Source organism: Salinimicrobium aquimaris (assembly GCF_035607535.1).
Taxonomy (GTDB): Bacteria; Bacteroidota; Bacteroidia; order Flavobacteriales; family Flavobacteriaceae; genus Salinimicrobium.
The window spans coordinates 57220-287905 of record NZ_JAYDZX010000002.1 but is presented as its reverse complement, the minus strand read 5'-3'; the positions used below and the strand labels follow the sequence as shown (position 1 = coordinate 287905).

Genomic DNA, 230686 nt, shown 5'->3' with positions numbered 1-230686 from the left:
CGGCACCCCGGGAGAAATCGAATATGTCAGCTTTAGCTGCTTTTGCTTTGCTTTGAGATGAAGAATAGAGAATATATTCTGAATAACCTGCTGCAACTTAAAGGTGGTGGCATGCATCTGAATAATTCCAGCTTCAATTTTTGAGAGGTCAAGAATATCATTGATAATAAACATCAGGTTATCCCCGGCCGTTTTGACCGATTTCAGATAACCGATCTTTTGAGGGTTAGATTCCTGTTCCAGCAAGAGTTCGGTGAATCCCAGAACGGCATGAATAGGTGTTCTAATTTCATGGCTGACATTCGCGATAAAACTATCCTTCTGGCGGTTCAGTGATTCTGCAGCCTCTTTGGCTTTCTGCATGGCCTTTTCGGCCTCGATCTCAATAGTTATATCCTGAGCAATTTTGATGATCCTGTCAATATTTCCGTTGGGAGATTTTACAGGATTGTATGTGGCCTGCATCCAAACCTCCTGACCATTTTTCCTCACTCTCCTAAATCTACCGGCTTTGTACTCCCCATTCTCGAGAGCCTGCCAAAATTTGTCATTTTTGACACCTCCTTCAGGATCGATCAGCCTGGAGTGGTGCATTCCCGTGAGTTCTTCCTCAGTATATCCAATAAAACTTCTAAAGATGGCATTAGTGGAAAGAATATGACCATCGGGAGTAAACTCCACGACACTGTTTGATCTTTTTATTGATTCAAGGAGGTGTTGATACTCATTTTCCTTCAAAAAGAGCTTTTCTTCGGCTTCCTTTATTTTCTCATTCAGGATATGCTCAAGCTCTTCTGCCAGGTTTCTATTCTTTCTCCTGACCTCAAGGAGGGACATGACCTGCCGGGACAAGAGCTTTAAAGATTCCCTTTGAGATTCAGAAAGCTTCCGTGGCTTTACATCGGCTACGCAGAGAGTTCCAATATTATGGCCATCGGGCGCTTGCAGGGATATACCTGCGTAATACCTAATCCCGTTTTCTGCCTTCACATGAGGATTATCTTTCACCCTGTCATCTTCAAGGGCATTTGTAATCTCCAGTATTTCATTTTGCAGCAGCGTATACTGGCAAATCGTTTCATTCCTGGGAAGCTCGCTTTGTTCTATGCCTACCTTCGCTTTATACCATTGTCTCCTTTCATCGAGCATAGAAATAATAGCTACAGGGACATCGCAAATAGCAGCGATCAACTGCACCAGCCCGTCGAATTCTTCTTCGGGTGCAGAGTCGAGTACATCATAAGACAAAAGGGTTTGCAGCCTCTTAATCTCTTCGGAATCTGAATGTTTGTTCACAGCTCCAAAAATATACTAATTGCCAATTATTTAAGCTGATTGCATAGTTAAAGCCGAAAAATAATCTTCAAAATTCCCATCTCTACCCGTATAGATCAATAATATTCCTGAAGAATTTTTGCAAATACACTAGCTGCCTTCCTGATCAAAAAAAAAGCTCCCGATTGAAGGAGCTTTATTAAAGGAAATTCAGCAGCTATTCGCTCATACTAAGATCTTCTTTAAGTTGATAAAGGTAAGACCAGATATCATCAACAGAATTGCGCAGTTTGTTCCGCATTTCACCTGCCCTGGCTTCTCCGTGTTTTTTGGTTAGCACATCCCAGGGTCCGTCTCTTTCTACATCCAGTTCGGCAAAATTTTCAAAAGGCACTGAAACCATATAGTTGGGAGCATCTGCAGCACCTCCCATATAAGCATACCAATAACCTCTTGGCTCCCCTTCTGCATCTTTGAAAGCTGAAGAAACTGCATCTACCACCTCCCGAAAATCGCTCGTGTTCTCTACGTCAAAAAAGGTCACCCATACAAGCTGCATATTTTCACCGGGTGAAGCACTTATCTCTGGCATAGACCGCGCTATACTATAGTTACTGCTCTCTATATGTGGCCAGATAAATTCCCGCACAATGTCGCGGCATTGCCGGTCTGCCTGCTCTTCACTTTCATCGTCCATTTCTGCCCAGTTTTCCATGGTAGAAGTAAGAACGTAGACATTTCCGGCACCCTGGATCCTTTTCCAGATATTCCAGGTTTCCTCCCCATTGTTCTCCTGATAGCAGGATTTATAGCGCTTCACTCCTTCGTTGAACTGCTCGTCATGACCGGGTTTTATAGTTAACTCCGACACGTTCAATAAAAAACTTTGCCCTTCCTGAGATGTCATCATAAAGGAGGAGAAAACAAAAAGTAAAAGAATGACTTTTTTCATAACCTGAAGATTTTTATTATTAGTATAGAATTATGGGAGGAGCTAAAAGGCAAAAATTTTAACCTTTATTGACAAATGTATCAATACTTTAACTATAAAATTACATTTTAATCATACAAATCTTTAAAATCATATAATATTGAGATCTAATAGTCAAATCTATTTTAATCTCAGTCTTTTTTCCTACAAAAGGTTCATTATCAGAAGTATGACTGTCGTCATATTTCCGCGACCATTAGTCATTTAATTTTATAGGTAAAAATTACACTTAATCATTAGAGATGGCATCTACGGAAAAGATCCTAGAACTTATTGAAAAAGAGGATTGTCTTTCCATCCTCGCTGAAAATTCTCTTCAGGAAAATTTCAATGAACTTTTAAAATATGGTCTTATAGATATCGTAGAAGATAAGGTAGTTTTAACTCCGAAGGGTGAAGAAGCCAGGATGCTTGGGTTCGAAAAGTTCATGGGCCAGAAAAGGAAGGAGGATGAGTCTCTAAATGTTCCCGCACCAAAACCCCGGCAGCGATCTAAACTCTATACTTTAGTTATGGGCTCTCTAATAATTCTTTCTATTATCTTCCTGGTTGCCGGTCCTATGGGCTGCAGCGGGACTACATAAATCTGAAATTTTCTAAAGCAAATCTACAGTGATTAAATGCTCTAATGGGAAGGCACAAGAATAAGTTTTGTTTGTCTGCCGTTGATATAGCTAAACCCTTTTTCTCCCCAATAGCCTGCCTCCTCCAGCATGATGCGAACATCTTTATTCCATTCAGGTACAGCAACAGTAGTATTGAGCTCTACAGCATATACTGTTCTTGGAAATAACGGATATTCTCCCGCACCCGGAATACCTTCCTGAGCATCCCACATTCCTATTGTAGGCCCTGCCGAGTGTCCATAAAGTCCTAAAGGATGTGTGTAGATCGATGGCCGAAGACCTTCCTCCTTTGCCTCCTTTAGAGACAACCTTAGAATCTCATTTCCATTTCTTCCGGTCTTGAAGTTTTGGGTAAGAAAATCCTGCAACCAATTTCCTTTTTCCAAGGCCTCTTGCAGGAACAAAGGAGCTGCAATTTCTCCTTTTTGGAGCACATAGGCGTGTTGCTGACAATCTGTATTGAGCCTCAAATAAGTGATACCGAAATCGCAATGCAATAGATCCCCCGGCAAAATAACCTTATCACCATAACCTGCAGAAAAAGCTTCAATATGATCCTTTAGCCCCTCCTCTTTCCGCTGTATATCAACAGTAGGGTGAAACCAGGTCTCCAACCCCATATCTGTGACCTTTTGTCTCATCCACCACACCACATCATTTGTAGTAGTAACTCCCGGTACAATCACTTTTGAGCTAAAAGCCTCTTCAATGATCCCTTTGGTTATTTCCACCAGTTCTTCATAAAGCTCCATCTCCATTTCTGAACGGGTCTCGATCCATCCCACGGCAAGATCCTCGGCTGAAACTACCCTTTCCCGGTACTCCTGCGGAAGGATTTTCATGAATAAATCGTGATCTGTTTTGACTATACCATCAGCAATATTAAAATCACCTGAATAATTGAGTCCGATCTTTTGAGGATCTCTTGTGGTAATTATTTCAACTAGCGCCTTCCACTGGTCCGGCTCAGCTTCAGGATCCCAGGCCGAGGAAATATTATCTCCTACATCATACCTCGCGATTGCCAGACGCTCCAGGGTGTCCTTTTCTTGATCCCGATGGAAAACCAGAATTGTTCTTCTGCGGGCATTTAGCCAGGTAGCCGGGAGCATTGTCCTCAAAACAGGATCTTCATTGTATTCCCGGGAGATGAGCACCCACATATCTATGTTGGTTCGGTCCATTAATTCCGGAAGTATGGTAGTGAATCTCTCATCCAGAATTTTATCGACGAGGGCAGCCTGCTCTTTTTCAGAAAGAATTTGCGCTCCCGCACGGGGAATGAATAGCAAGAAGATGAGCAGGAACTTGTACATAGAATAAAGGTTTTTCGAATATAGAACAATTTTTTTCATCTATAACCCGACGGATAGCCTTTCCCGATACGGAATCCAATTAGCCTAAAAAAATTAAAACTTATGTCAGCAGTCCCTTTTTTAGGTCCATACGACGAAATAAAAGTGGGAATATTTGCCATAAAAGGCAGGGAACAAATTTAGGCGGTAATAATTAAGATTATGAGAAGTATAGAAGCAGCTATGATGACCAGGCTCAAGGTGAGGATACTTTCCTTAGCGGCCAAGTACTCCTTTCTAAAATCTTTATCTTCTTTAGCCAGTTCTTTCATTGAAAATGATCTTATTTTCAAAGATATTCTACCCCCGTCATAATTAAAATACCCTTTTAGTGGTATTTTTTTAGTGCTTTAGATTGTAAAGTAGAAGCAAAGACTAAAAGCATCTTATTCTAACCATCTTTTCACTTGTTCGGGCGATCGTATACTTGACCTTTTTGAATTTGAATGGACTAAAAGGGAGTTAAAAGAAAAGGTTAAAAACCATTAAAAATCTCATAAAGTCACAAGAATCAAAAACCGGCCGCTTCTATGCTTCGTAAGTATAGTATATAACAATCTAAAACTTTTATAGTTATGAAAAATTTAAATTCAATTATTCGGTCAATGTTTATTGCCTCTTTTGTAATATTCGCAGCCTCCTGCTCAGATCCAGATGAAGAAGTTATGGAAAACGTAGAACTTGAGGCTTCCCTGGAAGCCGAACACTATGCCAAAAACCAAAAGGCAAAGACTAAAATGTATTCAGTTGATTTTACAGCTTTAAATGGGTCTGGAGTTTCAGGTTCAGCTGAACTTTACCTTATGGGAGATCAACTCACAGTTACAGTAAATGCTACCGGTTTGGAGCCGAACATGGTTCACCCACAACATATTCACGGGTTCACCGAAAATAAGGGAAATTCCCAGTGTCCCACCTCTGCAGCCGATACTAATGATGATGGATTAATAGACCTTGTAGAGGGATTACCTTCTTACGGAGGAGTACTACTGGAGCTTTATGTCCCTGTAGATGAGTTTCCCGTTGCCGATGCTAATGGGGCATTAACCTACGAACGCACCTTCACTTTAGGAGAAACAGAATTTACTGAAGAAGGAGAATTAATTTCTGAATCTGATCTTTCCCCTCTTCAAAACAGGACAATAGTACTTCACGGTATGACTGTAGATGGTGAATACATCGCAACCTTACCGGTGGCCTGCGGACAAATTATGCCTGCGCAGGGAAGAAACTAATAGGCTTTAAATACTTTTTTTAGTAAAAGCATTCGGGTCCCGGGTGCTTTTTTTTACGGATCTTTTATTTTACCGGCGAGACTGTAAAATGTTGTGGCTCTAATAAGTGGGGGTCGTTTTGAAAATCTTGAAAGAAAAACAGAAAAGCGCTACCCAAAAAAGAAAAGTTTCTCAACGGTTTACTTCTAAAATCGTTTAGATCAAATTAAATACAGCAATCAATCAATTAATGCTTAGGCAAAAAAAGCTCCCCAAATTGAGGAGCATTAGCTAATTTCATAAGATCAATTAACGAATAGTCGTGGGTCCCCAAGTAGGTCTTCACAAAAAGTAGACAGAAAGATCTTTAGAACGGAATTCTAAGACCAAAAGTGACCTTTGAATAGCTGATTTCATATTCGGTGGATTCTCCATTTTTGGTGTAAGTTCCATTTGCTAAACCTAAACCATATCCGGCAAAGATAAACTTCATCAATTTGGCATTGACGTGGCCACCATAAAATGAGACATCGTCAGTTATCTCATTGATTTCATCACTACTAAAATATCTACTATCAGAATATTCCCCAGATCCCATTCCATACTCCCCTCCAATGCTGATTTGAAAAGCATGGCTTCCTCCAAGTTCGCCAAAGTTAAGAATCCCAATGTCAAGACCTGTGACATAGGTGTAGCTGCTACCGGAATCATAAATAATACCTGCTCCACCCGGGCCATAACCTACAGTAAAACCACTATTGGCATTTTCTCCCATTTGTATACCGAGTTCATAAGTGGGAACGCCTATAACGGTGGTTACCACACCATCGGCCTCCGATTCATCAAGCCTCATAGCGTAACTCAATGTCATGCCGGTAATCAAGCCTTCTGAAATTCCTTGTCCCATAGCATTTGCCGCCACTGAAGCAGCTTGTGCATAGGCCTCGTTCCTGGCCTGAAGTCGTTCTGCTTCCGCCTTTTGAGCGCGTATCTGTTCGGCTACTAATTCCTGTTGACGCTTTTGTTCTTCACTTTGATAAGACGAGACATTTTTTGAAGCCTCGCTGCTTTCAATTCCTTCTTCATTGACATTGCTTTTATCTTCTAAACCAGTATTAGAATTGCCCGATATCCCCTGCTCCGAAGATCCGCCAGGATTGCCGGAAGTTAAGGTTAAGGTTCTTCGCGGCTCCATTTCTTGCACCCGCTCAATGTCAGATTCCAGATAGCCGATCATCTGCTCAAGCCTGGCGAGACCACCTTGATCTATTGTACCATTAACACTTAAAACCGAACGCAAAGATTGAATTTTCTTCTCCACGACCATTGCCTGCTCCAATGCAGCTTTCGCCTGACGCAAATTCTGCAAGGCATTATCTTTATCAGAAGAAAAGTTTGAATTGTCTTCATCAATCAATCTATTTTGATACTCCTGGGCTTTATTACTTAAAGAGCTACTCCGGTCTGTCAAACCTTGTTTCTCATTGTATAAAGCAGACAACTCGTTTTCCAGCCTTTCCTTTTTGGCATTGTATTCCTTAATAGCAGTTTCAAAGCTACATTCACATGCATTATAATACTCATCAACATCATCATTACACCAGGAATGCAAACCTTCCGGTCGGGCGGCTGCACCTTCACAATCCTTTGTGGGATATTGAAGGTTCTGGGCATTTAAACTTAAACAGCTCAGAAATAAGAAAGAAAAAACCTGAAAATATTTCATTTTGTTGATTTTAATGGAAGGCAAGCTAAACGTTTCTTAAATTTTTGCCAATACCCTAAAATGGGTATTCTTTGAACCGTGATGTTTAGCAATAGAAAAAAAATTAATCTTTAAAGGTCTGAAGGAAAAGGAAAAGTCATCAAGCTGTAGATCCAGAGAGAATTACAGAAAGTGCCTTAAAACAAAAAAGCCCTTCCCAAAAAAGGGAAAAGCTTCTCATTGGTTTACTTCTAAACCCAGGTAAGTCAAGGACTTACCACAAACAACACAACTAACGTTTAAGCGAAAAAAAGCTCCCCAATTTGAGGAGCTTCTTTGCTTCCGATTCCTCGGATGCGGTCTGGACGAGACTCGAACGGCTCGGCCAATTCCTTTATATATAGGCCACTCCAGAGGCCTCCTTTTTATACTCACCGAATTGCTCACCTTTAAGAAAAGTTTAACTCTCCTCATTCACTTCCCTACAGGATGCAATGAAATGGTGTCATTCGAAATTTAAAGAACTTTCCAATTTGTAGACTTTCATCCGTAAATTGGGCTGGCAAATATAATAGGAAGTTTTGACCTGACCGAATATAATCATCAAATTTATTTCCAACATAACTACAATTACTGGGTTTTTGCATGGTTGTTCTGCAACGTCTGTAAAAACAGAATGGGGCGAGTTATCTACATCCGGCACTATCAGGCCTGCAAGCAGACACCAACTTTCGATTTAAGACTGGTTTTATCTTTGTTATTGTACAATGTTAGATACTAGTTTTATTTCCAATATTATCTATAATTTTTTGAATTCGTTCAGGATATTTGCCTTCGAAATATTCAAATACCAATGGATTTCCAGTGCAAAAATGGCTTGTATAAGTTATCCAAGTTTCCACACTGATATTTTCATTCATCTTAAACAACTTATAGGTTTTGGCCTTTAAATGAATTTTAATTTTTTCATTAAAATTTAGGTCGGAATCTCTTCTTTGGTAATATTCATCTTTTTCATACAAATGAATTGCTCCGTCGAAATGTCTAAAAATTTTATTTTTGATATCGTATTCAGCGTGAATATATCTGACTGGAAAGTACTCTATTTCATCAATATTAATGGTTACTTTGTCAGTTTTAAATTCCTCGGCTTGAAAAGTTTTTATTCCATTCTTTTCAGTCCATTTTATATCCAAGGAATAAGCTTCATTAAAAAATAGAGAAATATCCATTTCGTCTAATTCAGCTGGTGGTCGAATTTTTACAACACCGTTTGGTATTTCCTCAATCCGCTTTTTAAAAGATGCTCCATACCAAGTATCAAGTTCCAAATATGCCGAGTCATCCACGTCAATTCTTACTCGGTTTGCGTCTAAAGCAATATATGCTTTCACTTTATCATCTTTAAATTTCCAATAGAGGTCGATAAATCGAGGTGCGAAATTTGCAAATTCACTCATTCCTCTTCTAAAGTAAGGATGAGCCATAGCAATGAATTTATCTGAATAAAGCATTCCACTATTGAAAACTTTTTTCTCGAAATGTTGTTCCAGAGATTTGCACTCGATTAAATCTTCATCCACTTTTTCTAATTCAGGTTTGAGATGGAAGAGTAAGTCAGGATAAGTTGCTACTATACCGATTGTTTGTATGTAATTGAAATTTTCCCCTGTCAACTTCAATCCGATTTTAGAACACCGCTTGATAAAATCATCAATAGTTTTTGAATGGTTTTCAAGTTGCTTTTTCCGCTCTTCTATTTGAGCTTTTAAATATCTTTCTTTTATTTCAGACATTGATTCCATTGGGGTATGTAATGTTTTTTCCAGCTTTTGGCTAACATCTTGTATAAAAACAGTGCGAGCGGGCGAGCTTGATTGTCCGCAGACTAATCAAACTTTAAGTAGTAACGGGATGTTGAGAAATTAAATCAATTTTCAAATTATCTTAAACCTTGGCTACAGTATTTAAAGAAATAACTTGTCAAAGAAAGGATTATGTCTATTTCTAGAAAATTCCAGGAGTTTTCTAAAAGTCATGACTTCTATGTGCATATTAATTTCTGATTCGATCTTGAAGTAAGTACCAAAGGGTGTGGTTTTCCAGCCTTTATTTTTATTGTATTTAGCTAATGCTTCAGGAATTATATCTAAAATTACAAATCCAAATTTGGGAGTTGTTTCTCTAATTATTACTTGATTTCCTTTGTAGTTTTTTTTCACAGGAGTATAAAGGAAATCATCAAAATATGGCTCAATTAGATCTGAGAACTCCCACCGGTAATCCGTTTTTCTTTTTTGGTGTGCGATATCTCCAGGACGCTTGAATTCGAAAATTACCATTGAACTGACCTCCCCGCTACTTCTGTTACCAAAACTGATGGGATTGTCAAACATTTGTGGTCTATCGACCATCAATAAATCAGCTTCTTTTCGACTTTTTACTTGTGAATAGGAGGTTATAGGCTTATCCGAGGCAATAAATTTATATGTAATGAAACGCTCATCTAAAAGCCACAGGTTATGATTTTCAAAATCTAATTCTTTGTTAGTGAATCCCATCGGGAAAATGAGGTTATGAATATCCTCTTCCAGTTTATATTCGTTATTTTCATCTGCATCTAAAAATTTATCAAAAAGATCAATTATTGCTCTTCTTCTCATCATGTAATCTGCCAAGCTATCTACGTCATAGGAGGTTTTTTCCTTGATATCATCTACGATTTGTTTAATTGCTTCTTCATTTACCGACTTATTGCTAATAAATTTCTCTATGTTTTGCTCCACATTTTTTCTTGCGCTAAAAGATACACTATAAAGATATTCCTCTAGCTTGTCCTCCGATAAGTTTGGCGGAACGGACTTTAACACCTGGGGATTTTTGAGAAAGGAATTATATCTCGGCGCTTTCTCAAGAATGTAAGATTCTACTTTTTTCAAACTTCTTTCTTTTGCCTCTTTTACATAGGCTTCATATTCTTCTTCTATTATTTCAGAGACTTTTTCTTCAATTTCCTGAAGGGTTAAAATATTTTGGTTATTAAAAAGAAGATTTTCTCTTTCTTTTGGAATTTTGAAGCCGTTCCTTGTTTTATAAACATTCTGGTCTAAATATTCAGAGACAAGATAGATATCAAAAAAGTAATTTTTACCGTTGAGGTAAATGGGGTGATTGAAAATATTATTAATATATTTTAAATTTCTACCATCCCCTACAGCCCTTGAATTAGCACAATAGTACAAATAGTTATTCTTCCGATTACCTTCCTTTAAGGTCTTTGTAATGTATAATCTAAATTTTTTCTTATTTAATTTAAATTCCCTCTCTTTATCCTTCGAAACTTGGGCAAAACGATGATTAATAACTTCAGTCTGGTCATATGTCTTGTCCCAAATTTCTATAAATGGTAATTTGTCACTTAAATAATAAATAAGGCAATGTCGCATAATCGCTTCTGAAATCGATTCAAGTGGAATTGCCGATTTTTCTAAAACAGTAGGATTATTACAATTTTCTAAATTTACAACCGTTTTGAACTTTTCAACATCTGATTCTACTAATTCCAGATGCTCAATTTCATCCTTAACGGTGAATGAAAATTTTCTTCGAAACCATTTTTGATATTCTTTAAAATTACTTTCTACTAAATACCTTTCAAAAGCTGCTAAAACTGTAAATCTACCCACTCCTTTGCATCCGTATTCCTGATTTATCTGAGAAAAGGGAGTTTCAAATGATAAATAATTTCTTGAATTAAATCCAATTCCGTTATCAATTACTTTAAAAGACGAAATAGTTCTAATGCTGTTTAATGTTGGATTTTGTGGTAAATCTCCTCTAAAAATTTGGATTTGAATTTTCTTTTCATGCTCCGGAAGTTCTGATTGTTGTAGACTAACAATTGAATTAACGATACATTCCATTAGTGGTAGTAAAACATCTTCTTGAGTCAAATCAACTTGTTCTACGATATTTTTTACAGGAACTTCCATGTTATTTTGGATTAATAATGAGGATTATAAACCAGCTTCTTCTATAAAAAAGAGCGAGCGGGCGAGCGTGATTGTCCACAAGACATTCAGGCGTTGCAAGCGCGCACGGAGTTTTTATGCGAGGATTTTTTGAAGGAAAATCAGACGTTAAAAACACGCAACTATTTTTGATTAAGTACTAAACCGCAATTATTTATCTTCAATGCTAGCTGTAGTTTATTTTGTCTATTTCAATTAGTTTATTAATATGTTTTTTTGTAGCAAATCTATTTATAATTGCTTGTTGTTCGTCATTGTCAATTAGTAAAAACGGAACTTTAATATTCCTTAAATCTAAAACTTTACAATTTTCAGGTATTCGAAATTCAGTTTTTATATGTCTATTTGTATTTCGAGTTCCTTCATTTATATACTTGAATTTCTCAAAATTCTCGATATTAAAACCATTGTAAGGTGAAGTTAAATATTCCCAACCTTCTACTTCTCCAAAGTATTTAATAGTTTGGTTATTAGTGAAATTTACTAGATGAATTCCTCCATTTAGATGAGAGTTGCCTAAGATTAATCCACCTTTTGTTCCGTCAAAAACTAAGTCTTTATCTATCAAAATGTGAAATTCTTCCATAGTAAATTCCAAAGGAGGTTCTGAATAATAATTCCTTTTTCCGATTTTTAATTCTCGACAAAGTTCAAAACATTTGGCTCCATATTCCATCGGTTGGTTATTAGAAGTTAAAGGTTCCTTCTTCAAAATTTTGAATATTCGTAATTGTTTTACCAGAATTTCCGTGAGCGCGGACTTTTAATTGTTATAGATTTTACCATGATTTTAAATAAATACTGGGTATAGTTTTATTGTTTAATCTGCCTTACTAGTTCAACTCCAAAATTCGAGAGTCTAAATTTGTCTGTAGAAACAGTTTCTTGAACAATAATAAATCTTGGTTCCTCTTCATAGCCATAGTAAGATTTTTGCTCCTTTTCGTATTCTTTGAATTTTGGAGGTTCTTCTTCAATGAGCTTTAACCTTATGAGATTATCCATCAATATATCTCCAGTGGAATAAGGAACTTTACTAACTTTAATCAAGAGATGCCTTTCAAAATATTGTCTGTCATCACTGGACATTATAAAGCTATTGGAAAAGATATATTGTAGTATCCATATTTCATTAACGGACAGTTGATTGAGAACTTGACTAAAAATATGTGAAACATCAAATTCATTTTTTGGATCTAAGGTATTCGCTAGCAACCTTGACCAGTTATCTTGCATTTCATCCTCTTGTTCAAAAGAAGCATATTCAAGAAGCGTCGTTAAATCCTTTATTGGAATTTTTTTAGGAGTCTCTATTCCTTTCTCTTTCAAGAATTCTCGGGCTTTAGTAATGATATTTATTTGATTTTTGAACCTCCAGAATTTCACTTTGTCCGTGAATATGGCCGTTCCTTCCATAAATGGCCCTGCTATTAACTTTTCAATAAAATCCAATGCTTTCTCAGCAGATTTTCCAATTCCAGTAGCTAAATCGGCCTTAGTAGATTCGTCCATTCAAATACTATTATCCCAATGTTTTTTAATAAAGCGTCATAGATTTATAAGTAATAATCTTTATAGCACATTTATCAGTCATAATTTCAGTGGTAACTCCTACCTCCTCTTCAACAACTCCTCTAGGTACTTCACCTTTTCCTTCTCCGCCTCTACCAGCCGCTCATAAAGTTTTTTATTTTCATCATAGGCTTCAACAAGTTTGTCCAAAGGATTAAAGGTGCAGTAAAAATTGTTCAACGGACCATTATTGACACTGTTGTCATTGAAGTTATTAATATTGTGAAAGATCGATTCTTCAGAAAAATTCTCTATCGCTTCCTTTGTTACCCCAAGAGCTCTTGCCACTTTCTCCAGTTTTTCATCCTCTATGGATTCGCTCTGTTCAAGATGTGAAACACTCTGCTGACTTATCCCCAGTTCTGCGGCAAGAGCTTCCTGCTTCATGCCCCGCAGTTCCCGGATGCGGCTGATCTTTCGACCTAGGTGGTTAGATTTTGTTGCTGTCTCCATGCTTAAAGATAAAATTTCTTCTTTTAATAATTAGCTGTTTCCCAAAATTGGTAAGAAACAATCCTTCCTTAGTAAAGTACCAATGCTTCTGGTTCTGTACCGTACCAACTCGATATAGCTTGTAGGGAAGTTAAAGAGTCGGAATATTAACGCCAATTTAGAAAAATTATGGAACATGCTGTTGAAAAATTCTTGAATGACAATCCTGCCACTTTGAAGGAGTTTAAAGAGAGAATAAAAGAAGTACAAGAGGTCGAACAAGTATATCTCTTAGAAGACCCTATAGAGGGAATCATAATCACCTTTATGGTAAAAGAAGAGCACGTGGCAAATTCAATCGAACTCTCTTCCAGGATCGGAAGAACCCTAGAAAATTTGTCCATCAAACGCTATAGAATATATTCATTTTTCTATGCTCAGGAAGAACTTGAGAAGGGAAATCTGTATTTCATAAAGAACTGCGGCTTAGGAGATTTAATCTACAATAATTCAACCTCCAAGATGACCCTATTGAGACAAAAAGGAGAAATTAAACGACTTCTGGAAGTGGCAACTTCCTACCTGGAAAGCGAAATAGACCGAATCAATTCCTTTACAGAAGGAATCAAATTTTACAGGAAAAGAAAAGAATGGGCAGGAGCAGCTTTCCTGATTCATCAAAAAATTGAATGGTTGTACCGATGCCTGGAAACTTTTGCTATGGGAAAACCGCTAATCTGCCATAAAATTGCAAATCACCTGGCTTATGCCTGCCCATTTATCTATGGTGCCGGTCCTATTTTCAACACAGCCCGGCGAGATGATCTTCAGTTACTAGAAGTTTTGGATAGAGCATACACAGAAAGCCGATACCATTCAGTCTTTGATGTTACCAAAAGGGAAATAAAGTTACTTGCTGAAAGAGCAGAAATGATGGAAAATCAGGTAAGGGAAATTTTCAGTTTTCGATTCCAGAGCTGTCAAAAGCTCCTTGCAAAAGAAAAAGAAAAAATACAGGAAGAATCTTCTCAAGTCGAGGTGGACCCCTCAATAGGTGATGATGAGGAAAAGGTATTTGAACTTCTAAAGGAGACGGTTGCTGAAATAGTAAATCCATTACTGGTCATTTCATTTGGGAAAAGGAAAGGTTTTAGGGAGAGGCAAACCATAGCAGGATTTAATGAAACTACGTCTTTTACACATTACGATCTTTTAGTGGTAGCCAATGATACAGGCGGTATCTTTCCAATTAAAATTTCTCAGCTGATTACCGAGAAAAGCAATGGAGGAATTAGCACCACCATTATTCTCACTTCTTCAAAAAAAGTAGAACAAGCTCTTCAAAAAGGAAATGAATTTATGCAAAGAGTTCTGAATTCAGGTACAGTTATTTTTACTGAATCGGGGCCTTCACTTGATGTTTCGGCTCCTTTTAAAATCACTGCTGAAAGTATATCCCAAAAAAGAAGAGATTTTTTTAAGCGAAACCATAGAGCCAAATGCTTTCTTACTGCTGCAGACATAGTTTCCGGAGATGATGATGCAACAGAAATTAGTTTACAATATATGGCGCTTCAACAGATTTGTCTCGGTGCAATTTATGTATTGTTAGGATTGCGACCAGATTGTTTAAAACTGGAACATCTATTAAACTTGTGCAGCAACTTCTCTAATGTTTCGGATAATTGTTTTCCCCGTTGGAGTCAGGAAGACCAGGAGCTATTTAAGAAGCTGATAAATTCACCAAATGAGGTAAGATTCAGAACGAGCGATAGGCGCAGTCCTGTGGATGTTGACATCCTCTACTCCAGGAGTGAAAATTTTGTGGAGGCAATGGCAACTATTGCAAAAAATAGAATTGAAGAGCTGGAGGCTGAACTCAAAAACCAAAGCAATGAAAACTGAGAAAAACGAAAGACAAGGCCTAAGTGAGAAGCTGAAGGATAGGTTTGTAATACTAAAGCCGCACGACACCTACAAGGGAAAATATAAGGTTGATCTGCTTTACGTAGAAGGTTATGGTGAATTATTGTTCACCATTCGTTCCCTGCTCTACCTTTGCATTAATTCCTTGGAAAATGGAGATTTTGAGACTTACTCTGCAGATCGAAATCCTAAGAATAATGTTCAGGATGTGTTGGAGCTTATTTCGAGAATGATTCCTATTGAAGAGGGTGATTTGTTGGATGAGTTGAGGAGAATGGAAAAGAATTATCAGTAGTTTATTACACTTAGGAAGTGTTTTTCCCTAGTTTCTACTTTTTCACTACTAAAAAGGCTTCGTTTAACTACACCTTCATCTTGTTAACATCTTTTTCTTAAATTAGGCCCAAATAGCCACCTACAGGTTATTGATTCGTCTTATACGATCTAACCGACCTAATTATGATTCACAACGAAGACTCGAGGGTGAAGATCCCTTCCATTCTGCACTTTACCCGATTGGGTTACAAATACCTCTCCCTAAAGAATGAGAAATGGGATCTGGAAACCAACATTTTTACCAATATCTTCCGGAAAAAATTAGCTGATCTAAACCCTACTTTAGAAGAAGACGAGATTACCCGTTTTATTGAAGAAGTGAAGCTCAGTCTGGCTAATGAGGATTTGGGTAAAGAATTTTACGAAAAGCTTACTTCCCAGTCCGGGATTAGAATGTTAGACCTGGAAAAATTCGAAGAAAATCAATTCAACGTAGTAACCGAGCTTCCCTACAAAAATGGAGAAGATGGTTTTAGACCGGATATCATTCTATTGATAAATGGGCTGCCTTTAGTTTTTATTGAAGTAAAAAAACCTAATAATCGGGAAGGGGTGATCGCCGAGCGCAATCGAATTGCCACCCGTTTTCAAAATAAAAAGTTCAGAAGGTTTGTAAATATTACCCAATTGATGGTTTTCTCCAACAATATGGAGTATGATCCCGAAGATATGGAACCCATCCAGGGTGCCTTTTATGCTTCTCCTTCCTATTCCAGACCTGTTTTTAATTATTTCCGGGAAGAAGAAAATCTGGATATTAAAAACCTACTTAAAGACCCGGACGATAAAATAGAAGATGAAATTTTAAAGGATAACAACCTGGTCATTATTAAGCACTCCCCGGAGTTCATTACTAATAAAAATCCCGATAGCCCCACCAACCGAGTTTCTACTTCCCTATTTTCCATGGAGAGGCTGAAATTCATTCTGAAATATGCCATTGCTTATGTGGAAGAATCAAGCGGAATGCAAAAACATGTAATGCGTTATCCGCAATTATTCGCGACTAAGGCTATTGAGAAAAAACTAAATGATGGCATTAGAAAAGGGATCATCTGGCATACCCAGGGCAGTGGGAAAACTGCGTTAGCTTATTACAATACCCGCTTTTTGACAGAATATTTTCAGCGAAAAAACATCATTCCGAAATTCTATTTTATAGTAGATAGACTGGATCTTCTACTTCAGGCCAAAGCTGAATTCAGCAGCCGTGGTTTGGTGGTGCATATTGTAAATTCTAAGGATGATTTTGTAAAGGATATAAAAACCAAAGCCGCCGTTCATAACGATCGAGGGGAATTAGAAATTACCGTTGTAAACATCCAGAAATTTTCTGAGGATTCCCAGGTTGTGCAGGCACAGGATTACGACGTTAATGTGCAACGTGTTTATTTCCTTGATGAAGTACATCGAAGTTATAATCCGGAAGGTAGTTTCCTGGCTAATCTAGAAAATTCCGATAAAAATGCCATTAAAATTGGACTGACTGGAACTCCGTTATTGGGTTCCGATTATAACTCTAAAAGCCTCTTTGGAGATTATATCCATAAATATTACTACAACGCCTCCATTGCCGACGGTTATACGCTAAGGCTGATAAGAGAAGAAATTGACAGTAACTACAAAATTGAACTTGAGAGGATCCTACGCGAGATTGAAGTCCAGGAAGGCGATGTGGAAAGAAAAAAAATATTCGCACACCCGGCTTATGTAGAACCTTTTCTGGATTATATTATTGCTGATTTTGAGAAATTCAGAAAGCTCAATGATCCCGATGTTGGCGGAATGGTGGTTTGTGACAGTTCAGACCAGGCTAAAATGCTGTTTGAAATCTTTCAGTCCAAATATGTTTCCGAAGAAAATAATATGGAGTTAAGGGAAGCAGCTGAACCGGTAACTACCTATAAAACCAAAATGCAGAATACTGCCAAAGTCAAAACTGCGGCGCTTATCCTCCACGATATCGGCACCAAAGATGAACGCAAGGAATTAGTAGAAGATTTCAAAGACGGGAAAATAGATTTCCTGTTCGTTTATAATATGCTGCTTACCGGCTTTGATGCTAAACGGCTGAAAAAGTTATATCTCGGCAGGGTGATCAAAAGGCATAATCTTTTGCAAACCCTCACCCGTGTGAACCGTCGTTACAAAGACTTCAGGTATGGATATATTGTGGATTTTGCCGATATCCGGGCTGAATTCGCCCGTACCAATAAAGATTATTACGACGAGCTACAGGAGGAATTAGGAGATGAAATGCAGCATTACTCCAACATCTTCAAATCTAAAGAAGAAATTCTTCAGGATATCGATAAGATCGAGGATACGCTTTTCCATTTCAATACCAGGAATTCTGAAATCTTTTCTCAGCAAATTTCAGAAATTACCGATAGAAAAACGATGGTCGATATGGTAAAGGCCCTGGCCAATGCCAAGAGTTTGCACAACCTTATCAGATTACTGGGGCACAAAGACCTTCAGGAAAAACTGGATTTCAAGAAAATGAACGAGCTTTACCGCGAGGCCAATAATCATTTGATGCTGCTTAACCAGAAGGAAGCCCTGGAAAATGATATAGACACCACCAATCTGCTGAATATCGCTCTTGAAGATGTGGTATTCAAATTCCATAAAACTGGGGAAGAAGAGTTAATTCTGGCCGATAAACTTAAAAATACACTTCGCCAAACCCGGGAAGCTTTAGCTGATAATTTCGATAAAAAAGACCCTAAATTTGTCAGCCTTTATGAGGAACTGGAACGACTCTTCAAAAAGAAAAAACTAAACGAAGTTAGCCAGGAAGATATGCGGGAAAACATCGAATCTCTGCGGGAAATCCATGCTAAGATTAAGGAGCTGAACCGCCAAAACGATTTGCTGAAACAGAAATACGATAATGATCCTAAATATTGCAGGATTCATAAACGCCTGTTGGAAAACAACGGCTTATTACAATCTGAAAGAAAGCTCTTTGATGTGCTTCAGCAAATAAAAGACGGAGCCGACCTGCAAATCATTCAAAATAGCCGACTCCTACAGAACGAGAGCTATTTAGATAAAATGATGATTAAATTGGTCGTGAACAAATTTGTAAAAGAAAACAACATCCCGCTGAATGCGGAAACCTCCAGGTTTATCAATAACCTGGTTGTACAGGAATATATAAACGAATTTCAAGGACATACTGCATAAATGACAACCACAGTAGATTTTCAAAACAAAACAAAAGAATTAATTGATGGCCTTAAAGGCATCTGTTCCAATTATGGTTTGGGTAATGATGGTGATGAATACAAAGTGATCACCCAGGCATTTCTCTATAAATTTTTAAACGATAAATTCACCCGCGAGCTCAAGCAACTTAAGCCTGCACTCGCCCAAAGTGAAAACTGGCAGGAAGAGATAGAAAAAATTTCAGATGATGAGTATGAATTGCTCACAATGCAGCTGGAAGCGGATACCGCAGTGTTTTATCCCAGGCACCTTATCGCTCATCTTTTTGCGTTACAGAATAAAGACGATTTCGCCAAAACCTTTGACGATACCCTTATGGATATCGCCATTACTAATAATGAAATCTTCTCAGTGCGCACTGTAGGGGGCTCCAAAGAACCCTTATTTGAAAGGATCAGTGAGATTGTAGAAGCTTCTGAAAGAAATTCCTTTTGCAAGGCTATTTTAAACAAATTGGTAGAATTCAGCTTCGAACATATTTTCCATGAGAAATACGATTTCTACGCCGCCATTTTTGAATATTTAATTAAAGATTATAACAACGACAGCGGGGGTACCTATGCTGAATATTATACGCCCCACGCGGTAGCTAAGATTATGGCTTCCATCCTGGTGACTGAAGAGGTACAGGATGTTACTTGCTACGATCCCAGTGCAGGCTCTGGAACCTTATTGATGAATCTGGCCCACGCCATTGGCGAAGATAAGTGTACTATTTATTCCCAGGATGTTTCCAAGAAATCTTCGAAGCTCTTAAGGCTGAACCTTATTCTAAACAATTTGGTGCATTCCCTCCAGAATATTGTACGCGGGAATACCATTTTGGCGCCCTTTCATGAAAAAGAAAACGGGGAACTGCAGCAATTCGATTATATCGTTTCCAACCCTCCGTTTAAGCTTGATTTTAGCGAATACCGGGATGATTTAGATACCAAGAAAAACCGAGACCGTTTTTTTGCCGGGATTCCAAATGTTCCTAAGAGCAAAAAGAGCAGTATGGCTATTTACAGCCTTTTTCTGCAGCATATCATATTTAGTCTAAAGGAAGGTGGTAAAGCTGCAGTGGTCGTTCCTACAGGATTTATAACGGCTCAATCCGGTATTGATAAAAAGATACGCCAGGAACTGGTAAAACGAAAAATGCTTGCCGGGGTAGTATCTATGCCCTCCAATATTTTTGCTACCACAGGGACAAATGTTTCTATAGTCTTCCTGGATAAAAGCAATAAAGAAGACGTAGTGCTAATCGATGCCTCCAATTTGGGCACTAAAATTAAAGATGGCAAGAATCAAAAAACGGTTTTAAGCGAAGCCGAAGAACAAAAAATTATAGACACTTTCAATGGTAAAGTGCCCGTAGATGATTTCTCTGTGGTAGTGAGCTATGAAGATATCAAGACGAAAAACCATTCCCTCAGTGCCGGACAATATTTTGAGGTGAAGATTGAATTTGTAGATATAACTGCGGAAGAATTTGAAACCAAAATGAATTCTTTTGAGAAAAATTTGAATTCCCTGTTTGCAGATAACAAAAATTTGGAAGCCGAAATTCAGAAAATTTTTAAAGAATTGAGGTATGATTAAAGTAGTTTTAAGTGATATTATCAATCTAATAAGTGGAGGAACCCCCAATACATCAGTAAAGGAATATTGGGAAAATGGTACTGTTGGTTGGCTCTCAGTTAATGATTTCAATAATGACCTGAGATATGTTTATGAAAGTGAAAAAAAAATTACGGAACTCGGTGTTGCTAAAAGTAATACGAAATACTTAGAAAAAGGAGATATTATTATTTCTGCAAGGGGTACAGTTGGGGCGTTAGCGCAAATTGGCAAACCTATGTGTTTTAATCAGTCTTGTTTTGGTTTGAGAGGCAAAAAAGATATTGTAGATACGAATTTTTTGTATTACGCTTTAAAGAACTATGTAAAGCATATTATAAAACGGAGTCAAGGATCAGTATTTAATACTATAAATTTAGCATCCTTTGATTTGATGGAATTAGAAATTCCTAAGAATGTAAAAGACCAACAAAAAGTCGCCAGAATTCTCTCCGATTTAGACGCCAAGATCGAACTCAACAACAAGATCAATGCAGAGCTGGAAACAATGGCTAAAACCATTTACGAGTATTGGTTTGTTCAATTCGATTTCCCAGATGAAAATGGGAAGCCTTTTAAATCTTCCGGCGGTAAAATGGTTTATAATGAGCAATTGAAACGGGAGATTCCTGAGGGGTGGGAAGTGACAACGGTTGCTAACTGGATTAAAAATGATAAAAGTGGAGATTGGGGAAAAGAAACAGAGCAAGGAAATTATACTGAAAAGGTTTCCTGTGTAAGAGGTGCTGATATTAATGGCTTAAATGGGAATGGAGAAGTTAAGACGCCTATACGTTTTATTCTTGAAAAGAACTCTCACAAAATATTAGATCCGCACGATTTAGTAGTCGAGATTTCCGGAGGAAGCCCAACCCAATCTACAGGCAGACTTGCATTTATTACTGAAGAAACTTTGGAAAGATTTGAGAACCCATTGATCTGTTCTAATTTCTGTAAAGCATTGACTTTAAAGAACGAAAAGTACCTCTACAATTTTGTCTATCAATGGAATCGGCTATATGAAAACGATGTACTTTTTGGGTGGGAAGGGAAAACCAGTGGAATAAAGAATTTATTATTCGATAATTTCACTTCAAATTATTATGTCCCTGTACCTCCTGAGAATCTTGCCGAGAAATTCTATAATTTTATGCAACCTCTTCAGGCTAAAAAGCAAAAGAATCTGGTAGAAATAAATAAACTTGAAAACATCCGCGACTGGCTCCTTCCTATGCTAATGAGCGGCCAGGTAAGTGTTGGTGAGGCTGAGGAAGAAATGAGGATGGTGGCGGAGAAGGAAGAAAATTACGGGAATTAATGCAAACATTTTTCACTCTTAGCTCCAAACAGTCCAAAGATCTTGATATACCACTTTATCTTAATGCCCGCCATCTTTATAACGATGCTGCACTCCTGGCTAATAAGAACAGCTCATATAATAGAGCAACCTCCCTTCTGGTCCTAAGCCTGGAAGAAATGATAAAGGCGGTGCTGATAAAGATGCACAGCGAATCCTTACAAGTTTATAATTTAGAAGGTGCTAAAAATTTTTTCGGCCAACATAAAATTCGTCATCAAGTTGCTCAGTTGATGGAGGTAGGCTATGCCTTTTATGAAGTAATCGAGGAATGGGAGAAAAAAGGAAGAAAAGGTCCACTTCAGAAGGCAGGGAAATTATTGAAGGTTTTCTTGATTGCATACGGTTCAAATGAACGAGTCAAAAGACTGGCGAAATTCAATGATTATAAAAATAATGGCTTGTATGTGAATTATAGAGATCAACTTTTAGTGCCTAAGGATGTAATAGGAGAATCGGAATTCTTCGAGGTAAAAGAAGCCTGGCATCGCTGTCGGCATTTCTACAAAGTGCTATGTATAATCTATCACCCTAAACTGGGAAATCATCTTTCTAGAAATAGAATTAAAGAAATACAAGAGGATTTGAAACTATTTATAAATGAAGTAATGAGTGAGTATTCTTTCTCTGCTAAATAAATAAATTATGCCTTACATGAAGTATCTATGAATTGATAACAGTAGAAAAGAAACTGGAATTTTTTCTCCCTGTTGAGGGATAATTTGAACAAATCTTTGAATTAAAAATTTAAATTAACGAAACCTGGAAGAGATCTCACATAGAACTGCTGTTCAGATTATAGAACAAAGGGGCACCAATAGTGTTCCCTTTCTGGTACTATGTGATGATGGAGAATTATATATAGCAAAAACTATTTTCCAGAAACATCCACCTTACAACGATCTGATAAATGAAATCTTGGGAAAATATGGTCTGAATCTTTTTGGAGTAAAAACTATCCCCGCTTGCATATTAAAAATTCCCCAAGAAGTTTTTGATGATTTTAAAACAGGTGGCAAAGAATATGATACTCGTTATGATAAATTAGTCCTTGACAAGACTTTTTTCTTTGGTTCTCTGATGAGGGACACTACTGTAGAACTGGAACAATTCAACTTCAACTTAAAAAATAAATTTGAATATAAAAAGTATGATGCGCCATTAACTTTTATAAAGATTGGTATTTTTGACTATTGGTTGTCCAACATGGATAGGCGAATTAAAAATCCGAATATTTTGATCAATCAAAATGAGGCAGGATTATTTGAATTTTTGCCCATAGATCATACCCAGTTATTCGCCAATCAAACCTCCTATAAGAATTTAAAGATCGCATTGATGAATACCCCTCCCCGAGGCACGATTCTCGATAGTCCAATTTCGAGAAACATTCTCAGATTTACAGATTCAGAAAAATTATATAACTTTCATAAGGAAATCCTGAGTGGTTTTGAAGTAGTTTTAGATAATCTTGATTACATTTTTGACCAGGTGCCGGGAGAATTTGGATTAAGTAAAAAAGCAAAATTAAAAATCAGGGAAATACTCTCTGATGATGAGAGAAACAAACGAATATCTAAAGTTTATCATACCTTTGCGAAATGAAGTCATACTACAGCATAATAAGATATGTCAACAATCCTCTAAGTAAGGAAAACCTGGCAATTGGTATGATTTTAATTTCAGGAAAATCTATCTTCTACAGGTTTTCCAATAACAAAATTAAACTTGCCCATAAGATTAATCACCAAAACGGGGATCTCTTAGACTACACTGTTGAAAAAATACTCGCATTCATCAAGAATGACCTAAAGAACGAAATAGATCTGTTTCCTGGTGAGAATGCTGTAAATGTGGAGTATTTGAACAGACTTTCCATTTATAACAATGGCTTCCTGCAGTTCGATAAACCTTCAGCATTAAATATGGGCTTTGATAAATCCGGGTTTGAAGATTTCTTTAAAAAGTATGTTGAGGTAATAATTCCGGTTCAGAAGAAAAAGATCATCGATAGATCATTCAACAGAACTATAAAACAAGTTTTTAAAGAACCTTTAAAGGATAAAATTAATCTCGATTATAGAATAAAAAAAGAAAGTGTTCCAAATCTGTTCTTTGATTATACAGTAGATGGTATAGGAGTTAATGGAAGTATTTATACCCTTAAATCTATTGATCTCAATTCAGAAAAACCTATTGATAATTATAGAAGAGATATCTCTGAATTAGAAAGTCTGAATTATCGCTTGGATCTATTTGGGGAAAAGAACGGCTTGAAAGCAAATGAGAATAAGCATTTTCTGCTAATCAATCCCTATAAAGGTTCTAAAGGTTCCTATCACGATCTATATGAAGTCCTAAAAGAACAAGATGAAGAGGATTTTCCCTATAGATTGATAGGTAGTGAGGATCTGCCTGATGTCACTGCAGAGTTTAAAAAATCTCGGTCAATCAAAAAATTCACAGAATTCATTTCGAGCCTCTAACTCTTTCTGGAGTATTTAGATTCAAATATTTTCAAGTAAGTTCAAACTATTAGTAAAAAATTAAACCTGCTTCTTGAGAATTTGAAGCAGATATAATGATTCACAATATGTAAATGTTCATTAATTTTATATGTTCATTGTCACTGAACATGTAAAATTAATGAACAACTAATCAGAATTTCATCTATAATGCCTCCTCTAGTTTCCATAAGCTGATCCAATTACTATGTAAGTAAACAGGTAATCAAGGACAATCACATAATCAAGGTAGAATATTGGTTTTTCAGCGCCCTCTGAATTATAAGTAATGAACGGATAGCTCTTGATCAACATTTAAAGCTTCTCTAATTTTTTCTAAGGTGAATTCCCTGTTGAGACTAGACAGATCCTTTTGTCAAAAAAATAATCAGGATTCCCACAGTCGGTAACATCCGTAGGTTCGTTGGTGACATTAATCTCCGGAACAAGACTCGTAATTAATTTTCAAGATCTCCTTGATATGAATGTTCTCTTGAAATTCCCGATTTATAGCTATCACTGAGAATTTCGAGATACTGGTGTATGGTCATTTGAAATAGTTGAGTGTTAGTTAGCTGTAGACCAACTAGTAGGGAAAGTAGATGCTGCCGCTTGAATAATAAATCTATAAAATTATCTTAAAAAGCCACTCTCTCCGGCTACAAACTATTTCGGAGCACAAAGGTTTTGCAGAAAAAAATGAAGATTAAAAAATGGAATAAAAGCCTAGCTTATAATGGCTTCATTATTTTTTAATTGATGTATTGTAGAACGCAACCGCTGTAACAGATCGTCGTAGGTTATAATGTCTAATACATTACTATACTTTCTCTTTATGACCTCAAAATCTTCTTTTTGTTCGTTGGATAAATTGTTATCTCTGCCCATTATAATGAATCCTTTGGGATTAGTTATTTTAATTTCGAAACTTTCCGGCAGTTTATCTTTAAGCTTTGTGGTAATGGCCTTTTCACCCCTCTCACCCCATCTATTTAAATAAAAGATATATTTTTCTAATTGCATGACTGTTCCAGAAAGTTCCCTCTTGGGGATAAAGTTATTTCTGTAGACTCCCTTGGTCATGATAGAATCTTCAAAGGGTTGTTTAATTTCTATAACATCTATATTTCCATTACTGTCGACTAACATGAAATCCAGATATTTTTTCTTCCCTATGTCAGCCTTTACAAACACACTCTTAAAACTTAAAATATACTTCGGATACAATAAGAGAATTATTTGTAAAATTTCGTTCTGCCAGGAATCTTCATTATAGGAATTCACATCATTGAGCATACCTTCCAGCTTACTTAGTAAAAATTGGAATTTTGTAGTCTCATATTCCTGAAATTTTTTTATCAGGTTCTTTCCTTTTTTCGATGGCTTCTTTTTTAGATATTTTTTGAATTTGAATTCCTCATCTGAAGTGCTGTCGAAGTAATTTCTCAATATTGAACTAATCCGTGATTTCGCATACAGCCTCTTTTCGTAAGAATTAGGGAAGTTATTTATTAAATAATCAAATTCCTCTTCTGGAATTGAACTTTGATGGTCTCCACCTATATAAATATCTTCATTTACCAGTGCTTCAATTTGCGCAAAAATGGAAAGATTACTTTCGGCGTAGAAATAATCTGGAACAAGGTAAATTGATTTGTGAAAGAAAACATTAATTGTTTTTGTTATGACACCTTCTAAAATTTTATAATACTCACCTGTTAATTCTGCAAATAAAAAAGAGTAAGTTTCATCTGGTCCATATACTTCTTTAAGCAGATCATAATCCTCTTGTTCGAACTTGAGCTTATCCTCTCCGTAAAGATGCTGAGTTTTAAAATTGAAGGTACTCTTATAAGTTAGCTCACCGTCCTCTTTCAACTTATCCCTCATCCAATTAGGCGCTACATTATCCCCATAGTGGTAGATGAAAATTATCTGGTTACCAACTTCCTCAAATTCGAACATTTATAAAGATTTTTGTTTGATCAAGGTTCAACATCTTTCTATAGTACTAATATTTTCTCGTGTCTTCAGCAAAAATTCTCCTCAGAAAAAATAAAACCCCCGTACCTATGTCATATTTCCTTCAATCCCCATTCTACTTTCTTTAGCCGGTCCTCTATTTTTTCTAAGGTTCCTATTAGCGCCTTCTCCTCGGGAAGTTTACCGGTCACCAAATCTTTGAAATTTCCGTTGTACTCTGGACTCAATTTTTCCCAAACATCTTTTGGTTGCTTAAAAATCAAAGCTGTAGCGGGATGTTCTTTTAGCCACTCATTATTATTCTTATATCCAATCATATCATCATTACCCACCTTAACCAGCATTTCGTCAAATTCCTGGCCTTCGAAAAACCTCTGTATCTTAGCATCTTGGAGCATTTGATGAAGATCGTAGACATGCCGGATTTTATTCCTCAAATCTTTAACCGGATCTTCTGATCTTGAAAATCTTACCAGGCTCATAATTTTTTCACAAAATGTTCTCAACGTGCTCAATACCTGAATAGTAAAAGGTGTCATCGCATATTGTTTTATCATGTCTTCCTGCCCTCTGGCTGTCATCATTTCATAGATATAGGAGCTAACTTGCATTTCAGAATAAGGTTCAAAATTTCCTAACCATGTAGCTTCCAATACCACATGCTCTCTTACCTGACCAAAGTCTCCATCAAAAAGTTTTGAATATTGGTGCACAGTTTTCCGGATATTCCCTCTTTTATTTGTTAATCCTTCAACCTCTATTTCGGGAATTTCTTTTTCCACCACCTTACTAATTTTCCGGATTTTCCTCTTTAACTGGTTATCATTCTCTCCCTCTTCACGAAGTACAACCATGTCAATATCTTCTGAAAATCTTTCTATTAATTTATGGCACTTAGAAAGCGCTGTACCGCCCTTGAATACTGCTTGACTGGCAACATCTGAATTAAATATTTCATGTAGAGCTAAAGTCACCCAATAATCCTTTTCGACATAAATCTCTCTCATTTCGAGATGTTCTGCTGTGGCAAGAATAGCATCTTGTAATAGTTCTTTGTTTTTATGAAGTTTCATCCTAATTTATATTCCATTTTGGTGCAGTTGGTAAGATATTTTTGCCTACTCCAATATCATAGGAAGTAAGGGGGTTTAAGTTACCCCTCAACTTGTCGATTTGATCTTTTTGCGAAGAAGACTCCAGTATAGCTCCAAGTAATGCAGTTGCCCGTGGAGGATATTTTAAAGCATATTTTATCAACTTTGAGAGATCCTCTGCAGCCAGATTCTGGATTTTGTTTTTTAGCAAGCTAATAGCATTTTTCTTGTCAATATCTGATATACTTTTAAAATCTTTGAGAGCATCTAATATTTCAAGCAAATAAAAATTTTCATTAGAAACCTCAATATAGCTTTTAACAGGTTTCACCTGGGTTTTCCCAATTTTAGTGACCACTCGTTTTATTTTACTTGCTACTTTGATGTTCTTGGGTACTTGGGTTGTTAATCCCATCCGGTTATACAATGCGTTTCCAGTTATGTAAGCAACCCGTTTTCCATCCTGGAATAAGTAGGGCTTGAGTAATTCTTCTTCTCTTGGTTTTAACTCTCCAAAAGCAGATTGTTTAGGTTTATAGAAAACTCCCGTAGAGATTCTTTTAATTATCCCTTTCCTTAATAGTCGTTGAACAGCTTTGGTGGCTGCAATGTATTCCTCCTTATTGATGCCTAACTGCTGGTACTTGAAAGTTGTCCCCTCCTCCATTTTCTTTATTCGGCGTTCTATTTTTTCTGTTACCTTCATTAGTAGTCCTATGATAGAATCAAAGGTAAATAAATAAATTATTTGTCAAGTATATTGCGCAAAATACTTGACTCTTGTTGCAGTTATTATCCTCTACACCCCCTTGATTCAAAACAAAAAAAACCTTAACTTTGCTGGGTACATATATTTTCACCCACTTGCTCCTCTTGCTCCTCCAAAAGAAAATATATGTACCCAGCTATCTCCCCCATCTTTCTAAAGAAAAATTTTACTGTTCAATATAAATAGCTACGGATAACTTCATCATGGCCGATTCTTTATGAGAAGAAAAAAAGGTCGCAGCAAAGGAATTTCTATATTGAAGGAAAAGAACTTGCCCCTGAGATTACGAATAATGAATTGATAGCTCTTGGTCGACATTCAAAGCTTCCCTAATTCGTTCCAGAGTAAATTCTCTATTGTGATTGGAAAGATCCTTTTGAAGGTCATCAATGGTGGTTACCAGGCTATCATCTTTAGAGAATTTAAACCATAAGGTATTTTCTGATTTTATGCCTTTTTGGTTCTGCTTATGCAGGGCTTCAATAGCGCGAAGTTTCTGAATAAGATCTTTGAGGTCCAACTGGCCTTGCAGGTAATCATTAAACAGGATGCTAATTCTATGGCTGTATTGATTTGGATTCATCATGACCAAAATAAAAGTAGATATCCAAATTTACATTCTTGGACTCAATTATCTTATACCAACACCTAATAATAACTAATTTTTGTGGCCACGCTAATTTGCAGTAGTTATAGAGTTCAGATTTAAGCCCCTATCTACAGAACTAACGCTATTTGGTGAGGCATATGAATCAATCAAAAAATTTGATGTCCTGGTTACATTTGACATGGTATCCTTTTAACATCACATCAAAAATGGGAATATAATGTTTTACATAAGTAGATGCCACTTCAGGATTGTCAACATCCAGGTGCTCTAAAAAAGGTGTCAATGCGACATACTCTCCCTGGATGCCATGCCCATACTGCTTTACCCTGTAAATCAAGGAAAAATCTTGCTCTTTATTCTTGTATACGTAATTCTCTGAACGAGCGGTCATTTGATTTTCTTCTATATCAATGAGTACTACTAAGTCTTGAAAAGACCTAATACCGAATTTATGAACTTCAACTCTTGGATATCTTTGTGCACTCTTTTTTAATGCCAATTTTAATTCTGTTTCTCCGCCACATAACTTCTCTAAAAAATCAAAAATGAAAAAACTCTGCAAAGGCGGGTGAGTTTTATGCTGTATTTGAACATAATAATCTTCTAATTCAAAAGGTTTTGATAAAAAATTTACAAAGCTTCGTGTACTGAGGGCACCCACTTCAAAGAATTTGATAATGGTAAAATGCAGAAAATAAGTTATGTCCTGAAAATTTGTAAAAGTGTGGCTCGCTCTATCGTTTCCATATTCTATTTTGTCAAAAATTTTATGCAGCTTCCTGGATATTATACGTTTAAAGTTGTACTCGAATATTTCTGTAGAGTAGAATTTATCAATATATCCTGAAAAATCTGTGTCTGAACCATATCGATGATGGAAAATATTTCTAATGTTTTGGATATCACAGATGAGAATAATCTTATCAAAACCGAGTTTGTGCTTTCCGCTGTTCTCCTTGTCTACTTGTGCTGAAAAAACATTCAATATTCTGAAAATATGTTCAGGATCTATACGGTCTAAATCGTCTATAATTAAAACCGACTTCATTCCTTCATTCGCTTTGGCTTCTGAAATTAATTCTCGAATTAAAAGTGAAATATTATCACTTTCGTAAGGACCTGTCTTCTTCTTCAAATCGGCAAAAAAATTCTCAATATGCGACTGAGGAGTGAGTTTGTCTGCTTCTTCCATCTTATTATAAAGTGTTTCAACAATGGAGAAAATAGCCTCAATGCTTTGATGAACCTTTGCTCCATTTTTCGCGAGATCCCAAAGTATTGTTTTAAAGTTTTTCTTAACAAAGACTTCTCTATTCAATATTTTTTCTGATTTCGAATACTCTTCTAATGGGAACTTTTTGAATAGTTCAAAGGCTACATCATATTTAATGTATTCAAAAATATCTTCATTGTTCGCTACTGAATAGTTGACCGGGTTAAGTCTAATTCCCAGATATCTTTCTTTTTGTTGCTCAAAAAACTCCTTAATGAAGTATGTTTTACCTATTCCGAAAATGCCAGAAAAAATGATGTGTTTATTCTTCTCAGGGTGTAGATGCTTAGCAAATTTCTGTAGTTCTTCCGTTATGGATAAAGGTTCTAAATTCATTTAACTCGAAATTTTCTTGAAATATAATCTCTTTTGATTATTAGTGGTAATCCACTCATCACTTTATTCTTTGTCTGACATAGAAGCTACAAAATCTTTTTCGCAAAAAAACAGTATTGGCGGTATTATGGAATATCCTGGTTTGACAGCCAGTTCTCATAAGCTTTTTTCTGTTCAGGATTTTTCTGTAGATAGGTGCTATACGACCTCGTTAGCCTCTCCTCAATTTCTTCATCTTTTAATTCTATTACTTCAAAACTAAGATATCCAATCAAGGTGAGGAGAAGGATCACAAGACTCCCGAAGATCATGCCTAAACTCTTCGGGAGTATGTAGGCATTTTTTAGTTTATTATCTATGGATTGTAACCTTTCCGCGGCCAACGCTTCTTTTTCCTGTTGCTTTTGAAAGAAAAACTTTAACTGTTTTTCCATTACCTCAGTACTAATTGGAATGCTCCGGGTGTTGAGTTCATCAGTCATTTTTTTCATCTGCAAAAGACCATTTTGAAAGTCCTGCATTTCATCCGCCATAAGCTCCATGATTTCATCCAGCTTCTTCATCTTGATTTATTTTTAAAATCCTATTCCCGTGTCCATTGCCCTTTTTATAGTTTGCTTTACCAGATCCTTCATCATTTTGTTTATGAAGCCGGTACTTAACTGAATAGTATTACTGGCCAACTGTAAAGACTTGGGCGCTTCTCTTAGTTTGGTGAAGCTATTATTCTGGCTAATTCCAAGGACAATTTTACTACCACTCATAGACCGGTTTATCTCGCTTCCCTTTAGGTTTATTCCTCTAAATTCGAACCGGAAACCCTGAAGCTGATTCGATTTATTAATGGAAGGGATCACCCTTACCCGGTGCTCCTGCATTCTTTTAATGTACTCACCGAGGGACCTGGGTTTGGAGAGCAAAACCTTTTCATGAATATTCTGAACCTCCCTTCGATGTTGTTTTAGCTCCTGAAGATTATCCTGTTGCACTTCTCTTACCCTTGTGAGTCCCATCTCCCTGGCCACGTTATCTGCAGCAATTTGACTTCGTTTTCCAATAAAGTTGTCCTTATACGTCTCTCCAGTCATACTTATGCGATTCACATAGATATGAATATGGGTGTGTTTCTTATCTCTATGAACAAAAGAAATTGCCTGGTGGTTTTTTAAATTCATCTCCGTCAAGAATCGCTTGGCTATTTCTCCAAGATCTTTTCGGGACATATTATTTCCATCTTTTATCGTGGGACTCACTACAAAGCTTAAGGTATTATTGATGCACCTGTTATTTTGCGATTGTATGATCTTAAATTCTTCCGCAATCTCCTGCGGAGTATCTCCTGCCAAAAATTCTTTATAAACAACTTCGGCATCTTTCTCCTGGTTCCAGCCATATGCTAAAGATTCTCTTGTCCGCGATATGGAGTGTCCTTTCCCAATCATTTTCGAAAGTTTTTAAGATGAGCTCTTATTTCTTCAGCCAGATTTTTTACAGTCGCAGCTAGCTGAGGATCACGATTTTTAAACATGCTGCTGATTCTGGAAAAGTTTGTTTTGTATTGTACTAGTAGGCGGTAAAATTCCAGTTGTTCGGGAGTAATTCTTTCAACAATATTTCTTTCAAAAGCGGTGGAACGGAGATATTCTGAAAGAGAAATTCCTGCCCTGGCCGCTCTTTTTTTGAGTAGCTTCTTCTCGTAAATCGAGCAGCGAATTTGGATGAATTCTCGTTTCATTATTTCGTTTTCAGTCTTTGCAACCTCCGGGCGCAAAGCAAGATTGTCATGACAATGACACATCTTGCTTTGCTACTCAAAAAACTAGAAGTAAGTCATTATCCTGTTGTGGTTTTTAAAGGTTTAAACTTCCTGTCATGGGTGCCATGAACAAGTTTTTCATTCACGTCTTTATGTCCTTTAAACAACGAACTTCCATCCTTACAATGATGCACGGTTCTTAGAACATATTCGGTTGCTTTAATTCCAGCGGAGTCGCGGTCCAGGTATAAAGTGACAATTGAGTAGTGGTTCAAAATCTCAAGGACCTCAGGTAAAAAAGACAGGGAATTCAGAATCAGTAGATCTGAATAATCAACTTCTTCCGGTGCTAAAACTGCTAAAGACAGAAGATCAAACATTCCTTCAAGTACGATGATATGTTCATTTCCCTGATTCAGATATGAATAACTTTTAGGAGGAGTGGAGGTTTTGAAGTAAAGATTCCGCAGCTCCCAGCCTCCTAAATAGTTCTGAAGGCCCAGGGCAAAGAAATTCCTGCCATTACACTTATACTGGATTTCCTTGCAGTAGATCTTTGCTATTTCGAGGGGGATATTGCGAGTGTGAAGATATTTCTTGAGGATTTTATGTTCTATGGGTAAGATCTTCAGAACTTTATTTGCAGGTTCGATTCCACTACTTCCGATTTGGCGATTCAGAGAAGAATTAGAGACAGGTATTCCATCTGATAAATAAGTAAGTGCTTCTGCTACGGAACAATTCAATATGAGACATACCAGGTCGATCACATTTCCTCCTTTTCCTATACCGAAGTCGTACCACCTGTTCAGTTTGAAAGAGACTTTAAATGAGGCTTCTGTTTCTGATCGCAGGGGACTCAGGAACCAAGCTTCTCTTTCTGATTTTCGAGTGGGAATGTGGCCCATCTTTATCAGCGTTTCGAAGATGCCAATGCTCCGTGCTTCCTCGCAGTTCATCTTTTTTGTTTTCATCAGCATATTATTTAAATCAAATTGTAGCTCTTAATAGAAGAAAGCTTGTTGTGTTCTTTTTTGTCATCATTTTTATTTTTGATGACACTTTGATGACAAAATGATGACAGCCAGAACCCTTGCTATTACTGGTCTTATCTTACTTTGTCATCAATTCATCAAAAAATAAAGAAGTTCCAAAGTTTTTCTTTCAAAAGCAGTCTTCATTTTGATGAAACGATGACAGCAGCTGAAACCTCCCGCAAACACTGGAGTTTCCCTGTCATCGTTTTGTCATCATTTCATCATTTTTACATCAGAGGCAGGAACTCAGGCACTTTTAAGATCCTCAAAATTCTCCAACAGGAAATTTTTATTTATAGTGAAATAGCGTCCTTTAGCTTCTCTGAAGGTAGTAGTGCCATCTCCCCAGAGCAGGAACTTCTGATAGCGGTTTGAGTTGCTTTGGTTCTCCAGTTTCCACTCCTTTTTGAGGATATTTCGAATTTGGGTAAGATCGAAGCGGAGCCTTGATTTATTTATGGCGTTGTAGGCATCCATTGGGCAAAGATCCAAGGTTTCTAAATCATGGTCTTCCATGATCATAAGAAGAATACCGGCCAATTCCCTTTCCACCCGGTTCCGGTTATTCTGCACCAGTCTTTTCAAGGCAGGAGTTTCTATTTGATCCGATGTAAACCACATCCTTGTTTGGTGTTTGGAATAGAACTTTCTGTTTTTCAGGAAGTACAGAAAAGCCGGGATTTCTTTGGCCAGGGCTTCCAAAAACCCGATTTGTTCTTTTTTTATTACCGGTACCTGCAAAACCCAGAAGCGGGTTTCGTGGTGGTCTATCTTGATAAAGTTCTCTTCATTGTTACTGCAAAGGATAAATTTGCCAAAGAATTCCACTTCCCGCTTGTCTTTTCCTTTTGCCTCAAGTTTATTGATGTTAGTAGTACTAAGGTATTTTATCCTTTCTGTGAGTTCCTCTTTGTTGAACAGTACTTCATCGATACAGATCAGGAGTTTGTTTGCCCAATCTGAGTTGAACTGACTTGTAAAACTATCGTTAGTAAGATAGGTGAGGTTGTTCTCGAAGATGAGCTTAAGCCATTTTAGGAATGTACTCTTACCTGTGGAACGTTCCCGGGACACCAGGCAGAGAATAGGAAGGATTTGAGTGGGTTTAGTAAATAATAGCTGCAGGTAATCCAGCCCAAGCTCATAATGAGCCCCAAAGATGTGCTTTACAAATTTAAACGATACACCACAATCTCCCTCTTTTATTATGTGGCTGAGCGGCGCATAGGTATTGTAAAAATCATGGAAGGAGGATCTAAAATTCAGATGGTCTGGGATACAGGTGAAGCCATCATATTTCGGAATGGCTGCAAGAAAATTTTTTCCGTGGTCCTGCCGGATCGTTTCAATATTCCATGGCACCAGGGCTTCATTCTCCACACCGGAAATACTTGGAGCATTTACCAGTTTGTAATACTGGGTGCCAACCCGGATGTATGACTTTCTTTTCTCCACCTTTGAATTGTTGGACTCTTTTTGTAGTGACAATTATTCACTTAAATATAATTACAACCTATTGTTTTTTAGGTATTTATACAAAAATAAGATTTAGATACGAATCATTTAGAATGAAGTTGTTTTTAAGTTGATCCTATTTAAAAAATGGTCAAATGACGACAGATAAAGCTTCTTGAAAAAAGGGCGAAATTTTTATTTTTAGAGATTTCAGGAAGAAAAAAGCAGGAAGAGCAAAAATTACGGTAAAATCTAATTCTTGAATTTCATCTTTTTCATGATTTACTTTTTGTATCTCGAGCGTTTTCCATTTTCCCAGAAACGAGTTTCTGCATCTGAACAAGTTCTCCTTTCTCTTTTCATTTACTTCCCGTAGAGCCGTCGCTGTTACCATTTTCCGTTGCCCCATTAGGGAATTTAGAATTAGGATAGGCCGTATTGATATTTTAGTGGAAAGAGCTGGAATTTTATTCAGGCCGGCTAACTTCTAAATTCCGTTGTTTTGCATTAGTATAAATGGTAACAGCGATGGGAGAAGGTGAAAGAATAAGTGAAGAGGCATCTATCATTTACAAATATCAACTGAAATTCAATTAAGCGAACTCGTGGTAGCAGTGGCGAACGGAGTGGACCGACTGGGATTTTCCAGGAGTGAAATGAAGAGAGTTCTGCTGCCATGTGTTCAAGATTATTTCCGAAGCTCTTTTCCCGCAGCACAGCGGAGGGGAATGTGCTGAGGAACATAGGAATTAATTAGTAATTCAGTAAAAGGCTTCTATAGTTATCCTGAATAGGAGATATAAATTATTGTTTATTTTAGCAGACTAACTAAAAATTTTTTCATGAAAAAACTTGTTGAAAATATCCAGACAACCTATGAAACTTTTCAAAAAGAAGCTACTGCACAACTAGAAGACGGAAATAAAAGTGCAGGAACCAGGGCAAGAAAATCTTCCTTGGAATTAGAAAAACTCTTAAAGGAGTTTCGCAAAGTTTCCGTAGCAGAATCAAAAAAATAGAAGTACCTGTTATATGAATGCCCCCATACTTTAGTTGCTGGGGGCATTTCCATAAAGTTTTTAATTAGAAATTCTGCCAGTAGCTAACTGCGTCTTTTGTTCTAGAATTTCCATATCTCTTTCCACTTTTTCATCCAGAACTTTGGCATAAATCTGCGTCGTTTTTAAAGATCTATGCCCTAACATCTTGCCCACGGACTCTATTGGCACACCTTTAGAAAGAGTTACAGTGGTTGCAAAAGTATGACGGGCTAAATGGGTAGTCAGGTTCTTTTTTATTCCGCAGAGGTCAGCTATCTCCTTTAAATATGCATTGGATTTTTGATTTGTCAACACCGGCAGGACCCCTTCCCCCGTTTGAACATAGGGATGTTCCGCATACTTCTCCAGAATAGCTTTCGGAATATCAAGTAGAGGAATACTACTCAATGATTTTGTTTTTTGTCGCTTGGTTTTAATCCATTTTTTGCCGCTAATGTTAACCACTATATCATCTGAAGAAAGTTTTTTTACGTCGGCAAAGGCTAAGCCGGTATAACAGCAAAAAAGAAATATATCCCTCACCAGTTCCAAACGTGGAATATCAAATTCTTTATCAGCAATTTCCTGGAGCTCGGAATCAGTTAAATATTGGCGATCTGAGGTTTTCCAGCTCCCTTTCCAGTGAAAGAATGGATCTTTTTCTATCCATTGATTTGCGAGTGCAATTCGAATGATCTTTTTAAAGTTGACAATATATTTTTGAGCAGTATTGTGGGCGCAATCTTTTTTCGATCTTAAAAAGTGATCAAATCCGGTTATGAATTTATGATCCACATCTTCCACAGGTATATCTCTTCTTTTTCCTCTGGCGGCCAAATAATCTTCAATGTGTTGTTTGCAAGCATTGTATCGTTGTAATGTGCCCTTTGTGAATCCTTTTCCAATTAATAGTTCCATCTGATCATTATGATCCTGGAAAATCTCCAACAGCATATACTGTTTTTCCTTTTTGCCTGAATAAATATCTTTAATAATTGCAGCAGAAATTGGCCTATTCTCTCTCAAAAGACGATCATGAATATCATATAAGGCTGCTCGGATAGACTCCATAAATCTGGAAATAGATTGTGATTCCGCCAAGTTCCCTTTTGCCTTTCCACTTTTACTGTTCCAGTTTTTTAAATGAACTTTTCGGCCCGTACTGAACTCAACCCGACGGCCATGATAGGTAATCCTGGAGTACAACACGGCGAAATCACTAGTTGAAGATCTCCCTTTTTTAGGAAAGAATAGGATGCTTAGTAACTTTGACATAGGTGCGTCTTTTAAAATGCTCCCCTGAAAGGTACTAAATTAGAGAACTAGAAAATGTTAAAGGAACCTCGCAAAGGCTTTGTTAACAATACTTTACAAATAATTCGGTGCGTCTTTTTTAAGAGCAAAAAGACGCACCGAATTGAGCACCAATTAATTGCATTTATTTGCCATTAAATGAAATAATTTAAAAAGAAAAAGCCTCTAAATCATTGATTTAGAGGCTTTTAGCGTGATTTTGGATTTCTCCTAGCGGTCTGGACGAGACTCGAACTCGCGACCCCCTGCGTGACAGGCAGGTATTCTAACCAACTGAACTACCAGACCAATATTTTAAGAACTTGCAATCTTTAAATCGTTACCGTTTCTCAATTGCGAGGGCAAATATACAGCACATTTTAAATTCCACAAACCTTTTTTAAAATTATTTAAAAGTATTTTTTTTCTCCTAAACAAACTTCTGGCGCTCAACCAGATAGGTAGACAAAATTTTATTGAAACTTTCATTGATGTCGGCCGGCACATATTTTATCCCGTACTGTGCACACTTCAGTTTGAGTTGGGCAAAATAAGCATCGACCTGCTGGCGGTAGTTATCCTTCACATTATCAGCATAGAGGTCGATCTTTTCTCCCGTTTCAACATCTGTAAAGCGCCTCGGTTCTTTTCCAAATTCAAAATTGAATTCCTTTGTTTTATCTAGTACATGGAATAACACCAACTCATGTTTATTGTACTTTAAATGCCTCAGTGCCTCAAAAAGCTTCTCTTCCTCCACCTCATCCTGAAACATATCTGTAAAGAAAAAAATGAGGGACCGACGCTTCATTTTCTCTGCGATCTGATGTAAATAGGTGTAGGTTGCCGTCTCTGTGCCTTTTTTCCTCCGGTCAAGGGTCTCTTCCAGCACATTCAAAAGCATCCTGCGGTGCCTTTCGCTGCCCTTTTCGGGAGCGTAATATTCATAGCTATCGCTATAGATGCTAAGTCCCACGGCATCCCGCTGTTTCTTTAAAATTTGCATCAGGCAGGCAGAGGCCAGCACAGAAAAGCCTATCTTATTAAGATCAACGAGACTCTGCCTTCTTTTCTCTGGAAAATGCATGGAAGCTGAATTGTCCAGGATCAAATGACACCGCAGATTTGTTTCCTCCTCATAACGCTTCGTATAGAGCTTATCTGTCTTTGCAAATAACTTCCAGTCTATATGCCTGGTGCTCTCTCCCTGATTGTAGACTTTATGCTCTGCAAATTCGGCAGAGAAGCCATGAAAGGGACTCTTGTGTAAGCCAGATATGAATCCCTCTACCACCTGTCTTGCCAAAAGATCAAGATTGAGGAATCCTCCTGCCTTATGTATCTCCTGTTCTAGTTCCATATGACCATTTTGGTCCCAACAAGTTACTGAATTATATGTATAAAAAAATCCGGAGCATTACCTCCGGATCTTTTATATCTATTTACACCAGATACTACAATAGTTGATCGAGTGCTTCAGCATAGGTATTCTTTGGAGCAACTCCTACCTGTCTTCCAACTACTTCTCCATTCTGGAAGATCAAAACAGTAGGAATATTACGAACACCATATTTTGCAGCGTATTCCTGGTTAGCATCTACATCTAGTTTTCCAACAACCGCTTTCCCTTCATATTCCTTGCTAATGTCATCTATGATAGGTCCAACCATTCTACATGGTCCACACCAGGCTGCCCAAAAGTCAACCATTACAGGTTTGTCACTTTTCAATACTTTTTCTTCAAAAGTTGCATCAGTTATCTCTAAAGCCATAATCTTTTTTTTAGTTCATTTTTTGTTATACGAAATTAGTCAAAATAATCAGATATCCTTACAAGCTCCACATCACATTTGGCTATCTGCATATTACCAGCACCTATAAAAATAAAAGACTCACAACTCTTTAATGTAGGAAATTTCCCTCAATTGATTTAATAGATTTGTCACTTATCGATCCTATTTGCAGCTTCAGCGTTTTGTTAAGGAAAAGCCAAAATAGCTCGCTTTTTATTCTTAACTTTATTAGCGTAAGTAATTCAAAATCACTAAAGTTTCAAACAATTTTACCCCTAAAAAAATTACAATGACAGCACTAGCTCAACTCTGGAAAGACCAAACTTCGGGTTTCTCAATGGTACAAAAGGCTGTAATAGGAATAATCCTTTCCTTTATCCTTTTTACAGCAGTTTTTGCCTTGTTCCTGGTTTACATGGAACTAACAAAGTAGCCCGGATAACAGTTTGAAATATCCGCCTTTTCTGGCGAATGTTTATAAGACCCTTCAAAAACGTCTTTTTTGAAGGGTCTTTTTTTTTAGTTGAGCTTGTACAAAACCTGTTGTTCTTCAAGTGCGTTGAGCAACTCCTGGGATATCCTCACCTTTTGCTTCCTGCTGGGCATATGCAACTTTATCCTTTCCTTCATTTCATACACTACAAAATTCAGCTTATTATCGCCTTTGTGGCTGCTGAAAATATCCTGAAGTACATTTATTTTATCCTCCTGAAGTTCATCAATGTTTAGCTGAATGGTAAGTTTCTTGGCATAGGCCTCCATTACATCGTGTAACAACTGAATGTTGTTGAACTGTAGCCGGGGATCTCCCTTCTTTCCTGTCTCCCTGTTAGGATAACCTTCTCTTATAAAGACCTTGGCATGAATAAAGGAATTGGGAACCAGGAAATGCCTGTATTTGAGGTACTCCTCCTTAAACATCCTGAATTCGTAGGAATCGGAGTAATCTTCAACTATAAAAGTAGCCCAACCTTGTCCTTGTTTATTCACTCTGTGTTGCACATCACTTATTACCCCTCCAAAAGTGAGTTCTTTGTTCACAGCTTCTTCCAGGTTCTGGAAATCGGCCAGGATTGCATTACAGAAACACTTTAGTTCAGTCTTGAAATCGTCCAGTGGGTGTCCCGAAATATAGATCCCTACAACCTCGCGTTCCCGCTTCAGTTTTTCCATTGTTCCCCACTCTTCACATGGTGGAACTACAGGCTCGGGTATCTGAACCTCACTGGCATCTCCAAACAGGCTCACCTGGGCAGAATTTTCATTCTCCTGAAACTTAGCAGCATACTTCACTACCTTCTCAAGGAAAGTAATTCCGTCGCCTTCATCATGGAAATACTGCGCCCGATGGGTATCTCCAAAACTGTCAAAACCACCTGCCAGCGCCAGATTTTCAAAGGCCTTTTTATTAGCAGCTCTCAAGTCGATCCTTTTAGCCATGTCAAAAATGGATCTGTAAGGACCTTTTTCTTTCCTGTTCTCCACAATGGTTGCAACAGCTCCTGCACCAACTCCTTTAATGGCTCCCATTCCAAACCGTACCGCATTCTCCTTGTTTACCGAGAACTTGTAATAGGATTCATTGACATCGGGCCCAAGTACATTTAGCTTCATTCGCTTACATTCCTCCATAAAGAAGGTCACCTGCTTAATGTCATTCATGTTATTGGAAAGCACCGCCGCCATATATTCAGCTGGATAGTGCGCCTTTAAATAGGCTGTTTGGTACGCGATCCAGGCGTAACAGGTAGAGTGGGATTTGTTGAAGGCATAAGAAGCAAAAGCTTCCCAGTCTTTCCATATCTTTTCCAGAACTTCCCTTGGATGACCGTTTGCTTCTCCTCCATCAAGGAATTTAGGTTTTAATTCTTCCAGCAGCGAGAAGATCTTTTTACCCATAGCCTTTCGCAGTACATCGGCTTCACCTTTGGTAAAGCTGGCAAGTTTCTGGGAAAGCAGCATCACCTGCTCCTGGTAAACTGTAATTCCGTAGGTCTCTTTAAGATATTCCTCCATTGCCGGAAGGTCATAGACGATCTCCTCATCCCCATGCTTACGTGCAATGAAACTTGGGATATATTCCATTGGCCCCGGTCTGTACAACGCATTCATCGCAATAAGATCATCAAAGACCGTAGGTTTGAGGTCTTTCATATGCTTTTGCATTCCGGGGGATTCGTATTGGAATATCCCTACCGTTTCTCCACGTTGGAATAACTTATAGGTTTCTTCATCATCCAGCGGAAAGTTATCGGGATCCAGATCAATGTTGTGACGTCCTTTTACGATCTTAACAGTATCCTTGATTAGCGTAAGGGTCTTCAACCCCAGGAAATCCATTTTTAGGAGACCGGCACTTTCAACAACAGAGTTATCAAATTGGGTAACATAGAGATCTGAGTCTTTGGCTACTGCCACCGGAACGAAGTTGGTGATATCACTGGGAGTAATGATCACCCCACAGGCATGAATCCCGGTGTTTCTCACTGATCCCTCAAGAATACGCGCCTGGTTGACCGTTTGCGCTTCCAGGTCATCTCCTTCAGCAATATTCAAAAGCTCATTGATCTTATCAACTTCCTCACTTCGGAAATTGCTCCTGATGGCCTTCTCATCCATTCCGAAGATCTTGCCCAACTTGGTATTTGGTATAAGCTTCGCAATTCTATCAGCTTCATTTAACGGCAGGTCCAGCACACGTGCCGTGTCCCGAATGGAAGACTTGGCAGCCATGGTGCCATAGGTAATGATCTGGGCAACCTGGCTGGCTCCGTACTTCTCGATAACATAATCCATGACCCGGCTTCGGCCTTCATCATCAAAGTCGATATCAATATCGGGCATACTCACCCTGTCCGGATTCAGGAATCTCTCAAAAAGCAGATCGTACTTGATAGGATCAATGTTTGTAATTCCGAGACAGTAGGCCACCGCACTTCCTGCCGCCGACCCCCTTCCGGGACCTACAGAAACATCCATGTTTCGTGCTTCCCGAATGAAATCTTCCACAATAAGGAAATATCCCGGATATCCCGTATTCTCAATAACAGAGAGTTCAAAGTCAAGACGCTCCTTAATGGCCGGAGTGATCTCGCCATAGCGCTTTTCGGCACCAACATAGGTGATATGTTTGAGATAAGCATTTTCTCCACGTTTCCCGCCGTCTTCAGCATCTTCGGGCACAATGAATTCTTCAGGAATAGTAAAAGCGGGAAGTAATACATCACGGGCCAGCTCATAAGGTTCGATCTTATCAACTACTTCCTGCACATTTGAAATAGCTTCCGGCAGGTCCTTGAACAGCGCTTTCATCTCCTCGCCGCTCTTGAAGTAGTATTCATTGTTAGGCAATCCATACCTGTAACCACGACCTCTACCAATTGGCGTGGCCTGCTTCTCCCCGTCCTTAACACACAGGAGAATATCATGCGCATTGGCATCTTCCTGAGCGCAGTAATAGGTGTTATTGGTAGCAACTAACTTGACCTCATGTTTTTTGGCCAATTCCACCAGCACAGGATTAACCCGGTTCTCATCTTCCTGGTTATGGCGCATGATCTCTACATACAGATCCTCCCCAAACTGTTCTTTCCACCATAAAAGGGCTTCTTCGGCCTGGTTTTCACCAACATTCAGGATCTTCCCCGGCACTTCCCCATAGAGATTTCCGGTAAGCACAATGATATCTTCCTTATACTGCTGTATCACCTCCCGATCTATCCTTGGAACATAATAAAATCCTTCAGTGTAAGCGATGGAAGACATTTTTGCGAGGTTGTGGTACCCTTTTTTGTTCTTGGCTAGAAGAACAATCTGGTAGCCGTTATCTTTCCTGCTCTTGTCTTTCCGGTTTTCACAAACGAAGAACTCACAACCTACAATAGCTTTAAGTTCACGCGCAGTGGCAGGTTCCCCATTTTCGGCTGCAGCCGTATTTTTTGCTTTTACACCTTTGTTAAAAGCACCTACTTCTTTTACAAAGTGAAAAGCACCCATCATATTGGCATGATCGGTCAAAGCTACTGCCGGCATATTTTGGCTAGCAGCAGCATTCACAAGATCCTTTATACTTATAGTTGACTGTAAAATCGAAAACTGGCTGTGATTATGAAGGTGTGAAAAAGCAACTTCATCGAGTTTCTCCAGGTTTTCCTTTATCTCTGAAGATGAGATCCCTTTATCTTCTTTCTTCTGAAGTCTTTTCCTTATTTCTTCTGAAGCTTTCTTCAGGTTAATGTGCTTTAAACCTATAAGCTGAATAGGCTGCGGATTTGCTTCTGAAAAATTCTCGAAATAACCTGGCTCAACATCCAGTTCTTCCGAAGTGAATACTCTTTTCCTGATGAGCTCCAGGAAACAACGGGTAGTAGCTTCCACATCGGCTGTTGCGTTGTGAGCTTCAGCAAAAGGTTCGTGAAACAGGAATTCGTGCAACTCAGTGAGAGTAGGAAGTTTGAATTTTCCTCCCCTTCCGCCGGGAATGCAGCATAATTGTGCCGTTACTTCGGTACAGGTATCAAGCACAGGGAGCTCCAGCAACTTGTTCTCCATTTGGAGCCTGTGGAATTCGGCTCCCATGATATTAACATCAAACCCAACATTCTGTCCCACCACAAATTTGGAGCGGGAAAGTGCTATATTGAATTTTTCCAGAACTTCCTTTAAGCTTACGCCGTCTTCCTGCGCCAGTTCTGTCGAGATGCCGTGCACCTTCTCGGCGTCATAAGGTATGTTGAAACCTTCGGGCTGCACCAAATAATCCTGATGCTCAACCACCCGGCCCAATTCATCGTGTAACTGCCAGGCGATCTGTATACATCTTGGCCAGTTATCACTATCTGTGAGAGGAGCATCCCAGCGCTTGGGAAGACCGGTGGTTTCAGTATCAAAAATAAGGTACATAAAATGCGATTTTTAGAGGCTTTTTAGCTGATTCTTAGCACCAACCAAAAATTTTGAGGCAAAATTGAAAGGGTAAAAATAAGTATAATTTGACGTACCCGCAGGGAAAGTTTTCAGGAATTATTAACGATAAAACCTCTCAAAAGGGGCCTTTTTTGAACATAAAAAAACCCGGAGTTTTAATCCGGGTACATATTTCCATTCTAAACTTTTACTAATCAAAAGCATCTTCCAGGTCTTTTACCTGTTTGAAAGTGCGCTCAATTGCATTTCGCTGCTTAATAAGCAGGTTTGCAGTAGAAGGTGCAAATCCATTTTCCTCGATGATCTTGTTGTAATCTTCTACAGCTGTTTTTTCACCTCGCACCGCTTCTTCCAGTATCGCCTCCTCATTGTCTGAAGAAAACGCACTCTTAAGATCCATCCAGGCCCGGTGAGCATCTCCGGCAACGCTGGTTCCCTTGTCGGGTGACTCGCCGAGGTTCTTTATTTCTGTCTTTAATTCGTGGCCAAAATCATAGCGCTCTTTGGCTTTGGCTTGAAAAAATTCTTTTAACCGCGGATTTTTCACATCATCGGCAGCATTTTGAAATCCTTTTTCAGAGTCATAGTTCTTTTCCAGAAGCTCATTTAGCTTTGCAGCAAGATCTTTTGTAGTGTTCATATTTCAATTTTTTATAGTTAGCAATTTTTTTTTACTTCTAAAGATAAGGACAAGAATGAGGCTAACCCAATGTTTAACAGGGTTTAGCACTCATTAACTTTGTTTAAAAACAGATAATCTTAAAGGATTAGCCAACCCTGAAGTTTTTTCACTAACTACCTAATATACAATCGAAAATAATAGTATCTTTGCCCCCTCATTAATAACCGGGGTCGGGAACCCCACAAATTAATTTTTATGCCTGTAAAGATTAGATTACAAAGACACGGTAAAAAAGGAAAGCCTTTTTTCTGGATCGTTGCTGCGGATTCACGCGCAAAAAGAGATGGTAAATTTCTAGAGAAATTAGGGATCTACAATCCAACCACAAACCCTGCTACTATCGAGATTGATGTTGACAGTTCTGTAAAATGGTTACAGAACGGTGCACAGCCAACAGATACTGCAAGGGCAATCCTTTCTTACAAAGGTGTACTTCTAAAGAATCACCTTGTCGGTGGTGTTAGAAAAGGCGCTTTGACCGAGGAGCAAGCAGAGGAGAAATTCAACGCATGGGTATCGGAAAAAGAAGGTAAAGTAGAAGCTAAAAAAGAGAACTTAAGCAAAGAGCAGGAAGCTGCTAAAGCGAAAGCTCTTGAAGCTGAAAAAGAAGTCAACGCAAAGCGCGAAGCTGAAGCTGCTGCCGCTGCACAACCTGAAGTTGAGGAAACTACCGAAGACCAGGAAGCTGCTGCTGCAAACGAAGTGGATGACGCAACTGCGGCTGAAGCAAACGCTGAAGAAAAACAAGACCAGAGCGGGTCTTAAATTTTCATTCTAACGAGCAATGACAAAGGAAGAGTGTTTCTATCTTGGCAGGATCGTTAGTAAATTCAGTTTTAAGGGAGAGGTATTGATCAAACTCGATACCGACGAACCCGAAAGTTATTTAGAAATGGAATCAGTTTTTGTCGAATACGACAATAATCTGGTTCCATTTTTTATTGAAAGAAGCTCCCTTCAAAAAAGTAATCTGCTTCGGGTGAAATTTGAAGAGGTAGATTCTGAAGAAGATGCAGAAGATCTTATGAAATGCGATCTTTATCTGCCGCTCAATCTGCTGCCCGAGCTCAATGAAGATCAGTTCTACTTCCACGAAATCATTGGTTTTACCGTTGAAGATGCAAATTACGGCACAGTTGGCACCCTCACCGGCATCAACGACACTACTTCACAAGCGCTTTTTGAGATCGAAAAAGACGGTAAAGAGGTACTTATCCCCATGAACGACCAGTTCCTGGAAAAAGTGGATAAGAAAAATAAAGTCATTTACGTAAAGACGCCCGAAGGGCTGATCGATCTATATCTCTAAAATTCAAAGTCCAGGGATCTGATATCCAGGCTTTATTTTATCCTTACAAAAATTTCAATTCACTTCACTCGGCTGATTCCCAGTTTGTTATATTAAATAGATTCTCTATATTTGTATCTATCCCTACACAGTCCCTCCATTTCTATTGGTTAAACCAAAATCTAGAGATATGAAAAAATGGATTTGCATTATTTTTATTGCATGTGTAGGAGTGGCATCGTGCGAAAAAGAAAATCCGGAGGAACTGCTGGAACCGGAAGATCTATTAGCATCATCGGAATATTTTCGCGCTACGATTGATGGCCGTTCTTTTGAAGTTAAAGATCCTGAAACTATGGGAGGTAGAATTTATCCGAGCCCGCAATCTGGAATTATCACCTTAGACTTCTACGGAGGCATCGAAGATGAGGAAAATTTTGAAGCCCTGGACTTTAAGATCTGTTACTTTGATGGACCCGGAACATATTATACGGGAACTACTTCATCTGTTAGCTGGGCAGATTATTACCACAATTTGGATGCCTGGTATAATGATTACACTCTTGAAGATCCAGGAACTGTGATTGTCACTGAACATACTGAAAAGTTTGTAGAGGGTACTTTTGAATTCAACGCTTATAATTATGATGATGAATCTTATGTACACGTTGTGGGAGAATTTAAAGTACTGCTGGAAGAGTGATTGCCAGAGGTAATTTTGAAATCAAAACAGTTTTAAATTAAAGGGTTTACTATTTTTGAACGCCAGAAAATCTAAAAATGGGTTCTCCTTTTAATTTTAAATATTTTTCAGTAGAGCAAGACCGCACCGCCATGAAAATCGGCACCGACGGGGTATTATTGGGAGCGTGGGCTTCTCTTGATCACGAACCATTCTCTATTCTGGACATTGGCACCGGCACCGGACTAATTGCTTTGATGCTTGCACAACGAAGCACTGCAGAACTTATTGATGCTCTTGAAATAGACGAAGATGCTTATGAGCAGGCGGTAGAAAACTTTGAGAACAGCGATTGGGGCGACAGGCTCTTTTGCTATCATGCAGCTTTTGACGAGTTTGTCGAAGAGATGCAGGAAGAAGGAATGGAAGAAGAGGAGAAATATGAGCTGATTATTTCCAATCCGCCGTTTTATTCTGCCGATTATTCTTCGGGGGATGCGAAGCGGGATCAGGCGCGATTTGCAGAAGCCCTTCCTTTCGAGGAGCTTTTACAAGGAGTTTCCCTACTCCTGTCAAAAAGAGGAAAATTCGCAGTTGTTATTCCGGCTTCCGAAGAGGAGCATTTCTTAAAGATCGGGAAACAATATGCTCTTCTGCCCCAGCGAATCACACGGGTAAAAGGAACTCCGAGTTCTCCCGTAAAAAGATCTCTGCTGGAAATGTCATTTTTGGAATCTCAGTTAATCGAAGATGAACTGGTGATCGAGACTGCACGACATCAATATACTCCTGAATACATTGAGCTCGTAAAGGATTTTTATTTGAAGATGTAGATCAATTCCAGAACCCGAAGGGTTCAAATCTTTATAGAAAAAATTCCAGTTAAACATACGACCCTGACGGGGTCGAACGAATTCTATCTATTTAAATGATCTATAAACATGTCATCCCTTCGGGATGAATTCCCAGGATTTCAAATGTTTTATTTTAGATTATAATATCTTTAGAACAACAAACCTAAAATGGGAGCTGGAACATTTTCTCAGATCTATATTCAAGTTGTCTTTGCAGTTAAAAACCGCCAAAGCCTGATTCATCCCGACTGGGAAGTAAAGCTTTATCAATACATCGCAGGTATTATAAGAAATAAGGATCAAAAACTTTTGGCAATAAACGGTATGCCTGATCATGTACATCTCCTGGTAGGACTAAGACCTTCCTGTCGTTTATCAGATCTGGTAAGAGAAATTAAAAAATCCTCCAATGCCTGGATTAATGAGAAAGACTTTAGCAAGTACAAATTTGAATGGCAGGAAGGATATGGGGCCTTTTCTTATGGGCATTCATCATTAGACGACGTAATAAAGTATATCGGCAGGCAAAAGGAGCATCATATGAAAAAAACATTTCAAGAAGAATACGTTGAGTTTTTGAAGAAATATGACGTGCCATATAAGCAGGAATATCTTTTTAAAAGGGTTTAATATAATAGGAGAAAAACTAAACCGTTATTTCCCGGGCATTTAACTCTTTATTCCCCCCCCCGTGGATTTTCTGTAGTAAAACTCATTAGCTTTCCCACTTGCCCCTAAGATCTGTTTACTTAAATTTACTCTTCCAGACAAACAAATAAACCAACAATGAAAGCAGACCAATTTCAGGCTCCAGATTATTACAATCTTGACGACTTACTCAGTGACGAACATAAAATGGTACGGGATGCTTCCCGGGAATGGGTGAAACGTGAAGTATCTCCTATAATAGAAGAAGCGGCTCAAAAAGCCGAATTTCCAAAGCAATTAATAAATGGTCTCGCAGAGATTGGTGCTTTTGGCCCATACATTCCGGAAGAATACGGCGGCGCCGGACTGGACCAGATCTCTTACGGACTCATCATGCAGGAAATTGAGCGTGGTGACAGCGGTGTACGTTCTACAGCATCTGTCCAGTCATCATTAGTGATGTATCCTATTTATAAGTATGGTACTGAAGACCAAAAGAAGAAATTCCTTCCGAAGCTGGCTTCAGGAGAAATGATGGGTTGCTTTGGATTGACTGAACCCGATCACGGTTCCAATCCCGGGGGAATGACCACTAACTTTAAAGATAAGGGAGATCATTACCTGCTTAACGGCGCAAAAATGTGGATCTCTAATGCCCCTTTTGCCGATATTGCAATTGTATGGGCAAAGAACGAAGAAGGTCGCATTCACGGCCTCATAGTGGAACGTGGAATGGAGGGTTTTACCACTCCTGAAACCCACAACAAATGGTCGCTGCGGGCAAGTGCAACCGGGGAACTTGTATTTAATAACGTCAAAGTTCCCAAGGAAAACCTCATGCCCGAAAAAAGCGGATTGGGAGCTCCTCTTGGCTGTCTTGACTCAGCCCGTTACGGCATCGCCTGGGGCGCAATTGGTGCTGCGATGGACTGCTATGACACTGCCTTACGCTATGCTAAAGAACGCGAACAATTCGGGAAGCCCATAGCTAGTTTCCAGCTGCAGCAAAAGAAACTCGCCGAAATGATTACCGAGATCACTAAGGCGCAGCTGCTTGCCTGGAGATTGGGAGTGATGAGAAATGAAGGCACTGCCACCTCTGCGCAGATCTCCATGGCGAAAAGAAACAACGTAGCCATGGCTATAAACATCGCCCGGGAAGCCAGGCAAATATTAGGAGGTATGGGAATTACCGGCGAATACAGCATTATGCGTCATTCCATGAATCTCGAGAGCGTGATCACTTATGAAGGGACTCATGATATTCACTTGTTGATCACCGGCTTGGATATTACAGGGATACCGGCTTTTCAATAAAAAGCATATAACCTCTCAGGTTTCTCTGAGATCTAATAAAATTTAAATATCTAAGTCAAAACAAGGGCAGCGTTTACAGCGTTTGCCCTTTTTATATTTTTCACAGCATACGCTTTTAAGCTCAACCGGCTTTTTGGAGATCACTCCGTCCAGCTTAAGATAGTCTTTTGACTTGTTTGAATAAAAAACGATCACATTGAGGTTCATTCTGCGTTTTGTTTACTTTTCCCCCAAAAAGGGCAAAAACTGAACCTTTTTTGAAGATCAGTCGGCGTTATAGGGAGCAATTTTAATTTCCAGGCCTTCAAGTTCTTTTACGATAGGAATCTGGCAGCTTAAGCGACTGTTTTCCTGCACAAAGAATGCCTGGTCCAGCATATCTTCCTCCTCATACGATTTCTCGGGAAGCAAATGATCTTTATTGAGCATATAACACTGGCAGGAAGCACACATGGCCATTCCGCCACAAATACCAATAGTACCTTCGGGAGCAAGTTCGTGGGTGCGGATCACCTCCATAAGGTTCATGTTCATATCTGTAGGTGCATCTACAAGATGCGCCTCTCCTTCGCGGTCAATAATGGTGATCTTTATATCTGACATTTCTTTCAAAAATTAAACCTCACAGGTTTTTGAAACCTGTGAGGTTTGGATTAGTTTGAAACTAATTTATACTTTTTACTACTTCTCTTTTCGCTTCCTTCTTACTGCCATCAAAACCATTCACTCCGCTTACAGTCGTGTATTTCATGACATATTTCTTATCGGGGAAGATGCGTTGGTATGCACTTTGGCACATGATCGCTGCCTCGTGGAAGCCACAAAGGATCAACTTTAGCTTTCCGGGATAAGTATTGACGTCACCAATAGCGTAGATCCCGGGAACGTTTGTTTGATAGTCATAGCTGTTATCGACCTTGATCGCATTCTTTTCGATCTCTAACCCCCAGTTGGCAATAGGTCCAAGCTTTGGGGAAAGTCCGAAGAGCGGAATAAAATAATCTGTATCCTTAACTTCTTCTTCGGAAGCTTCACCTTTGTGACGGATCACTACAGATTCCAGTGCTCCTTCCCCTTTCAGGCCTACTACTTCTGCTTCGGTAATAAGATTGATCTTTCCGATTTTTGAAAGTTCTGAAACTTTCTCTACGGAATCCAGTGCGCCCCGGAATTCGTTTCTCCTGTGAACAAGAGATACTTCCGAAGCAACTTCAGAAAGATAAATAGCCCAGTCAAGAGCTGAATCTCCTCCCCCGGCAATCACCACGCGTTTGCCACGGTAATCTTCGGGCTCCTTGATCATGTAAGCCACGCCATTATTCTCATACTTCGAAATATTAGGAATAGGTGGTTTACGAGGTTCGAAACTACCGAGTCCGCCGGCAATCACTACCACCGGTGCGTGGTGTTGGGTTCCTTCACTGGTTGTAACGATAAAGGATCCATCATCCAGTTTTTCAATGGTCTCTGCCCTTTCCCCCAAGGTGAAACCGGGTTCAAAGGGTCTTATCTGCTCCATGAGATTATCGACCAGATCGCCGGCAAGAATCTCGGGGAACGCGGGGATATCATAGATGGGTTTTTTAGGATAGATCTCTGAGCACTGACCTCCCGGCTGCGGCAAAGCATCTATCAAATGACATTTTAACTTTAATAATCCTGCTTCAAATACGGCAAAAAGGCCCGTAGGCCCAGCGCCGATGATCAACATATCTGTTTTAATCATTTCGTCTCGTTTTGTGAAGTGCCGAAAATGCTATTTTTCGATGTTCAGCACTTTTTCGATTTGAGGCACATATCTTTTTATGGTCATTTCAACGCCCGACTTTAAAGTCATGGTGTTGACGCTACAACCTACACAGGCTCCCTGCAACTGTACCTTTACCAGCCTATCGTCATCTTCAATGCTAATGAGGGAAATATCTCCCCCATCGTTCTTTAAGAAAGGCCTTATTTCTTCCAGAGCCCTCTCTACGTTTAATCTAACTTCTTCGCTTGTCATGACTATTTATTAACTGCACTACAGCCAGCCATAGTGGTGATTTTTATTGCCTCTGTTGGTGGTAAACTGCTGTTTCGGTTTACAGTTTCCTGAACCACATTCTGCGTGAGAGTTTCAAAGGCCCTGGAGAGCGGCGTGTTTTCCTGCAATGCTGCCGGATGTCCAATATCTCCCGCTTCCCTGATACTCTGCACCAGTGGAATTTGCCCTAAAAATGGCACCTGTAGGTCTTCGGCCAGCATCTTTGCGCCTTCCCTTCCAAAAATGTAATATTTATTATCGGGTAATTCTTCGGGAGTAAAATATGCCATGTTCTCTATGATCCCCAGTACAGGTACATTGATACTCTCCTGCTGGAACATTGCCACTCCCTTGCGTGCATCGGCAAGCGCTACATTTTGAGGCGTACTTACCACTACAGCTCCTGTCAAAGGCAGAGACTGCATGATCGAAAGGTGAATATCACCGGTTCCGGGTGGAAGATCTACCAAAAGAAAATCAAGTTCTCCCCAGGCAGCATCAAAGATCATTTGATTCAAAGCCTTTGCAGCCATAGGTCCTCTCCAGATCACCGCCTGGTTTGGCTGAGTAAAGAAACCGATCGAAAGTAATTTCACTCCGTGATTTTCAATAGGTTTCATCTTGGATTTCCCGTCGACATTGACAGAAAGAGGTTTTTCTGCCTGCACATCAAACATCATTGGCATAGAAGGCCCGTAAATATCTGAATCCAGAAGACCAACCTTAAATCCCATTTTTGCGAGACTAACAGCAAGATTGGCAGTCACAGTAGACTTTCCTACCCCACCTTTTCCGGAGGCAACAGCCACTATATTCTTAATGCCCGGTATTGCTTTTCCTTTGATCTCGGTTTTCTCGGGCGCCTGAACTTTAATGTTCACCTTTACTTTTATCTTCTGGTGGACGTGTTCATGGATCGCCTTCATCACGTCAACCTCTGCCCGTTTCTTGATGTGCAGCGCAGGCGTGGTGAGCAAAAGATCCACCACAACCTCATCTCCAAAGGTCATAATGTTCTGCACGGCGCCACTCTCTACCATGTTCTTTCCCTCTCCTGAAACCGAAATGGTCTCAAGAGCATTCAATATATCTTTTCTGTTAAGTTTCATGCTGTTATCATCGATAATTTAGAACCTTATGTAGATTCATTCTAAACGCAAATATAAAGCGAAAACCTAAGATAACGAAGTTATTACCCAATTTTGATGATTGATAAAAACAATGCTGAGATAAGCTAGAGTTCTTTATTTGGATCCCAGAATAATTCTTTGAAATGTACCACCTTATCATCCTTTACTTCCACTCCTTCGGCCTGGAGCATTTGCTCCATTACGCGGGTACCGGGAAAATGATGTTTACCGGTTAACAAGCCATTCCTGTTAACCACTCTCTGTGCAGGAATATCCTCCATCTTGGAAGCATTGTTCATTGCCCAACCTACCATTCTTGAACTTCCGGCAGCACCGAGAAAACGTGCTATAGCCCCGTAACTGGTCACTCTTCCCGGCGGTATTTGCCTCACCACCTCATATACCCGTGCAAAAAAGGAATCTTTAGCCATTATTGAGAAAAGATCCTAATAAAAGTGATAACAACGAGGATAAGCATAAGGGCCGCCATAAAGTAGTTCGAGTACCTGGCAAAATAGGTTCCTTCAGCTTCAATTTTTGCGAAGAAAAGAGCATATAAATATAGGGTAGTGAAAGTACCAAGAGAAGCTGCAAGGACGAAGGCGGTATTGTTCAGGAGGTGGTACTCAATATCGCCATGAACGTTCAAGGCAGCAGCAAGGGCGACAAAAAAAGGAATGGGAAAAATATTAAGCACTCCTATCATCATACCTTTTAGAATACTTCTAAAGCCGGAAGTCGGGGTGACTTCTACCTCCTTTCTCTTGCGCTGGGCCATCAACAGAAAATAGAACATCATGATCAAAAAGATCACCAGCCCTGCGCGTAGAAGCACATTATTGATATAAGTATTGTCAAAGATATACCTGGCGAGCATGATCGCCAGGGCAGCCTGGAGTAGTACGATAAAGGAAGCCCCAAAGGCCATATAAATCCCATTCTTCTTACCTCTTTTAACACAGGTTTTGGCCACACTCATGTTCACGAGACCCGGGGGAACCACACCCAGTAAAGCTGCAAAATAGGTAATAAGGAAAATTTTAGTTTCCTCCAAAGGCGATTATTTTATCCTAAACTGTACGTAAGTTATAGGTTTTCCCTGTTCAAGATACTGTTTTTCGTAAAAAGTCTGTATGCCGGTCACTTCTTTTGGAGAATAGTCATTTTTGTAGACATTGTGATTGGCCTGTATAACCTCATGACCTTCGCCGTGGAGGAGTCCCAGAGTGTAACCGTGCATGAACTCACTGTCGGTCTTGAGATTGACCAATCCCTGAGGTTTCAGGATCTTTTTGTATTTCTGCAGGAATTCAGAATTGGTCATGCGATGTTTGGTCCTTTTGTATTTAATCTGAGGATCGGGAAACGTGATCCAGATCTCGTCAACTTCTTGCTCTGCAAACAGAAGATCTATAAGCTCTATCTGACTTCTCAAAAAAGCCACATTTTGAAGCCCTTCTTCCAAAGCTGTTTTTGCTCCTCTCCAAAAGCGCGCACCTTTTATGTCAATTCCAATAAAGTTCTTTTCGGGATAGGCCTCGGCAAGGCCTACACTGTATTCTCCTTTACCACAGCCGAGTTCCAGGACGAGAGGTTTTTCATTCTTAAAGAAGTGACTTCCCCATTTGCCCCTGTACTCAAAGTTCCCTTCCAGGATCTCTTCCCTTTGCGGCTGAATCACATTGGAAAAAGTTTCATTTTCTCTAAACCTCTTTAACTTATTCTTACTTCCCACCTGAAAAAATAATATTTTGGTAAAAATAAATAAAATCCCCCACAGCCTTTTCAATTATATTTGTTTAATGCGAAGTAGAAGGATTCTGGTTGCCCCGATCAACTGGGGGTTAGGACATGCCACGCGCTGTATTCCACTGATAAAAAAGCTGGAAGAAAAGGGTTTTACTCCTATCATAGCTTCAGATGGAGCAGCACTTGAACTTCTAAAGAAGGAATTTCCACATCTTAAAGCATTCGAACTTCCTTCCTACAATATCACGTATACCAGCCGCGGAAGTTTGCTCAAATGGAAACTTCTACTTGACAGTCCGCACATTTTAAAGAACATCAAAAAGGAAAAGAAAGCTACCCGCGCCCTTGTGGAGAAACTGAATCTTCACGGAATAATTTCTGATAGTCGGTTTGGGGTGCGGTACAAGCATCTTCCCAATGTCTTTATAACTCATCAACTTAATGTACTTTCGGGTAACACTACTTTTTTAAGCAGCAGGATACACCAGGAGTACATTAGGAAATATGATGAATGCTGGGTGCCCGATGCTCCCAAAAGACCCAACCTCAGCGGATTTTTAGGACACCTGAAGAAGGCTGGGGAGAACGTTCAATATCTCGGAATTTTGAGTCGCTTTGAAAAGAATGACCTGGAGAGGAAATATCATTATATGGTTTTACTTTCGGGTCCCGAGCCACAAAGGGGACTACTGGAGAAGATCCTCCTTTCCCGGTTAAAAAGCTCCACGAAAAAGATCCTGTTCGTGCGTGGTGTTATCGATGACCAACCATTTGAACAATCGACTCCTAATATTGAGGTTAAAAATTACCTTTTTGGAAAAGAGCTTGAGCACGCATTAAACAGCAGTGAAATCATCATTGCACGTTCGGGCTATACCACCCTTATGGATCTTGCAAAGCTCGAAAAAAAGGCTTTTTTTATACCCACTCCTGGGCAATTTGAGCAGGAATATCTCGCAGAAAGAATGATGAAATTGGGATTTGCACCTTACTGTGATCAAAGATATTTCAGTTTAAAAAAACTGGAAACAGGGGAAAATTATTCAGGATTAAGAGACCCTGGTTTCGTTTGTGACTACTCTCGACTTTTTAGCCTTTTTCAAAGTAAATGAAAACTCACTGCCAACTCCAAAAGTGCTTTCAACGAAAATTTTCTCTTTGTGAGCTTCCAGTAAATGTTTGACTATAGCCAACCCCAAACCTGAACCTCCTTCTTTTCGCGATCCACTCTTGTCGACCCTGTAGAACCTCTCAAACAGTCTGGGAATATGCTGTTTTTGAATACCTTCTCCATTATCGCTCACCCTAATGATGATCTTCCTCTTAGAATGTTCTTCAATAGATACTTCTGTCGTACCGTCATTCTTTCCATACTTGATGGAATTCACCAGCAGGTTGGTCACTACTTGCTGAATTCTTTCTTTATCGGCCTTTACATAAATAGGAGCATACGTAGTTTCAAAAAGCAGGCTAATATTTTTCTTTGCTGCTTTCATTTCCAAAAGATCGAAAACATTCTGGACCAACTCAACAATATCAAAAACCTCCCGGTTGAGCCGTAGATCTCCCGTTTCCAGTTTGGTGATCATATCCAGGTCCTGCACTATATACACCAGTCTCTCTACACCTTTTGCTGCACGGGTAAGATATTGTTTTCTCACCGCCTTGTCTTTCATAGCCCCATCCAGCAAAGTTTCTATATAGCCCTGTACTGTAAAAAGCGGAGTTTTTAATTCGTGGGAAATATTACCCATGAATTCCTTGCGATAGGAGTCCCGAACCTTTAGAGCCTCTATTTCAAGTTTCTTCCCCTCAGCAAACTTTTGCACTTCCTGGGACAAGGTAGCCATGTCTGTAGTAACCTGTTCAGGATTTAAAGGAGAAGCACTCAGCATACTCACATTTTCATAGATCTTCTTGATCTTTTTGTAAATGAAGACCTCTACCCTGTATTGAATGATCAAGAAAGCAAAAACAAAACAGCATATCGCGTAGATCAACAGTGCCCACTCTGAATACGCATCATGAATAACAAGAAAAACAGCCGAAACTCCGGTAAGGAAGAGACTGATATAGATGGAAGTCTTTATCGCAAATTTGTATGAGCGCCTAAACGTTTTTGCCATTACTCTACAAACTTATAGCCTACTCCTTTTATTGTCTGAATACTTTCATCACCTATTTTTTCCCTTAATTTCCTGATGTGAACATCTATCGTTCTACCTCCTACCACAACTTCATTTCCCCATACCCTTTCCAGGATCTCATCACGCTGAAAGACACGGCCGGGCTGAGAAGCCAATAGATACAGGAGCTCAAATTCCTTTCGGGGTAAAGAGATCAGATCTTCTCCCCTCGTTACTTTATACTCCTCCCGATTTATCTCGAGATTCCCTGCTGTGATCACTTCAGATCGCCTCGTGGAATCATCATTAAGACGTCTCAATAGAGCCTTTACTTTACTGATGAGCACCTTCGGCTTGATAGGTTTGGTAATATAATCATCTGCACCTGCATCAAAACCTGCCATTTGAGAATAATCTTCTCCCCTTGCCGTCAAAAAGGTGATCAAGGTATCAGCGAGGTCAGGATCCTTCCGCATTTGGATACAGGTCTCTATCCCATCCATTTCGGGCATCATAACATCCAGGATAATAAGATGGGGATTGTGTTTTTTGGCAGCCTTTAATGCTTTAAGACCGTTTTCGGCAGTGGCTACTTTGTAGCCTTCAGCTGTTAAGTTGTATCTGATGATCTCTATAATGTCGGGTTCATCGTCTACCAATAGGATGCAGATGTCATTTTTTCTCATGCTACTATAGCTGTTTCAGTAAATTTACTGTAAAAATATAGATTATAATGAAGTGCCAATTGCTCTAAACTTTTAGTAACCTTAAGCTAACCTTAAGGTTACATACCAGCTTTTTGAATGCTAAAAGAAGATTATAAAAGAATACCAGGAGAATATTTTTGAACACGAAGAGGAAATAGTAAGGAAAGGCACAGCTAAAACAGGGACAAAAAAAGGTTGCCTGGCCAAGGCAACCCTTCATACATCTAAATCGACAAAAACTAAGATAATATGAATTTCTCAATGCACATTAAGAAGTTCAAAAATGGCATTTTTGGCGGTTCGGTATGTAAAGCTAAGATTACTAAACTTTTAAATTAAACGACATAAAAGGAGAATGCGGTTTAGATGTCACCAATCCAGACTAATTTCATTCCTTCCTTTTCAATTTCTTCAGCAACTCAAACGAGCTGACATAACAAATCTTCTCTTTTCACTTTTCCTCAAGGACCACCATACGGTAGCTTCTGTTGCCGGGCCTTTCATGATCCTGATTAGTAGCCTGCCAAAAACGGAACTAGTCGCTTACCGCCAGCTTAAATAGAACAAGTTTCTTCCCTGAAAGTTCATATAATAAGGTCGTCATCTACTCTTAATATTAAGCTAACCTAGTAGTGATAGTTCTTTAATCTCAGCTTAACGGTGCATTTACATTGCTCCGTTTTCTTTGCCGCATTCAAACTCGACAAAATGAGATATCTATTGACTTTTGCTATAACAGCTCTTTTAACCATGGCTGTTCACTCCCAGGAAACAGAAACCGGCACCATAGCAGGTAAAATTGCCGACAAAGAAATGCGGGGAGCACCTCTCCCTTTTGCTAATGTCTTGATTAAAGGAAGTGATAAAGGCACTACAACTAATCTGGAAGGATTGTTTCAAATTGACGATTTACGCCCCGGCTCATATTTCCTAATTTTAAGCTTTGTAGGATACGAACAGGTAGAGATACCGGTAAGTGTTGAGCCAGGAAGAGTAACAGAAATACATGCAGAGCTTGGTGCCAGTGCCGCCAGCTTAGATGAAGTAGTAATTTCAACCGTTTCCCGAAAAGATTCTGAAGTAGCATTATTACTGGAACAGAAAAGGGCAATAGAAATTAAGGAAAGCATTGGAGCCAGGGAATTAGCTAAACTGGGGATCTCCGATGCTGCCAAAGCTACCACCCGACTCCCGGGGGTAACCAGCAGTGAAGCATCGGGTGATATTTTCGTCAGGGGCCTTGGAGACCGGTATTTATATACTACTCTTAACGGTCTTCCTATTCCTTCAGACGATGTTGAACGAAAGAACATTGATCTGGAGCTGTTTTCTACAGGAATAATTCAGAGTGTTGCCATAAGTAAAACCTACTCTTCCAGTATTTCGGCTGATCAGGCTTCAGGAAATATTAATATTTCTACACGAGAACTGGCAGGAGCTAATGAACTGAGTTTCGGAGCAGGTGCAGGAATAAACACCAACGTTGCCCGGGAGGGTATCTTTGACAACTTCAAAGTCTCTCCAAACATGCAAAATGTGGATCTCGGTTTTTACACCGGAGGAAAGGCTTCAGAATATAAATTGATCTTCCAGGACTGGAAACCGGGTACTGCAGAGCTCCCGATGAATTACAAGTACAACCTTACGGCCGGAAAAAGGTTCGGCCAAAACTTTGAAGTCCTGTTTACTGCCTCTCAGGATGTAGATTATCAATATACCGAAGGAGTTTTCCGGGAGTTTCGTGCCAACTTCATTACAGATACTATCACAGATGCTTCGGTTTATTCCAGGACCATCAATACTACCGGTCTCGCCACTGTTGCTTATGAATTCAATGCGAACAACAATCTTAGAGCAAACAGCCTTTTGATCAATAAACTTTCAGACAATGTTTATGAAGGCGGAAGGAATCAGGAGGGTTTTATTTTTGAAGAAACAGATCCCAACGACGGCCTTTCACAATTTGTGAGGGATCAAAACACCAGGCAAACCCGACTTTGGGTAAATCAATTAATGGGTGAGCATAGGCTCGGTGACAGAAATGTTCTTGAATGGGCGGCCGGCTTAAACCTTGTAAATGCCGATGAACCTAATCGTATAAGAAATGAGGTCAACTTCAATGATGATGTAGTTTATTTGGGAGACACCGGTGGCTACCAGCAGAGAAAAAGCTATCAGGAGATCGATGATTATGAATTCAACGCCAGGATTCAGGATCAACTGGAAATTTTTACAGCCGAAGAAAGACAGCTTCAAATTGATTTGGGAGGTACCTACAGGTATAAAGAAAGAGACTTTATTTCCCGATTTCTCGGGCTGGAGGAGTTTTCAAACCGAAGCCTTACTCCATCTTCAATAGAAAATCTTACTGAAGTTTTTACTGAAGAAAACATTAACAACGGATCCCTCGAAATAAATAATACCCTCCAGCCCGACAGGTACAGGGGTAATCTGGAATCGGCAGCAGGTTTTGCAAGTCTGAATATTGGCTGGAACAAATTGAATATCAACGCCGGGATGCGTTATCAAAAGGATCAACTGGACGTGGTGTATAATGTGGGGAATATCCCCGGAAGAACCGGAACTTCAGCTTTGTCCTATGACAATCTTTATCCTGCAATAAATCTGCGTTACGCTTTAAGCGACAGGTCAAACCTAAGGATAGCTGCCAGCAAAACCCTCACTTTACCCGAGTTTAAGGAGGTAGCTCCCTTTGAATATGTTTCTCAGACGGGTCAGGTCACCAGAGGTAACCCATCTCTTCTGGCATCTACCAACTACAACCTAGACATCAAGTATGAATTTTTCCCTTCGGCAGGAGAATTATTATCCCTTACCGGTTTTTACAAAAAAATAGAAGATCCTATAAATAAAGTTCAGGACCGGGGTTCTGCAGGAGTCTTCTCTTATTTCAATGCAGGGGAACAAGCAGAGATTTTAGGATTTGAGCTTGAAAGTCGCCTTGAAGTAATTAGAATGGAAGACGGTGCGGCCTATGATTTCAACCTTGATTTTAATGCTTCCCGTATGTGGCATTCACAAGACCTGAAGGAATTGAGAAATGACGACGGCCAGCTGTTACGCACCTTTAGATATAAAGGTTTAACCGAGACCGGCTTACAAGGCGCATCGGACTGGATCTTTAATGGTTCTCTTAACCTGGTAGTGGGAATAGAAAATCCATTTATGGTCAGTCTCATTGCAAATTATGCATCAGACAAGATCTATGCTCTTGGTGCTCCCGAAAGACAGACCGAAAGTGAAACCTTTTACAATGATGCTATTGTTGAAAAAGGTTTTGTAACTCTCAATGCCATGCTTAGGCAGGACCTGGGAGAAAATTGGGAAATCAAGTTTACCGGAAAGAATCTTCTAAACCCACTTATAGAAAGAGTGCAGGATGTGAAGCCCTCTACCACAGGAATAGAAACTACAGAAACCGTTAGATCCTATAGCAGGGGAGCAGTTCTATCGCTGGGAATCAACTATAACTTTTAATCATAAAACCACTTTTTTAAAATTAATCAATTAAACCAGAAACAATGAAAAAAATGACCAAACACCTTGCTGTTCTTTTCTTACTATGTAGCGGCCCGCTATTTACAGGTTGTAGTGAGAATGATGATCCAATAATTGATAACCCGCAAGTTGAGAACCATGAACTTAAGGGAGAACTGGACAAAAATTTGACACTGGACCCGGCTGTTGAATACAAACTTACCGGATCTTTTGAGGTACTTGCCGGTAGCACGTTGACAATTCCCGCAGGAACAAGGATCGTGGCCGAAAAGGGAACAGATGTATATATTGCTGTTCACCAAAATGCCGATATTGTAATTACCGGTACTGAAAGTAATCCGGCAGTAATGACTTCTGCTAATGGAAAGGCCGGAGACTGGGGCGGACTTGTTATCCTGGGAAATGGCGTCACTACCGAAGGTGTTGATGTAACTGCCGAAGTAGGCGGATTCAAATATGGGGGAACAGACAATACCGATAATTCAGGAACCATTGAATATCTTGTTATTGAAGGAGCCGGCGCCCAGATCAATGCTGATTCCCAGTATAACGGTTTAAGCCTTTATGCAGTTGGAAGCGGAACTACAATTCGCAATGTTGCTATTCTTAACGGGGCTGACGACGGAGTGGAATTCTTTGGAGGGGCTGTATCGGCTACAGAACTGTATCTTGAAAACAATGAAGATGACTCTGTTGACTGGACAGAAGGTTGGAATGGAACAATTACCAATGTTTATGTCCTTCACACAATAGAAGGGTTCTCAACCGCAATCGAAGCCGACGGGGTAAACAATGATCCAAAAATAGTGAACTTCACCGCTGTTTCCACAACAGGAGGAACGGCACTACAGTTCAAAAAAGAATCGGGAGCTACCTTTGAAGGTCTTTCCCTCACGGGATACGACATGTCTGTCGAGATGAGAGACAACGGCCCTCTAGCGAATGTGGTTATTGAAAAGAACATAGCTAACCCCGAGGTGAATTATACTGTCCCCGCAACAGTTTCTGCAAATTCCTTTACCTGGATCAATAACAGGGGGAGCGTCAACTCAAATATACTCCAGGGAACAGTTGAAGGAACAGTGACTCTGGATCCTGCTGTAACTTATAATCTAAATTCTTCTTATATAGTTCAGAATGGAGGAAAACTGGTTATTCCTGCCGGAACAAAGATCATTGCCCGAGATGGTGGTACAGATGTTTACATCGCCGTTCTTAAAGGGGGAATGATCGACATCCAGGGAACTGAGGCTAATCCTGTAGTGATCTCTTCTGCTGAAGGAAATCCGGGAGATTGGGGAGGATTAACTATAGTGGGTGACGCCACTACCACAGAAGGGGTTGATGCAGTAGCCGAAGTTGGAGGATTCGTCTATGGAGGTAATAACGATGAAGATAACTCCGGAAGCATAAAATACCTTGTGATCTCCGGAACAGGAGCTCAGATCAATTCTGAATCACAATACAACGGAATATCCTTTTATGCTGTTGGTTCTGGTACCACCGTAGAAAATGTTGCTGTCCTAAGCGGAGCAGATGATGGTGTAGAATTCTTTGGAGGAACGGTGTCTGCTACCAATATTTATCTTGAAAACTTCGAAGATGATGCCGTAGACTGGACCGAAGGCTGGAATGGAACGGTGACCAACGTTTACGTCAATCACACGATAAGCAACTTCTCCACTGCACTTGAAGCCGATGGTGCTAACGAGAACCCTAAGCTGATCAATTTTACGGCAATATCGACCACCGGCGGTACTGCCCTGCAATTCAAAAAAGAATCGGGTGCAACTCTCACTAACCTTTACCTGGAAGGTTATGATACTAATGTGGACATGAGGGATGGCGGCGCACTTACTAATGTAGAGATAGACGGAGCCAGTGCTGCACTGGATGCTCTATACAACCTGGGAAGTAAGGTAGATATCTCTACATGGACCTGGATAGACGCAGAACTTTAATCCTAATGAGATTTGTTCGAAATAGCTGATTACCAAAGAAAAGGCTGCCCCGAACGGTAGCCTTCTCTATTTTATTGTATAAAAATCAACTTTAACGTTTCTAAAAGAAAAATTTGGTGCGGTTTTTGAATTTTTATTGTAATTTTGAAATGATACCGTATTGATAATGAAACAACTCTACTTGTACCCCCTTATGATCATTGGCCTTTTGCTCTTTGCAAATCCGGCCTCTGCACAGGTATCCCCTCCAGAAACTTCTGTTTCTGCCAAAGAAGTTCCTATTGAGGGCCTTTCGATATTCCCTAATCCCGCTTCGGGCCAAAAGGTGTATATCAATACAAAAGCAGGAAAATCCAAAAAAGTAGAGATCTATAACGTTTTGGGCAACAATGTACTTTCTGCCCAACTAACAGGAAATGAGCTTAATATTTCCAATCTTGATCCAGGAGTTTATATCATGAGGATACAGGAGGGTAAGAGCACTGCTACCCGTAAGCTCGTGGTGAGATAGACATTCCTGTTCCGATTATTTTATTCTTTACCTTTGTGCCCTCATAATATTATGCAAGAGCCAAAGGATATATTTTCTATTTGCAATTCCCGGGACTTTGAACAAAAGACACTGCAGGTCTTTCAATACCAGTACTTAAACAATAAGATTTACAGGAGATTCTGTGACTTCCTTCACTGCGACCCCGCACGAGTAGACAGCATAGAAAAGATCCCTTTTTTGCCCATCGAGTTCTTCAAAACGCACAGCATACTTTCTTCTGAAGCTCCGGCGGAAATTATTTTTACCAGCAGTGGCACTACAGGGGCCCAGACGAGCAAACATTTTGTTACAGATCTGTCCATATATGAGGAAAGTTTCCGCAGAGGCTTCACACATTTCTACGGAAGTGTGGATAATTATGCTGTCCTGGCATTACTTCCTTCCTATTTGGAGCGAGAGGGTTCTTCCTTAATTTATATGGTGAAAGATCTTATTGACCGCAGTAACAACCCTGAAAGCGGTTTTTACCTCAACGACCTGGATACTCTGGTAGAGAATTTGCGGAGCCTGGAAAAGAGAGGCCAAAAAGTGCTTCTAATTGGGGTTTCATTTGCACTTCTTGATCTGGCAGAAAATTACCAGCTAAACCTCCAGCACACGGTCGTTATGGAAACCGGGGGCATGAAAGGCCGACGTAAAGAAATGATACGGGCAGAACTTCATGATGTGCTAAAAAAAGGACTTGGAGTGGATAACATCCACAGTGAATATGGAATGACCGAATTATTGTCCCAGGCATATGCTCTTAAAAATGGCATTTTTGAATGCCCTCCCTGGATGAGGCTTCTCATTCGTGATCCCGAAGATGCATTGACACTTGTGCCGGAAGGAAAATCGGGAGGAATAAATGTCATCGATCTTGCAAACATAAATTCCTGCTCGTTTATCGCTACACAGGACCTGGGAAAAAATGTAAGTGCCGGAAAAACAGAAATTCTGGGCCGTTTCGACAACAGTGACATCAGGGGATGCAACCTGATGGTTTTTTAACAAAAAATATTTTCTACTCCTGTAAGGAATTGATTTTCTGCCGACTTACTGTACGGTTAGATTATGTTTTCATAATTGGTTGGTTAGTTAGATGCCCCCTTCGCCCTCTAAGGCAAGGGGGTTTTCTTTTCTACTCAACTCTTATAATATAGGTGTTTCTCTTACCTTTATTGATGATCACATATTTGTTGTTCAAAAGATCATCTTTAGTTATTGTATAATCTTCTGAGACTTTTTCCTTATTTACAGAAATAGAATTTTCTTTTAATGCCCTTCGGGCCTCGCCATTAGATTTCAAAAAGTCGGTCTTTGCTGAAAGTGCCGCGATCATATCCAGTCCTGCTTCCACATCTTCGCGGGCAACTGTGGCCTGAGGCACTCCTTCAAAGACATCCAGAAATGTAGCTTCATTAAGGTTCTTAAGATCCTGAGCAGTACTCTTTCCAAATAGAACTTCCGAAGCTTTAACAGCATTATCGTACTCCTCCCTCGAATGAACCATGGTTGTGATTTCCTCGGCAAGCTTGCGCTGCAGCTGTCTCAAATGAGGGGCCTCCTTATGCTGGGAAACAAGCTCCTCAATTTCCTTTTTTGAGAGGAAAGTAAAGATCTTGATAAACCTCTCAGCATCCTCGTCACTGGTGTTTAGCCAGTACTGATAAAACTTGTAAGGAGAGGTACGCTCAGGATCGAGCCAGATATTTCCTGACTCTGTTTTTCCAAATTTGGTGCCATCTGCTTTGGTGATCAAGGGACAGGTAAGTGCATAACCTTTCCCATCTCCTATTCTACGAATTAATTCGGTCCCGGTAGTGATATTTCCCCACTGGTCACTACCACCCATTTGGAGGGTGCAGTCGAGTTCTCTGTACAAATGCAGAAAATCGTAACCCTGCACAAGCTGATAAGTAAATTCGGTAAAAGACATACCTTCGGAAGCATCTGAAGACAATCGCTTCTTTACGCTGTCTTTAGACATCATGTAGTTGACGGTAATGTGTTTTCCTACATCCCTGATGAACTCCAGAAATGAGAAATTCTTCATCCAGTCATAGTTGTTCACCAGGATCGCTGCATTGTCTGCATCACTTTCAAAATCCAAAAACTTCGAAAGCTGAGCCTTAAGAGCATTTTGGTTATGTAAAAGAGTGGCTTCTGTAAGTAAATTGCGCTCATTGGACTTTCCTGAAGGATCCCCAATCATCCCGGTGGCACCCCCGACAAGGGCTACAGGACGATGACCTGCCTCTTGAAAATGCTTCAGCATCATAACTCCTACCAGGTGACCAATATGTAAAGAATCGGCGGTGGGATCGATGCCCACGTAAGCAGATCGAAGACCTTCGAGCAGGTGCTCTTCAGTGCCGGGCATCACATCATGTATCATCCCTCTCCAGCTCAATTCTTCTACAAAATTCTTGTTCATGATTATTTTTTTGACGTAAAACAGCCGTAAAGATACCATTTACCTGCATTTTTCCTAAGTGCTTTTGGTTATATTTACCCCATGATATTAGTAACGGGAGGCACCGGTTTAGTGGGTTCACATTTGTTGCTCGACCTTGCACAAACAGGGAAAAAGCTGAAGGCTATTTACCGAACTGAAAAAAGTCTTGAAGGTGTCAAAAAGGTCTTTTCCTACACAAATTCTCAGGAAGAAGTACTGCGGCTTTTTAATCTCATTGAGTGGATAAGAGCAGATATCACAGACATTCCTTCATTGGCTAAAGCATTTGAAGGGGTGCGCTACGTATATCATTGCGCAGCAATGGTGAACTTCGACAGTTCCAAAGACGCTCAACTGCGGAAGGTAAATATCGAAGGCACTGCGAATATCGTGAACTATTGTATCAAGAACAAAATTGAGAAACTTGTGCATGTGAGCTCAATAGCAACCTTTGACAAAAAACCCGGCGAAAAAGAGATATCTGAATTGTCTTTCTGGAACAAAGAACTGGATCATAATATGTATGCCATCACAAAGTACGGGGCAGAAATGGAGGTGTGGCGTGCAAGCCAGGAAGGCATTCCTGTTGTAATTGTCAATCCAGGTGTGATCCTGGGTCCCGGCTTTTGGAATGATGGCAGCGGCAAGATCTTTAAAAAGGTGAATTCCGGACTTAATTACCATTTTCCGAAAACTACCGGGTTTGTTGGAGTGTGGGATGTAGTCAAAGCCATGGTAAAGCTTATGAACTCTTCTGTCAAAAATGAAGAGTTTATACTTGTTTCCGAAAACCTTTCCTTCAGGGAAGTTTTCAATCTCACTGCCCGGAACCTCAACAAACCTGCACCTTCAAAAAAGCTAAAAAAGTGGATGATCTTTGCGGGATGGGTTTGGCAGGAAATTTCTGCCTTGTTTACTCACAGGCAAAGACAACTGGACAGCAGGTTGCAAAAAAGTCTTTATGAGCATTCGTTCTATTCTTCCAACAAATTAAAGAGAGAACTCAGTTTTGAATTCCAGCCAATTGCCGGGGTGATTGAAACAACAGCCGAAGCTTTCAAAAAAGATCAACAGCAATAGGTCATTGCTGTCTTGAAACCGGAGCAGGTAAAGGCTTTTCCATGCGCAGCGGGATGAGAGAATCAAATCTTCTTCTCGGGATAGGCAGTGAATCCTTTCCGGGTTTTTCCCGCAGGGAGTCACGTTTTCTTTGCTCCATTTCCCGTATGGAATCGTATTCTTCAACCAAAGTTTCCAACCTAACCTTTACACTATCATAGATTCGTTTATACTGCTTGTAATTCTGCGCATAATAATCATTGCTTTGGACGAGTTGCAGACTATCAATCCCATATTTTTCAGTGAGATAGGGATAAGGGTCTATACCTTTTTCTTCCATCTGGGATTTATTATAGCTCTTGGCTCCGTGCAACAGGGAAATTTCGGTAAGCACATCTACCATCTTTTCCTCGGGAATAAGGTTATCAGGTTTTGGGGTGCGATTGATGTCCTGACAGGATATCAGCAAAAAAAGTGCAGAAAATAATATCAGGAACCTGTACATATTAGCGGTCAAACTTTAATCTTTCAGCTTTTACAAAAGGAGTAAAATTGAAATTTTTGTACACCAGATTGCCATTTACAAAGGTATGGGTGACACGGGATTTAAATGTGGTGCCTTCAAAGGGAGACCATCCGCATTTGTAAAGGGTATTGCCCGGCTGTACCGCCCAGGGTGCATTAAGATCTACCAGTACTATATCTGCCTTGTATCCCTCTCTAATAAATCCTCTTTTCTCTATATCAAAAAGAATGGCCGGATTATGACACATTTTTTCTACGATCTTCTCAAGAGAGATCTTGCCCTGGTGATGCATTTGCAGCATAGCCGGCAAAGCGTGTTGTACTAAAGGTCCTCCACTGGGCGCTTTAGTGTAGACATTCTTTTTCTCTTCCCGGGTATGCGGAGCATGATCTGTAGCGATCACATCAATTTTATCTTCTATAAGGGCCTTTAAGAGGGCTTCCTGATCCTTTTCTGTTTTTACTGCAGGATTCCACTTTATAAAGGTTCCCTTTTTCTGGTAATCACTGTCATTAAACCAAAGATGGTGAACGCACACCTCTGCAGTTATCTTCTTGTCCTTCAAAGCCTTTTTGTTGTCGAACAATTTCAACTCTTTTGCAGTGGACAAGTGAAAAACATGAAGTCTTGCCCCGGTCTTTTTTGCCAAAGCTACAGCTTTGGATGAGGAAAGATAACAGGCTTCCTCACTTCTTATTTTAGGATGTAGTTCAATAGGAATATCGTCTCCATATCTTTCCACACACTCCTGCAAATTCTTTTTAATAGTAGCTTCATCTTCGCAGTGAGCAGCTATGATCACCGGTGATTCCCGAAAGATCTTTTCAAGGACCTTCTCATCATCCACAAGCATATTCCCTGTAGAGGAACCAAGGAAAAGCTTGAGAGCAGGTACAGTCCTGGGATCGATCTTTTTGATCTCCTCCAGGTTATCGTTGGTACCTCCAAACATAAAAGCATAGTTGGCATAAGATGATTCTTCTGCCATTTTATACTTCTCCTCCAAAAGATCGATAGTGGTAGTTTGAGGCTGCGTATTAGGCATCTCTATGAATGAGGTAATACCTCCTGCCACTGCCGCTCTGGACCCAGTTTCTATGGTTTCTTTATGCGTAAGACCCGGCTCCCTAAAATGTACCTGATCATCTATTACTCCCGGGAAGAGGTAATTTCCCTCTGCATCAACAATGGTAAGATTGGGGGATTTAGCACTTATACTGGATGCAATTTCAGAAATAAAGCCATCCTCAATGAATACATCTCCTTCAAAAATAGCACCTTCATTAACAATCTTTGCATTCTTTATTAGTACCTTCTTCATTATATCGTCATCTTATTAAACAGGCTGTTTACCTTCATTTTTATAACACCAAAAACGGCTTCCCATATTATCGAGCCACTCATTTTAGAAGTTCCCCTTGTTCTGTCGGTAAAAATTACCGGCACCTCAACAATCTGGAATTTCGCCAGATAAGCTTTGAATTTCATTTCAATTTGAAAAGCATAACCCACGAACTTTATTTTATCCAGGTGTATTCTCTCAAGCACCTCTCTCCTGTAGCACACGAATCCTGCAGTAGTATCTTCTACAGGCATTGCAGTGATAAGCCTTACATACTTTGACGCCAACCACGATAGAAGGACTCTGCTCATGGGCCAATTCACGACATTAACACCTGTTTTATACCTGGAGCCAATTGCCACATCGGCCCCTCCACGTTTACAGGCATTGAAAAGGCGGATAAGATCATTGGGATTATGGGAGAAATCGGCATCCATTTGAAAAATGTATTTGTAGCCTCTTTCCAGAACCCATTCAAAGCCTTTTATATAGGCCGTTCCCAAGCCAGACTTACCTTCCCTTTCAATTAAAAAAAGTTGATCCTCATAGATCGGCTGTAAAGACTTTACTATACCTGCAGTCTTATCGGGAGAGTTATCATCTACAACCAAAACGTGGAAATTGCGCTGGAGAGAAAATACATTTCTTATGATCCGCTCAATATTCTCTTTTTCATTATAGGTGGGTATTATAACAATCCCATCTGGCATAAAATTCTTTTGGACAAATGTAACTATTTTTAAAGTTTAGGATCGGGATTTAAGGCTTCTTTTAATCGTATATATTCTACCTTTGTAGAAAATTTCTTTATTGGAAGCTATAGAAAGACATGCTGTTTCACAAGACTGGATAACTCTGTTACTGGTTCTTGCTTTTGTCTTGCTGGTGATCGCAAAATATGCTTTTAGTCAGCGCTTTGCTCACTTCAGCATGCTCTTTGCGACAGATAAATATCTCTTGCTTAAGGGGAAAGATCCCAACATATTCCACCCCTTTAATATTTTGCTCTTCGTTGTCAATGCAATATCGGTTGCTCTTTTTATTTACATCTTCTTCTTAACTTTTATGGAGGATACTCCCGAAAAGCCCAAGATCTTTTTTCTAAGGATCATTACTGCCTATACAGCATTCGTACTCCTCAAGTTTTCTCTGGAAAAGATACTGGCCGATATAGTTTCGGTCTATGATAAGATGAACTATTATCTTTTTCACAAGCTTAGTTATCGTAATTTCATTGCTCTTTTCCTCCTTCCGGTTTGTATGGTTTTTATTTATGTGTGGGAGCCAAGCCCATTGGTGCTGTACATTGTGCTGGGACTGATTTTATTAATGAATTTGATCACCCTGTTAAGCGCTTTTGTCAAAAACCAGCAGTACATTTTGAACAATTGGTTTTATTTTATTTTGTATCTTTGCGCTCTTGAAATTGGGCCCTATTATATTTTATATAAGCTGGTTACCAACTTCCAGGGTGAATAAAAAAAATGTATATGAAAGTGAAAACAATTTTGGTTTCTCAACCAGAGCCGAAGGTTGAAAATTCTCCTTATTTTGATCTTGAAGAAAAGCAAAAAGTAAAAATTGACTTTATCCCCTTTATCCATGTGGAAGGGGTTTCTTCAAAGGATGTAAGACAACAAAAAGTTGACCTTTCAAAATACACAGCCATTATCCTTACCAGCCGTAACTCGGTTGACCATTTTTTTAGAATTGCTGAAGAAATGAGGTTTAAGGTTCCGGATACTCTTAAGTATTTCTGCCAAAGTGAAGCCGTAGCTTATTACCTACAGAAGTATGTGGTGTATAGAAAAAGAAAGATCTATGTAGGCAAAAGAACTTTTGCTGAACTGTCCCCACTGATCAAAAAGTACAAAAACGAAAAGTTCCTTCTTCCATCTTCAGACATGCTGAAGCCGGATGTTCCCAAGACCTTAAATAAATTGGGAGTGGATTGGAAAAAAGCGGTTTTTTACAAGACTGTGGTGAGCGATCTTTCTCACCTAAGGGAGGTATTTTATGATATTCTGGTTTTCTTTAGCCCCAGCGGAATCAAGTCTCTCTTTGAGAATTTTCCTGATTTTAAACAAAACGATACTAAAATAGCTGTTTTTGGGAATACTACTGTGAAAGCAGCCAAAGAACACGGATTGGTGGTGAACATTCAGGCTCCAACTCCAGAGACTCCTTCTATGACAATGGCCCTTGAAAAGTACATCAAGGAACAAAATAAAAAGGCTCAATAAAAAATCTTTGAAACAAAAAAACCGGCGCTTGCCGGTTTTTTTATGTCTTCTGCTGAAAAGATTTTAAAGAACCTTTGGAGCACCAGACATTATTTCCTCATTCGCCTGCTTCTCAAACTTGGCAAAATTCTTCTGGAATGAATGGGCAAGGGTCATAGCTTTCTTATCGTAAGCTTCCTTGTCCTTCCAGGTGTTGCGTGGATTAAGGACTTCAGACGGTACGTTCTCACACTCTACAGGCATTTGCAGACCAAATACCGGATGTTCAGTAAATTCAACATTTTCAAGTTTTCCTTCAAGAGCCGAAGAGATCATTTCCCGTGTGTATCGCAATTTCATTCTGGAACCTACTCCAAACGGGCCTCCTGTCCATCCGGTATTGACGAGCCAGACATTCACATTGTTCTCCTTCATCTTGGCGCTTAACATTTCGGCATATTTTGTAGGGTGTAATGGCATAAATGGGGCACCAAAACAAGCTGAGAAGCTTGGTACCGGTTCATCAACACCAGCCTCGGTACCCGCCACCTTGGCTGTATACCCGCTAATGAAGTGATATGCCGCCTGGCCGGGAGTTAATTTACTGATAGGAGGCAGTACTCCAAAAGCATCTGCCGTAAGAAAGAAAATGTTTTTAGGGTTCTTGCCAATTGAAGGTTCCTTGATATTATCAATGTGGTGAATTGGATAACTCACCCTGGTGTTCTGTGTGATTTCTGTATTTTCAAAATCAACATCACCATTCTCATCCAGGATCACATTTTCAAGTATAGCTCCTGGCTTAATAGCGCGGTAGATATCCGGTTCATTCTCCTCTGTTAAATTTATGACTTTAGCATAGCAGCCTCCCTCGAAATTGAAGACCCGGTTCTCCTTTGTCCAACCGTGTTCGTCATCTCCAATGAGTTTTCTTTCGGGGTCTGCAGAAAGAGTGGTCTTTCCGGTACCCGATAGACCAAAGAATATTGCTGTATCTCCATCTTCCCCAACGTTGGCAGAGCAATGCATTGGCAAGGTATTTTTATCTACCGGAAGGATAAAGTTGAGGGCAGAAAAGATCCCTTTTTTAATTTCCCCTGTATACCCGGTTCCTCCAATAAGAGCGATCTTTTTTGTGAAATTGAGAATTGCAAAATTATGTTGTCTCGTACCATCGACTTCAGGATCGGCCATAAAGCCCGGGGCATTGATCACCAACCAGTCTTCCTGGAAGTTCTCCAGCTCACTCTCATCTGGACGCAGGAACATGTTATACGCAAAAAGATTAGACCAAGGGTACTCATTGATCACTCTTATGTTTAGACGATAGTCTTCATCTGCACAGGCATAAGAGTCTCTTGCAAATACTTCTTTCCCCGAAAGGTAATTTGTCACCTTCTCATAAAGAGCATCAAATTTTTCCGGATCAAAAGGAATATTTATATCCCCCCACCACACTTTATCTTTGGTGATGTCATCTTTCACAATAAAACGGTCTTTAGGAGAGCGACCAGTAAATTCCCCTGTGTTTACTGCCAAAGCTCCGTTTGAAGCTTCCACTCCCTGTCCTTTTTCAATAGTGATCTCATGAAGTTCTTTGGGAGAAAGCTGATAGTTTACTTCGGCATTATCAATACCATACCTTTCCAGCGCAATCGTTTTCGTAAGTCGTTTTTTAGCCAACATAAAAGTTTAAGTTGTGTGTTTCTTTAGGGGAACAAAAGTAGAAAACTTTAGAAAGAATCAGCGGGAGCTATTTTCTTTTATTTCTTTTTTAACTTAAAAAAGCTGATTAGTAACACTATCCATGCGGATATCATCAAACTCCCCCCTACAGGGGTAACAGGTCCTAAAACATTAAAATCATAAGAAGTGAGACTATTGGTCGCGAGAAGGTAGATAGAACCCGAAAAAAAGACTACGCCAAAAAGTGTTAAGTAGAAGCAAATTCTTTTAACTTTTTCCGAAGCTACAGGCAAACTGCCTAGAAACAAAAGGAATAAAGCATGATACATTTGATATTTCACACCAGTCTCAAAGGTTTGAAGGTTTTCTATGCTCAAATGGGGCTTTAAACCATGGGCAGCAAACGCGCCCAGAATAATTGCAATTACTCCTAAAACTGCTCCCCAGATCAATACATTTCTATTCATACAATATTTTTAAAGCCGCCGCCAATTAAGTACATTCGTTGTCCAAACAAACAACAAACTAAGCCAAAGTTAAGCCATATGCGCAAGATTCTTATAATTGGGGCGGGTAAATCTACCTCTGTTCTCATTGAATACCTCCTCAAAAAATCACAATCTGAAAACCTGGAAATCACCGTTGGTGATCTTGATATTATCAACGCCGAAAAAATGACAGGCGGACATCCTGCGGCAAAAGCCATTTCACTGGACATTTTTAACAAAGCAGAAAGGGAAAAGGCAGTGGAACAGGCAGATATTGTAATCTCTATGTTACCGGCCCGTTTCCATATTGAGGTGGCCAGGGATTGCCTAAGATTTAGAAAGAACATGGTCACTGCCTCCTATATAAGTGAAGAAATGCAGGAGCTGGATGAAGCTGTAAAGGAAAAGGGGCTAATCTTTATGAATGAAATTGGAGTGGATCCGGGGATCGATCATATGAGCGCCATGCAGGTAATCGATCGTATTCGGGAAGAGGGTGGAAAAGTTATTCTTTTCGAATCCTTTACCGGCGGACTCGTCGCTCCCGAAAGTGATACAAACCTATGGAACTACAAGTTTACCTGGAATCCCAGAAACGTAGTGGTCGCAGGACAGGGTGGGGTTGCTAAATTCATTCAGGAAGGACAATTCAAGTACATTCCTTACAACAGGCTATTCAGAAGGACCGAATTCATCGAAGTTAAAGGATATGGCAAATTTGAGGTCTATGCCAACCGGAATTCACTTAAATACACCAGCATTTACGGCCTTGATGACGCTCTAACCCTTTACAGGGGCACCATTAGAAGAGTGGGCTTTAGCCGTGCATGGAATATGTTTGTGCAGCTGGGAATGACCGATGACAGCTATGTCATGGAAAATTCTGAAACAATGACTTACCGGGATTTTGTCAACTCCTTTTTACCCTATTCCCCAACAGATTCTGTAGAGTTGAAATTCCGCCATAATTTAAAGATCGATCAGGATGATATCATGTGGGACAAGCTTCTGGAACTGGATATTTTCAATCCAAAGAAGAAGGTAGGATTAAAAAATGCTACCCCGGCACAGATCCTGCAAAAGATCCTGATGGACAAATGGACCCTTTCAAAAGATGATAAAGATATGATCGTCATGTACCATAAGTTTGGTTATGAGATCAATGGTGAAAAGAAACAGATAGATGCGACTATGGTCAATATTGGTCAGGACCAAAGTAGAACAGCTATGGCTCGCACCGTGGGACTTCCTGTCGCAATTGCTGCCCTCAAGATCCTTAACGGAACAATATCCACTCCGGGGGTTCAGTTGCCTATCACTAAAGAAGTTTATACTCCCATTCTAAAGGAATTGGCAGAAAACGGAATTGTCTTTTCCGAAGAAGAAAAAGAGTATATGGGATATAATCCTTTTGGAGAAGTAGGTAGTTAACGTGAGGGTAAGATCTGATTTTGATCAGCTTCCGCAGGATTAGCTTATTTTTATTTGGAACAATTCTCAATAAGATGTAGATTTGTTGCCACAATGAACCTACTTTACAAGTCATATTATTTTGCTTCATACCAGTGTGATAAAAGCCGCAGCTTTTACATTGATTTTGGCCATAAGCAGGTGAAATTGAGCTTTTGTCAATTACTTTCTATCAGGCAAAAGGTTCAGGCAATAGATATCTCTTCCCATTTCGACAAGGATCTAAACTATAGCGGGATCGAGATCCTTACGCTCTGCAACAGGGAACATCTTTTTGTTTTTGATACCTTACAGATCATTGACCTTAAGCAGCTCTTAAAAGCCACCTTCGGAGTTTTGGAACTCAATTCCCTGGTAACACACTAATCCTTTGAATTTAGATTAAGTATAAATTCACCTTCTCCCCAAGAAGACTACATTCTTTTATGTAATTTTAGAAAAAGATTAAAATTATGAAAGATATTGTTAGACAGAAGATAGGAATTAATGTAGATGTAATGGATTTGCTTAATGAGCAGATAGCGAAAGAAGCACATTCCTCTGCAGCATACCTTGCTATGGCATCCTGGTGTGACCATAACGGATTGATCAATAGCGCCGAATTCTTCTATAAGCAGTCCACCGAAGAAAGAGAGCATATGCTAAGGATCTTCAAGTTCATCAACGACAATGGAGGCACTGCTTATTCCCCTGAAGTAAGTAGTATAAATCACGATTTCAATTCCCTGCAGGAGATCTTCGAAACAGCACTCGATCAGGAGATACAGATCACTAAATCCATCAACAATATCGTAGCCAAATGCCGTAAAGTTCAGGATTTTGGTTCAGAGAATTTCCTGCAATGGTTTGTTCATGAACAAATGGAGGAGGAGAATCAATTCCGCAGAATCCTGGAAATGTTCGATCTTATGGGCACAGACGGGATTGCACTAAAGCTCATCGATGAGCGAATCAAACATGGCGAATAGAACACATAATATATCAAATAAAAAAGGACGCCGCCGGCGTCCTTTTTTTTGCTTTTATATATGCTCTGCTTAATCCCTTCCTAAGTAAATACTAAGAAAGTAAAGTAAGGTGGCAAGAGAACCAATGGCAGCTACAACGTAAGTACGGGCAGCCCATTTAAGCGAATCTTCTGCAGCTTTGTGCTCCTGTGCGTTTAGCATATTTCCGGTTTCCAGCCATACCAATGCTCTTTTACTTGCATCATATTCTACGGGTAAGGTTATAAAGCTAAACAGGGTACCCATGGCATAAAGAATAATTCCTCCAAGTAAAACAGTTTGCCCCACTCCTACAGACACCATGGACATAAGGATCAAGCCACCAAAGATCGCCCATTGGGAGAATTGCGAGGCCACCTGTACCACAGGAACCAGTTTACTTCTCATCTGTAACCAGCTATAGGCACTAGCATGCTGTATCGCGTGTCCACATTCGTGTGCAGCAACAGCCGCCGCAGCGGCATTGCGCTGTGTATATACTGCTTCACTTAAATTCACTGTCTTCTTAGCCGGATTGTAATGATCTGTCAATTGTCCCGGCGTAGAGATCACCTTGACATCGGTAATGCCGTTATCGCGAAGCATTTTTTCAGCGATCTCCCGGCCACTCATCCCGTTCTGAAGATGCACCTTGGAGTAATGCTTGAATTTGCTCTTCAATTTATTACTAACATAGAGACTCACCACAAATATGAGTCCCGCGATGATATAATATCCCATCATAGTTTTAAAAGTTATTTTGTTGAAATCTTAATAACAAAAATTCGGCCAATTTGGTTTTTTCCTGCCACCTGAATTTTTGTCGTGTTCCACTGCTGCTCCAGGATTGCAGAAACTAACTAACCTACAATATTAACGATCTTCCCCGGTACCACGATCACCTTTTTAGGCTGCCTTCCATCCAGTTGCTGCCTGGTTCTCTCGTGCTCCAACACTGTCTTCTCAATTTCTTCCTTGCTCATATCCAGTGGTAGTTCAAGGGTAAAACGCATTTTCCCATTAAAGGAAATTGGATACTCCTTTGTGCTTTCCACCAGATATTTCTCCTCGTAAACAGGGTAGGCTGCCGTAGTAACAGAGCTGTCATGTCCCAGTTTATGCCAGAGTTCTTCGGCAATATGCGGTGCATAAGGCGCAATAAGCACAGCAAGTGGTTCTAATACCTCTCTAAAATGGCATTTTTGGGAGGATAGTTCATTGACACATATCATGAAAGTACTTACTGAGGTATTAAAACTGAAATTCTCAATATCCTCTGTCACTTTCTTGATTGTCTTGTGAAGTGTCTTCAGGGAATCGGCTGAAGCTTTACCGTCACTTACAGTAAAATTATTTTCCTGGTCGTGGTAAAGATTCCAGAGTTTCTTAAGAAAGTTATGTACTCCCGTGATTCCGGCGGTATTCCAGGGTTTGGCCTGTTCCAGCGGACCCAGGAACATCTCGTACATCCTCAACGTATCGGCTCCGTAGTCCTCACAAATATCATCTGGATTTACCACATTGTACTTGGATTTTGACATTTTTTCGACCTCCCGGCCTACGATATATTTGCCGTCTTCCGTAAGGAATTCTGCATCTGCAAATTCAGGTCTCCACTTCTTAAAGCCTTCTATGTCCAATTCATCAGATGCATTTACAAGAGATACATCGGCATGTATGGGTTGCACATTATGAGCTTCTGATAATTTTTTAGAAACAAACTTGTTCTCCCCTTCCAACCTGTAAACAAAGGCACTGGTTCCCAGGATCATTCCCTGGTTGATGAGTTTTTTGAAAGGTTCCTCAACATTAAGAAAGCCTCTATCGGTAAGGAACTTTGTCCAGAACCTTGAGTAAAGCAGGTGCCCGGTAGCGTGTTCGCTTCCACCAATATAAAGGTCCACGTTTTCCCAGTACTGCTGTGCTTCTTTAGAAACAAAGCGCTCCTCATTGTGAGGATCCATATACCTGAAGAGATACCAGGAGCTTCCCGCCCAGCCGGGCATAGTATTCAGCTCCAGTGGGAAAACTGCCTTGTGATCGATCTTTGAATTTTCTACCACCTCATTGTTCACGGTATCCCAGGCCCAAAAAGTGGCATTTCCTAAGGGCGGTTCGCCGGTCTCGGTTGGCAGATACTTCTCTACTTCGGGAAGACGCAACGGCAAATGTTCCTCTTCTATCATCTGCGGAAGCCCTTCCACATAATAAACCGGAAAAGGTTCCCCCCAATATCTTTGTCGGCTAAAAACAGCGTCTCTTAGCCTATAGTTCGTTTTTCCTTTGCCCTGCCCAATTTTTTCCAGCTCTAAAATGGCTTTTTGAAGAGCTGCTTTATATTCAAGTCCGTCCAGAAAATCTGAATTTGCAATTACTGTCCCTTCCTTACCGGAATAAGCTTCTTCAGAAATATCGACATCTTTAAAAATATTCCTTATCGGAAGATCGAAATGTTTTGCAAAGTCATAATCCCTTTGATCTCCACATGGTACAGCCATCACCGCTCCTGTGCCATACCCAGCCAATACATAATCCCCGATCCAGATAGGCACCGGCTCTTTTGTAAAGGGATGTTCGGCATATGCCCCGGTAAAGACTCCACTTATGCTCTTGACATCGGCCATACGATCCCGCTCGCTCCTTTTCGAAGTAGCTTCGATATAAGCCTCTACCTCTTCCTTATGCTCAGGAGTAGTGATCTTCTCCACCAGCTCATGTTCCGGCGCCAATGTCATAAAGGTAACACCGAAAATAGTGTCCGGTCTGGTAGTGAAAACGGGAATTTTAAATTCTGAATTTTGAACTTTGAATTCTACCAGAGCTCCCACCGACTTTCCAATCCAGTTCCTCTGACTCTCCTTTAAACTCTCTGTCCACTCTATATCGTATAATCCCTGAAGCAGTCTCTCGGCATAAGCTGAAATCCTCATGCTCCATTGGGTCATTTTTTTGCGTATAACAGGATAACCTCCTCTTTCAGAAACTCCATTGACAATTTCATCGTTCGCCAAGACTGTTCCCAGCTGTGGGCACCAGTTCACTTCAGTTTCGGCTAAATAGGTGAGCCTGTATTTCAGGAGTTGTTTTTGCTTTTCTTCCGAAGAAAAATTGTTCCAATCTGTAACTGTAAATGGCTCCACATCATCATCACAGGCCGCATTTACACCGCTGTTTCCTTCCGCAGCAAAGATCTCCTCCAGCTCGATTATTGGTCTGGCCTTTTCGGCATCATAATCATACCAGGAATCGTACAGCTGAATAAATATCCACTGCGTCCACCTGTAATAATCGGGTTCACTGGTGCGAACTTCCCTGCTCCAGTCAAAAGAAAAACCTATTTGATCTAGTTGTTCCCTGTACCTGTTGATATTGGCTTCGGTAGTTATCGCGGGATGCTGCCCTGTTTGAATGGCATACTGCTCAGCCGGAAGTCCGAAGCTATCATATCCCTGTGGATGTAGTACATTAAACCCTTTGTGCCTTTTAAAGCGGGCGTAGATGTCACTGGCAATGTAACCCAGAGGGTGGCCTACATGCAATCCTGCTCCCGATGGATAAGGGAACATGTCGAGCACGTAGTATTTTGGTTTATCAGAATTATTCTCAGCTTTGAAAGTCTGGTTCTTGGCCCAGTACTCCTGCCACTTTTTTTCAATTTGATTGAAGTCGTACCTCATTTTAATGATTCAGCGTCACGTTATTACAGCTCCCCAAGACCTTCGGGGAAGCGCAAAAATACGGTTAATGTACGAAAGTGAAAAGTTTGGGCGTTTTAAAGAAAGGGATTGATTTACTTTCTTATTTTTACACAAATTTACGCAGCCGCCCATGAGCTCATCTTTTGAAAAGTATCAAAAAAGACGTCTTATTTCCTCTTATTTTTCGGTCGTTATCAGTATTGCCCTGGTTCTGTTTTTGCTGGGACTCCTGGGTCTTTTGGTGCTAAACACTAAAAAGATAGCCGATCATTTTAAAGAGCAGATCGCTCTTACCATCTACCTGAAGGATACTGCCAAAGAGGTTGAGATTACCCAGCTCAACAAAACCCTTGCTTTAGCCGAATATACCAAATCTACTACCTATGTGACCAAGGAGGAAGCTGCCGAGGCTCACAGCAAAGAGATTGGAGAGGATTTCATGGAGTTCCTGGGATATAATCCGCTGCAGAATTCCATTGACGTCTACTTTAAAGCCGATTATATAAGCTCTGGGGAGATCGACGAAATAGCAGAGGAACTCACTGCAAAAAGTTTTGTAGACGAAGTGGTTTATGATAAACCCCTTATTTCCTTACTTAACGAGAATGTCACCAAAATAAGTTTTTGGGTGCTGGCAATTAGCGCCATCTTCACTTTCATTGCTGTTTTGCTTATCAATAGTTCGATTAGACTTTCTGTCTATTCAAAAAGGTTCATCATTAAAACCATGCAGATGGTTGGGGCCACAAAGAGGTTTATTAGAAGGCCGTTCATTTTAAAGAGTGTAAAATTGGGAATGATAGGAGCTTTGATCGCCATAATAGGGATGGCAATCGTACTTTATTATATGAACAAAAGCTTTCCTGAACTTGAACTTTTAAGCGATGTGAGTTTACTAGCTGCACTTTTCATTGGAATCTTTTTAATGGGCGCAATTATTACCTGGTTAAGCACCTTTTTTGCAACCCAGCGTTTTCTCAACCTCAAGACAGACGAACTTTATTACTAAGAAAGACCATTAAAAATGCTATTTTTGACACCTTAGATAATTCGTGCAGTCGTAGTCAAAAACAGACACTCGCGACATGAGTAGAAAACAGAAAGACATGAACAAGAATAAAAAGCCTTTACACAAACAAGATCTCAACTTTGTCTTTGAAAAGAAGAACTTCATCGTAATGGGAATAGGTCTTGCTGTAATTGCACTGGGCTTTATTCTCATGGCCGGTGGCGGTAGTGATGACCCGAATGTTTTTAATCCCGAGATCTACAGTCCCAGAAGGATTAGACTCGCGCCTGCCCTTGTACTCCTCGGTTTTGCTATTGAAGTGTACGCTATCCTACTTAACCCCCGAAAGTAATCAATGGAAGTTATTGATGCCATTTTCCTTGGAATCATCCAGGGACTTACTGAATTTTTACCCGTTTCCTCCAGTGGACACCTCGAAATTGGCAAAGCCCTGCTGGGGGATCAAAGTATTCCTGAAGAATCTTTAATGGTGACTGTGGTGCTGCATTTCGCCACCGCATTGAGCACCATAGTGGTTTTTAGAAAAGATGTTGCAGAGATCCTTCGCGGCTTATTCTCTTTTAAATGGAATGAGGAAACCCGCTTCTCATTAAAGATCATTCTTTCCATGATCCCGGCAGTTTTTGTTGGATTGATGTTCGAGGAAGAACTGGAAGCTCTTTTTGGCGGCAATCTCACCTTTGTTGGTTTCATGTTATTGATCACCTCTTTGCTACTTTGGCTTGCCGACAAGGCCAAACACACAGGAAAGCCCGTGAGCTACAAAGACAGCATTGTGATAGGAATAGCGCAGGCAATCGCTATTTTACCGGGAATTTCACGAAGTGGTGCTACCATTTCCACCTCTGTTCTCCTTGGAAATGATAAAGGAAAGGCTGCCCGTTTCTCATTTTTAATGGTAGTCCCGTTGATCCTTGGGAAAATTGCCAAAGATCTCTTAAGCGGAGATCTCACCAGTACCACTAATGAACCTATGCCCCTTCTCGCGGGATTCATTGCTGCTTTCATTGCAGGCTTTGCGGCCTGTACCTGGATGATATCTTTGGTGCGCAATAGCAAACTATCCTACTTTGCAATCTACTGTTTCGTGGTAGGAACAATTGCAATTAGCTATGAATATTTCTTCACTTCCTGATCATGACTGAAGAAGAATTTAAATCCGGACAGATCCTGTTATTCGACAAGCCATTGGAATGGACCTCTTTTCAGCTGGTGAATAAAGTGAGATGGCTTATAAAGAAGAACTTTAGGATCAAAAAGATCAAGGTCGGCCATGCAGGAACACTAGACCCGTTAGCTTCAGGCTTGCTTATTCTGTGTACCGGGAAAGCCACTAAGCAAATCGAAGAGCTGCAGGGGCAGGAAAAGGAATATACCGGCACCATCACCCTAGGCGCAACCACTCCTTCTTACGACATGGAAACTGAAGTGGATGAAACCTATCCTACAGAGCATCTTACTTCTGAAAAAATAAAAGAGGCGACAAAAGCATTTTTAGGAGATATTCAGCAGCGGCCACCGGTTTTTTCAGCTTTGAAAAAGGACGGAAAGAGACTGTACGAATACGCCCGAAGCGGAGAAGAAGTGGAAATTCCTACCAGAACGGTAAATATTTCAGAATTTGAGATCACCAAAATAGAGCTCTTAAATGTACATTTTAGAGTAGTATGCAGCAAAGGCACCTATATTCGAAGCCTTGCTCATGATTTTGGGAAGGAACTCAATACCGGTGCCTATCTCTCATCCCTGCGCCGCATCCGCATTGGGAATTACAAAGTTGAAAATGCCTTAACAGTAGATTCTTTTGTAAATGAGTATCTTTCCCCTGAGGAAGATACTTTGTAAATGGATTTTTTCGACCGACATAAGGCTTTGATCATTACCGTTCTTATCTTTTCGATATTGATCCTTCTTATGTACAACATCAAAATTTCTAACGAGTCAAAGAAAATAAGGGAAACTCTTATTGAACTGAACAACATCCTGCCACCTCCTCCTCCCGAGGAAGAGCCCGAACCCGAAGAACAGCAGCCACAAGAACCTCAGCGTCCCAATCCTACCGTACAAACCCACCAGGCCTTTAACCAAAACAGGGAGGAAAGCCAGAAGAACCTCGAGTCCCGCCTGGACGAGATCTTCCAAAAGAACGCCGCACAACAGGAAGCAGCCGAAGAAGAAGCCTCAAAAGCATCCCGCGGTGATGTGAATCTGAACTCCAACAAAAGGGAACAAAAAAAGCAAGCTTCCCAGGGAGATAACAGCAGCGCGAAAACTTCTGTTAAAGAAGGCAGTCTGCGCAACAGTTCGATTTCTTTTTCTCTTAGAGGCCGTACAGCTGTCTTTATACCCAATCCCATCTACACCTGCGACTCTTCGGGGAAAGTAGTTGTGAATATCACTGTCAATGCCAACGGGGATGTTGTGAGAACCGCGGTGAATAAATCGGCTTCCACGACTTCTAATGAATGTTTGACAGATCAGGCCCTGGAATATGCCGCAGATGCAAGATTCTCCCGGCTGGCGGGCAGAGATTCTCAACCCGGAACCATAACTTATAATTTTCAGAATTAATGGAAGAAAAGATCCGTTGCGGCTGGTGCGTGGGTGATCCGCTGTACGAGGCCTATCACGACCTGGAATGGGGAGTGCCTTTGAAAGATGATGCCGCTATTTTCGAATTTTTGATCCTGGAGACTTTTCAGGCGGGATTGAGCTGGATCACTATTCTTCGGAAAAGGGAAAACTTCAGAAGGGCATTTGATGATTTCGATTACAGGAAAATAGCAGATTATTCAGAAAATAAGCTGGAAAACCTAATGCAGGATAGCGGGATCATTAGGAACCGGTTAAAGATCAAGGCAACTGTCTCCAATGCACAGGCTTTCATAAAAGTGCAGGAAGAATTTGGCTCCTTTTCAAGTTATATCTGGAATTTCGTGGATAACAGCCCGGTTCAAAATGACTGGAAGGATCTTAAACAGGTTCCTGCCACTACAGCCATAAGCGACGCCCTGAGTAAGGATCTAAAAAAGCGCGGATTTAAATTCGTGGGTTCCACAGTTGTCTATGCGCACATGCAGGCAACGGGAATGGTCAATGATCACATCACCAGCTGTTTTAGACATGAAGAAGTAAAACAAATGAACAAGACAGAAATATGATCCAAAAATGGCATTTTTCGATCCTCATTTTAACCTGCCTTCTTTTGGGCTCTTCAGCCAATGCTCAAACTCCGAAGGCTTATCTATGGGAAACCGAGTTTGATTTGGAGTTGCCATCCCGGGGCAACTGGGGTTTCACATTTGGCGCTGGCAGCCGCTATCTGTTTGCAGCCGAAGTGGAAGGGGAAACTGTTAAGGAAAATATTCAACAACATCTTGAACTCAACCACTTTACTGCCTATAACAGCAGTGAAAGCCTTACAATAAGCCTTGGTTTACGCTACCGCTTTAGGGAAGTTTTTGAGGAGGCTTTGCAGGATGAGATAAGGATCATCGAGCAATTAGAATATTCCCATCTAAACGCCTTTTTATCACCTGAACACAGAATTAGGTTTGAACAAAGATTCCGGGAAGCAACGATCTTCAGGTTGCGGTATCAATTCGGAGTTTCCCAACCTTTAAGTCCTGATTCTTCCCTCGGCCTTTCCACCGAATTCCTTTACAGCATGGCAAACGATAATCGGCCGAAGATCGAGCAGCGATTTGGCCTGGAACTGGAGAATAGTTCTGTGAGAAACCTGGAATTAAGTCTGGGAGTAGAATACCGGAGAGATGATCTTACCGGCTTCCCCGGAACCGAGATCTTTCTTATTACAGGAGCAGTTCTCCAATTGTAACTAGTCAAGATATTCCAAAAATACACTGCGTGGGATCTCCGCGGCACCAAGTGTGGCAAGATGTGGAGTATAGATTTGGCAATCCACCAGCAGCAGCCCATCCTTCTGCAGTTCCTGTACCAAATGTACTAATCCATATTTGGAAGCATTGCTTAATTTGGAAAACATGCTCTCCCCGCAAAAGATCTTTTTTTCCCGAAGGTAAATTCCATACAGTCCGCCAACCAGCTGGCCTTCTTTCCAGACTTCTACAGATGTGGCAATATTTTGTTGATGAAGGGAAAGATAAGCCTGCTTCATCTCGGGCGTGATCCAGGTTCCCTCCTGCCCCGGCCTTTTCATAATTGCACAATTCTCCATTACTTCTGAAAAAGCTTTATTAAAACTAACTTCAAAAACCTGCTTTTTGAGAAGTTGTCTCATGCTTTTGGAAACCTTCAGGTTTTCCGGAAACAGAACCATCCGAGGATCGGGACTCCACCACAGAATAGGATGTTCACTGTCATACCACGGAAATATTCCGCGGGAATAGGCATCTATGAGACGTTTAGGAGAAAGATCACCTCCAAAAGCCAGAAGACCTTCTTCTGTGGCTTCTTCAACCGGCGGAAATTCATCCTGTGGTCCCAGATACTTCATGAGGTAAAGACTATTAGCAACAAAAGGTCAATAAAAAGCCCCAATTCTCCAGAACCGGGGCTTTTGTAAGAATGTATGATCACCCTAGAAAGGCAGATCATCATAATCCTCGTCGTTAAGATTGTTGGCAGGCTCAAACTGATCTGCCGGAGGTACCGGAGCACCACCCTGCTGACTTTGAGCTGCTAGGTTTTCAATCCTCCACCCCTGGATAGAATTGAAGTATTTGGTCTCTCCCTGTGGATTCACCCATTCGCGCCCGCGAAGGTTCACCCCTATCTTTACAGGTTGCCCTACAGAATAGTTGTTCAAAAGCTCACATTTATCCTGCACAAATTCAACAAGTATATGTTGTGGATATTGTTCCTCTGTTGTTACCACTACTTCTCTCTTTCTAAACCCATTGCTCCCGAAGGTTTGGGTATCACCAATCATTTTGATTTTTCCTTGTACTTCCATATCACACGTTTTTTGCTAATAATATTTTCCAGGCCGTCGCCGGATCGTTTTGTTCTAAATATTCTTTTGCCCTTAAATGCACCTGCTCCTCACTTCCTTCCCTGACCAGGGCCGAAAGTTGGGAATTTCCATTCAAGAACTCCTCAATTTCTTCAGCGGCTGGCAGCTTTTCTACATTCCCGAGTTTACCCAGATCGTTTCCGGTAAGGTACCTGCTGTTGCGAACCTCTTCAGCTATTTCATCCACTCCAATTCCAAGGGTCTGCAATGGCTTTGGAACTTCAAACATTCCAGGCGTGGCGCGGGTATACCAGTTGCCACCCATCCTCGCTACCAGGTCGATTTTATGCTGGTCAATATAACCTTTTTCATCTAAAATATCTTCCCGAATATGCATTTTTAGCACCTCACAAATAACAAGATTTCCGGCACCGCCTTCACTTCCGGTTTCGACAATTTCGTTGATACGGCATTCGAATTGTACCGGCGATTCTTTCACCCTAAAAGGCTTGACAACTTCGGATTCTAACATGGTAAGCCCCGCCTTCAGGAATTCATTTACACCTTCAGCATATTCTGTGCTCGATAGCGAAACCTGTTGCACAAGATCATAATTGACAACGTTAATCACCACCTCTCCCGTAGCCTTGGAGTTGTTATAGGTATGCTTCACCGTATTGTCCCTTCCACGTCGTGCAGGAGAGAAAATAAGAATAGGCGGATTTGCCCCAAAAACATTAAAAAAGCTGAATGGCGATAAATTCGGCCTGCCTTCTTCATCTATTGTGCTGGCAAAGGCTATAGGGCGCGGTCCTACAGCTCCTAACAGGTACTGATGAAGTTTTGGTACAGGAATTTCTTTGGGATTTATGCTTAGCATGCTCAAGATTTTGGCAAAGGTAACGAAACAGCCCAACAGATGAAAAACCACCTGCACAATATTAATTTGCTCAAAACGCTTATATTTAATCGCAATTAAAGCCCTGCCTTCATGAGGTTTTCAGACAAACGAAACTTTCGCCGCTGGTTCATTATAATTACTTCTCTCATCATTGTTAGCCTCATTGTTTGGAATGCTGTCTCTTTTTTTCAGCGCATCAAGGAGGAGGAACGAATAAAAATGAACATCTGGACTTCGGCGCAGGTCTACCTGGACCAGGTGGATACAGATACCGGCCTCGACCTGTACCTGGAGATCATTAACAGCAATTCCAGCATCCCAACAATTCTCGTGGATGAGAACGGGAAAATTGTTGATGCCATGAATATTCAGGACGAGATCATGTCCAGCGAAGAAAAGCTTCAGGAGTATCTGGTATCCTTGAAGAGCACCAACGAACCTATACAAATGGATCTTGGTGAAGGGCGGGTAAATCAGGTTTACTACGGAAATTCACCCATGCTGAACAAGCTAAAATACTATCCTCTGGCGCTTATTCTCATTATCATCCTCTTTATTGCCGTAGTTTTCTTTTTCTACAGGACCACGAAGAGCAGCGAGCAAAATAAGCTGTGGGCGGGAATGGCTAAAGAGACTGCACACCAGATTGGCACCCCGCTTTCATCATTGATCGGCTGGACTGAAATCCTGAAAGAAGAGAAGGTGAATTCTACCTATATAGTCGAGATTGAAAAAGATGTTGACCGGCTGAAGACCATTACCGAAAGATTTTCAAAGATTGGATCTGCTCCAACCTTAGAGCTGGAGGACATAGTTGAGAAGACCCGGGATTCCTTCGATTACCTGAAGGCGCGGAGTTCAAAGCTTATCAATTTCCGCCTCGAGCTTCCGGACGAAAAGATCCTGGTGAACATGAACGCCCAGCTCTACAGCTGGACCATCGAAAACCTGGTGCGAAATGCCATTGATGCTATGAAGGGGAAAGGTACCCTTGAAATAAAGCTGAAACAGGACTCCAAAAAAGTTCATATCCTGGTATCCGATACCGGGAAAGGCATTCCCAAAAGTAAATTCAAAAGGATCTTTGAACCTGGTTTCACTACCAAAAAAAGGGGATGGGGGCTGGGATTATCTCTCTCCAAAAGGATCATTGAGAAATATCACAGGGGAAGAATAAGAGTGCTGCGCAGTGAGATCAATAAAGGCACCACTATAGAGATCCTGCTTGAAAAAGCTAGAACTGTTGCATAACCTTCTTCAGTTCTGGCGGGATAGGTAACGCTTTATCTTCATTAAAGTCAAAGAAAACGGCTATGTCCCTGCCTTCTGCGCATACTTCTCCTTTTTCATTGAGGATCAATTGATCCAGCCCAAAACTACTGTTCTTGATATAAGCCAATTTTGTCTTCACTGTGGCTGTTCCCGGGTAAAAAAGAGATTTCTTAAAATCACAATGCGTGGAGACGAGGATAGCTCCTTTGTTGGATTCTGAAAACAAAGTGGCCAATCCTGTAGCTTCCCAGAAATTCACTCTGCCCGATTGAAGGAATCTGATAAAGGTTAGATTATTCACATGCCGGTACATGTCGAGGTCGCTAAAATCAATACGAAGATCAAGCGACAGTTTATACTCTGAAAGCTCCACTAGATATTTGCTTTAATATCATCTGCAATTTGCCTCAACTCGTCCTCGGTCAAGGATACGCTATTGGCAAAATTCATGTCTCCCATACTGTTCAGCGGAATAAGGTGTACATGCACATGAGGTACTTCGAGACCCACTACAGCCATACCAATCCTTTTGCAGGAAACAGCTTTCTCCAGACCTTTTGCCACTTTTCGGGAAAAAGCCATGAGCTCCATATAGGTCTCCTCATCCAGATCGAATAATTTATTGACCTCTTCCTTGGGAATACAGAGGGTGTGCCCTTTGGCATTTGGTCTTACATCCAAAAAGGCCAGAAATTTATCCGTTTCTGCGACCTTATAGGCGGGTAACTCTCCATTGACAATTTTCGTAAAGATGCTTGGCATAATTCTGAAGTTTAGAACAACAAGTTAAGATTTTCGGCACAAAAAAAATCCCTTCTGAAGAAAGGATCTAAAAAATGTCATTTTTACCGGCTTTTAATCACGGGTGATCTCGAGGATCTCGAATTTCATTATTCCAGACGGCACCTGTACTTCGGCGATCTCTCCCACTTTCTTTCCAAGTAAGCCTTTTCCTATGGGGCTGTCTACAGAGATCTTACCAGACTTTAGATCGGCTTCACTCTGGGCAACCAGTTTGTATTTTACTTCTGCACCGTTAGTAAGGTTTTTGATCTTAACTGTTGAATGAACCAATGCCTTGGAAGTATCCAGCTGCGACTCGTCTATTAACCTTGCATTCGCATAGATCTCCTCCAGCTTTGCAATTTTCATTTCAAGCAGGCCCTGGGCCTCCTTCGCAGCATCATACTCGGCGTTCTCACTAAGATCTCCTTTGTCCCGGGCTTCGGCAATTGCCTGAGAAGCTCTGGGCCGCTCAACATCCTTTAATTGATTGAGTTCATCTCTTAATTTTTTAAGGCCATCTGCTGTATAATATGATACTTTACTCATAACTTCGTCGTTTATATAAATAGAAAAAATCCCATTCGCCGACGGGATTTTAAACAAATATACTAAATAAAAATATCCAGCACAATTATAAGTCTGCGGCTCCAAAAAAACCTTTTATGAAGCGATTTTTCCTGCTTTTACCTCTCTTTTTCACTTTTTTAGGTTGTTCTACAGATAATGAGATTAGAAGAAATCCTTACCTGCCCCACCTCAACTTTTCGGTTCAATTCGATTTGAGCCTACCGGAGTATAATCAGCTGAATTTTCCAGGGAATAAATTTATTACTCGTAACTATGGCATCAACGGCATCGTGATCTACAACCTCAACAATGATCAATATCTTGCCTATGAGCTTACAGATCCCAACCATGTGCCCCAGGCTTGTTCCTCCTTAACTGTAACTGGCACAGAAGCCACCTGTGGCTGCGGTGACGGTAATAAATATACCATTATTACCGGAGAACAAATAGCAGGAACCGGAGAATATACACTAAAACCTTACCGGGCAGTAAGAACAGGAAGTGTCTTGCAGATCTCGAACTAAAGGGAATAAAAAAAGACATTATTGAGGGGTCTCAAAAATGCCTTTTTTTGGAAGTTCTTTTTTTCTTAGAATCTTAAAGTCATTCCTACCAGGAAATTACGGGTAGCCTGGGGATAATATCCCGCACCGTCATAGGTCACCCCATCCCAGTCATAGGTGTAGTAGTAACCGTTTGACACATACTCCTCGCTGAAGATATTATTGATCAACCCGGTAAATACCACTTCTTCAAACAGAGGAGCTTTCCTCCAGGTGTACTGAAAATTCAGGTCATTTACGAAGTAGCTCTCCAGCAAGGAAGCCTCATTCTCAAGATTACTCATATACTGCTCTCCGACATATTTTGTAAGGAATTTGATTTCGAGTCCTTCAACAGGTCGGTATTCAAAGATGTTACCGGCGATGATTTCGGGGGAATAGGAAATGTCAGTTTTTCCGAAGCTGCGCAACTCCCCGTCCCAGGTTGCAAACCACTCGTCATTCTTGTTTCGGCTTATAGCCACATTTGGTCTCCAGCTGAACTTTTGATGAAATCTTACAACAGCATCAAGCTCAAGACCCAGGCGGTAAGAATTTCCACTATTCCTTCTAATCGGGGCGCCAACGTCATTTAATTCCCCGGTCAAAACCAATTGATTGTGGTAGTCCATAAAATAAAGGTTTGAGTTGAGCTGAAGAATTCCAGATCTCAATCTCCACCCCAATTCATAATCGTTCAATTCTTCAGGTTCAGGATTTCCTGCTTCGTAGTCGCTTCGGTTAGGCTCCCTGTGAGCCCGGGCAAATGAAAAGTAAAGGCGACTGGCTTCAGAAAATGAATAAGTAAATCCTGCTTTAGGATTGAAGAAGGTATGGGCGTCATCAATAATAAATGGCACATTCTCTTCTTCAAAACCATTTACTTCATAATTAATTGTCCTTAACTGAAGGTCTCCATAAAGGCTAAGATCTTTGCTTACAGCATAGGTAGCTTTCCCAAAAAGACTAAAGTCACTTTTACTGGCCTGGTTATGGTAATACCTGTGCATTGGCAGGCTTGGTGCAAACCGAGTGAAAATCACCTCTCCAAAATGATCTCCTTCGTAGTTGTTCCAGGCACCTCCCGTGATGATTTCCAGCTTTTCATTCTCATACTCCAGGTTAAAGGTAGTACCGTAGAAATCATTCACCAGCCATTTTTGTGTGACCAGGTCACTCTCTGTAACCTCTTCTCCATTGGCAGTAAAAGCAGGCAGGTTGTATTCGGCAAGGTCCTCTCCTGCACGATATGACTCGTAGAAACCTCTTCCGTAGGTGTAGTGTAAAGCTATATTAGAAGACCAGCCGTTGCCATAACGCTCATTCCAAAGCAGCTGAAAGTGATCCTGTTTATAGTCATCCACATGATTGTCGTAAAATTGAAGATTCCCTTCATCATCTTCATAAGCACCTGCAGGATTAAACCTGCGATCCTCCTCTAGCTGATCTGCATCTATTCCATCCCAGGCCTGGTATGTAACTTCACTACCTCCAAAGGTCAACGCCTTGATGAGAGTGGTTTCTCCCACGTAAGACCCCTGGAAAAAGTAAGATTTCAGGTCGGTTGATGCCCGATCAATATATCCGTCGCTTTTTATAACTGAAGCTCTTCCATTGAATTCCCAGTGATCATCAAATAATCCCGTACTGAATTTAACTGTGTGTTTTCGGGTGTTATAAGATCCAAAGCTATTGGCGATCTCGGCGGAAGGCTCGTAGTTGTACCTGTCTGTAAGGATGTTAAGGCTGGCACCAAAAGCACCTGCTCCGTTTGTGGATGTACCAACCCCTCTTTGTAGCTGAAGATCTTCTACAGAAGAAGCGAAATCCCCAAGGTTGACCCAGAACGTTCCCTGGCTCTCTGCATCGTTATAGGGTATTCCATTAATAGTGACATTGATTCCCCGGGCTTCTGTACCTCTTACGCGAATGCTGCTATAGCCAATTCCGGCACCGGCATCGCTGGTAGTCACCACACTGGGCATGTATTGCATTAAGCTGGGGATATCCTGTCCCAAATTGCGGTCCTCGATCTCCTCGTTAGAAAGGTTGCTATAGGTAATTGGAGAGCTGGCTGTTACTCTCACTGCGGAAAGAAATACCTCATCGAGAACCTCTTCGGCGTCATTCATATCCACATTGAGAACCATATCTTCTGAAAGATCAACGCGAAGGCGCTTTTTGTTTCCGTAGGAGAAGATCAGGTTATAAGTCCCTTTTTCAAGGCTAAGGCTGTATCTTCCTTCTGCCGAAGTCTGAGTGTAGCGGGACCGGCCTTCAACCTGAACAAGAGCACCCTCAATGGGGATCTCTCCTCTGGTTACTGTTCCTGTTACCTGAAATTCCTGTGAAAATCCACCGAGTGCGGCGAGAAAAAAACTGAAAAAGAAAAAAATGTTTTTCATTCGTAATTTAATGGTTACGAATAAAAGGGGCAATTATTCCTGTTGTTATAAAATAAAAAATCCTGAAAACCACAATATGGTTAACAGGAGTGCTATACTTGCGCAGTGCTTCTTTGAGCACCTATCCCTTGGCAGCATTACCTGCCCAGGTTCCTTGGGTATGATCTCAGCTTCCTCCTGCTTTCACAGGAACTAGCACCCCTTTGAGACGCCGCAAAGGTAATTGCTTTTTTTTGATTTAACCTAATTTTTCACCGTTTGGATGAGAAAGCTTTTAACTTTATAATTTCAGATGAAATATGGCTAAGAAAAAGGCTTCCATAACATTCACGGTCTTTGCCGGTTACATTATTCTTGCCGCTCTCATGGGCATGGCGGTGTGGTTTATTTATAATCAGGTGACAAGCTATACCAGCATGACCAGCAGAAGCTACACAGGCAATCAAAAGCTCCTGTTGGTAAGCGAAGCTGCAGCAAAGTTATACGAAGCAGAGAGCCTGAGCCGCAAACTTATCCAAACCGGAAATATTGACGGGCTGGAAACCTATAACGCGAAAATAGATTCCATCAAATCCACTCTGGCTTCTCTTCAAAACTATAGAACCGACAGTTCTCTTGACCAGGAAATTGACAGCATCAACACCCTCCTTAGCCGCAAGAGCCAAAACCTGGAAGAACTGTTATTATTGCGGGCTCGTGGAGAAATTGATAGCTACTACTCACGCGTCCTTTCAGAGTTACAAAGAGTAGATGAGAATTTTGAAACCCGAAACTATGACCAGCGATTCAAGGATCTTCAACCTCATCAAAGGCAACTGCTCATAAAATTACTGGAGTACGCCAACGAGCAAAACCCCAGTCCAAATCCCCCGGCTATAACTATAGATTCCCTGGTCAATTCAGTAAAAACAGTATTAAGTCAATTAGAATCACAGGAAAGGCGGTACAGGCAGGAATTAAAGAAGCAGGAAGACCAGTTGCTGGCGAATGAAATTCAGCTGAACAACCGGCTTAGAACATTATTGACCACCCTGGAATCTGAAGAAAGAATGGCCTCAATGGACCAAGTCGAGGCCTGGCAGGAGACGGTAGAAGAAACTTCGCAGATCATTATGTTCCTTGGAATTGCGAGTCTATTCGTGATCCTTACTTTTGTTTTTCTCGTAGTAAAAGATGTCTCCAGAAGTCAGCAGTACAGGCAGGAACTTGAAGCAGCGAAGACTTATGCCGAATCCCTTCTTTCCAGCCGGGAGCAATTTATGAATACTGTGACCCATGATCTGCGCTCCCCTCTCAATACCATGATAGGTTACACAGGACTGCTGGAAAAAAGCCCTCTCAATAAATCTCAGAATCGTTATTTGACCCAGCTCAAAAGATCATCAGATTATCTCCTGCGCCTGGTAAATGACCTGCTGGACCTTTCGAGGCTGGAAGCAGGTAAGATGTCCATAGAGGAACTGGCATTCAATCCAAAAAACCTGATCGAAGAAACCGTGGAGAATGCCGTCCCTCCCGAGAAGCCGCGTGATGTGGAGGTACGGGTTAACATAGCTCCCGAACTGGACCGGCCTGTGATCACAGATCCTTTTAGGATCAAACAAATCCTTATAAACCTGGTGAACAATGCCTGCAAGTTCACGCCCGAAGGGAGCGTGGAAGTCAGGGCATGGTTGCGACTGGCGAGAAACAATCCGGTTCTGTGTATAGAAGTAAAAGATACCGGCATTGGCATCTCCAAAGAACAAAAAGAAAAGGTATTTGAAGAATTTTCACAGGAGGATAGCAGCATTGAAAAGCGTTACGGAGGAACAGGCCTGGGATTGTCCATAAGTAAGAAACTCACAGATCTTCTGGAAGGGAAGATAAGTCTTGAGAGTGAAGCGGGAAAAGGCAGTACCTTTCTTATCGAGATCCCAGTGGAGTACGCTGCTACCAATGAGCAGCCAACCATCAACAAAAACCCTGTAGTTAAAGATCCTGAAAAAATCTCTGTCCTGATAGTTGACGATGAACCGGCACAACTGGGGCTACTAAAAGAATTGATCAGGAATGCGGGCATGTCATATCGCACAGCACAAAACGGAAAAGAAGCACTAAAAAAGATTCGGACTTCCCGGCCAGACCTTGTGCTTACCGATATACAGATGCCAAAAATGAATGGCTTTGAGTTGCTTAAGAAGATCAGGAAAGATCCTGCTCTTAAGGAGCTTCCGGTTGTTGCGTTATCGGGACAGCCCGATGTTAGTGCGGCCGACTATCTTGAAAAGGGATTTAACGGCAGCCTTCTAAAACCCTATTCCTCCCAGAACTTACTCGAGATCATCAGTGACCTGTTAAACCTTCAACTGGAAACAGATTCTCCTCCCGCCCCTGCTCCCTCAAATTCAGAAAAGAATTATACCCTAACAGAGATCAGAAATTTTGCAGGAGAGGATCCCGAAGCCATGGATGCGATATTAACTGCATTTATTGAAAGTACCCAGTCAAATTTACTGGCACTGGAACTGGCCTCTCAAAAAGGGCAAAAAAAGAAGGTCTCTGCGGTAGCTCATAAGATGCTCCCTATGTTCAGACAGCTACAGGTACCTCATCTCATCGAAAAATTAGCTATTCTTGAAGATCCTCAAGGCAAGGAACGACGGGCAGTAGATATTCCGCTGCTGGTAAAGGAAGTGAACGATCTGCTGGAAAGCCTGCGGGAAGAGATTACAAATTGATCCCGTACTGCTTCAGCTTATTGTAGAGCGTTTTGCGATCTATGGAGAGAAGTTTTGCAGCTTTACTTTTGTTTCCGTGGGTCTTTTCCAAAGCTTCCAGGATCATTTCCTGTTCATTGCGGTTTTTGAAAAGGCTGTAGTCCTGCTCTTCTTTAGGTTTATCTTTTGCCTGAAGAACTTCAGACGGCAAACAGGAGGAGGAAATGTATTCTCCTTCAGATAAAAGAACTGCTCTTTTTACTACATTTTTAAGCTCCCTAAGATTTCCGGGCCAGTTGTAATTCTTAAATGCAATAACTGTCTTTTCAGAAAAACCTGAAATATCCTTTTCCAGTTCTTCATTGGCGCTGTCAAGGAAGTAATTCGCGAAGATCATCAAATCTTCCTTTCGCTCTTTAAGCGCAGGAACCTTTATAGAAAATTCGTTGAGACGGTGATAAAGATCTTCTCTAAAATCCCCTTTTTTGACAGCTTCAAAAAGATCTTCGTTTGTCGCCGCAACTACCCGTATGTCAACACGTATCTCCTCATTACTGCCCACAGGTTTGATCTTTCGTTCCTGCAAGGCCCGAAGCAATTGCACCTGTAATTCATAGTTGAGATTTCCTATTTCATCCAGAAATAGAGTTCCGCCATTTGCAGCTTCAAAGTGTCCGGTCTTATTGTTCACGGCACCAGTAAACGAACCTTTTACATGCCCGAAGAATTCACTGGATGCCAGCTCCCGCGGAATGGCACCACAATCTACAGCCACAAATGCTGCTGTGCTGCGCTTACTTTTTTGATGAATACTCTTTGCAATCTGTTCTTTTCCCGTACCACTTTCACCCATGATCAAAACAGACATATTCGTGGGAGCGACAAGTTCAATGTAATTATTAAGTTTCGAGGAGGCTTCACTTCCACCCTTGATATAGGTATCTCTGGAAGGTGACGTCGGCTTTTTCTTAGGTGGCGGAGTGTTTGAGGAAACAGGATTTTCCAAAGCATCATTAATGGCCTTTAGTATTACCTCGGGATGAAATGGCTTGGCGATATAGTCGAGTGCCCCCTCCTTAATGGCATTCACAGCCATGCTTATTTCGGCATAGCTGGTCATCATGATCACTCCGGTTTTTTCAGCTTTTTGATTGACAGCCTGCAGGATCTCCAATCCCTCTTTATCGGGAAGGCGAACGTCTGAGATCACCACATCATATTTATTCTTCGCAATAAGATTGAGAGCCTCGGTAGCAGTATATACAGCATCTACATCGCATTCCTTCTTTACCAGGAAAGTCTTGAGCATAGTGCAAAACGCTACGTCATCTTCAACTAAAAGAATTTTGGTCATGGGTACTTTTGAATATTAACAAAATTAGAATTTTTAAGTCCCTTAAAACCAAAAATAAGCATAAAAAAGGGAGCTATTTTATTAGCTCCCTCTCTGAAATTTTCCCCGTTAGGGTAAATAACTCCGTTTCTTCAGATTCTCCCTATTGACTTCCTTAGCTACTACTGTAGGGGATAGTAATTAAGAAAGAAACAATTAATCTAACATACATGTGCCGTGAGAGATCTGCCATCAGGAGTCGGTTTCTCCTTTTGCGATGGTCGCGATCAGATTACTTTTCCCAATCGTCTTTATCTTCCTTTTTCTTGTCTTTATCAATCCAGTTACCTTTCGCATCAGCATAAAGTTCCAAATCCTCACCTTCGGCTGTGCTTACCTTAAGTTTGAATTTTTGCTCCCCCTCATGTTCTTTTACATAAGCCTCAGATATTGTAGCTCCGGCAAAATCACGTTCAACGGCTTGCTGGACTTCGGCAGGCAATTCCTGTATTTCAATCTGTCTAAAATCGTCCTGAGCTCTTTGTACAACTGTTTCTTCTACTTCCACTTGTGCCACTTCCTGAGCTGATAAATTTTGAGCCGAAAACAATAATGCAGATGCGGCTACTACTGTAAGACATAACTTTTTCATAGTTCTAAGTTTTTAGTTTTAGGTTTTCTTGTTGTGGTTCTGTTACCATCTTTGATTGATCTTTAGTAATAGCAAAATCGCGCCAAGATGGTATAACAACAGGAAAGCCCCCGTAAAACAAGGGCTTTCGCTAAAATTTAAGATTATGTGGAATTGCGGGAATCGAAATTTTTTCCCCAATTTTCTGTGGAAAAATTCCTCAGATTTACTCTTTTAAAGGATCCTTTCTCGCCGACTTCTTTTCTGAAAGTTTCTTCTTTTCCCGGAGCCGTTTAAGTTTTGCAGCTTTTGGAATCTTTGTTTTCTTGCGCTTTTTTGGTTTTACGAGAGCCTGCTTTAGGAGCTCCAGGAATCTCTGGGTGACGATCTCCTTATTCTTGTGCTGACTCCGCGATTCCTCGCACTGTAGGATCAACTCCCCGGAATTGGTGAGTCTTGAAGATAATTTATCCAGCGCCCGCTGCTTTTCTTCATCGGTTAAACCCTCTGATTGTTCCAGGAAAAAATGAAGCTCTACTTTAGAAGAGACCTTATTTACATTCTGGCCACCGGCACCCGAGCTTCTTACAGCCTTATACTCGGCTTCCCTTATGAGTTGTTGTTCATCCACCTATTGTGCCTGGTGTGAGGGTTTAAGGAGATCGGCTACAGTTTTTACGGGATTAAAGGTCTCTACAGGAACCTCAATAAAAATGGTATTCCAATGTGCCATTCCTCCGTTCCATAGGCCGGGTAATTCAAGAGCCTTCAGTTCTTTTCCGTCTTTGGTCTTGTTTGCAATAAAACTTGTTTCCTCATCTACAAATTTGTTGAGATCGAATTTACCCCCACGGTAATCTTTTGTTGAACAAACCACATCAACCGGATTAAAATGAGTCGCCTCCTGGGCGATCTTACTTTGCTGGTAATTGTCGTGATCTATCTGGGCACTTTCTACAATTTGCAGGGAGATCTCTCCATTTTTATGGGTTACCCAAAACGGACCTCCTCCGGGTTCCCCTTCATTTTTGACCATTCCGCAGATGCGAAGAGGTCTGTTGAGTAAGTTCTTAATTACTTCGGGCTTTTCCTGTTCATGAAGATCCTTAAAGTTCACACTAAGTCCGGCATTAAGTTCATTCTGAAGAAAATTTCCCATTTCTTCCAGTTGCTCTTTTTCTGCACCATTTTCCAGTTTCCTGAGATAATCAAAGATCCTTTCCTGGAGCTGCAGCAGCTTTCCTCCCAGCATCTTTTTATAAGAGGCAAGTAATTCCCTGTTCTTGGGGATCACTACATTGTCGATGTTCTTAATAAAGATCAAATCGGCATCCTGCTCATTTAGGTTCTCGATCAACGCTCCGTGGCCACCGGGCCTGAAGAAAATATCTCCATTCTCATCCCTAAAAGGCTCGTTATCCATAGTCACCGCCACAGTATCGGTCTTCGGGTCCTGATAGGAGTAACTAACATCAAAACTATAGCCGGTTTCCCGCTCGAGTCTCGGCACCACTTTCTGTGCCTCCTCCTCGAATTTCTCCCGGTGCTCTTCGGCTACAGTGAAATGTATACGCACTTTTTTTCCTGAAGCCGCATAATCTATGGCTTCCACCAGATGTTCCTCAAATGCCGTGGCTAAATGGTCCTCATATTTATGGAAAGGCACCAGGCCTTTTGGCTGATCTCCCAGATCGAGTCCATCCTCCTGCAGCATGTACTTTACAAAAAGGTAATGCTGTCGGGCTTCAGGCATGTCTTCAAAACCGGGTTCGGAATGAGCTGCCTTTTCCCGCACCTTGTCGAAGAAAGGAAGATCTTTTATCCGGCTAAAGAAGGTTTCAAGGCTTCTGTCATTCTTTCGATCTATGTATTCGTCAAGATCATCTTTTTCAGGATCAAATTCCTTGAGCAGGTTGTAAAAAGCTTTAAACATCCTGGTGGCCGCACCCGATGCCGGAACGAATTTTAACAGATCAAGATTATCCTTTCTGGATTCATAGAAATTAATCAGTTCCTCTTGATTTTCTTCAGAAATGGCAAGAATTCCGTTTCTTACTGTTGCTGCTTCGCGAACATTGACTACAATGTTCCCTCTTTTAAAAATTTCTATTTGCTGTTCTACTTTTTGAGGAGAGATCCCTTTTTCTCTAAACTGAGAGATGTCCTTTTCGCTAAAGTTCAATTTGTCGAGTTTTTAGTTGGTCAATAATTTTTATTGCCTTCTCAAGACGCTCCTGCAAATTGCCCTGCAAGATGTGATAAGGCAAATTGTTCTCATCAAGGGCTTTTTTAAACCTGGCGAACATTTGCTCCCGGTCTTTGGGCCGGTCGCGCAGATCATCCTGGACCCATGGAACATCAATATACGTTAAAAAATAGAGATCGTATTGCGCCTTTAACGCATGTTTAAGAAGGTCTGGATCTACTGTTTCCTCATAGTAGGCACGGGAGTAGACGACCAGTTCAAGCAGGTTCGTATCACAAAAGAGCAGGTCATTGGCTTTAGCTGCAGCTTCATTCTCCAGGAGCATTTGTCCCTTTGCAATTGGCACAAGATCATGAGGTTCACAGGTCATTTGCTGCTCATCCCATTTTTTTTGAAGGTAATCGCGCATGTATTCGGGCACCCAGGAGGTGTTATAGTGAGAAGCCAGCTGCCGCGCCAGGGTTGTCTTTCCTGTAGATTCGGGTCCAAAAAGAACGATCTTTAGGACACCACGTGTCCGCCGCTGCTCAAGCTCTTCTTCCATGTTTTATATCCGTAAAAGGCTATTATTGTGAATAAAAGATATTGAAAACTGGTAAATGTAAGGCCCTTGTAGAAGTACAGAGGAACCGATATGATATCCCCCACGATCCAGTAGATCCAGTTCTCCAGTTTTTTGCGGGCCATTAGCCACATGCCTACAAAGAAAATAGCCGTGGTGATCGTATCTACGTAGGCCGTCCAATTGTTCCACTTATCGAAATATTCATAGATCCCAAAGGTGAACAACCAGGTAGCAATAAAAATTAAGAGGCTCCAAAAATGCTCTTTTTGAGTGGTCTTTGTAATTGGAATAAAATGTACAGCATCAACTTTTCGGGTCCATACATACCAGCCATAGATACTCATGGTGGAATAATAGAAATTGATCATCATATCTCCCAGCAGTTCCCATTGCCAGAGCAGATACACGAATATAACTGTGCTAATGATCCCGGTGGGATAGACCAGGATGTTTTCCTGCTTGGAATACCAAACAGAAAGGAACCCAAAGATCACCGCAATGATCTCAAGAACAATATAAAGGGTGGGATAATCTGAATACTGCTGAAAGAGAAAATCAAAAATCGGCTGCATAGTCGCTTCTGTTTCCCTTCACAATTTTCATGGTTAGCAGCACATGCTCTGAAGCCTGAAAAGTCTCTTTTATCTCTTCGGTCAAATACTCCATTACTTTGTCGTACTCTCCGTAGACCTGGGTGCTAAGAGGATTCTCGATCACGGTTAATCCCGAACTGCGCAGCTTCCTGATAAATTCTTTTATAGGTGCTTCATAATCATCCTGCAGCGGAGTAAGTGCAAGTTCTACTGATATTTGCATGTCTTTTGTTTCTTTCTTTCAAAATTAGAAAGATTAAGGCAGTTATTACCTCTTTTGGGATTTTTTTGCACTCACTCCCAGGAATTAGCTGAAGAACTTCCCTTTTTGAAGCCTCCTGAATTACTGCACCGGCAACATGACCATCTTATTAAAGATGGTCTTTTGCTGTGAAGCCGTGGCTATTTCATCGAATGTATTCCTACCGTATTGCCATCAGGATCTTTGATGATACTTACAAAGCCGTATTCCCCAATGGACATTTTAGACCTCAGGATTTCTCCTCCTGCCTCTTCAACTCTTTCCTCCTCTATACTACAGTCCTCACTCCCAAAATACACTATTGTGCTATTACCTCCCGCTTTCATGTCCTTCATGTAGACAATCGCTCCGGAGGCTTTACCTTTTGAATCCATATCTGAAGGAAAAGCCATCATTTTTAAGTCATCCTCTGTAGGATTACCGAGTTCAGAAAGTTGGACCTGAAACACCTTCTCGTAGAAGGACCGGGCACGTTTAAGATCATTGACATAGATCTCAAACCAAACAACAGGGTTTTCAGTTTTCATAATTATGATTTGTTGGATTTACTGTTCTAAATTTATAACAGATTCTCCAATTCTACACAACTAAGCAACTGATTTTCAATTTTTAAAAGCCGTATTTTCTGAACATTGAAAGCTGCCGTTCTCAAAAGCTGTTCCTATCACCACCAGGTCGGCACCTGCATTATAAGCTTCCTCCAGCTGTTCTGAAGTACGAATTCCGCCACCCACGATAAGGGGCAGGTCTACAGCCTCTTTTACTGCGGAAATGATTTCGGGAGAAACAGGATTTAAGGCTCCGCTTCCGGCTTCGAGGTAGATGAGTTTTTTTCCGGCGTAATAACCTGCCAGTGCGGTGTCCACAATTTCTGAAATATCGTTCTGAGATAGCGGCCGAGTTTTACTAACTCTTTCTACAGCACATTCTTTGCCCCCGTCGATAAGTAGATAGGCGGTGGGAATCACTTCCAGCTGGGTTTTCCTGATCAAAGGAACAGCGCGAACCTGCTGCTCTATGAGATAATCGGGGTTTCTACCTGAGAGCAGGCTCAGAAAAAGCAGCGCATCCGCTTTATTCGAAATCTGCCGGTGATCTCCCGGGAACAAGATCACGGGAAGACTGGTTTCAGCTTTAATAGCTTTGGTACAATTCTCCAGATCTTCAGGAATAACCGTGCTGCCACCTATAAAGATATGGGTGGTCAAAAAAGGGATTTTCTTAAGGAATTCCTTCGCGGTTGAAGGGATGAACTTTTCGGGATCGATCAATACTGCCAGAAGTTTATTTCCGGCTTTTTCAGAAGCAATGATTCCCTCCAGCACCTGCGGCATCAGGAAACTTTTCTAAGAGTGTAAACACAGGTAAAGCCTTCAAATTCCAAAAATTCGAATTCATACCAGCTGGTTTCCCCGTTAAAGGTGATTTTTCCGGTAGTCCTGAGATCATCAAAATCGAAGTCGATAATATTGATGTGCTGCAAAAAACTCACTTTTGGCTGCGCATAAAGCTTATAAACCGCCTCCTTTGCGCCCCAAACAATGGTGAGCTTTCGAATAAGGGCCTCTGTATTTGCAACTGTACGATATTCTTCAAGTGGCGTGAACTTTTGTGCGATCAACAGGATCTTGTCCCGTTGCTTTTCAATATCTATTCCCACTTCCCGGTCACTCACGATGATCCCTGAGAAATTGAAGGAGTGCGTGATGGAGATGAACTTACCGTCGCGCAGGTGAGGCTTGCCTTCGTCATCGTAGAAAAGGTCGAAATCTGTGTAACCCGCAGCCGCCAAAAGATGCCTTACACTCATAAACCCCCTTTGATGAAGTTCACTTTTCATCCCCTCCACCCTCTCGCTGCAATACGGGGTAAGATCAATGCCTTTACGCAGTTCATCAAGAGGCTCTTCGATCTTCCAAATGAGCACCTTAGTGGTAGGATTTATTGTTATTCTTTTGTAAAGGGGCATATATAACTCTTAGATATTCTGTACTTTTGCATTTCTGAAAATGCTAAATCAAATATAATAATATGTCAACGAAAACAGTGCCTTATACCAAGTATAAAGTAAAAGATATTTCCCTGGCAGAATGGGGAAGAAAAGAGATCGAACTGGCCGAAGCAGAAATGCCCGGGCTCATGTCTCTTCGTGAAGAGTATGGAAAAGAGCAGCCATTAAAGGGTGCGCGTATTGCAGGTTGTCTTCACATGACCATTCAAACCGCTGTTCTAATTGAAACTCTTGTAGCCCTTGGTGCCGAAGTGACCTGGAGCTCTTGTAATATTTTCTCTACCCAGGACCAGGCTGCTGCTGCGATCGCTGCTGCCGGTATTCCCGTCTATGCATGGAAAGGAATGACTGCTGAAGAATTTGACTGGTGTATCGAGCAAACGCTTTTCTTCGGAGAAGATCGTAAGCCGCTTAACATGATCCTGGATGATGGTGGAGACCTTACCAACATGGTCCTGGACAATTATCCTGAACTTGCTGAGGGTATTAAGGGTCTTTCTGAAGAGACCACTACCGGTGTTCACAGACTTTATGAACGCATGAAGAACGGAACCCTTCCTATGCCTGCGATCAACGTTAACGATTCGGTTACCAAGTCGAAATTCGATAACAAATACGGATGTAGAGAAAGTGCGGTAGACGCAATTCGTCGTGCTACAGATGTGATGCTCGCCGGGAAAAGAGTTGTGGTTTGTGGATATGGAGATGTAGGTAAAGGTACCGCGGCTTCCTTTAGAGGTGCAGGTTCTATTGTGACTGTTACCGAGATCGATCCAATTTGTGCGCTACAGGCTGCCATGGACGGATTTGAAGTGAAGAAACTTGAAACAGTACTTCCAAAAGCCGATATCGTGATCACCACTACCGGAAACAAGGACATCGTTCGTGGAGAGCACTTTAAGGCCATGAAAGACAAAACAATCGTTGCTAACATTGGGCACTTCGATAACGAAATTCAGGTAGCCTGGTTAAACGAAAACTACGGAAATACGAAATCTGAGATCAAGCCACAGGTGGATAAATATACCATCGACGGAAAGGATATTATTCTTCTTGCTGAAGGTCGCCTGGTGAATCTTGGTTGTGCAACAGGACATCCGAGCTTTGTGATGAGTAACTCCTTTACGAACCAGACTCTGGCGCAAATTGAACTTTGGAACAACAACGGAGAGTACGAGAACAAGGTTTATATGCTTCCGAAGCATCTGGATGAAAAAGTAGCTGCTTTGCACCTCGAAAAGATTGGTGTAGAACTTACTGAACTTACCGAAGAACAGGCTAAATACATCGGCGTGACTGTTGACGGTCCATTTAAGCCGGAGTATTACAGATATTAAATTGGGCGGTAGTCTTTAGACGATAGTCTGTAGATTAAAAGCTATAAATAGAAATACCCTTCAAAAATGACTTTTTTGAAGGGTATTATTTTTGTTCTTACCTGAAATATAGTATTGTCAGGTCGAGCCTTTCAACTATCGTTCAAGATAGACTTCTTATTTAATTCTTCCTTTCCTTATTTTTGAAATGACTTTCGTTCCTGCACTCGCTTAGTAGCTTAAGAAGTTTTTCATTACCATTAGCTAAAGCCCTCTTTTTTTGGGCGCTCCACTTCTTAACTTTTTTCTCAAACCAGATAGCCTGATTAACATCATTAAACTCCTGATGAAAAATAACTTCTACCGGTCTCCTCTTAAAAGTAAAGCTGTTTTTATCAGCACCTACATTGTGCTCATCTAATCGTCTGGAAATATTATTTGTTATGCCAGTGTAAAGTAGTTTATCTGAGCATTTCAGGATGTAGACGCAATAAAGGTTCATTGTTCCAAAGTAAACTCAATCTTCGCAAGAGACCCCTCGACTCCGCTCGGGGAGACAATCAAATTCCGTGTCTACTAATCCTGCATCAATAAGTTGATGAGGAAAGCGGCAAAGATTAGGCATACGAGCGCAATCACCAACCATAACCAGAATTTGGCCATTGAAACAGAGCCTTCTCCGGGAGCAGGATCTTCTAAAAAGCCATTTTCACGCATTAATGCTTCAGCTCTCTTCATGTCATTATTATGAACCTGCACTCTTACTCCAAGAGGAAAATTAGTGTTCATTGATTCATCCAGAACTTTGTATCTCACATTGTTCTGATCGAAGATATTCTTAAGCAGAATGATCTGATTTTGTGCTGAGGTTTCAAAAACGGTGGTATAGCTCATCATTTTATTAGTTTAAAAGTCAGATTTTCTACTCTACATTCATGAACATCAAGATCACCACTACCACTATGATAAGAAGGAATGCAGCCAAAAAAACAAAGATCCATCTCTTCCCCGCCATTCGCCGCCGCACCGGAACATGTGCCTGACTCGCAGTTAAGAATCCCGTTTGATCGAGTAGCTCCCTTGCTTTGGATTTGTCTTTTTCAGCTACCTGCAACCTTTTCACCTCTCCTGTATGGTCTGCATCCTCGATCCTGTAATCAATCCCTTCTTCATTATAGACTCTTTTAAGGACGGCGATCTCATTCCCGTCCTTTGTGGAATAAATAGTTACATAATCCATGACATTCAGGGTATTGGTTTACTATAAAGATAAAAAAAACCCTTCTGAATTACTTCAGAAGGGTTTTTATATCTAATAAAGAAAGAGTACTAAGCCTGGAACGGTTCGATTGAAACGTAAGACTTGTTGTCTTTCTTTTTAGTGAATTTTACTATACCGTCAACTTTGGCATGTAAAGTATGGTCTTTTCCTGCGTACACATTCTCTCCGGGATTGTGAGCAGTACCTCTTTGTCTAACGATGATATTTCCGGCAATGGCAGCTTGTCCACCAAAGATCTTCACACCTAAGCGTTTCGATTCTGATTCTCTACCGTTCTTGGAACTACCAACTCCTTTTTTGTGAGCCATTTTGTTTCGTTTTTACTGTTAAACTTTTAGCTTAAAGCAGCTATTAATTCGGCTTTTTTCATTGAAGAATATCCTTCAACTCCTTTTTCCTTAGCCATTTCTCTAAGTTCGGCAACTGTATTGGAACTAAGATCGTTCTTTGATGCTTCTTCTTTATTCGAAGATTTTTCCTCTTTCTTAGCCGAAGTTGCTTTTTTAGCACCGTTCACAGAAATTCCTTCAATAGTGATCTCGGTTAGTGCCTGGCGGTGACCGTTCTTAACCCGGTAACCTTTTCTTCTTTTCTTTTTGAAAACAATTACTTTGTCTCCTTTTAGGTGCCTGGTGATCTTTGCGTCAACCGATGCTCCTTCTATAGCTGGGGCGCCAAGATTGATATTGTCACCATCACCTGTAAGAAGAACTCTGTCGAAAGAAACACTGTCTCCTTCTTCTCCTGCAAGTCTGTGAACAAATACCTTTTGGTCTTTCGCAACTTTAAATTGCTGCCCTGCTATCTCTACAATTGCGTACATAGCGTCTTTAATTAAGGTTTTACGTTCTCGCCCCGAGATTTTTCAAGGCGGGTGCAAATATACTCCTAATTAATTAATTTGCAAAGGCTTTAATTAATATGTATGTTTCTTTCCCTCAGCAGTATTCCAGCTAGGCTTATAGAGCTGCATAACGGCAAGGGCAACTACAAAAGACGTAGCAAAACCCATTAGGGCAACTGTGAAGACGAGCATCCCAATATTAACGAACCAATCGGTTTCCCACATGGTGATCAATTCCTGAGAAAAATCAGGATTCAGTTCACTGGCATAGATAGCGAAGAAACCGGTAAAAATCACGGTTGCGATAAAACCGGCAGTGAGACCTGCCAAAAATCCTTTTTGATATTTGAATTTTCCAGCCTTCTTGTCCCGATACTTTTTAATAGCAAAGAAGATCCCCACTGCAGTAATTACCATATTAAAAACACTGTAAGCCGGATTTTTATGTAGTTCAAAAATGGCTAACAAGAGAAAATATGCTATTAGCGCAATGGCTATATATATTCCATATACCAATGGAACAGATGATCTTTTCATGGTTCTATATTTGTGATTCCTGATAAATTTCCAAAAAATAAGAGGAAATATGCCTTAACAGCATGTTAATTTAGAACTTTCCCTAACTTTCCATTTGTGCAACTTTTAAAAATTTTTGTAACAAAACCGCCTCATCTCCTACTTATTAATTGTATTTAATTTAAACCGTAATATAATGATCAACAAACTTAAGTTAGCTGCCTTTGGTCTGTTCCTGGGAGTAACAGGAACAGCTCAGGAAGTTGAATTTGTCGAGTACACGCTCGATAACGGGCTTGATGTCATCCTTCACAAGGATAATTCGGCACCGGTAGTTACCACCTCAGTAATGTACCACGTGGGTGCAAAAGATGAAAACCCTGAAAGAACAGGATTTGCTCACTTTTTTGAACACTTGCTATTTGAAGGCACAGAAAATATCCCAAAAGGGGAATGGTTCAAGATTGTAAGCTCGAATGGAGGGTCGAACAACGCCAATACTTCCGATGACCGCACTTATTACTATGAGATCTTTCCTTCAAACCAGCTAGAGTTGGGACTTTGGATGGAATCTGAAAGAATGATGCACCCGGTCATTGACCAGCAGGGAGTAGACACTCAAAATGAAGTCGTAAAGGAAGAGAAGAGACTACGTGTAGATAATGCCCCATACGGTAATATCCTTGCCGCTGTAAAAAAGAACCTTTTCAAGAATCACCCGTACAGATGGGCTACTATTGGTTCCATGGAACATCTTGATGCCGCTACTCTTGAAGAGTTCCGCGCATTTAATGACAAATTTTACGTTCCTAACAATGCCACTCTTGTAGTTGCAGGAGACATAGAAATTGAAAAGACCAAAAAAATGATCCAGGACTATTTTGGTCCTATTGAAAAAGGAGATCCTGTGGTCAAGCAAAAATTTGTGGAGGAGCCAATCACCGAGCCAATTGAAGCTACTTATCACGATCCAAACATTCAGATCCCGGCCATCGTTCTTGCTTGGAGAACGCCTTCGATGAAAGAACGTGATGCTTATGTGCTTGATATGATCTCTTCAGTCCTTTCTGATGGAAAATCTTCCCGTCTCTACAAGAAACTGGTAGATGATCAAAAACAAGCCCTTCAAATAGGAGCTTTTAACATCGCTCAGGAAGATTATGGACAATACGTAGTTTTCGGACTTCCTCTTGGAGAAACTGAACTCGATACTCTTGTTGCTGAAGTTGATGAAGAAATTGAAAAACTTCAGACAGAACTTATAAGCCAGAGAGAATACGAGAAACTTCAGAATAAATTTGAGAACAGGTATATAAACTCCAACAGCAGTGTTGCAGGAATTGCAAGCTCATTGGCAACTTACCAGCAGTTATATGGCAACACCGACCTTATCAACGAGGAGATCGATATCTACAGATCGATTACCCGTGAGGAAATAAGAGAGGTTTCCAAAAAATACCTCAACGAAAACCAGAGATTGGTATTGGAATACCTTCCGAAGGAATCTGAACAATAAAATTAAATCATAAGATGAAGAACAAAATATTAGCCTTAGCACTTTTATTTCTCGCTACTACGGGAATACAGGCTCAACAAATTGACAGAAGTCAACAGCCAAAGGCAGGTCCCGCACCGGAGATCAACCTGGGTAAACCTGAAACCTTTAGCCTTAAAAACGGACTTAAAGTCTTGGTTGTTGAAAATCACAAACTTCCCCGGGTTTCTATGACCCTTACCATGGATAATCCCCCTCACGCCGAAGGCAAAAAAGCGGGGGTTGCAGGTATAATGGGCGCAGTATTGGGAGAAGGCACGAAGGACATTCCTAAAGATAAGTTCAACGAAGAGATCGACTACCTCGGAGCTAACGTGAACTTCTTTTCACGTGGCGCTTCGGCCAACACGCTGTCCAAATATTTCCCAAGAGTATTGGAATTGATGTCTAAGGGAGCTTTAAATCCAAACTTTACTCAGGAGCAATTCGAAACTGAAAAAGAAAGAGCTCTTGAGAACTTAAAAGCTTCAGAAAAAGATGTTGCTTCCAATGCCCGAAGAATTAGCTCTGCACTTAGCTATGGAAAGAATCACCCGTATGGGGAATTCTCTACTAAGGAAACTATTGAAGGTATCACTCTTGAAGATGTAAAGAAGTATTACAACAATTTCTATGTGCCACAGAATGCTTACCTGGTGGTGATTGGAGATGTAAAAACTTCAGAAGTAAAGAAGCTTGTAGAAAAGAATTTTGGTTCATGGAAGAAAAGTGAGCTTCCAAAAACTACTTTACCCGAAGTTAAGAACGTGCCCCAAACCCAGGTAAACTTTGTAGATTTCCCTAACGCTGTGCAGAGTGAGGTGCAGGTCACCAACACCATTCAGCTTAAAAAAGGCGATCCCGATTATTTCCCGGTTTTGATCGCTAACAAGATCCTTGGTGGTGGTGGAGAAGCCAGATTATTCCTCAACCTTAGAGAGGACAAAGGTTATACGTACGGAGCTTACTCCAGCACAGGAGACGATAAATATGTTGCACGGTTTGTGGCTAGTGCCAGCGTTCGTAACGCCGTGACAGACTCGGCTGTTGTTGCTTTCCTTGATGAACTGCACAGAATTAGAAATGAAAAAGTTTCGGCTGAAGAATTGGCAAATGCAAAAGCCAAATATACCGGAGATTTCGTTCTAGCTCTTGAGCGTCCTTCAACTATAGCACAATATGCTTTAAACATCGAGACAGACAACCTTCCGCAGGATTTCTACCAGACTTACCTGAAGAAGATCAATGCTGTAACGGCGGAAGATATCCAGAGAGTAGCTAAAAAATACTACCTGGCAGATAATGCGAGAATAGTGGTTGTTGGAAAAGGAAGCGAAGTAGCTGAAGATCTGGAAAACCTTACCTATAATGGAAAGGATATTCCCGTGAAGTATTTTGACAAGTACGCTAACGCAATCGAAAAGCCAAACTACAACAAGACAGTTGATCCTTCAGTAAGTGTTTCCAAGGTTTTTAACGACTACATCAAAGCAATTGGAGGAGAAGAGGCAGTAAAGGATGTAGAATCTGTTTATATGATCGCACAGGCAGAACTTCAGGGACAGAAAATGGACCTGGAGACAAAGGTTACCTCTTCAGGTAAATCTTCTACCATTGTTTCAATGGCCGGAAATGTTATGCAAAAGCAGATCTTTAATGGAGCTACAGGATTTGTTGCTGCACAAGGGCAAAAGATCCCATTTACCGAGGAGCAGGTGATTGCAGCAAAAGCAGAAGCGCACCCTTTTCCAGAATTAATTGCTAAAAATGCCACTTTACAGGGTATTGAAGATGTAGATGGCCAGGAAGCCTACGCTGTGAAAATGGATGAAAGTACTATTAACTACTATAGTACAGAATCAGGTTTGAAGATCAAGCAGGTAAAGACTGTACAGCAGGGACCTCAAACCATGACTATCCCAATGTCCTTTAGTGACTATAGAGAAGTTGAAGGCGTTAAATTTCCATTTACAATCTCTCAAAGTATGGGGCCAATGACCCTTAACTTCCAGGTGAGTGATGTTATGGTAAATGAACAGGTTACCGATACAGATTTCGAAGGGTAATAGAGATTCCTGAAAAATGAAACCGGCACTTAAAGGTGTCGGTTTTTTTATGCACAAAGACTAGAATTAAACCTTTTAAAAAAGGTAATTCAGTTAAAGCTTTTCTAAATTCCTGGTGGAAGATTTTCAGATAAAAAGTGGTGACTGCACTTTAGAGGAGACCACTTCTGAACTTCTTTTATCTATAGCCGAATCTCTTTCTTTTTGAAGATCAGCCAGTTCGGCGGCCGCCACTTGCCAGGCGATCAAAAGAGTAAATCCGACAAAAAATGCAAAACCAAAAAACAATCTCTTTTTCATAGTATAGGGATTTCTAATTCAAAAGGAATGTAAAGTTAATTAAAAGTTAAAAGGACTCAAAATAGATTTCAGCGCTTTTTTGGTTTACTATTCACAATTAACACTCCAACGATTATAATTACACCCGACAAAAGCTGAATTAGAGTGAATTTTTCCCCATCCAGAATTCCCCAACCCAGCGCTACGATTGGCACGAGGTAAGTAACTGAGGTTGAGAACACAGGATCTGAGATCTGTATTAATTTGTTGAAAACTATTAATGCCGCACCGGTTCCAACCACTCCTAAAATCCCGATGTATAACAAACTTAAAGGTGCATGGGGTGCCGAAAACGTTTCAACTGAAAAGAAGCCTGTTGATGCTAAAACAATTAAAGCAGGTACTGCAATCACCATGAAGTTTCCGGTAGTAATAGCCAGGGCCGGTAAGGTTTGAAGGTGCTTCTTGATAACATTTGCATTGAATCCGTAGAAAAGGGAAGCCAGGATCACCAGGAGGGAATACCAGTAATTCTGGTCCGGATTTACACTTGCTCCGCTCCAGATCAGAGCAGTTGTGCCGGCCAAACCGACCATAACCCCCACAAATTTCTTTCTGATAAATGCAGCTCCAAAAAGGACAATTCCAACCAGCATTGAAAGTAATGGTGTGGTGGAATTAAGTATGGAAACAATAGCGCTATCTATTTCTGTTTCAGCAAAAGAAAAAAGATAAGCCGGAAAGAACGTCCCAAAGAAACCTGAGAAAGTGATCCACATCCATTGTTTCCCTTTGATGTGCCTTAATGACCTCACCCCAATGAACAGAAGGAATATTGCAGCAAATACCGTGCGAAGGGAGCCTACCTGCAACGCGGTGAGCCCTACGAGACCTTTTTTTATAAGGATAAAGGAACTACCCCATACCAGGGCAAGCAGGAATAAATAGATCCACTTTAGAGTAGAATTGGGCATAATGGGAAATTAAGCCCCCAAAAGTAAGAAACTGCCTCTAATTCCCGTCTCTTTCTTTCCATTCCACTGTTTCCATGAGGTGTCGTATATCCTCTTTCAGGTAAGCTGCGGCAGGTAAAATAGAATCAAAATTAGGCTGCGCTTCAAAATAGACAGACCCGGTTAGAAAGTGATCTGTACTATCTGTCAAATAAAATTGAGCCTGGGATGCAGCATCACCCATCACCTCGTAAAATATGCCGTAGGTACGGTTAAAATCATTTGTGTAAACAGATTCTTTAATAGCATCTGCTTTTATTGTGTGCTGCAAAGGCAATTTTTGCGCATCGGTCAGTAAAGAATCCAGATTTTTTTTAACAGGTTGGTAGGTAATGAATATAGTTCCTTTTAGATCGCTGTATTCAATATTTATCCAGCAGTTATTTCCCGCCCGTGATGGTTTTACAGTGGCAATCTCGTTCATCTCGAAGCTATAGGGACAATTTTCATTTGAAAAATCGGAATATACCGCACCTGGGTATTCCAGCGCCAGGTAAGCATCAGGCTTGGGCTGTACTTCATCTCCACAGGAGATCAAGCTTCCAAAAAGAGCAGTAAAAATCAACTTTTTCATACCTTATTAATACTCACCTTTATTTGCTTGATCCTTTTCTTATCCACAGCCTCTATGGTAAAACTATACCTCTCAAACAGGATAACATCATTCTTTCGGGGAAAACTTCCGGAGATCTCCAGAAGAAAACCTGCCAGAGTTTCAGCCTCTCCTTTATTCTCCTCAAAAATGGTTGGATCCTCAAGTTTGATAACGCGATAAAAATCCTTTAAAGGTGTTTTACCCTCAAAAACGTAATTATTCTCATCTAGTTTTGAAAAGATGAGATCTTCATCATCAAATTCGTCACTAATATCACCCACGATCTCTTCGATAATATCTTCCAGGGAAATAAGTCCGCTGGTACCACCATACTCATCCACTACTATTGCCAGGTGGTTCTTCTTATTTTTAAAATCATTCAGAAGGTCATCCAGCTTTTTATTCTCGGGTACGAAATATGGCTCTCTTAAAAGAGAGTTCCATTCATAGTCTTCTTCTTCCAGGAAGGGCAGTAGATCTTTTATATACAGGATCCCTGTGACGTTGTCTATGTTTTCCCTGTACACCGGAATCCGCGAGTATCCATTATCAATTACTTCTGAAATTATCTCATTGTAAGGCTGATTCTCATTAAGGGCAAAAATATCCATTCGGGGGCGCATAACCTGTTTGGTATCTGTGTTCCCAAAGGAAACTATCCCTTTAAGGATCTTGTGCTCCTCTTTGGTAGTATCGTGCTGACTGGTTAATTCAAGAGCCTGCGAAAGTTGATCCACACTTAGACCCGCTTTTTGATTTCCCAGTCGCTCATGGATCTGAAGGGTCATTGCACGCATGGGAATACTTAAAGGAGAAAACAGCCTGTCCAGAACGTTTAATGGGTAAGCCATAAAATGTGAGAAGAACACTTTGTTTCGGCTGGCATAGACTTTAGGGAGTATTTCCCCAAAAAGCAGGATGAGGAAGGTTACCACCACCACCTCCAGCACAAACTGAAGGTCAACGCCCATGACCACAGTATCAATATTTTCAAAAGCCTTATCGGTGAGATTGTCGAACAGAAGAATAATGGCAATATTGATCATGTTATTGGCCACAAGTATAGTAGCCAACAGCTTTTTAGGCTTATCGAGGAGATTAATAACAATCTGCTCCTTAACTGTTCTTTTAGACTCTTCGGGCTCAAAATCGGCCGGAGTAAGAGAAAACAGGGCAACCTCGGCACCCGAGATGAGGGCAGAGGAAACCAGCAAAAGCAGCGCTGCAACTACTCCTATGAGTTGCGGAAGGTTATCGACAAAAAGAGGTATAAAACTGGCAGGATCGGGATCCAAATGTGTAGTTTTTAATTAAACTTAGAACGGAAGGTCATCATCTTCCTCCTGTGCGAAACTCTGAGGCTGATTTGACGCCGTATTGGAACGGGTTTGACTTGGCTGCTGCTGTCCCTGGCCCTGGCCCTGGGATTGACCATAACCGGCACCTGAACTGTCTCCAGAACCGGCTGTTTCTTTAGGTGTCAAAAAGGTGAAATCTGTGCATTGTATTTCTGTGGAATATCTCTCCACCCCTTTGTCATCCTGCCATTTCCTGGTCTTGATCCTTCCCTCAATGTAGACCTTATCTCCTTTCTTGAGGTACTTTTCACAAATTTCTGCAGCTTTATTTCGAACCACAATACTATGCCATTCGGTATTCTCTACTCTTTGACCAGTAGTTTTGTTGGTGTAGACTTCGTTTGTCGCCAAGGGAAAACGTCCTATAGAACCACCTCCTTCAAAATAGTGCATTTTCACATCATCTCCCGTGTGGCCAATTAGCATTACTTTATTTAAGGTTCCGGTCATCTCGTGTTACTTTTGTTAGATTTTAAAAATAAGGAAAATTGCTCTTCAAACACCTCTCAAAAAATTCATTTTTGAACAGGCATTTTTCAAAATCTTAAAAATCAAAGGTATCAATAAAATTTTCTATTAAAACCGGGACGGGTAATTTATTTATTTCGGTGATGGGAAGTGCTTCTTCAGGTAGCTTGCTGCACTCAACAATCCAGAATTTTGTAAAGATATGTTGGTGAGTGAGTTTATGAACAATAGGGGAATCATTGAACAAAACCGGTTCCTTCTCCATAACAGAATAATCGGCAGGAGCTTCGGCTATGAGGTTCTCAAGCTTTGCTTCGGAAGTTGTTTCCACCAGCGGAAATTCGTAGAGTCCTTCCCATATTCCCTTTCCGCGACGCCGGTTCATAATTGTTTTTCCTTCTGTAGAAATATAGACCAGATAATTAAAATGCCTTTTTCTAACCTTCAACTTTTTTAGCTTTACAGGTAATTCGGAAATCCTGTTCTGATTAAAGGCTACACATTTTGCAGCAAAAGGACAGCTGCTGCACAGAGGATTTCGTGGCTTACATTGTTCGGATCCAAATTCTATCAACGCCTGATTAAAATTTGCAGGATCCTTCTTACTAATAAGATCCTGTGCCAGATTCCTGAACTGTTTTATTCCCAGGCTGGAATTGGTTGGGGTATCTATTCCGAAGATACGGGCGAGAACGCGGTAAACATTACCATCTACAGCTGCCTGTGCCTCCTCATAACATATAGATGAAATGGCCGCAGCAGTATAATCCCCTACTCCTTTTAGTTTTACCAGTTCCCTATAGGACGCTGGAAATTTTCCGCCAAGCTCGAAAGCTATATGCCTGGCGGTAAAAAGCAGGTTGCGCGCCCTAGAATAGTAGCCCAGTCCCTGCCACAGTTTTAGCACCTCTTCTTCGGAAGCATTTGCCAAAGAAAAGACATCGGGAAAGGCATCGAGAAACTTGAAATAGTACGGTTTTCCCTGTTCAACACGGGTTTGCTGAAGAATAATTTCACTTAGCCATATACGGTAAGGGTCTTTTGTGGCCCTCCAGGGTAAATCTCTTTTATTTTCTAAGTACCAGTTTATCAGTTCTTTATCAAAAGGCATTAATCAAATTTCTTTAGTGCAATGATAATTCTTTATTCTCTTACTATTTAATGGGTTAGGATTAAAAAGTTGCCGATTTAATTCATATATTTGCCCCTCGAAAATTTACAAACCCCATTTAATAAATTATACGAAAATGACGAAAGCAGATATCGTGGCAAAAATCTCCGAGAAACTAGGAATGGAAAAAGGAGATGTTCAGGCTACTGTGGAAACCTTTATGGAAGAAGTAAAAACTTCTCTGGAGGCTGGTGACAACGTTTACCTAAGAGGATTTGGAAGCTTTATCATCAAGACAAGAGCAGAAAAAACCGGAAGAAATATTTCCAAGAACACCACTATAAAGATTCCTGCACACAATATACCGGCTTTCAAACCAGCCAAAGTATTTGTAGAAGGCGTTAAGTCTAACGTTGAGGTAAAATAGAACTTTCTGCCCCACCGGGGCAGAATTAAAAATAAATCATTAATTAAAAAGTCACACTATGCCAAGTGGTAAAAAGAGAAAAAGACATAAGGTAGCTACGCACAAGCGTAAGAAAAGAAGAAGAGCTAACCGTCATAAGAAAAAGTAGTTTTCACACTACTTTTTTTGTTTAAAAACGTTCTTTGAAATCGAAATTTAAATTCAGCAGGATCTGAGCTTAGATTTCTTCAGGATTTTTAAAAACCCTGTGAATTTTATTGTTTAATCCATCCCGAATCAACGGGATAAAAATCAATTTAGAGTGAACAAAGAGTTAATTATTAGAACCGGTTCCTCTGCTGTAGATTTTGCCTTATTAAAAGATGGAAAACTAGTAGAACTCAACAAGGAAGAAGACGACAGTAATTTTGCTGTAGGGGATATATTCCTCGCAAAAGTGAGAAAAACTGTCCCCGGCTTAAATGCCGGCTTTGTAAATGTAGGCTATACCAAAGATGCATTTTTGCACTATCACGATCTTGGCCCGCAGGTACTTTCCTTGCTAAAGTTCATAAAACGTGTAAGCACAGGTAAATTGAAGGATTATTCCCTTAAGGATTTTCCTTTTGAAAAAGATATTGATAAAGACGGAAGCATTGCCGACGTCTTAAAATCAAATCAATCGCTACTGGTACAGGTAGTAAAAGAGCCTATATCCACCAAAGGCCCCCGAATAAGTTCAGAACTTTCCCTCCCGGGCCGTTACATCGTTTTGGTTCCTTTCTCTAACCGGGTTTCTGTTTCTCAAAAAATAGAAAGTAAGGAAGAAAAAGACCGGCTTAAACGACTGGTAAAAAGTATCAAACCAAAGGGCTTTGGAATTATTGTTCGTACCGTAGCAGAAGGCAGAAAAGTAGCAGAACTGGACAACGACCTTCAGAATTTAATGAGTCGTTGGACAGGAATGTGTAAAAAGCTGTACAAAGCACCTCATCCCTCAAAAGTCCTGGGCGAATTAAATCGTGCATCTTCTATTCTTAGAGATGTCTTCAACGATTCATTTACCTCTATATGTGTTGATGATGAGACCTTGTACACACAAATCAAAGATTATGTGAGCGAGATCGCTCCAAAGAAAGAATCCATTGTAAAATTGTACAACTCAAACATTCCCATTTTTGAAAAATTTGGGATCGAACGACAGATCAAAACTACTTTTGGCCGCACAGTATCTATGAGCAAAGGGGCATACCTGGTCATTGAGCACACAGAAGCTATGCACGTCATCGACGTGAACAGCGGAAACCGCTCCAATAAATCCAAGAACCAGGAAGATACGGCACTCGAGGTTAATCTCATTAGTGCTACCGAAATTGCCCGACAGCTGCGCCTCCGCGATATGGGAGGAATCATCGTAGTAGATTTCATAGACATGAACAAAGCCGACAACAGAAAAGCTTTGTACGACCATCTCAAAGAAGAGATGAGTGACGACCGGGCAAAACACAAGATCTTGCCGCCGAGTAAGTTTGGACTCGTTCAAATTACCAGACAAAGGGTTCGGCCAGAAATGAATATCAAAACAAGGGAAGAGAACCCCAACAAGAATGGGGAAGAAATTGAAGCTCCTATTGTTTTGGTGAACAAGATCACTACCGACCTGGAAAAAATGATCAAAAAAGACTATAAGAAGATCACGCTTAGCGCACATCCTTTTATAGCAGCCTTTTTAACCAAAGGTTTTCCATCTCCCCGCTCTAAGTGGTTCTTTGACCACAAGCGCTGGGTAAAAATAGTACCTCGAGACGCTTACACGTATCTTGAATACCACTTCCACGACAATGACGGGGAGTTGATTCAATAACATTTAAAGACGCCTTTCATTAATTTGGGAGGCGTTTTTTTTTACAACAAGACCGCTTCCCTGCAAGAACCAAGAACCAAGAACCAAGACTACTTCACCTTAAAAAAACCTATTTTTGATTCTTGAATTTTGAATCCAGTACCTTGAACAAAGAATCCGGGAAATCATATACAGTAAAAGAAGCTACTCTCAAGCTTATGCAATACTGCGCCTACCGTGATCGATCACAAAAGGAAGTTGAAGATAGGCTCGTTGAGATGCGAATGATCCCCGCTGCCCGCGAGGAGATAATTATTAAACTCATGCAGGAGAATTTTCTGAACGAAGAGCGTTTTGCCCGCAGTTTCGTTAGAGGAAAATTCCGCATAAAGAAATGGGGTCGGCTTAAGATCAAACAGGAGTTAAAGCTCAGGGAGATTTCTTCACCCATTATTAAGCTTGCTATGACCGAGATCAAGGAAAATGACTACCGTAGTACCCTGTACGCTCTTGCAGAAAAAAAGCTCGCATTACTTACGGAAGGAGACAAATACAAGCTCAGGAAAAAACTGAGCGACCACCTGTTAAGAAAGGGCTATGAAGCTTCCCTTGTCTATGAAGTTTCTGAGGATGTGATCTCCTAGTGTTTTTCTATTTTGAATTCTGTCCCAATTTGTTTCAGGATTCCCAATTCATCGCTACTGCCCCATCTTTCAACCAGTTTACCCCCTTTAAACCGACTTATTTGTAGTCCTCTCACCTCTATAGGTGTACCGGTACTTTTTACTCCCATGAATTCCCCTTTATGAGTTCCCGTAAGGGTGTAGGCAAAGGCGACATTTTCGTCATCTGCAACCAGCTTTTCTACCTCTATATGCATATCTGGAAAAGCATTTCTCATCATGCTAAAGAAGTCAATGTATCCCTGGGGTCCGGGTCCCTGATCTGGTGCAGGATCATGATCCTTTACATCCTGTGCCACGAGATCCCTTAGTTTCTCGAGATCTCCGGTATTTACTGCTTCTCCAAATTGTTCCTGTGCTTTCTTGTTCTGTTCTTTCGACATCATCAAATGTTTTTAGGTTACTTTTCTTAATATCAAGAAATTATATTAGAGTAAACGCTAAAAAATTCTCAATTGGCTGAGATTAACAGTTCAGGGAATCTTTAACCCGATATATTTAGGAAATATTGACCTTTTTATTAGTCCTCTTAATTGCCTGATTATTCTTGTAATCTATCCATTCCTGTCCTTTCCATTTTCTCATGGCATTGTCAAAATGCCTCATAAAAAAAAGATTGTAAAGGGCTTTACTAAGGTTTGGGAGATTTCTTGGGGCAGCACGTAGGCTCATGGAAAAACCGGGGGTGAGATAAGTCATTTGATGCCAGTAACCTTCGGGCATGTACAAAGTTTCACCATGTTTAAGTTCTGTGATCATTCCTCTGGCTTGCTTCAAGGCAGGGAATTTCTCATAGTCGGGATTGGTGAAGTCAATATCCTCCCGGGTAATAAGCGCATGAGGAACCTTGTATAGATATTTTGTTTCTGAAGGCGGAAAGAGTATGCACCTCTTCTTTCCGTGGAAATGAAAATGCAGGATATTTGCAAGATCAATATCGTAGTGCATAAATACTTTAGAGTTCTCTCCCCCAAAGAACAACATTGGGATCTGCTTCAGGATACGTAGACCGACTTTGGGGTATTCGAAATCCTTTTGAAGTGCAGGTGCCTCCCGCAGTAAGTGATAGAGAAATATCCTGTAACTGCTGGGCCCTTTCTCCAGCAGATCCAGGTATTCGGCCATCTTCATGTGAAGATGGGGTTGATTGAATTTATATTTAGAAGAAATGGTCTTTTTACCGTCAAAAAGAGGAACCGTCTTGTCCCCGGCCACCTCTTTTATATAGTTCAGGTTCCATTTGTGGTAAGCCGGCCAGTCCTCGATCAGTTTTTCAATGACCACCGGCTTTTGAGGCTTCACATACCTCTCTAAAAAGTCTTTTTTGGAGATCGTTTTTTCTCTCGGGATTTCAGCTAATTCGAGTCTCTCTTTCATTTCTCCCTTTTAATTCTAATTTGAAAATGCCTATATCCTGGGCGCTTTCTTTTGCTGGGCCGCCAGGTTCCTTTCTATGGTATGTCCCGGCCTGGTCCATCGTGGTTTTTCATTCAAAGCCTGGTACTGAGAGTTTTCAGCATCAACAGTTTCGGGCTGCGCCTTCTTCACAAAAGGTTTTTGAGGATTTAACCCCAGCTGCCTGAACATTTCCATATCCTCATTAACATCAGGATTTGGTGTGGTCAAAAGTTTATCTCCTGCGAAGATGGAGTTAGCACCGGCAAAGAAGCACATTGCCTGTCCTTCCCTGCTCATTTGGGTCCTTCCGGCAGAAAGCCTTACCTGAGTCTCTGGCATCACAATTCGGGTAGTGGCGATCATTCTCACCATTTCCCAGATGGAGACCGGCTCCTGCTCTTCCATTGGAGTTCCTTCAACAGCTACCAAAGCATTGATTGGCACAGATTCGGGCTGTGGATTTAGCGTAGACAGCGCAACCAGCATTCCTGCACGGTCTTCTGCGCTTTCTCCCATTCCAATGATCCCCCCGCTACATACAGTGACGGCAGTTTTCCTAACATTTTCAATGGTATCCAATCTATCCTGGTAACCACGGGTAGAAATAACTTCCTTATAATATTCTTCCGAAGAATCCAGGTTATGGTTATAAGCATAGAGTCCGGCTTCGGCCAGCCTTTTTGCCTGGTTTTCGGTGATCATTCCCAGCGTACAACAAACTTCCAGGTCTAACCTGTTAATGGTTCTAACCATTTCGAGCACCTCATCAAATTCTTTTCCGTCCTTGACATTACGCCAGGCAGCACCCATACAAACGCGGGAACTTCCGGCTTCCTTAGCTCTCAAGGCCTGTGCCTTCACCTGGCTCACACTCATTAGGTCATTACCTTCAATATTGGTGTGATAACGGGCAGCCTGGGGACAGTAGCCGCAATCTTCGGAGCAACCTCCCGTTTTAATTGAAAGCAAAGTGGAAACCTGGACGGTGTTCGGGTCGTGATTTTGCCGGTGAACAGTAGCTGCTTCATAAAGCAGGTCCATAAAAGGTTTGTTATATATCTCAAGAATTTCTTCTTTGGTCCAGTTATGTCTAGTCGTTGCCATGAAAATTTATTTATCTCAAAAATAATCAAAAGCCTCTGTTTATAAGGGCTTAATTAAAAAAGTTTATATCTATTGCTTCGGAAGGCTTACCAGTACTGAAACTGCGTTACCTCCAAAACCTACAGCATTCACCATAATATTTCTTAATTCTGAAGATCTCTTTGCTTCAGAAACAAACGGCACCGGGATGAATTGTTGGTGCTGCAACATCATAATTGCCAGCTCCAGACTCAGTACCCCTGAAGCCCCGTAAGTGTGACCCAGTTTCCATTTATTGGTGGTCAATGCCGGAACCTGCTTTCCAAAAAAGGCATTTATTGCATTTACTTCTGAAAGATCTCCTTTAATAGTGCCCGGTGCGTGCATGACCACAGCATCCACTTCATTAGCAGGTAATTCTCCCAAAGCCATTTTCATTGACTTCTGAAAGGCTGTACCATTAGCCGAAATTGAAACCGGATGTTTTAAAGTTTCCGTGGCATAACCAACTCCGTTTATCACTGCCAGGGCATTTTCTTTATTCCCGGCTTCCATACAAACTGCTGCGGCCCCTTCCCCAAGTACCATCGAATTTTGCCCTTTTTGAAGGTTAAGCGCCTGGCAGGGATAATCGAGATCCTCCCGCGCATTTATCTTCATGGCCTGCACCTGTGCAATAGTAAAAGGAGTTAGAGAAGCCTCACTCCCACCGGCAAGGAATTTATCGGCCATACCAGAAGTTAACCAGGCCACTCCATTCAGCACGGCATGAAGCCCGGTAGAACAGGTAACCGAATGAGAGATCTCAGGTCCTGAACTTTTAAGATCCTGGGCTACCCAGGAAGAAATATTTCCAAGCGTGGTAGCGGGAGAAGCTAAAGTCTCTGCATTCCCCGATCTCAAAAACCCCTCGTGATATTTTTCAAAAAGTGAAGTGGCACCCCTTGAGCTGCCAATGTTGATCCCAATATCCTCCCCTCTTTTCCACCCGGCTTTTTCTACTGCCTGTCGGGAGGCAAGCACGGCGTAGAGAACAGAATCATCAACATTAGTGAAGTTGGAATTCCCGGCACGTAACTTTTCTATTTCTTCCTTAGAAGATGCAGGCAGAAAAGCAGCAAAGGAATCCTTTCCGTTAAAATTGTGCTTTCTAATGAAATGAGCCGGAGAAAGATATTCCTTCCAAACCTCTTCGGGCTTGGATCCAAGTGCCGAAACAGAAGCTATAGAAGTAATGGAAACAGGATGCTTCAAAGCAAATTTTTGCACAAAACTAATAGGTAAAAACTACATTTTTGCCTCCCTGGGATACTATTTTTCCCGATAGTACAAATTCAAGATGGAATCCAGAGGTTCATTTTTGGACAGGCTGGTTCTTATTTTTTCCAAAACAGGCACCGGAACCAGCTGAAGCAATGGCTGTTCTACCTGCTCAAAGGCTTTAAAGGCCTCGCCCAGCTGGCGGTCCCAAACTTCATGATAATTCAAAAGGTCATCGGGATAGACTGTGTCGCGATCTGTCCCTTCATCGGCAGCCTTAAAGGGTTCTGATATATTGAGATACCCGTAATCATCTGTCAGTTGTTCTCCCGGATTAATATCCTTAACCGCCACCTCAAAATCGTAGGCCGAGGAAAGACAGTTGGAATTGAAACTGTGGTTTACATATTTGGCCAGGTCCCAGCACAAAACCAGTTCTCCCTTATTATTCCGGAAGGAATACTTATCTACCTGCTCCTGCACCCAGGGATGCATCTGCCCGACCTCATTTACCGTAAGTACCCGATCCAGCGGATCCTGCACCCAGGTGATTGTCCCTTTAGGAATGAATTTCTTCGCCACCACTCCATAACCTATCTCTTCACTAATAAAACGGACTTCTGTATCCGGGTGCATCATAGCTGCCTATTTTCTTTCTAAAGTACGAAAAAGCAGATGCGGAAATAAAAAATTTTCAGGCTCTAGAATTTTTCCAGAGCGGCCTCTATACTTGTATAGATTTTCTCCAGTTGTTCATTTGTAGTGATGTAAGGAGCTGCGATGTAGATGGTACTTCCAAGTGGCCTTAGAAAAACTCCCTCCTTCATGAAATGTTCAAAAAGACGGTTTCTCAAGCTACCATAGCGCTCCATCTCGACATTGAGTTCAAAAGCGAGGATCACTCCAAGCTGCCTCAAATTTCTCACTTTGGGATGGTCTTTTATTCTCTCCTTAAAAGCAGAATGAGATGCCATAACTCTTCTAATATCGTCCTGAATCTCACCAGACTTTAGGAGCCCGATCCCTGCCAAGGCAGCTGTACATGCCAATGGGTTTGCCGTGTAAGTGTGCCCGTGAAAAAGACCTTTTGCAAGATCTTCGGAATAAAAGGCATCGTAGACCTCCATCGTGCAGGAAGTAATAGCCATTGGAAGTAACCCGGCAGTCAAAGCCTTTGACATACAAATGATGTCGGGTTTTGTGAGCAGATGATCTGAAGCGAAATTCTTTCCAGTTTTTCCAAAGCCGGTCATCACCTCATCGGCAATAGTGAGGATCCCGTTTTGTTTACAAATATTCAGGATTTCTTCCAAGCCTTCAGGATCTACTAATTTCATTCCGGCTGCGCCCTGGATGAGAGGTTCATAGATGAAGCCCGCAATATTCTCTTCAGAAATAAGCTTTTTCAGGAGATCGAGCACTTCAGCATTATTATCTCCCACGGGCACGGGCAGTCGTAAGACCTTTAAAAAATGATCTTCAAAAGCCCCATTATATACCGAAAGCCCCGAAACCGACATGGCTCCAAAGGTGTCGCCGTGAAAACCCTCCTCAAAAGCCAGAAGCACCTTGCGGTCATTTCCCAGGTTGTGGTGATACTGCAGCGCCATTTTGATCCCGACTTCGGTCGCGGTAGAGCCGTTATCACTGAAAAATAACTTTTGCTGATTAGCAGGTAAAATGTCAATTAGAGCTTCCGACAAAGCCACAGCAGGTTCATGAGTAAATCCGCTGAAGACAACCTGGTCCAGCTCCTGCATCTGTGCAGCAACTTTAGCTGTTATTTTCTCATTGCAATGGCCATATACAGCTGTATACCAGCTAGAGATACCATCGATGTATTCCTTTCCCTGCTCGTCATACAACAGCGCCCCCTTGGCTTTTACAATAGCCAGCATGTCACCGCTAAGCTTGTGCTGGGTCAAAGGATGCCAAAGGTGTTCTTTATCCCGCTGCGAAAGAGGATTAGTCTTCATGATTCTTTAGTTTATTTCGAAATTCACCGGCATATTCCAGGACGACATTTTGATCAAAATAAGGTTCCTGCTCGATCCTTCCAATCACCGGAAGACCTGTCATTTTTTTAATAATACTTTCTGTAGATGGATTTTCATCCCCGCTAAAGATGATTCCGGCGCAGGTGAGATTTCGGCTTTTGAGGGCTTCTACAGATAAAAGCGTGTGGTTTATGCTGCCAAGGTAATGGCGTGAAACCAGGATTACCTTATGTTGGGGCTTGATCAAATCTACAATGGTTTCTTGATCATTAATAGGGACCAGTAATCCTCCCGCACCTTCAATTACGAGATGATTTTTGATCTTTGGCTGCTTAATTTTCTTAGCCGATATTTTCACCCCGTCGATCTCTGCCGCAGCATGCGGACTCATTGGGGTCTTGAGTGAAAAAGCATTATCATGAAAAACCGTTTTCTCATTGGAGATAAGTTTTTTCACCTTGTGAGTATCTGAATTCTCAAGATCCCCTGCCTGTATTGGTTTCCAGTAATCGGCTTCAAGGGCCTCGGTCACAATTGCGGCGGCTACGGTTTTCCCAACCTCGGTCCCAATCCCCGTTATAAAATATGTTTGATTCATTTTAATTCAAATTTGTTGTTACAGTGTGCGCAATGGTATTCGCGTTTGATGTGCATAGGCAATGCATTTACCAAAAAGGAGATGCAAAAAAAGAAGAAGGATTTGACACTTTTGACACTGGTGAAAAGCTCCACCTTAGAGCTGTGACATTTAGGACAGGTGATCTGTGCTCCTTCATCATCAACAGAATATTTGCTGATGGACTCCAGAACCTGTAAAGCTCTGTTCCTGTCTTCACAGCGCACCTTCAGCTTCACTCCGCCTATAGCGTTACTCACTAAAGGATCTGTGTCTATAGTATGGTTGTCGACCAAAAAGGTCTCTATTCCTTCGGCTTCAAACCGGCCTTTGATGATCTGCGCTTCAGCTGAATACTGAAATACAGCTACACTTGAAAAAGTCTCTTTCATAATACCATTTTTAGCACCTCTGTTAGTCCGGTTATCTCTTCTTTAGAATTGTAGCTGTGCAGGCAAATGCGAAGCCGTTCTCTTCCTGCCGGAACTGTGGGAGAAAGGATTGGTCTCACGTCAAATCCATGTTTTGTTATTACTTCTGAAGCTTTCCTGACCTGTTCATTTCCCGGAACCACGCAGCAATGAACCGCCGACTCACTTTCCAGAAAATGCTCCTGAAATCCCATTTTTGACACCTCAGCTTTAAAGAAGTCTATGTTTTCCTGAAGCTTGTTGACCTCAGCTGTTCCATTAGCTTCCAACTCCAGATAAGCTCCAATAATTGTTGCCAAAGAATGCGGCGGAAGTGCCGTGGTGTAGATAAGGCTACGGGCGAAATTCACCAGGTAATCTTTCAGTTCTGTTGGGCCAACTATTGCCGCCCCATGAGCGCCCAAAGCTTTTCCAAAGGTAACGAGACGGGCAAAAACTTTGTCTTGCAATCCTCCTTCAGCTATTAAACCTGCACCTTTGGCGCCTACGGCATGAGCTTCGTCAACCACCAGGAAATGACCATTCTCTTCAGCAAAATTGGCAAATGCATGAAGATCGGGAGAATCTCCGTCCATGGAAAAGATGCTTTCGGTTACCAGATACACCTCTCCAAAAATGTCATTTTTGAGCCTGTTTATTTTTTTCTTCAGATCATGAAGATCATTATGACTGAATTTTAGTGCTTTAGCTGCACTCAGCTGGATGCCGTCGCGGATGGAAGCATGGATAAGCTCATCATAAAAAATCAGGTCTCCTTTTCCGGGTACAGCCGAGAAGAACCCAAGGTTGGCATCATATCCCGAATTGAAGATCAAAGCAGCTTCAGCCTTATGGAAGCGGGCCATGATCTCTTCGGCCGGTGCATAAAGTTCATGGTTCCCGGTTAACAGGCGGGAACCGCCAGACCCATTTTTGAGAGGTGAGAAATCCTTAATCAGTTTCTCTGCACGACTACCAATGCCGGGATTTCTCGCGAATCCGAGATAGTCATTTGAGGAAAAATCGATGAGATCCTTAGAGAATTTTAACGCTCTAAAGGAGCCCTGGCTTTTTCTCTTCTCAAGGCTTTTCTCTACTTTTAGTGGTATCTTGGACATTAAGGAACAAAATTAAGAAATAAATGGAGCTACTGGAATTCGCATTTAGAATTGGTGCGGCATTACTTGCCGGACTTTTCATTGGAATGGAACGCGAGATCCACAACAAAAATGCCGGTTTAAAGACCAATGCATTGGTTTCCCTTGGTGCGGCCGTTTTCGTACTCACCTCCCTCGCTTTTGCCGGAGATGATTATGTCGATACCACCCGGGTTATAGGACAAGTGGTTACCGGAATAGGCTTTATTGGTGCAGGGGTGATTCTTCATAAAGGAACTATTGTCCGTGGCCTCACAACAGCCGCCACTGTTTGGTGTAGTGCCGGCGCAGGTTGCCTTGCAGCAATTGGGCAATACGCCGAGCTTTCGGTGCTGGTGGCAGTGATCGTTTTTGTCAATGTTGTCTTTAACCCCGTGGACAAATTTATAGCGAAGCTGTTTGGCCACAAAGGGGATGATAAGGTGGACGACTAAGATTTTTCCTGATCCTTTTCCTTATGCTTATCCATGTTTCTTGGAAGGCTGATATTTTTACCTGTTTTACGGTACTTCCCCGCCAGGTCATCCATGGTAGTTTTCTCCCACAGTTTATTTCCCTTGATATAGGAAGCCTTGCCAATAAGATGTGCGCCAACAGGTGCAGTTAACAGGATAAAAATGATCACTGCCAAAACCCTTGTTGTTGTAGAGAGGTCATTGAAATAGATGGCAGCCGAGACAAGAATAAGTCCAATCCCTAAGGTTGCAGCTTTAGTGGTCACCGCCATTCTCAGGTAAGTATCGGGCATTCGCAGGATCCCTACTCCTGCAAGCAGCACGAATAAAGTTCCTAAGGTCGCTATCACTCCTATAATGGTATCTACAATCATTCGTTCCTGTTCTTTCGTTTCTGAATATAAAAAGAGTACGCCACAGTCGCCAGGAAGCCAATTAGAGCCAAGATTAGAGCTATATCCAGAAAAGTAGGCTGATGTGACAGAATACTATATACTGCGATCACTCCAATCCCTATGGTCACCAGAAGGTCTACTGCCACTACCCTGTCGGAAATGGTTGGCCCTTTGAAAAACCTGTAGAACACTAGCAGGATGGCAATGGAAAGCGCCGGCAGAATTACATAATATAGATAATTGTCTAATGTCATGGAGAGATCTCTAAAATACGTTTTTCAAATCCGTTCTTTATTTCCCGAATAAATTCCTCCCGGTTAGTGATATACATCGAATAAACATAAAGCACCTTTTTGTCTTCGGAAACATCTAGACTAAGAGTTCCGGGAGTAAGTGTGATCATGTTTGCCAGCAGTGTGATCTGTGCATCTGATTTTACGTCGAGGGGAACTCCCACGATCCCGGGGGTCATATGAAAGCTGGGGGTACCAACCTCCCACGCTACCTGAACATTTGCTTTAATCAACTGGTACAGGAAGTAAAAAAAGAAGCTGATAAGTTTGGGAACCAGCCTAAAATACCTCGCGCGGCCACTTCCCCTCGTTATTATGAAAAGAAGAAAATAACTCAGCACAAATCCGAAGAGAATATTCGGAAAAGTAAAGCTTCCGGTAAGAGCCACCCAGATAAAAGTGAGAAGTAAGTTTGCTAAAAACCGGTTTTTCATCGTCTTTTATTTTCTTAGCACGGTATATATATATTCCTGATTATCCAGAATTTCAAAAGCTATCCTTTCGGCTAGACTTTGAATGTTCCCGGCTCCAAATCCGAGGTAAAGACTAACTATTGAAAGCATTACAATGGGAGCCAGCATTTGTGTCTTTTTTACTTTTGATAACTTCTTAAAGTACGGAAAATTCCTTACTTCCGGCAACTTTTCACCAGTCTTCCAAAACACTTCTCCCCAAAGTTTGACGATCACGAAAAGAGTGATGAAACTCGCAAAAAGTATGGCTGCAATAACTGTAAAATTCTGTGTCGTCCAACCTTCAGAAATAAGGGAAAGCTTAGGCCAGAAACCTGAAAGCGGCGGTATTCCCACTAATGAGAAGAGAGGAATTGCAAACAACAAGCTAAGCCTGGGATTATCGGCATAAAAATCCCCGAGCTTCCTTATGTTGTGATTCGCCTTGATCTTGTAAATGACTCCACTCACCATGAAGAGATTCGTCTTGACCATGATGTCGTGAATGAGATAGAAGATAGCTCCTGTGATGGCTAGTTCGGTCATCATGCCAAGACCTGCAACCATATAACCAATATGACAGATCACCAGATAGGAAAATATTTTTCTGATGTTGTTCTGAACAATCGCTCCAACAGCTCCGCTGAACAAGGTAAGTACTGCAACCGCAATCAAGACATTCTCCAGGAACGGATCCACCTCAAAAATGAGCGTGAACACCCTTAGAAGAGCATAAACCCCGACCTTGGTCAACAGCCCTCCAAAGATCGCCGAAACAGCCGAAGGTGGCGTGTGATAAGATGCCGGCAACCAGAAATAAAGTGGGAACAGGGCCGATTTGATTCCGAAGCCCACAAGGAAAAGCAAAGCATTTACCTGCACCAGAGTGCGGTTCTCTACTGCAGCCACCTTTCCGGCAAGATCGGCCATATTTAAACTCCCGGTAAGTCCATATAAAACAGCTATTGCGGTAAGAAAAACAATAGATGCAAGAATGTTAAGGGTAAAATATTTAACTGCTCCCTCCAATTGGGCTTTTTCACCTCCTATAGTTAATAAGACGAAGGATGTAATAATAATGATCTCAAACCATACATAGAGGTTAAAGATATCTCCTGTTAGGAAAGCCCCGTTAAGTCCCAGTAAAAGGAAATGGAATATGGGAAAGAAACCGAACTTTAAGCGAGCGGTAATTACCGAGCCTGCAGAAAAGCTCGACACAGCCAAGCCTGCAATGGCAGTAAGAAGGACCAGGGTGGCGGCAAAAGTATCGGCTACAAAGGTAATTCCGAAGGGCGCTTCCCAGTTACCCGCCTGTACAGACATTGTTCCGTTCTGCCATACCGCGGTGAATAGCCAGACAGCTACTGCAAGATTTATGACACTACCTACAATACTAATTACTCTCTGCCAGCCAATTCTGCTCCAAACAGACATCAACACGATTGCCAGGAGCATTTGTACAACAAGGGGATATATAACTAATTGTTGGATCATGAATATTCGTCTGTTGCGTTCATTTCGTCAAGATCATCTGTCTTGACCACTTTATGAGCTCTTTTTACAAGCACAATGGCAAAGGATTGCAGCCCAAAACTAATAACTATAGCCGTTAAAATAAGGGCCTGCGGAAGTGGATCTGAGTATGCTTCCAAAAATGTTTTTGAATTTGCAGGAATGATTGGAGGCGATCCTTTGGCTATACGACCAAGCAAGAAAATGAGCAGATTAGCTCCATTTCCCAGCAGAATGATCCCAATGATAAGCTTGACAAGGCTACGCCTTAGGATCATATAAATGCCCGCCGCATAGAGAGTTCCAATAATTATAGCTAATAGAACTTCCATGGATTAAGAAGATTCAGAGATTGTGAATATAATTGTGAGGGTCACTCCCTGCACTACCAGATAAACACCAATATCGAAAAATAATGCCGATCCAAGATTCCCCACTATGGGCAGGTGATGCGGATACCATAACCCGGTCATTAGAGGTTTACCAGCGAAAAGAATGGGTGAAATCCCACTTAGAAATGAAACTGCCAAACCTGCGGGCATTAGAAACCCCGGGTGGAATCTCAAAAGCTGACGTGTATCTCCAAGGCCGTTTGCAAAAGCGTGAAGAACAAAAGCGATCGAGGCAATAAGGCCTCCCACAAAACCTCCTCCGGGAAGGTAATGTCCCCTCAACAATATGAATACCGAAAACACCAGTAGCAGCGGTAACATATAATTTGAAGCAGTACGTAAGATTATTGTCTTCATAAATTAATCTTTTAATTCTCTGTCATCCCTCCTTAACCTCAACTTAAGCAGACTAAACACTCCGATAGCAGCTATCGTTAATACCGAAATTTCCATGAGCGTATCAACTCCCCTGAAATCTACCAGGATCACGTTCACCACATTTTTCCCTTTTGCCAGGATATAGGCATTGTCGGCATAGTAATTACTGATCTCTTTGTTGACTGGTTGACTCAGCACTTCTAGCGCAATAAGAGTGATCAAAACTCCGAAAGAAATGGAAAGCACCCCATCAATAGCCTTCATCTTTATATCGGAAATAGAAAGATATTTCGGTAAGCTCGACAGCACCAGCACAAATAAAATAACCGTAAGGGTGTCAATGGAAAACTGGGTCATCGCCAAATCTGGCGCACTGTAGATCACGAACAACAGACAGATAGCATATCCAACTACTCCCATGGCTACTACAGCCGTTAACCTTGATCTTGCTCCTACAACAAATAAGATCGCAAGGAACATGATTCCCATGATGATCATCTCATAGTAGGTCATTCTTGAAAAGGAGGAGAAATCTATAGGAATTCCATTATGATCACTAAAGAGCGAATATCCTACAAGCACAACCAGGAAGAGTATGATCGTGGAAACATAATTCCGCAGAAACCCATTTTGGAAGATCCTGGTCCACCAGTTCGAAAACATTTTAAAAGCATTTCCAAAACCGATAACAAGATTAAGCGGAGCAATAGAATCCAGCCTCGCAATGCCTCTTTCCTTATCTTTTGATGGCTTTAATAGAAAATATAACAGAAAGCCTATAGCCAGGGTAAGTGCACTCAATCCTAAGACCAGATTGAATCCATGCCACAACTTAAGGTGAACCTCACTGCCATTCATTCCTACCGAATCAACAACAGGTTTAATGAGCGGCCCGTCAATTAAGGCCGGGAAAATTCCGACTATTAGTCCCAGCACGGCCAGGATCACCGGCGGAAGCCACATTAGAAAACTTGGCAGGTGTACCTTGGACAAACCTTCAGGAAGCTTTCCGGTAAAAGGTTTTATTCCGGCAACGAAACCGGCATACAGCACAAGAATGTTGGTTGCGATTGCAATAACTGTCAGCACAATGGACCAGGAGCCCATGTGCAAAGTAGATTCGTAAACAAGATCTTTTCCAACAAAACCTACAAAAGGTGGCAGCCCGGCACTGGATAATGCTGCCAGTAATCCGGCAACTGCCACGGGCCACATTACCTTTCTCAAGCCGGCAAGGCGAGTAACATCCCGGCTTCCGGTTTCATGGTCAATGATACCCGTTACAAGGAATAAAGTAGCTTTATAAAGAGCATGAACAATGATATACACGCCTGCGGCGGTTAGAGCATATTGCGTTCCCAGGCCGATCAAAAAGACCAGAATACCTAAAACTGAAATCGTCGAATAAGCCAGTACGCCTTTAAGATCTGTCCTGAAGAGAGTGTGTACTGCAGCATAGAACATGGTAATTCCACCAACCGTGATCAAGGTAGTATTCCAGACTTCTTCACCTCCCAAAACCGGTGTGAACCTTAGCAGCAGGTATATTCCTGCTTTTACCATAGTTGCAGAATGCAGGTAAGTCGAAACAGGGGTTGGGGCTTTCATTGCCCCCGGAAGCCAGAAATGAAATGGAAATTGGGCCGATTTTGTAAATGCAGCTCCAAAGATAAAGATGACGATCCACAGGTAATATTCGTTTTGGATGATGCTGTCGCTTAACCCCACCATCTCACTAATGCTGAAGGTTCCAGCAACCCCTCCTAATAACAGGGCGCCAGCAAGCAACAGGAATCCTCCCGATCCTGTTATTGCCAGTGCAAGTACCGCCGATTTCCGTGAAGCTTCACTGGTATTATTGAAGCCAATTAGAAAGAACGAACTTATACTGGTGAGCTCCCAAAAAATGAACATTGACAACAGGTTATCACTCAGCACCAACCCCAGCATGGCACCCATGAACATTCCCAGATAGCCATAAAACCTGTCCAGATAATCATGCCCTTTGAGATAGGCAGCAGTGTAAGCAAAGACCAGGAATCCAATCCCGGTTATTAAAAGAGAAAAGAGAAGAGAAAGACCATCCAGGGAAAAATCGAGATTAAGACCCAGGGAAGGCACCCATTCATGACTCTCTGTGATCATCTCTCCCGCAGAGACCTGTGGAAGAAATGAGAGAAAATATATAAACAAGCCCAGTGGAACGAGCGAAGAAAGTACAGCAAATTTTCCTTTAATAAATTTCCCTGCAAAGACCAGGAAAACAGAAAAGATAAAACCTGAAAGTATAGCTGTAAGCATAGGGAACGTTCAAATAAACCGGAATTACAAATATAGTAGGAAAAACTGAGGATTTTAAACCTGCAGTAGCTTTTTACCGTTCGAATACTCTGCTCATCTGAAAAAAATAGAAGCCAAAAACAGGTGCAGGTTTTATCATTTTTAAGAGGTTGTAAATAAGACAGCTTCTGCAGCAGAATATCTTACTTCTGATAGTCAGATACTTCTGAAAAAAAGAAGGTTGCTGCTCCCACTCAGCCAACCAAAATTGTGAAAGCAGCAGTGTGCACAAAATTTTCTATTTTACCGCTTAAATTTTTTAGATCATGCGTATTCTTGTCCTTTTCCTGTTAACCGGAAGTCTTTGTTTTGCCCAAACAAATTCCTATCATATCTCCTTTGAAAATGCCGAACATCACGAGGCTAAAGTAAAAGTTTCCTTTCCAGACCTTCTACAGGATAGTTTGACGGTGAGAATGAGCCGCACTTCCCCCGGTCGTTACGCGCTGCATGAATTTGCCAAGAACGTCTATGGCGTAAAAGCTACAGATTCCAGGGGAAATCTACTCAAGATCCAGAGACCAGATCCATATTCCTGGCTTATCACCGGCCATGACGGTACGGTGAACCTGGAATACATTCTCTTCGGAAACCGTGCCGATGGCACCTATACACAAATCGATCTCACCCACGCCCATCTAAATATTCCTGCTACTTTTATGTATTCGGAATCTTTGAAAGAACGCCCTGTAGAAGTCACTTTTGACACCCAACATCACCCCGACTGGAAGATCGCGACCCAGCTGAAGGAGCTTGGTGACAACAAATATTCTGCCCCTAATCTTTATTATTTCATGGACAGTCCCACAGAGATCAGCAACTTTGACAGCAGGGAATTCCAGCTTGGAGGAGAAACAATTAAATTCATTTTACATCATCCAGGCACGCAGCAGGAATTTGATGAATATTGGGAAAGGACTAAAGAAATAGTAAAGCAGCAAAAAACCATTTTTGGAGAGTTACCGGAATTCGACTTTGGAGAATATACTTTTCTGGCCTGCTATATGCCCAACGTTTCCGGTGACGGGATGGAACACAGAAACAGCACAGTATTGACCAGTACACGCCCTTTGGGAGAAGGTGGGATGGACGGGAATATAGGCACAGTCGCGCATGAATTCTTCCACGCCTGGAATGTGGAAAGGATACGCCCAAAATCTCTTGAACCTTTTGATTTTACTGAAGCCAATATGAGCGGACTCCTCTGGTTCGCCGAAGGTTTTACCAGCTATTACACCGGCCTTACCCTGGCAAGAGCAGGAATTATCACTCCAGGAGAATATGCAGAAGGTCTAAACGGCACTTTCAATTACGTGTGGAACTCTCCAGCCCGCGAATATTTTAACCCGGTAGAGATGAGCTATCAGGCGCCATTTGTTGATGCGGCGGCTTCCATTGATCCGGTAAATCGGGAAAATACCTTTATCTCCTATTATTCCTACGGAAGCATGTTAGGACTGGCTCTTGATCTACAGCTGCGTCAAAAAGGCCAAAATCTGGATGACTTTATGAAGCTGGTTTGGGAGAAATATGGCGAACCTGAATTACCTTATGAACTTGAGGACCTGGAAACCACATTGGCAAAATACGCCGGAAATAGTTTTGCGCGGGATTATTTCCAGAACTACATCTACAACAGCAAAATGCCCGATTTTGACGGTCTCCTCTCAAGGGTGGGCCTAAAACTAGAAAGAAATTCCAAAAATGCCTTTTTTGGAGCCTCAGTAAGGAATGACGTAGAAGGATTATACATCAGCGGAAATCCACAGAAGAACACTCCGGCATATAGAGCCGGGCTTAACCTGGGAGACAGGATCATTTCTATCAACGGGAAATCTTTAGGAGCTGAAAGCTCATGGAAGGATGAGTTCGGGCAGTACAAACCGGGAGATATTCTGGAAATTGAGATCAACCGTTATGGGAAAATGATGAACAAGACTGTAACCTTAGAAGCAGATCCTTCTTACGAAATTTCAATTGATAAAGATGCTGGTCCAGAGGCTGTAAAGGCGAGGAAGCAATGGTTGTCGGCTAAATGATTAATGGTTCAAGGTTCGAGGTTTAAGGTTTAAGGTTTAAGGTTCAAAATTTAGGATTTAAAAAGCCTCTTCCGGATTGGGCTGAAGCCCATATTTCTTCTGATTTTTTAACCACGGGCTGAAGCCCGTGGCAATTTATGGAGCCATGAATTGCCTCCGGCTTTAGCCGGAGGACTATTGTATTTCCAATCCTCAGGGCTTTAGCCCAAAACTAAAAATAAATATAAAAAAATTATTGTTTCTCAATAATTTGAATAGATTTGTTATTGAAAAACAATAAATTATTGATCGTGAAGCCACCAATAATCCTCAAAACAATCTTGGATATTCTATTCCTTTTCGTCATTTTTGGAACCATTATATTTATAATTTTTGTAGGGATCTTTATATTTAATTCCGAGGGATCTATTCCGTTTCGAGTGAACGATAATTTGATAGCCTCGTTAAATGCAGAAGCCTATACTGTGTTGGGGTTCGTCCTGTTGAGCCGCATTCTTTTCATTTACACAGTTTATAAGTTCAAATATCTGGTTCGCTTATTTTTTAAAGGAAAATTTCTCAATGTCGAGCAGGTGAAATTAACCAGAATTATTGGTCAGTTAATTATCATAGTGGCCCTATTAGATACTGTTCCTGGAGTCATATATCAAACATTCTTTGAGCAAAGCCCACGACGAGTGGATTACGGTCTTGCCAGCGCGGATTCCTTTTGGTTTATAATAGCTATAGGTCTCTTCTTCCTGTTTTTGAGCAAAATTTTTGAGAATGCAAGAATCATGAAGGAGGAAAATGAATTAACTGTTTAAGAAATGCCAATATATATTAACCTCGATCTCATGCTTGAAAAGCGAAATATGAAAAGCAATGAACTGGCAGATAGAATTGGTATAACTACAGCAAATCTTTCAATTCTCAAGACCGGTAAAGCAAAGGCTGTGCGGTTCTCTACCCTGGATGCCATTTGCAGAGAGCTGGAATGTCAACCTGGAGATATTCTTGAATTCAGAGAAAATTAATTTTATTGGGCTAAAGCCCTCTTCTCATCTACTTTTAAACCACGCGTTGAAGCCCGTGGTCATTAATGGAAACGGAAATTCTTCAACAAAAAGATATGGCGCTCCTCTGAAGCTCTGCCTCCTCATATCATCATTAACTATAAACATGGCGCCTCTCTGAGGCTTAAATTCCCTACTTGAGAGACCCAGGTATAAATAGGCCATGAATTGCCTGCGGTTTCAGCCGGATGTCTTAAGCTTAAAATTTAGAAGACCTGTTCCGAACTGGGCTGAAGCCTATATTTCTTCTGTTTTTCTAACCCCGGAAATTCTTCAATAAAAAGATATGGCGCTCCTCTGGAGCTCTGCCTCCTCATCTCATCATTTACTATAAACATGGCGCCTCTCTGAGGCTCAAATTACCTACTTGAAGGGCCCAGGTATAAATAGGCCATGAATTGCCTGCGGTTTCAGCCGGATGTCTTAAGCTTAAAATTTAGAATACCTGTTCCGCACTGGGCTGAAGCCTATATTTCTTCTGTTTTTCTGACCCCGGAATTCTTCAACAAAAAGATATGTCGCTCCTCTGGAGCTCTGCCTCCTCATATCATCATTAACTATAAACATGTCGCCTCTCTGAGGCTTAAATTCCCTACTTGAGAGACCCAGGTATAAATAGGCCATGAATTGCCTGCGGTTTCAGCCGGAATGCCTCAAGTTTAAAATTTTGAATACCTGTTCCGCGCTGGGCTGAAGCCTATATTTCTTCTGTTTTTCTGACCCCGGAATTCTTCAACAAAAAGATATGTCGCTCCTCTGGAGCTCTGCCTCCTCATATCATCATTAACTATAAACATGTCGCCTCTCTGAGGCTCATATTATCCTTAAAATTTGGCTGGATTAGAGAACAATGAGTTACCTTGGGTCTCAGCCGGAGGACTGGCTATTTGATTCCCCTCTATTGGGCTAAAGCTCTTTTTCTTTTACTATTTTAAACCACGGGCTGAAGCCCGTGGCAATTGATGGAAACGGGAATTCTTCAATAAAAAGATTTGGCGCCTCTCTGGAGCTCTGCCTTCTCATCTCCTCATTTACTACAAACATGGCGCCTCTCTGAGGCTCATGTTATCCAAAAAATTTGGCTGGATTAGTAAAGAATAATGAGTTACCGTGGGTCTCAGCCGGAGGCCTGGCTCTTTGATTCCCCTCTATTGGGCTAAAGCCTATTTTTTAAACCACGGGCTGAAACCCTTGGCAATTCATGAAGCCTTAGGTATTAAATGCGACCATGAATTGCCTCCGGCTTTAGCCGGAGGATTATTTTATTTCCTGTTCCCAGGGCTTTAGCCGAAAGCTGCACCCAAGCTCCGGAGGAGCGACATATTTATAGGATATAGAACCATCCCCGCAATAAGAGCTCCAGAGGAGCGGCATATCTTCAGCAGGTTTTAAAGGATCTTTAAAAACAAAAAACCCGTTGCTGTCGCAACGGGTTTTTAAATAATATCTATTTCAGCTTAGTCAGCCAGAACAATAACTTTATTGTCCTTCATTTCTATCACTCCTCCTTCAACAGGAAGAACAAGGATCTTACTGTCAGCTGAATCTCTTTTGAAGCTCTTGGCAAGGTCTTCTGAACTCACAGGATGAGAGTGAGTAAACACTTTAATCTCTCCTTTTGTAAGCACCGAAACTATGGGAGCGTGATTGTTCAACATCTGGAACTGCCCCTCCACACCCGGCACACTAACAGAATCAACTTCTGCGCTTAGCAAAACGGCTTCAGGAGTAACTATTTCTAAATACATAATTTTCTAAAATTACAAATTTCAAATCCCCAATTCCAAGAGCTTGTTCTTTTGGAATTTGGAATTTGTGTATTGGGATTTCTCCGCTTATGCTTCAGCTAACATTTTCTCACCGGCTTCGATAGCTTCTTCGATGGTACCTTTAAGGTTGAAGGCAGCTTCCGGCAGGTGATCAAGTTCACCATCCATGATCATGTTGAATCCTTTGATGGTGTCTTTAATGTCTACAAGTACTCCTTTTAGACCTGTAAACTGCTCGGCTACGTGGAACGGCTGAGAAAGGAAACGTTGTACCCTTCTGGCGCGTGACACAGCCAGTTTATCTTCTTCAGAAAGTTCTTCCATACCAAGGATGGCGATGATGTCCTGAAGTTCTTTATATCTCTGTAATAACTCTTTTACTCTTTGCGCACAGTTGTAGTGATCTGCACCAAGAATTTCAGCAGTAAGGATACGCGAAGTAGAATCTAGTGGATCTACCGCAGGATAGATACCAAGCTCGGCGATCTTACGTGAAAGTACTGTGGTTGCATCAAGGTGAGCGAAAGTCGTAGCAGGCGCAGGGTCTGTCAAGTCATCTGCAGGTACGTAAACCGCCTGTACAGATGTAATAGATCCATTCTTTGTAGAAGTAATACGCTCCTGCATCGCACCCATCTCTGTTGCAAGTGTAGGCTGGTAACCTACCGCAGAAGGCATACGCCCTAGAAGTGCAGATACCTCAGATCCTGCCTGTGTGAATCGGAAAATGTTATCGATAAAGAAAAGTACGTCTTTCCCCTGTCCTTCTCCGGCTCCATCTCGGAAGTACTCTGCAATGGTTAGTCCTGAAAGGGCCACACGTGCACGTGCTCCGGGAGGTTCGTTCATCTGTCCGAATACGAAAGTTGCTTTAGAATCTAAAAGCGCGCTTTTGTCTACTTTTTGAAGATCCCATCCTCCTTCTTCCATAGAATGCATGAAGTCTTCGCCGTAACGAATAATTCCGGATTCAAGCATCTCTCTCAAAAGGTCATTTCCTTCACGGGTTCTTTCACCAACCCCGGCGAATACAGAAAGTCCACCGTGACCTTTAGCGATGTTGTTGATCAATTCCTGGATAAGTACGGTTTTACCAACCCCGGCACCTCCAAAAAGACCAATTTTACCTCCTTTTGCATAAGGCTCAATAAGGTCAATAACTTTAATTCCTGTAAAAAGTACTTCGGTAGAAACAGATAAGTCCTCAAATTTAGGAGCCTGTCTGTGGATTGGAAGACCATTTTCATGTGCTTTAGGAAGATCCCCAAGACCATCAATGGAATCTCCTACCACATTGAACAAGCGACCAAAAACCTCTTTTCCGATAGGCATCTGGATAGGAGCTCCAGTTGCAAGCACTTCAACTCCGCGGCTCAACCCATCGGTAGAATCCATGGAAACTGTTCTTACTGTATCTTCTCCAATGTGAGATTGAACCTCAAGAACTAATATTGATCCATCTTTCCTGGTAACCTCAAGTGAATCGTAAATTCTTGGCAATTCAGCATTCTCTGAGTCGAACTTTACGTCAACAACAGGACCGATAACCTGTGCAACTTTACCTGTAACTTTAGACATTATCTATTCCTTTAATATTGTGATTTTATAAATAACTAAAAAAGAACCACTAACAACTTTTTACGGGTGATAAAAAGCGCATGCCTTTTTCAGGCTGCAAAGATAGTTTTTTTGTATAAAAGTCTATAAGAGAAATAATAACTTTTTCAGCAAAGCTTAAGCAGAAAGAGATTGCAGCTGAAATACCTCTCAAAAATGTCATTTTTGGGACCATTTAAAAAGGGAAAGTCCGCAACAATGGCGGACTTTTCTTGAAATATTTGAATATAGGTTATTCTACTGTAACCGATTTCGCCAGGTTCCTTGGCTGGTCAACGTTCTTCCCGAGCATTACTGCTATGTGGTAGGAAAGCAACTGTAAAGGAATAGTGGTCAAAAGCGGAGTAAGAGATTCAATCGTGTCTGGCACCTCGATCACATAATCTGCAAGATCTCTAACGCTGGTATCACCCTCGGTGACGATCCCAATGATCTTACCCTGCCTGGACTTGATCTCCTGAATGTTGCTCACTACTTTTTCGTAGTGACCTTTTCTGGTAGCAATAACCACTACAGGCATCTCTTCATCGATAAGCGCAATTGGCCCGTGTTTCATTTCTGCAGCAGGATAACCTTCTGCATGGATATAGGAAATCTCCTTTAGTTTAAGTGCTCCTTCCAGGGCAACCGGGAAATTGAATCCGCGGCCGAGGTAGAGGCAGTTTCGCGCATCCTTGTATTTGAACGCAACTTCCTTGATATGCTCATTTGCTTCCAATGCCACTTCTATTTTCTGCGGAATTGTCTCCAGCTCCTGCAGGTGCATGTGGAAATCTGTGTTCGAAATACTTCCTTTTGCCTTGGCAAGTTTTAAGGCGATCAAGGTAAGTACTGTAATTTGCGTTGTAAAAGCCTTTGTCGAAGCCACTCCAATCTCTGGACCGGCGTGAGTATAAGCTCCCGCGTTGGTCTCCCTTGAAATGGATGATCCCACAACATTACACACTCCAAAAACGAATGCTCCTTTTTCCTTGGCAAGCTTTATAGCCGCCATAGTATCGGCTGTTTCCCCACTTTGGGAAATAGCGATCACAATATCATCTGAATTGATTATAGGATTCCTGTAACGGAATTCTGAAGCATATTCAACTTCAACAGGGATACGTGCCAGGTCTTCGAAAATGTATTCAGCAACAAGTCCTGCATGCCATGAAGTTCCGCAGGCCACAATAACGATCCTCTTTGCATTTAAAAAACGCTCCAGGTTATCGTCAATTCCGGCCATCCTGATGATACCCTCTTCAGCATTTAACCTTCCGCGGTAAGTATCCTTAATAGCGCTTGGTTGCTCATAGATCTCCTTCAGCATAAAATGATCGAAGCTATTCTTTTCGATCTGCTCAAGGTTAAGCTGTAATTCCTGAATATAAGGATCAACCAGACTGTCATCCTTGATCTTTCTAACCTTTACTCCTTTATCCCTTCTCACCACAGCCATTTCCCCGTCTTCCAGGTAAATTGCATTGTTGGTGAATTCAATAAAAGGAGAAGCATCTGAAGCGATGAAGTATTCATCCTCCCCAACCCCAATAGCAAGAGGGCTACCCAGGCGGGCAACTACTATTTCGTTTGGCTTGGTCTTATCAAAAACAGCAATAGCGTAAGCACCTACAGTTTGATTAAGAGCAATTTGCACTGCTTTTCCAAGCTTTACATCTTCCTTCTTAATCACATCTTCAATAAGATTTACAAGTACTTCTGTATCTGTATCAGATTCAAATTTGTATCCACGCGTAGTCAATTCCTTTTTTAAACTCTCATAATTCTCAATGATCCCGTTATGGATGATCACAAGATTCCCGGAGTTGGAGATGTGGGGATGTGAATTCACGTCATTCGGCACCCCATGAGTTGCCCACCTTGTATGTCCAATCCCTAAAGTCCCCGAAGTCTCAACTTCGCTCTCCATTTTTTCCTTTAGATCGGCAACCTTTCCTTTAGTCTTACTTACTTTAAGTTCTTTATCGTCGTACAACGCAATACCCGCACTGTCGTATCCTCTGTACTCCAGCCTTTGAAGACCTTTCAATACAATTGGGTAGGCTTCTCTATGGCCAATATACCCTACAATTCCACACATACTCTAATTCTTTGGTTCTGTATAATAAATCTTAAGCTTAAGACGCTTATCTTCATCTTCTGCATTTGGTCCGTAAAGCACGGTACCTTCCGGGGTGAGCAAGGCTCCACCCGGCACTCTCTGCACCTCCGGGTTAGCCGAAGGGAGCACACGGTAAGTTGAGATCAGGTTTACATTTTGGGTAACCACCAATCCTAATTTCACATTTGTAGAATCCCTGTTTAGAAGTTCATCTATATGGTTTGTTACTCTAATTCTATATTTTACTCCATTCCCGTTCTCATCTCTTGTCAATGGCTGCAGGTGCAAACGGTTTGCAGCCGAGGATGTAGAGTTGGGCTGACCTACATTCTCCAGAATATAATCAGCTAAAATAGAGTTGTTATTAAGATCATACAGGTAAAGTCTTTCGGCTTCATTGAGATTCGTGCCGGTGGTATAATCCCTGTTGACAAAGAACTCAAGATTGGCCTCATTAATTAGCCAGTCATTATCCCTTAGGAATTCAAGTTCATCTGAGATCCCATCGTTATTGGCATCGGGACCTGAAAAAAGTTCAATAACCGCCATGGAGCCTTCCCCTCCTTTAAGGAAAAGATTCTCTCCCTCAAACTGAGGAACTTCCTGCTCGAAAGTATTTACTCTTACTCCGCCAAATTTTAAGGTGTATGATCTTCTAACTTCAATTAGTTCCTCAAAATCGTCGTCATCATCAAGGTCGGTGGCATCTACAACTTTCGTTTTATAGTAAATGGTGATCCCGGCATCAGAATGCAGCAAATTAAGCAGCATCATAGTGCCACCGTTGCTTACCTCATCGGCTTTTAAATAAAGCCCTCTAAAGTAATTCTTGAAATTTGATTGGTTCAAAAGAGAAGCTGTCCCGGCCTTATCTAATATCTTATTCTGAAAAAAGTTATTGTTGAGCTTCAGTCTCAAAGCAGGGGCCATGGTCACAGTATCAGTCACTCCCGAGCCATCTACGATATACTCTGTTCTTTCTTCAGCTGAAGGTTCAAAACTTTCAGTTTCATACAGCACATCAGGATTGATGTTACTCATGATCTGAGGTTCCAGATTAGAGTAGTAACGTTGTGCCTGCTCAAAATTTGTTTCAGGATCAAAAGTATTCAGAAAGTAGTTGGATTCATAAACAGACAACTTAAAGGGAGAGCTTCCGTAGATAGAATCAAGTGCGTAAACCACTTCATCATCTTCAAGTACCTCACGAGAAAAGTAAGGTATGGCAAGAACCACACTGTCTACTACAGGTTCAGTTCCAAAAGAAGGGTTTTCTGAAGTGAGGAGAAGATTTGACAAGATGCTTGCCTCCTGTGTTCCAAACACCTCATCCCGGTACACCCCAAGCAAATTGAGAGGCAGGTTGTTTGTTTGCACTGCCGGCAAGTCATAGGAATGTGCAGAGATCATTGCGTCATCATAAAGACTCGCATTAAAACCCGGTTCTCCAATTACACTACTTCCTACTGTTGCAAAGTCATCTTCACAAGCTATAAAAGAAATAACAACAGCTACAACTGTTGTTATTTTCAACATCGTATTCTTTAAATTCATTCGAATTTTTTCTAATTATGACAGTACCTGCGTGGTATAGAATTCCTGATAAGCCTGGGCAAATTCTTCCCGGTTCTTATAGTCTAAAACAGGCTTGGCAAGTTTACTCAAATATTTTTTAAGTTCTTCAGGAATATTATCTCCTGCAATTACAACAGCATCAGAATTATCTACAGCTGTTTTCATAAGATTTACATACGAAGGCTTTTTCAAGTGCTTCACCTGTTCATTCTCAAGTCCGTCGAATAAAACTTTTTTATGCATATCGTTATCTAACGTGCCTTCAAAGTCCTGATTGTACACAGAGGTAACAATTTTGGCCTCACTAAACAACGGCTCGTTTCCATAATAATTGCGCAAATACAATGGCAGTAAAGAAGACAACCAGCCATTTACATGGATTATATCGGGAGACCAGTTGAGCTTTTTCACAGTCTCTATAACGCCCTTAGCAAAGAATATTGCCCTTTCGTCATTGTCGGGAAAAAGATTACCTTCTTCATCGGTTAGGGTCGCTTTTCTTTTAAAGTAATCTTCATTGTCGATAAAGTAGACCTGCATTCTCTCCTTCGGAATAGATGCCACCTTAATAATAAGAGGCATATCCAGATCATTGATGACCAGGTTCATACCGGAGAGCCTTATGACCTCATGAAGCTGATGTCTTCTCTCATTGATATTTCCAAAACGCGGCATAAATATGCGTATTTGACCTCCCTGGTTGTTAACCATTCGGGGAGCTTCAAAAGACATAGATGAAATTTCGGTTTCGGGCAAGTAGGGAATAACTTCAGATGATACGTACAATATCCTCTTATCTTTCATAGGATCACTTTAATGCTGTTGTGAAATAAAAACACGCAAAAATACAAAATTTTATGCAGATTGCCAGTATTATATTAAGTTTGCAAGCCGTAAATTTCGGAATAAGATGCAGATTTTTAAGGAGAAGGAAGCTCTAAAAAAGCAGATCAAGGCTTTAAAAAATGACAAAAAAACAATAGGTTTTGTTCCTACCATGGGGGCATTACATGAAGGCCACCTTTCCCTTGTTGAGCAGGCACTTAAAACCTGTGACAAAGTTGTTGTCAGTATCTTTGTAAATCCCACCCAATTTGATAACCCTGAAGATCTTCAAAAATATCCGCGAACCCTGGAGAAGGATGTGGAGCAAATAAAAGAGCTAAGCGAGGAGGTGATCATTTTTTCTCCCCCGGCTTCTGAGATGTATGGCGATAGCGTAACTTCAGAAGAGTTCTCCTTCGACGGACTGGAGCATCAAATGGAAGGAAAATTCCGGAAAGGCCATTTTAACGGCGTGGGAACCATTGTCAAAAAACTGTTTGAAATGGTCGAGCCCGATAAAGCCTTTTTTGGAGAGAAAGATTACCAGCAATTACAGATCATCAAAAAGCTTGTTGAAAAACAAAACCTTAATGTAGAGGTAATTGGTTGCCCAATACATAGAGAGGCCAACGGCCTTGCCCGCAGTTCCCGAAATGAAAGGTTATCTCCTTTAGAACGACAAACTGCCGCGTTCATCTACCAGATCCTGAAGCAGGTTAAAGAAGATTTTGGCACAAAAAGTGCAAAAGAGATAAATGACTGGGTATTAGCTCAGTTTGAATCCCAACCTGCATTGAACCTGGAGTATTTTGAGATTGCAAATGCAGACAGTTTGGTAAGTATTGAAGAAGAGGATAGAATTCAGAAGTATCGCGCCTTTATTGCCGCATATTCCGGCGACATAAGGTTAATTGATAACATAGCTTTAAATTAGCAGCATGCAAATCCACGTTGTAAAATCCAAGATCCACCGCGTAAAAGTAACAGGAGCAGACCTAAATTACATTGGCAGTATCACCATAGATGAAGATCTTATGGACGCAGCCAACATCATTGAAGGTGAAAAAGTGCAGATCGTTAACAATAATAACGGCGAAAGACTTGAGACTTACGCGATTCCCGGCCCCCGTAACAGTGGGGAGATCACTCTTAATGGAGCCGCTGCCCGTAAGGTGGCAAAGGGAGATATTTTAATCCTCATCACCTACGCGATTATGGACATAGAAGAGGCTAAAGAATTCAAACCATCACTTGTCTTCCCTAACGAAGAAACCAATCTCCTGAATTAGGTCTTGAAGAAAAAGCTGATAAAATTTTCCAGGACGTTCCTCCCGCTGTTGCTTGGAATATTTTTGATCTGGTATTCTTTGAGCAGTTCAACTCCCGCCGAGCGCCAGGAATTGTGGAATAATATCAAACTTGCCGACCTAAAATGGGTTTATCTTAGTGTTTTTCTTGGAATACTATCTCACCTATCCCGGGCCTATCGCTGGAAGTATTTACTTGAGCCTCTTGGTTACAAGCCGCATTTGGCCAATAGTTTTATGGCAGTTATGGGCGGATATCTTGCCAACCTTGGCGTTCCCAGATCCGGGGAGGTACTTAGGGGAGCAACCATCTCCACTTATGAAAAGATCCCCTTTGACAAAGCCTTTGGCACCATAGTTTCTGAAAGGATTGCCGACCTGGCGATGGTCCTCCTTATAACCACCTTTGGATTTCTCATTCAGACTGAAGGGCTGGTAAATTACTTTGCAGAAAATGATATCAACCCTTTTATCTCTATTGGAATATTTCTGGTATTTATAATATTTGGGGTGTTTGTACTCAACCTGGTGAGAAGATCAAGTCACCCATTTATGATCAAGATAAAAGACTTTGCCCGTGGTTTGCTGGAAGGCATGCGCAGTATCGTGAGAATGAAAAGGAAGAAGGAATTCATCTTTCACACCATTTTCATCTGGACCATGTATCTGTTAATGTTCTACGTAATAAAATTCGCAATTCCCGAGACCAATTCCCTCTCTGTAGCCGGGTTTATGGCTGCCTTTATTGTGGGAACTTTTGCCATAACTACTACAAATGGCGGCATTGGAGTATATCCCATTGCTATGGGTGCAGTCCTTCTGCTTTTTGGAGTGAATCAACAGGCCGGCGAAGCATTCGGCTGGATAATGTGGGGTTCACAAACACTCATGGTGCTTATCCTTGGCGGACTTTCCTTCTTATTTCTTCCCATTTATAATCAAAAGAAATAAAATTCTATATTGCTTTAGGAAATAAACCTACTGCGTATGAAGAAATTATACTTTTTTGTCTTCCTTTTTTTAGGTGTTCAACTGAGTTTTGCACAAACTATTTACAAGACCATAAATTCCTCCAGACTTGGAAAAGAGCGGGAGCTGAAAATTCAGTTGCCACGGAATTATGAAAAGAACTCAAAAAAAAGGTACCCGTTAATCATTGTTTTAGACGGGGATTATCTTTTTGAGCCTATGGCCGGTAATGTAGACTACTATTCCTATTGGGATGAGATTCCAGAAGCCATCGTTGTAGGGGTAAACCAGGCAAGCAGCAGAAATGATGACAGCACATACGACCCTCAACGCTTTCTTCCCGAAAAAAAAGGCGCTCAGTTTTTTGAATTTTTGGGACTTGAGCTTTTACCTTTTTTAGACAATACCTATCGCACTTCAAAATTTGTTGCAGTTGCGGGGCATGATATTACGGCGAACTTTATTAATTATTATCTGTTTAAGCCTCAGCCTCTGTTCCACGCGTACATAAATCTAAGCCCCGACCTGGCTCCCGAAATGAACAACAGGCTGGTTGAAACCCTTTCCACCTGTGAAACTCCCAGGTGGTTTTACCTTGCTACGGGCACTAATGATATACCTCAGCTCAAAAAGAATATCAGGGATCTGGACAAGCAAATCGCCCCTATAGAAAACAATAAGCTACACTACAAATTCGATGACCTGGAATCGGCCACCCATTACACCCTTATTGGAAATGCATTACCCAGGGCTTTAGAACATATTTTCCAATCCTATAAGCCTATAGGCCTCAAGGAATATGACGAGCTGGTGGTTATGGATGGTTCTGCCTATGAATATCTTACAGATAAATACGAGCTCATTAATAATAGTTTTGGAGTTGAAAAGTTGGTTCGAATCAATGATTTTCTTGCTGTAGGAAAAGCCATCGAATACCGTGAAAGATGGGACGATCTTGAAAGACTCGGGGAACTGGCCCAGAAACAGTATCCAAATCTCACCTTAGGCAATTACTACCTGGCTCGTGCCTACGAGGCTAACGGTCAACCTAAGAAGGCCATGAAAACCTACCAAAGTGCCTACGGAAAAGAAGAAGTAGCCTTCGTTACCATCGATTTTATGCTGGAAAAAGCAGACCTAATTAAACAAGATTTCGGTTATTAGCAGCTCAAACAGTAGCTTCTGAAAAATGGCAAAACCCAAGACCTTTTACTTTTGTCAAAACTGCGGTGCACAGCACAGCAAGTGGCAGGGACAGTGCAACTCCTGCCGTGAATGGAACACACTTGTAGAGGAGGTAGTAGAAAAAGCTGATAAAAAATCATGGAAGAGCGAAGCCTCTCCTGCTGCCCGAAAAGTAGCAAAACCACTCCGTATTTCTGAAATTGAGGTCTCCAAGGAGGAAAGGTTGAAAACTAATAATCAGGAACTTGATCGCGTTCTGGGCGGTGGAATTGTTCCCGGCTCCCTTATACTCTTAGGCGGCGAACCCGGAATTGGAAAAAGCACCCTGCTGCTCCAGATCTCCCTGAACTTCAGTTTACGAACCCTTTATGTTTCGGGGGAAGAGAGTCAGCAACAAATAAAGATGCGCGCTCAGCGTATCAATCCAAATTCAGATAAGTGTTTCATCTTAACCGAAACCAAGACCCAGAACATATTTCAACAGATTGAGAAGCTGGAACCCGAGATCGTCATCATCGATTCGATCCAGACCCTGCACAGTGACTACATAGAAAGCGGTCCGGGCAGTATCTCCCAGATAAGAGAATGTACCGCCGAACTTATTAAATACGCTAAAGAAACAGCTACTCCGGTAATCCTAATAGGTCACATCACAAAAGAAGGCAGTATAGCAGGACCAAAGATCCTGGAGCATATGGTAGATACTGTCCTTCAGTTCGAAGGGGATCGCAACCACGTTTACCGAATCTTGCGAGCTCATAAAAATAGATTTGGTTCTACGAATGAACTGGGAATTTATGAGATGCAAGGCAACGGACTGCGGGAAGTGAGCAATCCTTCAGAAATTTTGATCTCGAAGAACGAAGAAGATCTTAGCGGAACTGCAATTGCAGCCACGCTGGAAGGCATGCGCCCGCTCATGATCGAAATACAGGCTCTTGTTAGTTCGGCTGTTTATGGAACTCCTCAACGTTCGGCCACGGGCTACAATGCCAAACGACTGAATATGCTGCTGGCTGTTCTGGAAAAACGGGCCGGTTTTAGACTGGGCGCAAAAGATGTGTTCCTAAATATTACGGGAGGAATTTCTGTAGATGATCCTGCACTGGACCTGGCTGTTGTCGCAGCTATTCTCTCTTCCAATGAAGACATTGCCATTCCCAAAGACATCTGCTTTGCTGCGGAAATTGGACTGGCCGGAGAAGTTCGTCCTGTCACGCGAGTGGAACAGCGAATTCTGGAGGCAGAAAAGCTTGGCTTTAGCAGTATAGTTGTGTCGAGTCAAAACAAATTTCCAAAGAACAACTTCGCCATCAAGGTCCAGAAAGTGTCGAAAATCGAGGATGTAGTCAGCTTTTTGTTTGGATAACCTCTTTAACTGTACAAAATGCCTGCTGAAAATGTCATTTTTGAAAAGCTTTCTTCCGGAGATCTTCAGGAGCTGAAGGAGATAAGCCGAAAAACCTTTACCGATGCCTTTGGCGCCGACAATAATCCGGAAGATCTGAAGCTTTACCTCAACACTGCATTTGGAGAAGAGAACCTTCGGCAGGAACTCCTAAATCCTTTGTCAGAATTTTATTTTGCAAAGCTCAATGGAGAAACAGTGGGATATTTCAAGATCAACCTCGGGGACGCACAAACTGATTTTCGGGAAGAGGACGGCATGGAACTGGAGAGGATCTATGTGAGGAAAGATTTTCAGAATAAGAAGATCGGGCAGAAAATGCTGGATACAGTGATCGAGATGGCAATTCAGCGGAAAATGCGCTATCTGTGGCTGGGTGTTTGGGAAAAGAATAGCCGCGCAATAGAATTCTATAAACGAAATTTTTTTAAGTTGGAAGGTTCGCACCCATACATGGTGGGTAATGACAGGCAGACCGACAAGATCATGAAGCTGTTCCTTTAAAAGCCTTAGCTTCCAAAAATGACTTTTTTGATCAATCCTCAAATTAAATAGGAGGAATTGGCATTCCCCCTATTAAAGATCAATTATTTTCTTGTGGCTCTATCTGTGTTGTGCGGCCACCTCATCGGTATCCTTCCTGTATTTAAGCATGGAGATACCTGCAATAAAGAAGATGAACCCAAGAATGGCCAAAGCCCAGGGATTCAACATTAAGGCAAGGCTACCAAAAACGCCTAATACGCCCATCACTAATGCGATTGCACCACCAACTAACATAATAACTGCTAAGATCTTGATCATAACTTTAGATTTTAGTTAGGTTATTAAAATTAGAGAATAAGGCTGCACCAGCTTTTAAATTAACAATACTTAAAGTGAAATTTTGGTAAAAACGCTAATTTTTTATCATTTAAATACTGACTAAAAATAAAGAATCAACTGCTTCTCAGATCTGTCCATGCTAATTATTTTCTGGCGCAAGTGGCACAGTTTCTGCTTCTTAACGAGCGTGAAAAAGAAGAAATTCCTTTATTTTATCAGTTTTATCCTGGCTGTTATCCTTTTGCCTTCATGTTCGGGGATAAACAAAGCCAAAGATCTTTTTATCAAGCCAACTGCAAGAGAACAATACGAAAGAGATTTTGAGAAAGATCCTGCAGCTTTTGCAGAATGGAAAATGGCTTTTAAAAATGCTCTTTTTGACAGTGTAGCTGTTTCTCTCCCCTATGCGGAGGCAGGCAGATTCACTGCTACAAACTCCGAAGTTTACACCTACGACCTTGATCTAAATCCCGGAGAACGTCTTCTTGTTGAGGTAGAAAGTGATTCTGTAAAACCGCTGATTTTTCTCGACCTGTATGAGCAAAAAAAGGATTCGTTGTCTTTTTTCAACCACCTCCTTTCAGCCGGACTTGAAGAATATAAGATCCAGTACGAACCGGAACAACCCGGAACGTACAAACTTTTGGTACAGCCGGAAGTCGGTGCTACTTCAGCTTTTACTTTAAAGATATATACAGAACCGGTCTATTCTTTTCCTGTGGCCGACAGGGATGATTCGGCTGTTCAAAGTTTTTGGGGAGCAGCCCGCGATGGTGGAAGGAGAAGCCATGAAGGAATTGACATTTTTGCCCCCAGAGGTACACCCGTAGTTGCTGCAACAGAAGGAAGAGTTTCTTCCACAGGAAATAAAGGACTGGGTGGAAAACAGGTTTGGCTGCGGGATCGAAAAAGGGGCACTTCCCTTTACTATGCGCATCTCGACAGCATTATCGCCCGCCCGGGCATGAAAGTTTTTCCGGGGGATACTTTGGGCCTCGTAGGAAACACCGGAAACGCCCGGACCACTCCGCCGCATTTGCATTTTGGGATCTACAAAGGCTATCGCGGAGCCCAAAATCCTTTTCCGTACGTTCGCAGAACTCCTGTCCCAAAGCACTTGACTTTAGAAAACACCTCTGAATTCCTACTGGCTACGGGAGCTGCCAACCTTAGAAAAGGCCCTTCTACAAGATCTGAAATTGCCAGTAAAGCTAAGAAAAATGATACCCTTAGGTTCCTTGGAGAGACAAAGGATTGGTATCATGCGAGGCTAAGGAATGAGAATTTTTTCATCCACAAAAGCCTCGCCGATCCCATATAAAATTATTCATATTCCGGCTCCTGAAGAAGTCGGTTGATCTCGTCGAGTTTTGGGGTGAGAATAACTTCGATCCTGCGGTTTTTCGCACGACCTTCGGTAGTATCGTTGGAAGCAACAGGTGCGAATTCACCTCTACCGGCAGCAGTTAGGTTCTGTGGATCAATCCCCGGATTTTCCTTTAGCAAATGCACTATTGCAGTTGCTCTCTTGGTAGAGAGGTCCCAGTTATCGGTAAGTTGACCACTTCCGTTGTAAGGCACATTGTCTGTGTGCCCTTCAATGAGCACTGCGATGTCGGGATTTTGTGCGAGAACAGAAGCCAGTTGCTGTACCGCCTTTTTGCCTTCTTGTCCCACTGCCCAACTTCCGGAGTTAAAAAGAAGTTTGTTCTCCATGGATACATATACCTTCCCTTCGCGCTGCTCTACCGTCAAACCTTTACCCTCAAAATTTACAAGGGCCTTGGAAATGGCATTTTTAAGGGCATTCATTTTTGCGTCTTTTGCAGCGATCATGCTCTCCAGCTCATCTACCCGTTTTGACCTGGCTGCAAGATCCTGCTGAAGTTTTTCAAGTCTTTCCTTTTCTGTTAGCAAAGCTTTTTCCTTGGCATCAAGTTCTGCCAGGAGCTGCCTGTTCCTTTTAGAATTCTCGGCAAGTGCAGAGGAACTGTTGGCTTCCAGCGCGTCATAGGAATTCTTTAATTTTTCATAGCCGGCTTTAGTGTTGGTATATTCTTCCTGGAGACGATCTCTTTCAGTTTTCGTCCTGTCATATTCCGCTTTTAAGGCTGCAAGTTCGGCTTCATTTTGACGATTCTTTGCTTCGAGGCTCTCATATTCCCTCTGGAGTTCCCGGTTTTCCTCCTGCAGTTGCGCATGGCGACCTTCGAGATCCTTATAGACTTTTGAAGAAACACATGAAGTAAGCAGCATGGTACTGCTCAAAAAGGTTAGAAAAAGATGACATTTCATAAATGTGATTAAATTGGGTTAGGATATTTCGAGGAGAACGGGACAATGGTCACTATGTTGTGCTTCGGGCAAAATAAGTGCTCTTTTTATCCTGTCGCGCAATGGCTCACTCACCATGTGGTAATCGATCCTCCAGCCTTTATTGTTCCCGCGTGCCCCTGCACGGTAGCTCCACCAGGAATAATTATGAGGCTCTGAGTTTAGATGACGGAAAGAATCAACAAATCCGCTATTGATAAAATTACCTATCCATTCCCTTTCAACAGGAAGGAATCCGGAGGTGTTTTTAAGCCTCACAGGATCGTGGATATCGATCTCTTCATGACAAATATTGTAGTCTCCGCAAATAACCAGACGGGGGATATCCTGCTTTAGTACATCCACGTATTTTTGGAAATCGGCCATGTACTGAAGTTTGTGATCCAGCCGGGCGATGTTGGTACCCGATGGCAAATACATGCTCATCACCGAAAAATCTTCAAAATCGGCCCTGATATTTCGGCCTTCAAAATCCATATAATCTATCCCGGTTCCAAAAACCACATTCTTTGGTTCTACTTTGCTCAGGATAGCCACTCCACTGTAGCCTTTCTTGACTGCCGGAAACCAGGAATTGTATTTATAGCCGAGATCTTCGAAAGGTTCCTGATCAAATTGTTCGGGGGTTGCCTTTATTTCCTGAAGGCAAACCACATCGGCATTTGTTTTTTCAAGCCAGTCGATAAAGCCTTTCTTAATTGCTGCTCTTATTCCGTTAACGTTATAGGAGATGATCTTCATGCTTCTGATTTTATTACTGCCCAAAAATAGCATTTTTGGGAGGCGTTTCAGAAGGATTGAAGCGAGACTTTTCCCGAATTAATGAACAATGATACGCTTTACCTTACCTTCTTCCCGTGTTCCCATACGAACTAAATAGACTCCGGGAGCGGCATAAGACATGTCGAGCAGGTAGGAATAACTTAGATCGCTTTTCCTCACCATATTCTCCACCAGTTTTTGACCTAGCATATCGTGAACAGTGAGCCATACAGGGCCCTGATAGGTTGTTTGGAACTGAAGGTTGAAAATGTTCTGGTCTGTAGAGCCAATAAGCAGCTCGCCCTGCTGGATCTCAGATTCTTCTATGCCATCTACCAGCACAACTGTATAATCATCTGTAGTTCCAAATTCCATCACACTACAGGGGTCATTAAGATCACCTGAAAACTGTGAGCCTACATCCCCCGCTCTCGCCCTTAGCATATGTTCTCCCAGGGGAGCATTTTCGGGAAGCTGAAATTCAAAAAATGTTGGACCAGTAGATGTGCGAATATCGCCAGATCTAATAAGCTGTTCTTCGGGTTCAAATAAGGCATTATCATTGAAGTCGATCCACATGGAAAATTCATTGCTGCCATTGGAGGTTACCCCCACAAAGAAAGACTCCCGATTTACATCCAGCCTTGTGGATACCTGCAGGAAATTGTTGTAACCGTCGTCACAGTAGATATTCTCATTGATAATTTCTTCCAGATAAAAGCTGTTGATCCCATCACCGAATACACAGGAAGATCCCTCGGGAATACAATTAAGGTTCGCTATGGTAGTTTCTACCCCATCATTCTCTATGTCACTATCATTTTGCAGATAAGTAGCAGCTTCAATGAAGTACTTTCCTTTAGGAGAAAAGTCAAATGGAATTTCAAAGGTATAGGTGATCTGCTCTCCAACTTCCAGGACATCATCTACTGTTTCCTCGACGAGGTTTCCACCATTTACTCTATAACCCACTCTAAAGTCAGATTGAGGCTCTCCTCCAAAATTCTGAATGGTCACTGCAACATTCTCCACCCCAAGATCGGATCCGGTTATGGGACTAACAATTTGAGTGACCCCTATATCATTGGGAGGAAGGTGGATGATCTCGGCAACAATGGAGTCATTTTCGGTATTCATATCTCCCTGGAGCCCTGTGGTTGCCATTAGGGTATAGACTTCATTAAGAGTTGTAAGATTAGCTGTGGTAGAAAAGGTGAATTCCTCTTGCTGTGTAGAGGGTATAGTGCCTGTAAAGGTTTCGGTGATAACTTCTCCATTATTCAGCTGAAAAGAGACGGGAAAATTTGTTTGGGCTTCACTTCCGAAGTTTCTTATAAGAACGGTTATTTCTTCATTTGCAGTAAGCGTAGAAGAAAAAGGAGATACGATTTTCGTTACCCCCACATCTTTTGGAAACCGGGGAGCGAGCTTAAAGGTCGATACCCGGTTTACACGCGTATCCTCTGTCTCAAAATATTCTCCTATGTACCAGAAGGTTTCATCATCTACGGGATCTATGCTGGTATGTGCGTAATCTCCATACCTGTTACTGTCACTTGGAGAAAGACTCTCGATGATCGTCGTTTCCTGCAGTGTCATGGTATTTAATGGATCATTGAAATACCGTCCCGTGAATTTGAGAGTTGGTAAAACCGGAGATTCAGGATTGTCGTTCATAACCGTGAACCCCAGCCCTATGTTCCCGTGTCTATCCATATTAATGCTTCCGCACCAGCGGTCGCTTTGATCTGGCGCATAGGTTCCTTCCTGGTAAATATACCAGGGTTGACCTCCTCCATTCTGTCTCAATTCATACCACCTTATTGCAGCATGTTCGGCAGTCGTAGGATCAATGTCTACCACGAAATTAAAAACTACGGAATTGTGGGTGCTGAATCTTCTGTAAGAGGTAGGATACATTAAAGCTCCCTGCAAGGCATCAAGATCAACATCGATAAATGGCTGTGGTAAATTAGAAAAACCCCCACCGTCAAATGTACTTTTGAACGGGGTTAAACCTTCTGAAGGAGTTATTTCCTGAGTTTCCCTGATAGTAGAATTCTGAATATTGGTCCAGTCCACATTCACCTCCCATAGTTTTAGATGATCCACATTGACACCTTGCCAGGAGTCATCCTGAAAATAAATAATTGGCATATTTCCCCGGGGAGGCATCTCGTTCCCTGTGGCATTCAACGCTGCCGGACTGTAAAAACCATTGTTCCTGACTCCCGGTAAGGGAAAGCCCACATGTTTTGCAGGTGCGCCTTCCAACATCTTATCTCTTTCGAGGACAAAGACGACTTCGCTGATTTCAGGATCATCAAGATCCTGATTGGTCGTTACATAATAGCCGTCGCTCCAGATAAAATACTTTGGATAATCGGGAAAACTGCCGGTAGGAAATCTGTAGGTGTACCATCCGTCATTCACAGGATCGGGACCCCTTGAGATGGCTACCAGTAAGGCGTTCGAGGGATCCTGCTTAGAGAAACATCCCTTAATTGGGTTAAAAGGGCATCCGGCATATTGTGTTATGAGGAACCGGTCTGCATATTGATCGTAAAGCACGACAGGATCACCCAGCATTTCATCTGTAAATTCTCCTCCAAGAGCAGATAAATCTGTAGGCGGAACAAGTAGATTCCCTTGCTTATCATATATGGAAAAACCGGAATTAAAGGCGTTTACATAATGATTTGGTCCTGCTGCCCCCGTAGGATCTGTAGGGTTGACATTGCGCTTGACTGCATCAAAGGAAACAATAGCCTGTTTCATGGGAATGTTTCCCGGCTTCGCCTGTAGTGCAGCATCCACACCTTTTGGAAAGCCTTTACCGGGAACTACCCGGTTTGCTGTTCTGTTCTTGGGATTGACTTCTTTCGTTTCATTTTGTGCCGGTCTTATCTCCTTAGTAGATAAAGCCTCAGCAACTCCCGGTTTAGTTATACCCTGGGAAACAGGTCCCAGAATTTCTTTTGTCTGGGCGTTTGAGCCAAGACCGATAAATAGAAAAAGAAATAGAAGTAAATAATTCCGCAACATGTAGGGAGCTTTAACCTATAAAATTAAGAGAATTAACACGAGCAGAAACAAAAAAAAGAACAATTCGGTTGGAATTGTTCTTTTTTAACTCAATTTAAACAGAAAATAGCTACTTCTTCAACCAGCGTTTAAAATCTGTTTCTTCAGCTATAACTTTAGAGATCTCAGAGATATGAATCCGCTTCTGCTCCATGGTATCCCTGTACCGAACGGTCACTGTTCGATCCTCCAGTGAATCATGGTCAACGGTGATACATAGCGGCGTACCGGCAGCGTCCTGCCTGCGGTACCTGCGGCCAATGGCATCCTTCTCATCATACTGTACATTGAAATCCCACTTTAGCTCTTCAATGATTTCCTGAGCCAGCTCGGGCAAACCGTCTTTCTTCACCAGTGGCAGCACTGCAGCTTTATTGGGGGCAAGAATGGCAGGCAATTTAAGTACAGTTCGGCTACTGCCATCTTCCAGCTCTTCTTCCTTAAGGGAAGCCGAAAGTACGGCCAGGAACATCCTGTCGAGACCAATAGAGGTTTCTATTACATAAGGCACATAATTCTCCTGAAGTTCGGGATCATAGAACCTAAGTTTTCTACCTGAGAATTCTTCATGTGCTTTTAGATCAAAGTCTGTACGGGAATGAATACCTTCCAGTTCTTTGAACCCGAATGGGAAATTAAATTCAATATCTGTAGCTGCATTGGCATAATGAGCAAGTTTCTCGTGATCGTGGAAACGGTAATTCTCTTCCCCAAGGCCTAGTGAAAAATGCCATTTTTGACGCACCTCTTTCCAGTGCTCATACCATTTGAGTTCTTCACCCGGGCGCACGAAATACTGCATCTCCATTTGCTCAAATTCCCGCATCCTGAAAATGAATTGTCGGGCGACAATCTCATTCCTAAATGCTTTTCCTGTTTGCGCGATTCCAAAAGGGATCTTCATCCTTCCGGTTTTCTGAACATTAGAGAAGTTCACAAAGATCCCCTGTGCAGTCTCAGGTCTTAGATAAAGATTGGATGCGGTTTCTGATGAAGCACCGAGTTTGGTGCCAAACATGAGGTTGAATTGCCTCACTTCTGTCCAGTTCCTGGAGCCGGTCTCGGGATCGGCAATTCCCAGTTCTTCAATTAATGCCTTTACATCTTTGAGATCTTCATTTGTTAATGACCGCCCAAGACGTTCCAGAATCTCTTTTCTTTCGGTCAAATACCGCTGAACCCTGTCATTGGTATTGATAAATTGCTCCTCGTCAAATTTATCCCCAAAGCGCTTGCGGGCTTTTTCTATCTCCTTTTGTGCTTTCTGCAGGATCTTTTCGGCATGATCTTCAACCAGAACATCGGCCCTATACCTCTTTTTGGAGTCCTTATTGTCAATTAGAGGATCATTAAAAGCATCAACGTGCCCCGATGCTTTCCAGGTGGTGGGGTGCATGAGAATTGCGGCGTCTATACCCACGATTTCCTGGTGCAACTGCACCATACTTTTCCACCAGTAATCCCTGATATTTTTCTTTAGCTCTGCCCCGTTTTGCCCGTAATCATACACAGCACTGAGTCCGTCATAGATTTCAGAGGAAGCAAAAATATACCCATACTCTTTTGCATGGGAAATAACATTTTTAAAAAGATCTTCTTGTTTTGCCATAGCGCAAAAATAAAAAAACCGCCCCGATTGAAGCAGGGCGGTTCGATTAATTATTTTTTTGTCTCTATCGAAGGCTAAAGCTGGTAGCGCCTATTAAATTAGCACCTTCATAAACCAGCACCTTATAGGTCCCTTCAATTAGTCTGTTTTCATTCGTATTTGCAAGGATACAAACATCCAGCTCATCATTTTCGTAATACACCTGAGTAGAGGCACTGTACACCATTACCCCACCTTCGTGTTGTACGGCAATTTGATCTCCTACCAGCTCATTGTTCGGGTTATAAACCTGGACGTAAAGATCCTTATCTCCCGCTTCTGCCAGGGTATTTGGTGTGATGGTAAAACAGGTCCTGATCTTATCGACTCTTCTGGTACGGTCATTTTCCACGAGTCTTCCACTGTTTCTCTCGATCACTCCTTCCCCTCTTAGATTACTCACCTTGAGCTGTGCAGCGCGATCGATCTTGGACGCCATGGATTGGGTTTGAACCTTTAAGGAATCAGAGATTCGGGTTCTTTCCAGAAGCATGTTGTTGGTGCTGTCAATTTCGGTTATAAGACGTTGATTTTGGAAACTTAGACTGTCAACCACTCTAAAGAGCTGCTCTTTTTCAGCCTTAAGATTACTTACCTCACGGCGATACCTTGCAATGAGAGCGAGGTTGGCCTCCATATCCTGTACAGAATCCCTAAGGGCAACAATTCTACTCCTTGCAGCAGTCAGTTCGCTGTCAAGTCCTTCATTTTCGGCGATTGCCTCGTCGTACTTTACGATTAGGTCATTTAGCTCGCCCTCTATTACAGCCTTTTCCTGCTGCAGTAATTCTTTATTTTCTTTTTCTTCATTATAGAATTTGATAGTGTATATTCCTAATGCAACCAAAGCGACTGCCAATACTCCGGTAAGGATCTTTAAGGCATTATTACTCTTGTTGTCTGTCATAACAAATGATTTTTAACGGTTTACTTTGTAAATTTAGGAGTTTTAATCAGCCCAAGGCTAATTTGTTAACAAATGTTTCACGATTTCCTCAATCTGCTTTATCCAAAGCTTTGCAATGTTTGCGAGTCATCTCTAAACAGCAATGAGGCTATCCTTTGCACCTCCTGTCTTCACGCCTTACCCGTTGCCGATCATCATTTGGAAACAGGCAACACAACAGAGAAGATTTTCTACGGAAGGATCCCTGTGGAAAATGCAACTTCCCTACTGCAGTTCGAAAAAAAAGGAATGGTCCAGAGGCTAATTCACAACCTGAAATATAGGGGTCATGAAGAAATAGGAACCTTTCTGGGGGCATGGCTGGGCAGTGAGCTCAAGGAAATAGCCGAATGGCGGCAGATCACCTTGGTCGTCCCGGTGCCTTTACACAAGAAGAAATTACGAATAAGAGGATATAACCAGGTATCGGAATTCGGTAAGGAATTAGCAAAGGCTCTTGAAGTTCCATACCGGGATGACCTTCTTTTAAAAGTTAGCGCCACTAAAACTCAAACCCTCAAAAAGAGATTGGCCAGATGGAGTAGTATTGATGAGACATTTATCCTTAAGAACACCTCAGCTTTAGAAAATGCCCATGTACTGTTGGTAGATGATCTTGTTACAACAGGAGCCACACTGGAGGCATGCGCTCAAAAATTCCTGAAAATTCCTCAAGTCAAAATAAGCATTGCGACCATGGCTGTTACCCATTAGCCTCTTCAGGATTACAAGAATTAGTTGTTTCTTTGTATCAAATTTTCAGTTATGCAACGTGCCGGCGCCAAAATACTGCTAATCTTCTCTTTGATCCTCGTCTTTTCGAGCTGCGCAAAAAGAGGAACGCCAGATGGTGGACCTCTTGATATGGAACCTCCAGTCTATGTAAAAGCCAGACCTGAAAATTTTACAACAAACTTTGACGCCAGGGAAATAAGGATCTATTTCAATGAATACATTAAACTTTCAGATCCACAGCGCCAAATCATTATTTCTCCACCTATGGATCCCAGGCCCGAGATAACCCCTTTGGGAACGGCCAGTAAATCCATTCGAATCAGGATCAATGATACCCTGGAGCCCCGCACTACCTACACTATCAACTTTGGAAGGAGCATCACAGATAATAATGAGGCCAATCCCCTTAGCTTTTTTACCTATGCCTTTTCAACAGGTCCTTATATAGATTCCCTTTCTCTAAGAGGGAGCGTCAAAGATGCCATTTTACGATCTCCTGATCCCTTTATCTCTGTAATGCTCTATGAGGTAGATTCCACATACAATGATTCGGTGATTTACACCAGGGTTCCCCGTTATGTTACGAATACTCTTGACAGCGCGACTACCTTTCAACTGAACAATCTAAAGCAGGGAACTTACCAGCTGGTGGCTATGAGAGATGTAAATAACAACTACACCTTTGAACCCCGAACAGATAAAGTTGCTTTTTCAGACGAGTACATCACTATTCCCACAGATGAGGAATTTGACCTGACGCTTTTTTCTGAAATTCTCGAAGGGAAGTTCGAGAGACCGCAAGTAAAAGGCCAGCAACATCTCATTTTTGGTTATACCGGTCTTATCAAGGCCGACAGCGTTTCAATAAAGCCTCTAAACGTCCCGGCAGATTTTGAGGACCGGGTCACAAAAGATGCTGCGACAGATACCCTGCACTACTGGTACAAGCCTTTTGCCGAGCGGGATACTCTGAAATTTGTTGTTCAAACGCCCCGAATTACCGATACTTTGATCGCCAGATTAAGGAAAGCAAAAAGAGATACGCTACAATTCAGTTTTGAACCCACTTCGGCACTGGGATTCCATGAAGATCTTAAAATAAGACCTACCGTTCCACTGGAGGAAATCAATGATTCCTTGATCACCTTGACCAGGAGTGATTCTATTTCAATGCCATTTACAGGAACCTACGACAGGTGGAACAACACATACAATCTTTCTTTTGAAAAGACCGAGAAACAAAATTACCGGGTCACGGCATTACCCGGAGCCTTTACCGATTTTTTTGGCAGGCAAAATGACACTTTAAAGACTCAGGTACGGACTCCAGCCCTCGCTGACCGGGGAAATCTCATAGTGAACCTTACAGGTGTGAAGGAGTTTCCAGTCATCGTCCAGGTAGCTACCGAGAAGGGAGAAGTTATAACCGAGAAATTTTCTGACGGCAGTAACACTATTACCTTTAACAATTTAAAACCGGGGAAATACCTGCTAAGGTTGATCTACGACACTAACAACAATGAGGTTTGGGATACCGGAAGTTTTCTCGCCAGAAAACAACCTGAATTAGTGGTGTACTATCCCGAACCTATCACCGTAAGGGCAAACTGGGATGACACCTACCAATTTAACGCCAGTCCTGCTGCTACTCTTCCTACTCCAGATGCACCGTAAACCTGTCGCGATCCTGGAGAAACTTTAGTTGAGAACGGGTGTCAGTCAGGTGCTGCTTATCAAGTGCCACGAGCTCTACAAATTCACCTTCCTCCTGGTTGTTTGAGATTTGCTTCCCGAGGGAATCGTAAACTGCAGAATGTCCTACATAATTGAGATCACTTCCATCCCGGCCAACCCGGTTGAGTCCAATGCAGTAGCTCATATTTTCTATTGCACGGGCCTTCAATAGTATATCCCAGGCTCTTATGCGGGCAGCCGGCCAGTTGGCTACGTAGATCAACAGGTCGTAATCTTCAGTGTTTCGGGCCCATACAGGGAAACGCAGGTCATAACAAACCAGGGGACAAATTCTCCAGCCTTTATAAGTCACTATTAAACGTTCTTTACCAGACGCGTAGGTCTCATCCTCTTTGGCCAGGGTAAAGGTGTGGCGTTTATCATATTTTTGAGAGGATCCGTCTGGAAAAACAAAATACAGACGGTTATAAAATTTCCCTTCATCAGAAATTATAAGGCTTCCGGTGACAGCCGCATCTTTTACTGAAGCCATTCTCTGCATCCATTTAAAGGTAGCTCCCTTATCGGGTTCAGCTAAATTTTCAGCATTCATAGAGAAGCCTGTAGAGAACATTTCCGGCAGAATGATAAGGTCTGTCTCCTGCGGAAGTTCTTTGATCTTCTTCTCAAAAAGGTCTTTATTATGTTGGATATTTTCCCATTCCAGGTTTGCCTGCAGGAGTGCGGTGTTTAAAATTTGTGCCATACGTAAAGGTATTAAAATTCCCTGTTTTGCTGCTAAATGCTTGTTAAATGGTTGCATTAGCAGGAGAAGTTGAATAGTTTTAAAAGAGAAAAAAACAAAGCTATGAGTTTACAATCCTTTTTTGAAAAAGATTCTTTTCCTTCCAACACTTCCCGTGGCATTATTTCGGGATTCATAGGTGGACTTGCGGGCAGCGCAGTAAAATCTGTAGTAGAACGATTTCTCCACGTAAGGAAGATCGATCAACGCTCAGCACAGATCAAGGTCATGGATAGCTTCTCCAAGAAGCTGGTTGGGAGTCCTATAAAATTAGAGAATGAAGCCATTGTAGAGCAACTTGTAAATGTTCCCCTGGGAGGCACTGTGGGAGCCATCTACGGGTACGGAAAACGGGACAAAAAAGATGCCAACATGTTCGATGGCGCTATGCTTGGCGTCACCACCTGGGCCACCACTCACGAAACCAGCCTGCCACTGCTAGGTCTTGAAAAATCTCCTGAAAAGATCCCCCTTAAGACGCAAGCCTCCGAACTTCTGGCCCATGTGGTCTTTGGCCTAACTACTGAAGTCGTTCGCGGGTATGTCAATAGCCGTTTACGAGGCGGAGACAATCCCGAATAAAATCATTTTACTTTTTTAAGGATCGCTGCTGCCTTTTCGAGAGTTTCATCTGTCTTGGCAAAGCAGAACCTAAGCTGCCGGTGATCTTTATTATCTTTATTAAAAGCAGAGACCGGGATACTTGCAATTCCATATTCTGTAATGAGCCTGCGGGAGAAATCCAGGTCGGGCTCATTTGTAATTTCAGAATAGTTCAACAGCTGGAAATAAGTGCCTTTGGAAGGTTCAGCTTTGAATGCTGTATCTTTTATAAGGTGGAGGAATTTGTCCCTCTTTTCCTGGTAAAACTTTCCCAGTTCCAGATAATGATTAGGGTTCTTCAGATATTCAGCAAAAGCGCGCTGGGTAGGATGATGTACACAGAAGACATTTACCTCCATCACCTTCCAGATTTCAGCTATAAGTTCTTCGGGAGCAACGCAGTAGCCCATTTTCCAGCCGGTGTTGTGAAAGGTCTTTCCAAAAGAAGCACATACTATCGCCCTTTTTGACAGCTCGGGAAAAGCAGAGGCACTGTAGTGTTTGACCTCATCAAAGATGATATGCTCATAGACCTCATCGCTAAGGAGAATAATGTCTGTACCCTCTAAAAGAGCCTCCAGCTGTTGCATTTCTTCCTTGCTGAAAACATTTCCGCTGGGATTGTGCGGTGTATTTATGATAAGCATCCTGGTTTTAGGCGATATCTTTTCTTTTATAGCTTCAAAGTTCATTTTGTAATCCTTTCCTTCCAGTTGAAGGAGTACAGGCTTACCACCTGCTAATTCTATAGCCGGCTCATATGAGTCGTAGGCCGGTTTTAGTACAATTACTTCATCTCCGGGTTTGACGAAGGCCGTAATAGCCAGAAATAAAGCCTGGGTAGCCCCGTTAGTAACTGTCACCTCGGTATTTTTATCATACCTCTTCCCATGAAGACTTTCGATCTTATCTACGATCTGTTCCCTTAAAGGCGCAATCCCCGCAAGAGGTGCATATTGGTTATAGCCCTCCAGCATGGCTTTGTAGACAAGCTCTTTTAATTTTATATCTGTTTCGAAATTGGGATACCCCTGAGAAAGATTTACAGCATTGTGTTCATATGCCATTTTTGACATTACTGAAAATATGCTGGTTTCGTGCTTCGGAAGTTTTGATGATATATTATTGACTGCTGTCATAGATTTTTTCTTTAAGGTCCAAAAAAAATCCCGGACTGCAAAGGCCGGGATCTTTTGAAATATAAGGTGTCAAAAATGCTATTTTACGCTGGCTCTTAGGTATTCCCTGTTCATACGTGCAATGTTCTCAAGGGATATTCCTTTAGGACATTCGATCTCGCAGGCACCTGTATTGGTACAGTTACCAAAGCCTTCCTTGTCCATTTGCTCCACCATAGCAAGTACGCGGCGATCTGCTTCCACCTCTCCCTGAGGCAACAGAGCCATCTGACTCACCTTAGCTGAAGTAAATAGCATCGCACTGGCATTTTTACAGGCTGCAACACAGGCTCCGCAACCAATACAGGTTGCTGCATAAAACGCTGCATCTGCCTTATCCTTAGCGATTGGAATTGAGTTCGCATCCTGGGTATTTCCGGAAGTATTTACAGAGATGTATCCTCCCGCCTGCTGAATTCTTTCAAAAGATGAACGATCCACAACCAGGTCCTTGATCACCGGAAATGCCTTAGCACGGAAAGGTTCAATAGTAATGGTATCTCCATCCTTGAACATTCTCATGTGCAACTGGCAGGTAGTAATTCCGCGGTCGGGTCCATGTGGCTCTCCGTTGATCTGTAAGCTACAGGTACCGCAGATCCCCTCACGACAATCGTGATCGAATACTACAGGCTCTTCTCCTTTGTCTATGAGCTCTTGATTAAGAACGTCAAGCATCTCCAGAAAAGACATATCGGCTTCCACACCTCCCAACTGGTAGGTTTGGATTCCTCCTTTTGAAGCGGCATCTTTTTGACGCCATATTTTAAGTGTAAGATTCATATTTTTAATTTGAAGATCTGAAGATTTGATGATGAGTTAATTTCAATTTCCCTCATTTTCAAATTTTCAAATTATTTATAGCTACGCGTTTTTACTTTGATATTCTCGTAAACCAGGTCTTCTTTATGTAAGATTGCATCTGCAGGCTCTCCTGTGTATTCCCAGGCAGCTACGTACATAAAGTTCTCATCATCACGAAGAGCTTCTCCTTCTTCAGTTTGGTATTCCTCTCTAAAGTGACCTCCACAAGACTCTTCCCTGTGAAGTGCATCTTTTGCGAAAAGTTCTCCAAGCTCAAGGAAATCGGCTACTCTTCCTGCTTTTTCAAGTTCAGGGTTCATACCGTCTACAGTTCCCGGAACACGTACATCTTTCCAGAACTCTTCTCTCAAAGCTTTAATTTCTGAAATAGCTTCCTTCAACCCGGTCGCGTTTCTTGACATTCCTACTTTGTCCCACATGATCTTCCCGAGACGTTTGTGGAAGTAATCAACAGACTTTGTTCCTTTGGTGTTGATAAAACGCTCCAGTTGTTGACGAATATTCTTTTCGGCTTCATCAAATTCGGGTGAATCGGTTGGGATCTTTCCGGTTCTAATATCATCTGCTAGATAATCACCCATGGTGTATGGCAGCACGAAATAGCCGTCGGCCAAGCCTTGCATCAAAGCTGAAGCTCCAAGACGGTTCGCACCGTGATCGGAGAAGTTCGCCTCCCCGGCAGCATAAAGCCCCGGAACGGTAGTTTGCAGGTTATAATCAACCCAAAGACCTCCCATTGTATAATGCACTGCAGGATAGATCTTCATTGGAGTCTCGTAAGGATTTTCATCTACGATCTTCTCGTACATCTGGAAGAGGTTTCCATATTTTGCTTCCACAACAGCTTTTCCAAGTTCGCGGATCTGCTCTTCGGAAGCATTTTCTATTTTTTGGGTAGAAACAGCCTCTCTTCCGTAGCGCATAAATGCTGCGCTAAAATCGAGGTAAACTGCCTCTCCTGTTTTGTTTACCCCAAATCCGGCATCGCAACGCTCTTTGGCTGCTCTTGAAGCAACATCACGTGGCACCAGGTTACCAAACGCAGGATAACGTCTTTCCAGATAATAATCTCTGTCTTCTTCAGCCAGGTCGGTCGGCTTCAATCTTCCTTCCCTAATCGCCTTTGCATCCTCCAGCTTCTTCGGAACCCAGATACGTCCGTCATTCCGCAGGGACTCAGACATTAAAGTCAGCTTGGACTGATGTTCTCCTGAAACCGGAATACAGGTAGGGTGAATTTGGGTGAAACAAGGATTGGCGAAAAAGGCTCCTTTCTTGTGCACTTTCCAGGCCGCAGTCACATTACTTCCCATGGCATTAGTTGAAAGGAAAAATACGTTCCCGTATCCGCCTGAAGCGATCACTACAGCGTGAGCACTATGTCTTTCGATCTTACCGGTGACAAGATCACGCGCGATGATTCCACGTGCCTTTCCTCCTACAAGCACCACATCAAGCATTTCATGACGGGTGTAAGATTTAATTTTTCCGCGGTTGATCTGCCTGTTCATAGCAGAATAGCAACCTAACAGCAGCTGCTGTCCTGTTTGACCTTTAGCATAGAAGGTTCTTGAAACTAACACTCCTCCAAAAGAACGGTTGTCAAGTAACCCACCATACTCGCGGGCAAAAGGAACACCCTGGGCCACGCACTGGTCAATAATATTTCCTGAAACTTCTGCAAGGCGGTAAACGTTTGCTTCGCGCGCACGGTAATCACCTCCTTTTACGGTATCGTAGAAAAGACGGTAATCTGAATCTCCGTCTCCCTGGTAGTTTTTGGCTGCATTGATCCCTCCCTGTGCTGCAATGGAGTGAGCACGACGTGGAGAATCCTGGTAGCAAAAAGTCTTAACGTTATATCCAAGCTCTGCTAAAGTAGCGGCAGCACTACCTCCTGCAAGCCCTGTTCCGACCACAATTATGTCAATATTCCGTTTGTTGGCGGGATTGACAAGATTGATGTCATTTTTATGCTTGACCCACTTTTCGGCCAAAGGCCCCTGTGGTATTTTTGAATCTAATACTCCCATAGCTTAAATTTTTTCGAGTACGAAATAGATGTAAAACGGAATAATAGCGAATAATAGCGGCACTATTATAGAAAACGCCACTCCGGTCTTCCTAACAAAGTTGTTGTACTTGGGATGGTTGATTCCCAAAGATTGGAATCCGCTTCCAAAGCCGTGATACAGGTGAAAACCTATAGCGATCATTGCTATGAGGTAAATAATAGCCCAGACGAGACCCATTTCAGAATCCTGGAAAGTCATTATTGTGAGCGTGTAAAGATCTTTTACAGTCTCACCATTGGCAGTTTCATAAACAGTGTCATCTAATCCGCCAAACTTCATTTCCCCCCAAAAGTTGATGAGGTGGATAACGATAAACGCAAGGATCACGGTACCAAGGATACCCATGTTCCTGGAAGACCATTTGGAGTTTGTAGCGGGCTTGAAACTTACATATCCTTTTGGCCGGGCTTTCCTGTTATTTACAGTAAGAATAATTCCATCGATCACGTGAAAGAGAATACTGGCGAAAGTAACAATAGACAATACGCGAACAATAGGATTTGTGGTCATGAAAAGAGCATATTCGTTGAATTGATCTCTTGCACCAACTCCCGATGCCAACAACTGCAGGTTACCCGCCAGGTGCCCCACCAGGAATAAACATAGAAACAGGCCGGTGAAAGCCATCCAGTACTTCTTCGCAAGTGATGACTTTAATAGCGCAGATTTTGCCATAAAATTTATGATTGTTTTAATAAAGTGGAAACAAAAATACGCCCTTTCATTTCATTAACAAATAAAGCTGCTTTAATTAATCTCTATTTAGAATAAGTTTAAAGAAGATCCAAAATCCCCATTTTTGACAGGTAATTACAAGAGAACAAGGAACTTTCCCAAAGACCTGTACAATGAATTTTTGAAGATTTTTGAGACCTGCCACCCCCCTGTTTATTACCCGGGTCTTCTCAAGGCTCCTCCCTTTTAATTTTTTAAATTTGTGGCACACACTAAATAAATCTCATGAAATATCATCAAATAGACCGAAATCTTTTCATAAAGAACAGGAAGAATTTCACCGAAAAAATGCAGCCAAACAGCCTGGCCGTTTTTAATTCCAATGACATTTATCCTATAGGAGCCGACAGTACCATGCCCTTCCAGCAGGCTCGTGATCTCTTTTATTTAAGCGGAGTAGATCAAGATAAGAGCATACTTGTTTTATTTCCAGATGCTCCTTCAGAAAAGCACAGGGAAATGCTTTTTCTTACCGAAACCAATGATCACATAGCTGTATGGGAAGGGGAAAAACTTACCAAAGAAAAGGCTTTTGAAGTCTCGGGTATCAAAAATGTGTTCTGGCTAAAGGATTTTGAGAAGGTATTCTTTGAGGTTATGACCCAATGCGATACAGTTTATTTCAACACCAATGAACATTACAGAGCCAACGTTGAGACTGAAACGCGGGAAGCAAGATTTATAAAGTGGTGCAAGCAGCAGTTTCCCGCTCATAAAGTGGCGAAAAGCAACCCTATCCTGCAGCGCCTTCGTTCGGTAAAAGATCCTATCGAACTCGATCTTATGCAAAAAGCATGTGACATTACCGAAAAAGCCTTTCGAAGAGTATTAAAATTCGTGAAGCCGGGAGTTTGGGAGTATGAGATCGAAGCTGAATACTGGCATGAGATGATAAGGAACCGCTCAAAAGGTTTTGCATATACTCCAATTATTGCCAGTGGAAATAATGCCAATGTGCTACACTACATAGAGAACAATCAGCAATGCAAGGAAGGAGAGTTGATCCTTTTGGATACAGGTGCAGAATACGCAAATTATGCCAGTGACCTTTCCAGGACAATTCCCGTTTCAGGAAAATATACGAAGAGACAGAAGGAAGTTTATAATGCTGTGAACCGGGTAAAAGAAGACGCAACAAAAATGCTGGTTCCCGGAACAATGTGGGAAGAGTACCATAAGGAAGTGGGGAAATTGATGACTTCAGAATTGCTTGGGTTAGGCCTTCTTGACAAAGCAGATGTTCAGAATGAGAATCCGGAATGGCCGGCGTATAAAAAGTATTTCATGCATGGAACCTCCCACAACATTGGACTGGACACTCATGACTACGGACTCCTCTATGAGCCAATGCAGGCAAATATGGTTTTCACTGTGGAACCCGGAATTTATATCCCCGATGAAGGCTTTGGAATTCGTCTTGAGGATGACGTGGTGATCCAGGAAAAAGGAGAACCATTCAACCTGATGCGAAACATTCCTATTGAGGCCGATGAGATCGAGGAAATTATGAATAGTTAGTGGTTCATAGTTAGTAGTTCATAGAACAGCTTGAGCCTTGATTCTTTGTTGAGGTAATACAACAGCCACGGATTCACAGTCATTTTGCGGATTCGTGGCACCTTTTCAATTCATACCCCCGTTCATAATCAAATGCTTTTCTAAAATGAAAATTAATTTCCAGGGAGCCGAAATTCATTACTCCATAGCCGGAGAGGGAGAGGCAACGGTAATGCTTCACGGGTTCCTGGAATCTTCTGAAATATGGGAAGAGTTCCTTCCGGAATTTTCCCGCTATGGAAAAATCATCACCGTAGATCTGCCGGGGCATGGCAGGTCGGGATGTCTTGATGAAATCCATAGCATGGATCTAATGGCTGAAGTTGTACTTGAAGTAATGAAGACTACAGGGGTCAAAAAGGCCAATTTCATTGGTCATTCTATGGGCGGCTATGTAGGCCTTGCCTTTCTGGAAAAACATCCCGGGATGCTGCAGGATTTCATGTTGCTTAATTCCACTCCTCAGGCCGACTCTGAAGAGAAAAAAGAAATCCGGGACAGATCTGTAGAACTGGTAAAGAGAAACAAACCTGCTTATGTTACTATGGCAATCAACAACCTGCTCTCCCCCAAGAACACAGGGAAATTTTCCGAAGAAATTGAAATCCTGAAAGAGAGAGCCCTCAAATTCCCGACCAGAGGAATTACCGCCGCGCTAGAAGGTATGAAAATTCGTACAAATAAAACTGAAGTCCTGAAAAGTTTTTCCGGAAATAAAATTCTTGTTGCAGGCAGGCAAGACCCATTAGTTAATATTAAGGAGCTTAAGCAGTTGGCAGAAGAGTCGGGATGCGGCTTTATCAGCTTTTCAGGAGGACATCTTTCCTACATCGAAAACAAAGTTCAGTTTATAAAATTGTGTATTTCGTCGAAAAAATAATGTGTTTTATCTGATTTTATAAAAATTTTTGTAGTTTCCACCTTATAACCCTACTCAAACTCTTCGAAAATGGAAAATAAAATGCCCCTTTTGTTTTCTCCAAAAGCCTGGATCTGTGCGATCTTCGATCACCGCTTCACCGTGTCCCAAAAGATCACAGACCACATTAAAGAGTATAAATGCACCCGCTGCGGAGAAGAAATGACAGACACTGCTCAAGGTTTTCTGGCAAAGCTCACCCCTAAATTTCGGGAAACAAATGCGTACATAGCAAAGATACACCAGCGCAGGTGCGCCAAAAAGCTCTTTTCCTCGAAAAGATTTTCGAAAGCCTCTTAATCTTCTTTTTTCATGGCGTTCCAGCCACGGGCGATCAATTCGATCTTCTGATTGGCTCTGGTGACCAGGTGCATGCCCTCGCTTTCTTCCGTCATATGCCCAATCACCGTAAAATTGGGATTTCCTTTTATCTTGTCGTAATCTTTTTGATCAATTGTAAAGAGGAGCTCATAATCTTCTCCGCCGCTTAGCGCGATTGTAGTACTATCCAGCTCAAATTCCTCACATACTGATATTACAGCAGGATCCAGCGGAATTTTCTCCTCAAAAAGATTTACTCCCGTCTTAGAGTTCTTACAAAGATGTATGGTTTCAGAGGAAAGTCCGTCGCTTATATCGATCATAGATGTGGGCTTCACGTCCAAAGCTTTGAAGAGCGGCGGAATATCTTTCCTCGCTTCAGGTTTTAATTGCCTTTCAATGAGATAGGTATACTGATCCAGATCTGGCTGGGAATTGGGATTTACTTTGAATACCTGCTTTTCCCTTTCCAGAACCTGCAATCCCATGTAGGCTGCTCCCAGATCCCCCGTTACTACCAGTAGATCATTTGGTTTAGCTCCGCTTCGATACACTACTTCTTCTTCTGTTGCAGCCCCTAAAGCAGTAATACTTATGATCATTCCAGAAGTCGAGGAAGAGGTATCCCCTCCAACTACGTCCACTTTATAAAGTTTTGCAGCCAGCTCAATTCCGGAATACAACTCTTCCAGAGCTTCCAGAGGAAACCTGTTTGAAACTGCAACAGAAACCGTGATCTGCGTGGCTTTGGCATTCATTGCAAAAACATCGGAAAGGTTCACCATAACAGCTTTATAACCTAAATGCTTAAGAGGCATATACGATAGATCGAAATGAACGCCTTCGACAAGTAGATCTGTAGTGATCACCACCTTCTCCCCTTTGAAATCAAGTACTGCCGCATCATCACCAATACCTTTCAAGGTATTTTCGGGGGTGATAGCGAAATTTTTGGTCAGATGATCTATCAATCCAAATTCTCCTAATTCTGAAAGGTCTGTTCTGCTTTCCCGACTGTTTTCAAACATAATGTTAGTGGATAATTTTTTGCAAAATTAAGGCTAATTAGTTCATTAAAAGAAAGAAGCCGGCAAAATCCCATTTTTGTGAGGTGAGGAAATAATCGATTCCGGCTAAAAACTGACAATTAGACACTTAGGCTGTAAACCTTCGGGATTCCGGGGTGAAAGCCAAATAGCGGAAGCTAATGCGCTAATTCTTTTTTCTGATAGGTTTTACCATGGTTAAACCTATTGTTTGTATTATATTTGCACTTAATTTAGAATTAATCTTTATAAGCAATGATAAAGGTAAGTGAAAGCGCCAAAAAGAGGATTGCGGCCCTCATGCAGGACGATGGTTTTGATGCAACAAGGGACTTTGTTCGCGTAGGCGTGAAGAGCGGTGGTTGTTCAGGACTCTCGTATGAGTTGAAATTTGACAACTCACAGGCTGAAGGGGATCGCCTTTTTGAAGATAATGACGTGAAGATTGTCGTAGACAAAAAGAGCGTGCTATACCTGGCAGGAACCATTCTGGAATACTCGGGAGGCTTGAACGGCAAAGGTTTCGTTTTCAACAATCCCAATGCCCAAAGAACCTGTGGATGCGGAGAGTCCTTTTCTCTATAGAGAAGAGGAATTCAAGATTCCGAATTCAAAATTCCGGATTTAAATGAGTAGCATTAAAAAGTTTGAAGATTTAGAAATTTGGAAGCTCGCTAGAGAAATCTGTCAGGAAGTGTTTTTGATAAGAGAGAAAAGTAATTTGAAGACCGATTTCCGGCTTTATGATCAGCTTAACGGCTCCTCAGGTTCAATAATGGACAACATAGCCGAAGGTTTTGAAAGGAATGGGAACAAGGAATTTGCACAATTTCTTTCTATAGTCAAGGCTTCTTGTGGCGAAACAAGATCGCAGCTATACAGAGTGCTGGATAGAAATTATATTTCAAAAGAGGAATTTGACATCCAGCATGAAAAATTAACTACTCTTGGCAAGCAAATTGGAGGATTTCGCACATACCTTCAGCAAAGTGATTTTAAAGGCAGCAAGTTCAAATAATTTTGAATCTTGAACCTTAAATTTTGAATTAAAAAAGATGGCATATACAGAAGATGATTTAAAGAAAGAGCTCGACACAAAAGAGTATAAGTATGGATTCTATACCGATATTGAATCTGATACTTTTCCTGTGGGGCTTAATGAGGATATTGTAAGGGCGATCTCCCAAAAGAAGAACGAGCCGGAGTGGATGACCAACTGGCGGCTTGAAGCTTTTAGAGCATGGCAGGAAATGATCGAACCCGAATGGGCTAATGTTCATTATGAAAAACCCGACTTTCAGAATATTTCCTATTATTCTGCCCCTTCAAAAAAGCCAAAATACGAAAGCCTTGATGAGGTCGATCCAGAGCTACTGGATACTTTCAAGAGACTCGGCATTTCACTAGACGAGCAGAAAAAGCTTGCAGGTGTTGCCGTTGATGTGGTAATGGATTCAGTTTCTGTAACCACTACTTTTAAAAAGACTCTGGCTGAAAAAGGCATTATTTTTTGCTCGATTAGTGAAGCAATTCAGGAGCACCCGGAGCTGGTAAAAAAATATTTGGGTACTGTAGTGCCTCAAAAAGATAATTTTTATGCTGCTTTAAATTCAGCAGTATTTAGCGATGGTTCCTTCTGCTATATTCCGAAGGGAGTGCGATGCCCAATGGAGCTGTCGACTTACTTCAGAATTAATCAGGCAGGAACAGGTCAGTTTGAGAGAACTTTGGTGGTAGCCGACGAAGGCAGTTACGTAAGTTACCTTGAAGGTTGTACGGCACCATCCAGAGATGAGAATCAGCTACACGCAGCTGTTGTGGAGCTAATTGCTCTTGACGACGCCGAAATTAAATATTCTACTGTTCAGAACTGGTATCCCGGTGATAAAGAAGGAAAAGGTGGAGTTTACAATTTCGTGACCAAACGCGGAATTTGTGAGAAGAACGCCAAAATTAGCTGGACACAGGTAGAGACTGGTTCGGCTGTGACCTGGAAGTACCCCAGCTGTATCCTGAAAGGAGACAACTCTGTAGGAGAATTTTATTCTATCGCCGTAACCAACGATTTTCAGCAGGCAGATACCGGAACCAAGATGATCCACATTGGAAAAAACACCAAAAGTACGATCATATCAAAAGGTATCTCTGCAGGTCGGAGCCAGAACAGTTATCGCGGACTGGTACAGATCAACAGCAAAGCCGAAAATGCACGGAATTTTTCCCAGTGTGATTCCCTGTTAATGGGTAACAAATGCGGGGCACATACCTTCCCTTACATAGAAACCAAGAACAAGACTGCAAAAGTTGAGCACGAGGCAACAACAAGTAAGATTGGGGAAGACCAGATCTTTTACTGTAACCAGCGAGGAATTGACACTGAAAAAGCTATTGCTCTTATTGTTAATGGTTTTAGTAAAGAGGTATTGAACAAATTGCCAATGGAATTTGCAGTGGAAGCTCAAAAACTACTTGAAATTTCCCTGGAAGGATCTGTAGGATAAGTGAATATGAAGATTTTAACTTTTGCTTTACTGGTAATATCGTTGCTGTTGTCCGGCTGTGGCGAAGATCAGGCAACCGAGGAGTTTGAACCTGAAGCTGTAGTGGCAACAGACAGCATCCCGACCATCAAAGGGGAATTCATTTTTCTCGCAGATGCTGCAGTTTTAAAGGGAAAAGACTTCATCTATGGAGTTCAGATCGACTCGATTAGCCGGCGATTGGCCGATACTGTTGAGCCTTTGAAAAGAGACGAATTTGACATGGTCGAAGTTACTGTAAAAGCAAAAGTGGTACAGAACCCCGGACAAAACGGCTGGGATGAACTTGTACAAATAAGGGAGATCCTCGAGATTCCCAAAAGAAAAGGAGACTCTTTAAGTGCTCCAAAAGTTACTAAAGACATAAATAAACCCTGAAAATTCAGGAAATATTGGAATTATGCTAAAGATAAAGAATTTACACGCTAAAGTTGAAGGCCTTAAAATTTTAAAGGGTATCGATCTTGAAATAAATGCCGGAGAAGTACATGCTATTATGGGACCCAATGGATCGGGGAAGAGTACACTTTCTTCTGTTATTGCCGGAAAAGAAGAGTATGAAGTAACCCGGGGAGAGATCGTTTTTGAGGGAGAAGAACTTACTGAATTTGATGCTGAAGAAAGAGCACACAAAGGGGTATTCCTTTCATTCCAATATCCTGTGGAAATTCCGGGGGTAACTGTGACCAACTTTATGCGTACTGTGATCAATGCAAACAGGAAAGCCAAAGGCATGGAAGATATGCCGGCCAATGAAATGCTGAAGATGATCCGGGAAAAGTCGGAACTGTTGGAAATCGACCGAAAATTCCTTTCCCGTTCCCTGAATGAAGGTTTTTCAGGAGGAGAAAAGAAGAGAAATGAGATTTTCCAAATGGCGATGCTGGAACCTAAACTGGCTATTCTTGATGAGACCGATTCAGGTTTGGATATTGATGCTCTTCGCATTGTGGCCAACGGGGTGAACAAACTTAAAAAGCCAGACAATGCAACTTTGGTGATCACTCACTACCAGAGACTTCTGGATTACATCATTCCGGATTTTGTACATGTGATGCTGGACGGGAAGATTGTTAAGTCGGGAGGGAAAGAACTGGCTTATGAGTTGGAAGAAAAAGGATATGACTGGATCAAGGAAGAAGTAGGAGCATAAGGAGGTCCAAAAAAATGCCTTTTAATTTTCCCCTTTTTGGGGAGCAACAAAAAGAAACATGGAGTTAAAAGATAAATTATTATCCTCATTTCTGGCTTTCGAAGAGAACGTGGACATGCATAGTGACATCCACGAAGTACGCAGCCGGGCAATTAAGGATTTTGAAGAGATGGGTTTTCCTACCAAAAAGCAGGAAGCCTGGAAATATACTTCCCTCAACAAGGTGTTGAAGCACGATTATACTGTGTTTCCAAAAAAAGAGGACACCATTGACTACCGGGATGTGGAGAAGTATTTCATTGATGATATCGATACCTATAAGATCGTATTTATTGATGGGATCTATGCCTCACATCTTTCGGCTACTACGCACGAGAAGATCGATGCCTGCCTTATGTCTTCGGCTTTGAACAACTCAAAGTACAAGCCAATCATCGATAACTATTTTAATACAGTAGCGCCAAAAGAGAGCCTTACTTCATTAAATACTGCATTCTCAAGGGAAGGAGCTTTTATACATATTCCCAAGAATACAATGGCCGATAAGCCAATCCAGGTCATCAACTTCTCTACCGGAAATGAATCGGCTTTGTTGGTGCAGCCAAGAAACCTTATAGTTGTTGGAGAGAACTCTCACGTTCAGATCATTGAAAGACATCAAAGCCTTACAGATCATCCAGTTTTGACGAATTCTGTGACCGAGATCTATGCCGATAAACGAGCCATTGTAGATTATTATAAGATCCAGAATGATAATCACCAGGCTTCTTTAATAGATAACACATTTATTGAGCAGCACAGGGAAAGCAACTGCTCTGTTCACACCTTCTCTTTCGGCGGAAATCTTACGCGTAACAACCTGAATTTTTATCAGAAAGGAGAGCGTATTGATTCCACATTAAAAGGAATTACAGTGATTGGTGGGAAGCAGCATGTAGATCACAACACCCTGGTTCACCATACTGAACCTAACTGCGAAAGCCACCAGGATTATAAAGGAGTATTTGCTGAATCTTCTACAGGAGTTTTTAACGGAAAGATCATCGTTAATAAAGAAGCTCAGAAAACCAATGCTTTTCAGGCCAACAATAACATACTTCTGGATGACAAAGCAACTATCAATTCAAAGCCGCAGTTGGAGATATTTGCAGATGATGTAAAATGTAGCCACGGTTGTACAATTGGACAGCTGGATGATGATGCTTTATTTTACCTGCGTTCCCGCGGAATTCCTCTTAAGGAAGCAAGAGCATTACTAATGTATGCCTTTGCCAATAACGTTCTGGAAAGCGTAAAAATACCTGAGCTCAAAGCCAGGATCACCAAAATTATCGCCCTTAAGCTAGGTGTAAATGTGGGTTACAGCCTGTAAATAATAAATACTTAATGAAAGTTGCCTCAACAAAACTGAATATTGATGTCGAATCTATTCGAAAGGATTTTCCTATTCTCTCAAGACAAGTAAATGGTAAACCCCTGGTATATTTCGACAATGCGGCAACTTCACAGACTCCGCAGCAGGTAATCGATGTCATAGTCGATTATTACAGCCGCTATAATGCAAATATCCATCGCGGAGTGCACACCTTGTCCCAGGAAGCAACAGATGCTTACGAACAGGCAAGGATAAAAATTCAGGAGCATTTCAATGCTGCAAAACCACACGAGATCATTTTTACAGCAGGGACAACGCATGCGATCAACCTTGTTGCAAGTGGATTTACCACTTTACTAAAGGAAGGCGAAGAGATCATCGTTTCGACTTTAGAGCACCATAGCAATATCGTGCCCTGGCAAATGCTGTGCGAGAGAACAGGTGCGAAACTAAAGGTCATTCCCATGAATGACAACGGAATGCTCAAAATGGATGAGTTCGATAAGCTGCTAAGTGAAAAGACAAAGCTTGTCTTTGTCAATCATGTCTCTAATGCTCTTGGAACAGTAAATCCAGTAAAGGAGATCATTGAAAAAGCACATGCAGTGGGTGCAGCTGTTCTTTTGGATGGAGCACAGGCCGCACCTCATATCAAGGCCGATGTGCAGGAGCTGGATGTCGACTTTTACGCCGTTTCCGCTCATAAAATGTGCGGCCCCACCGGAGTAGGCGTTCTATACGGAAAAGAGGAATGGCTTCAAAAACTTCCACCATATCAGGGAGGAGGCGAAATGATCGCAACTGTCACTTTTGAAAAAACAACTTACGCTGATCTTCCTCATAAGTTTGAAGCAGGTACTCCCGATATCTGCGGCGGAATAGCTTTTGGCGCTGCCCTGGATTACATGAATTCCATCGGATTCAACAACATTGCCGCTTACGAGCATGAATTGCTCGAATATGCCACAGAAAAGCTCATGCAAATCGAGGGCTTGAGGATCTACGGTACTTCTACAGAGAAAACCGCAGTTATTTCCTTTAACATTGGTGATATCCATCCTTATGACATAGGAACTATAATTGACAAATTGGGGATTGCGGTACGAACAGGGCATCATTGTGCACAACCGGTCATGGATTACTACAACATCCCGGGAACTGTAAGAGCTTCCTTCGCTTTTTACAATACAAAAGAAGAGATCGATATCTTTGTAGAGGGCGTAAAAAGGGCAAAAAATATGCTATCATAAATTTCAGATAATGAGAAATTTTTTATTTCTGATATTTTCTGTTCTCTTGATTTCCTGTGCCAATACTGTTGATACTGTTTCAGAAGAAGGTTTGGATGGAAGTTATAAAGTGATAGCGGTACAGGGAGATAAACCGGTTTCAGATAGTATAATCTTCAATTTTGAAACATTAGGCAACAGGATATCCGGAAACGCAGGTTGTAATCAGTTTTCAGCTCATTACAATCAACAAGGGAACGATCTGGAATTCTCCACCCCCATGAGTACCAGAAAATTTTGTGAGGGAAAGATGGAAATTGAGAGGAAGATCCTTTCCTCTTTTGAAGATGTTGCCAGAATAAACTACAACGGAAAAGAAATCATTATCTTTTCTGAAAGTGATGAAGCCTTATTGACATTAACGAAAATTGACCGAAGTGAGTAATATAAAAGAAATACAGCAAGACATTGTAGAGGAATTCGAAATGTTCGATGACTGGATGCAGCGTTATGAGCACATGATCGAATTAGGAAAATCACTTCCGCTAATTGAAGATAAATACAAGACTGAAGAAAATCTTATTAAGGGCTGTCAAAGTAAAGTTTGGGTTCACGCCGAACTGGAGGATGACAGACTTATATTCACAGCCGATAGTGATGCGATCATAACCAAAGGGATAATTGCTATTCTTATAAGAGCTTATTCCAATCAACATCCCAAAGACATTATTGAAGCCGATACCGCCTTTATTGATGAGATCGGGTTGAAAGAGCATTTATCTCCTACACGAGCTAATGGACTGGTTAGTATGATAAAGCAGTTGAAAATGTATGCAGTTGCATATCAAACACAATTAAATTAGAAATGGAGCACGCACAAAATTCTGAAATACTTGGAGAAAAGATCGTACGGGTACTAAAGTCTATCTATGATCCTGAAATTCCAGTAGATATATATGAACTGGGGTTGATCTACGACGTAATGGTAAGTGAAGACAATGAGATCAAGATCCTCATGACACTAACCACCCCAAATTGCCCGGTGGCAGAATCCCTTCCCATGGAAGTCGAGGAAAAAGTGAAAACACTGCAGGAGGTGACCGACTGTGAAGTAGAGATCACTTTTGATCCGCCATGGAGCCAGGATCTTATGAGCGAAGAAGCCAAGCTGGAGCTTGGAATGTTATAATCAATACCACCTCTAATCCTGTAAACCATCTATGGCCGAAGAAATTGTAAACCGGGTAGCCAGTTCTAAACTTGTCACATTTGACCTGGAGGACCACTATCCTGCCGGAGAAAGGGTTTTATTTGATATTAAGGACTGGCTTGTGGAGGGGTTTGTGCTAAGAGAAAAGGAATTCCGGGCTACAGCCAAAGCTCACGACTGGAACCAATACGAAGGAAAATATGTTGCCCTCACCTGTTCCAGCGATGCTATAATTCCCGGTTGGGCTTATATGTTATTGAGCACGTATTTGGCTCCCGTTTGTAAAAAGGTAGTTGTAGGAAATCTGGAGGTCCTGGAAACCATTTTATATACTGAAATCCTTGAGAATCTGGATTTTTCAGAGTATCGGGATCTCCCGGTGATCATTAAAGGTTGCTCAAGGAGGCCTGTACCTCAAAATGCTTATCTTCAACTCATATCTAAACTTCAGCCGGTAGCGAAGAGCATTATGTATGGCGAAGCATGTTCTTCTGTGCCGCTTTACAAAAAATAAAACATGAAGAAACTTCTACTTTCAGTATTCATTCTTTCAGGGTTAGTAGGGAACGCACAAGAAGAAAAGGAGGATGCACCTCCAAACGGCTGGACTTCCGAAGGTAAATTTCAGGTGTTATTCAACCAATCGGCTTTTAATAAAGAGTGGACTGGAGGTGGAACTTCGAGTGTAGCGGGGAACCTTATGCTTGACTATAATTTCAATTATAGAAATGGCAATTTCACCTGGGACAACAAAGTAATTGCTAATTACGGCCTCACAAAATTAAAAGGGGACGAATTCACCCGTAAAACGAGCGATAGGTTAGAATTGAATTCTATTGCAGGTAAACAACTGGAGAACTCTAACTGGTATTATTCCTTCTTTACAAATTTCAGGACACAATTCAGCAAAGGATATGTTTATTCAAACAATGCTGAAGGAGTTGAAATTCGAAGGGAAACCACCCACTTTCTTTCCCCTGCCTATTTGCAGTTTGGACCCGGGATGATGTGGAAAAAAAGCGAAGATTTTTGGTTTAACCTCGCACCGGCAACGGCTCGCTTTATTTTTGTGGATAGTGATTTCACCAGTGTTCCGGGATATCAGGACGGGGCTTATTTTGGTGTCGATGCAGGAGAAAGTTCGAGATTTGAGCTGGGGGCCTCCGTCAATGCTTATCTTAAGAATGAGATCGTTACAAATGTGACCCTGGAAAACTCTTTGAGTCTATATTCCAATTATCTTGATAAGCCCGGGAACATCGATATTGACTACCTCATGAACCTCGAAATGACAGTGAATAAATTTATTTCTGCCAATCTTATCTTCCAGGCTATCTACGATGATAATACTGTGGGGGCATTTCAGATACGTGAAGTATTTGGAGCCGGTCTAACCTACAACTTCTAATCTCAAAAAGAAGTATCCAAAAATGTCATTTTTGGGGAAGCTTTAAGAGCTCCTCCCGGTTAGTTACTACTCATGTACTATGGATTTATGTAACTTTGTTCATATAGGAAGATCAATATGCTAGAAAAGAACAATCTCGAATACGAAAAAGTAGTGTTGATCGGGATCATCACCCGGGAACAGAATGAAGAAAAGCTTGATGAATATCTCGATGAACTTGAATTTTTGACTTATACCGCAGGTGGTGAAGTTGTAAAGCGATACACTCAGAAAATGGAGCGGCCAGATCCTAAAACCTTCATTGGTTCGGGAAAAATGGAGGAAGTTCGCAGTTACATTAGTGATAATGAAGTGGGAACTGCCATTTTTGATGACGAACTTTCTCCTGCTCAACAGAAGAATATTGAACGGGTACTTAATTGCAAAGTCCTTGACAGGACCAATCTTATTCTCGACATTTTTGCCCAGCGTGCTACTACAAGCTATGCCCGTACCCAGGTAGAATTAGCACAGTACCAATATCTCCTGCCACGACTTGCCGGAATGTGGACTCACCTTGAAAGACAGCGTGGAGGTATTGGAATGAGAGGACCAGGGGAAACAGAGATCGAAACAGACCGCCGGATTGTTCGCGACAAGATCTCCCTGTTAAAAAAGAAGCTGGAGACCATCGACAAGCAGATGGAAGTACAGCGCGGCAACCGCGGACAGCTGGTGCGGGTTGCATTGGTAGGTTATACAAATGTTGGGAAATCCACTTTGATGAACGTGATTAGCAAAAGCAAGGTCTTTGCTGAAAACAAGCTTTTTGCCACCCTCGATACTACAGTGCGAAAAGTGGTAATTCGCAACCTTCCTTTTCTGCTTACAGATACAGTAGGATTTATTAGAAAATTACCTACTCAGCTGGTAGAATCCTTTAAATCTACACTTGATGAAGTTCGCGAAGCAGACCTGTTACTGCACGTTGTAGACATTTCGCATCCTCAATTTGAAGATCATATCTCTTCTGTGAACCAGATCCTGGCAGAGATTAAAAGTGCAGAGAAACCCACCCTAATGGTTTTCAACAAGATCGACGCTTATGAAGCTGAAAAGATCGAAGAAGATGATTTGATGACAGAAAAAACAAGCTCTCATAATACCCTGGCAGAATGGAGAAATACCTGGATGAACCGTCTCGGTGATAATGTCCTGTTCATTTCTGCACTCAACAAGGAGAACCTGGAAGAATTCAGGAAGAAAGTTTACGAGGCAGTTAGGGAGATCCACATTACCCGTTTTCCCTACAACAATTTCCTGTACCCGGAATATGATACATATAGTGATGGGGAAGAAGAAGAGTGATTGAAAATTTCATTATTTTAGATGAGCTAAATCACTGAATATGAAAAATCTACTTCTGCTACCCTTGCTGTTGTTCTTTTCAATGGCAACCGCACAGGACCTGGAGGGATCCTGGCAACTTCTTGAGATCAATGATCAACCAGTTAATGATCGGGAGACGGTAAGGATCTACATGGATGGCTATTTTTCCCAGGGATCCCGGGAAAAAGGTTCTAATAAATTCATAAGTGCTGCCGGAGGGGAATTCTCCCTCAATGACACCTACAGCGAAACTTACGACTTCGATACAGAAAACAAGAACATGGTTGGAGCCACAAGGATCTTTGAACCCACCGAGATGCAGCAAAATTTGCTTATCCTAACGGCCGAGGATGGCACTACCTACACCTGGAGAAGGATATCAGATGACGTGAACGAGCTTTCGGGTAACTGGGTGATCACCGGAAGACAAAGAAACGGAGAACTCAGCCGAAGCACTCCCGGAGCCAGACGGACTATCAAGATCCTTGGAGGTGACAGATTCCAATGGGTGGCTTTCAACTCAGATACCGGGGAATTCTCCGGAACCGGAGGGGGAACTTACACGGCCGAAGACGGAAAATACATCGAAAACATCGAATTCTTTTCCCGGGATGACAGTCGCGTAGGTGCCAGTCTTAGCTTTGACTACGATGTAAAGGATGGAGAGTGGCATCACAGCGGAAAAAGTTCCAAGGGAGAACCCATGTATGAGATCTGGTCACCTTATAAAGAGGCCTATATGAAGAAACACTAAAGTAAAATAGTAAACCATCGGCTTCAAATTCTTGAATCTCACCAAAAATTAACTTGCGTGAGATTTTTTTTCATCTTGTTGCAAATAAATCATAATATGCTTAATTTTAGATAATTACCCTACACAACCTTTCCCCCTTCAGTTATCAATTCTTAAAAATTTGTATTATGAAGGCAAAATTTTGTTGTGTTTTGTTGATAATGTTTTTTATCATTTCCTGTGAAAAAGAAGAGGTACAGGATGAAGTAAATTTAGAAGACACTCTCGTGTATGAAGAATTTTTCAAAGGAGAGTTGGCCGGCAAAAAATTTGAGATTAAGGATCCTGAATCTATGGCAGCAGCTAAAAGTATAGGATTTGAGTCAGGCATCCCCGCTCTGGGCATTTTTGCATATGAGGAAGGTTGGGGAGAAATGGGAATTTATTTTTGCTTTTATAATGGGGTTGGCAGTTACACTACCGGATATAAAAAAGACGTAGGTTATTCTTATTTCTGGGCCGACGATGGCAATTTTTGGGAGGATCTGCCACAGATGGATAACCCTAGTGATATAGAGATTACATATGCAGATGATGACATAGTTGAAGGAACTTTTGATGTCACTGCCTATAATGTTGATGATACAACAGATGTAATTGATTTCAGCGGTAGTTTTGGTCTCCTCCTGGAGAAAAAGAGTGAAGAAGAAGAATAGCCTTGCAGAATAATTACAGTGCCTATTCCTTTTAAATTCAAATTATCAGCATTCTATTTAAATGCCAGCACAGCCTTTTCTGCACATTTTTCTCCATCGATAGCAGCAGAAACTATTCCGCCGGCATAACCGGCACCTTCCCCGCAGGGATATAGCCCCTTAATTTGTACATGTTCAAGAGTCACCCGGTCCCTTGGAATACGAACAGGTGAAGATGTTCTGGACTCTGTAGCGTGGACAACAGCTTCATTGGTGAAGTAACCTTTCATGCTTTTTCCAAATTCCACAAATCCCTTCTGAAGGCTTTTATGTACAAAACCGGGTAGCACTTCTCCAAGATCAGCTGAAACAATTCCCGGCGTATAAGAACTGTGAGGAAGGTCGCCTGAAATCTTCCCGTTGCTAAAATCGACCAGTCTTTGTGCCGGTGCGGTTTGAGTTTTACCACCGGCGATCCAGGCATTTTTTTCAACTTCCTGCTGAAACCTTAGAGCTGCCAAAGGAGAGTCCCCAAAAATGGCAAAATCTGAAGGTCTTATTTCCACTACAATTCCCGAATTTGCTGTCGCCTGATCCCTCTTGCTCGGAGACCAGCCATTGGTCACGACCTCACCGGGTGCAGTGGCACAGGGTGCAATAATTCCGCCGGGGCACATACAGAAAGAGTAAACTCCCCTGCCTTCCACTTGCTTCACGATGCTGTAGGAAGAAGGCGGTAAAAATTCACCCCTGTTTTCCGTGTGATATTGTATCCTGTCGATCAATGCCTGTGGATGCTCTACCCTCACCCCGAGTGCAAATGGCTTGGCCTCAATATGAATGTTCTTGTTGTAAAGCAGTTCAAAAATATCCCTGGCAGAATGACCGGTCGCTAAAATAACCTTTTTGGCAGCTATCTTTCGACCGTCTCTTAAAAGCACACCATCAACTGCGTTATTTTTGATTAAGATATCCACAACGCGGGAATCAAAGAGCACCTCTCCCCCATGCTCTATAATAGCTTTTGTAATATCCTGAATAATGGCAGGTAACTTGTTCGTCCCGATATGAGGATGAGCCTCCACCAGGATCTGCTTTGTTGCTCCAAACGCCACCAACAGCTCAAGAATTCTGTTTACGTCTCCCCTTTTTTTACTTCGGGTGTAGAGTTTGCCATCAGAATATGTACCGGCTCCCCCCTCTCCAAAACAGTAATTGGAATCCTCATTTACAACATGCTCAATATTCAGCTTTTTAAGGTCCCTACGGCGGGCACGCACATCCTTTCCCCTTTCTATAACAATAGGCTTCTTCCCTAACTCAATACACCTCAGCGCAGCAAAAAGTCCGGCGGGTCCTGCCCCGACGATAATTACCGGTTCCTCCTTCGAGACATCTTCATATTCCGGAATATTTATCTTTACCGCCTTGAAATCTTCATTTAAATAGACATTGACCTTCAGGTTAATTTTCACCTTCTTTTGCCGCGCATCTATACTTCTCTTGATTACATCTACATGTCGAATTTCCTGAAACGGGAATTCTTTCTCCCGTGACAGGTGATGTTTTAAAGCTTCGGCATTGCCGGCAATTTCAGGGGATACTTGTAAAGAGAATTCTTTTTGCACGCAGATAAATTTTGCTGCAAAGATAGCTTTTCTCTCCTTGGATTAGTCGGCCGTAATTAAAACATCGTCAAGCTCATATACTCCATTATAGTAAAGATGATCGCTGCCGGTGTACCTAAAAGCGATATATCCTTTTCCATTCACACATGAAAGATCCACCAGGCCAGAAGAGATCCAGTCGCCAAAGAAGTCGTTGTTCTGCGCTATATAAGCAGCAGATAGGACCTTCCATTCTGCCGTCAACAGGTTTTCTTCAACTCCATCCCAGTCGGTGGAGATTAGCACGTCCATAAAACTACCGTTTGCAAAACTGGTGGAGGTTTTAAAGGAAAGGACTTCTCCGCTGTTAGAATCAAAATTTATTCTGGGAGTGATCAACCAGCTTACACTTCGGCTGTCACCTGAACCGGGAGGACGCATCCTGGCCGATCTTCCCAATGAAGCATTTGCACCTGTGGAAGTATAGGCTTCCCAGGGACGGGAGCCTTCCTGAATCAAGTTTTTCCAACCCTTTCCTTCAACAGGTTTGTTATTCTTTTGAGTACTAAAATCCTCCTCAAAAAGAATCTTAGAACCCCTTTGAACCGCCAGGCCACACGTGATCACCTCGGGATCACATCGGGAATTCCGGTTCAAATCAACATCCCCCGGAAGATTTACATATACGGTATAAAAATCGTCATAATAATCACGGGTGAGGATCCCTTTAATATTTCCTGAACCCGAAGGGAGTTTTAAAGCGGCAAAATCGGCATAGGTACTGGTGCTTAGAATGAATGGAAAATCGCCTGAACAACTTTCCAGCAGCCTTTCCCCATCATATTCATCATTTGATTCAGCTGCATAGGTAGCAGTCCTGTTTGGACCGACCAGTAATTTGTTGAATTGGACGTTATTGATCTGGACGTAAAGATTTTCCAGTGGGTCATTAAATTCGGAAGCCGTAATTATCTTGGGTACAATATGTGCAACTTCTGCACTTCTTGTAAGATGGTAGGAGATCCGGGACTGCGGAATATTGATGATCTGGTTACCTTCAGCGACACCAAGAGCTGCAACCCCATTGACATTACCCACACTCAAGCCGTTCAGATTGATGTAGATCTTTCTTCCGAAGTTGTAGAACTGGTAATAAGAATTCATATTCAGCTTAATAGTTAGCCCTGCAGTTGGATCCTGTTTTTTGTTTTGGATAACCAACTCTTTATAAAAATTACCTGCTTCATCACTGGAAACAACATAAGCTTCCATGACCATATCCTCCTCAAAGGACAAGACCCTATCCTGATTCTGGAAAAATAAACCCATTACTGCCTCTAAGTCAATATTCGTCTTCAATGCCAGGTCGGCAGTTACACCGGATGTCTCATGATCATCCTCGGGTGCACAACCTGCCAACAGCAGCAGGCTCAAAAAGGGCAAAATTCTCCTCATTTTTAAAATCTGTAATAAACGTGAGCGTAATAAGTTGTGCCGGTACCGAACCAGTATTTAGAACCAAATAATGGCTGCTCCCGTTCCATGTCGGCTTTAAGTAAGCTGTAATTGACATTTCGGGACTGTTCGTAACCTCCGGTTTTGTAGACGGTGTCGAGAATGTTATTAAGACTTCCAAATACTCCCACAAACCTGTTCTTTAACCTCCAGGATTTACCACCTACCATGTTAATAAGCATGTAGTTTGGAAATTCTTCCTGCCTTAGCAGTTGTGAGGCTACTTTTTCATCATAGCCCACGAGTGGAAGTCCATCAACATCTGTATAAAAATTTCGGGTCCTGGTGAGAGGCGCTACATCAATAAAAGCCTTTGAAAAGAAATTTGCTGATGCAGAGATCCACCAGTACGCCGGGTCCCGGTATTCGAATCCTGCCTGAAGTGCTTGTTGCGGGCCTCCTGAAAGATGGTAATTCTTCAAAGAAGATCTTCCCATTTGTCTTACTTCCGGAAAGTCATCAGAAGTAAGATAGACTTCGGGATTCTTATGAAAAGTATAATCCCCGAATGTGCCTGCTGAACGCAGTTTCAAGGTACTGTTGAGAGGCACTTCAAAGCCAAATTCTATACCTACATGCTTTTTGCCAATTCCCGTAAGGATCTCCTGCACAAATGCGTTACTTACATCCCGGGCAGATCCTGTGATCCCATCGGCGTAAAAGAAAGAGACTTCGGTGATATCCCGGAATTCACCGTAAAATCCTGTAAGTCTTCCTGTGAGGAAGGGAGTACGAATATTGTAGCCAGCATCGGCAGTAAAAACATTTTCATTTTTGAGGCCAATAACCGCATCATTGTTCTGACGTACATTGGAAAAGCTGTTACGAAGACCGGGTGGTCTGGTAAAATGAGCCAGATTAGCAGTAAAATAGTGCCTCCCGGTCATTTTATATGTAAGTCCCGATTTTGCTCCATAATTTCCAAAATTGAGCAGCTCACTTTCACCTAAAGAATTATTCGGAAAATTGCCGTTCTGGAAGATCCCTCTGCGTTGAAAAGAGGTTCCTGAGCCCTGGGCAGCCATGTAAAATTCTAATCTTTTGAGATTGAATTCTGCCTGAATAAAGCCGTTGCCGTTCTTTGCATCAAGAAAATAATTGTACTTGAATTTGTCATTTTCGGTAACCAGTCGGTTTGGATTTTGCAGGTCGTTCTGTGCTTCAGAACCTGAAGAAAACGAATCTACATCAAGAAAATTAACCGCCCCGAAAAGATCCAGCACCGAAGCGAAATTCTCACTGCTAAGCTGACGGTAAGCAACTCCGCCTGATAGCACGACCTGTGGATTCCACTGATACCGAAAACTGGAATTTCCCGAAATCTGGCGATCGTCGTTTCTGTCTTCATAAAGGGCATAAATGGCATTACCTCCCGCCATTAAAGAAGTTTGGTTAGCAAGGTAAAGGTCATTCCATTTAAGCTGCCCGTTCTTCCGGAAATCCTGCTCTGCCAGGAAAGCAGAGCGATAATCGGGTGCATATGTATTGCGCAAATGGTATGACGGCAAATTCTGGTAATATGCCGGGTCGGGATTACTGCCACCACCTATCAAGATCTCCTCACCGCCCGCATCATAATATACCCGGCTGCCTCCATAGTCAATTCTGCTGTTACCAATTTTTCCAAATTGATAAGCCACGTTGGAGTTGATCTTCAGGTCATCATTTATGGACCAGGTGTGGTTGAGCATCAAAAGGGGCTCCTGCACTTCCCTTATTCGGGAATTTCTAATCTCTCCTTTATCCCAACCCCAGTAGGAATTATATTTCTGCCCTTTTAGTGCGGCTACTTCTTCGGAGACAGGTGAACTTTTCCCAACGCTGACGGGAGTATATATTGCTGAAAAGTTGATACTGTGCGCATCGTTCACCTTTTTTTCTACTGAAGTAAAAAGAGATGAGGCATCATAAGAACTGCCTTCCACATAACCTTCCCTGCCAAACCTCGTTGATAGTGATAAAGAATAAGCCCATCCTGAAGGTAACAGGCCGCTGTGATAACTCCCCATTACTCTTCCTGTATAAGATCTATTGGCAGCCGCATAAGAAAATTTACCTCCGTTAGGATATTGGGAAGCTCTCATGATTATGTTGGTCGTACCCGCCGGACTGCCAAAAGAGGATTCTGAAACCGCAGTACCGTAGGTGAATTCCTGATTCCTCTGCACATCATTTAATCCTCCCCAATTACTCCAAAGGGGTCTGCCGGTGAAAAATTTATTCATTTCCACACCGTTAATGTACACTTTGGAATATTCACTATCATAGCCGCGGGGTCTGAAAAAGGTGGGGCTGAAATCATAAGCCGCAGCATTGAGAAACACATCCCTTGAGGCCTGTAATAATCCGGAAATGTTAGCCGAACTTCCATCCTCTTCAACCAGCTCGTGTTCCTCAAGAGATATAACCGCCAATTGCTGCTGCATTTCGGGCAGATCAGGTCTCAGGGCAATTATTCCCAGGTCAATAAATTCTGAGAAAATCTTGACAGGATAATACTTGTCAAAAAAGCCGTTTTTAGAGAAGGTCAGGATATATTCGCCCTCAGAAAGATCTTCAGAAAGAACAAATACTCCATTCACATCGGTGAAATTCTCCATCCCGGTGCCTGAAATTTTAATAGAAACCCCCGAAAGTGTACGACCTGAAAATTCGTTAATGACGGTACCGGTAACACCCTGAGCTTTTAATTCACCGCACTGCAGCAACAAAAAGAGAGGAAGTATCCTCCCCAAAAAGATTTCTTTCATATACCATTAAAGGGGAGGCATTTACGGCGCAATAATACATTTAAATTTCTATCTTTAATCTGCTGCACATCACATTTAACAAAATAAAAATCAGGTGGTTATAAAATATTTTTTATTGCTGAGCCTTATTGCAGGTCCGGTTGTGTACTGGCCTGTTTTTCCACAGGAAAAGAAGGACTATAAGGTGGTGAGCATCGCCTTCTATAATGTGGAAAATCTATTTGATAACTTTGTTGATCCACAGATCTTTGATGAGGACTTCACTCCTTCAGGAAAAAATCGTTGGACAGCTGAGCTTTATCAAAAGAAGCTCGAAAACCTTTCCCTGGTTATTTCCCGCATAGGAAGGGATATTACAGGAGCTCCTCCGGTTGTTATTGGCTTAAGTGAGGTAGAGAACCGGCAGGTGCTTGAAGACCTTTTAAAAATGCCTCTTTTGGCACCCTATGGGTACGAGATCGTGCATTTCGATTCTCCCGATGAACGGGGAATTGATGTGGCACTACTTTACCGGTCCAAATTATTCACTCTTGAAAATGCACAAAAACACTCCTTAGTCCTTTTTGAAAAAACCAATACGGCAAAAAGAGATTACACCCGGGATCAACTGGCCGTTAGCGGAACTCTTGACGGGGAAACGCTTCATATAATAGTGAACCATTGGCCTTCCAGAAGCGGAGGCGAGAAAGCGAGCAGTTACAAAAGAGAAAGTGCTGCAAAACTAAATCTCAAAGTAATCGATTCCCTGCAAAGAATCGATCCTTATGGTAAGATCATTAATATGGGGGATTTTAACGATGACCCCTTAGACGATAATATTTCCAATGTTTTGTGTGCAAAAGCAAAAAAGGAACAGGTAGGCTTCAAAGGATTCTATAATCCTTTTGTTTCTATTGCTTCAAGTGGCGTAGGTACTTCGGCATACAGGGATCAATGGAATTTGTTTGACCAGATCATGGTCTCAAAGCCCCTAATAGAAAAAGACCCTGCAAATTTCACATTTTACAGGGCCTATGTTTTTAACGAGCCATTTCTTGTCACCCCATCAGGAGCTTATAAGAATTATCCTTTCCGCAGCTTTGGGAGCTCAGGATTTACAGGAGGCTTCAGCGATCACTTCCCGGTATATATCCTGCTCACTAAGCAAATTGATTAAAACCAGGCAGCCCATGGTATTCTGGATAGAATAAAGATCAGGGCAATTCCGTAGAAAATAGAAAGGGTTTTAAACTTTGGTTTTGAGGTGAGTTTCTTCTTATGTTTTGAATAGCCCATAGTGATCAATACCAGGGCGATGATCATCATTAGCGGGTGCTCTACAAGGTATAGACGCAGTGTGGAATCCTTCATGACATCTCCCATTCCCACGTCCCCAAATGCCTTAAAATAGGGACTTACAAAGTACAGTACAAGTCCTATCAACAACTGAATATGAGAAACAATTAATGTGAATAAGGCTAGGCGAAAATCTGTTGCGCCGTAGTCTTTTTTTGAAGAAAGCCCAATAATGGAATTTACAGTTGCAAAAATTAAAACCAGGAGAACAAGGTAGGCCCACCAGGAGTGGATGAAAAATACAGTTTCGTACATGATTGTTGTTTTACACAGGTAAAGATAACGGTTTTGAATAAAAAAACCGCTCCATAGGGAGCGGCTTTATTTACTTTCTCCGGGACTATTCCCAAAGATTTTCAGCTTCGGGTCCTCCCCAGATAAGGGTAGCGAAGTATGGATTATCAATAAAAGGATTTCTGTTCCCCTGGGCTCCTTCGATCACTTCCTGGCGTTGCAATTCAAACGCAGAAACGGGATCTTCAACATTCCATCTCAGGAACATTTCGAGGCTGCCGACATCAGAGAAAGGCTCACCGTACTTCAGGTGCACATACATTACCATTCTGGCTACATCACCTTTCCACTCATCACCGGGATACCAGCTGTTCCCGCTTATAAGCTCATAATCTCCACTGCCTTCAGTAAAAGGGTAGTTGGAACGCATTTCATTTATTTCAATATCAGTAGATCTAAGGTGGTGTAAATCGTTTTTTGCTTCCTCGAAATTAACATTTCCTTCTAACTTTGACTGAGGATAAATATGTTCGGTATTAAAGGTTTCCCACTCATCTCTGGTGCTTCCTTCCCAATACTCATCATCAGGCCGAAGTTCTCCTGTGTACATAAGCACTACAAAATTTGGATCATCAAGATCTGCATCTGCATCATAGAGATAATCGTGACGCATGGGATATTCCAGCTTATTGATATGCTTAACCTCGGTATGAGTAGCAAGTTCAGCTTTTAGCAGGGTTGGATCCTGTGTTAAGGTAACACCTGAATAATACTGCTGAAGATCTGCAGGAATATTAAATGAAACCGGCTGTACAACAAGTACAGTTACAGTTGCTGTTGAACAGGTTGGAGTTTCATCATCATCGCACAATGTATAAGTAAAAGTATCTTCTCCTTCAAATCCAGAGGGAGGATTATAAGTTACGGTGCCATCCCCGTTAAGTACAACAGAACCACTTCCGGTTTGCTCTACAGAAGTAATAGTTGCATCATCAATAATATTGTCATTAGCCAACAGGTTTGAAAAGATAACATTGCTTGCTCCTATTTGCACTACTACCTCATCATCAACTGCTACAGGCGAACCTTCATCTACAACGGTGATTGTAATGGTTGCTGTATCACAGGTAGGGGTTTCGTCATCATCACAAATGGTATAGGTGAAGGTATCTTCTCCAACAAAGCCCTCTTCGGGTGTGTACAGGATGTCTCCATCATCTTCCAGAACCACCGTTCCCTTTGTTCCTTCCACTCCTACTTCTGTTATATCGGAGTTGTCTGCCAGATCATCATTATTTAAATGACTGATGATCTTGAGTATCTTATCTTCCTGAGTTTCATAGCTATCATCCACTGCCGTTGGCGAGGAAGCCGTAACCGTAATATTTACTGTGGCAGAATCACAATTAGGGGTCGAAGCGTTATCACAAATAGTATAATTAAAAGAATCCATACCGGTAAAATTGTCCGGTGGAGTATAGGTATAGGTGTTACTGCTACCTGCGGAAACTGTACCTCCTTCCTGCGTTTCTGTATCAAAAGCTGTTATTCTTACAGAATCATAAATGGTATCGTTTGACAGGAGCCCTGTAATTTCAACCGAAGTGTTTTCTGATGTAGTCACTTCGTCATCTACAGCTACAGGTACTTCTTCTACAGGGGGGTCAACAGGAGGTGTTACACTTCCACCACCATCATCTTCTGTGCTACAACCCATTACGAGTGCGAGAGCACTCACAAACAGCATTTTCTTAAACTCTTTCATTCTTCTTCTCTTATTTATTCTGCCAAAATGGCAAAGTTCATAAACACAAAAACCTCTCATACAAGATAAGAGGTTTTTGCTTTTGATTATTCTGCTATTATTTTACAGGAACCCACTCTCCATCAGTTTTGATAAGGTGAATCTGTTCTACCGCGGCTCTACCTATATACACATCAAACGTCATCAAATATTTCTGACCTTCTTCAGCATTCGGCGCAACCTTACCATTGAGTAATGCACTCATGGCTTCCACGATCATTTCATCTGTCCACTGGTTTGCGTTACCCGGTCTTCTGTCAAAGTTCTTATAATAACCGGCGCTATCTGCAGGTCCAGGATACTCATCTATAAGTTGTGACTCGATGTATTCGTAATCAGAATCAGTCAGAACATATACTATTGTGTTATCAACTACCCATCCTGTATCTTCATACCCAAACTGAAGTGTGTAAGGAATTACAGTTGGAATAAAATCCCACTCTCTTTCCTCTTCATTGTATACAAAACTTGCATAGCGGGTTACTACACTTCCAACAAACAATTTGTATTCAACAGAAATGAAATCTCCATCCTGAGCGTACGGGAAACGTGGCTCCAGCCATCTTCCAATATAGAAACCGGCATCAGCTTCATTTCCAAAATTACCAAACCTCTGTCCAAATTCACCTTGATAGATTCCACTAGGCAAAGTTAATGGCACATGCCACATGTTATCTCCAAATGCAAATACTTCAGTATCCATTACAGTAGAGATTGTCTCCTCCTCATTGATTACGTACTCACCATCGGTTAATACTACAGAAAGAACAACACTGTTTACTCCTTCTCCATTATATCTTCTGTGGCTTACATTAAATTGAGCACCCTCAGAAGCATTTGGATATCTTTCCATAAGAAGAATATTAATAGCCTCAAGGATCATTTCTTCACTCCAGTAGTTAGAGCTGGTAGATCTAATATCAAAGCTATGGTACTGTGCAGCATTGGCAGCAGGACCAGGATATTCATCTGCAAGCTCGGCACCAACAAAATCAAAATCGGCATTTGACATGTCATACGCAGTTGCCCCAAACGGAACATAAGAAGTACCATTGTATCGCAGCTTCATACTTTCAACACCAGGATTCCCATTATAGATCTCATAAGAAACCTCATAGGTTTGGCCTTCAATTCCTGGGAAATTCTTTTGCATCACCACGTTAAGAGCTTCAAGAATCATTTCATTGCTCCAATAAGCATCTCTATCTTCTCTTCTGTCAAAGTTTCCATATCTACCTGCACTTGAAGCAGGATCAGGATAAACAGCTTCTAATTCCTTTTCGATAAGATCAAAATCATCATCGTCAAGTTCATAAGATACTTCTACAGCTACAGTCCTGTAGGTAAGTCTCACGTAATCGTTAAGCCTCGCCTGTGGAAACTGCATTTCAAGGAAATCCTTGATTTCTGTTGTACTGGTGAAGTAATTTCTGTCAAGACCTACAGCCTCGTAACCTTCCTCCTGAACTGTATAATCTTCAGGAGTATTCGGGGCATTAAGATCAAAGGTTATTTGAGCAAGGGATCCTTCTCCCCAAAGTGGGAAATTTTCTGAAAGAAACTTTGGAATTGAATCGCCTGCATCCTCAAGAGATGCAAAATAATTATTTTGCAGGTCCCAGGTCTCATAATCATCGGCAGTAAGAGTATACTCTTCAACCCCAATCACAGGTGTTCCTTCTATTCTATCATCCACTTCATCGTGGAGGTCTTCCATTGGCTCACAGCTAGTAAGTGCCAGGCCAAGGAACATCATTAGTAAATAGATCGAATTTTTCATTATCAATTTTTTTTTAGAAGTTAATTTTTGCCCCAATGTTGAAAGTTCTTCCAAAACCGTAGAATACACCATCATTGATACCTCCACGGGCGATAGAAATATACTCAGTATCCAGGACATTGTTTACGTTACCCATAAGAAGTGCCTCAAGGTTTCCAATGTCGAATTTATGAGTCACACCGAAATCAACAAGACCGTATTCCGGTAATTCCCAGGATTGTCCAAGTTCTCTTGTACTTCTTGTCTCTGGCTCAAACTCTGCATAAAGGTCATCAAAGTAGTTCCAGTTCACACGTACGGTTGTACCTTCGAAAACTTCGTAATCTGCTCCTGCAGCCATCGTAGTTTGTGCAGATCCACCTACTTTGAGATCCGCAACATACAAGTTAATAGTTCTTATTAGTTCTTGCTCCTCGTTGTAGATATCCACATCTGTAATATCGTTTCTCCAGGTCCAATCTCCCACAGAAATCATACCATTAAGAGTAAGTTTTGAGGCTGGACGATAATTGAACTCAAGTTCAATACCCTGGTGAAGAGCATTAAGGCCAAGAATGTTAGCAGACGCCGTAGTTCCATCAGGCTGCTGGAACCTTTGTACAAATGTCTTATCATTCCACTCAGTACGATAAATGTTCAAATCTGCTCTAAACTTAGTGCTTCGGTAACCGTACCCAAGCTCTGCACTAAATACTTTCTGGTTTTCTGCACCTTCGTTAATATCATTCATGAAGTTAAGGAAAACAGCATTCGAAAATGGTGCTTTCTCAAAGTAGCCTATATTGGCAAAAACATTGTTCCTGTCATCAAGGTTGTAGTTAGCACCACCTTTTGTCATGTAACCAAGAAAATGTTGGTAATCTGTCTCTCTTGCAGGATCTGTATCAAGATAGTTAAAGAAATCCTCTCTCTTGTACGAGGTATTCGAACCCGAAACTGTTACAAAAGCAGATAATGCATCCTGAGAATACTCAACCTGGGCGAAAAGACCTTCCCAAAGAACAGTTCCTATGTCGTGGTAATCAATTTTATCCCCTACTTGTGCAGTAGCTAAAGGATTATTTTCATCAGCATCATCAAAAACAAAACGTCCACCAAGAAGATCGGTTACTTCAGTGAAGTGTTCTCCCTGGTAATATCTGAAATCAACACCTCCTGTAAATTCAACATTTTCAAATATTTCAGAAGAAATGGTAGAAAGCACCCCATACCATTGGTGATCATTTCTTGAAGCTCTAAGGTAAGTCTCAGAACCTAAAGCTCCACGCTCCATGTTTTCCTCGACAATAAGGTCAAGATTCACAGGCTGCAGGTAACCAAATCTATATGGATTAGGATCATTGAAATCTCCTACACCAAATTTGTTAACCCCGCCGTATCCACCTCCACCACCGGAGCCGAAAGAAGCATAAGCTGAAGTAGAGAGCTGAGTATTATCGGAAATATCCCAATAATGGTTCAAAGATATTTGTGGCTTGTGGTAAAAGTTATCTTCAATGTGAGTAACCTGACCATTCATATAACCCCAATCTGAATTAAAACGAGTTCCGCTCTCACTTCTTCTGTACAATTCAATTGGAAGAGCATTTTGACGCTGCCCGTGTCTTTGTTGTGCTCCAAACGCAGTTAAAGATAATTCATGATCTCCAAACTCTTTAGCAATGTTAAAGAAGTAAGAGAAACCACTAAATTCGGTTCCATCAACATATCCGTTTCCTGTAGTTCTTGCTCCAGAAACGGTTGCTGCCCAACCATTATCCATCTTTCCGGTTGAAACTGTAGCAGCTACTTTTTCATACCCGTCATTTCCAATAGAATAAAAAGCACTTCCACCCTTCTCAGCGTCAGTTGTTTTGGTAACGATGTTAATTGTTCCTCCAATAGAAGGCACAGCCACTTTTGAAGCTCCAAGACCTCTTTGTACCTGCATGAACCTGGTAACATCTGAAAGACCTGCCCAGTTACTCCAGTAAACACGACCATTTTCCATGTCGTTCACAGGAATACCGTTGATAAGTACTGCAATGTTTTCGGATTCAAAACCTCTTAAGCGAATTTCTGAATCTCCAAATCCACCACCACCTTTAGTAGCGTATACTCCGGGAGTGGACTTAAGGATCTCAGGAAATTCCTGGTTACCCAGTCTCTGTTCAATAGCTTCAGCTTTAATAGTTGAAACTGCCACCGGAGTTTTTCTATCGATTGCGATAGAATAAGTAGTAATGATCACTTCTTCCAATGCATCTGCATCTGGGGAAAGAAGAATTCTGCCAAGATCGACAGTTTGACCACCTGTAACTGAAAATGGCACTCGGAGTGTCTCAAACCCGACGTAGCTTATTTCAATAAAACCGCCCGAACGGTCGGTCTCAATGCTAAACTTACCGCCAAAGTCGGTCATCCCACCTGCCTGGGTACCTACTACCAGTACGTTAGCACCCGGTAGCGGCGCATCCATGTCAGAATCGATTACCGTACCGGTAACCACTCCTTGTGCAAAAATTGTAGCCGACGTTAAGAAAAACGCTAATGCTAAAAATTTCCTCATTGTGTAATTTGTTAGTTTGTGTTTAAAAAGTTGATGCAAAAGAACGATTTTCTTCTAAATTATCCTTTAACTTATGGTTAAGAATTATCCACAGTTCCAGCTACTTACACCATACTATATAACAATAAATAACCCGCTGAAAACCAGCGGGTTACCAAAATACACTTAAAAGTACTTAACAGTCTGTCACTGTTGAAGATAATATTTTAACAAATTTGAAGTCGAAGAATCATGCGAGCCAACGTCGTTTTTTTCAATTTCGTTAAGAATTGTTGTTGCCAACTGCTTTCCTAATTCGACTCCCCATTGATCATAACTGTATATATTCCAGATAATTCCCTGCACAAAGATCTGGTGTTCATAGAGTGCTATTAATTTGCCCAGGCTTTCAGGAGTAAGTTCTTCAAAAAGAATGGTCGTAGTAGGATTGTTCCCTTTAAAAACCTTAAACGGAAGCAATTTTTTCACCTGTTCAGAGTCCATCTTTTTTGATTCCAGCTCTTCTTTTACTTCTTCGGAAGTTTTCCCCTGCAGCAAAGCTTCTGTCTGGGCGAAGAAATTGGCCATTAGCTTATCATGGTGTTCCTTCTCATTGTGCAGAGATCTTTTAAAGCCAATAAAATCTGCCGGAATAAGTTTGGTACCTTGATGGATCAACTGGAAAAAAGCATGTTGTGAGTTCGTTCCCGGTTCTCCCCACACGACGTTTCCGGTTTCGTAATTCACATCATTCCCATTGCGATCTACACCTTTCCCGTTACTCTCCATGATCGCCTGCTGCAAATAAGCCGGAAATCTGTGAAGATATTGAGTATATGGTATTACCGCCTGAGTTTCAGCTTTGAAAAAGTTGTTATACCAAATCGTCAAAAGTGCCAGTTGCACCGGAATATTTTCTTCGAAAGCAGTCTCCTTAAAGTGCTCATCCATTTTATGGGCGCCCTCTAAAAGAGATTCGAAATTGTCATACCCAATTGACAGGCTGATGGAAAGCCCCACTGCGCTCCAAAGAGAGAAACGACCGCCAACCCAATCCCACATGGGGAAAATATTTTCGGTCTCAATTCCGAACTCCTGTACTGCCTTTACATTACTGGAAACTGCAACAAAATGTTTTGCAACCGCATCGGCCGGAGCTTTTCTAGTGAACCATTTTCTAATAGTAGTGGAATTTGCAAGGGTTTCCTGGGTAGAAAAAGATTTGGAAACAATTACGAACAAAGTAGTTTCAGGATTTAGATCCTTGATCACTTCCTGCACATGGTCGCCGTCAACATTGGAAACAAAATGCACCTTCAGGTGGTTTTTATAATATTCCAAAGCTTCGGTTACCATGACGGGGCCCAGATCTGATCCTCCAATTCCTATGTTCACAACATCTGTAAAAGCCTTACCTGTAAATCCTTTTTTTGCTCCGGTTATCACCTCATAGCAAAAATTCCTGATCTTTTCCTTTACCTCGAAAACTTCAGGTATTACGTTCTCTCCACCAACTTTCACTTCAGCTTCCTTTGGTGCACGTAAGGCAGTATGAAGAACTGCACGACCCTCGGTCCTGTTGATCTCTTCCCCTTCAAAAAGGGCATTTACAGCCTCCTTTAATCCGGCTTCATCTGCAAGTTCAGCAAGAAGCTTTTTAGTTTCTTCGGTGATTAGATTCTTGCTGTAGTCCACATAAAGATCCTCCCATTGAAGTGTAAAAGCTTCGGCTCTTTTCGGATCTTTATTAAAAGCCTCCTTTAGGTTCAGGGATTTTATTTCAGAAAAGTGAGCCTGGAGTTTCTCCCAGGCTTTAGTATTGGTCGGGTTAGTATTTGTCATCAAATGGGTTCTTTATCTTGAAATTGAATTTTATTCAGCTCATCCTTCAAAGGTTCTATAGCAGCGAAATACGAGGGGATGTATTTATCTTCTATTGGCTCTGCCGCAGGAAGATTTTGCCTGAAAGGATCAACCTGTACGCCATTTTTCCAGAACCTGTAGCAAACATGAGGACCGGTAGCCAGTCCGGTGCTTCCAACATAACCAATGATATCACCCTGCTTTACCCGTTGCCCTTGCTTAACTGCCCTTTTTGACATGTGAAGGTATTGGGTAGTATAGATGTCATTATGTTTGATCTTTACATAATTACCGTTTCCGGCAGTATATGAAGAGGCTATAACCACTCCATTTGCGGTACTCCAGATCGGGGTGCCATGGTTCGCAGCATAATCGGTTCCTTTATGAGCTTTCCAGCGCTTTTGAACCGGATGAAATCTTCTCGGGCTAAAGCGGGAAGAGATCCTTTTATAATCTAGTGGTGCTTTTAAAAAGAAACTTTGAAGCGGACGGGCCTTTTCATCGTAATAATCACGGGAACCTGAAACTGAATCGGCCATAAAACTAAAAGCATAATAAGGCTTTTCCTGGTGGAAAAAAACTGCGGCTTCAATATTTTCTATTCCCGCGTAGATCGTATCGTTTATGTACCTTTCATTGTAAACAAGTTTAAACCTGTCTCCTTTTTGCAACCTGAAAAAATCGATACTCCACTGATATATATTGCTCATCTCGTGAGAAATAAGGTAACTGAGACCAGCATCCTGGATCGACTCGGTAAGACTGGAATTAATTATTCCTGATACCGACTTCTTTGTGACTGTCACAGGTTTTTTAGCAGTATAAACCGAGATACTATCACGAAGATCCACTACCGTGTAGTTGATGATATCATTCTCATAAATAAATGCTTTTGGAGTTTGGGCAGAATCCCTCTCCTTAAGAATAGTATATGGCTTTCCAATTACGATCTTTCGGGGATTAAAGGTATCCTTCACTTTATTTACGATCTCAAAGATCTTGTTTGGATCAACCCCGTGTGTTCCCAACAGAAGTCCGAAACTGTCCCCAGACCGGATCGTATCCCGCACCACCTCGTAATCATTAAGCACAAATCCATATTCCTTAATAATTGCCGGCGCTTTTACTTCGCTTATGTTATCGGCTATTTCAGGATTTTCTTCTTTATTATTACACGCAGTAATAACAATCATCAACATTAGCAGGTAACTAAATCTCTTCACTCTTATAGTTTTTATTGTGTTATCATTTCTTCAACCCATTGTTTGCCCCAGTTCTTCTTTTCCTCTTCATTCCAAAGTTCAGGAAAAAACGTAATCCTTTGAAAGCTAGGTGGTAAAAATTGCCTCCAGTTAGTACCTCCCGTAGCCGGTGCCGCTGCTTCGTTCTTTCCGATCAAGTACTTTTGCGCAGCACCAATGTGCACCAACAGCCAGTTCACATTGACTGCTGTATCCATAGTACGCAACGCCTCCCTAAGATTTTTATTGTCTTTATCTTCAGCAGAAAGCTGCTGAAACTTTTCATAGATAGTGTTGTTCTTCAGCCTGTTGGCGGTTCTAAGAAATCTACTCGTATATTTTTTTTCAAACTGTCTGAGCGTAAGCGTTTTTTCTCCCGTATCCAGGTTAGTCGCCCCTCTCTTCCAATAGACATTTTCAAACAGCTCCTCGATACTCTTATCACTTCTGAAGCTTTCCCTTACTTCATTATGCACCAAATTCTCCAGAGGTGTCGAAAAGATCTCGATCATTCTGAATTGAGCAGACTGAAAACCACTGGCGGGCAATAAAGCCATACGGAACTTCAAAAATTGTTCCCGCTCCATTCCCCTTATCATCACATCAAAAGAATTGGCCAGTATCCTGAAGTAGCGAACAATCCGGTTGATCTTTTCGATAAAAAATGAAACGCTTAATTCTTCGCTCTCTACAATTTGCTTTTGCTCGTGAATTATAAGCTTGAAGTATAATTCGGTGATCTGATGATAACCTATAAAGATCTCTTCATCAGGAAAATGAGTTTTTGGATTTTGAAGACTTAGCAGAGTATCCAGGTGGATGTAATCCCAGTAAGTAAGATATTTGTCGTAAAGAAGGCCATCGAGATAGGAGCCGAGGTCCTGACCGGAATTTCGAAATTTCTCTTCCAGTTGCCGTACCTTTTCGGCTATCTCGGGTTGTATACCTTCCATTTCTACTTCATTATAATATTGAGAGGATGTTTTAAACCTTTAAAAGCATCCAAATCAGCATCAAGAGAACCTACGGCAAGATCTGCTTTGATCTTTAGAGGAATTCTGTTTTTATCATCACTGACCCAGATTGTAAGGCTTTCTTTTTTCTCAAATACCCTGCCTGCAAGTACATAGGGCTGAAATTTTAGTGCTGCAATATTACCCATTTTTGTTTTTACAACCTCTCTCCCCAGGAACTTTAACTTAAAATCGTGACTCTCGTCATCTATGAACATTTTAATATTGAACATCTCCCCCTGATCCAGAGATTTTACATCCAGGTTGTTCCTTAAATAGTAAAATGAAGAGAGCATATCATGTACATTATCGGGGACAGAATAGCTCTTCCTTTCATTGTGCTTCCGGTTAAAAACATGAGCTGTATTACTATCGTGGTCAAAATCGATGAGCAGGTCCTTAGTATGACCTCCTTCATCTATTTGCCTAATAAACCTTAAAGGCGCTCCGTTTCTTTTATCCATATAGGTTTCGTAGTTATCATCCACCTTGAAGAAGAGGTGTAACAGCCCGGTAGATTTACCCTTACCCACTACGTGATAAACCGGTTTATTTCTAAGGGTTGTTTCCTTGACTTCAAGGGTTGCAAAGCTGGCATTGAACATCCCGTAATGAATGCGAAACCTGAACCATTCTCCTGCCTCAAAAGCCTGGTGGGACTGAGCTGAAACGTTTAGAGCAATAAGTGAAATTATAACTGCAGCAATTTTCTTCATGTATGAGTAGATTTTTCTTCTTCGGTTAAGCAATTACAATTTCTATTCCAAATGTATTAAATCAAAAAACCCCGTCAAATGAATGACGGGGTTTTTAATCTTATTAACCAACTAAAACTTAAATTATGAAAAAAAAGTGTTTTTTTTCTCAATCCTGGTAACCACTCCAAAATTGCGGTGCAAAAGTCTTATATAAGTACAAGGTATGCAACTAAAATTTTTACTTTAACGCAATTAGAATAAATATGCAGGATATTTAAGTTTTAATCTGTCTTATTTAAACTTAAACTCTAAAAATTAGAGCGTCCCCCTCAAAGTCTGCTCTCTTTCTATGGCTTCAAAAAGGGCTTTAAAGTTACCTTTTCCGAAAGATTGAGCCCCTTTTCTCTGGATGATCTCGAAAAACATAGTAGGACGGTCCAAAACGGGTTTGGTAAAGATCTGCAGAAGGTAACCTTCATCATCCCTGTCAATCAACACCCCAAGTTCTTTTAAAGGTTCCAGTTCCTCATCTATTTCTCCCACCCGGTCAAGAACATCATCGTAGTAGGTTTCGGGAACATAAAGAAATTCCACTCCGCGGTCACGAAGATTTGTAACTGTTTCTATAATATTATCTGTCGCCACGGCGATATGTTGAACTCCTGCACCATTGTAAAAGTCGATGTACTCTTCGATCTGAGATTTTTTCTTTCCTTCGGCAGGCTCATTGATCGGGAATTTTATCCTTCCGTTTCCGTTACTCATCACCTTACTCATCAAGGCAGTATATTCGGTAGAAATATCTTTGTCATCGAAAGAAACCAATTGCGCAAAACCCATTACTTTAGCATAGAATTCGCACCATTTGTTCATCTCATTCCAGCCCACATTTCCAACCATATGGTCGATGTATTTCAAACCTGTTTCTTTTACCTGGAAATTCGGCTTGTACTCTTTATAACCGGGTAAAAAAGGACCGGAATAATTTTTTCTTTCCACGAACACGTGAACGGTCTCTCCATAGGTATGGATCCCGGAAAGAACGACATGTCCATGCTCATCACTAATCTCTTTTGGTTCAAAGTAAGATTCTGCACCTCTTTTTGTGGTTTCTTCATAACTCTTACGTGCGTCATCTACCCAAAGTGCTACTACTTTTACACCATCGCCATGTTTGTCGATGTGAGCATTGATCTCTCCCCCGGGCTGTAAAGGACTCGTAAGAACCAACCTTATCTTCCCCTGTTGAAGTACATAAGAAACACGGTCCTTACTTCCCGATTCCAATCCTGAATAAGCTACCGGTTGAAATCCCCAGGCTTGCTGATAATAGAATGCTGCCTGCTTGGCATTTCCAACATATAGTTCGACGAAATCTGTACCCAGGATAGGTAGAAAATCTTCTGCCTGTGGTACCGTCTTTTTCAATTCTGTGGTGTTATCTGAAGACATATAATAATATTTTGAGCCGCGATGCGACGTGATTTAAACTAAAAATTTAACACTCCTCAAAAATAGCACTTTTGAGTCTCTTGTATTTAGTGATCCAGCCAGGATTTATGGTAAGTATCATCAGCAATTTCCATTGCATCCTCTGTAACCATCAACGGTTTGAAAGTATCGACCATAACCGCAAGTTCCTCAGTTTCGGTCTGTCCTATACTGCGTTCAACGGCTCCGGGATGTGGACCATGCGGGATTCCCGCAGGATGCAGGGAAATATGTCCCGCTTCGATATCATTTCGGCTCATAAAATCCCCGTCGACGTAATAAAGTACTTCATCGCTGTCTATATTACTGTGACTGTATGGCGCAGGAATACTTTCGGGATGATAATCATATAACCTCGGGCAGAAAGAACATACCACAAAAGCATCGGTCTCGAAAGTTTGATGAACCGGAGGTGGTTGATGTATACGTCCCGTTATTGGTTCAAAGTCGTGAATTGAAAACGCGTAGGGATAGTTATAACCGTCATAGCCAACTACATCAAAAGGATGCGAAGCGTAGACCATGTCAAAGATCTTCCCCTGCTTTTTTATTTTGATGAGAAAATCTCCCTTTTCGTCGTTGGTCTCCAACTCATAGGGCCTTCTAATATCCCTTTCGCAGAAAGGGGAATGCTCCAGTAGCTGTCCAAAATAATTCCTGTAGCGCTTGGGAGTATAGATAGGGCGCCTGGATTCTACAATGAAAAGCCTGTTCACCTCATCATCAAAATCTAACTTATAAATGGTTCCTCTTGGGATCAAGAGGTAGTCTCCATATTTAAAATCCAGATTCCCCAGATGGGTCCTTAATTTTCCGCTTCCTTTGTGAATAAAAAGCAACTCGTCTGAGTCGGCATTCTTATAAAAATAGTCCCTGGTTGATTGCTGTGGAGCTGCCAGAGCAATATCCACATCACTGTTGGTGAGTACCACCTTTCGGCTCTTCAGGTAATCGGGTTCAGGCTTTACCTGGAATCCTTTAAACCTGTATGACTGAATATTTTTTTCGGTAGCTACCTTTGGTGTCACATCATAGCTTCCTTTAATTTCTTTTACCTGTGTTGGCCGTTGCTCATGATACATGTTGGTATACATTCCGTCAAAACCAATAGTGCCAAAAAGCTGCTCGTAATACAAGCTGCCATCTGGCTTCTTGAAGACAGTATGTCTTTTATGCGGAATTCTTCCAAGGGTGTGATAAAATGGCATTTTCTGAACTTTTAATGAAAACGTTTTCGTTGTTCCTGAAATTTCTAAAGGAACAGTTACAAATATCAATAAATTTTGTTGGAATTCCCGTTAAAGGACCACTAAAACCAAAAGCCGACACTAAAATACCACTGGCTTACCTGCCTTTCGGGAGAATAGGAATATTTCACCTCAACGGGCCCTAAAAAGGTCTCCAGCCCATAACCTAAAGCATAACCGGAATACCTGGGCCACTTTAGCCATTCCCCACCTTCAAAGAGCTCATTTTCCACATTCGCGAAATTGGCACTAAAGATCAGGTGATTCTTATCCAGGAAGCGATAATCCAGCTCCAAAAGTCCTTTCGCAAAGCTATCTCCCGAAAGACTAATGAATTCATAGCCATAAAATGAGATAAAATTATTGATGAAATCATTGCCGTAGCCTCCTAAAAAGAAATCGAAAATATTGTTCTCCCTGCTCCCAATCCTGAAACCGGCCTCTGAATACAGCTTTACTGCCAGATTCCCGGCTGGAGAGAAAACATATCCCCATGTTCCCTTAGCTACAGAAAAAGGGGAAAAATTATCCCGGTCGTTGGAAGAGAGTACATACCAGTGAAAATCCCCGTCAAAGTACCAGCCTTCGGTAGGGAAATATTTATAGTCCCGGCTGTCATAGATGAGGTTTGCGTAAGTGCTGTAGTAGGAGCTATTATCAAATTCTCCGGGAGATGGTTCCCCGGGCGCAGGAGAGTTTATAGTTTCAGAAGTAATGTTCAGGTGCTTATGCTCTATTCCCATTCCCAATGAAAAAACCTGCTTAAAAAGGGTTTCTGCATATATCTGATTGGTAAAATCCTCATAATCTATTTCAAGCTGATTTATCTCATCACCATCAATTTCTGCATTTTCCTGTGCAAAATCAAAAGATACTCCTTTACTAAAGCTGTTGAACCGGGAGCGCAATCCTACGCTCCAGTAATAGCCCTTGTCCAGGTAATAATTAAAACTGTACCTGAAGTCATCCCCCAGCACAACATCCAAAGAGCTCACATCATTGGTTACCAAAAAGCTTTTATGTGTTATATTCAACAACACACCACTGTGATAAACATTGTCGTAATGCAGCCCCATCCTTAAAGAGGTCTTGTTGGGATTCTCTTCGAGTTGCATTACAAGTACATGTCCCCCATTTAAAGGTACGAGCCTGTAATTAATCCGGTTAAAGTTGCGGGTGGCAGAAAGGTTGTTGATCCCCAGATTGAGCTCGCGGTAAGTAATGGTGTCGGGATATTTTATTTTCAGCTTTCCCAGAACATATGCGCGGGGGTAGGAAGTGTTCCCTTCAATTCGAACGTCTCTAATGAACAGCTTTTCTGCTGCCGGTATCTCCAGCCTGGCTTTAACCTTTGAATGCTGCACAGAAGCGATCTCTCTTAATTCCTCCATTTTCGCCCGGGCAGCAGCTTCACCCGCTTCGATGATCTGCCCCCCTTTTTCAAAAGACATTACAGAGAATGGCTTGATATCGGGATCAATATAAATATCGGTTTTTTCGATCTTTTCCCGCATATCATCAATAGTTCCAAAGTTGCTTATCTGGGTAAGGATATCAAACACCGATCGAAGATCCTGCCTTTCCATGAGCGTATCCTGCACATCTACACCAATTATGATCTCTGCTCCCCGGCGACGCAACTCCTCCACCGGGTAGTTGTTTACCACGCCCCCATCGGTTAACATTTTACCGTCAATGAACACCGGATTAAAAAGACTGGGAATGGCCGAACTTGCCGAAATTACCTGTGGAAGATGTCCCGAATCCAGGATCACCTCTTCTCCCGTCTCCACATTGGTGGCCACAGCAAAGAATGGAATGGGAAGTTCGCTAAAGTCCTGTTGGTCCTCCAAATGAAAGGTAAGTTTCGACATTAAATTGTAGACGTTCTGCCCCCTGGAAAGAGCAGAAGGAAAACTTATGTTGAAGTCGTCAAAAGGTAAGGTGAGCGCATATTTTTCTGAATCCCGTTTTTCATAGAAGGTCTTTGCCCCTCTTGGCAATTCATCCTGGAGCAGGATATTAAAGTTGGTCGTTTGAAAAATGCTGTCGAGTTGTTTGGCCGAATATCCTGCAGAATATAAAGCCCCCACAATGGCACCCATACTAGTCCCTCCAATATAATCTACCCGTACCCCTGCTTCTTCCAAAACCTTGAGCACCCCAATATGAGCAAGGCCTTTTGCACCACCTCCGCTCAACACCAATCCCACCTTAGGATCATCTTTTTCCTGTGCAAATCCGGAAAAGATTCCCATACAGAGGAAAAGTATGAACAGCTTTTTATTCATTTTCTGAATGATAATACCTGTAGATGATCGTGGCTTTGGATTTTCCTATAACCGAAGATAAGCTTTCTAACGATGCCTCCTTTACCCTTTTTAAAGACCTGAAGTGCTTGAGGAGTTCAACCACTGTTTTTTCACCAATCCCGGCGATTTCCTCAAGCTCTGTGTTTAGCGCAACACTGCTGCGCTTCTGCCTGTGAAAGGTGATCCCAAAACGGTGGGCCTCATTCCTCAACTGCTGAATGATCTTTAAAGTTTCAGATTTTTTGTCGAGGTACAACGGAATGGAATCTCCCGGATAAAAGATCTCTTCCAGCCTTTTGGCGATACCGATAATAGCAATCTTTCCTCTGAGCCCAAGCGTTTCCAGAGCTTTTACTCCTGATGTCAGTTGCCCTTTTCCACCGTCCACGATCACGAGCTGCGGCAGAGGTTCTCCTTCTTCCAGGAGCCGGCGATATCTGCGAAATACCACCTCCTCCATTGAAGCGAAATCGTTAGGCCCTTCAACAGTCTTTATATTGAACTTGCGATAATCCTTCTTGCTGGGCTTTCCATCCTTAAAAACAACACATGCAGCTACAGGATTACTTCCCTGAATGTTGGAGTTATCAAAGCATTCAATATGTCTTGGCTCTTCATTAAGGCGCAGATCCTGCTTCATCTGGGACATTATCCTGTTCACATGCCTGTCGGGATCTACGATCTTCATCTGTTTAAACCGTTCCTGCCTGAAGTACTTTGCGTTACGGGTGGAGAGATCCACGATCTGCTTTTTATCTCCGAGTTTTGGCACAGTCACCTTAAGCTCTTCCCCCACCTCAACTTTAAACGGCACATAGATCTCCCGGGTATGGGAGTTGAAGCGCTGCCTTATTTCCGTTATCCCCAATTCAAGCAACTCCTTATCGGTCTCGTTCAGTTTCTTTTTCATCTCGATGGTGTGAGACCTGATAATAGCCCCGTGAGACAACTGCAAAAAATTGACATACCCATAACCCTCATCACTCACTATAGAAAACACGTCTACATTGTTGATCTTGGGATTTACCACCGTTGACTTCGCCTGATAGTTCTCTAAAATGTCGATTTTGGTCTTGATCTTTTGAGCTTCCTCAAATTCCATTTTTTCAGCATGCTCTTTCATTTGTTGCCGAAACTGTTGCAGAGAATCCTTGAAATTTCCTTTGACGATCTGTCGGATGGCTTCAATCTTTTTCTGGTATTCGGCTTCAGTTTCATAAGCTTCACAGGGGCCCATACAGTTGCCCAGGTGGTATTCCAAGCAAACTTTATACTTTCCATTCCTGATCTTATCCTCGGCGAGGTCATAATTGCAGGTACGGAGCTGATAAACTCCTTTAATTAGATCCATTAGGGTGTGAATGGTCTTGAAACTGGTATATGGGCCAAAATATTCACTGCCGTCCTTCACCAGTCTTCGCGTAGCAAAAACCCTTGGGAATCTCTCATTTTTGATACATATCCAGGGATATGTCTTATCATCCTTTAGCATCACGTTAAACCGGGGTTGATGCTTCTTTATGAGGTTATTCTCCAGGAGCAAGGCGTCGGTCTCTGAAGAAACCACTATATGCCTTATCTCGTGAATCTTTTTAACCATCACCCTTATGCGGTGACTGTCGTTGTTCTTTGTGAAATAGGAAGTAACCCTTTTCTTCAGATTCTTGGCTTTCCCCACGTAAAGGATCTTTCCGTTTTTGTCGAAATACTGGTAAACTCCCGGATTTTCAGGAAGGGTCTTTAACTGTAATTCCAGCTTACTATTTTCCATCCTTCAAAGGTAAAATTTTAGAAATTGTCTTTTAATGTGAACTTTCAGAATGTAAGTATATTTTAAAACGGAAGGACCTCCTGGAGATTCAAATTATACTCAAGCCAAACTTCAGCGTGCTCAAACTTCCTTCAGGATATCCAAAAATGGCAAGAAAGGAGCTAGTTTATTCAGATTCAGCTCAGTATATTTTCAGAAATACTTAAGATTTTAAAAATCTGCTTTTACTACCTTGCAGGTATGGAAAAAGTTACCATCGGCCGTTTTGACAAGGCAGATTTCCCAGATCTGCACCTGGAAGATATTTCTGTTAAGGTGGACACCGGGGCCTACACATCCTCCATACATTGCGATCACATTGTAGAGGAAAAAGGAGTGCTAAAATGTACTTTTTTGGATGAAGAGCATCCACTTTACAACGGTAGACCTTATCGCTTTTCAGACTATGACATTGTGTTTGTGAAGAGCAGTAACGGTATTGTACAAAAGCGGTATCAAATTCAAACCACTATCGTTCTATTCGGAAAAAAACGGAAAATTTCTCTTTCACTTTCTGCCCGGCAGGAAATGAGATTTCCTGTACTTTTGGGGCGAAAATTTATTACCCGAAAATTTATTGTAGATACAGAATTGTACGACCTGTCTTATAAGCACAAACAAAATGAACATAAAGATCCTATCAAGGAACAGTAGCCTATATTCTACCCAGCGATTAATCGAGGCTGCAAAAAAGAGACATCACAATGTGGAGGTAATCGACCCTCTAAAATGTGATCTAATTATTGAAAAAAAACACCCCAGTATATATTATAAAGGCAGGCACATAGAAGACGCCGATGCAGTGATCCCGAGAGTTGGAGCTTCGGTTACTTTTTATGGTACGGCAGTAGTGCGCCAGTTCGAGATGATGGGAGTCTTTTCTACAACCGAATCCCAGTCTTTGGTGAGAAGCCGTGATAAATTGAGAAGCCTGCAGGTCCTTTCCCGGGCCCGACTGGGTCTTCCCAAAACGGTGTTTACTAACTATTCAAAAGATGTAGGAGAGGTCATTGATCACGTAGGTGGTGCACCTCTTATAATTAAACTTTTGGAAGGTACGCAGGGCCTCGGAGTTGTTCTTGCTGAAACGAAAAACGCAGCCGAATCTGTTATTGAAGCCTTTAATGGGCTGCAGGCCAGGGTGATCGTTCAGGAATTTATTAAAGAGGCCGGCGGGGCCGATATTAGGGCTTTCGTTGTCGACGGCCATGTTGTGGGTGCCATGAAGAGACAGGGCAAAGAAGGGGAGTTTCGTTCGAACCTGCACCGGGGCGGTACTGCGAGTATCATTCAGCTGTCAGATGAGGAAGAAAATGCTGCCATTAAAGCGGCCAAAGCCATGGGACTGGGTGTTGCCGGGGTGGATATGCTGCAATCTTCCCGTGGTCCTTTGATCCTGGAAGTGAACTCCTCTCCGGGACTGGAAGGTATTGAGCACGCAACCGGAAAGGATATTGCAAAATCCATTATTCGTTACATTGAGCGAAACGTTTAGCTTATGGCTTCTATAGATGAGAACAATGTTCTTGAGATTCTTGGAAAGAAGGTTGCCCCCGGAAAGAATGCCACGATTAACTTTAATATGGCCAAACTTTACACCACTACGCATGTAGAGGTGCCCATCATCATTGAAAGGTCAAAAAAACCGGGGCCGGTTATTCTTATTACTGCAGGTATCCACGGAGATGAGATCAATGGGGTCGAAGTTGTTAGGCAACTTATTGTAAAGGAGATCAACAAACCGGCAAGAGGAACTATTATTTGCATCCCTATTCTTAACGTCTTCGGATTTCTTAACATGACCCGCGAGTTTCCTGATGGCCGGGATCTTAACCGGGTTTTTCCGGGTGCCAAAAATGGTTCTTTGGCAAGTCGCTTTGCTTACCAGTTCGTTCAAAAGATCCTTCCTGTAGCCGATTTTTGTATGGACTTTCACACAGGAGGTGCCAGTCGTTTTAACGCACCTCAAATAAGGATTAAAAAAGGAGAGGAAATGGCAATGCATTACGCCCAGATCTTCAATGCTCCTTTCACTATTATCTCGAAGACAATAACCAAATCTTACCGGGAAACCTGCGCAAAGCAGGGAAAACCTGTCCTTCTTTTTGAAGGAGGTAAATCCCGGGACAGCAATAAGAATGTGGCAAAGCACGGCGTGGAAGGAGTGATGAGGATCCTCGCCCATTTTGAAATGCTCAAGCCAAAATTTGAAGTACCGGACCCTACCGGGGATACAATCCTCATTGAATACAGCACCTGGATGAGGGCCAAGTACAGCGGACTCCTTCACGTAAAGATACCTTGCGGGAAACACGTGGAAAAAGGCGAGTATATCGCAACCATTACAGATCCATACGGCAAATTAAGGCACAAGGTAAAAGCACCCAACACGGGATACATTATAAATGTCAACGAATCTCCTATAGTCTACCAGGGAGACGCTATTTTTCATATCTCAATTTCAAAAGAAGTCTATGAACAGGAAAAAGAAGCTTCGGATCAAGTATAAGAGACTTCGGGAAATGCTAACCGTGGATGAGGTTGAGGAGGGAAGCCTGGAAATTGCCAACAACCTGCTCAACCTGCCCATTTGGGGTAAAGAGTATTTTCACCTGTTCCTAAGCATTTCTGAAAAGAGGGAGGTGGATACACAGGGGATCCTTCATATTCTTCAGGGAAAAGACAAGCATGTGGTGCTGTCAAAAGCCGATTTCGAAAGCGGTAACCTTACAAATTATTTACTTACAGACTCAACTGTGATCAAGGTGAATGAATGGGGCATCCCCGAACCTGTCGATGGGATCAAAATAGAGGCATCAAGTATAGATGTAGTCTTTATTCCTTTGCTGGTTTATGATGAGAACGGAAACAGGATAGGCTATGGAAAGGGTTTTTATGACAGGTTTCTTTCACAATGCAGACCTGATGTTATAAAAGTAGGATTATCATTTTTTAGTGCAGAGGAGAAATTTTTGGAGGTCGATGAACATGATGTGCCGCTGGATTTTTGTGTTACTCCTGAAAAAATATATAATTTCAAAAATTTGTAAACCAGTAGGTTTTAGATTACTTTTAAACCAATTAATCTGGTTATTTAATGCTCAACGACCTCCAGTTAAACAGTATTCTAGAAGACTTTGATGTAGCTTACTGGAAGATCAATCTGTTGACTAAGGAGATCTCCTGGTCGGAGCATTTTAACTATCTCATAGGCAATCCGGATACCGGGAATGACAAGTTCGAATATTTTCTGGATAACATCCTGCATAAGGATTACCGCTATGACTTCAGGGAACACTTTGATAATCTTACCACCCGCTATAAACCCTTTAATGCTGAAATTCGGCTAAAGCTCGAGAACGGCAGGTACCGATGGTTTGAATGTCGTAATCTAAAGAGCAGAGATAAAGCAGTAAGTGACGCCGCAGTCCTGCTTTTCGTCAACATACATCAGGCAAAGCGCGATCAATATACCATAGAGGAAAACTTCTTTTACTACAGGGAAACTGCAGAAATGACCTCTACCGGTGGCTGGTATTTAGATGTAAATACCAACGCAGTTTACTGGGACAACGTAACTAAGAAGATCCTGGACTGCCCAATGGATTATGAACCTCACCCCGAGGACAAAATGAGGTTTTACGCTGCTGACCATCACGAGAAGGTTGAAGCCATGTTCAAAAAATGTTCCAAATTCGGAATTCCTTTTAAGGTCGAAATAAAAATGCGCACCCTGCACAACAGGGAATTTTGGGTTAGAGCTACGGGAAAACCTGTTTATAACGCCGATCAGGAAATAATAGGAATACGGGGAGTTTATCAGGATATTGACGAACAGAAAACGAATGAGCTCAACCTACAGAATTCATTGGATATCATTGCTTCTCAAAATTCGAGGCTGTTCAATTTTGCTCACATAGTTTCACACCAGCTGCGCTCTCATAGCAGTAACCTTAGTCTTATTGCCCAGCTGCTTCGGGAAGCCAGGACTGCAGAGGACAAGCTGGATCTTTTGCTCAATGTAAATGACATTTCTGAAAATCTTGAGGAAGCGATAAGTGAATTGAATGAAGTTGTCACCAAACAGAACAATCTTACAAAAGAACGACAGCTTGTAAAATTTACAGATGCTCTTGACGTGGTCGTCGCATCGACTTCTTCTTTGATCAAAAGGGAAAATGCGGAGATCATCGCCGAATTTGACAAGTTGAACGAAATAAATTACATTTCTGAGTATCTGGAGAGTATTTTACTAAATTTGATCACGAATGCCATTAAATATAAGTTTAAAGGCAGGAGACCGGTCATTTATATACAGACCTACAAGGAAAATGGCGAAAATTACCTTGAGGTGAGTGACAATGGAATGGGAATAGATCTGGATGAACATGGCGACAAAATGTTCGGTATGTACAAAACCTTTCACCGTCACCCGGAAGCCAACGGGATTGGTTTGTTTATAACTAAAAACCAGGTCGAGGCGATGGGAGGTAGTATCTCTGTCACCAGTACTGTAAATATAGGCACCACCTTTAAAATAAAATTCTAATGTTATGGAGCATCCTATAGAACTTGCCTGTATTATTGATGACGACAAGATCTACGTTAATTTGGTAAAGAAGATCATTGAGATCAAAAAACTCTCTCAAAATTTGATCATCTTCAAAAACGGAAAGGAAGCCCTGGATTATTTCAAGGCTATACTTGAAAACGTAAGCGAGGAACGTCTACCGGATATTATCTTTCTTGATCTCAATATGCCGGTTATGGATGGCTGGGAATTCCTAAGTGAATTTGTGAAGATCAAGAACAATTTCAATAAGAAGATCACGCTCTACGTGGTAAGCTCTTCTATAGATCCACGTGATCTCGAACGGGCAAAGTCCTTCAATATGGTAACAGACTACCTTATCAAACCAATTGAACTAAAACGTTTTGAGAAAATATTTGATAGAGACGTAGCTTAACTAACCGCCTTTTTCTGCTCTTTCTTTTCCTTTTCATGTTCAGGAAAAGCTTTCTTATTGAAGATTAGAAGCAAAAATACCCCAACAGTAATTGAAGAATCGGCGATGTTGAATACCGGTTCAAAAAATGTAAAATATTCACCTCCCCAAAATGGCAACCATTCCGGAAGGTAACCGGACCACAGTGGGAAGTACAGCATATCTACAACTTTTCCATGCATTAAAGTACCGTACCCGCCTTCTTCCGGCATAAAGCTGGCAACCTGATTGTAACTGTGGTTGAAGATTTCGCCATAAAAGACAGAATCGATAATATTTCCGAACGCTCCTGCAAAGATCATGGATATGGCAACAATGAGGATCTTCGAGCCATTCTTACGCACAGAGTCCCAAAGCCAGTAAGCAATACCTACAATAGCAACAAGCCTGAAGCTTGTAAGCAACAGTTTTCCATATTCCCCAGGAATTCTTGCCCCCCAGGCCATTCCCTCATTCTCCACAAATAAGATCCTGAACCAGTCAAAAACCCTTATCTCCTCACCCAACATAAAGTTGGTCTTGATGTAGAACTTTGAGACCTGATCGATAATCAGAATAAGAATAATAATTACAGAGGCTTTCTTTAAGGACATTGAAGTTGAATTGAACAGGGGCAAAAATACTAATATTATTTAGTTTCGGAGAGCTTTATATCTCCGTTGATGCTGGTTAGTACCATTTTATGATTTCCATGGAAAATTTGAGGTACGTCGACTTCTCCATGCCTGGAATTTGCCTCTACATCCATACTTCTTGCAGTACCGGTAATATTGCCATCAAAGGTATTGATCACTGCATCTCCCATAAAGGCGTCGAGATAACAGGAACCATTTTTGAGCTGAATCAACGCACTGTTAAAAGCTCCTGAAAGATAAACAGATGCCAGATTAGAACTGATTTCTAACATGATATCCTCCGGCACCTGCAACTCTACCTCCATAGAAAATACTTTATGGGCACTTAATTTATCGAAACCATTTTGAAGGATCTCCCGGTACTGGGAATTTAGAAAAAGAGTTTTACCGTTAACTTCATGTTCCAGGTTGATCTCATTAAAATATTCCCCTTCAGAACGGGTGGTGATGATCACCTCGTTTCCGGGTACGGTATTAACAGAGATCCTATAGATCTCATCACTGGAAAAAACGATTCTCTCAAGATCCCTGGTGCTGAGGACTTCCCGGGTAACTTTCTGAGCATGTGCCGACAAAAAGAAGATGAGGAAGAAAGTGGTCAACAAAGTTTTCATAACAGCAGCAAAACAAAAAACGCTCCAAACCTAATAGGCAGGAGCGTTTCTCTTTTTTGAGTGGTTTCTTTTAGCGCTGCATGTTCTTGGCCTCAATGCTTAAGGTAGCATGAGGAACCAGTTTTAGGCGCTCCTTTGCGATTAGTTTACCAGTAACCCTACAAATCCCATAAGTTTTGCTTTCAATGCGCACTAGAGCATTTTTAAGATCACGAATAAATTTTTCCTGGCGTATCGCCAATTGCGAGTTCGCCTCTTTACTCATTGTTTCGCTGCCTTCTTCAAAAGCCTTGAACGTAGGAGAGGTGTCATCTGTACCATTGTTTCCGTCATTCATGTAGGCGCTCTTGTAGAGTTCCAGCTGCTCCTTAGCCTTTTCGATCTTGGCAAGGATCAATGTCCTGAATTCCGCCAGCTCTGCGTCGCTGTAGCGTTCTTTAACTTCTGTTGACATAGTTCTTAATGTTTTTTAATTAACAACCTTGTGGTCACTTCATCAAAAGAAACTTCCAGCCCGTTGTTCACTTCTTCTGCTAAGTCGAGATTTGCAGTGAGGGTTTCGGTTTTTATATATTCAATATTTTGTTGAACAGCCTCCTCGACATTGCCGTCCTTTTGTAGGGTCACATCTATTTTGTCAGTCACTTCAAAGCCGGAATCCTTACGTATGTTCTGAATACGGTTCACCAATTCCCTTGCAATTCCCTCTTTTTTGAGGTCATCTGAAATGGTGATATCCAAAGCAACAGTAATATTTCCGGAGTTAGCAACCAACCATCCTTCAATATCCTGGGAAGTGATCTCCACATCCCCGATCTCTAATGTAAGCAAATTCCCATTAATCTCAACCTGAATTTCGCCGTCCCGTTCTATTTTCTGAATGTCTTCTGCACTGAACTCGTTTATTTTACGGGCGATCTCCTTCATTTCCTTCCCAAAACGCGGCCCAAGTACCTTGAAGTTTGGCTTGATACTTTTAACCAAAATACCCGACGCGTCATCGATCAACTCCAACTCCTTGACATTAACTTCAGATTTGATAAGATCGGCAACTGCTGCGATCTCATTTCTCTGTTGTTCATCGAGCACCGGGATCATCACGCGCTGCAAAGGCTGCCGCACTTTTATCATCTCTTTTTTCCTTAGTGAAAGCACCAAAGAAGAAACGGTTTGCGCCTTTTGCATTTGACGCTCCAGCTTTTTATCTACATAAGCTGAATCGGCTTCTGGGAAATAAGCTAAGTGTACCGACTCATATTCCTCTTTTTGGGTAGCTATATTTAGATCCTTATAAAGCCTGTCCATAAAGAAAGGCGCTACAGGTGCTCCCAATTTAGCTACTGTTTCAAGACAGGTGTAAAGGGTTTGGTATGCAGATATTTTATCTGTACCATACTCGCCTTTCCAAAACCTTCTGCGACATAATCTCACATACCAGTTACTCAGGTTTTCCTGAACAAATTCTGAAATTGCCCTAGTCGCTTTGGTGGGCTCATAATCGGCATAGAATTTATCTACGTTCTCTATAAGCGTGTGCAATTCTGAAAGGATCCAACGATCAATTTCAGGTCTTTTCTCAAGAGGCACATCGGCTTCAGCATAGGTGAAGTTGTCGATGTTTGCGTAAAGAGAGAAGAAGGAATATGTATTATAAAGTGTTCCGAAGAACTTGCGTCTTATTTCTGAAATTCCTTCAATGTCAAACTTCAGGTTATCCCATGGGTTCGCATTGGAGATCATGTACCAGCGGGTAGCATCGGGACCAAAGGCAGCAAGAGTTTCAAAAGGATCTACGGCATTTCCAAGACGTTTGGACATCTTCTGCCCGTTCTTGTCAAGAACAAGACCGTTTGAAACCACGTTCTTATAAGCTACATCGTCAAAGGTCATGGTTGCTATAGCGTGCAAGGTATAGAACCAGCCCCTGGTCTGGTCAACGCCCTCGGCTATGAAATCGGCTTTTCGCCAGGTGTTTTCAACTTTTTCGGCATTTTCAAAAGGATAATGCCACTGCGAATAAGGCATGGAACCCGAATCGAACCAAACGTCAATGAGATCGGCCTCCCGCTTCATCGGCTTTCCGGAAACTGAAACCAGCACGATCCCGTCAACCACATTCTTATGCAGGTCCACCTTATCATAGTTTTCATCGCTGAAATTCCCCGGCTCAAATTCTGCAAAAAGATCGGCTTCCATAAAACCGGCTTCTACAGATTTTTTCATCTCTTCTTTCAGCTCTTCGATAGACCCTATGATCTTTTCTTCCTTTCCGTCTTCAGTTCTCCAAATTGGCAACGGAATTCCCCAGTATCTCGATCTGGAAAGGTTCCAGTCATTGGCATTTGCAAGCCAGTTACCAAATCTTCCTTCCCCGGTAGATTTTGGTTTCCAGTTGATCTGCTGATTCAATTCATACATGCGGTCCTTGACCTCTGTTATTTTAATGAACCAGGAATCAAGTGGATAATATAATATTGGTCTGTCTGTTCTCCAGCAGTTTGGATAACTGTGAACGTATTTTTCTACTTTGAAGGCACGATTCTCTTCCTTTAGCTTGATGGCAAGTTCAACATCAACCGATTTCTCGGGTGCTTCGCCTTCATCATAGTATTCATTCTTGACGTACTTTCCGCCGAACTCTCCAAGCTCTGGTCTGAATTTCCCCTGTAGATCCACAAGCGGAACAAGGTTCCCATTCTCATCTTTAACCAGTAGCGGCGGCACTTCAGGTTTTGCCTGTTTGGCAACCATAGCATCATCTGCACCAAAGGTTGGGGAAGTATGAACAATTCCGGTACCATCTTCGGTAGTTACGAAGTCCCCAAGGATAACCCTAAAGGCATTTTCGGGATGCTCATACGGCTGTACGTAAGGTAGGAGTTGCTCATATTTCACATTCTCCAGTTCCTTTCCACGGAAAGACTCACCTGTCAAAAATGGGATTTTTTTGTCTCCCTGTTTATAAGCTTGTAAAGCCTCTTCAGATTCCACTTTCTGGAACTTCTTATCGAACTGCTTTTCGGCCAGTTCTTTAGCAACTACTACTGTAATTGGTTCAAAAGTGTATTGATTGTAAGTTTTTACAGTTACATATTCAATCTTGGGACCAACAGTTAAAGCTGTGTTGGAAGGAAGTGTCCATGGTGTGGTTGTCCATGCTATAAAAAAGATCTCCCCCTCAATCTCTGAAAGAAATTTGGGTAAAGTTTCTTTTTTTGCCTTGAACATAGCTGTAACGGTAGTATCGGTGACGTCCTGATAGGTCCCCGGTTGATTCAGCTCGTGAGAACTAAGCCCCGTTCCCGCTTTTGGCGAGTAAGGTTGTATTGTGTAGCCTTTATAGATGAGGCCTTTTTTATAGATCTGGGATAGCAGCCACCATACAGTTTCCATGTATTTCGACTTATAGGTGATATATGGATCATCCATATCTACCCAATACCCCATCTTCTCTGTGAGGTCGTTCCACACATCGGTGTAGCGCATTACCGCATTCTTACAGGCTTCATTGTATTCTTCAACACTGATCTTCTTGCCAATATCTTCTTTGGTAATACCCAGCTCCTTCTCTACTCCCAGCTCAATTGGCAAGCCATGAGTATCCCAACCAGCTTTTCTCTTGACCTGGTAACCTTTTTGGGTCTTGAAACGGCAAAAAATATCTTTAATGGCGCGCGCCATCACATGGTGGATTCCCGGAAGTCCGTTCGCAGATGGAGGACCTTCAAAAAAGATAAAAGGCTCTTTTCCATCGCGTGAAGTAACACTCTTCTCAAAAACATCATTTTCCTTCCAAAAATGCAGAATTTCTTCAGCCACTTTTGGCAGGTCAAGTCCTTTATATTCAGGGAACTTTGCGCTCATCATTTTGTTCTTTCAAAATAGTTGCGCGAAAATAACGATTTTTAGTAAATAGAAAGGTTTAAAAAGGGAAAACCTGATAGCAGCCTGATAATTCTCACCTCTAATCATTTTACTTTCTGAAGCTTAGAAACTGTACTGCAGGGCTACAATAAAATTCCGCCCTGCTGCGGCAACCCCCGAGGAGTAGGTGCGATATCTTTTATCGGCAATATTTTCGAGGCTTGCGGTGATCAACCACATCTTCCCCAGTTGGTACTGCGAAGAAAAGTTTATTGTGTACCATTCGGGCGCGTATGGATTTCCATTTTCATCTATGGCATAAAGGTAATCTTTGTCCCTTTCGGAAGGGGCCAACTCTTCTGCACTTATTTCTCCATTGTATTCAGCAAAAAGGTCAAACCGAAGTATATCGTTTTCCCAGACTAAATGCGCATTACCAAAAAACGGTGCAGCATGTCTTAATGGTGCTGTCGAGCCGTCCTCCTGTTCTTCCTCTCCTTCGGTAAGACTGGCCTGAGTGATGAGTTTCAGGTTATCTGTAAAAAAGACCTTTGCCCCGGCTTCAAAGCCATAGACCCGTGCCATCGCCGAATTTTGAATTGCCTGTACTCTACTTGGTTCCCCGTGATATTCAATAACAGTTTCACCATTAAGAGTAAAATCCCTGCGCACCAATGCATCTTCCAGCATTGTATAGTATCCCGCCAGGTCCACCTGCACCACCCGATCAAAATTTAGCCGCACTCCCAGCTCGGCATTGTAGGCTTTTTCAGGTTTGAGATTGGGGTTTGGAACAACCACCAGGCCGGGTGCCGAATCAAAGATCTTTCCCACGTCATCAATATTAGGCGCTCTAAATGCTGTTGAAAAATTCAGTTGCCATCCTAAAACGTTATTTTGCTGCCAGTTTAATCCTGCACTTCCGGTAAGAGCGCCCGTACTAAGATTGGCATCAGAAAAAAGATAATCGTAGATCTCTTCATCAAAAGCAGCATCCAAAAGGATATAATTGTATCTCGCCCCGGTTTGCAGGGTCAAATCCTCACCAAATTCCCATTGTAGATTAGCATACGAGGCAAGAGATTGCCAGGTAGCATCATCGGGATACCTGGACGTCCCGGGATTAACCACGCCTGAAACAATGTTCCTTTCGGCACCTGTTGAATTCACTTTGTTGTAGACGTATTCCCCTCCATAAAACAGCGTCTTTGTCTTGAATTTCTTCTCAAAATCCAGATTTACAGAGTAAGCATCTACTTGTTCGCGGGTTTGATAAAGGATCTCCTCTCCAAAATTGCGGTCATTCCTGCTCTCCTCAAAATATTGATAGGCTGCTGTTAACTTCGCATCATTGTAGAACCTTCCATTTCCCACCTTGTTGAGCTGAAAATTGGTCTGCAGCCACTCCTGAGGCCCGTAATACCATTCGGCTGCCCTAAGAACTCCGTCCCTCTTGCGGTAAAGCCGGTCATATCGGGGAAAATCTGAAGTCGTGGAATAAAGCAGTCCTAGAGAAAAGTCATATTCCTCTGTAGGTTTAAATCTCACCTTTTGAAGTAAATTAAGCTGTTCGTATCCCGTTGGTTTCTGCACCTCGGGATCCTCGTTCTCAACCATATAGTCACGGCCGTTTCTCCTCACAACATATTCAGGTCGCAAATATTCTTCAGGGCCATCGCTTCCCATGCGCATATCTCCAAAATCTGAATACGAAGCCGAGGTTAAAAAAGCCCATTCCCTGCTGCCGTACGCCACGTTGAAATGGCCTGTCTTTTCATCGTTTGCGGTTGCATAGCGGGTATAAGCCCGACCTGAGAAATTCCCGCCTTTTACTACTGAAAATGCGGGGCTAAGCGTATAAAAATTGATCACTCCCCCTACAGCATCACTCCCATAAATAATAGAGCCGGGGCCAAGAACAACCTCCGTCCTCTCCACCGAAAGCGGGTCTATGGAAATTACATTCTGAACGTTCCCTCCTCTAAAAATGGCCGTATTCATACGTACCCCATCAACTGTGATCAATAGCCTGTTGGTTGCAAATCCCCTTATCATTGGGCTACCGCCTCCCAACTGACTTTTTTGCACATAAACCTGGCCCGTGCTCTCCAACAGGTCTGCTGAAGTTTGCGGACTCGAAGTGAGTATATCCTTTTGGTTTATGGTGACAACTTTTTGAGGTACCTGATTCCTGTCTTGTCGGAATTTGGAAACCGAAACGACAACCTCTGTAAGTTCATTATTTGTCGGTTTCATGTAAACTTTAGGCCCCTGCCGAAGGATCTGGCTCCTGGTGGCATGAAATTCGACGTGAGAAATATGCCTGAAAAAGATTACTTCTGAAGGTGAAAAAATAGAAATATCTGCTTCTCCATCAAAACCTGTAAGCAGATGCTTTGATTTATCTTTATTGTAGATCGCCACATTAAAAATGGGCTGCCGGGTCTCCTCATCATAAACAGTGATCTCCTGTGCCGAAGAACTCCAGAACACCAGGATCAAGGCAAGGAATAAAATAAATCGCATTAACTGAAAATTTCGTTCAAGACCATTAGAGATTTTGGTTTGTGAAACCCTTGCAGGTGGATCTCAAAATATTTTAAAAGCATTAGCAGGAATCCCGACCGGGTCGCCTGGTTCAGTTTTATGGCAGATAGTTCATCAAAGTCTGTGCCCAACAATTGCTGCAAAAGCACAACATTTTCATCGTTTATGCAGTCTGGATTGGTTTCTCTTTCCTGAAACGTGCCATCGACAAGATTGAATACCGGCGCATCAAATTGAGAATCATCGGGATAGAATCCGAGATAACGGGTAAGCTTCAGCAGAAAAAGCAAATGGAAATTCACTGTTTTTTCATGGGTATCGAACCATTCCAGGCTCACCTCAAGATAGTCATATAGCGCAGGATTGGCCTCTTCCTCTTTAACAGCATTCCGCAACACTTCAGAAAGGAACATGACCACTGTAGATTTTACGATGTTGGTGTGCAGGCTTTGATAAACATTCACCAGTTTGGCCTCTTTCATATATTCCAGAGTCCCTTTGTCCTTGTGGTTAGCTACTATTTCCACCTGTGTTAGAGGCTGAAAAAGAGAAGCTTTGATCTTCCCTTTTTTGGATTTTAATACTCCCCGAAGCAGGTAAGTTTTTAAGCCGCTCTTTTGGGTAAAGCACTTTACGATAAGATCGGCTTCTCCATATTTGAGAGCACTAAAAACAATGGCTTTTGTTTTGATCAACATTAAAAGGGCGTGTTTTTCTGCTGAAAACATTGCCTTCCAAAAATGGCATTTTTGAGCAGTAATGTTTCAGAAGGATGACCTCTCAAAAAAGGTATTTTTAGCAGGTATTCTTCCGAAGCAATAAATGTAAGCGAAAAAAAGAAAAAGCCGCAAAAAGCGGCTTTTCCGGAAATTATTTTCAAAAGAATTTATACAACTCCCTGTGCTAACATTGCATCGGCAACTTTTACGAATCCGGCGATGTTGGCTCCTTTCACGTAATCCACATATCCGTCTTCTTCGGTACCGTACTTCACACACTGGTTGTGAATGTCGTTCATGATCTGCTTAAGCTTGGAATCCACTTCTTCTGAAGTCCAGTTGAACCTCAAAGAGTTTTGAGACATCTCAAGGCCTGAAGTCGCAACTCCCCCCGCATTTGAAGCTTTCCCCGGAGAGAAAAGTATTTTCGCTTCCTGGAATACAGCAATAGCTTCGGGTGTACAAGGCATGTTAGCACCTTCGCCCACCAGCTTACAACCATTGTTCACAAGCGTTCTCGCATCTTCTTCGTGCAGCTCATTTTGAGTGGCACATGGAAGAGCGATATCACACTTCACATCCCACGGAGTTTTACCTTCAAAATATTTAGCATCGGGATATTGATCAAGATATTCTTTGATCCTTCCTCTCTTCACGTTCTTAAGATCCATGATGAATTCGAGCTTACCGGCATCAATTCCGGTCTCGTCATAGATATATCCTGAAGAATCGGACATGGTGACAACTTTACCACCTAACTGCGTGGCTTTTTCGGCTGCGTACTGGGCAACGTTTCCGGAACCTGAAACCACAACGACTTTTCCTTTTATGGAATCACCTTTGGTCTTCAGCATGTTTTCCGCAAAGTAAACGTTCCCGTAACCAGTAGCTTCAGGGCGTATCAAAGATCCCCCGTAAGAGAGACCTTTTCCGGTAAGTACTCCGGTGAATTCATTGCGAAGTCTTTTGTACTGCCCGTACATATAACCTACTTCCCGACCACCTACTCCAATATCACCAGCAGGCACATCGGTATTAGGTCCTATGTGACGTTGAAGCTCGGTCATAAAGCTTTGGCAGAATTTCATCACTTCATTATCTGATTTTCCTTTTGGATCAAAATCAGATCCTCCTTTACCACCGCCCATGGGCAGGGTTGTCAAACTATTCTTGAAAACCTGCTCGAAAGCGAGGAATTTCAAGATCGAAAGGTTAACAGAAGGGTGGAAACGCAATCCACCTTTGTAAGGCCCGATGGCAGAATTCATCTGAATTCTAAATCCACGGTTCACCTGAACCTCGCCCTGGTCATCGATCCATGGCACCCTGAACATGATCACACGCTCTGGCTCCACCATACGCTCCAGCAACTTCTTATTTTGATATTTTTTATTCTTTTCAATAAATGGAATCACAGTTTCTGCAACCTCATGAACCGCCTGTAGAAACTCAGGTTCATTACTATTCCTTTTTGAAACGCTATCCAGGAATTCTTGTACATTTTTTTCCATGGTTTGGCTAAAATTATAATTAACGAAAACGTTTTCACGAATCGGTGCAAATATACGTTATCTGCAAAAGAGAGCCTTATATTTTTTGTTATTCCTTTTATAATTAATGAATTTCTGAAAGCCCCATAATTCCAAGAATCTTAGGTATGTTTTTATATATTTGCTAAGACGCGACTTTTGCATATGGCCAACATTTTCAAATCTTTGACCCTGGGTTTCCTGCTTTTTTTTCTCGGAAAAGGAAACGCTGCCGCACAGGTTGGAATGGTGGGTCAAGAGATTGGTATTGTAGCCGGCCCGGTAGCTTATTACACAGATTACGGTTTGCGCTACAATATGGAAACCAATTCTTCGAATGTAGGTCGCGGAATTGGTCTGGTCTATTACCTCAATTTTGCATACAAGGCAGATTGCGATTGTTACGCCCGCTACACCTATTTTAACGACCACTTTAGGATAAGGGCAGAAGTGGATTATCATGAAGGAAGCCTAAATCATTTTGGAGAACTTGCCAGGCGGGACAGTGAAAGTGGAAGACAATTGCGCGGCATGATAGGCGAGGTAAAAGTATATGAAATTGGAGCTCACCTTGAATATTACCCTCTTAGCATTCGGGACTACACCGCGTTCGCCTATCCCATTGCACCATATGTAAGCCTTGGTTTTAACTTTGTAGGATACGATCCTCACACCTACTCCACGCTTGGACCCCTAGAAGATAATCTATTCCATACCTTTAGGGGTTATGTCGATCAGGAAGCCGGTTCCACCTGGTCTATAGTTGCCGGCGCAGGAATGAGATATAAACTGAATATCTTTAGCGATCTCGTAATGAACCTGCAGTGGAGATACTATGACACAGATTGGCTGGACGGTCTCGACCATGACAATCCACAAAACAAATTTAACGATATGATGTTCTGGCTGAACTTTGGCTATATCTATTATCTGAATTTTTGAATTAGTCGGTAGACGGTCGTCGATAGACGGTAGACTGTAGATTGTAGTTTGTAGTTTGTAGTTTGTAAAATACTGCCGAAATTATTATTTAAAAACCCCTTTTTGATAACCTATTCCAAAGCCTGTTTCAGGTCATTTACTAGGTCCTCACCGTCTTCGATCCCTACGCTTAACCTTATCAGAGAATCCACAATTCCCGTTCTAAGTCTTTCTTCCTTTGGAATTGAAGCATGAGTCATGGTGGCGGGATGTCCTGCGAGAGATTCTACTCCTCCAAGAGATTCGGCCAGGGTGAAAATCTTCAGCTTTTCCACAAGCTTTACGGCGCTTTCCAGAGTTCCTTCAGCAGTTGTGAAGGAGATCATGCCGCCAAAGCCATTCATTTGATTTTGGGCAATATCGTGGTTTGGGTGATCCTCGAATCCTGGCCAATAAACCTTTCCTACTTTGGGATGACCTTTAAGGAACCGGGCAATTACTTCCCCGTTCTCACAATGCCGTTGCATGCGAAGGTGCAGGGTCTTTATTCCCCGTAACACGAGAAAACTATCCTGAGGACCACAAACAGCACCACTGGATTTTTGTATGAAGTAAAGCTTTTCAGCCAACTCCTTATCTTTTACCACCAGTCCGCCCAACACCACATCACTATGCCCGCCAAGGTACTTAGTTGCACTGTGCATCACAATATCGGCTCCCAGTTCTAAAGGCTGTTGTAAATATGGAGTGGCAAAAGTGTTATCCACAGCCAGTAATAAATTGTGCTTTTTAGCTATGCGGGACATAGCTGCAAGATCTATGATATTCATCATTGGATTGGTGGGAGTCTCAACCCAGATCAACTTTGTATTTTCATTGATATACTGCTCAACATCACCGGCGTTCTGCATATTCACAAGATGAAATTTGATCCCGAAGTTCTCAAAGATCTTTGTAAACAACCTATAGGAACCGCCATAAAGGTCCCCGGTAGAAATTATTTCATCACCGGATTTGAACAATTTAAGCACTGCATCTATAGCTGCCAGTCCCGATCCAAAGGCCAACCCGTATTTTCCATTCTCCAGACTCGCAAGAGATCTTTCAAGCGCTGCCCGGGTGGGATTTGCACTTCGGGAATACTCAAAACCTTTGTGGCCTCCGGGAGTGGATTGTTTATATGTGCTGGTTTGATAAATGGGCGGCATCACAGATCCATAAGCAGGATCTGTATTCTCCTGACCTCCATGGATGGTCCTCGTATTGAACTTCATACTTTAGTCTTTCTTTAAGATACAAAAGTAGTATTCGCTTTGTGCTTTCTCAAAATAGCCCGTACCTTTCAGATCAGTTTAACACTCGCCATTTATGTCCTTCAAGATTTCTCGTTTGTTGCTCCTCCTTATCATTTTTTCAGGATGCAAGAAAGACAAAGAAGAAGAAAAAATTTCCGCAGCATTAAGATTTGAAAAGGAAAGCCTCATTAAAAAAGCAGGCGAAAATTGCGATACAGCAGATTATGACTGTACAATAATTGCTCTCGACGTGGTGAGAGCTGCGGGAACTAAGGGCGTGGCGAACCAAATCAACCGGACCCTGGATGAGCATATCATCAAACTTATTTCCAGCGAGGAAGATCCACAGATAAATACACTTGATTCCCTGGCAGAAAAGTTCCTGACCGATTACCGCGAAGCTGCCGAAAATTTTTCTGAAGAACCACCATGGGAAGCTTATGTCAATGAACAGGTCTCTTTTAGATCTGATAGCCTGATTTCAGTCAAGATCATTACAGAGATCTTCAGCGGAGGAGCGCATGGTTATAAAACCCTCACCTTCCTCAACTTCAATCCCCAATCTGGAGAAATTCTCTCCAAAAATGACATTTTTGAAGAGGATTTTACAGTCTTTGCCGAACAGAAATTCAGGCAGCAAGAGGAAATTCCGGAAGGGGATAATATTAATAGTACGGGCTTCTGGTTTGAAAACGAAACCTTCAGCCTGCCCGAAAACATTGGTTTTTCCGAAGGGAATGTTGTGCTTGTCTACAACTCCTATGAGATTGCCCCCTATGCGGCCGGTGATATTGTTTTGGAAATTCCGCTGGAAGAAGTGCGGTCATTCATAAGGATTGAATAATTTTACCGCATGAAAAAGATCTATTATTTATCAACTTGTGATACCTGTAAAAGGATCCTGAAGGAACTCGATCCTCCTGCCTCTTTCGAACTACAGAACATCAAGGAAGAACCTCTCACTATTGATCAACTGCAGGAACTTAAGCACAGAGCCGGTACATATGGAGCTCTTTTTAACAAGAGGGCAAGGTTGTATAAGGAACGTGATCTAAAGAACAAACAGCTTTCAGAAGAAGATTACAAAACTCTCCTTCTAGAACATTACACCTTTCTAAAGCGGCCGGTAATCGTCAATGGTCAACAGATCTTTATTGGCAATTCTAAAAAAGAGGTCGCCGCAGCAAAAGCTTCACTAGGTGAATAAGCGGCTGCTGGCAATTCTCGCAGCCATTGGCGCAGGTACTATCTATGGAATCAACCACACGGTGGCAAAAGGATTGATGCCGACATACATCGAACCCTTTGGGTTTATTTTATTAAGAGTTACAGGTGCCGCAATTCTCTTCTGGTTGATCAGCTTTTTAGGACCAAAAGAAAAAATCGCGACCAGTGACTGGCCGCGTTTGTTTGGTTGTACCATCCTGGGAATGTGTATCAACATGCTTTTTTTCTTCAAAGGTCTTAGTCTTACCACTCCCATCAACAGCTCGGTGATCACCACAATAACACCCATTATAGTTCTAGTCCTTGCCGCGATACTCATAAAGGAACGGGTAACCTTCCTCAAAACTCTGGGAATTATCACCGGTTTGGCCGGAGCACTGGGACTGATTATTTTTAGCAGCAGCCATGTCATGAATGCGCCAAACATTCCGCTTGGAAATCTGTTGGTTCTGGTAAACGCAACTTCTTACGGTCTTTACCTCATCCTGGTCAAGCCGCTTACCTCAAAATATCATCCATTTACTTTAATGAAATGGCTTTTTGGAATGGCTGTGATCGTGAACTTTCCTTTTACCATAGGGGAATTTACTGAGGTCGAATGGAAAAGTCTTCCTACAGAAGCGATCCTGGGAATGAGCTTTGTTGTCTTCGGCACCACATTCTTAACTTATCTTCTGAATGTTTATGCCTTAAAACAGCTGAGTGCCTCTACTATTAGTGCCTTTGTTTACCTGCAGCCACTAATCGCCATTGCCTATGCAGTTTCTACCGGTGCAGATCATCTAAACCTGCTAAAGATCACCGCCGCCCTGCTTGTGTTTGCAGGAGTCTATATGGTCACGAGAAAACCGAAGCCTACAACTTAGCCGGGTCGATATCCTTAGGTTTTTTCCCGTACCTCCTCGTATCCTCTTTGGTGAGCATTTTAAAATTCTCGGTGTGTTCAAGATGATCCAGCTTTGCAAAAAGCTCAGGCGGTAGACCTCGTAGTTTGCGCTCCTTAAGATCGATCCAGGCACCCATCATTTCACAGCTCGCAAAATTGCGGCCCTTGTAGTCGTAGAAGTCATGGATGAATTCGAAGTACATGCCATCTTCACTCAGCCCTTTTAGCTTCAAGGTAACCGTTACAGGTTTACCTGCAAATACTTCCCTAAAATAAGTGATATGTTCATAGAAAACTACGGGTCCCAGGTTGTGCTCGGCCATTTCTTTATGACCAAACCCGCTCTCCATTAAAAAACCCATTCGGGTATGACTCATAAAGTTGATGTAGGCGGTGTTGGCTAAATGACGGTTTGCGTCGATATCACTCCATCTTATCTCGAAATTTTTCTTGTACATTTTTCTAATTTTGAGATAAAATTACAAATTTATATTATGCACGCATAATGAATTTTCTTTCATTTACATCTTCAAACCCTGCAAATGCCTTTAGTAGAAACCACATATGTACCTCCGCTAATCTTTCGCAATTACCATTTGTCCACAGTATATTCGGCACTTATTCGAAAGGTGCCTTTAGAGCAGGATAGGGAGCGAATTGATCTAAATGACGGGGATTTTCTCGATCTGGATTGGAGTTTTTCAGAAGAAAGATCTGACAAGGTCCTGGTGGTGATTCATGGTCTGGAAGGAAGTGCGAAGCGTCCATATGTTACAGGGCTGGCAAAATATTTCAACTCGAATGGCTGGGATGTCGCCGCAATGAATCTGCGCGGATGTAGTGGGGAACTCAACCGGCACTTTAGATCCTACCATGCCGGCGCCACCGGTGACCTGCAGGAGGTGGTAGAGCATATCCTTCAAAAAGGGAAATATAAGACCATGGCTTTTAACGGCTTCAGCCTCGGCGGCAATCTAATGCTTAAGTATTTGGGCGAAAAAAGAGAAATTTCGCAGCAGATAAAGGCGGCAGTGATGGTTTCTGTGCCCTGTGATCTCCACGGAAGTCTAAAGCAACTTCAAAAGAAAGAAAACTATTTATACGCAAAACGCTTTCTCTCTAAGCTAAGAGATCACCTTATGATGCGGGCAGAGAATTTTCCGGATAAACTGAGCAAAGAAGAAATTGAAGCTTGCGATAGTTTACTAGATATAGATAACTTATACACCAGCAGAGCCCATGATTTTGAGGATGCCCTCGATTACTACAACCGGAACAGCTCCCGCCAATTCCTGAAAAATATCAAAATTCCCACTCTTATCATCAACGCGAAGAATGACGGCTTTCTTTCCCCCGACTGTTATCCTGTGGAAATAGCCAGAAAGAGTGAGCACCTCTTTCTGGAAACCCCCGCTTATGGCGGTCATGTCGGGTTCCTTCAAAATAAAAAGGTGACCTACAATGAAGAAAGAGCTCTGGAGTTTTTAAACTCCCGCACCTGATCTTTACAGAAATGTTAAACCCCTTATGAGCAGTACCAAAAAGTAATAACTTTAGATATTACTATGGTCCCGACTCCAGATAAAGAATACATTTCGAAATTAAGATCTGCCGGCTTTTTCACCAAAGGCGTGGTTTATATTTTAGTCGGGGTCCTTACATTCATGGCTGCCTTTGGTCTTGGCGGAGATGTCACCAGCACGGGAGGAGTAGTAAGTTTTCTTCTTGATCTGCCCTTAGGAAAACTTCTGGTGGCATTGGTCGCTTTGGGTCTTTTTGCCTACACCCTTTGGCGACTGGTACAGGTGTGGTTAAGACCGAAAAAGAATGGAGGCAGAAAACCAAATAACTGGAAAGGAGTACTCAAGAGGATGAGGTATTTCTATTCTGCAGTTTTTTATGCCGTTATAGCTTATTCTTTTGCAGAGCCTTTGCTCGATCTCCTGGCCGGTAATAGCACACCGGAAAATCCCGGGGAAGGAAGTGAGCAGGAAAAAGCAGCCCTGGGGGAGCTCCTGTCCCAGGATTACGGTACTGCTTTGATCTGGATCCTTGCAATTATTGTAGCAGCCCAGGCGATCATGCAATTTCGACTTGCCTATTCAGCTAAATTCATGAAAAAGATCGATAAATATCCCGATCTAAGACATGAATACGAATTCATAAGGAAATCTGGACGCTTTGGTTACATTGCAAGGGGAGTGGTTTTTGGAATTATTTCATTCTTCCTGATCAAGGTGATCTTACTTCACAATGCAGAAGTCTACAAAGGCACCGAAGGAGCCCTTCAATATCTGCTAAGCTTCTCTTACGGTTCCCTTTTACTTGGCGCCACGGCAACAGGGCTCATTGGTTATGGGATCTTTAATATGATGGTGGCACGGCATGCCCAGCTCACCACTTTACAGTAAGCTAAAAAACCTACTGCACCTTTGCACTGCTTGAGAAATCTGTATCTTTGTGCTTTACTAAAATCACCCTATGATTCAGTCCATGACAGGCTTTGGAAAAAGCGTTGTACAGCTTCCATCCAAAAAGATCACCGTAGAGATCAAATCCCTTAACAGCAAAAATTTAGATCTTAATGCCCGTATCCCGTCTCAATACCGGGAAAAGGAATTACAACTTCGCAATAAGATCTCCCGGGGCCTTACCCGCGGAAAAGTGGATTTCTCGGTGTATGTTGAGGTGACCGGGGAAGAAACAACCTCTGCAGTAAATACAGCTGCGGTAAAGAAAAACATGGCTCAGCTTCGCGAGATCTATCCGGCAAGTGATGTGGACCTGCTTCAAATGGCGGTGCGCATGCCCGATGCCTTTAAAACTGAAAGGGAGGAGATCAATGAAGACGAATTCCAATCTATTGAAGCAGCCGTAGAGGAAGCTTTGAGGGAGATCAATGATTTTCGCTCGGCCGAAGGAAAAGCGCTGGAAGAAGAGCTCGAGCAAAGAGCCGGAAACATACAGGATCTGTTAAAGAAAGTGATTGAAATGGATCCGGAAAGAATTGCGGGAGTTCGGGAACGCCTTCACAAAGGAGTAGCCGAATTAAAAGAAAATGTGGACGAGAACCGCTTTGAGCAGGAACTTATTTTCTATATCGAAAAATTTGACATTACTGAAGAAAAGGTGAGACTGGAAAACCATATGGATTATTTCCTGAAGACCCTTAAGTCTTCCGACTCCAACGGAAAAAAACTCGCTTTCATTTCCCAGGAAATGGGACGGGAGATCAATACCATTGGCAGCAAATCCAATTTTGCACCTATGCAACAACTCGTCGTGCAAATGAAGGATGAGCTCGAAAAGATCAAGGAACAACTTCTAAACGTACTGTAATGGCCGACGGAAAACTAATTGTCTTTTCGGCACCATCGGGATCGGGAAAAACAACAATTGTAAAATACCTGCTTGCACAGGAGGAATTAAATCTTGAATTCTCAATTTCGGCCACTTCCCGGGAGCCAAGAGGTACCGAAGTACACGGTAAGGATTATTATTTCCTGAGCTTAAGAGAGTTTAAAGACAAGATAAAAAACGATGAGTTCCTCGAGTGGGAAGAAGTTTACCGGGACAATTTCTACGGAACTTTAAAAGCAGAAGTAGAGCGAATCTGGTCCCATGGAAAAAATGTCATTTTTGACATCGATGTGGTAGGCGGTCTAGATATCAAAAATATTTATCCGGAAAAAACTCTGGCCGTATTTGTAAAGCCCCCGAGTATCGAGGAATTGAAGATCCGTTTAAAGAAGCGGGAAACAGAATCTATGGATAAGATCAATATGAGAGTAGCCAAGGCCTCTATTGAACTGGCTACGGCACCACAATTCGACCATATTATCATCAACAATGACCTCAATACTGCCCTGGAAGAAGCCTACACCCTGGTTTCAGATTTTGTGGGAGCAACTAAAGTCTCAAAAAAGTGAAAAAAAGAGTAGGTCTTTTTTTTGGCACTTTTAACCCTGTACATATAGGGCATCTTATCCTTGCAAACCATTTACTTCAGTATTCTAATCTTACAGAGGTTTGGATGGTGGTGACACCTCATAATCCTTTTAAGAAAAAGAGCAGTCTGCTGAATGATCATCACAGGTTTGAAATGGTGTGGCAATTATGCGAAGAATATCCTCATATCAAGCCCAGCGATATTGAGTTCAACCTTCCGCAGCCCAATTACACTGTAAAAACTCTGGCCAGGCTGGAAGAGAAATATCCCGGTTACGAATTTGTTCTCATCATGGGAGAAGACAATCTCAAGAGCTTTCCAAAATGGAAAAATTACGAGGTCATCCTGGAGAGGCATGACGTGCTTGTTTATCCCCGGTACTCGGAAGGCGAAAACCATCCCGACTTGCTCGATCACCCCCGCATCACTCTTACCGATGCTCCCAGGGTGGAGATCTCTTCTACCTTCATTAGAAAAGCAATAAAAGAAGGAAAGGATGTGCGGCCGCTGCTACCTCCAAGGGTGTGGAAATACATTGAGGACATGAACTTTTACAGATAAAAAAATTGCCCCCGGGGGTTTGGAATCCGAGGGCAATTCTTCACTAACTAACCAACCAAAAAAGATTAAACTCTTCTATAAATAATCTTTCTACTTCTATAACGTTGATTTGTTCCCAATCGTACATAGATTTTGACCTTCGATATGTTAAAGTTTTAGTGATTGTGAAAAGCTTTTAAAGTTTTCTTTGCTACAGCAGTTCTGCGCAACCCCTTTATTTTCCTTATTTTTGGAGGCAGAATCATAAAATATATGGAGAGATCGCCGAAATTCGCCGTTATTGGTGGAGGAAGCTGGGCTACAGCTAATGTCAAGATGCTTTGTGAAAACCTGGACGAAGTGACCTGGTATATGCGCAGTGTATATGCAATAGAACACATTAAAAAGCAGGAACACAATCCCAATTACCTTAGTTCGGTCGAATTTGATATCACCCAATTGCATCTCACCAACGACATCAATGAGGCAGTAAGACGTGCAGATTATCTCATTTTTGCCATCCCATCGGCCTTTTTAAAACGGGAACTGGATAACCTAACCGAATCTCTTGAAGGCAAAGTCATTTTTTCAGCAATAAAAGGTATTGTGCCCGAGACAAGTTTGATCGTCGGAGAGCATTTCCACAAAACATACAATATTCCTTACGAGAACATTGGAGTGATCACCGGGCCCTGCCACGCAGAAGAGGTTGCACTAGAACGGCTTTCCTATCTTACAATAGCTTGTTCTGACGAGGAAAAAGCCAAATTCATGGCACAATACCTTAGCAGTGACTACATCAACTGCAAAACCAGCGACGACATCGTGGGAACAGAATATGCTGCAATGCTCAAGAATATTTACGCAATTGCCGCAGGGATCGCCCATGGATTGGGGTACGGTGATAATTTCCAGAGTGTGCTAATGAGTAACGCCATAAGAGAGATGAAGAAATTCATCAAAAAGGTGCACAAGATGAAACGGAACATCAACGATTCTGCTTACCTGGGAGACCTTCTGGTGACAGGATACTCGATCTTTAGCCGTAACAGGATGTTCGGAAACATGATTGGGAAGGGATATACGGTAAAAAGTGCTCAAATGGAAATGAGCATGGTAGCCGAAGGTTATTATGCCACCGACAGTGCCTGGAAGATCGTGCAGGAAACAGGTGCTAAAACTCCTATCATCAACGCCGTCTACAACATACTTTACCAGGGAA

The 230686-nt window shown here is 41.6% G+C and carries 224 protein-coding genes and 1 tRNA gene (2 of these 225 running past the window's edge); 94 read left to right on the top strand and 131 right to left on the bottom strand.

Annotated elements, in window-relative coordinates:
* Together VR862_RS05260 and VR862_RS05255 are read right to left on the bottom strand one after the other, a co-directional pair.
* Positions 1-1296, bottom strand: partial view of an ATP-binding protein gene (locus VR862_RS05260; protein ID WP_324719918.1) — the 5' portion only. 1170 nt of this gene lie to the left of the window's left edge; the window shows 1296 of its 2466 coding nt (coding positions 1-1296); the start codon lies at positions 1294-1296; its stop codon lies beyond the left edge, outside the window.
* Positions 1297-1492: 196 nt separating this feature from the next.
* Positions 1493-2227, bottom strand: a complete 735-nt coding sequence (locus VR862_RS05255; protein ID WP_324719917.1) for a hypothetical protein — start codon at positions 2225-2227, stop codon at positions 1493-1495.
* A gap of 281 nt (positions 2228-2508) precedes the next feature.
* Here VR862_RS05255 and VR862_RS05250 point away from each other — a divergent pair, with 281 nt between their 5' ends.
* Positions 2509-2850 (top strand): hypothetical protein, encoded by a 342-nt coding sequence (locus VR862_RS05250; RefSeq protein ID WP_324719916.1) that lies wholly within the window; start codon positions 2509-2511, stop codon positions 2848-2850.
* 41 nt (positions 2851-2891) lie between these two features.
* Here the strand turns inward: VR862_RS05250 and VR862_RS05245 are convergent, their stop codons facing one another.
* Complete coding sequence (locus VR862_RS05245) at positions 2892-4208, bottom strand: M24 family metallopeptidase (RefSeq protein ID WP_324719915.1); 1317 nt, start codon at positions 4206-4208, stop codon at positions 2892-2894.
* 179 nt (positions 4209-4387) lie between these two features.
* Positions 4388-4519 carry a hypothetical protein gene (locus tag VR862_RS05240; protein WP_324719914.1) on the bottom strand — a complete coding sequence of 44 codons (132 nt, stop codon included), beginning with the start codon at positions 4517-4519 and terminating at the stop codon, positions 4388-4390.
* A 303-nt stretch (positions 4520-4822) separates the two neighbouring features.
* Here VR862_RS05240 and VR862_RS05235 point away from each other — a divergent pair, with 303 nt between their 5' ends.
* Complete coding sequence (locus VR862_RS05235) at positions 4823-5482, top strand: hypothetical protein (RefSeq protein ID WP_324719913.1); 660 nt, start codon at positions 4823-4825, stop codon at positions 5480-5482.
* A 346-nt stretch (positions 5483-5828) separates the two neighbouring features.
* Here VR862_RS05235 and VR862_RS05230 read toward each other — a convergent pair whose 3' ends face one another.
* The 6 genes from VR862_RS05230 to VR862_RS05205 form a co-directional block, all read right to left on the bottom strand.
* Positions 5829-7187 (bottom strand): hypothetical protein, encoded by a 1359-nt coding sequence (locus VR862_RS05230; RefSeq protein WP_324719912.1) that lies wholly within the window; start codon positions 7185-7187, stop codon positions 5829-5831.
* A gap of 749 nt (positions 7188-7936) precedes the next feature.
* Positions 7937-8962 (bottom strand): hypothetical protein, encoded by a 1026-nt coding sequence (locus VR862_RS05225; protein ID WP_324719911.1) that lies wholly within the window; start codon positions 8960-8962, stop codon positions 7937-7939.
* Between the two features lie 171 nt (positions 8963-9133).
* Positions 9134-11158 carry a hypothetical protein gene (locus VR862_RS05220; protein ID WP_324719910.1) on the bottom strand — a complete coding sequence of 675 codons (2025 nt, stop codon included), beginning with the start codon at positions 11156-11158 and terminating at the stop codon, positions 9134-9136.
* Positions 11159-11363: 205 nt separating this feature from the next.
* Complete coding sequence (locus VR862_RS05215) at positions 11364-11909, bottom strand: hypothetical protein (RefSeq protein WP_324719909.1); 546 nt, start codon at positions 11907-11909, stop codon at positions 11364-11366.
* 101 nt (positions 11910-12010) lie between these two features.
* Positions 12011-12709 (bottom strand): Abi-alpha family protein, encoded by a 699-nt coding sequence (locus VR862_RS05210; protein ID WP_324719908.1) that lies wholly within the window; start codon positions 12707-12709, stop codon positions 12011-12013.
* A gap of 99 nt (positions 12710-12808) precedes the next feature.
* Positions 12809-13222, bottom strand: coding sequence for a helix-turn-helix domain-containing protein (locus VR862_RS05205; protein WP_324719907.1), 414 nt, complete (start codon positions 13220-13222; stop codon positions 12809-12811).
* A 168-nt stretch (positions 13223-13390) separates the two neighbouring features.
* Here VR862_RS05205 and VR862_RS05200 point away from each other — a divergent pair, with 168 nt between their 5' ends.
* The 8 genes from VR862_RS05200 to VR862_RS05165 all read left to right on the top strand — a co-directional run bounded on the left by VR862_RS05200 (position 13391) and on the right by VR862_RS05165 (position 24142).
* Positions 13391-15106: a hypothetical protein gene (locus VR862_RS05200; RefSeq protein WP_324719906.1), complete on the top strand. Its 1716-nt coding sequence runs from the start codon at positions 13391-13393 to the stop codon at positions 15104-15106.
* Complete coding sequence (locus VR862_RS05195; RefSeq protein WP_324719905.1) at positions 15096-15422, top strand: hypothetical protein; 327 nt, start codon at positions 15096-15098, stop codon at positions 15420-15422. The genes VR862_RS05200 and VR862_RS05195 overlap by 11 nt, the downstream gene beginning before the upstream one ends.
* A gap of 164 nt (positions 15423-15586) precedes the next feature.
* Positions 15587-18655, top strand: coding sequence for a type I restriction endonuclease subunit R (locus VR862_RS05190; protein ID WP_324719904.1), 3069 nt, complete (start codon positions 15587-15589; stop codon positions 18653-18655).
* Complete coding sequence (locus VR862_RS05185) at positions 18656-20281, top strand: HsdM family class I SAM-dependent methyltransferase (protein ID WP_324719903.1); 1626 nt, start codon at positions 18656-18658, stop codon at positions 20279-20281.
* Positions 20274-21617, top strand: a complete 1344-nt coding sequence (locus tag VR862_RS05180) for a restriction endonuclease subunit S (RefSeq protein ID WP_324719902.1) — start codon at positions 20274-20276, stop codon at positions 21615-21617. The genes VR862_RS05185 and VR862_RS05180 overlap by 8 nt, the downstream gene beginning before the upstream one ends.
* Positions 21617-22294 carry an AbiV family abortive infection protein gene (locus VR862_RS05175; protein ID WP_324719901.1) on the top strand — a complete coding sequence of 226 codons (678 nt, stop codon included), beginning with the start codon at positions 21617-21619 and terminating at the stop codon, positions 22292-22294. The genes VR862_RS05180 and VR862_RS05175 overlap by 1 nt, the downstream gene beginning before the upstream one ends.
* Before the next feature lie 124 nt (positions 22295-22418).
* Complete coding sequence (locus tag VR862_RS05170) at positions 22419-23261, top strand: HipA family kinase (protein ID WP_324720096.1); 843 nt, start codon at positions 22419-22421, stop codon at positions 23259-23261.
* Positions 23258-24142 carry a hypothetical protein gene (locus VR862_RS05165; RefSeq protein ID WP_324719900.1) on the top strand — a complete coding sequence of 295 codons (885 nt, stop codon included), beginning with the start codon at positions 23258-23260 and terminating at the stop codon, positions 24140-24142. The genes VR862_RS05170 and VR862_RS05165 overlap by 4 nt, the downstream gene beginning before the upstream one ends.
* Before the next feature lie 744 nt (positions 24143-24886).
* Here the strand turns inward: VR862_RS05165 and VR862_RS05160 are convergent.
* The 11 genes from VR862_RS05160 to VR862_RS05110 all read right to left on the bottom strand — a co-directional run bounded on the left by VR862_RS05160 (position 24887) and on the right by VR862_RS05110 (position 34882).
* Positions 24887-26125, bottom strand: coding sequence for a Shedu immune nuclease family protein (locus VR862_RS05160; RefSeq protein ID WP_324719899.1), 1239 nt, complete (start codon positions 26123-26125; stop codon positions 24887-24889).
* A gap of 110 nt (positions 26126-26235) precedes the next feature.
* Positions 26236-27216, bottom strand: a complete 981-nt coding sequence (locus VR862_RS05155) for a nucleotidyl transferase AbiEii/AbiGii toxin family protein (RefSeq protein WP_324719898.1) — start codon at positions 27214-27216, stop codon at positions 26236-26238.
* Position 27217: 1 nt separating this feature from the next.
* Entirely contained in the window at positions 27218-27943 is a 726-nt protein-coding gene (locus tag VR862_RS05150) for a DUF6088 family protein (protein WP_324719897.1), read from the bottom strand.
* A 346-nt stretch (positions 27944-28289) separates the two neighbouring features.
* Positions 28290-28592, bottom strand: coding sequence for a hypothetical protein (locus VR862_RS05145; RefSeq protein WP_324719896.1), 303 nt, complete (start codon positions 28590-28592; stop codon positions 28290-28292).
* Between the two features lie 166 nt (positions 28593-28758).
* Positions 28759-30225 (bottom strand): P-loop NTPase fold protein, encoded by a 1467-nt coding sequence (locus VR862_RS05140; RefSeq protein ID WP_324719895.1) that lies wholly within the window; start codon positions 30223-30225, stop codon positions 28759-28761.
* A 125-nt stretch (positions 30226-30350) separates the two neighbouring features.
* Positions 30351-30788 (bottom strand): DUF6730 family protein, encoded by a 438-nt coding sequence (locus VR862_RS05135; protein ID WP_324719894.1) that lies wholly within the window; start codon positions 30786-30788, stop codon positions 30351-30353.
* Positions 30789-30800: 12 nt separating this feature from the next.
* A complete protein-coding gene (locus VR862_RS05130) occupies positions 30801-31667 on the bottom strand; it encodes a relaxase/mobilization nuclease domain-containing protein (protein ID WP_324719893.1) in 867 nt (288 codons plus the stop codon).
* Positions 31664-31960 carry a mobilization protein MbpA gene (gene mbpA, locus VR862_RS05125; protein ID WP_324719892.1) on the bottom strand — a complete coding sequence of 99 codons (297 nt, stop codon included), beginning with the start codon at positions 31958-31960 and terminating at the stop codon, positions 31664-31666. Before mbpA ends, VR862_RS05130 begins: the two co-directional genes overlap by 4 nt.
* Positions 31961-32058: 98 nt before the next feature.
* Entirely contained in the window at positions 32059-32955 is an 897-nt protein-coding gene (locus VR862_RS05120; RefSeq protein WP_324719891.1) for a DUF8464 domain-containing protein, read from the bottom strand.
* 309 nt (positions 32956-33264) lie between these two features.
* Positions 33265-34473: a primase-helicase family protein gene (locus VR862_RS05115; protein ID WP_324719890.1), complete on the bottom strand. Its 1209-nt coding sequence runs from the start codon at positions 34471-34473 to the stop codon at positions 33265-33267.
* Positions 34474-34624: 151 nt separating this feature from the next.
* On the bottom strand, positions 34625-34882 hold the full coding sequence (locus VR862_RS05110; protein ID WP_324719889.1) for a hypothetical protein: 258 nt from the start codon (positions 34880-34882) through the stop codon (positions 34625-34627).
* A gap of 433 nt (positions 34883-35315) precedes the next feature.
* Between VR862_RS05110 and VR862_RS05105 the strand changes: the two genes are divergently transcribed.
* Positions 35316-35492, top strand: coding sequence for a BF3379 family histone-like protein (locus VR862_RS05105; protein WP_324719888.1), 177 nt, complete (start codon positions 35316-35318; stop codon positions 35490-35492).
* Between the two features lie 60 nt (positions 35493-35552).
* Here VR862_RS05105 and VR862_RS05100 read toward each other — a convergent pair whose 3' ends face one another.
* The 4 genes from VR862_RS05100 to trxA form a co-directional block, all read right to left on the bottom strand.
* Positions 35553-36788 carry a site-specific integrase gene (locus VR862_RS05100; protein ID WP_324719887.1) on the bottom strand — a complete coding sequence of 412 codons (1236 nt, stop codon included), beginning with the start codon at positions 36786-36788 and terminating at the stop codon, positions 35553-35555.
* Between the two features lie 253 nt (positions 36789-37041).
* A tRNA-Asp gene (locus VR862_RS05095) sits at positions 37042-37115 on the bottom strand.
* Between the two features lie 121 nt (positions 37116-37236).
* Positions 37237-38166, bottom strand: a complete 930-nt coding sequence (locus tag VR862_RS05090) for a DUF58 domain-containing protein (RefSeq protein ID WP_324719886.1) — start codon at positions 38164-38166, stop codon at positions 37237-37239.
* Between the two features lie 94 nt (positions 38167-38260).
* Positions 38261-38578, bottom strand: a complete 318-nt coding sequence (trxA, locus tag VR862_RS05085) for a thioredoxin (RefSeq protein ID WP_324719885.1) — start codon at positions 38576-38578, stop codon at positions 38261-38263.
* Between the two features lie 310 nt (positions 38579-38888).
* Between trxA and VR862_RS05080 the strand changes: the two genes are divergently transcribed.
* The gene (locus VR862_RS05080; protein WP_324719884.1) at positions 38889-39032 is read left to right on the top strand and encodes a hypothetical protein; all 144 of its coding nucleotides are present in this window, start codon (positions 38889-38891) and stop codon (positions 39030-39032) included.
* Positions 39033-39118: 86 nt separating this feature from the next.
* Here the strand turns inward: VR862_RS05080 and dnaE are convergent, their stop codons facing one another.
* Together dnaE and VR862_RS05070 are read right to left on the bottom strand one after the other, a co-directional pair.
* Positions 39119-43501 carry a DNA polymerase III subunit alpha gene (gene dnaE / locus VR862_RS05075; RefSeq protein WP_324719883.1) on the bottom strand — a complete coding sequence of 1461 codons (4383 nt, stop codon included), beginning with the start codon at positions 43499-43501 and terminating at the stop codon, positions 39119-39121.
* A gap of 214 nt (positions 43502-43715) precedes the next feature.
* Complete coding sequence (locus VR862_RS05070; protein ID WP_324719882.1) at positions 43716-44165, bottom strand: ferritin-like domain-containing protein; 450 nt, start codon at positions 44163-44165, stop codon at positions 43716-43718.
* 237 nt (positions 44166-44402) lie between these two features.
* Between VR862_RS05070 and VR862_RS05065 the strand changes: the two genes are divergently transcribed.
* From VR862_RS05065 to VR862_RS05040, 6 genes are all read left to right on the top strand, one after another.
* Complete coding sequence (locus VR862_RS05065; RefSeq protein WP_324719881.1) at positions 44403-44972, top strand: 30S ribosomal protein S16; 570 nt, start codon at positions 44403-44405, stop codon at positions 44970-44972.
* Between the two features lie 19 nt (positions 44973-44991).
* The gene (gene rimM / locus VR862_RS05060; protein WP_324719880.1) at positions 44992-45516 is read left to right on the top strand and encodes a ribosome maturation factor RimM; all 525 of its coding nucleotides are present in this window, start codon (positions 44992-44994) and stop codon (positions 45514-45516) included.
* A gap of 169 nt (positions 45517-45685) precedes the next feature.
* Entirely contained in the window at positions 45686-46198 is a 513-nt protein-coding gene (locus tag VR862_RS05055) for a DUF6252 domain-containing protein (RefSeq protein ID WP_324719879.1), read from the top strand.
* 77 nt (positions 46199-46275) lie between these two features.
* Complete coding sequence (locus VR862_RS05050; RefSeq protein ID WP_324719878.1) at positions 46276-47010, top strand: tRNA1(Val) (adenine(37)-N6)-methyltransferase; 735 nt, start codon at positions 46276-46278, stop codon at positions 47008-47010.
* A gap of 189 nt (positions 47011-47199) precedes the next feature.
* Complete coding sequence (tnpA, locus tag VR862_RS05045) at positions 47200-47661, top strand: IS200/IS605 family transposase (protein WP_324719877.1); 462 nt, start codon at positions 47200-47202, stop codon at positions 47659-47661.
* 156 nt (positions 47662-47817) lie between these two features.
* Positions 47818-48996, top strand: a complete 1179-nt coding sequence (locus tag VR862_RS05040) for an acyl-CoA dehydrogenase family protein (RefSeq protein WP_324719876.1) — start codon at positions 47818-47820, stop codon at positions 48994-48996.
* Positions 48997-49260: 264 nt separating this feature from the next.
* Here VR862_RS05040 and VR862_RS05035 read toward each other — a convergent pair whose 3' ends face one another.
* From VR862_RS05035 to trmB, 7 genes are all read right to left on the bottom strand, one after another.
* Entirely contained in the window at positions 49261-49599 is a 339-nt protein-coding gene (locus tag VR862_RS05035) for a 2Fe-2S iron-sulfur cluster-binding protein (RefSeq protein ID WP_324719875.1), read from the bottom strand.
* Positions 49600-49660: 61 nt separating this feature from the next.
* Complete coding sequence (locus tag VR862_RS05030) at positions 49661-50722, bottom strand: NAD(P)/FAD-dependent oxidoreductase (RefSeq protein WP_324719874.1); 1062 nt, start codon at positions 50720-50722, stop codon at positions 49661-49663.
* A 30-nt stretch (positions 50723-50752) separates the two neighbouring features.
* Positions 50753-50998, bottom strand: a complete 246-nt coding sequence (locus tag VR862_RS05025) for a NifU family protein (RefSeq protein WP_324719873.1) — start codon at positions 50996-50998, stop codon at positions 50753-50755.
* A 2-nt stretch (positions 50999-51000) separates the two neighbouring features.
* Complete coding sequence (locus VR862_RS05020; protein WP_324719872.1) at positions 51001-52128, bottom strand: Mrp/NBP35 family ATP-binding protein; 1128 nt, start codon at positions 52126-52128, stop codon at positions 51001-51003.
* Positions 52129-52253: 125 nt separating this feature from the next.
* Complete coding sequence (locus tag VR862_RS05015) at positions 52254-52580, bottom strand: MGMT family protein (protein ID WP_324719871.1); 327 nt, start codon at positions 52578-52580, stop codon at positions 52254-52256.
* Entirely contained in the window at positions 52580-53203 is a 624-nt protein-coding gene (locus VR862_RS05010; protein ID WP_324719870.1) for a LysE family translocator, read from the bottom strand. The genes VR862_RS05015 and VR862_RS05010 overlap by 1 nt, the downstream gene beginning before the upstream one ends.
* Positions 53204-53209: 6 nt before the next feature.
* Positions 53210-53884 carry a tRNA (guanosine(46)-N7)-methyltransferase TrmB gene (trmB, locus tag VR862_RS05005; protein ID WP_324719869.1) on the bottom strand — a complete coding sequence of 225 codons (675 nt, stop codon included), beginning with the start codon at positions 53882-53884 and terminating at the stop codon, positions 53210-53212.
* A gap of 67 nt (positions 53885-53951) precedes the next feature.
* Between trmB and VR862_RS05000 the strand changes: the two genes are divergently transcribed.
* Positions 53952-55010: a glycosyltransferase gene (locus VR862_RS05000; protein ID WP_324719868.1), complete on the top strand. Its 1059-nt coding sequence runs from the start codon at positions 53952-53954 to the stop codon at positions 55008-55010.
* On the opposite strand, the gene VR862_RS04995 is transcribed toward VR862_RS05000, so the two are convergent.
* Positions 54948-56024, bottom strand: a complete 1077-nt coding sequence (locus VR862_RS04995; RefSeq protein WP_324719867.1) for a sensor histidine kinase — start codon at positions 56022-56024, stop codon at positions 54948-54950. The two genes, VR862_RS05000 and VR862_RS04995, sit on opposite strands and share 63 nt — an antisense overlap.
* Positions 56024-56710: a response regulator transcription factor gene (locus VR862_RS04990; protein WP_324719866.1), complete on the bottom strand. Its 687-nt coding sequence runs from the start codon at positions 56708-56710 to the stop codon at positions 56024-56026. Before VR862_RS04990 ends, VR862_RS04995 begins: the two co-directional genes overlap by 1 nt.
* A gap of 729 nt (positions 56711-57439) precedes the next feature.
* Between VR862_RS04990 and VR862_RS04985 the strand changes: the two genes are divergently transcribed.
* The 4 genes from VR862_RS04985 to VR862_RS04970 all read left to right on the top strand — a co-directional run bounded on the left by VR862_RS04985 (position 57440) and on the right by VR862_RS04970 (position 63754).
* Positions 57440-60229 carry a TonB-dependent receptor gene (locus VR862_RS04985; RefSeq protein ID WP_324719865.1) on the top strand — a complete coding sequence of 930 codons (2790 nt, stop codon included), beginning with the start codon at positions 57440-57442 and terminating at the stop codon, positions 60227-60229.
* 44 nt (positions 60230-60273) lie between these two features.
* Positions 60274-62211, top strand: coding sequence for a beta-helix domain-containing protein (locus tag VR862_RS04980; RefSeq protein WP_324719864.1), 1938 nt, complete (start codon positions 60274-60276; stop codon positions 62209-62211).
* A gap of 166 nt (positions 62212-62377) precedes the next feature.
* Positions 62378-62722: a T9SS type A sorting domain-containing protein gene (locus VR862_RS04975; RefSeq protein WP_324719863.1), complete on the top strand. Its 345-nt coding sequence runs from the start codon at positions 62378-62380 to the stop codon at positions 62720-62722.
* 51 nt (positions 62723-62773) lie between these two features.
* The gene (locus VR862_RS04970; RefSeq protein WP_324719862.1) at positions 62774-63754 is read left to right on the top strand and encodes a LuxE/PaaK family acyltransferase; all 981 of its coding nucleotides are present in this window, start codon (positions 62774-62776) and stop codon (positions 63752-63754) included.
* 130 nt (positions 63755-63884) lie between these two features.
* On the opposite strand, the gene tyrS is transcribed toward VR862_RS04970, so the two are convergent.
* Entirely contained in the window at positions 63885-65180 is a 1296-nt protein-coding gene (gene tyrS, locus VR862_RS04965) for a tyrosine--tRNA ligase (RefSeq protein WP_324719861.1), read from the bottom strand.
* Positions 65181-65261: 81 nt separating this feature from the next.
* On the opposite strand from tyrS, the gene VR862_RS04960 reads away from it, so the two are divergent.
* Entirely contained in the window at positions 65262-66281 is a 1020-nt protein-coding gene (locus tag VR862_RS04960; protein WP_324719860.1) for an NAD-dependent epimerase/dehydratase family protein, read from the top strand.
* Position 66282: 1 nt separating this feature from the next.
* On the opposite strand, the gene VR862_RS04955 is transcribed toward VR862_RS04960, so the two are convergent.
* Genes VR862_RS04955 through VR862_RS04945 form a run of 3 tightly spaced genes read right to left on the bottom strand, consistent with a single transcriptional unit; the run spans position 66283 to position 68838 of the window.
* The gene (locus tag VR862_RS04955) at positions 66283-66765 is read right to left on the bottom strand and encodes a DUF4296 domain-containing protein (RefSeq protein ID WP_324719859.1); all 483 of its coding nucleotides are present in this window, start codon (positions 66763-66765) and stop codon (positions 66283-66285) included.
* A gap of 1 nt (position 66766) precedes the next feature.
* Positions 66767-68107: a dihydroorotase gene (locus VR862_RS04950; RefSeq protein WP_324719858.1), complete on the bottom strand. Its 1341-nt coding sequence runs from the start codon at positions 68105-68107 to the stop codon at positions 66767-66769.
* Positions 68107-68838 (bottom strand): polyprenol monophosphomannose synthase, encoded by a 732-nt coding sequence (locus VR862_RS04945; RefSeq protein ID WP_324719857.1) that lies wholly within the window; start codon positions 68836-68838, stop codon positions 68107-68109. The genes VR862_RS04950 and VR862_RS04945 overlap by 1 nt, the downstream gene beginning before the upstream one ends.
* 100 nt (positions 68839-68938) lie before the next feature.
* On the opposite strand from VR862_RS04945, the gene VR862_RS04940 reads away from it, so the two are divergent.
* The gene (locus VR862_RS04940; protein ID WP_324719856.1) at positions 68939-69607 is read left to right on the top strand and encodes a DUF4271 domain-containing protein; all 669 of its coding nucleotides are present in this window, start codon (positions 68939-68941) and stop codon (positions 69605-69607) included.
* Between the two features lie 11 nt (positions 69608-69618).
* Complete coding sequence (locus VR862_RS04935) at positions 69619-70371, top strand: uroporphyrinogen-III synthase (RefSeq protein ID WP_324719855.1); 753 nt, start codon at positions 69619-69621, stop codon at positions 70369-70371.
* A 63-nt stretch (positions 70372-70434) separates the two neighbouring features.
* Here VR862_RS04935 and pckA read toward each other — a convergent pair whose 3' ends face one another.
* On the bottom strand, positions 70435-72036 hold the full coding sequence (gene pckA, locus VR862_RS04930; protein ID WP_324719854.1) for a phosphoenolpyruvate carboxykinase (ATP): 1602 nt from the start codon (positions 72034-72036) through the stop codon (positions 70435-70437).
* A gap of 77 nt (positions 72037-72113) precedes the next feature.
* Complete coding sequence (locus VR862_RS04925) at positions 72114-72503, bottom strand: DUF423 domain-containing protein (RefSeq protein ID WP_324719853.1); 390 nt, start codon at positions 72501-72503, stop codon at positions 72114-72116.
* A gap of 78 nt (positions 72504-72581) precedes the next feature.
* On the opposite strand from VR862_RS04925, the gene VR862_RS04920 reads away from it, so the two are divergent.
* The 3 genes from VR862_RS04920 to VR862_RS04910 all read left to right on the top strand — a co-directional run bounded on the left by VR862_RS04920 (position 72582) and on the right by VR862_RS04910 (position 74962).
* A complete protein-coding gene (locus VR862_RS04920; RefSeq protein WP_324719852.1) occupies positions 72582-73955 on the top strand; it encodes a saccharopine dehydrogenase family protein in 1374 nt (457 codons plus the stop codon).
* A gap of 93 nt (positions 73956-74048) precedes the next feature.
* The gene (locus VR862_RS04915) at positions 74049-74360 is read left to right on the top strand and encodes a hypothetical protein (protein WP_324719851.1); all 312 of its coding nucleotides are present in this window, start codon (positions 74049-74051) and stop codon (positions 74358-74360) included.
* A gap of 86 nt (positions 74361-74446) precedes the next feature.
* The gene (locus tag VR862_RS04910; protein ID WP_324719850.1) at positions 74447-74962 is read left to right on the top strand and encodes a ferritin; all 516 of its coding nucleotides are present in this window, start codon (positions 74447-74449) and stop codon (positions 74960-74962) included.
* Positions 74963-75031: 69 nt separating this feature from the next.
* Here VR862_RS04910 and VR862_RS04905 read toward each other — a convergent pair whose 3' ends face one another.
* Positions 75032-75724: a zinc metallopeptidase gene (locus VR862_RS04905; RefSeq protein WP_324719849.1), complete on the bottom strand. Its 693-nt coding sequence runs from the start codon at positions 75722-75724 to the stop codon at positions 75032-75034.
* 116 nt (positions 75725-75840) lie between these two features.
* Positions 75841-78657 carry a leucine--tRNA ligase gene (leuS, locus tag VR862_RS04900; RefSeq protein ID WP_324719848.1) on the bottom strand — a complete coding sequence of 939 codons (2817 nt, stop codon included), beginning with the start codon at positions 78655-78657 and terminating at the stop codon, positions 75841-75843.
* A 151-nt stretch (positions 78658-78808) separates the two neighbouring features.
* Between leuS and VR862_RS04895 the strand changes: the two genes are divergently transcribed.
* The 7 genes from VR862_RS04895 (at position 78809) to VR862_RS04865 (ending at position 83546) form a co-directional block, all read left to right on the top strand.
* Positions 78809-79687 (top strand): cell division protein FtsX, encoded by an 879-nt coding sequence (locus tag VR862_RS04895; RefSeq protein WP_324719847.1) that lies wholly within the window; start codon positions 78809-78811, stop codon positions 79685-79687.
* Positions 79688-79784: 97 nt separating this feature from the next.
* Positions 79785-80039 carry a DUF3098 domain-containing protein gene (locus tag VR862_RS04890; RefSeq protein ID WP_324720095.1) on the top strand — a complete coding sequence of 85 codons (255 nt, stop codon included), beginning with the start codon at positions 79785-79787 and terminating at the stop codon, positions 80037-80039.
* Positions 80040-80042: 3 nt separating this feature from the next.
* Positions 80043-80843, top strand: a complete 801-nt coding sequence (locus tag VR862_RS04885) for an undecaprenyl-diphosphate phosphatase (protein ID WP_324719846.1) — start codon at positions 80043-80045, stop codon at positions 80841-80843.
* 2 nt (positions 80844-80845) lie between these two features.
* The gene (gene truB / locus VR862_RS04880; protein WP_324719845.1) at positions 80846-81553 is read left to right on the top strand and encodes a tRNA pseudouridine(55) synthase TruB; all 708 of its coding nucleotides are present in this window, start codon (positions 80846-80848) and stop codon (positions 81551-81553) included.
* A complete protein-coding gene (locus VR862_RS04875) occupies positions 81554-82279 on the top strand; it encodes an energy transducer TonB family protein (RefSeq protein ID WP_324719844.1) in 726 nt (241 codons plus the stop codon).
* Positions 82279-82869: a DNA-3-methyladenine glycosylase I gene (locus tag VR862_RS04870; RefSeq protein WP_324719843.1), complete on the top strand. Its 591-nt coding sequence runs from the start codon at positions 82279-82281 to the stop codon at positions 82867-82869. The genes VR862_RS04875 and VR862_RS04870 overlap by 1 nt, the downstream gene beginning before the upstream one ends.
* On the top strand, positions 82866-83546 hold the full coding sequence (locus VR862_RS04865; RefSeq protein ID WP_324719842.1) for a DUF2490 domain-containing protein: 681 nt from the start codon (positions 82866-82868) through the stop codon (positions 83544-83546). The genes VR862_RS04870 and VR862_RS04865 overlap by 4 nt, the downstream gene beginning before the upstream one ends.
* Here VR862_RS04865 and aat read toward each other — a convergent pair whose 3' ends face one another.
* The 3 genes from aat to VR862_RS04850 all read right to left on the bottom strand — a co-directional run bounded on the left by aat (position 83547) and on the right by VR862_RS04850 (position 85524).
* Positions 83547-84185 carry a leucyl/phenylalanyl-tRNA--protein transferase gene (gene aat / locus VR862_RS04860; RefSeq protein WP_324719841.1) on the bottom strand — a complete coding sequence of 213 codons (639 nt, stop codon included), beginning with the start codon at positions 84183-84185 and terminating at the stop codon, positions 83547-83549.
* Between the two features lie 84 nt (positions 84186-84269).
* Positions 84270-84644, bottom strand: coding sequence for a DUF3127 domain-containing protein (locus VR862_RS04855; protein ID WP_324719840.1), 375 nt, complete (start codon positions 84642-84644; stop codon positions 84270-84272).
* Between the two features lies 1 nt (position 84645).
* The gene (locus tag VR862_RS04850; protein WP_324719839.1) at positions 84646-85524 is read right to left on the bottom strand and encodes a flavin reductase family protein; all 879 of its coding nucleotides are present in this window, start codon (positions 85522-85524) and stop codon (positions 84646-84648) included.
* 111 nt (positions 85525-85635) lie between these two features.
* Between VR862_RS04850 and VR862_RS04845 the strand changes: the two genes are divergently transcribed.
* On the top strand, positions 85636-86796 hold the full coding sequence (locus VR862_RS04845) for a sensor histidine kinase (RefSeq protein WP_324719838.1): 1161 nt from the start codon (positions 85636-85638) through the stop codon (positions 86794-86796).
* Here VR862_RS04845 and VR862_RS04840 read toward each other — a convergent pair.
* The 3 genes from VR862_RS04840 to greA all read right to left on the bottom strand — a co-directional run bounded on the left by VR862_RS04840 (position 86780) and on the right by greA (position 88149).
* A complete protein-coding gene (locus VR862_RS04840; protein ID WP_324719837.1) occupies positions 86780-87190 on the bottom strand; it encodes an acyl-CoA thioesterase in 411 nt (136 codons plus the stop codon). The two genes, VR862_RS04845 and VR862_RS04840, sit on opposite strands and share 17 nt — an antisense overlap.
* A complete protein-coding gene (locus VR862_RS04835; protein WP_324719836.1) occupies positions 87190-87579 on the bottom strand; it encodes an HIT family protein in 390 nt (129 codons plus the stop codon). Before VR862_RS04835 ends, VR862_RS04840 begins: the two co-directional genes overlap by 1 nt.
* Before the next feature lie 93 nt (positions 87580-87672).
* On the bottom strand, positions 87673-88149 hold the full coding sequence (gene greA, locus VR862_RS04830; RefSeq protein WP_324719835.1) for a transcription elongation factor GreA: 477 nt from the start codon (positions 88147-88149) through the stop codon (positions 87673-87675).
* Between the two features lie 116 nt (positions 88150-88265).
* Here greA and VR862_RS04825 point away from each other — a divergent pair, with 116 nt between their 5' ends.
* Positions 88266-88694, top strand: a complete 429-nt coding sequence (locus VR862_RS04825; protein ID WP_324719834.1) for a Rieske (2Fe-2S) protein — start codon at positions 88266-88268, stop codon at positions 88692-88694.
* 65 nt (positions 88695-88759) lie between these two features.
* Here VR862_RS04825 and VR862_RS04820 read toward each other — a convergent pair whose 3' ends face one another.
* The gene (locus VR862_RS04820; protein ID WP_324719833.1) at positions 88760-91117 is read right to left on the bottom strand and encodes a TonB-dependent receptor; all 2358 of its coding nucleotides are present in this window, start codon (positions 91115-91117) and stop codon (positions 88760-88762) included.
* Positions 91118-91416: 299 nt separating this feature from the next.
* Here VR862_RS04820 and VR862_RS04815 point away from each other — a divergent pair, with 299 nt between their 5' ends.
* The gene (locus tag VR862_RS04815) at positions 91417-93837 is read left to right on the top strand and encodes a hybrid sensor histidine kinase/response regulator (RefSeq protein WP_324719832.1); all 2421 of its coding nucleotides are present in this window, start codon (positions 91417-91419) and stop codon (positions 93835-93837) included.
* Here the strand turns inward: VR862_RS04815 and VR862_RS04810 are convergent.
* The 10 genes from VR862_RS04810 to VR862_RS04765 form a co-directional block, all read right to left on the bottom strand.
* Positions 93827-95170 carry a sigma-54-dependent transcriptional regulator gene (locus VR862_RS04810; protein ID WP_324719831.1) on the bottom strand — a complete coding sequence of 448 codons (1344 nt, stop codon included), beginning with the start codon at positions 95168-95170 and terminating at the stop codon, positions 93827-93829. The two genes, VR862_RS04815 and VR862_RS04810, sit on opposite strands and share 11 nt — an antisense overlap.
* 271 nt (positions 95171-95441) lie before the next feature.
* On the bottom strand, positions 95442-95801 hold the full coding sequence (locus tag VR862_RS04805; protein WP_324719830.1) for a hypothetical protein: 360 nt from the start codon (positions 95799-95801) through the stop codon (positions 95442-95444).
* Between the two features lie 205 nt (positions 95802-96006).
* On the bottom strand, positions 96007-96411 hold the full coding sequence (gene arfB / locus VR862_RS04800; protein ID WP_324719829.1) for an alternative ribosome rescue aminoacyl-tRNA hydrolase ArfB: 405 nt from the start codon (positions 96409-96411) through the stop codon (positions 96007-96009).
* A complete protein-coding gene (locus VR862_RS04795) occupies positions 96412-97962 on the bottom strand; it encodes a DUF4301 family protein (protein ID WP_324719828.1) in 1551 nt (516 codons plus the stop codon).
* Positions 97952-98530, bottom strand: a complete 579-nt coding sequence (locus tag VR862_RS04790) for an AAA family ATPase (RefSeq protein ID WP_324719827.1) — start codon at positions 98528-98530, stop codon at positions 97952-97954. The genes VR862_RS04795 and VR862_RS04790 overlap by 11 nt, the downstream gene beginning before the upstream one ends.
* Entirely contained in the window at positions 98488-99123 is a 636-nt protein-coding gene (pnuC, locus tag VR862_RS04785; RefSeq protein ID WP_324719826.1) for a nicotinamide riboside transporter PnuC, read from the bottom strand. Before pnuC ends, VR862_RS04790 begins: the two co-directional genes overlap by 43 nt.
* Complete coding sequence (locus VR862_RS04780) at positions 99107-99367, bottom strand: YkoF family thiamine/hydroxymethylpyrimidine-binding protein (protein ID WP_324719825.1); 261 nt, start codon at positions 99365-99367, stop codon at positions 99107-99109. The genes pnuC and VR862_RS04780 overlap by 17 nt, the downstream gene beginning before the upstream one ends.
* 179 nt (positions 99368-99546) lie before the next feature.
* Positions 99547-99933, bottom strand: a complete 387-nt coding sequence (locus VR862_RS04775; protein ID WP_324719824.1) for a VOC family protein — start codon at positions 99931-99933, stop codon at positions 99547-99549.
* Positions 99934-100008: 75 nt separating this feature from the next.
* Positions 100009-100740 (bottom strand): phosphoglycerol geranylgeranyltransferase, encoded by a 732-nt coding sequence (locus VR862_RS04770; protein WP_324719823.1) that lies wholly within the window; start codon positions 100738-100740, stop codon positions 100009-100011.
* On the bottom strand, positions 100740-101375 hold the full coding sequence (locus VR862_RS04765) for a 4'-phosphopantetheinyl transferase family protein (protein ID WP_324719822.1): 636 nt from the start codon (positions 101373-101375) through the stop codon (positions 100740-100742). The genes VR862_RS04770 and VR862_RS04765 overlap by 1 nt, the downstream gene beginning before the upstream one ends.
* Before the next feature lie 62 nt (positions 101376-101437).
* On the opposite strand from VR862_RS04765, the gene ahcY reads away from it, so the two are divergent.
* Positions 101438-102754: an adenosylhomocysteinase gene (ahcY, locus tag VR862_RS04760; protein WP_324719821.1), complete on the top strand. Its 1317-nt coding sequence runs from the start codon at positions 101438-101440 to the stop codon at positions 102752-102754.
* A 160-nt stretch (positions 102755-102914) separates the two neighbouring features.
* Here ahcY and VR862_RS04755 read toward each other — a convergent pair whose 3' ends face one another.
* From VR862_RS04755 to VR862_RS04730, 6 genes are all read right to left on the bottom strand, one after another.
* Positions 102915-103235, bottom strand: a complete 321-nt coding sequence (locus tag VR862_RS04755; RefSeq protein ID WP_324719820.1) for a GIY-YIG nuclease family protein — start codon at positions 103233-103235, stop codon at positions 102915-102917.
* Positions 103236-103309: 74 nt separating this feature from the next.
* A complete protein-coding gene (locus VR862_RS04750; protein WP_324719819.1) occupies positions 103310-103630 on the bottom strand; it encodes a putative signal transducing protein in 321 nt (106 codons plus the stop codon).
* Positions 103631-103655: 25 nt separating this feature from the next.
* Positions 103656-103973 carry a putative signal transducing protein gene (locus tag VR862_RS04745; RefSeq protein WP_324719818.1) on the bottom strand — a complete coding sequence of 106 codons (318 nt, stop codon included), beginning with the start codon at positions 103971-103973 and terminating at the stop codon, positions 103656-103658.
* Positions 103974-104062: 89 nt separating this feature from the next.
* Positions 104063-104323 (bottom strand): 50S ribosomal protein L27, encoded by a 261-nt coding sequence (gene rpmA / locus VR862_RS04740; RefSeq protein ID WP_324719817.1) that lies wholly within the window; start codon positions 104321-104323, stop codon positions 104063-104065.
* A gap of 26 nt (positions 104324-104349) precedes the next feature.
* Complete coding sequence (rplU, locus tag VR862_RS04735) at positions 104350-104838, bottom strand: 50S ribosomal protein L21 (RefSeq protein ID WP_324719816.1); 489 nt, start codon at positions 104836-104838, stop codon at positions 104350-104352.
* A gap of 93 nt (positions 104839-104931) precedes the next feature.
* Positions 104932-105396 (bottom strand): DUF4199 domain-containing protein, encoded by a 465-nt coding sequence (locus VR862_RS04730; protein WP_324719815.1) that lies wholly within the window; start codon positions 105394-105396, stop codon positions 104932-104934.
* 175 nt (positions 105397-105571) lie between these two features.
* On the opposite strand from VR862_RS04730, the gene VR862_RS04725 reads away from it, so the two are divergent.
* Together VR862_RS04725 and VR862_RS04720 are read left to right on the top strand one after the other, a co-directional pair.
* Entirely contained in the window at positions 105572-106891 is a 1320-nt protein-coding gene (locus VR862_RS04725) for a M16 family metallopeptidase (RefSeq protein WP_324719814.1), read from the top strand.
* A gap of 14 nt (positions 106892-106905) precedes the next feature.
* Positions 106906-108975 (top strand): M16 family metallopeptidase, encoded by a 2070-nt coding sequence (locus VR862_RS04720; protein ID WP_324719813.1) that lies wholly within the window; start codon positions 106906-106908, stop codon positions 108973-108975.
* 126 nt (positions 108976-109101) lie between these two features.
* Here VR862_RS04720 and VR862_RS04715 read toward each other — a convergent pair whose 3' ends face one another.
* The 6 genes from VR862_RS04715 to mutY form a co-directional block, all read right to left on the bottom strand.
* The gene (locus VR862_RS04715; protein WP_324719812.1) at positions 109102-109275 is read right to left on the bottom strand and encodes a hypothetical protein; all 174 of its coding nucleotides are present in this window, start codon (positions 109273-109275) and stop codon (positions 109102-109104) included.
* 68 nt (positions 109276-109343) lie between these two features.
* Positions 109344-110228 (bottom strand): DMT family transporter, encoded by an 885-nt coding sequence (locus VR862_RS04710; RefSeq protein ID WP_324719811.1) that lies wholly within the window; start codon positions 110226-110228, stop codon positions 109344-109346.
* 37 nt (positions 110229-110265) lie between these two features.
* A complete protein-coding gene (gldD, locus tag VR862_RS04705) occupies positions 110266-110841 on the bottom strand; it encodes a gliding motility lipoprotein GldD (protein ID WP_324719810.1) in 576 nt (191 codons plus the stop codon).
* Positions 110838-112157 (bottom strand): gliding motility-associated protein GldE, encoded by a 1320-nt coding sequence (locus VR862_RS04700; RefSeq protein ID WP_324719809.1) that lies wholly within the window; start codon positions 112155-112157, stop codon positions 110838-110840. Before VR862_RS04700 ends, gldD begins: the two co-directional genes overlap by 4 nt.
* A 21-nt stretch (positions 112158-112178) precedes the next feature.
* Entirely contained in the window at positions 112179-112670 is a 492-nt protein-coding gene (locus VR862_RS04695; protein WP_324719808.1) for a single-stranded DNA-binding protein, read from the bottom strand.
* A gap of 94 nt (positions 112671-112764) precedes the next feature.
* Positions 112765-113799: an A/G-specific adenine glycosylase gene (mutY, locus tag VR862_RS04690; protein ID WP_324719807.1), complete on the bottom strand. Its 1035-nt coding sequence runs from the start codon at positions 113797-113799 to the stop codon at positions 112765-112767.
* Between the two features lie 103 nt (positions 113800-113902).
* Here mutY and VR862_RS04685 point away from each other — a divergent pair, with 103 nt between their 5' ends.
* The 3 genes from VR862_RS04685 (at position 113903) to VR862_RS04675 (ending at position 116692) form a co-directional block, all read left to right on the top strand.
* Entirely contained in the window at positions 113903-114226 is a 324-nt protein-coding gene (locus VR862_RS04685) for an HU family DNA-binding protein (RefSeq protein WP_324720094.1), read from the top strand.
* A 301-nt stretch (positions 114227-114527) separates the two neighbouring features.
* The gene (locus VR862_RS04680) at positions 114528-116069 is read left to right on the top strand and encodes an Rne/Rng family ribonuclease (RefSeq protein WP_324719806.1); all 1542 of its coding nucleotides are present in this window, start codon (positions 114528-114530) and stop codon (positions 116067-116069) included.
* Positions 116070-116212: 143 nt separating this feature from the next.
* Positions 116213-116692 carry a regulatory protein RecX gene (locus VR862_RS04675; protein WP_324719805.1) on the top strand — a complete coding sequence of 160 codons (480 nt, stop codon included), beginning with the start codon at positions 116213-116215 and terminating at the stop codon, positions 116690-116692.
* Here the strand turns inward: VR862_RS04675 and VR862_RS04670 are convergent.
* From VR862_RS04670 to VR862_RS04630, 9 genes are all read right to left on the bottom strand, one after another.
* A complete protein-coding gene (locus VR862_RS04670; RefSeq protein WP_324719804.1) occupies positions 116689-117117 on the bottom strand; it encodes an ester cyclase in 429 nt (142 codons plus the stop codon). The genes VR862_RS04675 and VR862_RS04670 overlap by 4 nt on opposite strands.
* Before the next feature lie 112 nt (positions 117118-117229).
* Positions 117230-118108: a cupin-like domain-containing protein gene (locus VR862_RS04665; protein ID WP_324719803.1), complete on the bottom strand. Its 879-nt coding sequence runs from the start codon at positions 118106-118108 to the stop codon at positions 117230-117232.
* A 30-nt stretch (positions 118109-118138) separates the two neighbouring features.
* Positions 118139-119233, bottom strand: a complete 1095-nt coding sequence (bioB, locus tag VR862_RS04660; RefSeq protein ID WP_324719802.1) for a biotin synthase BioB — start codon at positions 119231-119233, stop codon at positions 118139-118141.
* A gap of 69 nt (positions 119234-119302) precedes the next feature.
* Positions 119303-120466, bottom strand: coding sequence for a beta-ketoacyl synthase N-terminal-like domain-containing protein (locus VR862_RS04655; protein WP_324719801.1), 1164 nt, complete (start codon positions 120464-120466; stop codon positions 119303-119305).
* Between the two features lie 57 nt (positions 120467-120523).
* Positions 120524-121111: an SET domain-containing protein gene (locus tag VR862_RS04650; protein ID WP_324719800.1), complete on the bottom strand. Its 588-nt coding sequence runs from the start codon at positions 121109-121111 to the stop codon at positions 120524-120526.
* 62 nt (positions 121112-121173) lie between these two features.
* Positions 121174-122448, bottom strand: coding sequence for an adenosylmethionine--8-amino-7-oxononanoate transaminase (bioA, locus tag VR862_RS04645; RefSeq protein ID WP_324719799.1), 1275 nt, complete (start codon positions 122446-122448; stop codon positions 121174-121176).
* Complete coding sequence (gene bioD, locus VR862_RS04640) at positions 122438-123067, bottom strand: dethiobiotin synthase (protein ID WP_324719798.1); 630 nt, start codon at positions 123065-123067, stop codon at positions 122438-122440. Before bioD ends, bioA begins: the two co-directional genes overlap by 11 nt.
* On the bottom strand, positions 123064-123477 hold the full coding sequence (locus VR862_RS04635) for a putative signal transducing protein (protein ID WP_324719797.1): 414 nt from the start codon (positions 123475-123477) through the stop codon (positions 123064-123066). Before VR862_RS04635 ends, bioD begins: the two co-directional genes overlap by 4 nt.
* Positions 123474-124613: an aminotransferase class I/II-fold pyridoxal phosphate-dependent enzyme gene (locus tag VR862_RS04630; protein WP_324719796.1), complete on the bottom strand. Its 1140-nt coding sequence runs from the start codon at positions 124611-124613 to the stop codon at positions 123474-123476. Before VR862_RS04630 ends, VR862_RS04635 begins: the two co-directional genes overlap by 4 nt.
* 23 nt (positions 124614-124636) lie before the next feature.
* On the opposite strand from VR862_RS04630, the gene VR862_RS04625 reads away from it, so the two are divergent.
* Positions 124637-125086, top strand: a complete 450-nt coding sequence (locus VR862_RS04625; protein ID WP_324719795.1) for an MgtC/SapB family protein — start codon at positions 124637-124639, stop codon at positions 125084-125086.
* Here VR862_RS04625 and mnhG read toward each other — a convergent pair.
* The 7 genes from mnhG to VR862_RS04590 are packed head-to-tail and all read right to left on the bottom strand — an operon-like array spanning position 125083 to position 130833.
* The gene (gene mnhG / locus VR862_RS04620) at positions 125083-125481 is read right to left on the bottom strand and encodes a monovalent cation/H(+) antiporter subunit G (protein ID WP_324719794.1); all 399 of its coding nucleotides are present in this window, start codon (positions 125479-125481) and stop codon (positions 125083-125085) included. The genes VR862_RS04625 and mnhG overlap by 4 nt on opposite strands.
* Positions 125478-125756: a cation:proton antiporter gene (locus VR862_RS04615; protein WP_324719793.1), complete on the bottom strand. Its 279-nt coding sequence runs from the start codon at positions 125754-125756 to the stop codon at positions 125478-125480. The genes mnhG and VR862_RS04615 overlap by 4 nt, the downstream gene beginning before the upstream one ends.
* Positions 125753-126229 carry a Na+/H+ antiporter subunit E gene (locus tag VR862_RS04610; RefSeq protein ID WP_324719792.1) on the bottom strand — a complete coding sequence of 159 codons (477 nt, stop codon included), beginning with the start codon at positions 126227-126229 and terminating at the stop codon, positions 125753-125755. Before VR862_RS04610 ends, VR862_RS04615 begins: the two co-directional genes overlap by 4 nt.
* Positions 126230-126235: 6 nt before the next feature.
* On the bottom strand, positions 126236-127744 hold the full coding sequence (locus VR862_RS04605; RefSeq protein WP_324719791.1) for a proton-conducting transporter transmembrane domain-containing protein: 1509 nt from the start codon (positions 127742-127744) through the stop codon (positions 126236-126238).
* Entirely contained in the window at positions 127741-128094 is a 354-nt protein-coding gene (locus VR862_RS04600) for a Na+/H+ antiporter subunit C (protein WP_324719790.1), read from the bottom strand. The genes VR862_RS04605 and VR862_RS04600 overlap by 4 nt, the downstream gene beginning before the upstream one ends.
* Before the next feature lie 3 nt (positions 128095-128097).
* On the bottom strand, positions 128098-128511 hold the full coding sequence (locus tag VR862_RS04595) for a Na+/H+ antiporter subunit B (RefSeq protein WP_324719789.1): 414 nt from the start codon (positions 128509-128511) through the stop codon (positions 128098-128100).
* A gap of 3 nt (positions 128512-128514) precedes the next feature.
* Positions 128515-130833 (bottom strand): putative monovalent cation/H+ antiporter subunit A, encoded by a 2319-nt coding sequence (locus tag VR862_RS04590; RefSeq protein ID WP_324719788.1) that lies wholly within the window; start codon positions 130831-130833, stop codon positions 128515-128517.
* A gap of 305 nt (positions 130834-131138) precedes the next feature.
* Here VR862_RS04590 and VR862_RS04585 point away from each other — a divergent pair, with 305 nt between their 5' ends.
* The 3 genes from VR862_RS04585 to VR862_RS04575 all read left to right on the top strand — a co-directional run bounded on the left by VR862_RS04585 (position 131139) and on the right by VR862_RS04575 (position 133927).
* Positions 131139-132911: a M61 family metallopeptidase gene (locus tag VR862_RS04585; RefSeq protein WP_324719787.1), complete on the top strand. Its 1773-nt coding sequence runs from the start codon at positions 131139-131141 to the stop codon at positions 132909-132911.
* Positions 132912-133201: 290 nt separating this feature from the next.
* Complete coding sequence (locus VR862_RS04580; RefSeq protein ID WP_324719786.1) at positions 133202-133717, top strand: DUF2975 domain-containing protein; 516 nt, start codon at positions 133202-133204, stop codon at positions 133715-133717.
* A 3-nt stretch (positions 133718-133720) separates the two neighbouring features.
* Positions 133721-133927: a helix-turn-helix domain-containing protein gene (locus VR862_RS04575; RefSeq protein ID WP_324719785.1), complete on the top strand. Its 207-nt coding sequence runs from the start codon at positions 133721-133723 to the stop codon at positions 133925-133927.
* Between the two features lie 945 nt (positions 133928-134872).
* Here VR862_RS04575 and VR862_RS04570 read toward each other — a convergent pair.
* The 6 genes from VR862_RS04570 to VR862_RS04545 all read right to left on the bottom strand — a co-directional run bounded on the left by VR862_RS04570 (position 134873) and on the right by VR862_RS04545 (position 141832).
* Positions 134873-135010, bottom strand: coding sequence for a hypothetical protein (locus VR862_RS04570; RefSeq protein WP_324719784.1), 138 nt, complete (start codon positions 135008-135010; stop codon positions 134873-134875).
* Positions 135011-135423: 413 nt separating this feature from the next.
* The gene (locus VR862_RS04565; protein WP_324719783.1) at positions 135424-135714 is read right to left on the bottom strand and encodes a F0F1 ATP synthase subunit delta/epsilon; all 291 of its coding nucleotides are present in this window, start codon (positions 135712-135714) and stop codon (positions 135424-135426) included.
* Positions 135715-135801: 87 nt separating this feature from the next.
* Positions 135802-137313 (bottom strand): F0F1 ATP synthase subunit beta, encoded by a 1512-nt coding sequence (atpD, locus tag VR862_RS04560; RefSeq protein WP_324719782.1) that lies wholly within the window; start codon positions 137311-137313, stop codon positions 135802-135804.
* Positions 137314-137584: 271 nt separating this feature from the next.
* A complete protein-coding gene (gene glmS, locus VR862_RS04555; protein ID WP_324719781.1) occupies positions 137585-139432 on the bottom strand; it encodes a glutamine--fructose-6-phosphate transaminase (isomerizing) in 1848 nt (615 codons plus the stop codon).
* Between the two features lie 3 nt (positions 139433-139435).
* The gene (gene bamH / locus VR862_RS04550) at positions 139436-141007 is read right to left on the bottom strand and encodes a BamH family beta-barrel-assembly machinery protein (RefSeq protein ID WP_324719780.1); all 1572 of its coding nucleotides are present in this window, start codon (positions 141005-141007) and stop codon (positions 139436-139438) included.
* A gap of 15 nt (positions 141008-141022) precedes the next feature.
* Positions 141023-141832 (bottom strand): glycogen/starch synthase, encoded by an 810-nt coding sequence (locus VR862_RS04545; RefSeq protein WP_324719779.1) that lies wholly within the window; start codon positions 141830-141832, stop codon positions 141023-141025.
* Positions 141833-141938: 106 nt separating this feature from the next.
* Between VR862_RS04545 and panC the strand changes: the two genes are divergently transcribed.
* The 6 genes from panC to VR862_RS04515 are packed head-to-tail and all read left to right on the top strand — an operon-like array spanning position 141939 to position 147226.
* Entirely contained in the window at positions 141939-142787 is an 849-nt protein-coding gene (gene panC / locus VR862_RS04540) for a pantoate--beta-alanine ligase (RefSeq protein ID WP_324719778.1), read from the top strand.
* 4 nt (positions 142788-142791) lie between these two features.
* Entirely contained in the window at positions 142792-143142 is a 351-nt protein-coding gene (gene panD, locus VR862_RS04535) for an aspartate 1-decarboxylase (RefSeq protein WP_324719777.1), read from the top strand.
* Between the two features lie 3 nt (positions 143143-143145).
* Positions 143146-144111 carry a lysylphosphatidylglycerol synthase transmembrane domain-containing protein gene (locus VR862_RS04530; RefSeq protein WP_324719776.1) on the top strand — a complete coding sequence of 322 codons (966 nt, stop codon included), beginning with the start codon at positions 143146-143148 and terminating at the stop codon, positions 144109-144111.
* Positions 144112-144147: 36 nt separating this feature from the next.
* Positions 144148-145293 (top strand): alpha/beta hydrolase, encoded by a 1146-nt coding sequence (locus VR862_RS04525; RefSeq protein ID WP_324719775.1) that lies wholly within the window; start codon positions 144148-144150, stop codon positions 145291-145293.
* A 25-nt stretch (positions 145294-145318) separates the two neighbouring features.
* Positions 145319-146683, top strand: a complete 1365-nt coding sequence (gene radA, locus VR862_RS04520) for a DNA repair protein RadA (protein WP_324719774.1) — start codon at positions 145319-145321, stop codon at positions 146681-146683.
* 18 nt (positions 146684-146701) lie between these two features.
* Positions 146702-147226: a GNAT family N-acetyltransferase gene (locus VR862_RS04515; protein ID WP_324719773.1), complete on the top strand. Its 525-nt coding sequence runs from the start codon at positions 146702-146704 to the stop codon at positions 147224-147226.
* A 99-nt stretch (positions 147227-147325) separates the two neighbouring features.
* Here VR862_RS04515 and VR862_RS04510 read toward each other — a convergent pair whose 3' ends face one another.
* The gene (locus VR862_RS04510) at positions 147326-147526 is read right to left on the bottom strand and encodes a hypothetical protein (RefSeq protein ID WP_324719772.1); all 201 of its coding nucleotides are present in this window, start codon (positions 147524-147526) and stop codon (positions 147326-147328) included.
* 208 nt (positions 147527-147734) lie between these two features.
* Between VR862_RS04510 and VR862_RS04505 the strand changes: the two genes are divergently transcribed.
* The gene (locus VR862_RS04505) at positions 147735-148868 is read left to right on the top strand and encodes a peptidoglycan DD-metalloendopeptidase family protein (RefSeq protein ID WP_324719771.1); all 1134 of its coding nucleotides are present in this window, start codon (positions 147735-147737) and stop codon (positions 148866-148868) included.
* A 2-nt stretch (positions 148869-148870) separates the two neighbouring features.
* On the opposite strand, the gene VR862_RS04500 is transcribed toward VR862_RS04505, so the two are convergent.
* The 5 genes from VR862_RS04500 to VR862_RS04480 form a co-directional block, all read right to left on the bottom strand.
* Positions 148871-149842 carry an OmpA/MotB family protein gene (locus VR862_RS04500; protein ID WP_324719770.1) on the bottom strand — a complete coding sequence of 324 codons (972 nt, stop codon included), beginning with the start codon at positions 149840-149842 and terminating at the stop codon, positions 148871-148873.
* A gap of 18 nt (positions 149843-149860) precedes the next feature.
* Positions 149861-150622: an exodeoxyribonuclease III gene (locus VR862_RS04495; RefSeq protein ID WP_324719769.1), complete on the bottom strand. Its 762-nt coding sequence runs from the start codon at positions 150620-150622 to the stop codon at positions 149861-149863.
* Between the two features lie 78 nt (positions 150623-150700).
* The gene (locus tag VR862_RS04490) at positions 150701-153688 is read right to left on the bottom strand and encodes a GEVED domain-containing protein (protein ID WP_324719768.1); all 2988 of its coding nucleotides are present in this window, start codon (positions 153686-153688) and stop codon (positions 150701-150703) included.
* A 109-nt stretch (positions 153689-153797) separates the two neighbouring features.
* Positions 153798-155336: a glycine--tRNA ligase gene (locus VR862_RS04485; RefSeq protein ID WP_324719767.1), complete on the bottom strand. Its 1539-nt coding sequence runs from the start codon at positions 155334-155336 to the stop codon at positions 153798-153800.
* Positions 155337-155400: 64 nt separating this feature from the next.
* Complete coding sequence (locus VR862_RS04480) at positions 155401-156282, bottom strand: DUF8428 domain-containing protein (protein ID WP_324719766.1); 882 nt, start codon at positions 156280-156282, stop codon at positions 155401-155403.
* A 72-nt stretch (positions 156283-156354) separates the two neighbouring features.
* On the opposite strand from VR862_RS04480, the gene VR862_RS04475 reads away from it, so the two are divergent.
* Together VR862_RS04475 and VR862_RS04470 are read left to right on the top strand one after the other, a co-directional pair.
* Entirely contained in the window at positions 156355-157035 is a 681-nt protein-coding gene (locus VR862_RS04475; protein ID WP_324719765.1) for a ComF family protein, read from the top strand.
* Between the two features lie 51 nt (positions 157036-157086).
* Positions 157087-158730, top strand: a complete 1644-nt coding sequence (locus VR862_RS04470) for an Ig-like domain-containing protein (protein ID WP_324719764.1) — start codon at positions 157087-157089, stop codon at positions 158728-158730.
* Here the strand turns inward: VR862_RS04470 and VR862_RS04465 are convergent.
* Positions 158711-159496 carry an amidohydrolase gene (locus tag VR862_RS04465; protein ID WP_324719763.1) on the bottom strand — a complete coding sequence of 262 codons (786 nt, stop codon included), beginning with the start codon at positions 159494-159496 and terminating at the stop codon, positions 158711-158713. The two genes, VR862_RS04470 and VR862_RS04465, sit on opposite strands and share 20 nt — an antisense overlap.
* Positions 159497-159598: 102 nt before the next feature.
* Between VR862_RS04465 and VR862_RS04460 the strand changes: the two genes are divergently transcribed.
* Positions 159599-160117 carry a DUF1440 domain-containing protein gene (locus tag VR862_RS04460; protein ID WP_324719762.1) on the top strand — a complete coding sequence of 173 codons (519 nt, stop codon included), beginning with the start codon at positions 159599-159601 and terminating at the stop codon, positions 160115-160117.
* A gap of 2 nt (positions 160118-160119) precedes the next feature.
* On the opposite strand, the gene VR862_RS04455 is transcribed toward VR862_RS04460, so the two are convergent.
* The 4 genes from VR862_RS04455 to VR862_RS04440 all read right to left on the bottom strand — a co-directional run bounded on the left by VR862_RS04455 (position 160120) and on the right by VR862_RS04440 (position 164891).
* The gene (locus VR862_RS04455) at positions 160120-161277 is read right to left on the bottom strand and encodes a methionine aminotransferase (protein ID WP_324719761.1); all 1158 of its coding nucleotides are present in this window, start codon (positions 161275-161277) and stop codon (positions 160120-160122) included.
* Positions 161278-161355: 78 nt separating this feature from the next.
* Entirely contained in the window at positions 161356-162099 is a 744-nt protein-coding gene (locus tag VR862_RS04450) for a succinate dehydrogenase/fumarate reductase iron-sulfur subunit (protein WP_324719760.1), read from the bottom strand.
* Positions 162100-162170: 71 nt separating this feature from the next.
* Positions 162171-164174 (bottom strand): fumarate reductase/succinate dehydrogenase flavoprotein subunit, encoded by a 2004-nt coding sequence (locus tag VR862_RS04445; RefSeq protein WP_324719759.1) that lies wholly within the window; start codon positions 164172-164174, stop codon positions 162171-162173.
* Positions 164175-164177: 3 nt separating this feature from the next.
* Complete coding sequence (locus VR862_RS04440) at positions 164178-164891, bottom strand: succinate dehydrogenase cytochrome b subunit (protein ID WP_324719758.1); 714 nt, start codon at positions 164889-164891, stop codon at positions 164178-164180.
* 285 nt (positions 164892-165176) lie between these two features.
* On the opposite strand from VR862_RS04440, the gene VR862_RS04435 reads away from it, so the two are divergent.
* The 3 genes from VR862_RS04435 (at position 165177) to VR862_RS04425 (ending at position 167727) form a co-directional block, all read left to right on the top strand.
* Complete coding sequence (locus VR862_RS04435) at positions 165177-166469, top strand: aminopeptidase P family protein (protein WP_324719757.1); 1293 nt, start codon at positions 165177-165179, stop codon at positions 166467-166469.
* A gap of 145 nt (positions 166470-166614) precedes the next feature.
* Positions 166615-167388, top strand: coding sequence for an alpha/beta fold hydrolase (locus VR862_RS04430; RefSeq protein WP_324719756.1), 774 nt, complete (start codon positions 166615-166617; stop codon positions 167386-167388).
* Between the two features lie 69 nt (positions 167389-167457).
* On the top strand, positions 167458-167727 hold the full coding sequence (locus VR862_RS04425) for a DUF1660 family phage protein (RefSeq protein WP_324719755.1): 270 nt from the start codon (positions 167458-167460) through the stop codon (positions 167725-167727).
* Here VR862_RS04425 and thiL read toward each other — a convergent pair.
* Entirely contained in the window at positions 167724-168776 is a 1053-nt protein-coding gene (thiL, locus tag VR862_RS04420; protein WP_324719754.1) for a thiamine-phosphate kinase, read from the bottom strand. The genes VR862_RS04425 and thiL overlap by 4 nt on opposite strands.
* 273 nt (positions 168777-169049) lie before the next feature.
* Here thiL and VR862_RS04415 point away from each other — a divergent pair, with 273 nt between their 5' ends.
* The 15 genes from VR862_RS04415 (at position 169050) to VR862_RS04345 (ending at position 180526) form a co-directional block, all read left to right on the top strand.
* Positions 169050-169379: a HesB/IscA family protein gene (locus VR862_RS04415; RefSeq protein ID WP_324719753.1), complete on the top strand. Its 330-nt coding sequence runs from the start codon at positions 169050-169052 to the stop codon at positions 169377-169379.
* A 43-nt stretch (positions 169380-169422) separates the two neighbouring features.
* Entirely contained in the window at positions 169423-169812 is a 390-nt protein-coding gene (locus VR862_RS04410) for a four helix bundle protein (RefSeq protein ID WP_324719752.1), read from the top strand.
* Positions 169813-169849: 37 nt separating this feature from the next.
* Complete coding sequence (sufB, locus tag VR862_RS04405; RefSeq protein ID WP_324719751.1) at positions 169850-171295, top strand: Fe-S cluster assembly protein SufB; 1446 nt, start codon at positions 169850-169852, stop codon at positions 171293-171295.
* 6 nt (positions 171296-171301) lie between these two features.
* Positions 171302-171712: a hypothetical protein gene (locus VR862_RS04400; protein WP_324719750.1), complete on the top strand. Its 411-nt coding sequence runs from the start codon at positions 171302-171304 to the stop codon at positions 171710-171712.
* Between the two features lie 22 nt (positions 171713-171734).
* Positions 171735-172487: a Fe-S cluster assembly ATPase SufC gene (gene sufC, locus VR862_RS04395; protein WP_324719749.1), complete on the top strand. Its 753-nt coding sequence runs from the start codon at positions 171735-171737 to the stop codon at positions 172485-172487.
* A gap of 58 nt (positions 172488-172545) precedes the next feature.
* On the top strand, positions 172546-173859 hold the full coding sequence (gene sufD, locus VR862_RS04390) for a Fe-S cluster assembly protein SufD (RefSeq protein ID WP_324719748.1): 1314 nt from the start codon (positions 172546-172548) through the stop codon (positions 173857-173859).
* A gap of 14 nt (positions 173860-173873) precedes the next feature.
* Positions 173874-175112 (top strand): aminotransferase class V-fold PLP-dependent enzyme, encoded by a 1239-nt coding sequence (locus tag VR862_RS04385; protein WP_324719747.1) that lies wholly within the window; start codon positions 173874-173876, stop codon positions 175110-175112.
* A 10-nt stretch (positions 175113-175122) separates the two neighbouring features.
* The gene (locus tag VR862_RS04380; protein ID WP_324719746.1) at positions 175123-175536 is read left to right on the top strand and encodes an META domain-containing protein; all 414 of its coding nucleotides are present in this window, start codon (positions 175123-175125) and stop codon (positions 175534-175536) included.
* Positions 175529-175954 carry a SufE family protein gene (locus VR862_RS04375; RefSeq protein ID WP_324719745.1) on the top strand — a complete coding sequence of 142 codons (426 nt, stop codon included), beginning with the start codon at positions 175529-175531 and terminating at the stop codon, positions 175952-175954. The genes VR862_RS04380 and VR862_RS04375 overlap by 8 nt, the downstream gene beginning before the upstream one ends.
* A 2-nt stretch (positions 175955-175956) precedes the next feature.
* Positions 175957-176280, top strand: a complete 324-nt coding sequence (locus VR862_RS04370) for an SUF system Fe-S cluster assembly protein (protein WP_324719744.1) — start codon at positions 175957-175959, stop codon at positions 176278-176280.
* 31 nt (positions 176281-176311) lie between these two features.
* Positions 176312-176815, top strand: a complete 504-nt coding sequence (locus VR862_RS04365) for a DUF2480 family protein (protein ID WP_324719743.1) — start codon at positions 176312-176314, stop codon at positions 176813-176815.
* A gap of 3 nt (positions 176816-176818) precedes the next feature.
* Positions 176819-177709 (top strand): DUF3078 domain-containing protein, encoded by an 891-nt coding sequence (locus VR862_RS04360; protein ID WP_324719742.1) that lies wholly within the window; start codon positions 176819-176821, stop codon positions 177707-177709.
* Positions 177710-177826: 117 nt separating this feature from the next.
* Entirely contained in the window at positions 177827-179056 is a 1230-nt protein-coding gene (gene hflX, locus VR862_RS04355; protein WP_324719741.1) for a GTPase HflX, read from the top strand.
* A 40-nt stretch (positions 179057-179096) separates the two neighbouring features.
* A complete protein-coding gene (locus VR862_RS04350) occupies positions 179097-179831 on the top strand; it encodes a hypothetical protein (protein WP_324719740.1) in 735 nt (244 codons plus the stop codon).
* A 167-nt stretch (positions 179832-179998) separates the two neighbouring features.
* Positions 179999-180526 carry a hypothetical protein gene (locus VR862_RS04345; protein ID WP_324719739.1) on the top strand — a complete coding sequence of 176 codons (528 nt, stop codon included), beginning with the start codon at positions 179999-180001 and terminating at the stop codon, positions 180524-180526.
* 53 nt (positions 180527-180579) lie between these two features.
* Here the strand turns inward: VR862_RS04345 and VR862_RS04340 are convergent, their stop codons facing one another.
* The 3 genes from VR862_RS04340 to VR862_RS04330 are packed head-to-tail and all read right to left on the bottom strand — an operon-like array spanning position 180580 to position 186377.
* Positions 180580-182133: an NAD(P)/FAD-dependent oxidoreductase gene (locus tag VR862_RS04340; protein WP_324719738.1), complete on the bottom strand. Its 1554-nt coding sequence runs from the start codon at positions 182131-182133 to the stop codon at positions 180580-180582.
* A gap of 42 nt (positions 182134-182175) precedes the next feature.
* The gene (locus VR862_RS04335; RefSeq protein ID WP_324719737.1) at positions 182176-183567 is read right to left on the bottom strand and encodes a DUF5689 domain-containing protein; all 1392 of its coding nucleotides are present in this window, start codon (positions 183565-183567) and stop codon (positions 182176-182178) included.
* A gap of 2 nt (positions 183568-183569) precedes the next feature.
* A complete protein-coding gene (locus VR862_RS04330) occupies positions 183570-186377 on the bottom strand; it encodes a carboxypeptidase-like regulatory domain-containing protein (protein WP_324719736.1) in 2808 nt (935 codons plus the stop codon).
* A 115-nt stretch (positions 186378-186492) separates the two neighbouring features.
* Between VR862_RS04330 and VR862_RS04325 the strand changes: the two genes are divergently transcribed.
* The gene (locus tag VR862_RS04325) at positions 186493-187533 is read left to right on the top strand and encodes an endonuclease/exonuclease/phosphatase family protein (protein WP_324719735.1); all 1041 of its coding nucleotides are present in this window, start codon (positions 186493-186495) and stop codon (positions 187531-187533) included.
* On the opposite strand, the gene VR862_RS04320 is transcribed toward VR862_RS04325, so the two are convergent.
* The 12 genes from VR862_RS04320 to uvrC all read right to left on the bottom strand — a co-directional run bounded on the left by VR862_RS04320 (position 187530) and on the right by uvrC (position 205693).
* Positions 187530-187967 (bottom strand): hypothetical protein, encoded by a 438-nt coding sequence (locus VR862_RS04320; RefSeq protein WP_324719734.1) that lies wholly within the window; start codon positions 187965-187967, stop codon positions 187530-187532. The genes VR862_RS04325 and VR862_RS04320 overlap by 4 nt on opposite strands.
* 85 nt (positions 187968-188052) lie before the next feature.
* Positions 188053-189711, bottom strand: a complete 1659-nt coding sequence (locus VR862_RS04315; protein WP_324719733.1) for an Ig-like domain-containing protein — start codon at positions 189709-189711, stop codon at positions 188053-188055.
* Positions 189712-189808: 97 nt separating this feature from the next.
* Positions 189809-191530: a hypothetical protein gene (locus VR862_RS04310; protein WP_324719732.1), complete on the bottom strand. Its 1722-nt coding sequence runs from the start codon at positions 191528-191530 to the stop codon at positions 189809-189811.
* 13 nt (positions 191531-191543) lie between these two features.
* The gene (locus VR862_RS04305; RefSeq protein ID WP_324719731.1) at positions 191544-194078 is read right to left on the bottom strand and encodes a TonB-dependent receptor; all 2535 of its coding nucleotides are present in this window, start codon (positions 194076-194078) and stop codon (positions 191544-191546) included.
* Positions 194079-194264: 186 nt separating this feature from the next.
* Positions 194265-195899 carry a glucose-6-phosphate isomerase gene (pgi, locus tag VR862_RS04300; protein WP_324719730.1) on the bottom strand — a complete coding sequence of 545 codons (1635 nt, stop codon included), beginning with the start codon at positions 195897-195899 and terminating at the stop codon, positions 194265-194267.
* Positions 195899-197143: a peptidoglycan DD-metalloendopeptidase family protein gene (locus VR862_RS04295; protein ID WP_324719729.1), complete on the bottom strand. Its 1245-nt coding sequence runs from the start codon at positions 197141-197143 to the stop codon at positions 195899-195901. Before VR862_RS04295 ends, pgi begins: the two co-directional genes overlap by 1 nt.
* A gap of 11 nt (positions 197144-197154) precedes the next feature.
* The gene (locus tag VR862_RS04290) at positions 197155-198114 is read right to left on the bottom strand and encodes a tryptophan 2,3-dioxygenase family protein (protein WP_324719728.1); all 960 of its coding nucleotides are present in this window, start codon (positions 198112-198114) and stop codon (positions 197155-197157) included.
* A gap of 2 nt (positions 198115-198116) precedes the next feature.
* Positions 198117-198890 (bottom strand): DUF3108 domain-containing protein, encoded by a 774-nt coding sequence (locus VR862_RS04285; RefSeq protein WP_324719727.1) that lies wholly within the window; start codon positions 198888-198890, stop codon positions 198117-198119.
* 297 nt (positions 198891-199187) lie between these two features.
* Entirely contained in the window at positions 199188-200324 is a 1137-nt protein-coding gene (gene hppD / locus VR862_RS04280; RefSeq protein ID WP_324719726.1) for a 4-hydroxyphenylpyruvate dioxygenase, read from the bottom strand.
* Positions 200325-200410: 86 nt separating this feature from the next.
* Complete coding sequence (locus tag VR862_RS04275) at positions 200411-201571, bottom strand: homogentisate 1,2-dioxygenase (protein WP_324719725.1); 1161 nt, start codon at positions 201569-201571, stop codon at positions 200411-200413.
* Between the two features lie 101 nt (positions 201572-201672).
* The gene (locus VR862_RS04270) at positions 201673-203868 is read right to left on the bottom strand and encodes a patatin-like phospholipase family protein (RefSeq protein WP_324719724.1); all 2196 of its coding nucleotides are present in this window, start codon (positions 203866-203868) and stop codon (positions 201673-201675) included.
* Positions 203869-203893: 25 nt separating this feature from the next.
* On the bottom strand, positions 203894-205693 hold the full coding sequence (gene uvrC / locus VR862_RS04265; protein ID WP_324719723.1) for an excinuclease ABC subunit UvrC: 1800 nt from the start codon (positions 205691-205693) through the stop codon (positions 203894-203896).
* A 240-nt stretch (positions 205694-205933) separates the two neighbouring features.
* On the opposite strand from uvrC, the gene VR862_RS04260 reads away from it, so the two are divergent.
* Genes VR862_RS04260 through VR862_RS04235 form a run of 6 tightly spaced genes read left to right on the top strand, consistent with a single transcriptional unit; the run spans position 205934 to position 210699 of the window.
* Complete coding sequence (locus VR862_RS04260; RefSeq protein ID WP_324719722.1) at positions 205934-206386, top strand: ATP-dependent zinc protease family protein; 453 nt, start codon at positions 205934-205936, stop codon at positions 206384-206386.
* The gene (gene rimK, locus VR862_RS04255; protein WP_324719721.1) at positions 206355-207227 is read left to right on the top strand and encodes a 30S ribosomal protein S6--L-glutamate ligase; all 873 of its coding nucleotides are present in this window, start codon (positions 206355-206357) and stop codon (positions 207225-207227) included. Before VR862_RS04260 ends, rimK begins: the two co-directional genes overlap by 32 nt.
* Before the next feature lie 3 nt (positions 207228-207230).
* Positions 207231-208241 carry a succinylglutamate desuccinylase/aspartoacylase family protein gene (locus tag VR862_RS04250; RefSeq protein ID WP_324719720.1) on the top strand — a complete coding sequence of 337 codons (1011 nt, stop codon included), beginning with the start codon at positions 207231-207233 and terminating at the stop codon, positions 208239-208241.
* Complete coding sequence (locus tag VR862_RS04245; protein WP_324719719.1) at positions 208207-208782, top strand: 5-formyltetrahydrofolate cyclo-ligase; 576 nt, start codon at positions 208207-208209, stop codon at positions 208780-208782. The genes VR862_RS04250 and VR862_RS04245 overlap by 35 nt, the downstream gene beginning before the upstream one ends.
* A 47-nt stretch (positions 208783-208829) precedes the next feature.
* Complete coding sequence (locus VR862_RS04240; protein ID WP_324719718.1) at positions 208830-210281, top strand: sensor histidine kinase; 1452 nt, start codon at positions 208830-208832, stop codon at positions 210279-210281.
* 4 nt (positions 210282-210285) lie between these two features.
* Positions 210286-210699, top strand: a complete 414-nt coding sequence (locus tag VR862_RS04235) for a response regulator (protein ID WP_324719717.1) — start codon at positions 210286-210288, stop codon at positions 210697-210699.
* On the opposite strand, the gene VR862_RS04230 is transcribed toward VR862_RS04235, so the two are convergent.
* From VR862_RS04230 to gdhA, 7 genes are all read right to left on the bottom strand, one after another.
* On the bottom strand, positions 210696-211331 hold the full coding sequence (locus VR862_RS04230; RefSeq protein ID WP_324719716.1) for a lipoprotein signal peptidase: 636 nt from the start codon (positions 211329-211331) through the stop codon (positions 210696-210698). The genes VR862_RS04235 and VR862_RS04230 overlap by 4 nt on opposite strands.
* 35 nt (positions 211332-211366) lie before the next feature.
* A complete protein-coding gene (locus VR862_RS04225) occupies positions 211367-211987 on the bottom strand; it encodes a hypothetical protein (RefSeq protein WP_324719715.1) in 621 nt (206 codons plus the stop codon).
* 70 nt (positions 211988-212057) lie between these two features.
* Positions 212058-212441 (bottom strand): TraR/DksA family transcriptional regulator, encoded by a 384-nt coding sequence (locus tag VR862_RS04220; protein ID WP_097054928.1) that lies wholly within the window; start codon positions 212439-212441, stop codon positions 212058-212060.
* Positions 212442-212446: 5 nt separating this feature from the next.
* Complete coding sequence (ileS, locus tag VR862_RS04215; RefSeq protein WP_324720093.1) at positions 212447-215851, bottom strand: isoleucine--tRNA ligase; 3405 nt, start codon at positions 215849-215851, stop codon at positions 212447-212449.
* A gap of 123 nt (positions 215852-215974) precedes the next feature.
* Positions 215975-218377, bottom strand: a complete 2403-nt coding sequence (locus tag VR862_RS04210) for a TonB-dependent receptor (RefSeq protein WP_324719714.1) — start codon at positions 218375-218377, stop codon at positions 215975-215977.
* Positions 218377-219096 (bottom strand): DNA repair protein RecO, encoded by a 720-nt coding sequence (recO, locus tag VR862_RS04205; protein ID WP_324719713.1) that lies wholly within the window; start codon positions 219094-219096, stop codon positions 218377-218379. The genes VR862_RS04210 and recO overlap by 1 nt, the downstream gene beginning before the upstream one ends.
* Positions 219097-219284: 188 nt before the next feature.
* A complete protein-coding gene (gdhA, locus tag VR862_RS04200) occupies positions 219285-220628 on the bottom strand; it encodes an NADP-specific glutamate dehydrogenase (protein ID WP_324719712.1) in 1344 nt (447 codons plus the stop codon).
* A 183-nt stretch (positions 220629-220811) separates the two neighbouring features.
* Here gdhA and VR862_RS04195 point away from each other — a divergent pair, with 183 nt between their 5' ends.
* Positions 220812-221588 carry a THC0290_0291 family protein gene (locus VR862_RS04195; protein WP_324719711.1) on the top strand — a complete coding sequence of 259 codons (777 nt, stop codon included), beginning with the start codon at positions 220812-220814 and terminating at the stop codon, positions 221586-221588.
* A gap of 110 nt (positions 221589-221698) precedes the next feature.
* Here the strand turns inward: VR862_RS04195 and VR862_RS04190 are convergent, their stop codons facing one another.
* Positions 221699-222841: a cystathionine gamma-synthase gene (locus VR862_RS04190; protein ID WP_324719710.1), complete on the bottom strand. Its 1143-nt coding sequence runs from the start codon at positions 222839-222841 to the stop codon at positions 221699-221701.
* Positions 222842-222935: 94 nt separating this feature from the next.
* Here VR862_RS04190 and VR862_RS04185 point away from each other — a divergent pair, with 94 nt between their 5' ends.
* Genes VR862_RS04185 through VR862_RS04175 form a run of 3 tightly spaced genes read left to right on the top strand, consistent with a single transcriptional unit; the run spans position 222936 to position 224955 of the window.
* On the top strand, positions 222936-223706 hold the full coding sequence (locus VR862_RS04185) for a DUF3298 and DUF4163 domain-containing protein (protein WP_324719709.1): 771 nt from the start codon (positions 222936-222938) through the stop codon (positions 223704-223706).
* 9 nt (positions 223707-223715) lie between these two features.
* Complete coding sequence (locus tag VR862_RS04180) at positions 223716-224069, top strand: arsenate reductase family protein (protein WP_324719708.1); 354 nt, start codon at positions 223716-223718, stop codon at positions 224067-224069.
* A complete protein-coding gene (locus VR862_RS04175) occupies positions 224062-224955 on the top strand; it encodes a DMT family transporter (RefSeq protein WP_324719707.1) in 894 nt (297 codons plus the stop codon). The genes VR862_RS04180 and VR862_RS04175 overlap by 8 nt, the downstream gene beginning before the upstream one ends.
* On the opposite strand, the gene VR862_RS04170 is transcribed toward VR862_RS04175, so the two are convergent.
* A complete protein-coding gene (locus tag VR862_RS04170) occupies positions 224945-225433 on the bottom strand; it encodes an acyl-CoA thioesterase (RefSeq protein ID WP_324719706.1) in 489 nt (162 codons plus the stop codon). The two genes, VR862_RS04175 and VR862_RS04170, sit on opposite strands and share 11 nt — an antisense overlap.
* 84 nt (positions 225434-225517) lie before the next feature.
* On the opposite strand from VR862_RS04170, the gene VR862_RS04165 reads away from it, so the two are divergent.
* The 6 genes from VR862_RS04165 to VR862_RS04140 form a co-directional block, all read left to right on the top strand.
* On the top strand, positions 225518-226477 hold the full coding sequence (locus tag VR862_RS04165) for a YheT family hydrolase (RefSeq protein WP_324719705.1): 960 nt from the start codon (positions 225518-225520) through the stop codon (positions 226475-226477).
* Positions 226478-226540: 63 nt separating this feature from the next.
* On the top strand, positions 226541-227386 hold the full coding sequence (locus tag VR862_RS04160) for a DUF1206 domain-containing protein (RefSeq protein WP_324719704.1): 846 nt from the start codon (positions 226541-226543) through the stop codon (positions 227384-227386).
* A gap of 70 nt (positions 227387-227456) precedes the next feature.
* A complete protein-coding gene (locus tag VR862_RS04155; RefSeq protein ID WP_324719703.1) occupies positions 227457-228314 on the top strand; it encodes a YicC/YloC family endoribonuclease in 858 nt (285 codons plus the stop codon).
* Positions 228314-228904, top strand: coding sequence for a guanylate kinase (gene gmk, locus VR862_RS04150; protein WP_324719702.1), 591 nt, complete (start codon positions 228314-228316; stop codon positions 228902-228904). The genes VR862_RS04155 and gmk overlap by 1 nt, the downstream gene beginning before the upstream one ends.
* Positions 228901-229485, top strand: coding sequence for a nicotinate (nicotinamide) nucleotide adenylyltransferase (nadD, locus tag VR862_RS04145; protein WP_324719701.1), 585 nt, complete (start codon positions 228901-228903; stop codon positions 229483-229485). The genes gmk and nadD overlap by 4 nt, the downstream gene beginning before the upstream one ends.
* 252 nt (positions 229486-229737) lie before the next feature.
* A protein-coding gene (locus tag VR862_RS04140; RefSeq protein WP_324719700.1) for an NAD(P)H-dependent glycerol-3-phosphate dehydrogenase crosses the window boundary here: on the top strand, positions 229738-230686 show its 5' portion. Its footprint extends 47 nt past the window's final position; 949 of the gene's 996 nt are visible here — the first part of the coding sequence; the start codon lies at positions 229738-229740; the stop codon falls past the right edge of the window.

Bases quoted from the DNA above. Each gene is read 5' to 3' on its own strand.
- VR862_RS04925 (WP_324719853.1), bottom strand. From the start codon at position 72,503: ATGAATAGAAATGTATTGATCTGGGGAGCAGTTTTAGGAGTAATTGCA.
- VR862_RS04435 (WP_324719757.1), top strand. From the start codon at position 165,177: ATGAAATATCATCAAATAGACCGAAATCTTTTCATAAAGAACAGGAAG.
- VR862_RS04975 (WP_324719863.1), top strand. From the start codon at position 62,378: ATGAAACAACTCTACTTGTACCCCCTTATGATCATTGGCCTTTTGCTC.
- rpmA (WP_324719817.1), bottom strand. From the start codon at position 104,323: ATGGCTCACAAAAAAGGAGTTGGTAGTTCCAAGAACGGTAGAGAATCA.
- VR862_RS05025 (WP_324719873.1), bottom strand. From the start codon at position 50,998: ATGACAAGCGAAGAAGTTAGATTAAACGTAGAGAGGGCTCTGGAAGAA.
- VR862_RS05135 (WP_324719894.1), bottom strand. From the start codon at position 30,788: ATGAAGAAGCTGGATGAAATCATGGAGCTTATGGCGGATGAAATGCAG.
- VR862_RS04410 (WP_324719752.1), top strand. From the start codon at position 169,423: ATGAGTAGCATTAAAAAGTTTGAAGATTTAGAAATTTGGAAGCTCGCT.
- VR862_RS05180 (WP_324719902.1), top strand. From the start codon at position 20,274: ATGATTAAAGTAGTTTTAAGTGATATTATCAATCTAATAAGTGGAGGA.
- VR862_RS04895 (WP_324719847.1), top strand. From the start codon at position 78,809: ATGAGCTCATCTTTTGAAAAGTATCAAAAAAGACGTCTTATTTCCTCT.
- VR862_RS04185 (WP_324719709.1), top strand. From the start codon at position 222,936: ATGTCCTTCAAGATTTCTCGTTTGTTGCTCCTCCTTATCATTTTTTCA.
- VR862_RS04485 (WP_324719767.1), bottom strand. From the start codon at position 155,336: ATGGCAAAACAAGAAGATCTTTTTAAAAATGTTATTTCCCATGCAAAA.
- VR862_RS05165 (WP_324719900.1), top strand. From the start codon at position 23,258: ATGAAGTCATACTACAGCATAATAAGATATGTCAACAATCCTCTAAGT.
- VR862_RS04915 (WP_324719851.1), top strand. From the start codon at position 74,049: ATGAACCTACTTTACAAGTCATATTATTTTGCTTCATACCAGTGTGAT.
- VR862_RS04820 (WP_324719833.1), bottom strand. From the start codon at position 91,117: ATGAAAAACATTTTTTTCTTTTTCAGTTTTTTTCTCGCCGCACTCGGT.
- mnhG (WP_324719794.1), bottom strand. From the start codon at position 125,481: ATGATTGTAGATACCATTATAGGAGTGATAGCGACCTTAGGAACTTTA.
- VR862_RS04810 (WP_324719831.1), bottom strand. From the start codon at position 95,170: ATGACCAAAATTCTTTTAGTTGAAGATGACGTAGCGTTTTGCACTATG.
- VR862_RS04360 (WP_324719742.1), top strand. From the start codon at position 176,819: ATGAAGAAACTTCTACTTTCAGTATTCATTCTTTCAGGGTTAGTAGGG.
- VR862_RS05155 (WP_324719898.1), bottom strand. From the start codon at position 27,216: ATGAAACTTCATAAAAACAAAGAACTATTACAAGATGCTATTCTTGCC.
- VR862_RS04905 (WP_324719849.1), bottom strand. From the start codon at position 75,724: ATGATGGGATATTATATCATCGCGGGACTCATATTTGTGGTGAGTCTC.
- VR862_RS04720 (WP_324719813.1), top strand. From the start codon at position 106,906: ATGAAGAACAAAATATTAGCCTTAGCACTTTTATTTCTCGCTACTACG.
- VR862_RS05185 (WP_324719903.1), top strand. From the start codon at position 18,656: ATGACAACCACAGTAGATTTTCAAAACAAAACAAAAGAATTAATTGAT.
- VR862_RS05225 (WP_324719911.1), bottom strand. From the start codon at position 8,962: ATGTCTGAAATAAAAGAAAGATATTTAAAAGCTCAAATAGAAGAGCGG.
- VR862_RS04470 (WP_324719764.1), top strand. From the start codon at position 157,087: ATGCAACGTGCCGGCGCCAAAATACTGCTAATCTTCTCTTTGATCCTC.
- VR862_RS04825 (WP_324719834.1), top strand. From the start codon at position 88,266: ATGAAGCGATTTTTCCTGCTTTTACCTCTCTTTTTCACTTTTTTAGGT.
- VR862_RS04960 (WP_324719860.1), top strand. From the start codon at position 65,262: ATGATATTAGTAACGGGAGGCACCGGTTTAGTGGGTTCACATTTGTTG.
- VR862_RS04570 (WP_324719784.1), bottom strand. From the start codon at position 135,010: ATGTTTGTAGTAAATGAGGAGATGAGAAGGCAGAGCTCCAGAGAGGCG.
- VR862_RS05200 (WP_324719906.1), top strand. From the start codon at position 13,391: ATGGAACATGCTGTTGAAAAATTCTTGAATGACAATCCTGCCACTTTG.
- thiL (WP_324719754.1), bottom strand. From the start codon at position 168,776: ATGTTTGAAAACAGTCGGGAAAGCAGAACAGACCTTTCAGAATTAGGA.
- gdhA (WP_324719712.1), bottom strand. From the start codon at position 220,628: ATGGAAAAAAATGTACAAGAATTCCTGGATAGCGTTTCAAAAAGGAAT.
- VR862_RS05000 (WP_324719868.1), top strand. From the start codon at position 53,952: ATGCGAAGTAGAAGGATTCTGGTTGCCCCGATCAACTGGGGGTTAGGA.
- VR862_RS04670 (WP_324719804.1), bottom strand. From the start codon at position 117,117: ATGATGTCGAAAGAACAGAACAAGAAAGCACAGGAACAATTTGGAGAA.
- VR862_RS04190 (WP_324719710.1), bottom strand. From the start codon at position 222,841: ATGAAGTTCAATACGAGGACCATCCATGGAGGTCAGGAGAATACAGAT.
- VR862_RS04400 (WP_324719750.1), top strand. From the start codon at position 171,302: ATGAAGATTTTAACTTTTGCTTTACTGGTAATATCGTTGCTGTTGTCC.
- pgi (WP_324719730.1), bottom strand. From the start codon at position 195,899: ATGACAAATACTAACCCGACCAATACTAAAGCCTGGGAGAAACTCCAG.
- atpD (WP_324719782.1), bottom strand. From the start codon at position 137,313: ATGTCTAAAGTTACAGGTAAAGTTGCACAGGTTATCGGTCCTGTTGTT.
- VR862_RS04455 (WP_324719761.1), bottom strand. From the start codon at position 161,277: ATGACAGCAGTCAATAATATATCATCAAAACTTCCGAAGCACGAAACC.
- VR862_RS04195 (WP_324719711.1), top strand. From the start codon at position 220,812: ATGGCCAACATTTTCAAATCTTTGACCCTGGGTTTCCTGCTTTTTTTT.
- VR862_RS04335 (WP_324719737.1), bottom strand. From the start codon at position 183,567: ATGAGGAGAATTTTGCCCTTTTTGAGCCTGCTGCTGTTGGCAGGTTGT.
- VR862_RS04745 (WP_324719818.1), bottom strand. From the start codon at position 103,973: ATGGATTATGTAACTATTTATTCCACAAAGGACGGGAATGAGATCGCC.
- VR862_RS04995 (WP_324719867.1), bottom strand. From the start codon at position 56,024: ATGGCAAAAACGTTTAGGCGCTCATACAAATTTGCGATAAAGACTTCC.
- VR862_RS05110 (WP_324719889.1), bottom strand. From the start codon at position 34,882: ATGGGGCAACGGAAAATGGTAACAGCGACGGCTCTACGGGAAGTAAAT.
- VR862_RS05230 (WP_324719912.1), bottom strand. From the start codon at position 7,187: ATGAAATATTTTCAGGTTTTTTCTTTCTTATTTCTGAGCTGTTTAAGT.
- VR862_RS04980 (WP_324719864.1), top strand. From the start codon at position 60,274: ATGAAAAAAATGACCAAACACCTTGCTGTTCTTTTCTTACTATGTAGC.
- ahcY (WP_324719821.1), top strand. From the start codon at position 101,438: ATGTCAACGAAAACAGTGCCTTATACCAAGTATAAAGTAAAAGATATT.
- VR862_RS04630 (WP_324719796.1), bottom strand. From the start codon at position 124,613: ATGTCCAAGATACCACTAAAAGTAGAGAAAAGCCTTGAGAAGAGAAAA.
- VR862_RS05210 (WP_324719908.1), bottom strand. From the start codon at position 12,709: ATGGACGAATCTACTAAGGCCGATTTAGCTACTGGAATTGGAAAATCT.
- VR862_RS04850 (WP_324719839.1), bottom strand. From the start codon at position 85,524: ATGCTAAGCATAAATCCCAAAGAAATTCCTGTACCAAAACTTCATCAG.
- VR862_RS04380 (WP_324719746.1), top strand. From the start codon at position 175,123: ATGAGAAATTTTTTATTTCTGATATTTTCTGTTCTCTTGATTTCCTGT.
- VR862_RS04170 (WP_324719706.1), bottom strand. From the start codon at position 225,433: ATGTACAAGAAAAATTTCGAGATAAGATGGAGTGATATCGACGCAAAC.
- VR862_RS04890 (WP_324720095.1), top strand. From the start codon at position 79,785: ATGAACAAGAATAAAAAGCCTTTACACAAACAAGATCTCAACTTTGTC.
- VR862_RS05205 (WP_324719907.1), bottom strand. From the start codon at position 13,222: ATGGAGACAGCAACAAAATCTAACCACCTAGGTCGAAAGATCAGCCGC.
- VR862_RS04635 (WP_324719797.1), bottom strand. From the start codon at position 123,477: ATGAAAGAGACTTTTTCAAGTGTAGCTGTATTTCAGTATTCAGCTGAA.
- VR862_RS04240 (WP_324719718.1), top strand. From the start codon at position 208,830: ATGCTCAACGACCTCCAGTTAAACAGTATTCTAGAAGACTTTGATGTA.
- VR862_RS04450 (WP_324719760.1), bottom strand. From the start codon at position 162,099: ATGAATCTTACACTTAAAATATGGCGTCAAAAAGATGCCGCTTCAAAA.
- rimK (WP_324719721.1), top strand. From the start codon at position 206,355: ATGAACATAAAGATCCTATCAAGGAACAGTAGCCTATATTCTACCCAG.
- VR862_RS04770 (WP_324719823.1), bottom strand. From the start codon at position 100,740: ATGCCGCAGGTGCTGGAGGGAATCATTGCTTCTGAAAAAGCCGGAAAT.
- VR862_RS04310 (WP_324719732.1), bottom strand. From the start codon at position 191,530: ATGAAAAATTCGATCTATTTACTAATGATGTTCCTTGGCCTGGCACTT.
- VR862_RS04525 (WP_324719775.1), top strand. From the start codon at position 144,148: ATGAAGAAATTATACTTTTTTGTCTTCCTTTTTTTAGGTGTTCAACTG.
- VR862_RS04710 (WP_324719811.1), bottom strand. From the start codon at position 110,228: ATGCCCAATTCTACTCTAAAGTGGATCTATTTATTCCTGCTTGCCCTG.
- VR862_RS05145 (WP_324719896.1), bottom strand. From the start codon at position 28,592: ATGATGAATCCAAATCAATACAGCCATAGAATTAGCATCCTGTTTAAT.
- radA (WP_324719774.1), top strand. From the start codon at position 145,319: ATGGCAAAACCCAAGACCTTTTACTTTTGTCAAAACTGCGGTGCACAG.
- VR862_RS05160 (WP_324719899.1), bottom strand. From the start codon at position 26,125: ATGTTCGAATTTGAGGAAGTTGGTAACCAGATAATTTTCATCTACCAC.
- VR862_RS05080 (WP_324719884.1), top strand. From the start codon at position 38,889: ATGACAGCACTAGCTCAACTCTGGAAAGACCAAACTTCGGGTTTCTCA.
- VR862_RS04315 (WP_324719733.1), bottom strand. From the start codon at position 189,711: ATGAAAGAGTTTAAGAAAATGCTGTTTGTGAGTGCTCTCGCACTCGTA.
- VR862_RS05250 (WP_324719916.1), top strand. From the start codon at position 2,509: ATGGCATCTACGGAAAAGATCCTAGAACTTATTGAAAAAGAGGATTGT.
- VR862_RS04855 (WP_324719840.1), bottom strand. From the start codon at position 84,644: ATGGAAGTACAAGGAAAAATCAAAATGATTGGTGATACCCAAACCTTC.
- bioA (WP_324719799.1), bottom strand. From the start codon at position 122,448: ATGAAGACTAATCCTCTTTCGCAGCGGGATAAAGAACACCTTTGGCAT.
- VR862_RS04985 (WP_324719865.1), top strand. From the start codon at position 57,440: ATGAGATATCTATTGACTTTTGCTATAACAGCTCTTTTAACCATGGCT.
- VR862_RS04695 (WP_324719808.1), bottom strand. From the start codon at position 112,670: ATGACCGGAACCTTAAATAAAGTAATGCTAATTGGCCACACGGGAGAT.
- VR862_RS04350 (WP_324719740.1), top strand. From the start codon at position 179,097: ATGAAAAATCTACTTCTGCTACCCTTGCTGTTGTTCTTTTCAATGGCA.
- VR862_RS04330 (WP_324719736.1), bottom strand. From the start codon at position 186,377: ATGAAAGAAATCTTTTTGGGGAGGATACTTCCTCTCTTTTTGTTGCTG.
- VR862_RS04805 (WP_324719830.1), bottom strand. From the start codon at position 95,801: ATGAAAAAGTTATGTCTTACAGTAGTAGCCGCATCTGCATTATTGTTT.
- uvrC (WP_324719723.1), bottom strand. From the start codon at position 205,693: ATGGAAAATAGTAAGCTGGAATTACAGTTAAAGACCCTTCCTGAAAAT.
- VR862_RS05030 (WP_324719874.1), bottom strand. From the start codon at position 50,722: ATGATTAAAACAGATATGTTGATCATCGGCGCTGGGCCTACGGGCCTT.
- VR862_RS04495 (WP_324719769.1), bottom strand. From the start codon at position 150,622: ATGAAGATCATCTCCTATAACGTTAACGGAATAAGAGCAGCAATTAAG.
- VR862_RS04815 (WP_324719832.1), top strand. From the start codon at position 91,417: ATGGCTAAGAAAAAGGCTTCCATAACATTCACGGTCTTTGCCGGTTAC.
- VR862_RS04775 (WP_324719824.1), bottom strand. From the start codon at position 99,933: ATGAAAACTGAAAACCCTGTTGTTTGGTTTGAGATCTATGTCAATGAT.
- VR862_RS04260 (WP_324719722.1), top strand. From the start codon at position 205,934: ATGGAAAAAGTTACCATCGGCCGTTTTGACAAGGCAGATTTCCCAGAT.
- VR862_RS04765 (WP_324719822.1), bottom strand. From the start codon at position 101,375: ATGCCCCTTTACAAAAGAATAACAATAAATCCTACCACTAAGGTGCTC.
- greA (WP_324719835.1), bottom strand. From the start codon at position 88,149: ATGAGTAAAGTATCATATTATACAGCAGATGGCCTTAAAAAATTAAGA.
- leuS (WP_324719848.1), bottom strand. From the start codon at position 78,657: ATGAGGTACGACTTCAATCAAATTGAAAAAAAGTGGCAGGAGTACTGG.
- VR862_RS05105 (WP_324719888.1), top strand. From the start codon at position 35,316: ATGAAAAAACTTGTTGAAAATATCCAGACAACCTATGAAACTTTTCAA.
- VR862_RS04650 (WP_324719800.1), bottom strand. From the start codon at position 121,111: ATGATGCACCCGGATACAGAAGTCCGTTTTATTAGTGAAGAGATAGGT.
- VR862_RS04935 (WP_324719855.1), top strand. From the start codon at position 69,619: ATGAAAGTGAAAACAATTTTGGTTTCTCAACCAGAGCCGAAGGTTGAA.
- VR862_RS05100 (WP_324719887.1), bottom strand. From the start codon at position 36,788: ATGTCAAAGTTACTAAGCATCCTATTCTTTCCTAAAAAAGGGAGATCT.
- rplU (WP_324719816.1), bottom strand. From the start codon at position 104,838: ATGTACGCAATTGTAGAGATAGCAGGGCAGCAATTTAAAGTTGCGAAA.
- VR862_RS04235 (WP_324719717.1), top strand. From the start codon at position 210,286: ATGGAGCATCCTATAGAACTTGCCTGTATTATTGATGACGACAAGATC.
- VR862_RS04320 (WP_324719734.1), bottom strand. From the start codon at position 187,967: ATGTACGAAACTGTATTTTTCATCCACTCCTGGTGGGCCTACCTTGTT.
- trxA (WP_324719885.1), bottom strand. From the start codon at position 38,578: ATGGCTTTAGAGATAACTGATGCAACTTTTGAAGAAAAAGTATTGAAA.
- VR862_RS05255 (WP_324719917.1), bottom strand. From the start codon at position 2,227: ATGAAAAAAGTCATTCTTTTACTTTTTGTTTTCTCCTCCTTTATGATG.
- VR862_RS04155 (WP_324719703.1), top strand. From the start codon at position 227,457: ATGATTCAGTCCATGACAGGCTTTGGAAAAAGCGTTGTACAGCTTCCA.
- VR862_RS04730 (WP_324719815.1), bottom strand. From the start codon at position 105,396: ATGAAAAGATCATCTGTTCCATTGGTATATGGAATATATATAGCCATT.
- VR862_RS04490 (WP_324719768.1), bottom strand. From the start codon at position 153,688: ATGTTGCGGAATTATTTACTTCTATTTCTTTTTCTATTTATCGGTCTT.
- VR862_RS04250 (WP_324719720.1), top strand. From the start codon at position 207,231: ATGGCTTCTATAGATGAGAACAATGTTCTTGAGATTCTTGGAAAGAAG.
- VR862_RS05220 (WP_324719910.1), bottom strand. From the start codon at position 11,158: ATGGAAGTTCCTGTAAAAAATATCGTAGAACAAGTTGATTTGACTCAA.
- bamH (WP_324719780.1), bottom strand. From the start codon at position 141,007: ATGAATTTAAAGAATACGATGTTGAAAATAACAACAGTTGTAGCTGTT.
- VR862_RS04210 (WP_324719714.1), bottom strand. From the start codon at position 218,377: ATGCGATTTATTTTATTCCTTGCCTTGATCCTGGTGTTCTGGAGTTCT.
- VR862_RS04160 (WP_324719704.1), top strand. From the start codon at position 226,541: ATGGTCCCGACTCCAGATAAAGAATACATTTCGAAATTAAGATCTGCC.
- VR862_RS04165 (WP_324719705.1), top strand. From the start codon at position 225,518: ATGCCTTTAGTAGAAACCACATATGTACCTCCGCTAATCTTTCGCAAT.
- VR862_RS04755 (WP_324719820.1), bottom strand. From the start codon at position 103,235: ATGAACCTTTATTGCGTCTACATCCTGAAATGCTCAGATAAACTACTT.
- VR862_RS04870 (WP_324719843.1), top strand. From the start codon at position 82,279: ATGGAAGAAAAGATCCGTTGCGGCTGGTGCGTGGGTGATCCGCTGTAC.
- bioD (WP_324719798.1), bottom strand. From the start codon at position 123,067: ATGAATCAAACATATTTTATAACGGGGATTGGGACCGAGGTTGGGAAA.
- VR862_RS04460 (WP_324719762.1), top strand. From the start codon at position 159,599: ATGAGTTTACAATCCTTTTTTGAAAAAGATTCTTTTCCTTCCAACACT.
- VR862_RS05055 (WP_324719879.1), top strand. From the start codon at position 45,686: ATGAAAAAATGGATTTGCATTATTTTTATTGCATGTGTAGGAGTGGCA.
- panC (WP_324719778.1), top strand. From the start codon at position 141,939: ATGCAGATTTTTAAGGAGAAGGAAGCTCTAAAAAAGCAGATCAAGGCT.
- VR862_RS04575 (WP_324719785.1), top strand. From the start codon at position 133,721: ATGCCAATATATATTAACCTCGATCTCATGCTTGAAAAGCGAAATATG.
- VR862_RS04345 (WP_324719739.1), top strand. From the start codon at position 179,999: ATGAAGGCAAAATTTTGTTGTGTTTTGTTGATAATGTTTTTTATCATT.
- VR862_RS04585 (WP_324719787.1), top strand. From the start codon at position 131,139: ATGCGTATTCTTGTCCTTTTCCTGTTAACCGGAAGTCTTTGTTTTGCC.
- gldD (WP_324719810.1), bottom strand. From the start codon at position 110,841: ATGAAAAAGTTGATTTTTACTGCTCTTTTTGGAAGCTTGATCTCCTGT.
- hppD (WP_324719726.1), bottom strand. From the start codon at position 200,324: ATGTCTTCAGATAACACCACAGAATTGAAAAAGACGGTACCACAGGCA.
- VR862_RS04920 (WP_324719852.1), top strand. From the start codon at position 72,582: ATGCGCAAGATTCTTATAATTGGGGCGGGTAAATCTACCTCTGTTCTC.
- VR862_RS05090 (WP_324719886.1), bottom strand. From the start codon at position 38,166: ATGGAACTAGAACAGGAGATACATAAGGCAGGAGGATTCCTCAATCTT.
- VR862_RS05040 (WP_324719876.1), top strand. From the start codon at position 47,818: ATGAAAGCAGACCAATTTCAGGCTCCAGATTATTACAATCTTGACGAC.
- VR862_RS05190 (WP_324719904.1), top strand. From the start codon at position 15,587: ATGATTCACAACGAAGACTCGAGGGTGAAGATCCCTTCCATTCTGCAC.
- VR862_RS05235 (WP_324719913.1), top strand. From the start codon at position 4,823: ATGAAAAATTTAAATTCAATTATTCGGTCAATGTTTATTGCCTCTTTT.
- VR862_RS04590 (WP_324719788.1), bottom strand. From the start codon at position 130,833: ATGCTTACAGCTATACTTTCAGGTTTTATCTTTTCTGTTTTCCTGGTC.
- VR862_RS04445 (WP_324719759.1), bottom strand. From the start codon at position 164,174: ATGGGAGTATTAGATTCAAAAATACCACAGGGGCCTTTGGCCGAAAAG.
- VR862_RS04665 (WP_324719803.1), bottom strand. From the start codon at position 118,108: ATGAAAGAGAGACTCGAATTAGCTGAAATCCCGAGAGAAAAAACGATC.
- VR862_RS05065 (WP_324719881.1), top strand. From the start codon at position 44,403: ATGCCTGTAAAGATTAGATTACAAAGACACGGTAAAAAAGGAAAGCCT.
- ileS (WP_324720093.1), bottom strand. From the start codon at position 215,851: ATGAGCGCAAAGTTCCCTGAATATAAAGGACTTGACCTGCCAAAAGTG.
- VR862_RS04990 (WP_324719866.1), bottom strand. From the start codon at position 56,710: ATGAGAAAAAATGACATCTGCATCCTATTGGTAGACGATGAACCCGAC.
- VR862_RS05240 (WP_324719914.1), bottom strand. From the start codon at position 4,519: ATGAAAGAACTGGCTAAAGAAGATAAAGATTTTAGAAAGGAGTACTTG.
- dnaE (WP_324719883.1), bottom strand. From the start codon at position 43,501: ATGTACCTTATTTTTGATACTGAAACCACCGGTCTTCCCAAGCGCTGG.
- VR862_RS05140 (WP_324719895.1), bottom strand. From the start codon at position 30,225: ATGAATTTAGAACCTTTATCCATAACGGAAGAACTACAGAAATTTGCT.
- VR862_RS04615 (WP_324719793.1), bottom strand. From the start codon at position 125,756: ATGACATTAGACAATTATCTATATTATGTAATTCTGCCGGCGCTTTCC.
- pnuC (WP_324719826.1), bottom strand. From the start codon at position 99,123: ATGCAGCCGATTTTTGATTTTCTCTTTCAGCAGTATTCAGATTATCCC.
- VR862_RS04835 (WP_324719836.1), bottom strand. From the start codon at position 87,579: ATGCCAAGCATCTTTACGAAAATTGTCAATGGAGAGTTACCCGCCTAT.
- panD (WP_324719777.1), top strand. From the start codon at position 142,792: ATGCAAATCCACGTTGTAAAATCCAAGATCCACCGCGTAAAAGTAACA.
- VR862_RS04230 (WP_324719716.1), bottom strand. From the start codon at position 211,331: ATGTCCTTAAAGAAAGCCTCTGTAATTATTATTCTTATTCTGATTATC.
- VR862_RS05195 (WP_324719905.1), top strand. From the start codon at position 15,096: ATGAAAACTGAGAAAAACGAAAGACAAGGCCTAAGTGAGAAGCTGAAG.
- VR862_RS05050 (WP_324719878.1), top strand. From the start codon at position 46,276: ATGGGTTCTCCTTTTAATTTTAAATATTTTTCAGTAGAGCAAGACCGC.
- VR862_RS05035 (WP_324719875.1), bottom strand. From the start codon at position 49,599: ATGTCAGATATAAAGATCACCATTATTGACCGCGAAGGAGAGGCGCAT.
- VR862_RS04415 (WP_324719753.1), top strand. From the start codon at position 169,050: ATGATAAAGGTAAGTGAAAGCGCCAAAAAGAGGATTGCGGCCCTCATG.
- bioB (WP_324719802.1), bottom strand. From the start codon at position 119,233: ATGGCAACGACTAGACATAACTGGACCAAAGAAGAAATTCTTGAGATA.
- VR862_RS04440 (WP_324719758.1), bottom strand. From the start codon at position 164,891: ATGGCAAAATCTGCGCTATTAAAGTCATCACTTGCGAAGAAGTACTGG.
- recO (WP_324719713.1), bottom strand. From the start codon at position 219,096: ATGTTGATCAAAACAAAAGCCATTGTTTTTAGTGCTCTCAAATATGGA.
- sufB (WP_324719751.1), top strand. From the start codon at position 169,850: ATGGCATATACAGAAGATGATTTAAAGAAAGAGCTCGACACAAAAGAG.
- VR862_RS05015 (WP_324719871.1), bottom strand. From the start codon at position 52,580: ATGGCTAAAGATTCCTTTTTTGCACGGGTATATGAGGTGGTGAGGCAA.
- mutY (WP_324719807.1), bottom strand. From the start codon at position 113,799: ATGCCTTTTGATAAAGAACTGATAAACTGGTACTTAGAAAATAAAAGA.
- VR862_RS04245 (WP_324719719.1), top strand. From the start codon at position 208,207: ATGAACAGGAAAAAGAAGCTTCGGATCAAGTATAAGAGACTTCGGGAA.
- VR862_RS04885 (WP_324719846.1), top strand. From the start codon at position 80,043: ATGGAAGTTATTGATGCCATTTTCCTTGGAATCATCCAGGGACTTACT.
- VR862_RS04955 (WP_324719859.1), bottom strand. From the start codon at position 66,765: ATGTACAGGTTCCTGATATTATTTTCTGCACTTTTTTTGCTGATATCC.
- VR862_RS04220 (WP_097054928.1), bottom strand. From the start codon at position 212,441: ATGTCAACAGAAGTTAAAGAACGCTACAGCGACGCAGAGCTGGCGGAA.
- VR862_RS04845 (WP_324719838.1), top strand. From the start codon at position 85,636: ATGAGGTTTTCAGACAAACGAAACTTTCGCCGCTGGTTCATTATAATT.
- VR862_RS04945 (WP_324719857.1), bottom strand. From the start codon at position 68,838: ATGCCAGATGGGATTGTTATAATACCCACCTATAATGAAAAAGAGAAT.
- VR862_RS04625 (WP_324719795.1), top strand. From the start codon at position 124,637: ATGGAGCTACTGGAATTCGCATTTAGAATTGGTGCGGCATTACTTGCC.
- VR862_RS04610 (WP_324719792.1), bottom strand. From the start codon at position 126,229: ATGAAAAACCGGTTTTTAGCAAACTTACTTCTCACTTTTATCTGGGTG.
- VR862_RS04475 (WP_324719765.1), top strand. From the start codon at position 156,355: ATGTTTCACGATTTCCTCAATCTGCTTTATCCAAAGCTTTGCAATGTT.
- VR862_RS04425 (WP_324719755.1), top strand. From the start codon at position 167,458: ATGGAAAATAAAATGCCCCTTTTGTTTTCTCCAAAAGCCTGGATCTGT.
- sufD (WP_324719748.1), top strand. From the start codon at position 172,546: ATGGAGTTAAAAGATAAATTATTATCCTCATTTCTGGCTTTCGAAGAG.
- VR862_RS04225 (WP_324719715.1), bottom strand. From the start codon at position 211,987: ATGAAAACTTTGTTGACCACTTTCTTCCTCATCTTCTTTTTGTCGGCA.
- VR862_RS04510 (WP_324719772.1), bottom strand. From the start codon at position 147,526: ATGATCAAGATCTTAGCAGTTATTATGTTAGTTGGTGGTGCAATCGCA.
- aat (WP_324719841.1), bottom strand. From the start codon at position 84,185: ATGAAGTATCTGGGACCACAGGATGAATTTCCGCCGGTTGAAGAAGCC.
- VR862_RS04370 (WP_324719744.1), top strand. From the start codon at position 175,957: ATGGAGCACGCACAAAATTCTGAAATACTTGGAGAAAAGATCGTACGG.
- VR862_RS05070 (WP_324719882.1), bottom strand. From the start codon at position 44,165: ATGAACACTACAAAAGATCTTGCTGCAAAGCTAAATGAGCTTCTGGAA.
- tyrS (WP_324719861.1), bottom strand. From the start codon at position 65,180: ATGAACAAGAATTTTGTAGAAGAATTGAGCTGGAGAGGGATGATACAT.
- glmS (WP_324719781.1), bottom strand. From the start codon at position 139,432: ATGTGTGGAATTGTAGGGTATATTGGCCATAGAGAAGCCTACCCAATT.
- VR862_RS04270 (WP_324719724.1), bottom strand. From the start codon at position 203,868: ATGGGAATCTTTTCCGGATTTGCACAGGAAAAAGATGATCCTAAGGTG.
- VR862_RS04515 (WP_324719773.1), top strand. From the start codon at position 146,702: ATGCCTGCTGAAAATGTCATTTTTGAAAAGCTTTCTTCCGGAGATCTT.
- VR862_RS04430 (WP_324719756.1), top strand. From the start codon at position 166,615: ATGAAAATTAATTTCCAGGGAGCCGAAATTCATTACTCCATAGCCGGA.
- VR862_RS04875 (WP_324719844.1), top strand. From the start codon at position 81,554: ATGGATTTTTTCGACCGACATAAGGCTTTGATCATTACCGTTCTTATC.
- VR862_RS04970 (WP_324719862.1), top strand. From the start codon at position 62,774: ATGCAAGAGCCAAAGGATATATTTTCTATTTGCAATTCCCGGGACTTT.
- VR862_RS04285 (WP_324719727.1), bottom strand. From the start codon at position 198,890: ATGAAGAAAATTGCTGCAGTTATAATTTCACTTATTGCTCTAAACGTT.
- VR862_RS04385 (WP_324719747.1), top strand. From the start codon at position 173,874: ATGAAAGTTGCCTCAACAAAACTGAATATTGATGTCGAATCTATTCGA.
- VR862_RS04465 (WP_324719763.1), bottom strand. From the start codon at position 159,496: ATGGCACAAATTTTAAACACCGCACTCCTGCAGGCAAACCTGGAATGG.
- VR862_RS05130 (WP_324719893.1), bottom strand. From the start codon at position 31,667: ATGATTGGGAAAGGACACTCCATATCGCGGACAAGAGAATCTTTAGCA.
- VR862_RS04715 (WP_324719812.1), bottom strand. From the start codon at position 109,275: ATGAAAAAGAGATTGTTTTTTGGTTTTGCATTTTTTGTCGGATTTACT.
- VR862_RS04545 (WP_324719779.1), bottom strand. From the start codon at position 141,832: ATGAAAGATAAGAGGATATTGTACGTATCATCTGAAGTTATTCCCTAC.
- rimM (WP_324719880.1), top strand. From the start codon at position 44,992: ATGACAAAGGAAGAGTGTTTCTATCTTGGCAGGATCGTTAGTAAATTC.
- VR862_RS04595 (WP_324719789.1), bottom strand. From the start codon at position 128,511: ATGAAGACAATAATCTTACGTACTGCTTCAAATTATATGTTACCGCTG.
- tnpA (WP_324719877.1), top strand. From the start codon at position 47,200: ATGGGAGCTGGAACATTTTCTCAGATCTATATTCAAGTTGTCTTTGCA.
- VR862_RS04865 (WP_324719842.1), top strand. From the start codon at position 82,866: ATGATCCAAAAATGGCATTTTTCGATCCTCATTTTAACCTGCCTTCTT.
- VR862_RS04790 (WP_324719827.1), bottom strand. From the start codon at position 98,530: ATGGAAGAAGAGCTTGAGCAGCGGCGGACACGTGGTGTCCTAAAGATC.
- VR862_RS04305 (WP_324719731.1), bottom strand. From the start codon at position 194,078: ATGAGGAAATTTTTAGCATTAGCGTTTTTCTTAACGTCGGCTACAATT.
- pckA (WP_324719854.1), bottom strand. From the start codon at position 72,036: ATGTTGGCTAAAAAACGACTTACGAAAACGATTGCGCTGGAAAGGTAT.
- hflX (WP_324719741.1), top strand. From the start codon at position 177,827: ATGCTAGAAAAGAACAATCTCGAATACGAAAAAGTAGTGTTGATCGGG.
- VR862_RS04365 (WP_324719743.1), top strand. From the start codon at position 176,312: ATGGCCGAAGAAATTGTAAACCGGGTAGCCAGTTCTAAACTTGTCACA.
- VR862_RS04600 (WP_324719790.1), bottom strand. From the start codon at position 128,094: ATGGAAGTTCTATTAGCTATAATTATTGGAACTCTCTATGCGGCGGGC.
- gmk (WP_324719702.1), top strand. From the start codon at position 228,314: ATGGCCGACGGAAAACTAATTGTCTTTTCGGCACCATCGGGATCGGGA.
- VR862_RS05120 (WP_324719891.1), bottom strand. From the start codon at position 32,955: ATGAAAACAAAAAAGATGAACTGCGAGGAAGCACGGAGCATTGGCATC.
- mbpA (WP_324719892.1), bottom strand. From the start codon at position 31,960: ATGAAACGAGAATTCATCCAAATTCGCTGCTCGATTTACGAGAAGAAG.
- VR862_RS04910 (WP_324719850.1), top strand. From the start codon at position 74,447: ATGAAAGATATTGTTAGACAGAAGATAGGAATTAATGTAGATGTAATG.
- VR862_RS05150 (WP_324719897.1), bottom strand. From the start codon at position 27,943: ATGAAGGTAACAGAAAAAATAGAACGCCGAATAAAGAAAATGGAGGAG.
- VR862_RS05020 (WP_324719872.1), bottom strand. From the start codon at position 52,128: ATGAAACTTAACAGAAAAGATATATTGAATGCTCTTGAGACCATTTCG.
- VR862_RS04565 (WP_324719783.1), bottom strand. From the start codon at position 135,714: ATGTATTTAGAAATAGTTACTCCTGAAGCCGTTTTGCTAAGCGCAGAA.
- truB (WP_324719845.1), top strand. From the start codon at position 80,846: ATGACTGAAGAAGAATTTAAATCCGGACAGATCCTGTTATTCGACAAG.
- VR862_RS04780 (WP_324719825.1), bottom strand. From the start codon at position 99,367: ATGCAAATATCAGTAGAACTTGCACTTACTCCGCTGCAGGATGATTAT.
- VR862_RS04290 (WP_324719728.1), bottom strand. From the start codon at position 198,114: ATGGAAGGTATACAACCCGAGATAGCCGAAAAGGTACGGCAACTGGAA.
- VR862_RS04950 (WP_324719858.1), bottom strand. From the start codon at position 68,107: ATGAAGAAGGTACTAATAAAGAATGCAAAGATTGTTAATGAAGGTGCT.
- VR862_RS04275 (WP_324719725.1), bottom strand. From the start codon at position 201,571: ATGCCATTTTATCACACCCTTGGAAGAATTCCGCATAAAAGACATACT.
- sufC (WP_324719749.1), top strand. From the start codon at position 171,735: ATGCTAAAGATAAAGAATTTACACGCTAAAGTTGAAGGCCTTAAAATT.
- VR862_RS04605 (WP_324719791.1), bottom strand. From the start codon at position 127,744: ATGATCCAACAATTAGTTATATATCCCCTTGTTGTACAAATGCTCCTG.
- VR862_RS04750 (WP_324719819.1), bottom strand. From the start codon at position 103,630: ATGATGAGCTATACCACCGTTTTTGAAACCTCAGCACAAAATCAGATC.
- VR862_RS04480 (WP_324719766.1), bottom strand. From the start codon at position 156,282: ATGACAGACAACAAGAGTAATAATGCCTTAAAGATCCTTACCGGAGTA.
- VR862_RS04180 (WP_324719708.1), top strand. From the start codon at position 223,716: ATGAAAAAGATCTATTATTTATCAACTTGTGATACCTGTAAAAGGATC.
- VR862_RS04725 (WP_324719814.1), top strand. From the start codon at position 105,572: ATGATCAACAAACTTAAGTTAGCTGCCTTTGGTCTGTTCCTGGGAGTA.
- VR862_RS05245 (WP_324719915.1), bottom strand. From the start codon at position 4,208: ATGTACAAGTTCCTGCTCATCTTCTTGCTATTCATTCCCCGTGCGGGA.
- VR862_RS04500 (WP_324719770.1), bottom strand. From the start codon at position 149,842: ATGAAATGTCATCTTTTTCTAACCTTTTTGAGCAGTACCATGCTGCTT.
- VR862_RS05175 (WP_324719901.1), top strand. From the start codon at position 21,617: ATGCAAACATTTTTCACTCTTAGCTCCAAACAGTCCAAAGATCTTGAT.